A 230,686-nucleotide genomic window follows, 5' to 3' on the forward strand; every position below is an offset into this window, starting at 1 on the left:
GATTCGGCGAACTTCAATCCCCCGGCATGGGGCTCAGAGTTCAAGGCCAGGATCTTGCCGAACCCGGCCGGGAGATGGGGGTAGCCAAATTCGCCAGGACCGTATCGCCCCCCTTGGCACAAGGGACACAAGAACGCACCTTCGGTGCCACCGGCGCGGCATCAGCCGGGCCAGCACAGGGAATCGCGGGAAATTCGTTCGGCCATCTGAGCCAGCAGCAACGCAACGATGCCGGCGACGCCTATCGGCAAGCGTGGCAGCGGGAGGCGCCCGGCGGCTTGCAACGCGCGAACAGCCAGGCGCAGGATCTCTACAACGCCGAGCAGCAGGTTCGCGGCACAGGCATCACCGCCCAACGCGGCGCCAATGGCGTGATGGAATTTTCAGGCGACGGCAGCAATGCGCTGCCGCAGAACTACACGCAAGGTGTTCGACCTGAACCTCGCCAACGAACGCATGGCCAGGGCGAACACGATTCGCGGCGAGATGACGGCGATCCGCGATGGAGCCAACTTCAATGCCGGCGGCGCACTGTCGCGCCAGGCGTCGCAGGACGAGACCACCCGCAGCCTGCTCACCGGCCCCAGCCGCAGCGGCCGGCAAGTGGCGGCGCAGTTGATCGCCGGGCAGCAGCAGAACGCGCTGAATCAGCAGCGCATGACAACCGATGCCGACCTGGCCCGCCAGCGCCTCGGGCTCGACGCGCAACGCGTGGGCTTCGATCAACAACGCCTCGGCATGGACCTGACCGAACACAGCGGAAAAATGACGGATGCCGCATTCGTTCGCCAAGCGCGGCAGGGACTACTCGACACGGCAGACTCCACCGATCAGACCGCGATCAGCCGAGCGCGCGCCCAGGCGATCGCCGCCGGCATCCTGAAGCCGGAGAGCGACACCGAGCAGAAGGTCATCTACAACGAGGAAGCGCTTGACCCCGGTAACGCCATGGCCGGCACCCGCCGCGTACCGATGGTGCTGAACCGCGACGGCACCGCGACAGTCGTTCAGCCGCGCACCGCCCCCAGGGGCTTGCCACAAGGCGTGAGCCGCGACGCCGCCCTCCAGTCCGCGCGCCGGGCGATCGAGGCGGGCTACGACCGCGATGCGGTGATGGCCCGCCTCGGTGAGTTTGGGATGTCGTTCGGGGATCTGAAGTGATGAACGCCGACGACCTCTTTTCCGATCTGGCCCCCGGCCGGGCTGAACGCACCGCGCCGCCACCGAGCGGCGGCCAGGATGCGGCGGATGGGTTGTTCTCCGATCTGGCACCGGCCCGGCAGGCCTCGAGCGGCACCAGCGGGACGAGCAGCAGCAGCGCCGATTCGCTGTTCGCCGACCTCGCCCCGCCCGAGCCGAAGCGCAACGCCTTCGCCTACGCGAACGACTTCATGATCGACACCGCCAACGCGGCCGCCGGGCTGGCGAAAGCCGGCGTCGATCTGGTCGCGCCTGGTTCCGCTCCGTCCAAGGCCATCGAGGGATTCATCGAGTCCGGGCATCAGTCGCAATCCGACTGGAAGCAGCAGCAGCGCGCCGACCTGTCCCGCAAGCTCGCAGAAGCCGACGGCGAGCTGGACAAGGCCGGCATCTACCTCAAGCACGCCATCACCGAAGACCCGATCGGCACCGCCGCGGAAGTGGCCGGCAACCTCGGCCCGTTCGGCGCCGTCGGCAAGGCGCTGCAGGGAGCAAATGCCGCCGTACGCACCGGCACGGCGATGGGCCTGGCCGGCGGCCTGTCGGCAGGTGAAGTGCGCGGCAACATCCACGAGAAGATCGACGGCACGCCCGATACCGAGCTGCAGGCATCGAGCCCCGAATATGCCCGCCTGCGGCAGACAATGAGCGAGGCCGACGCGAAGGCGCAGATCGGCAGCAGCTTCAGCCGAAACACGCCCGAGATTCTGGCCGCGGGTGCGATCGGCGCCGTCGGCGGCAAGTACGGTCTGGAAGGCATGGCGGCACGCGTGGCGCCGGCCCGTGGCCGCCTCGCGAATGCCGCCATCGGCGTGGCGGACGAAGCCACCCAGGGCGCGGTCGAGCAGTTGGCCTCGAACGTCGGTATCCGTCGCGCACTGCCCGATCAGCGCCTGCTGGAAGACGTGGCGCTGAATGCCGCGGCCGAAGGCATCCTCGGTCTGGGGGGTGCGGCCGTGGGGCCGACCCGGCACACACGCACTGCCCAGCCCGATGGGGGCATCTTCGACGTCGAGGCGGCACGCGCGCCCACCGGCGGACAGGCAGCACAGCAGGATATGCAGGCGAACACTGCGCCGGCTGTTGCCCCGGATGGCGCGGGCCAGGCCATCATCGATGGTGTCCATACGATGGACACTCCGCAGGCGCCCACTCCCGACACCCCCGCCCCGCTTCCGTCCGAGCTGATGGGCCTCGATCCGAACACTGGCCCGATGTCAGCCGCGGCAGCCCTGGCCGTGGATAGCGGCGCAGCGCTCCCGACCGAAGCACCGGTGGCAACGGGTCCGATGTCTCAGGCCACCACCATCGAGACCGACAGCGAAGGCGGCGATACCGACGTCCAGCCCTTGCCCAACTTCGGCGAGTTCGCGGCCTTCACGCAACAGCAGTCCCCCATTCCGCTGGAGAACGCCCAGCGCCTGGCCGGATGGATGAGCGAGGACGGCAGCGCGGTGATGGTGGTGCCGAACGCCGACGGCACGGGCTTCGGGATCGCACCGGCCGAATCCCTGACCTCTGAGCAGCGCGCCGCCGTCGCACGTTTCCAGCCGCAAGCCCCGGACACCGGATCGAACTGGACGGCTACCGCGCCGCAGCCGGCGGTGGAAACGACCGACACGCAGGCGCAAAGCACCCTGCCCGACGTATCCGGGCGCACCGCCGACCAACTGCAGTACCTGGCAAGCAACGGGCAAGCCGGCTGGAAGGAAGCCGCACAGGCCGAACTGACGCGCCGCGCAACAGCATCCGGCAGCGGTGACACCCTGACCGCGGCCGCCTCAAGCACGCAGCAGACGCCGGCAGAACTGAGCACCACAGCCGCCGGCGAGTTGTGGGCCACGATGGCCCCGGCCGAACGCCAGGCGGTGGCAAACCTCGCCGGCCTGAACCCGGTGCAGCGCGGCAACGTGCCGGCCCGACCCTGGCGGCAGTTGAGCGGCGAGCTGCAGAACCGGCTGACGCAGGCGATGCAGGCCAATCCGCAGCCAGCGGCAGCGAATCAGACGGTCCACACCTCGCCGGCCGCGCGCTGGAATGCGATGCCTGCGGAACAGCGCCAGCAGATCGCCGCCCGCGCCGGCTGGGCAACGAAGGCCGGCGCCCCGAACGTGATCGCGAAGCGCCACGCGGGAAAGACCTGGCAAGAGCTGGACGATTTCATCCGCGGCAAGCTGTCCGCGGCCCTGCCTGCTGAAAGCCCGGCAACTGCACCGGCGGCTGCACAGGCGCCCGCACCTCGCTTCCAGGTCCTGCGCCCGGACGGCTCGCTCTTCGGCCAGTACTCCCATCGCCCGGATGCCGAAGGCGCCCTCTGGCGCGCTGGCACGAATGCCCGACTCATCGACACCACTACCGCGCCGGAAGCGGCCAGCCCGCGACAGGAGGCCTCGAATGCCACGCCCGACCCTTACCCCCACATCGACACCCGCCCCGACACCACCGACGCCCAGCGCAGCACCGGACGATCTGCACTCGCAGACCTTCAGCGACGGATCATCGGTGCAAGTGCTGCCCGGCGCCGTGGTCCTGACGGAAGCCAGCCCACCGTACTCGGCTCCGCGCTCTACGAAGGATTCACCGCCGGACGCGCCAACCAGCTGACCGGCCTGCGCATCGACGGCCCGGCCGATCTGGCCAGCCTGGCACAGGTGTATCGCGATCCCCGCTTCGAGACCTTCCGCACCTTCTTCGTGAAGGACGGCCGCATCGTTGGCGAGACCGGGGTAACGTCGCGCATGCCCGCCGCCGTGGCACTGCCGCCGCTCGATGTGTTCGATGACAGCCTGCGCGAGAACATGGCGCGCTTCGACGCCGATGGCTTCTACATCCTGCACAACCACCCGAGCGGCCACGCCACCCCATCCGGAGCCGACCTTCGCATTACCGAGTCCATCGCCCGCGCCCATCCCGGCGCCTTCCGCGGCCACGTCGTCATCGACCACAACGAGTACGCAGTCATCCACCGCATGGATGAGATGGAGGTCGTGAAGGCGCCGGAGCTGGCAGGCATCGACTTCAAGAGCCGCCCCGAGCTCGAGCACGAACTGCTCGGCGTGAAGCTGTCGCGCCCGAAGGACGTGGCGATGATGGGGAAGATCCTGCAGGTCCCGAACGGCCACGCCACCATCATCACCACCGATCGGCGTCTGCGTGTGCAATTGCTGGTCGACCTGCCGGCGGCGCTGCTGAAGGATCGCAGCAAGGTCGGGATCGCACGCCTGAAAGCGGTGGTCCGCCGTGCCGCGCGAGAAACCGGCAGCGGCGGAAGCCGCTTCCTGGTGCTGCCCGAGAACGGCCACGCAGCGCATTTCGACTTCCTGATGCGCGAGGGCATCTTCAAGGACGTGGTGCAGGCCGACGGGCTGGCGCTGTCGGAATCCGGCGTCGAGGCCGCGCGCGACTTCATGGACAGCGGCCTGCGCTCCATCGCCATGCGCGAGGAGGCATCGCCCTACACCACCGGCGACGCGCTACCCCCGCAACGGCTCACCGTGGGCGAATGGATCGCCCATGCCCTGCGCTCGAACCGCGGCTGGGCGATGGGGGCGCTGACCCGCGACCAGATCACCGACATCTGGGGCGATGCGATGCCGGGCGTGAAGCGCTTCGATGATGTCGTGCGGCAGATGGACACCGTGCGCCAGCGCACCGCCGAACGCGCGGACAACCTGATCGAGCAGTGGCGGCAGTTGCCATCGGAAGTCTCCGATCGCATGTCCGACCTGATGCACCGCGCCACGCTGGCGCAGTTCGATCCGGATGCCCAGCGGCAGGGTGGCGAGTTCAATGCCGAGCAGGCCGAGATGATGCGGCTGTGGGACAGCCTGCCCAACACCGCGAAGGACATCTATCGCGAGGTACGCGACACCTACCGCGACACGCTGAGCTCGATCCGCGACGGCCTGGCGAACCGTGCCGAGATGGCCGGCACGAACGGCGCCCGGGTGGCGGCGCAGATTCGCCTCGAGTTCGACAACTACCTGAAGGACGGGCCGTACTTCCCGCTGGCCCGCTTCGGCGACCTGGTGCTGATCGCCGACAAGGGCAAGGAGCGCATGGTCGAGACATTCGAATCCAGCGCCAGGCGCGAGATGCGCATGCGCCAACTGCGCGCCACCGGCTGGACGGTGAAGGCCACCCACAAGGCGCAGTACTCCGCCACGCGCGACGGTGCGGCCGGACAGTTCGTCGGCGACGTGCTGGAGCGAATCAACGCCCTGGACCTGCCCGCGGCCGAGAAAGCCAACCTCATGGACAACCTGAATCAGTTGGCCATCGGCACGCTGCCGGATGCGAGCTACCGCCGCCACTTCCGCCACCGCAAGGGCGTGCCGGGCTTCAGTTCGGATGCGATGCGCGCCTTCGCCGCCAGCATGCAGCACGCCGGCCACCACATCGCCAAGATCCAGCACGCGCACGAGCTCTCGCTGCTGATCGACGAGATGCAGAAGGACATCCGCGACGCGGGCGGCGACACAACCGAGCAGCAGCAGGTGGTCAATGAACTGACGCGCCGGCTCGATCTGCTGCTGAACCCGAACACGCATCCGGTCGCTGCCGCGGCCGGCCAGGTGGGCTTCGTGATGTCGCTGGGCGGCTCGATCGCCAGCGGCCTGGTGAACCTGACGCAGACGCCGTTCGTTACCCTGCCCTGGCTGGGTGCCCGCTACGGCTTCGGCAAGGCCAGCGCGGCGATGACGAAGGCGAGCAAGGACTACTTCGGCGGCAAGTGGGAGAAGTGGTCGGGTTTCGTCATGCAAGGCAACCCGAATCTCTCGGCCGACGAGCAGAAGGCGATCCGCGAGCTGGAGAACATGGGGCTCATCAACCTGACCCAGGCGCAGGACCTGGCCGGCACGGCCAACACCGACAGCACGGTGAGCAAGCGCGCCTTCGCGATCAACCGGGCGATGAAGATCGTCGGCTGGACCTTCCATGTTCCCGAAGTCTTCAACCGCCAGGTATCGGCCCTGGCGACCTACCGGCTGGCCCGCGACAAGGGGCAGGCCCATGCCGATGCAGTCGAGGCGGCGCGCAATGCCCTGATCCGCACGCACTTCGATTACTCGGCATCGAACCGCGCCCGCTTCATGCAGGGCAACTTCACCCGCGTCATCACGATGTTCAAGCAGTACAGCCAGCAGATGACCTACCTGCTGTGGCGCAACGCCTACCAGGCGCTCAAGGGCGAGAGTCCGCAGGTGAAGCGCGAGGCGCGGCGCATGCTGCTCGGGGTGGCGGCGATGCACTTCACCGCCGCCGGCACGCTGGGGCTGCCGCTGGGCGTCTTCGGTATCACTCCGCTGCTGTCCCTGCTGGCGCTGGGCATGGGCGACGAGGACGATCCGTGGGAGTGGGAAACCGAGTACCGGAAGATGCTGGCCGACGTGTTTGACGTGAAGGCGGGCGAGGCCATCGCCCACGGTCCGATGCGCATGCTGCTCAACGTCGATATGGCCTCTCGCGTGGGACTGGGCGATCTGTGGCTGCGGGCGCCGAACAAGGAAGCCGAGGGCCGCGACCTGGTCGAGGCCTGGATGCTGACGCTGCTCGGGCCGGTGGCGGGCTACGCCGGGCAGATGGGCACGGCGATGCAGGCCTTCGAGGAAGGCAAGTTCGCCCGCGGCGTGGAATCGATGATGCCGAAGTTCATCAGCGCCCCGCTCAAGGCCTACCGCTTCAGCGATGAAGGCGTGCGCTCGTGGCGTGGCGACGATCTGGGCATCGATCTGACGCCGGCGGAGATCGTGGGTACGGCCATGGGCTTCCAGCCGTCACGGATGGCCGAGATGTACGAGGGCCGCGCCGCGGTGAAGGGACGGGAGGCCAGGCTGCAGGCCCGGCGCTCGGAGCTCCTGAACATGTGGGTGGCCGCCACGATGGCGGGCGACCGGGAGGCGCAGCAAGAGGCCATCACCCTGGCCCAGCGCTTCAGCCGCCAGAACCCGGCCTTCGCCTTCAACGCCCTGTCCTTCCAGCAGGCCTACCGCGCCAAGCTGCGCAACGCCACGCAGATCAGGGACGGCATCTTCCTGTCGCCCAAGCGCGAGGGGCTGCGCGAGGAAGGGGCGTTCGCGAACCTCGAATAACCACAGATGAATGCATGACGGGGCAGCCGCGCAGGAGTGCAGCCAGACCCTTTCCGAGAATGGACAGGGAGTATTGAAGCATGACGAAAGTCACCACCGAAGCAGTGCTGGCGGCCATCACCGACTACCGCGGCGAAATCGACACCGATGGCCGCACAGTGTTCTCCACGTCCGACATCGCCCGCGTCATGGGTTGCGACGAGTACCGAGTGCGGATTGCATTCTCTTGGCTCCGGCGCCAACGGATCATCGAGGCCATCGGAGGCTCGGCCGTGATCCGTCGCACCGCCCGTACCGGAGAGCGCTACACGGCAAACCTGTACCGGCTGAGGCCGCAGACACAGGCCGAGGCCTTCGATGCCCTTTTTCAGACGTTCGGGCTGGGGGTGAAGGTTTGCAAACCTGAGAAAACCTGAGAAAACTTGAGATCGCGGCCATCACCGAGCGCATGGATGTTGAAAAAAGTTGAAATCCAGCAGCCCCTAACGCGCGCGTGAAGATAGCCGCCGGGTATCCGCTGATCGGGTGCTGCGACGGAGTGGATAAGGCTGGCAACTACTCACGAAAACTCACGTTGCCGCCACCGTCACAAAGTAGCAGGCGAGACCAGTCACGCTCACACGGAGTGTTCAGCCTCACATGCCAGTCGGATCAACGCGCGACTGCGACTACCTGCGCGCCGCCTCTGTCAAAGCTTTCGCCGCCCACTGGTTCAGGCTGGTGCCAGCGGCCTGAGCAGCAATCAGCGCGGCGCTATGCACCTCGGGCGGCACACGCAACATCAGCCGGCCAGAGGTCGGCTTCTCAGGCTTCTGGCCGAGCTTTTCGCATGCCGCCAGGTAATCGTTGACCGACTCGTGAAAGGCTGTTTCCAGTTCGGCAACCGATTCCCCGTGAAAGGTCACGATGTCCCTCAAGCCGGCCAGGCGACCGAAGAAGATCTTGTCGCTGTCGTCGTACTCGATCCGGGCGGTGTAGCCCTTGTAGGTCATTGCGTTGTTCATGGTCACCGCTCACTTATACCGCATGCGCGCGCCACAAAATCATCCAGCAAGCGCGCGCAGCACATGCTCAGGATCGTTGTGGATGGCACGCAGCAGCGCCTTTGCTGGGCCAGTCGGCTCCCGGCGCCCCTGCTCCCAGTTGCGCAAGGTTCCCACCTGTACATCGATCACCTTGGCGAACCGCGCTTGCGAGAGCCCGGTAGCCTTACGGATTTCCTTCACCTGCAGCGCATCGACGGCGAACTCACGGGACGGCTGGCGCTCTCCCCGCCGGATTTCGTCCATCTGCTGAACGCTTTCCATCAGGTCTTCGAAAAAACTGCCCATTGCGCTTACCTCCACGTCTCAACGATGTATCGCAACGCCTTGCGTTCGTCACTGCTCAGGTCGTCCTTCTGATTCTTCGGATAGATCAACAGAAGCGCAATCTGCGCTGCTGACACAAAGTGGTAGTAGATGACCCGAGAACCGCCGCGCTTGCCGCGCCCGCTGCTGGCAATCCGCACTTTGCGGATTCCGCCAGTTCCTTCGATCACATCGCCCATATCCGGCCGATCAGCCAGCGTGCGCTGAAATTCTGCATAGCTGTCGTCATCCAGCAGTTCCCGCAGGCGCTTGGTGAAGACCGGGGTTTCGATGAAGATCATGCAAATAACTGTACGCCATTGGCGCACACTGTGCAAGGCGATCCATTGCAGTGAGAGCACTTGACAGCCCCACCACTGTCCGCCTACTCTGCACACGTCCCGCAAACAACGGGGCACCGGTTTGGCGACCGGGAAACATCCAGGCGGATAACCGCCCCGCGCGGTTTTTTTACGTCCGTAGCATGGTGCTGCCCTATGGGCGGGCCGTGTTGGGAGACCGAAAGGTCTGCCGGTTCCTGGATCCGGTTCGCCAACCCGACACGGTTCCGCCCACCCGTTTGGCGACGGGAAGCGGAAAACATGACCGCAATCCAGGAGCACCACCATGGCACACCCCACCACCGGCACGCCCGCGCCCTCTTCTGCCGTCGAACCTGACGGCCCTCTCGACCTTCGCGTCATATACCAGCACAGCTCCGCGTGCGGCTTCGATCATGACCTTCTGCTGCGGGCTCCCAGCGCGCAGTCCCTTGCGGCGCACCTGCGCGGCATTCGCGCTATCGTCGCGGTGCTCAACACAGAAAGCGGCGGCGATGTTGATCTTGGCGACTGGATGCGCTCGGGCCTTGTAGAGGCCATTGGCGCGCTGGCATCCAAAATGGACGACATCCTCTACCGGAGCAACGAACGCGCACAAGAACAGCAGGCCGATGCAAACGAGCGGCTGATCGCGGCCGCGCCGGATATGCACCAAGCCGCAAGTGCAGCAGAAGCCTTGCTGACCAGGCAGAAGTGGAAACCTTCCGAACATACGCCGGAAGGCGCCGTGCTCATGTCGCTTCGCGCCGCCCTGGCGAAGGTGGAAGGGAGGGCAGCATGAGCACCACATCCCATACCTTCTCCGTTGATGAAATCAACGAAATGACCAGCAAGATCAGCAGCGCCATCGCCATCCTCGATCTGATCTTCATCGTGGGCCGCGACCTGGACTCCCTCTGCGATAACACGCTGAACACGGCAATCGGCGACGCGATGGGGATGATTGCCGATGTGCGCAACCGGCTCAACGACATGCCCACAGATACTGGAGGTGCGGCATGAGCGCGATCAGCCGCTTCACCCTGTACCGCGCGCTGCGCCGCTTCGCCGGCCCGGCGCGAGCCTATCGTCTGACCTTCGGGAGGAAGTGACCATGAGTACAGTACAGCAAGCCATGCGCACGATGTTCAATCAATCCAAGCAGCACTTGAGTATGGACGAACTAAAAACCCTTGAAAGCCTGGCCGAAGAGGCAGCAGATGAGGCACGCCGCCTTTCCGGAATCTGCGAAGGACTGGGGTGCTTGATCTCGGCAGATGGGGATAGAACCTCTCGCAGGGCGGGGAACTTCCGGAGCGCGGACGATGTGCCAGAACTGCTTTTCTCACTGGCGCATTCGTTCGACACCATCGCCGCAATGGTCGAAGTTGGCGAAGAAGCAGCTTTTCTCTTGAATGAGCGGAAGGCGGGAGGCCAAGCATGAGCACGGACAACATCGATGTGGATGCCATCAACCTCAAGCTGTCAGCGGCCGCCGCGCTCATCGACATGATCTACACGCTTGAATCCACCGGCGACATCGACAACCTGAGCCAGCATTCCCTGTCCGCATGTCTCAGCGAGGCCATGGATCTGGTCAACGATTCGCGCGATCTGCTCATCGGAACAACCAAAGGAGCATCCAGCGCTGGATAATGCACGAGCGCCGGAGCAGCACACCGAACCCGCCCGCGTGGCGGGTTTTTGCTGTCCGCTCGCGGGAATGGCATATTGCTACCCGGCCATATATTGGAAGGAGTGGAAGCGATGAAAGCCATCATTGAAGTTGCCGCCCGCAACAGCATTTTCGACGCGGCGCTGGCCGATCTGGCTGGCGGGGGAAGCGCGGATTACCACCTGTCGTTCGAGTCGGCCAAGGCGCTGTTTGCCGAGATCACCCCCGCGCGGCTCGATCTGCTCGGCGTGCTCCGTCGAACGGGGCCGTGCTCTGTGTATGCGCTTGCCAAGGCGGCCGGCCGCAACTACTCGAACGTCCATGCCGACATCGCCAAGCTCGCCGAACTCAATTTGGTCGAGCGCACCGACGACGATGCGGTCTGTGTGCCGTACGAAGAGGTCGAGATCCACATGGCCTTGGCGAAAGCTGCCTGACCTCCTGCCGCTCCCCGATCACCGGCCCAGCCATCGCGCGATGACGGTATTTTTGACGGTATCGTTCAATCGATCCAGCTCGACACCCGTGCGGCGCATGGCATCTGCCAGATTCTTCGATTCCTGGTGACGGACCAACTCAAAGCACCAAGCAGCACCCGGAAGCAACAGAAACCCGCGCAGCCACTTGCCCCGCGGGTTTTTTGTTGCACCTGCCATTCAGAGATGTCGTCTGGCGCCGTTCAGGGGGTGTTCCCCAGTAACTGGTGCAGATACTCTACGGGAATCGCATAGCTGATGCCCGATGGATCAGACAGCGCACTTTCCTTGGTTGATTTGACGAACACCATATTGATGACGCCGATCACCTCACCTGTTTTCGGATCGAACACAGGACTACCGCTATTGCCGGGATAAGCCGTGGCATCGAGCTGATAGACGCGGAACACATCGTTGGCCAGCCGACGGATGAGAGCCGGATTGAGGTCGCGCGAATTACCCTGGGGAATACCGATCGGTGTGATCGCGGAGACAATGCCGCGATGCGTGACCGGTGTCATACCCAGCACGGCACCAATCGGGAAGCCGGTAAACGCGATTTCATGTCCCTCCTGCACCCGCTCGCGCGCAGACAGCTTGAGGGCTGGCAAGGCTTCACCGCCTTCGAGCCTGAGCAAGACAAGATCGCGGCTACGTTCGCTGGCAACACGGCTGACCTGCCGAACCGTCCCCTGCTGATCCTTGCCAGGAACGACGATCACAAGCATCTCCATGTTCTCGCTTGCGATCGCGTCAGGAAGCACATGGGCATTGGTGGCAATCGTGCGCCCATCGCCAACGACGAAGCCTGTACCGCGAAACAGGAAAGCGGGGCTGCGTGTACGCTGGTAGGTACCGACCGCAACGATTGAAGGTTTTATCCTGGGCAGGACATCGACCAGATCCGCTTGGGCAAACCCTGGAAATGCCGTCAGCACTGCAAGAGCACAGACTGCTTGCAGCACCCGCCGACGCCCCCTGTCGTGTTCCACACACTGCAGCGCAACGTTCATGTTCCGCTCTCTTCCTGCGCGGCCACACGCAAAGTCCGCAGCATCCGACTGGGAGAAACGACGCTACTGTCATAAGGGTGATGCGCCTGACCGACGTGGCGAAGAATGCGCTCGACATAAGCCTGCGTCTCTCGATAAGGCGGTACGCCACGATGACGGTCAACCGCTCCCTCTCCGGCATTGTAGGCTGCCGCCGCAAGGGCAATGTCACCTTCGAAGTAGGCCAGCAGCCAGCGCAGATAGGCCAGACCGCCACGGATGTTCTGCTCGGGGTCATAGGGTTTGGTGACGTTGAAGCGCTCTGCCGTCTCAGGAATCAACTGCATGACGCCCATCGCATTCTTGGGCGACAAAGCCTGCGGATTCAGCGCCGACTCGGTCAGACCGATGGCCAGTGCCAGTGCAGGCTGGATACCATACTTCGGCGACAGATCGGACAGCAGGCGAGCAACCTCACGGCGCTCCGGGGACAGGCGTGCGATGAGTCCATCGATCGGCCAGTGCTCACGCACCGTATCCGCCGGCCTGCGCAAGCATTCGGGCTTCGTGCGAGTGTCCTCGCCCGTGTAGCGCAACATCTTCCTGGCATGCTCATGGCCCTTGCCGGCAGCCTGGGCGAACAAGGCACCGGCATAGGCATCGTTGCGTTCGACACCACGGCCATTGGCATACATCCAGCCCAGGGAATACATCGCCTCGACGTCACCCAGGCGAGCCGCCTCGCAATAGAGCCTGGCTGCGTAGGGCTGGTCACGCGGAACCCCTTCGCCGTGTTCGTAGCTAAGGGCCTCCTGCGTCAGATAACGCGCCTTCTCGGCAAGACGCTTGTCAACGGCAAATACCGTCGGTGCAGGCAGTGCGATCAGGAGCCCGAGCATCCATTTCATGCCATTCCTGACAATCCCGGAACGGCCAAAACTGGAACGGATCACTGCGGACTGCTTCGTCATCACTGCCTCACCAATACGATGGCCCTTACAGGCGCCAGACAACTGCCCCCGCAGCCTCGAGCGCCGCCGGATCGTAGGCCGATTTTACGTCGCTGAACACGCCACCCGGCGAGAGTTTTTGCAACAGATCGGTAACGGGCATGTCCAGGTACTGCTGGTGCGCGACGGCCGCAACGATGGCTTGCGCCTGAGGCAGGGCATCCCAGGCACACAGGCTCACACCATACTCATGCTCGGCTTCAGCGGATTCGGCCACCGGGTCATGGACGTGGACCTTGCAGCCGTAGCTCTGCAATTCACGAATGACGTCGATGACCTTGCTGTTGCGCAGATCAGGGCAGTTCTCCTTGAAGGTGAGCCCGAGCACGACCACATCGGCACCCTTGATACTGGAGCCCGAGGCGATCATGTTCTTGACGGTCTGCTCGGCGACATACTTGCCCATACCGTCATTGATCCGCCGACCGGCAAGGATGACCTGCGGGTGATAGCCGAGCATTTCGGCCTTGTGCGTCAGATAGTAGGGGTCGACGCCGATGCAATGACCGCCGACGAGGCCCGGCCGGAACGGCAGGAAATTCCATTTGGTGCCAGCGGCCTTGAGCACTTCCAGCGTATCGATGCCGATCTTGTGGAAAATGACTGCCAGTTCGTTCATCAGCGCGATGTTGAGGTCGCGCTGAGTGTTTTCGATGACCTTGGCCGCTTCGGCAACCTTGATCGAGCTTGCCGGGCAGACACCGGCAGTGATCACAGAACCGTATACCTGCGCCACGGTTTCCAGCGTCTTGGGCGTATCACCGGACACGACCTTGACGATCTTGGTCACAGTGCGCTCCTTGTCACCCGGATTGATACGCTCGGGCGAATAGCCGACGAAGAAGTCCTTCTTCCATTCCAGACCGGACTCACGCTCGAGAATGGGAATGCAGACCTCTTCGGTGGCGCCTGGATAAACCGTGGACTCATAAACCACGATCGCCCCACGCTTCATGTTGCGGCCAACGGTTTCAGACGACTTCACCAGCGGAGTCAGATCCGGCTGATGTGCATCATCGACCGGTGTGGGCACGGCGACGATGATGAAATCCGCCTCCTTCAGCACAGAGGGGTCAGTGTGGCAAGTCAGATGCGTGGCTGCGCGCAGATCCTCGGTGGCAACTTCGCCGGTCGGATCGATGAAATCGCGGTAAGCGGCAACCTTTTGTGGAGACAGGTCGAAACCAAGGGTCTTTTGTTTCTTGCCAAATTCGACAGCAAGCGGCAGACCAACATAGCCCAGACCAACGACAGCAATGGTGTTCATGAACAGCTTCCTTGTTGCAATGTATTCAAATCAATTGGTAAAGATCATCACAGCGAATTCCGGAACTCGGCTGCTTCCGAGTGCAGGGGCGTGTTCTCTTCCAGTTTGGGCATCAGAGTGTCGAGTTCCTTGCGGGCCTCGTCCTTGCGTCCCAGCTTTGCATACGAACGTGCCAGACTCAAACGCAACTCCAAGTAGTCCGGTGCCAGCGATACCGCACGCTGCACGTTGGCCAGGCCCTTGTCCGTCTGACCTTGTTCGATCTGGATCACACCCAGGGTATCGAGAATGGACGCATTGTCCGGTGCCAGGCTTTGCGCCCGCTCCGCGTACTCGAGCGCCTTCGGGTTCTTGAGCTGACTGGCGACCCAGGCCAGGTTATTGAGCACCAGCGGGTTGTCAGGCGCGATCCCCCTCATCGTCTCGAAGGTATCGAGCGCCTCCGCATAACGTTTTTCGGCAAGCGCGCGCTCGGCGAGATAGCCGCGCACCACCAGATCCTGGGAATGCTCACGCAACCAGCTGACAGCAAGCTTGTCAGCCTCGCCCTTGCGATCCCCTCTCGTCAGCACCTCATGCAGGCGAACCACGATTTCCCCGCTGTTGCTGCGTTCAATGGCCTGACGATAAGCGGAAGCCGCCTCTGCCCAACGCTTGGCGCCCGACTCGATCTCCGCTTCCAGCACGTAGCCCGCCGGACTGGCGGGGTGCTGCTTCTGCACATCCTTGGCAATCTTCAGCGCATCCCCACGCGACCCGCGCTCCAGCGACAACCCTGCGAAGCGCTGCTGAGCATCGATCGAATCCGGTTGCACCGCAAGTGCCTTGCGTAACGCCTGCTCGGCAGCATCATTGTTCTTTGCCCGCCGATGCACATCAGCCAGTTGGATCAGGGGAGCCGCAGATTGCGGACGCAGCGCAGCCAGCCGATTCAGGGACGCAATGCCCTGCTGAGTTTCATTGGCCGACAGCTGGGCACGAGCAAGCGCGTCGACCACGCGGGGGTCGTTCGGATTGGCAGCACTGAGCTTTTGCGCAGCGGCGAGCGCCTTCGGGAATTCCCGATTGCGCAAGTGATGCTGGATGAGTGCCAGGCCTGGGACCAGGGTTCCCGGTGCAGCCGCTTCCGCGCGCTCAAGCGTGGCAAGCACATCGGCAGGCGTGGCACCGGTCGAGGCCTGCAGTTCCGCCAGGGCAAGACGGGCTTCGACGTTCTTGTCGTTGCGGTCGGCGATCGCACGAATGCGCGCCAGCGCATCCTCTGTTTTTTTCTCGGCAATATCCAGACGCGCCAGATTCAATGCGGCCGCAAGGAAATCGGCATTGATCGACAAGGCCTTCTCGAATGCTGCTCGCGCGGCAGGAATGTCCTGCCTGGCCAGCATCACCCCGCCACGCAGGTTGTATACGAGTGGGTTCTGCGGTTGTTTGCGTTCCAGCTCAGCCTGCGCCTTGAGCGCCTTCTCGGTGTCGCCGCTCCGCAAGTGGGTGGCGACCAAGGCCAGATCCGCCTGGATGGCGGAGCCGTCCATCGTCGATGCGCTCTCGAAATCGGCCAGCGCACCCTCTGCATCACCACTGGCAAGACGCGCAGCGCCAAGGCGCAGACGCGCCTGTGGATCTTCGGGCGCAGCCTTGGCTGCGCGCTCCAGGAAGTCCTCCGCTCTGGCCAGATTGCCATTGGCGAGAAACACCTGCCCGGCCAGCCCCAGGATGCGAGCATCGGTCGGCTGCGTTTCGAGCAATGGCTGCAGCAGTTCGAGCGCACGCGACGCTTCACCCGAGGACAGATGGGAAGTGATCAGCAAAGTACGGGCCAATTGCTGGTCAGGCGCCCGGCTGAGTACCGCATTCAGGTGATTGCGAGCCTGCGCCTGATCGTTGAGCTGCAATAGCACCGAGCCCGCGAGCAACTGGGCAGGCATGAAATTGGGCGCCTGGTTCAGGACCTGAACCAGCAGATCGCGCGCTTCGGTCAGACGGCCTTCGCGCGCATCGATGAATGCCTGGAGATAGCGGGTCGAAGGGTGGTTGGGCGCAACCTTCTTCATCGCCTCAAAGTGCTTCACGCCCTCTTCGTATCGACCGCTGCGGAACAGCAGAGATACCAACGTATAGCGGTAGCCCACTTGATTGGGGCTCAGCCGTACAGCCTCTTCCAGAGCCTTGAGCGCTTCTTCCTGCTTGCCTTGTGCCTGCAGGATGTCGGACAGGGTGGCCAATGCATCGCCATTCTCAGAGTTGTGCGCGACCACGGCTCTGATGGCCTGCTCTGCTCCAGCGGGGTCATTGCTGAAGAGACGGGCGCGCGCCAGACCGATTCCGGCCTCGAGATCGGTCGCACGCAGCGCAAGCGCCTGCTGATAGACCCGAATCGCCTCCTGGACGTTTGCCTTGCCGAAATGGGCATCACCCACGGCGGCCAGCAAACGCGCCTGCGCAGTATCGTCATCCAGTTTCACATCGGCGAAATCAGTCAGCACTCGATCGAACTCTCCTGCACCGATCCTTGCCCTGGCCAGCAAAGGTGCCACTTCGGCCCTGGCATAGCCAAGGTCGAGAGCGTGCTGCAGCTCCTTGATCGCTCCCGCCGAATCGCCTTGCTGCAGGTTGATGCGCCCGAGGAGGAACCGGGCCTCGGCAAGGCTTCCATTCTCCTGCAGGGCATTCTTCAACTGAATGACTGCTGCATTGGTGTCGTTGTTGGACAGATAGCCTTTCGCCGACGCAAGCATCTGCTCCGGACTGTCACCGCAGGCACTCAACAAGGCGGCAGAAACCAAAGCCATGGCCAGGCTTCGGGAACGCCCTCCCCATGACGAAATCCGCCGGCCCTTTGCAGTGTTGTTCACGATCCGTTCTCCTTCTTCAAACCGAAGCGGTTCATCAAGTCATAGAGTGAAGGACGGCTGATTCCGAGAACCTCGGCCGCCCGGGCAATATTGTTGTTGGTTCGCGCAAGCACCCGCAGCACTGCTCGACGCTCGGCCTCATCCCTGACCTGGCGCAAATTGAGGCGCTCGAGATCCTCTTCGACCGCCTCGAAACCGAGGTCATCTGCCGTGATGCGGTTGCCATCAGCCATGATGACTGCACGCTTGAGGCAGTTCTCCAGCTCCCGGACATTGCCAGGCCACGGATGGACCTCGATCGCGTCGATTGCGTCATCGGTCAAGGTCATCGAGCCACGCCCGTTCTCGCGCGCATAGCGCTGGACAAAGGCATGAGAGAGCAATACGGCATCGCCTTCGCGCGCCCTCAGCGGGGGAATGTCGACGACAATCTCCGCCAGGCGATAGTAGAGGTCCTCGCGGAATGCTCCCGTCTTGATCTGCTCCTTCAGATCCCGATGCGTGGCACACACGATGCGCACATCGACCGGAATCTCGTCACGCCCCCCCACCCGCTCGATGACTCGCTCCTGCAGAAAGCGCAGCAGCTTGGCCTGCAATGGCATCGGCAAGTCGCCGATTTCATCGAGGAACAAGGTACCCTTGTTGGCCGTCTCGATCTTGCCGAGCGTCTGCTTCACCGCACCGGTGAACGCACCTTTCTCGTAACCGAACAGTTCGCTTTCCAGCAAGGCTTCAGGAATCGCGGCGCAATTGATCGCCACAAAACGTTCCGCCGAGCGCGAAGACAGCGCGTGCAGCCCGCGCGCAAGCACTTCCTTGCCGGTTCCGCTCTCACCCAGCAAGGCCACAGTGACCGATGCTGAAGCGAGCTTTTCGATCGTGCGACAGATCTTGAGCATCCCCGGGTCGCGCGTCAGCAGACCGGACAGAGGACTGGCACCCATTGCCGACAGACGTGCGTTCTCGAGTTGCAGATCATGCATGCGAAAAGCCCGCTCGATCGTGAGCGCCAGCAACTCCGGCTCGAAAGGCTTGGCAAAGAAATCATATGCACCCAGCCCGACTGCCTTGACCGCATTCTCGCGGTCATGCTGACCAGTCAGCACGATCACCTTCGTGTCGGGCGCCAGCGCCAGTATTTCGCGCAGCAACTGAAACCCCTCGGTGACGTCGTCGGGTGCCGGCGGCAACCCCAGATCCATGGTCACCACTGCTGGTTCGTGGCGGCGCAACTGCGCTATCGCACTTTCCCTGTCGTCGGCAACGACAGTTTCGCAGGCATCGAAGGCCCAACGCATCTGCTTCTGCAGCGCAGGATCGTCCTCGACGATCAGTAGCGTCCGCTGCTTTTCAGGCATGAATTTCACTGACTCCGTCTTGTATGTCCTGCCGCCTGTCCGACAGGCATGGCAGCAGGATGGTTGCTCGCGTCCCCCGTCCGATCTCACTTTCGAACCGGAGGTCGCCACCAATCTCATTCAGATACTGACGGGTTTCGAACACACCTATGCCCATGCCGCTGGCCTTGGTCGTCTGGAACGGACGGGACAGGCGGTCACGAAGGAAATCGGCTGACATGCCGCACCCCGTATCTGCAATCACCAAGCTCACCTTGCCATCATCGGCAAGACTGAGCTGAGCGGTCACCTTACCATCCTCATTCGTGGCATCCAGTGCATTTTGCACGACATGGCCAATGATTCTTTCCAGTCGCTCGGGATGAGCCAGAACCATCGCGTGTCCAGGCAGCGGGTCAAGCAACTGGATCACGGGCGACTGACAGCGCTTCGACTCGCAGACGCTGCGGATGACCTGCACGATATCTACGCCACGAGGCGAATCGATCGAGCGCTTCTCCTGCAGCTGCGTCATCAGCCCTCTCATCCGTGACTCCACATGCGAAACGGTCTCGAGCATATCCTGCTGAAACTCGGGCTTGTGTCCATGGCGTTCCGCGTTCTTGAGCATAAGCGACAGCTGCGCCACGAGGTTCTTCAGATCATGGACGATGAAGGCCGACATCCGATTGAAGGAGTCGAACTTGCGCGCCTCGAGAAGTGCTTCAGCCGCAATCATCCTTTCGAGATAACCAGCGGCCTGCCGCTGCGCTGTCTTCAACAGGTCGAGTACCTCCCAATCCACATCGAATGCCGCACGAGGCATGGACAGCACGGCAAAACCGAGCATTGAGTCCGTGGTCTTGAGGGGGATGACAAGCCATGCATCCGGCAAGCTGGAGAGCCAATCCGGCAGCACCAGGCCATCATAGTGGCGAGAGCGACTCCGGTACTCCCCGAGATCGATGATCCACTCGCGCTCGTCGAGAAATCGACACAGTTCCGATTCCATCGATTCGACAACATCGATCTGCGGATGATTCAGGCGAGCGTGAGGCACGAACGTGCCGTAGCCATCCCGCAGCCACAGTACTCCACCAGGACTCTCGACCAGATCCGACAATGCCTTGATGACCGACTGCCCAAGGCCGAGCCCCTTGTCCACCGAAGCCAGTGCCTGGGTAAAACGCAGCCATTCGGCACGATAGTCGTAGCGATACGGGAAAAGATGCTTGCTGAGCAGGACCTTCAGGCGCGCCCGTTGCGATCCGGAAAAAAGCAGCGCCCCCAGCAGCACAAGCCCGGCAAAAAGCAGGGCCATCTGCAATGCCCGTCCCCAGCTTTCACCAAAGTAGCGCACGTAATACGCCACCGCGGCGATTACCAGCAGATAGACCCCGGCAACGGCAAGCGCAGCAGAATGAAAGACGACTTCCCGCGACACTGCCATGCGTAGTGTCCAGGTAGGGCTGCGCGCGCCGGAAAGAGCGATCAGTGGTATCAGCAGAGCATGCGCCACACCCCGAACCGCGATGACGTTGACGTTGACCCGATTGAACAAGGCAGCATCGGCAAACAGATACAGCTCAAAGATGTACCCAGCACCCAATCCGATGCACAGGGGCTTGATGCCCCATTTGGACGCATCGGGAAGCGCGCGATAGAGGTGCTCGATGAACATCAGCCCCACCACCGCATGCGCGAGCCAGGCAACCAGAATAGGCCGAATCGGCAGCACGAAGCCAGGCAGAAACACTTCGAAAGCCAGCGAGGCCAACTGGCCCGCAACGACGCCCGCAGCCAGGTATGCAGGCCATCTCACGCGCGAACCCCACAGGGGACGCATCAGGACGATGAGAAAGGCAAACCATGCCGCACCACGCAGACAGTCGAGCAGGACGCCCAAGACCGGCCAAGGCGCGCCGGTAAAATAAACGGAACTCGCTTCGGTGGCGGCCCAAAGGCAGGACAGCACGACCGCAACGAGAAGGACTCCTCCCGGAAGCCCCCCTCGCCACGCAAAAAAGACATAAAGCCCGAAGAAACAGAAGGCTAGCGCCGCACTGCCGTAACCCCAGAAGGCGAGTTCCAGCACGTCAGATCTCTCGTTTCAGACCAGCGGTCGCCAGCACACTTTCGCCTTCAACCAACATACCTCCGTTGCATCTCAATGGGCGCCCTCGCCAGTCAGCACGACGCGAACCGTTTCGAAAAGCACGAGGATGTCGAGAACGAGCGTATGGTTCTTGACGTAGTAAAGGTCGTACTGCAGCTTCTCCATTGCATCATCAACAGAGGCACCGTACTGGTAGCGCACCTGTGCCCAGCCCGTCACCCCGGGCTTGACGCAATGCCGGACGTTGTAGAAAGGAATTTCTCTCGCCAGTTGGTCAACGAAGTAGGGACGCTCGGGCCGTGGCCCGACCATGCTCATGTCACCGACAAGCACATTGAACAACTGAGGCAGCTCATCGATTCTCAGCTTGCGGATCACACGCCCGACCCGAGTCACCCGGTCATCATTGGACGTCGCCCAACGCGGCTTGCCGTCCTTCTCAGCATCGCGACGCATGCTGCGAAACTTGATCACACGGACAACCCTGCCACCCAGCCCGACCCGCTCCTGGCGATAAAAGACTGGAGCGCCATCCTCGATCACGATGAGCAGCATCGTCACGAGCATGATCGGCATTGCCAGAATCAGCAGCACCAATGCTGCACAAATATCGAACACCCGCTTCACGAAGGTACGGACCAGACCCTGGCGGAAACCATCGCCATAGATCAACCAACTCGCCCTGAGTGAATCGAGCTTCACCTGCCCCTGGACCCTCTCGAAAAAGGACGACAGATCGACAATACGGACACCTTCGAGCTTGCAGTCCAGCAACTCACGAAGCGGCAAGACACCTCCCCGCCGCTCACGCACGGCAACGATGACCTCGTTGACCTTCAGCGTCCGGACAACGTCGAGCAACCCTTGCGTCGGCAGCACCTGCCTCGCATCCACTTCAAGCTTCTCGTCCCCGCCGCCCCTCAGGAAACCGACCACCTCGACGCTACGTTGCAGCGGGCGAGTCAAATCACGATAGACCTGAGCGGCATCAGCCCCAGTGCCGATAATCAGCACACGTGGGGAAAACAGGCTGGAGGCCTGCCTTTGGTTGATCAGCCCTCGCATCAACAGCAAGGAAGACAGCAGCAGCACGACGGTCCACTGCAGAGAATGGGGCGCCATCTCGGCCCAGGGCAGCAGTCCGAAAACACCATAGGCGACCGGAATGCTGACCAGCAACGACAGAGCCACACGAGCAAACGCCTGTCGCTTGCAACGCTGCAGAACAGGACGATAAAGCCCCATGGCCGTATTCAGAGCAACCATCAGCAAGGCGAAGATCAGAGCCGATGGTGCGAAGACGGCCCAGTCAGGAACCCCCGGAGGCGCCAGAACGATGACAGTGCCCAACACGACAAGGAACAGCAACAGGGCATCGAAGAGCACCTGTTGCAGTGTGTGAGACGGAAGATAGTGACTGAAGACCTTCAGCATCATTTACCCCAGACTGAACCCATTCACTTTGGAGCCAATCCCCACACCCGACATGGATGTGAGCAGCTTCCCGACAGACTATCCGACCGCCGCCGTGCAGGGCGTTAAACCCATCACACCCGTGCTGCCAAGGACAACATCAAGAGTCATGAGCATACGTAACTGCGTATGTTATCACGAGATTTTACCCTTCAGTCCCGAACTGACCTCAAGGAAATTCAGGGCTGCCTACAACACATGTGCATGCGATGCTCGCCAGCCTTTGTTTCAATATCGTTATTTTTTTAATTTTGTTGTGGTTTTTTATTTTCTTTGTATAGCTGTGTGAGTAGACGCAAAAACGCCCGAACGTTGTACATGTTCGGGCGTTTTTTTGTGTGAGTTAGTCTGACGATGACCTACTTTCACGAGGGCGGACCTCACTATCATCGGCGCGTTTGTGTTTCACGGTCCTGTTCGGGATGGGAAGGGGTGGTACCACAAAGCTATGGTCGTCAGACTGTGACTTGTTCCCTGCGTGGGTTGCAGGGCAAAGGAGGAAGAAGTGTGTGTTGTGTGATTGGTGCGCGCGCTGCGCACGTTACGAGTTCTAGTGTGCATTCAAGGTTATAGGATCAAGCCACACGGGCAATTAGTATCGGTTAGCTCAACGTGTTGCCACGCTTCCACACCCGACCTATCAACGTTGTGGTCTTCAACGACCCTTCAGGGGGCTCGAGGCCCCGGGGAAGTCTCATCTTGAGGCGAGTTTCCCGCTTAGATGCTTTCAGCGGTTATCTCTTCCGCACATAGCTACCCGGCGATGCGACTGGCGTCACAACCGGTACACCAGGGGTGCGTCCACTCCGGTCCTCTCGTACTAGGAGCAGGCCCTCTCAAACTTCCAGCGCCCACGGCAGATAGGGACCAAACTGTCTCACGACGTTTTAAACCCAGCTCACGTACCACTTTAAATGGCGAACAGCCATACCCTTGGGACCGACTACAGCCCCAGGATGTGATGAGCCGACATCGAGGTGCCAAACTCCGCCGTCGATGTGAACTCTTGGGCGGAATCAGCCTGTTATCCCCAGAGTACCTTTTATCCGTTGAGCGATGGCCCTTCCATACAGAACCACCGGATCACTATGACCTGCTTTCGCACCTGCTCGACTTGTGGGTCTCGCAGTCAAGCCACCTTTTGCCATTGCACTATCAGTACGATGTCCGACCGTACCTAGGTGACCTTCGTACTCCTCCGTTACCTTTTGGGAGGAGACCGCCCCAGTCAAACTGCCCACCATGCACGGTCCCCGACCTGGATTCACAGGCCTGGGTTAGAACCTCGACGACACCAGGGTGGTATTTCAAGGATGGCTCCACCGGAACTGGCGTCCCGGTTTCATAGCCTCCCACCTATCCTACACAAGTCCCGTCAAAGTCCAATGCAAAGCTACAGTAAAGGTTCATGGGGTCTTTCCGTCTAGCCGCGGGGAGATTGCATCTTCACAAACATTTCAACTTCGCTGAGTCTCAGGAGGAGACAGTGTGGCCATCGTTACGCCATTCGTGCAGGTCGGAACTTACCCGACAAGGAATTTCGCTACCTTAGGACCGTTATAGTTACGGCCGCCGTTTACCGGGGCTTCGATCAAGAGCTTGCACCCCATCACTTAACCTTCCGGCACCGGGCAGGCGTCACACCGTATACGTTCACTTTCGTGTTTGCACAGTGCTGTGTTTTTAATAAACAGTCGCAGCCACCGATTCTCTGCGGCCCCTTCGCCCTTCGGATGTTCTCCTACAAGCTAACGGGGCATACCTTCTCCCGAAGTTACGGTATCAATTTGCCGAGTTCCTTCTCCTGAGTTCTCTCAAGCGCCTGGGTATTCTCTACCAGCCCACCTGTGTCGGTTTGCGGTACGGTCAGTTCTAGACTGAAGCTTAGAGGCTTTTCCTGGAAGCTGGGTATCAGTTGCTTCAGACCCGAAGGTCCTCGTTATCACGCCTCAGCTCAGCCCGGCGGATTTGCCTACCGGGCACGCCTACACGCTTGAACCACCTATTCCAACAGATGGCCAACCTAACCTTCTCCGTCCCCCCATCGCATCTAAAACCGGTACAGGAATATTGACCTGTTTCCCATCGACTACGCATTTCTGCCTCGCCTTAGGGGCCGACTCACCCTGCGCCGATGAACGTTGCGCAGGAAACCTTGGGCTTACGGCGAGGGTGCTTTTCACACCCTTTATCGCTACTCATGTCAGCATTCGCACTTCCGATACCTCCAGCATCCCTTACGAGACACCTTCGCAGGCCTACGGAACGCTCCCCTACCACGTGTCAAAGACACATCCGCAGCTTCGGTTCATGGCTTGAGCCCCGTTACATCTTCCGCGCAGGACGACTCGACTAGTGAGCTATTACGCTTTCTTTAAAGGGTGGCTGCTTCTAAGCCAACCTCCTAGCTGTCTGTGCCTTCCCACCTCGTTTGCCACTTAGCCATGCATTTGGGACCTTAGCTGGCGGTCTGGGTTGTTTCCCTCTTGACACCGGACGTTAGCACCCGATGTCTGTCTGCCGTATATCACTTTGCGGTATTCGGAGTTTGCTATCGCGGGGTAGATCGCAGTGACCCCCCCAACGATTACAGTGCTCTACCCCCGCAAGTGTCCGTACGACGCACTACCTAAATAGTTTTCGGGGAGAACCAGCTATTTCCGGATTTGTTTAGCCTTTCACCCCTATCCACAGCTCATCCCCTAACTTTTCAACGTTAGTGGGTTCGGACCTCCAGTACCTGTTACGGCACCTTCATCCTGGCCATGGATAGATCATCCGGTTTCGGGTCTACGCCCAGCAACTACGACGCCCTTATCAGACTCGCTTTCGCTACGCCTCCCCTATTCGGTTAAGCTCGCTACTGAACGTAAGTCGCTGACCCATTATACAAAAGGTACGCAGTCACCCCTTTCGAGGCTCCCACTGTTTGTATGCATGCGGTTTCAGGATCTATTTCACTCCCCTCCCGGGGTTCTTTTCGCCTTTCCCTCACGGTACTGGTTCACTATCGGTCGATCACGAGTATTTAGCCTTGGAGGATGGTCCCCCCATCTTCAGACAGGATTACACGTGTCCCGCCCTACTTGTCGCACGCTCAGACCCGCCACCGGCTTTTCGCATACGGGACTATCACCCTGTATCGTCGGACTTTCCAGACCGTTTTGCTAAGCTGATGGTTTAGTCGTGCAGGCTACTCCGCGTTCGCTCGCCACTACTTGCGGAATCTCGGTTGATTTCTGTTCCTGCGGCTACTTAGATGTTTCAGTTCGCCGCGTTCGCCTCCTCTGGCCTATGTATTGAGCCAGGGATGACCCTTGCGGGCCGGGTTTCCCCATTCGGACATCGTGGGATCAAAGCTCTATTGCCAGCTCCCCCACGCTTTTCGCAGGCTTACACGTCCTTCATCGCCTGTGATCGCCAAGGCATCCACCACATGCACTTAGTCGCTTGATCCTATAACCTTGGTGCCTCAATGAAGCACCCCTGTCACAGGTCGAACTCGTTTGTGCGGCCCAAACTGTGCTGACAACGCAGTCTGAGCCAATGCAATCACACAACTGCAGTACGCACCGGCTCGATGCGTACTACACTTCTTCCACTTTGTTAAAGAGCAAACCTCAAACCGGCTTCTCGCCGATCAAGAAGTCAGAGATGGTGTCTATCCAAACACCATCTCTGACTTCCCGAAACACACATGACCTGGTGGAGCTGGTCGGGATCGAACCGACGACCTACGGCTTGCAAAGCCGCCGCTCTCCCAGCTGAGCTACAGCCCCCTTGTCTCAAGCAAACTTGATTCGGAGCAACCTAAAACTCTGGTGGGTCTGGTTGGGTTCGAACCAACGACCCCCGCCTTATCAAGACGGTGCTCTAACCAGCTGAGCTACAGACCCTCTCATGCACTTCGAGGCTCTTCGCCTGAACAACCGATAAGTTGTGGATACTTGGCAACCATGACCTCTTTTCTCTTGAAAGGAGGTGATCCAGCCGCACCTTCCGATACGGCTACCTTGTTACGACTTCACCCCAGTCATGAATCTCACCGTGGTAAGCGCCCCCCCGAAGGTTAAGCTACCTACTTCTGGTGAAACCCACTCCCATGGTGTGACGGGCGGTGTGTACAAGACCCGGGAACGTATTCACCGCAGCATGCTGATCTGCGATTACTAGCGATTCCGACTTCACGTAGTCGAGTTGCAGACTACGATCCGGACTACGATCGGCTTTAAGGGATTGGCTCCACCTCGCGGCTTGGCAACCCTCTGTACCGACCATTGTATGACGTGTGAAGCCCTACCCATAAGGGCCATGAGGACTTGACGTCATCCCCACCTTCCTCCGGTTTGTCACCGGCAGTCTCACTAGAGTGCCCAACCAAATGATGGCAACTAGTGACAAGGGTTGCGCTCGTTGCGGGACTTAACCCAACATCTCACGACACGAGCTGACGACAGCCATGCAGCACCTGTGTTCTGGCTCCCGAAGGCACTCTCGCCTCTCAGCAAGATTCCAGACATGTCAAGGGTAGGTAAGGTTTTTCGCGTTGCATCGAATTAATCCACATCATCCACCGCTTGTGCGGGTCCCCGTCAATTCCTTTGAGTTTTAACCTTGCGGCCGTACTCCCCAGGCGGTCAACTTCACGCGTTAGCTGCGTCACTCAGTGCATTGCTGCTCCGAACGACTAGTCAACATCGTTTAGGGCGTGGACTACCAGGGTATCTAATCCTGTTTGCTCCCCACGCTTTCGTGCATGAGCGTCAGTACAGGCCCAGGGGGCTGCCTTCGCCATCGGTGTTCCTCCACATCTCTACGCATTTCACTGCTACACGTGGAATTCCACCCCCCTCTGCCGTACTCTAGCCTGCCAGTCACAAGCGCAGTTCCCAGGTTAAGCCCGGGGATTTCACGCCTGTCTTGGCAAACCGCCTGCGCACGCTTTACGCCCAGTAATTCCGATTAACGCTCGCACCCTACGTATTACCGCGGCTGCTGGCACGTAGTTAGCCGGTGCTTCTTAGTCCGGTACCGTCATCCACACCCTCTATTAAAAGATGCGATTTCTTCCCGGCCGAAAGAGCTTTACAACCCGAAGGCCTTCTTCACTCACGCGGCATGGCTGGATCAGGGTTGCCCCCATTGTCCAAAATTCCCCACTGCTGCCTCCCGTAGGAGTCTGGGCCGTGTCTCAGTCCCAGTGTGGCGGATCATCCTCTCAGACCCGCTACAGATCGTCGCCTAGGTGGGCCTTTACCCCACCTACTAGCTAATCTGACATCGGCCGCTCCAATCGCGCGAGGCCCGAAGGTCCCCCGCTTTCTCCCTCAGGACGTATGCGGTATTAGCACATCTTTCGATGTGTTATCCCCCACGACTGGGTACGTTCCGATGCATTACTCACCCGTTCGCCACTCGCCGCCAGGCCGAAGCCCGCGCTGCCGTTCGACTTGCATGTGTAAAGCATGCCGCCAGCGTTCAATCTGAGCCAGGATCAAACTCTTAAGTTCAATCCTACAAAGTACTCAAAATACTGACTTGCAGTATGAGCACCTAATCATTGTGAAACCGTGGCCGAAGCCACCGAGACCACAACCACCAAGCACCCACACTTATCGGTTGTTCAAGTTTTTAAAGATCCGTGCCGGTCAGCACAGAAGCGAGATTATGATCAACATCCGACAACCTGTGAACCACCCGGGAAACTTTCTTCAACACAACAAAAAAAGAAAACCCGAAAAAAACCGCTTCCAAAACCAACCGCAACCCCCGCAACACCCGCCAAAATCACCCGGGCACCGCGAGAAAGATCGGCATTATAGACACCAACACAAAACCGTCAAGAACTACACGCAACAGAAATATCTATTCAACCATCAGAGGCTCGCAACCCACCAGGCAGCAGACGCAGAATGGGGCGGACCGCACAGGTTGAACGAAGCCAAATCCATCGTCTCGGACCGATTGCGGCAATGAATGGCTCCCAGTTGAGCCTGGGCCAATTGGAGGACACACTGCCCCCCTCTTTCCTGCCCCCCCTCAGACGAACAGCCCGGACGCACCAAGCCCCCAGCAGCGGGTGTACCATCCCTGCTCGTCATTTGATCCGCAACGAACATGCGACAGTACCTAGACCTCATGCGCCACGTGCTCGAGCACGGCGACCGCAAAACCGATCGCACCGGCACTGGCACCCTGTCCGTCTTCGGCTGGCAGATGCGCTTTCCGCTGAAGGAAGGCTTTCCGCTGCTGACGACCAAAAAGCTGCACACACGCTCGATCATCCATGAGCTGCTGTGGTTCCTGCAGGGCGACACCAACATCCGCTACCTGAAGGACAACGGCGTCTCGATCTGGGACGAGTGGGCCGACGAAAACGGCGACCTGGGCCCGGTGTACGGCAAGCAATGGCGGCGCTGGGAAAACAAGGACGGCACGAGCGTCGACCAGATCACCAAGCTGATCGACGGCATCAAGCGCAACCCGGATTCGCGCCGGCACATCGTCTCCGCCTGGAACCCGGGCGAAGTGGATACCATGGCGCTGCCGCCCTGCCATGCGCTGTTCCAGCTCTACGTCGCCAACGGCCGCCTTTCCTGCCAGCTTTATCAGCGCAGCGCGGACATCTTCCTCGGCGTCCCCTTCAACATCGCTTCCTACGCCCTGCTCACCCACATGCTTGCACAGGTATGCGAACTGGAAGCCGGCGACTTCATCTGGACCGGCGGCGACTGCCATCTCTACCTGAACCATCTCGATCAGGCACGCGAGCAACTCTCACGCACGCCGCGCGCGCTGCCGGCCCTGAAGATGAACCCCGAAGTGAAGGACATCTCCGCCTTTCGCTTCGAGGATTTCGGCATCGACGGCTACGATCCGCATCCCCACATCAAGGCACCAGTGGCTGTATGAGCACGACTCCTGAAATCACCCTGATCGCAGCGGTCGCACGCAACGGCGTGATCGGCCGCGACAACGGGCTGCCCTGGCGGCTCAAGGCCGACATGCAGCATTTCCGCGCGATGACCATGGGGCATCCAGTCGTGATGGGGCGCAAAACCTGGGAATCACTGGGCCGGCCCTTGTCCGGCCGCCGCAACATCGTCGTCACCCGCGACACGCAGTTCCGTGCGGAAGGCGCCGAGGTTTTCCACTCGCCGGATGATGCACTCGCCGCCGCTTCGGACGCCGAGCGTATCTTCGTGATCGGTGGCGCCCAGCTTTATGCCACCCTGCTGCCCCGCGCCGACCGTCTCGAACTGACCGAAGTCTGGGCCGACGTCGAGGGTGACGCCCATTTCCCGCTCTTCGATCGTTCCGATTTCATCGAGGAGCGGCGCGATGCGCGCACCGCCGATGCGGACAACGACTTCGACTTCGACTTCGTCAGCTACCGCCACCGCTGAGCACAGGCAGCGCATGACGCAACAAGGGCCGCTGATCGCGGCCCTCGTCGTTTTTCATGCCTGTACCGCCACCGGCGTCGATCAGTCCTTCACGCAATCGACGTGATAGCGGCCGTCCTCGCCTTTCACCAGACCATGGATGTCGGTCTCGAAACCGGGGAAGCGGGCATTGAAATCGCGCGCGAACTTAAGGTAACGCACGATCGTGGCATTGAAGCGCTCGCCGGGGATCAGCAGCGGGATGCCCGGCGGATACGGCGTGACCAGCATCGCGGTGACGCGGCCTTCGAGCTCGTCCAGCGACACCCGCTCGATCTCGCGGTGCGCCATCTTGGCGAAGGCATCGGCCGGCTTCATCGCCGGCACCATGTCCGACAGATACATCTCGGTGGTCAGGCGGGCGATGTCGTGCGCCTTGTAGAAACTGTGGATCTGGTCGCACAGATCCTTCAGCCCGACCCGCTCGTAGCGCGGGTGCTTGGCGATGAACTCCGGCATCACGCGCCACAGCGGCTGGTTGCGGTCGTAGTCGTCCTTGAACTGCTGCAGCTCGGTCACCATCGTGTTCCAGCGGCCCTTGGTGATGCCGATGGTGAACATGATGAAGAAGGAGTAAAGCCCGGTCTTCTCGACGATGATGCCGTGCTCGGCCAGGTACTTGGTGACGATCGCCGCCGGGATGCCGGTATGTTCGGCGAAGTCGCCGTCCATGTTCAGGCCCGGGGTGATGATCGTCGCCTTGATCGGGTCGAGGATGTTGAAGCCTTCGGCCAGGTCGCCGAAGCCGTGCCAGCGCTCGCCGGCCTTCAGCGTCCAGTCCTCGCGGCCGCCGATGCCTTCCTCGGCGAGGAATTCCGGCCCCCACACCTTGAACCACCAGTCGTCGTCGCCGAACTCGGCGTCGACCTTGCGCATCGCACGGCGGAACTCGACCGCCTCGCTCAGCGATTCGTTCACCAGCGCGGGACCGCCCGGCGCTTCCATCATCGCCGCCGCCACGTCGCAGGACGCGATGATCGCGTACTGCGGCGAGGTTGAGGTGTGCATCAGGTAAGCCTCGTTGAAGATGTCGCGGTCGAGCTTGCGCGTCTGCGAGTCCTGCACCAGGATCTGCGACGCTTGGCTCAGGCCGGCCAGCAGCTTGTGGGTCGATTGGGTCGAGAACACCATCGACTCGCGGCAGCGCGGGCGATCGGCACCGATGGCGTGGTAGTCGCCATAAAAATCATGGAAAGCCGCGTGCGGCAGCCAGGCCTCGTCGAAGTGCAGCGTGTCGATCTGGCCGTCGAGCTTCTCCTTGATCGTCTCGACGTTGTACACCACGCCGTCGTAGGTCAACTGCGTGATCGTCAGGATGCGCGGCTTCTTGCTCTTCGCGTTGCGCGCGAAAGGATTGGCCTCGATCTTCTTCTGGATGTTCTCCATCGAGAACTCTTCCAGCGGGATTGGCCCGATGATGCCGTAATGGTTGCGCGTCGGCGTCAGGAACACCGGCACCGCACCGGTCATGATGATCGAGTGGAGAATCGACTTGTGGCAGTTGCGGTCCACGACGACGATGTCGCCGGGCGCCACGGTGGTGTGCCACACCATCTTGTTCGAGGTCGAAGTGCCGTTGGTGACGAAGTACAAGTGGTCGCAGTTGAAAATGCGCGCGGCATTGCGCTCCGACGCTGCCACCGGGCCGGTGTGGTCGAGTAGCTGGCCCAGTTCATCCACCGCATTGCAGACATCCGCGCGCAGCATGTTCTCGCCGAAGAACTGGTGGAACATCTGCCCCACCGGGCTCTTCAGGAAGGCGACCCCGCCCGAGTGCCCGGGGCAGTGCCAGGAATACGAGCTGTCCGCCGCATAGTGGGTCAGCGCACGGAAGAAGGGCGGCGGCAGCGATTCGAGGTAGTTCTTCGCCTCGCGCACCACGTAGCGGGCGATGAACTCCGGCGTGTCCTCGAACATGTGGATGAAGCCGTGCATCTCGCGCAGCACGTCATTGGGGATGTGGCGCGTGGTGCGCGTCTCGCCGTGCAGGAAGATCGGGATCTCGGCATTGCGGAAGCGGATCTGCTCGACGAAGGCGCGCAGGTCGGCGATCGCCTTGGCCGAAGCCTCGGGCGAGGAAAACTCTTCGTCGTCGATCGACAGGATGAAGGTCGAGCCGCGGCTCTGCTGCTGGGCGAAGGACGTCAGGTCGCCATAGCTGGTGATGCCGAGCACTTCCATGCCCTCTTCTTCGATTGCCTTCGCCAGCGCTCGAATCCCCAGGCCCGAAGAGTTTTCCGAGCGGAAATCCTCGTCGATGATGATGATGGGGAAATGGAATCTCATCCTGGTCGTCTCCAGCGGGGTCCTTGCGGGACGGAAAAAAAAGGAAGTGTAAGCCGCGGTTCTTTGCACGGGCGTGAACGATGCGGCGAAGCGTGAAATGAGTCGGAAAAAGTACAAGGGGCCGTCTCAGGCGGCCCCATCACGACGGTTACGAAGTCTGCTGGCTCAGATCTTCGGCAAAGTGACGCCGGTCTGACCGAGATACTTGCCGCCGCGGTCCCTGTACGAGGTCTCGCACACCTCGTCCGACTCGAAGAACAGCATCTGCGCCACGCCCTCGTTGGCGTAGATCTTCGCCGGCAGCGGCGTGGTATTGGAGAACTCCAGCGTCACGTGGCCTTCCCACTCGGGCTCCAGCGGCGTGACGTTAACGATGATGCCGCAACGCGCGTAAGTGCTCTTGCCCAGGCAGACCGTCAGCACGCTGCGCGGGATGCGGAAATACTCGACAGTGCGCGCCAGGGCGAAGGAGTTCGGCGGGATGATGCACACGTCGCCGGTGAAATCGACGAAGTTGCGCGCATCGAAGTCCTTCGGATCGACGATGGTCGAGTTGATGTTGGTGAAGATCTTGAATTCGTTCGCCACCCGCACGTCGTAGCCGTAGCTCGAGGTGCCGTAGGAAACGATGCGGCCGCTGTCGTTGGTCCGCACCAGTTCCGGCGCGAACGGCTCGATCATGCCGGCCTCTTGGGCCATGCGGCGGATCCACTTGTCGGATTTGATGGACATGGGCGCGGGTTCCAGCGAATGCGTTGCGACCGTCTGCGGTCGGGAAAGCGGCGTAGTGTAGGACAAGCACCCCGTCGGCGAAAGCCTCGATGCTGCAGATTTCCGGGTACAGCAGCACTGCTGTACCCGGACCGGCCCGTTCAACTGTTCTTGATGACGATGTTCGGGAACTTGTGCGTCATGTCCTTGGATTTCTCGGCGATCCGCACCGCCACCTTGCGCGCGATCTGCTTGTAGATCGACGAGATGCGGCCGTCGGGATCGGCAACCACGGTGGGCCTGCCGCCGTCGGCTTCGGCGCGGATCTGGATGTCCAGCGGCAGCGCCCCCAGGAAGGGAATGTTGTAGTCGGAGCACATCTTCTCACCGCCGCCCTGACCGAAGATGTGTTCCTCGTGGCCGCACTTGGAGCAGATATGGATGCTCATGTTCTCGACCAGACCGAGGATCGGCACACCCACCTTCTCGAACATCTTCAGGCCCTTGCGCGCATCCAGCAGGGCGATGTCCTGCGGCGTGGTGACGATGACCGCGCCCGTCACCGGCACGCTCTGCGACAGCGTCAATTGAATGTCGCCGGTGCCTGGCGGCATGTCGATCAGCAGGTAGTCGAGATCCTGCCAGGCCGTGTCCTTCAGCATCTGGTTCAGCGCCTGCGTCGCCATCGGGCCGCGCCACACCATCGGCGTATCCTGCTCGATCAGGAAGCCGATCGACATCGCCTGGATGCCGTAGGCTTCGAGCGGAATCATGGTCTTGCCATCCTCGGACACCGGCCGCTCGCCGCCGATACCCAGCATCTGCGGCTGCGACGGACCGTAGATGTCCGCATCCAGCAGGCCGACGCGCGCACCTTCGGCCGCCAATGCCAGCGCCAGGTTCACCGAGGTCGTGCTCTTGCCCACGCCCCCCTTGCCGGACGCCACGGCAATGATGTTGCGCACCCCCGGCAGCAGCTTCACGCCATGTTGCACGGCATGGGCCACCACCTTGCTGCTGACCTCGACGTCGATGCGGCCGATGCCCGGCACCACCGCCAGTGCTTCCGCCAGCATGGCGCGGATGGGTTCATGCTGGCTCTTCGCCGGGTAGCCGAGCTCGACGTCGAAGGCGACGTTGCCGCCTTCCACCACCAGGTTGCGGATGCAGCGGGCGGAGACGAAATCCTTGCCGGTATTCGGGTCGATGACCGATTTGAGCACGTCGGTTACGGTTTGCTGGTCGAGACTCATTGCCTGTTTCCTCGATGATCGGAATGCCCGCGGCCGGGCGAAAACGGAGGAATGATACCGGAGCCTCCGCCAACGCTCACCCGCGCTACCATTGGGGTTTCCTGCCGACGCCGATCGGTCGCGACCTGCAGGATTTCTGTGTGCCCGAATTTCACACGCTCTCCGCCCCCGGCGAAGCTCCTGTCTCCTCCACGTTTTTTGCCAGCAATGAACATCTCCGTCTCTCTTCGCTCCACGCTTCTCGCCCTCGGCACCGCATTGCTCGTCCAGGCCTGCGCCACCACCAGCACGGCCGACGCCCCTGCTGCTGCAGCCGACGATCCGATCCACCTGCATGCCCTCGTCCGCCAGACAACGCCAGCGCCGGACTGGCCCGCACTCCGGCAGGCGATGGATGAGGCCACGCGCGACACACCCGGCGTCACCATCGGCGCGGCCGATGCACAAGGCTTCAAGATCGAGATCCCGGTATCCAACGGCTTCACCTCGGGCAGCGCCGCGATCCGCCCACCGCTCGCCGCCGCGCTCGACGCAATCACGCCGCTGCTTGCCGCCGCACCGGGTGTCGCAGCCAGGATCATCGGCCACACCGACAGCCAGGGCAGCGAAATGGTCAATCTGCGGCTGTCGATCGATCGCGCCGAAGCCGTCGCCGCCCATCTCGCCGGACACGGCATCGCCTTCGAGCGCCTGAGCGCCGACGGCCGCGGCGAAGCCGACCCGCTCGCCAGCAACGCCACCGAGGAAGGGCGCGCCCGCAACCGGCGGGTGGAGATCCAATTGCACAAAATGCGCTGAACGCGCATGGACCCACGACACCCTGCCCAGGCAGCCGGCAGACAGCGCCTCCATCAGTCACACGGCGGGGCAGCGACACCGGCGCTTTGCTAAACTCACATCCTTTGACCCACGCTCCACAGACCATGCCCCGCAAGATCCTCGTCACCAACGCCCTGCCCTATGCCAACGGCGACATCCACCTCGGCCACCTGGTGGGCTACATCCAGGCCGACATCTGGGTGCGCTACCAGCGCATGCGGGGCCATTCGGTGCATTACGTCTGTGCGGACGACACCCACGGCACGCCGGTCATGCTGCGCGCCGAAAAGGAAGGGCTGACGCCCGAGCAACTGATCGATCGCGTGCATGGCGAACACCTGCGCGACTTCACCGCCTTCGGCGTCGCCTTCGACAACTACCACTCCACCCACAGCGCCGAGAACCGCGACTACGCCGCGGACATCTACGGCAAGCTGCAGGCCGGCGGCCTGATCGATACCCGCGAGATCGAGCAGTACTACGACCCGGTCAAGGAAATGTTCCTGCCCGACCGCTTCATCAAGGGCGAATGCCCCAAATGCAGCGCGGCGGACCAGTACGGCGACAACTGCGAAGCCTGTGGCGCCGCCTACGCCCCGACCGAACTCAAGAACCCCTACTCGGCCGTGTCCGGCGCCAAGCCGCTGCTGCGCACCTCGACGCATTACTTCTTCCGCCTGTCGGACGATCGTGCGGTCGCCTTCCTGCGCGCATGGACGCGCGGCACCAATGCCCAGGGCGCACGCCGCCTGCAGGCCGAGGCCGCCAACAAGATGAAGGAATGGCTCGGCGAAGAGGGCGAGAACAAGCTGTCCGACTGGGACATCTCGCGCGACGCCCCCTACTTCGGCTTCGAGATCCCCGGCGCCCCCGGCAAGTACTTCTACGTCTGGCTGGACGCGCCGATCGGCTACCTCGCCAGCTTCCGCAACCTCGCGAACAAGCGCGGCGACATCGTCGTCGAGGACTACACCGACGGCGCGCATGCCGCCGCGGCCGGCACCGAAATGGTGCACTTCATCGGCAAGGACATCCTCTACTTCCATGCCCTGTTCTGGCCGGCAATGCTCAAGTTCGCCGGCTACGCCACGCCCAGCCAGCTGTGCGTCAACGGCTTCCTGACCGTCGATGGCGCCAAAATGAGCAAGAGCCGCGGCACCTTCATCACCGCGCACTCCTACATCGCGCAGAAGCTCAACCCCGAGTGGCTGCGCTACTACTTCGCCGGCAAGTCGAACGGCACCATGGAAGACGTCGACCTCAACCTCGACGACATGATCGCCAAGGTCAATTCCGACCTCGTCGGCAAGTTCGTCAACATCGCCAGCCGCTGCGCCGGTTTCATCGGCAAGCGCTTCGACGGCAAACTGGGCGAGGCCAACATCCGGGCCTGCGCCGACTTCGCTGCCGCCTGGGCCGACGGCAGCATCGCCGCCGCCTACGACGAGCGCGACTACGGCCGCGCGCTGCGCGAGATCATGCGTCTGGCCGATCTCGCCAACCAGTACGTCAACGACCACAAGCCCTGGGAACTGGCCAAGCAGGAAGGCCAGGAAACCCGCCTGCACACCGTGTGCAGCACCGCGCTGAGCATGTTCCGCGACCTCGCCCGCTTCCTGAAGCCTGTGCTGCCGGCGCTGGCCGCCGAGGTCGAGTCCTTCCTGTCGATTCCAGCGCTGGACTGGCAGGGCGACTGGACCGCACTGCCCGCCGGCCACGCCATCCAGCCCTACAGCCACCTGATGACCCGCGTCGAGCGCAAGCAGATCGACGCCCTGCTCGAAGCCAACCGCGAATCGCTCGCGCCGACTGCGGCCGCACCAGCCAAGGACGCCTCCTCGCAGCAGCGCCATGCCGAAAAGCAGCAGCACGCCGCCCAAGCCGCCGAGGCAGCGCAAACGAGTGCATCGCCACACATCTCGATCGACGACTTCACCAAGGTCGACCTGCGCATCGCCCGCATCGTCGATGCCCAGCACGTCGAAGGCGCCGACAAGCTGATCCGCCTGCAGCTCGACATCGGCGAAACCGACGAAGCCGGCAACCCGAAGCCGCGCCAGGTCTTCGCCGGCATCAAGTCGGCCTACGACCCGGCCGCGCTGGTCGGCCGCCACACCGTCATGGTCGCCAACCTGGCGCCGCGCAAGATGAAGTTCGGCCTCAGCGAAGGCATGGTACTGGCAGCTTCCGACACCGAAGGCAAGACCGCCGGGCTCTACATTCTGTCGCCCGACGCCGGTGCCGCGCCAGGCATGCGGGTCAAGTAAAGCCATGCCGCTGACGCCCTCGAAACGCTGGATCATCCTGCATCGCGCAGGACGAGGGCGACCGTCTCCGTAATGCTGCCCTGAGGGGCAGCCATACCTGCCTCGTTCAGACTCGCAGCGGAGACGACATGAAAATCCAGTTCCGACCCAAGCTCCTCGACACCCTGCCCGGCTACGGCCGCGCGGGTTTCGCCCAGGACCTTTCCGCCGGCATCACCGTCGGCGTGCTCGCCCTGCCGCTGGCGATGGCCTTCGCCATCGCCTCGGGCATGACCCCGACCGCCGGCATCTGGACCGCGATCGTCGCCGGTCTGCTGATCTCGCTGCTCGGCGGCTCGCGGGTGCAGATCGGCGGCCCCACCGGCGCCTTCATCCCGATCATCTACGCCATCGTCGTCGACCACGGCGTGCAGAACCTGCTGATCGCGACGATGATGTCCGGCATCCTGCTGTTCGCACTGGGCGCCCTGCGGCTGGGCAGCATGATCCGCTTCATCCCGCTGTCGGTGGTCATCGGCTTCACCAACGGTATCGCGGTCGTCATTTTCATCTCGCAGATCAAGGATTTCCTCGGCCTGCGGATCGACAACCTGCCAGGCGAATTCTTCGCCAAGATGGCCGCGCTGTGGGCTGCGCTGCCGACCATCGACCTGGCCACCGTCAGCGTTGCCGTGGCCTCGCTGATCGTGCTGATCGCCTGGAATCGCCTGGCAAAGAAATTGCCCTGGATGTCGCGCCTGCCGGGACCGCTGGCGGTTCTGATCCTCATGACGGCGATCAACGCCCTGTTCGCACTGCCGGTGGACACCATCGGCAGCCGCTTCGGCGGCATCCCGCAGGAACTGCCCGCCTTTGGCCTGCCGGAACTGAGCTTGGGCACGCTCGGCAAGCTGGTGACCCCCGCGCTCACCATCGCCCTGCTCGGTGCCATCGAGTCGCTGCTGTCGGCCCGCGTCGCCGACAGCCAGATCGACGACCGCCACGACCCCAACCAGGAATTGATGGCGCAAGGCATCGCCAACGTCGCCGCGCCGCTGTTCGGCGGCTTCGCCGCCACCGGCGCGATCGCCCGCACCGCCACCAACATCCGCACCGGCGGCCGCACGCCGGTCGCCGGCATCCTCCATGCGCTGGTGCTGCTGGCCATCGTGCTCGCACTGGCGCCGCTCGCCGGCGCCATTCCGCTCGCCACGCTGTCGGCCATCGTCGTCATCGTCTCGATCAACATGGGCGAATGGCACGCCTTCGCGCCCAGAGTCCTGGCACGCTACACGCTGCAGTACCGCACGATCCTGCTGTCCACCTTCTTCCTCACCGTGGTGTTCGACCTGACGCTGGCGGTGGAGCTGGGCATGGTGCTGGCCAGCCTGTTCTTCATCTACCGCATGTCCGACCTGACCCGCATCGAACGCGTGCGGCTGGAGGACTACTACGGCGCCGAAGCCATGCAGCGCGAGGACGGCAGCCCGCGCATCCTCGCCTACAAGATGTTCGGCAGCCTGTTCTTCGGCGCCGCCAACAAACTCGAGAACCTGCTGCTGATGCAGCACGGCCACCCGGATGTGGTGATCCTGGATCTCGACAAGGTCGTCAGCCTGGACACCACCGGGCTGGACATCCTGCAGACTTTGCACCGCAACCTGCAGAAGCGCGGCGCCCACCTGATCCTGTGCGGACTGAACTCGCAACCCGGTTCGCTGGTGTTCCGTTCCGGCTTCATGGAGGATCTGGGCGACGAGAACATCACCGCCAACATCACCGAGGCCCTGCTGCGCGCCCAGTGGCTCAGCGGCACCCGACCGGAGGTCGCTTATGCCTGAACGGGAAGATCGACAGACGGCTGCCCGCCTGCTGCGCATCCACGGCAAGGTCCAGGGTGTCTGGTACCGCGCCAGCGCGCAGACTGAAGCCACCCGCCTCGGCCTGTGCGGCTGGGTACGCAACCGGCTCGACGGCAGCGTCGAGGCGCTGGTGATCGGCCCGCTGCCGGCGGTCGAAACCTTTGTCGCCTGGGCGCATCAAGGGCCGCCGCAGGCCAGGGTCACGCGCATCGACATCAGCATTGCCAAGGACGAAATCACGGACGGCTTCGAGCAGCGGCCGACGGCCTGAAGCCGGGCTTCACGTTTTCTGCACATTTCCCTGACGTTCCGACAACGCCGGCCGCCCCATAGTGGCGGCCGATGAACGCCCTCCCCTCCAGCACCTCGACCACGGCCCTTCGTCGCCCTGCCCGTTTCGCTCTCGCGGGCGGGATGGCGACACTCGTCCATTGGCTGTGCATGACTGCGCTGATCGCCGCCGGCATCGACGCCCATGCCGCCACTGCAGCGGGTGCGGTCACGGGAGCGGCCGTCGAACTATCCGCTGCAGCGCCGCCATGCCTTCGCCAGCCGTGCGGCCCACGATCGTGCCCTGCCGCGCTACCTGGCGAGCTGCATACTCGCCTGGCTGGCCAACCTGCTTCTCTTCGCCGTATTGCATGGCCCCGCCGGCTGGCCGCCCGCCCTCGCCCAGGCGGCAACGAGCAGTGCAGTCGCCGCGCTCAACTACCTGCTCTACGCGAGGATGGTCTTCGATGACACCGCAGATGCTCAAACGCCTGCCTGAGCGGCACGCCCCGCCCACCCTCAGCATCGTCGTGCCGTTCTACAACGAGCGCGAAGTGCTGCCCGCCTGTGTGGCAAGGCTCGAACAGGTGCTCGACACGCTGGAGTTGAACGCCGAACTGGTGTTCGTCGACGACGGCAGTGACGATGGTTCCGCCTCGCTGCTGGCTGCCATGCAGCCACGCGGCGCCGACCTTCGCCTGATCCGCCTGACACGCAATTTCGGCAAGGAAGCGGCGATGAGCGCCGGCATCGCCCATGCGCGCGGCGAAGCCGTGATCGTGCTCGATGCCGACCTGCAGGACCCGCCGGAACTGATTCCCGACATGCTTGCGCAATGGCGTGCCGGTGCCGACGTGGTGCAGATGCAGCGCCGCAGCCGCGACGGCGAAAGCTGGCTAAAGCGCAGCAGCGCCCACGCCTTCTACCGTCTGCTGGCGCGGCTCAGCCCGGCGCCGATTCCGCTCGACACCGGCGACTTCCGCCTGATGAGCCGCCGCGCGGTGGATGCGCTGCTGCGCCTGCCCGAGCGCAACCGCTACATGAAAGGCCTCTACGCCTGGATCGGCCTGCCCACCGCGGTGCTGCAATACGACCGCGCCGCCCGCCACGCCGGCCGCAGCAAATGGCGCTACACCGCGCTGGCGGGCCTGGCGATGGAAGGCATCACCTCCTTCTCCACCGCACCGCTGCGGCTTGCCACCCTGACCGGCGCGCTGACCGCGCTGGCAGGCGGCCTATACGGTTTCTGGATCGTCACCAAGGCCCTGCTGTTCGGCGATCCGGCGGCCGGATTCCCGTCGCTGGTGGCGCTGCTCGCCCTGCTCGGCGGCATGCAGCTGCTCGGCATCGGCATCGTCGGCGAATACGTCGGCAAGACCTATCTGGAAGCCAAGCAGCGGCCGCTCTACCTGATCCAGGACGAGCAACTGATCCTCGCCAGCGCCCAGGCCGGAGAATGGAAGGCGCGCCGCCATGCCTGATTCCCCCCGTCGGCCGACGACCGGATTCGGCCTGTTCTGGCTGCTGTGCGCCATACTCGCGCTGCGCCTGCTGACCATGGCGGTGCTGCCGATGAGCGACACCACCGAGCCGCGCTATGCCGAAACCGCCCGCCTGATGGCCGAGCGCAGCGACTGGATCACGCCCTGGTTCACCCCCGAGCAGCCCTTCTGGGGCAAGCCGCCGCTTTCATTCTGGGCCCAGGCAGCGTCCCTGAAGCTGTTCGGTGTGCATGACTTCGCCGCCCGCCTGCCGAGCTGGCTGGCCATGATCGGCATCCTCTGGCTCACGCTGCGGCTGGCCCGGCAGCAGGGCGGCGAACGCCTGGCCTGGTGGTCCGGCCTAGTACTGGCCAGCATGGCCCTGCCCTTCGTCAGCGCCGGCGCAGTGCTCACCGACCCTTTCCTGGCTTTCGGCACCACGCTCAGCCTGGTCTCGCTGGCCCTCGCCAGCCGCGGCCGCCCTATCCCCTGGGGCTGGCTGTTCTTCGCCGGCCTGGCGATCGGACTGCTCGCCAAGGGGCCGTTGGCGCTGGTGCTGATCGGCCTGCCCGGCATTGTCTGGCTGCTGTGCAGCGGCCGCTGGCGCCGCGCACTGGGGGCCCTGCCGTGGAAGGGAGGCAGCCTGCTGGTCGCCGCGCTGGTGCTGCCCTGGTACGTGGCTGCCGAGCTGAAAACGCCCGGTTTCCTGGACTACTTCCTCGTCGGCGAGCACTTCCGCCGCTTCGTCGATCCGGGTTGGGCCGGCGACCTGTACGGCGACGCCCATCGCCAGACTTATGGCACGATCTGGCTGTTCCTGCTGTGGGCGAGTTTCCCCTGGGGCATTGCCGGCCTAGCGCTGCTCGTTCATCGCCTGTGCAGCCGCGCAGGCCGCACCACGCTGCGCAAGGCATTGGCCGATGGGGACGTGCAACTGCTGCTGGCCGCCGGACTTGCGCCTGCGGTGTTCTTCAGCTTTGCCGGCAACATCCTGTGGACCTACCTGCTGCCAGGCCTGCCCTTCCTCGCGGTCCTGATCGCGCGCGGCCTGCTGCCGCTGCTGGATACGACACCCATCCGGCGCACGGCGCTTGCACTGGTGCTGGCAATCCCGCTGATGCTCAGCGTGGCAGGTGCATATCTCGCCCTGTCTCCGCACAAGCTGAGATCAGCCGCGCCACTGATCGCCACACTCGAAACGCTGCCCGGCGGCAGCGTCGAGCGCCTGTATTACCTGGAGGACATGCCGTTTTCCGCGCGCTATTATTCGCGCGACGCCGCCCGCTGCATCGAGCGCGCCGATCTGTTGCCGATGTTGGCGCAAGCGACGGAACCCTTGTTCATCGCCATCCGCCGGCGCGATCTGGACTGGCTGGAACAGGCCGCAGGTCCGCTGACGATACGCTTCCGCGGCGCACAGCACATCCTGCTGCAACACACCCCGCCTGCACCGCACCGACGGTCAGGCCATTTTTCAGAGACTGCCGATGCGTCTGCTGGTCATCGAGGACAACGCCGACATCCTGGCCAACCTGGTCGACTACCTCGGCATGAAAGGCTATGTCGTGGATTGCGCCGCCGACGGCCTCACCGGCCTGCACCTGGCGGCCACCCAGCACTACGACCTGATCGTGCTCGACGTGATGCTGCCCGGCGTGGACGGCTTCAGCCTGTGTGAGCGCCTGCGCAACGGCGAACGCAAGAACGTGCCGGTGATCATGCTGACCGCACGCGATGCGCTGGCCGACCGCCTGCAGGGCTTCCACAGCGGCGCGGACGACTATCTGACCAAGCCTTTCGCCCTGCCGGAACTGGCCGCACGCATCGAGGCCGTGCTCAAGCGCAGCCATGGCGGCATGCGCCGCGACCTGTGCGTCGGCGATCTGCACTACGACCTCGACACGCTGGAAGTCAGCCGCGACGGGCAAAGCCTGCACCCCGGCCCGATCGGGCTGAAGCTGCTCGCGGTGCTGATGCGCAAGAGCCCGGCCGTCGTACCGCGCGAAGTGCTGGAAGAAGCCCTGTGGGGCGACAACCCGCCCGACAGCGATGCGCTTCGCAGCCATATCCACGCATTGCGGCAGCAGATCGACAAGCCTTTCGACCGCCCCCTGCTGCATACCGTGCACGGCATCGGCTACCGGCTGGCCGAAGCTTGAGGCTTTCACATCCTTTTCACTTTCCGCGCACCTTTTCTTGATCCCCGCCTAACTACCTTGTGCAGACTCTGCCCCGACTGGAGTCCGCCATGCCCCGCAACACCGCCCCGGCCGATATCGAACTGCCGTTCAGCGCCAAATACGACGCCGGACATTCCGAGGCGTATCACGACAAACATCGCAGCGGCCTGCGCCGCCGCCTATCCAACCAGCGCGACCTTCAACTGGCGCGCAGTGCCCTCGCTCTCGCCGGCGAACCGCAATGGGTGCTGGATCTGCCCTGCGGCGCGGGGCGCTTCTGGGAAGTGCTGGGCGAGAAGCCGGACCGCCAGATCATCGCTGCCGACAACTCCGCCGCAATGCTTGAAGTAGCACGGCAGCATTGCCCATCCACCCTGGCCGGGCGAGTCCGTTTGATGCATACTTCAGCCTTCTCCATCGACCTGCCCGACCGTTCGGTCGACAATGTCTTCTGCATGCGTCTGCTGCACCACATCGGCGACTCCGAGCACCGGCTCGCCATTCTGCGTGAGTTTCATCGCGTCGTCCGCGACACGGTGATCCTGTCGCTGTGGGTGGACGGCAACTACCTGAGCTGGCGCCGCCGGCGCCAGGAAGCCCAACGGCAGCGCCAAGGCAAGGACGGCTACCAGAACCGCCTTGTGCTGCCGCGCGCCACAGCGGAAGCTGAGTTCAAGGCTGCCGGCTTCGGCATCATCAAGCATCTCGACTTCCTGCCCCTGCATTCGATGTGGCGTGTCTATGTCCTTCGCCGCGCCTGAACAGTCCGCAGCAACGGCAAGCGCCGACCAGAACGGCTTCGATCACTGGTGGACGCTGCCGGGCGACTGGGTGGAGGAACCCAACGAACGACGGAACGGCTGGAGCGGCGTGATCCGCGTCATGACGGAACACGGCCTGGTTTACGTCAAGCGCCAGCGTAACCATCTGTACCGCAGCCTGCGCCATCCGCTGGGATGGCCCACGGCCAGCCGGGAATGGTACTTCCTGCTGAAACTGCGGACGCTGGGCATCGCCGCGCCCGCGCCGGTCTTCCACGCGGTCCGGCATACGCCAGACGGCATCGAAGCCGTGCTGGTTACCGCGGCGCTGGAGAACTACCAGCCGCTGAACGAACTGGAGGCGTTGCCGGCAGACCAGCGTGCCATCGTCGCCGAAACGCTCGGCGAGATGCTCGGCCGCCTGCACCGCGAGCGCCTGCAGCACAGCTGCCTGTACGACAAGCACGTCATGGTCCGCCTGCACCGCGACGCGCCCCCCGAGGTCGCGCTGCTCGATCTGGAGAAAATGCGCCGCCGCCTGACGCCGACACTCGCCGCCCGCCACGACCTCGCACAACTGCGCCGCCGCCAGCGCCTGTTCGGCGACGACGACTGGGCGCGGCTGCTCGCCTGCCACGGCCGCAGCTTCACAAAACGCTGAGTCTTGCCGCGCGAATGAAGACCTCGCTCTCGCGCCGGCTGTTCCGCACCTTCCTCGCCATCGGTTTCATCAACGTCGCCGTCACGCTGGTCATCATCGAGAGCGTCTACGACGACATGGAAGACAGCATCCTGCGCCACGAACTGGCGCTGGAGCGGGCTTTCCTCGAGCAGCACGTCAGCGGCACAAAGGTGGAGTCCCGCGATACGGCGCTGCTGACCACGCTGTACGTACCCGATGGGGTGCCCCCGGCCGAACTGCCCGAAGTTTTCCGCGACCGCCCGGTGCCGTTCTCCGCCGAAGTGGAAATGGCGGACAGAACCTGGCTCATCTCCATCGAGCGCGTGGCGAAGCCTCCGGGCGTGATCTACCTCGCCCAGGACATCACGCTGATGGAAGGCCGCGAAGCAGCACAGCGGTTTGGCTGGGGACTGTTCGCGTTGCTGGTGCTCGGTCTGGTCGTGCTGCTGACGCGCATCGGCACCCGCCGCATCCTCGGCCCGCTGGACGATCTCACCCGCCACATCGCGCGCCTGCAGCCAGGTTCGCCGGTCGCCCGCATCGACAGCCGCTACGAGGACATGGAGCTGGCCAACATCGCCGCCACCCTCAACCAGTTGCTCGATGCGCTGGACGCCTACGTGCAGCGCGAGAAGTCGCTGGTCAGCCTGGCCAGCCACGAACTGCGCACGCCGGTGGCGGTGATCTCCGGCGCGCTGGACGTGCTGGCACAGCGCAACTCGCTCGGCGACGCCGACCGCCGCACGGTGGCGCGCATCCGGCGCGCCGCCGATGCGATGCGCGCCGACGTCGAAACCCTGCTCAAGCTCGCCCGCCGCTCCGGCGACAGCGACCAGCCGGAGGATCTCGACCTCGCCGACAGCGTGCGCGCGATCGTGGCCGAGCTGGAGGACGGCACGCCGCAACAGGCCGGGCGCATCAGCTGCAAACTGCCCGAGCCGTCACCCGTCATCCATGCCGACCCGACCCTGGTACGCATGCTGCTGCGCAACCTGGTGCAGAACGCAGTGCGTCATACCGCCGGCAAGGTGCAGATCGAACTCGGCGCCCACAGCCTCAGCATCAGCGATGCCGGTACGGGGTTGCCCGAGCATATCCGCACCCGCCTGAACGCTCCCCCGGATCGTCTGGTGCCGGAAGACGGCCTGGGCCTGTTCATCGTCCGCCTGATCTGCGAGCGCCTGGGCTGGCTGCTGCGAGTGCGCCGCAGCGATGCCGGCGGCACGGTGCTGGATCTGCTGTTCCTGCCGGACGCGGCGCGCGGCGCTCAGGAATGAAGGCTTTTACCCGCGGCCGCGGCGGCCTCAGTTCGGATAGACGATCTCCACCGCCTCCGGCGCCAGCCAGTCGCGCAGGCTCTCAAGCAGCGCGTCGTCCAGCCGCACCCGCCAGCCGTCACCCAGCGGCAGGTCGGCCTCGGCGGCGGCATTGCGGTAGTTGACCCGCACAGGGCAGCCGCCTTCGCGGAAGGGTTCGAGCAGGGTCTGCAGCTTGCCCGCCGCAGCGAGCGCGCCGCCGCTGGCCGCGACCTCGCCGTTGATGCGTACCTGCAGGGCGCGGGCAAAGCGGCTGCGCGCCTCGCCCAGGGTCAGCAGGCGCTCGGCGACGATGCGCAGGCCGCCGGAAAAGTCGTCGTTGCTGACCTTGCCTTCGACCACCAGCACTTCGTCGGTGACGATCTTGCCGCGGTTGGCGTCGAGCACTTCGGAATAGACCGCGACCTCGCGCGGCTGGCTGCCGTCGTCGAGCTGGACGAAAGCCATCTTGCCGCGGTTGCCCATCTTGGTACGGGTTTCCATCACCACGCCGGCCATCATCGTGATGTCGCGCGAAGGCTCCAGCTGCGCCAGCGTGCGGCGCACGAAGCGGCGCACCTCGGGCTTGAAGGCGTTGAACGGATGGCCGGAGAGGAAGAAGCCGATGGCGAGCTTTTCTTCCTTCAGCCGCTCGCGCTCGGTCCACGGCCGAACCTTGGCGAACTCCGGCGCCGCGCCGGCGGCCTCCGGCATCATGTCGAACAGACCGCCCTGCATCGCGTTGGCCGCAGCCTGCTCGGCGGCTTCCATCGCCAACGCCACGGTCGCCATCAGCTGCGAGCGATCCAGGCCGGCGTGGCCTTCCAGCGTGTCCATCGCGCCCGAGCGGATCAGCGCCTCGATGACGCGGCGGTTCACCATCCGGCGGTCGACCCGTTCGCAGAAATCGAACAGGTCGCGGAAGCCGCCCGCCTTCTCGCGCGCGGCGATGATCGCCCGCACCGCCGGCTCCCCCACGCCCTTGACCGCGCCCAGGCCGTAGCGGATGGTCTTGCGATCCACCGGCACGAAGCGGTAGTCCGAGGCATTGACGTCCGGCGGCAGCACGACGATGCCGTTGGCGACAGTGTCCTCGAAGAAGATCTTGACCGTGTCGGTGTTGTCCAGGTCGGACGACATCGTCGCCGCCATGAAGGCGGCGCAGTGGTGCGCCTTCAGCCAGGCGGTGTGGTAGGTCACCACCGCATAGGCCGCGGTGTGCGACTTGTTGAAGCCGTACTCGGCGAACTTGGTCATCAGGTCGAAGAGCTGCTCGGCCAGCGCCGGGTCGTAGCCCTTCTGCTTCGCGCCTTCGGCGATGGTGGCGCGGTGCTTGGCCATCTCCTCCGGCTTCTTCTTGCCCATCGCGCGGCGCAGCATGTCGGCGCCGCCCAGGGTGTAGCCGCCGATGATCTGGCTGATCTGCATCACCTGTTCCTGGTACACGATGACGCCGTAGGTCGGCTCCAGGCAGGCTTTCAGATCGGGGTGGAAGTAGTCGATCTCCTGCTGGCCCTTCTTGCGCAGAATGAAGTCGTCCACCATGCCCGAGCCGAGCGGGCCGGGGCGGTACAGCGCCAGCACCGCGATGATGTCCTCGAAGCGGTCGGGCGCAAGCTTCTTCAGCAGCTTCTTCATGCCCTCCGATTCGACCTGGAAGATCGCCGTGGTGTTGGCGTCCTTCAGGATCTGGTAGGCGGCGGGATCCTCGAAGCCCAGGCTCATCAGGTCGGGCCGGCTGCCCTCCAGGCGCTCGACGTATTCCAGCGCCAGCTCGATGATGGTGAGGTTGCGCAGGCCGAGGAAGTCGAACTTCACCAGGCCGACCGCCTCGACGTCGTCCTTGTCGAACTGCGACACCGGCGAGGCATCGTCGCCGTCGGCGATGTACAGCGGGCAGAAATCGGTCAGCTTGCCGGGCGCGATAAGCACGCCGCCGGCGTGCATGCCGACGTTGCGCGACAGGCCTTCCAGCGGCTGCGCCAGTCCCCACAGGGTCTGGATCGCCTCGCCGTCGTTGCCGTCCTTCATCATCTCGCCGATCTGCGGCTCCATCTCGTAGGCCTTGTTCAGCGAGACGGGCTTGGCGCCCTCGATCGGGATCAGCTTGGACAGGCGGTCGCACAGGCCGTAGGGCAGGTCGAGCACGCGGCCGACGTCGCGCACCACCGCCTTCGAGGCCATGGTGCCGAAAGTCGCGATCTGGCTGACCGCGTCCTTGCCATAGCGCTCGCGCACGTATTCGATGACGCGGTAGCGGTTGTCCTGGCAGAAGTCGATGTCGAAGTCGGGCATCGACACCCGCTCGGGGTTCAGGAAGCGCTCGAACAGCAGCGCATAGGCGAGCGGATCGAGGTCGGTGATCTCCAGCGAGTAGGCCACCAGCGAACCCGCGCCCGAGCCGCGCCCCGGCCCCACCGGCACGCCGTTGCGTTTGCCCCAGCGGATGAAGTCGGCCACGATCAGGAAGTAGCCGGGGAAGCCCATCTGGATGATGGTGTCGGTCTCGAACTTGAGCCGCTCCTCGTAGCGCGGGCGCTGCTGCTCGCGCTCCTCCGGGTGCGGGTAGAGCTGGACCAGGCGGCGCTCCAGGCCGGCCTTGGCCTCCTGGATCAGGAAGTCGTCCAGCGTCATGCCTTCGGGCGTCGGGAACAGCGGCAGGAAGTTCTTGCCCAGCTGCACCGTCAGCGAGCAGCGGCGGGCGATCTCGACGGCGTTTTCCAGCGCCTCGGGAATGTCGGCGAACAGCTCGCACATCTCCGCCTGGCTCTTCAGGTACTGCTCTTCGGTGAAGTCGCGCGGCCGGCGCTTGTCGGCCAGCACGTAGCCCTGCGAGATGCACACCCGCGCTTCGTGGGCCTGGAAGTCCTCGCGCTTGAGGAATTCCACCGGGTGCGTCGCCACCACCGGCAGGCCGAGTTCGCCGGCGATCTCGAGCGCATGGCGGATGTAGCCCTCGGTACCCGGATGGCCGGCGCGCTGGATCTCGATGTAGAAGGCGTCCGGGAACAGCCGCGCCCAGTCCGCCGCCAGCTGCGCCGCCTGCGCGGGGTTGCCGGCGGCAAGCGCCGCGCCGACGTCGCCCTGCATCGCGCCCGACAAGCACAGCAGATCGCTCGCCGCGCCGTTCCCGAACCATTCGCGCCGCATCTCGGCGCGGCCGCGGTACTTGTTGTCGAGATAGGCGCGCGTCAGCAGCTCGCACAGCTGGCCATAGCCCGTCCGGTTCTTGCAGATCAGCAGCACGCGGTGGGGCTTGTCGCGCTCGATCTCGTTCTGGATCCAGGCATCGACGCCGACGACGGGCTTGATACCCTTGCCGCGCGCGGTCTTGTAGAACTTGACCATGCCGAACAGGTTGGCGAGGTCGGAGATGCCGAGCGCCGGCATGCCGTCGGCTGCCGCGGCGGCGATCGCCTGGTCGAGCTGGACGATGCCGTCGGTGATCGAATATTCCGAGTGCAGGCGGAGATGGACGAAACGCGCCTGAGGCGGCGAAGCGGATGGCAGGTTCTGTAAGGCAGTCATGGGCGCGATTTTACCCGAGGCCACCGGCCCTCACCGCCCTCTCGTCGCCCGCCGTCCTGTTACGGCATCAGGACGGTGGAGCCGGTAGTCAGGCGGGCTTCGAGGTCGAGATGGGCCTTTGCCGCATCCTTCAGTGCGTAGCGCTGGTTGACCGCGACATGCAGCTTCCCGGCAGCAACGAGCTCGAACAAGGCAGCGCTGCGAGACTCCAGCTCCTCTCGCGTGCCGATGTAGTCGAACAGGGCCGGGCGGGTGACGTACACCGACCCCGAACGGGCCAGCAGCCCGCAGTCGAAAGGCGAAACCGGCCCGGTGGCATTGCCGAAGCTCACCATCATGCCGCGCCGTTGCAGGCAGGAGATCGAATCAAGGAAGGTGTCGCGGCCCACCGAATCGTAGACCGCCGCCACGCCCGTACCGCCGGTCAGCTCGCGCACGCGCTCGGCGAAGCGCTCGCGCGAATAGACGATCACGTGGTCGCAGCCAAGCGCCCTCGCCTTCGCCGCCTTGTCGTCGTTGCCGACCGTACCGATCACGGTTGCGCCCAGCAGCTTCGCCCACTGCACCAGGATGGAGCCGACGCCGCCGGCCGCAGCATGGACCAGGATGGTTTCACCCGCCTTGACCTGGTAGGTGCTGTGCAGCAGATAGTGCGCGGTGAGGCCTTGCAGCATCATCGCCGCGCCCTGCTCGAAGGAAATCGCCTCGGGCAGCCACACGAGATGGCGCGCCTCGATGTTGCGTGCCTCGGCATAGGCGCCGAGCGGCCCGCTGGTATAGGCAACGCGGTCACCGGCCTTCAACTCGGCCACGCCCTCTCCGACGGCCTCGACCACACCAGCCGCCTCCAGGCCGAGCCCGGACGGCAGCGACAGCGGATACAGTCCGCTGCGGTGATAGGTGTCGATGAAGTTCAGCCCCACCGCATGGTGGCGGATCTGGACTTCTCCCGGACCCGGTGCCGGCAGCGGCACCTCTTCCCATTCCAGCACTTCCGGGCCGCCGGTGCGGTGAAAGCGAATCGCGTGCGTCATGTCCATCTCCTGAGTGAGCGTACGCGGCGGCCATGCCTCAGCGCACGAGTGAGATACCGATGCGCCACTGACCGCCATCGTCCCTGTTGTAGTCGAGCAGGGTCTCGCCATAGCCGCCCACGTACTGCAGGTGCAGGAAAGCTCCCACGCCCGAAAACACGCTGCGGCGCAGCGGCCAGGACAGATCGAACTGGCGGCGCATCTTGCCCGCCGTGCCCCTGCGCAGCAGCGAAGTGAGCATCAGGCCGTCGTCCCGCCCGTAGCGTAACCCCAGTTCGGCATAGCCACGGTAACGAGCGATGTCAGGATTGTCCTCGCGATCGAGATAGGTCCACACCTTGGGTTCGAGGCCGAAATAGGTCACCCCGTCGTCCAGGTAATAGCGTCCCTCGGCCTTCAGGAACAGGGTGTCGATGCTGCGCGAATCCTCGTCGTCCTTGCCGTTCGACTCATGCTCGTAGCCGCCCGACAAGGCGACGAAGCCTCCATGCGAGGGATCGGAGATCAGCCAGCGATAGAACAGCGAGGGCCGGAAGCTGGTATCGCGGAAAGGCTTCGAGTTCCACCTGCAGATCCCACAGCGAGGTCTGCGTGAAACCGAAATAGAGGCCGCGCGCCACCGGGAAGTGCTCGGCCACGACACCGCGATCGTCGAACAGGCGATAGCGGAAGCTGAACTGGAAGCGCGCCGAGACCGGGCTCTTGCCGCCGACGAGAAAGTACATCGGCTCGTGGGCGGCCAGCGCCGACGGCTGAACCGGCTCGCCCTGCGTTGCTGCCGCCGAGATGACCGTTCCGCTGCGCGAGACGTTGCTCGACTGGGCCGTTTCCACCGGGCTGCGGAAAGCGGCTCCCGCATCCATCACGATGCGGGCCGATGCCGCATCACGCAAGGACAACGTGGCGAAACCGGTGACCTCGCTGGGCCATTGGCCGAGGTAAAGCCGCTGCTGCGTGCGTTCGTCTGCCGCGGCCGCGGCGACCAGCTCGAGCGCGATGCGCGGGCCGCCGTCGGGCAGCTCGATCTGCGCGGACAAGCGTTCCGGCAGCTCTGCACCTTCAGCGGGGCCGATGACGATCACATCGAAGCTGCGGCCTGGCACAACGCGCGGCTCCGGCGCGGCCAGCAGCCATCCGTTCGCCATCGCCGGCATGCCCGCCAAGCCCAGCACACATGCGAACATCCCGCGGACAAGCGGGAAACGGAGGGCTTTCGGAGCAAAGCTGGTCAGCATGGACAATACGGAAGGGGCTCGCCTTGGATGATTGAACGGAAGGACCGCCGGGCGCCACCTCGGCTGGTGGCGCCCGGCGGAGGATCAGGCCGGCTGTTCGGCGCGCGAGGCCTGCGCATCCACTACGGCCAGGGCCGTCATGTTGACCAGGCGCCGCACGGTCGCCGAAGGCGTCACGATATGCACCGGCTTGGCCGCACCGAGCAGGATCGGCCCCACCGACACGCCGTCGCCGTTGGCGATCTTCATCAGGTTGAAGGAGATGTTGGCGGCGTCGAGGTTGGGCATCACCAGCAGGTTGGCTTCACCCTTGAGGCGCGAATCCGGATGCAGATTGTCGCGGATGTCCTCGGACAGCGCAGCGTCGCCGTGCATTTCGCCATCGACGTTCAGATCAGGAGCGGTTTCGCGCAGGATCTCGCAGGCACGGCGCATCTTGCGGGCCGACACCGAATTGGAACTGCCGAAGCTGGAATGCGACAGCAGCGCAACACCAGGCTCGATGCCGAAGCGGCGCAGTTCATTGGCCGCCATCAGGGCGATTTCGGCCACTTCTTCCGCGCTCGGATTCTCGTTGACGTAGGTGTCGGTGACCGCAAGCATCCGCTTGGTCAGCATCAGCAGGTTCATCGCGGCGAACTGCTTGGCTCCCGGCGCCAGGCCGATGACATCCTCGACCTGCTTCAGGTGGTAGTCGTACGAGCCGAAGGTACCGCACACCAGCGCATCGGCATCGCCACGGCGCAGCAGCATGGCGCCGATCAGCGTGGTGTCGCGGCGGATCTTGGTCCTGGCCAGTTCGGGCGTGACGCCGTCACGGCTCATCAACTGGTAATACTCGGTCCACAGCTCGCGGTAGCGCGGGTCGGACTCAGGATTGACGATCTCGAAGTCGCGCTCGGGCACGAGATTGAGGCCGATCTTCTTGATCCGCATCTCGATCACATCGGGGCGCCCGATCAGGATCGGCCGCGCCAGACCTTCATCGAGCACCACGCGCACCGCGTGCAGCACGCGCTCTTCCTCGCCCTCGGCGTAGATCACGCGCTTCTGCTCGGCCGGCACCCGCTTGGCAGCCGAAAACACCGGCTTCATGACCATGCCGGACTGATAGACGAAGGCATTCAGACCCGACATGTAGGCATCGAAATCCTCGATCGGCTTGGTTGCCACGCCCGAATCCATCGCCGCCTTCGCCACCGCCGGCGCGATCTTGACGATCAGGCGCGGATCGAAGGGCTTGGGAATGATGTACTCGGGGCCGAAGCTGAGTTCCTGGCCGCCGTAGGCGCTGGCGACGACGTCACTGGCTTCGGCTTCGGCCAGCTCGGCGATCGCCTTGACGCAGGCGAGCTTCATCTCCTCGTTGATCGTGGTCGCGCCGACGTCGAGCGCGCCGCGGAAGATGAAGGGGAAGCACAGCACGTTGTTGACCTGGTTCGGGAAGTCCGAACGGCCGGTGGCGACGATGCAGTCGGGGCGCACGGCCTTGGCGTCGGCCGGCAGGATCTCGGGGTTCGGGTTGGCGAGCGCGAAGATCAGCGGCTTGTCGGCCATCTTCGCCACCATTTCGGGCTTCAGCACGCCGGCGGTCGACAGGCCGAGGAAGACGTCGGCGCCCTCGATGACCTCGCCCAGCGTACGGGCATCGGTCTGCTGCGCGTAGCGGGCCTTGGTCGGCTCCATGTTGGCTTCGCGGCCTTCGTAGATCACGCCCTTGGAGTCGCAGACGTAGATGTTCTCGCGCGTGAGACCGACGCTGACCATCAGGTCGAGGCAGGCGATGGCGGCCGCGCCGGCGCCGGAGCACACCAGCTTGACGTCGGCGATGTTCTTGCCGACCACCTTCAGGCCGTTGATCAGGCCGGAAGCCGAGATGATCGCCGTGCCATGCTGGTCGTCGTGGAAGACCGGGATCTTCATGCGCTCGCGCAGCTTCTTCTCGATGTAGAAGCACTCGGGCGCCTTGATGTCCTCGAGGTTGATGCCGCCCAGCGTCGGCTCGAGCGAGGCGATGATGTCGATCAGCTTGTCAGGGTCGTTCTCGGCCAGTTCGATATCGAACACGTCGATGTTGGCGAACTTCTTGAACAGGCAGCCCTTGCCTTCCATGACCGGCTTGGAGGCCAGCGGACCGATGTTGCCCAGACCCAGCACTGCGGTGCCGTTGGTGACCACGGCGACGAGGTTGCCGCGGCTGGTCAGTTCGAAGGCTTCGGCGGGGTCGGCGACGATCGCATCGCAGGCCGCGGCCACACCGGGCGAATAGGCCAGCGCGAGATCGCGCTGGTTGGTCAGGCCCTTGGTCGGAACGACCGAAATCTTGCCTCGCGTCGGCGAACGGTGATAGTCGAGCGCAGCGGCGATGAAATCCTGATCCATGTTTGGTCCCCTCGTGGAATGAATGTCTTGTGAGTCATGGCGGGCGCTACCGCCCGCCATATCGCGCTGCCCGGGAAAAGCACACGCAGTTCCGCCATCCGGGCTGGCTCGTTCTTGTTTTTGGCGCGCCGCACCCGCTCCACTGCTCTTGGCAGCCGCAGGATGCCCGGAAATTGACGTCGCGGAAGTTTAGCGCAGCGAACAGGCCTTTGGCACGGCCGCTTGCTGATATCCACTATCCGTAAAAACCCCTGCCCATGCCGCTTTTTGGCAGAATGCGGGCTCCGATCGAGGGAGTGAAGAATGCGACGCGTGGTATTCAATCAGAAAGGCGGCGTGGGCAAATCGACCATCACCTGCAACCTGGCGGCGATCAGCGCACAGCAGGGCAAGCGCACGCTGGTCGTCGATCTGGACCCGCAGGGCAACTCCACCCAGTACCTGCTCGGGGCAGTTGCCGAAGATCTGGACGCCACGCTGGCCGACTTCTTCGACCAGACGCTGAACTTCAAGCTCAATCCGCGCGCCACCACCGACTTCGTCGTCGCCACGCCTTTCGAGCACCTGCACGTGATGCCCTCGCACCCGCAGCTCGAGGAGCTTCAGGGCAAGCTCGAGTCGCGCTACAAGATCTACAAGCTGCGCGATGCGCTCGAAGAACTGGCCGACGATTTCGACTGCGTCTTCATCGACACCCCGCCGGCGCTGAACTTCTTCACCCGTTCTGCGCTGATCGCCGCCGATGCCTGCCTGATCCCCTTCGACTGCGACGAGTTCTCGCGCAAGGCGCTGTATTCGCTGCTCGAGAACGTGCAGGAGATCAAGTCCGACCACAACCGCGAGCTGCAGGTCGAAGGCATCGTCGTCAACCAGTTCCAGCCGCGCGCCAGCCTGCCGCAGAAAGTGGTGCAGGAACTGATCGACGAAGGCCTGCCGGTGCTGCAGCCCTATCTGTCGGCCTCGGTCAGGATCAAGGAATCGCACGAACAGGCGAAGCCGATGATCCATCTCGACCCCAAGCACAAGCTGGCGCAGGAGTTCGTCGCCCTGCACGACACCCTTGCCCGCAAGTACGGCGCCTGAAAAGAATACGGCAAGACGGCGGCCCTGCCGCGACGCCCATCCTGGCGGCAGCGGGCAACTCCAGCGCCCGCGCCAATACTTCACGCATCGGGGTCGGGAATCTGCGGCCGCAGCCGCTCGGCCATCCAGTCGATGAACAGCCGTACCCTGGACGGCAGCAGCCGCGAATGCGGATACACCAGCTGCACCGGCATGTCGGGCAGTTCGAACTCGCGCAGCAGGCGGACCAGCCGCCCATCAGCCAGTTCGGCCGCAACCTGGTAATGCAGCAGCCGGGCGACGCCAAGCCCTTGCACACAGGCGAGGCTGGCGGCCTGGACCTGGTTGGTGCCCAGACGGGCCGGCACCGGCACGTTCAATGCAGCCCCCCTGTCGCTGAAATGCCACTCCCCGCCATGTTGCGCGAACACGATGCAGGCGCATTCGCGCAGCGCGGACGGATGTTCGATTCCGCCCTGGTGACGCAGGAAATCCGGACTGGCGCAGACGACGTGCCGCGTCCTGCCCAGCGGCACCGCCACCATCGACGAATCGGGAAGCTGTCCGATGCGCAAGGCGAGATCCAGCCCCTCCTCCAGCAGATCGACCATGCGGTCGAGCAGGATCAGCTCTACCCGCATCGCCGGATGCTGCGCGAGGAAGGCATTGACCAGCGGCACGACATGGCGCCGGCCGAACTCGACTGGCGCCGTCAGCCGCAGCAGCCCGGCAGGGCTGTGCCGCCGGACATCGAAGCTGTGCTCGATCTCGTCGAACTCGGCCAGGATGCGCCGGCTCCAGGCAAGGAACTCCGTCCCCTCGTCGGTCAGCGCCAGTCGCCGGGTGTTGCGGTTCAGCAGGCGCACGCCGAGGTGTTTTTCCAGCGCTGCCAGGCTGCGCACCACCGCCGCGGCAGACTGGCCCGAGGCACCCGCCGCCGCGCTCAGGCTGCCGGCATCGACGATGCGCACGAAGGTTGCCATCGCTTTCAGTCTGTCCATCGTTCGCCTTCCCGCTTGCCGTTCATTTGTGCGCCGGGCGCAATGGTGTTGTCAGCCCGGCGCCATTGATGGCGCGCGCCAGGGCGCCGACACTGGCCTTGCCCCGACATCGCCGCCGACTCCCGACATGAATGCCGCTGCATCCTCTCCAGCCACCTTTTCACCCGGCTCGCCCCCGCCCGCCAGCGCCGCGCGCAACCCGGCCCGCCTGCTGGCCTACGACCATGTCGGCATCCGCGTCAGCGACCGCCGCCGGGCGCTCGACTTCTATGAGGCACTGGGCTTCACCGAAAGCGCGCGCTTTCCCGAGCACGAGGCCAACGAAATGCTGAGCCCGGACGGCGTGCGCATCAACCTGATCTTCAATGCCGCGCGCCGGCCGCACGCGCGCAACGTGCTGCTGGACGAAGCCCTCAAGCTGCCGGGCATCACCCATCCGGCATTCGTCGTCGATGACCTGGCTGCACTGCAGGCCTGGCTGGGGCAACGCGGCATCGCCATCACCGAAGGGCCGCATCATATCGGCCCCCGCCGCATCGCGCTGTTCATCCGCGACCCGGATGGCAACGTGCTCGAGTTCAATCAACTGACCCACGACAAAGGAGACAAAGCATGAAACTCTACGACCTGGAACTGTCCGGCAACTGCTACAAGGTCAGGCTGTTCGCGGCGCTGGCAAACATCGATCTTGAGATCGTACCGGTCGATTTCCTCGGCGGCGAACACAAGCGTCCGCCGCTGACCGAACTCAACCCCTGGGGCGAACTGCCCATCCTGGTCGATGGCGAGCGGGTGCTGCGCGACTCGCAGGCCATCCTGGTCCACCTCGCCGGCAGCTACGGCGGCGCGGCCTGGTGGCCGGCCGAAGCCCATCTGCAGGCCGAGATCGTGCAATGGCTGTCCACCGCGGCGAACGAGATCCAGCATGGCCCCGCGTCGGCCCGCCTGGTAGACAAGTTCGGCTACGCCATCGACAAGTCCGGCACCCTGGCCAAGGCTGCCCGCATCCTGCCGCTGCTCGACGCCCACCTGGCGAAACGGGACTGGCTGGCGCTGTCGCGCCCGACCATCGCCGACTGCGCGGTGTTCCCATATGTCGCGCTGGCGCCGGAAGGCGGCATCGAACTGTCGCCCTACCCCAACATCCTGCGCTGGATCGAGCGCATCAAGCGCTTGCCGGGCTATCTCGCGATGCCCGGCACCTGAACGCCGGTCAGGCCGGATCCAGCTTCGCCACCGCCAGCAGCAGCCACTTCATGCCGGCCGCGCCGAAGTTGATCTGCACCTTGGCGTCGCTGCCGCTGCCCTCGGCAGCGACGATCACGCCCTGGCCGAAACGGGCGTGGTTGACCGTCTGGCCAATGCGCAGGCCGTTGGGCAAGGCGGCGGAAGCCGGACGCGCCATCTGGGCGGAAGCGGCGGACGGCTTGAAGTAGCCGCCGCCGGCACCGCCCGCCGCCGAACGCGGGCTGGGCGGCGTCAGCCATTTCGTCAGCTCGGCGGGGATCTCCTCGAGGAAACGCGAGCGCAGGTTGTAGCGCGTCTGGCCGTGCAGCATGCGGCTCTGGGCGAAGGACAGGTACAGCCGCTCGCGCGCCCGCGTCACCGCGACATACATCAAGCGGCGCTCTTCCTCCAGGCCGTCGGTCTCGAGGATGCTGTTCTCGTGCGGGAACAGCCCCTCTTCCAGCCCGGACAGGAAGACGACGTTGAATTCCAGCCCCTTGGCCGAATGCACCGTCATCAGCTGCACCGCGTCGGCGCCCTGGTCGGCCTGGTGGTCGCCCGCCTCAAGCGAGGCATGGGCGAGGAAGTCGGCCAGCAAGGCATGATGCTGCACCTCCCCGGCCTCTTCCACCGGCTGGAACTCGGCGAGGAAGTTGGCCGCGGCGCTCACCAGTTCGTCCAGGTTCTCCAGCCGCTCCTGGCCTTCCTTGTCGGCCTTGTAGTGCGCACGCAGGCCGCTGATGTCCAGCACGTGGTCGACCAGTTCCGGCAGCGGCAGGCTGGTCGTGTCGCGCCGCATGTCCTCGACCAGGCGCACGAACTGGCCGAGCACCGTCCCCGGCTTGCCGGAGAGATGGGGCACGGCGGCATACAGGCTGGAGTTCCAGGTGCGCGCGGCGTCGCCCAGCACTTCCAGCGTGCGCGCGCCGATGCCGCGGGTGGGGAAATTGACCACGCGGGCGAACGAAGTGTCGTCGTCCGGGTTGGCGATCAGGCGCAGGTAGGCGAGCGCGTGCTTGATCTCCTGGCGCTCGAAGAAGCGCAGGCCGCCATAAACGCGGTAGGGGATGCCGGTGGAGAAGAGCTGATGCTCCAGCACCCGCGACTGGGCGTTCGAGCGGTACAGCAGCGCGATCTCGCTGCGTCGCGCACCGTCGCGCACCAGCGACTGGATTTCCTCGACGATCCAGCGCGCCTCGTCACCGTCCGAATAGGACTCGAACACCCGGATCGGCTCGCCCGCGCCCTGGTCGGTCCACAGGTTCTTGCCGAGGCGGTTGCTGTTGTGGCGGATGATGGCGTTGGCGGCATCGAGGATATTGCTGTGCGAGCGATAGTTCTGCTCCAGCCGGATCACGTTCTGGACGCGGAACTCGCGCTCGAAGTCGCGCATGTTGCCCACTTCGGCGCCGCGGAAGCGGTAGATGCTCTGGTCGTCGTCGCCGACGCAGAACATCGCCGCGCCGCCTTCGCGCCCTTCGTCGGCGAACTGCTTCAGCCAGCGGTACTGCAGGCGGTTGGTGTCCTGGAATTCATCGACCAGGATGTGGCGGAAACGGCGCTGGTAATGGCGGCGCAGCGGCTCGTTGCGTTCGAGCAGCTCGTAGCTGCGCAGCAGCAACTCCGCGAAATCCACAACAGACTCGCGCTGGCACTGTGCTTCATACTCTTGGTAAAGCTGGACGCGCAGCCGGGTGTAGTCGTCCCAGGCCTCGACCGCATGCGGGCGGAGCCCGGCTTCCTTCTGGCCGTTGATGAAGTGCTGCAGCTCGCGCGGCGGGAATTTCTCGTCGTCGACGTTCAGCGTCTTCAGCAGGCGTTTGATCGCGGCAAGCTGGTCGCCCGAATCCAGGATCTGGAACAGCTGCGGCAGCCCGGCATCGCGGTGATGGGCACGCAGCAGGCGATTGGCCAGGCCATGGAAGGTGCCGATCCACATGCCGCGGGTGTTTACCGGCAGCATCGCGGTCAGGCGGGCGAGCATTTCCTTGGCCGCCTTGTTGGTGAATGTAACCGCCAGGATGCCGGCCGGATCGACCTGGCCCGACTGGATCAGCCAGGCGATGCGAGTCGTCAGCACCCGCGTCTTGCCCGAGCCGGCGCCTGCCAGGATGAGGGCATGCTGCGGCGGCAGGCTGACGGCCTGCAGTTGTTCGGTGTTGAGATTGGCGAGCAGGTTGGACATCGGCGCTCCTTGCAAGGCCGTGCATTGTAATGCGGACCCGCGGTGCGATCGATTCACCCGCGGATGGCTCCGTGGCCTCGGAGCGGACAAAAGCAACAGGGCCAATCGATGTTGCGTCGCAACAACACACCACTTGCCAAGCATGGCGCCGATCGCTATTTTTGAATTGTGCGAAGCAGCAAATTTGTTGGTGACAGCGGAACCATTTCACGATCGATCCGCCTAATCAGCCATAAAATCAACAACAGAGAGTCGCCGTAGCCAAGTGCTGCGGTACAACATAGCTCGCGCACGGTCCACAAGACCGTCAAGAGCTCGACGCCGTGACCCGGCGTACAGGAGAAATATTATGAAAACACCCAAACTGCTTCCCTGGTATGCCCGCAAGGCGGGTGTCTCGACCGAGCGCGCCGAGGCCCTGTGGCACAAGGCCGTGCGCGAAGCCACCGCCGAGACCGGCTGGGTCGGCAATTCGGAATACTGGGGCGCCTGTATGGACAGCTTCCTGGCCCTGCTTGAAAAGGAGCACAACACCTTGTGCGCGCCTCAGGTACTGCCCTTCGTTCGCAGCCACAACCGCATGTGGCGCCTGCCCTTGCTGGCAATGGAAGACATGTGCCTGGCTTTCCACGCCAGCTGGCAGCGCCATTCGAGCGTCCCGCGCCGGGCCGCCTGACGATTCCGGCCTGACTCGCCCCCCCCTCCAGCGCATCGAACTCCGTGCCCGGCCCCAGGCCGTGCACTCCCGTCTCCCTCCCTCTCCTTCAATGGAGATTCGGCATCCCGCTTCGGCGGGGTGCCATTTTTTTTGCCTGAACACTGCCGGCGCAGCCAGCCGCATCCGTCGCTACACCCTGCTTCGCGGCCCGCCCCGGCTTCGCGGTATACTTGCGCGTTTCCAACGCTTCCAAGCCCGCACGCACACCCATGCAGGACAAATACCAGCCCGCCGCCGTCGAGGCGGCCGCCCAGCAGCACTGGGACTCCACCGACGCCTTCCGTGCGATCGAAGACGCGAGCAAACCCAAGTACTACTGCCTGTCGATGTTCCCCTATCCGTCGGGCAAGCTGCACATGGGGCACGTGCGCAACTACACCATTGGCGACGTGCTCGCGCGCTTCCACCGCATGAAGGGCTACAACGTGCTGCAGCCGATGGGCTGGGACGCCTTCGGCCTGCCGGCCGAGAACGCCGCGATCAAGAACAAGGTGCCGCCGGCGAAGTGGACCTACGACAACATCGCCTACATGAAGCAGCAGTTGCAGTCGCTCGGCTTCGCCATCGACTGGAGCCGCGAGCTCGCCACCTGCCAGCCGGACTACTACAAGTGGAACCAGTGGCTGTTCCTGCGCATGCTGGAAAAAGGCATTGCCTACAAGAAGACCCAGGTGGTCAACTGGGACCCGGTTGACCAGACCGTGCTCGCCAACGAGCAGGTCATCGACGGCCGCGGCTGGCGCACCGGCGCGCTGGTCGAGAAGCGTGAGATTCCCGGCTACTACCTGGCCATCACCCAGTACGCCGAAGAGCTGCTGGGCGACCTCGACGAACTCGAGGGCTGGCCGGAGCGGGTCAGGACCATGCAGGCGAACTGGATCGGCAAGAGCACCGGCGTGCGCTTCGCCTTCGGCCACGAGGTCCGCGACGAGGCCGGCGAACTGATCGGCGACGGCAAGCTGTGGGTGTTCACCACCCGCGCCGACACCATCATGGGCGTCACCTTCTGCGCGGTCGCCGCCGAGCACCCACTGGCGACGCAGGCTGCGCGCGACAACCCGGAACTGGCCGCCTTCATCGAGAAGTGCAAGCACGGCTCGGTGATGGAAGCCGACATGGCGACGATGGAGAAGGAAGGCCTGCCCACCGGCCTGAACGTCGTCCATCCGCTGACCGGCGAGCGCGTGCCGCTGTGGGTCGGCAACTACGTGCTGATGAGCTATGGCGACGGCGCGGTGATGGGCGTGCCGGCGCACGACGAGCGCGACTTCGGCTTCGCGCTGAAGTACGCATTGCCGATCAAGCAGGTCATCGCCATCGGCGACAACGCCTTCTCGGCCGCGGCCTGGGCCGACTGGTACGGCTCCAAGGACGGCATCTGCGTCAATAGCGGCCGCTACGACGGCATGGGCTACGCCGACGCGATCGAAGCGATCGCCGCCGACCTCGCCGCCGCCGGCGGCGAGAAGAAGGTCCAGTGGCGCCTGCGCGACTGGGGCGTGTCGCGCCAGCGCTACTGGGGCTGCCCGATCCCGATCATCCACTGCGAATGCTGCGGCGACGTGCCGGTGCCGGACGATCAGTTGCCGGTGGTGCTGCCGGAAGACTGCATCCCCGACGGTTCGGGCAACCCGCTGCTCAAGCGCAGCGACTTCATCGACGTCGCCTGCCCGAAGTGCGGCGCGCCGGCGAAGCGCGAAACCGACACGATGGACACCTTCGTCGATTCGAGCTGGTACTACGCCCGCTACTGCTCGGCCGGCAACGACAAGGCGATGGTCGACGAGCGTGCCGGCTACTGGATGCCGGTGGACCAGTACATCGGCGGCATCGAGCACGCCATCCTGCACCTGCTGTATTCGCGCTTCTGGACCAAGGTGATGCGCGACATGGGCCTGGCCACGGTCAAGGAGCCCTTCGCCCGCCTGCTGACCCAGGGCATGGTGCTGAACAACGCCTGGCTGCACAAGCCGGAAGGCGGCGGCAAGAACTACTACTGGGAAAGCGAGGTCGAGGTCGCCCGCGACGCCAAGGGCCAGATCATCGGCGGCCGGCTGAAGGCCGACGGCACCGTGCTCGAGCACGAGCTGACGACGATGTCGAAGTCGAAGAACAACGGCGTCGATCCGCAGGCCCTGATCGAGCAGTACGGCGCCGACACCGCGCGCTTCTTCATGATGTTCGCCAGCCCGCCGGAACAGACGCTCGAATGGAACGACGCCGGCGTCGAAGGCGCGCACCGCTTCCTGAAGCGGGTGTGGTCCTTTGCCCACGCCTACGCCACCGAACTGCGCCCGGCGCTGCCGGCCAGCCCCACGCTGGGCATGGCCAGGCTGCCGGCCGAGCTCGCCGAGCTGCGCCGCGAACTGCACCTGGTGCTGAAGCAGGTCAGCTACGACCTCGGCAAGCAGCAGTTCAACACCGTCGCCTCCGGCGCGATGAAGATGCTCAACGCGCTGGAGAAGGCGCCGCGCAGCGGTGCCGATGCCGCCGAAGTGGCCGGCGAAGGCCTGTCGATGCTGCTGCGCGTGCTGTCGCCGATCTGCCCGCACATCGCCCACGCGCTATGGCGCGACTGCGGCTTCGGCGACGACATCATGGTCGCACAGTGGCCCGAGCCCGCCGAATCGGCGCTGGTGCAGGACGAGGTCGAGCTGATGCTGCAGGTCAACGGCAAGCTGCGCGGCAGCGTACGCGTCGCCGCCGATGCGCCGAAGGACGCCATCGAAGCCGCCGCGCTGGCCTCCGAAGCGGCGCAGAAGTTCATGGAAGGCCGACCGCCGAAGAAAGTGGTCGTGGTACCCGGCCGCCTGGTCAACATCGTCGCCTGAGGACAAGGCCATGCCCCGCCGTACGCCCCACTCATCGATATCCGCTCAGCCAGCCACCACCTCCACCGCTCACTCGCGTGGACGCCGGCGCCTGCTGCTCGGCGGCACCGGCCTGGCCTGCCTGCTGCTGTCGGGCTGCGGCTTCAAGCTGCGCGGCCCGCAGGCACTGGATTTCGCTACCGTACACATCAACGCCAGCGAGCTTTCCGAACTGGGCGCCAGCCTGCGCCGGCTGATTGCCACCACCGGCAGCACCCGGGTCGTCGAAGACCCTGCGCAGGCCGACGCCCTCCTGCAGGTTCTCGCCAACAACCGTGGCCGGGAGATTCTCAGCCTGACTGGCGCAGGCAAGGTACGCGAATACCAGCTCACGCAGACGCTGCGCTTCCAGTTGCTCGACAGGCGTGGCGCAGCGCTGATTCCGCCGACCTCGATCTCGGCGTCACGCGAATTCACCTTCGACGACTCCCAGGTGCTGGGCAAGGAACAGGAAGAAAGCCTGCTCTACAACGACATGCAGCAGGATCTGCTGCAACAGCTGATGCGCCGGCTCGCCAGCGCGCGGCACGCACACTGAAACCCGGCCGGCAGCGCACGCGGTGAATCTGCGCCCCGAACAGCTCTCGGCCCAGTTCGACAAGCCGCTCGCCCCGCTGTGGCTGCTGCACGGCGACGAACCGCTGCTGGTGCTCGAAGCCGCCGACTCGATCCGCGCGGCGGCGAAGCGGCAAGGCTTCGAAGAGCGCGAAACCCTGGTCGTCGGCCAGGGCTTCAAATGGGACGCGCTGGCACTCGCCGCCGGCAACCTGTCGCTGTTCGGCGGCGCCAAGCTGATCGACCTGCGCATTCCCACCGGAAAACCCGGCCGCGATGGCGGCGAGGCGCTGCAGCGCTATGTCGCCCATCTGCCTGCGCAGACCCTGACGCTGATCACCCTCCCCGAGCTCGACTGGCAGGCACGCAAGACCGGCTGGTTCAAGGCAGTGTCGGAGGCCGGCATCTGCGTCGAGCTCAATGCGCCGGAGCGCGAGCGCCTGCCCGACTGGATCGGCCGCCGGCTGGCCGTGCAGAAACAGACCGCCAGCGCCGATGCGCTCGCCTTCATCGCCGAGCACGTCGAAGGCAACCTGCTCGCCGCCCACCAGGAAATCCTCAAGCTCGGCCTGCTCCACCCCGAAGGCCAATTGACGCTCGAGCAGGTTCGGGAGGCAGTGCTCAACGTCGCCCGTTACGACATCGACATGCTGCGACAGGCCGTGACCGAAGGCGACCCGGCGCGCTGCGCGCGCCTGCTGGAAGGCCTCGAGGGCGAAGGTGCTGCACCGCCACTGGTGCTGTGGACGCTGGCCAACGAAACCCGCACGCTGGCTAACCTGTGTGCCGGGCGCGACGCCGGCCAGCCGCTGCCGGCGCTGTTCAAGGCCGAACGCATCTTCGAGCCGCGCCGCCAGCAGGCGCTCGGCCGCGCGCTGGGGCGCCTGAACCAGAGCGCGCTGCGCGCCGCGCTGATGCACGCCGCCCGCATCGACCGCATGATCAAGGGCCTGGTCGCCGGCGACATCTGGGACGAGTTCCTGCAGCTGGCACTGCGGCTGGCACGCCGCACATAGCCCGCGGGCGACGTTCGGTGTTTTAATTGGGTTTTGGGCTGCCGCGCCCTCATCTCAGCAGACACCGCGATGGACATCCAGAATTACATGCAGACCCTCGGCCGCCAGGCCCGCGCCGCTTCGCGCGTGCTGGCCGCCGCCTCCACCGCCACCAAGAATGCCGCGCTGCTGGCGATGGCCGCCGAGATCCGCGCCCGTAGCGAGGCACTGCTCGCCGCCAATGCGCAGGATCTCGCCGAAGCGCGCGCCGCCGGCCTCGAGCCCGCGCTGATCGACCGCCTGACGCTGACCGACAAGGGCGTCGAAGCCATGGCGGAAGGCCTCGAACAGGTTGCCGCGCTACCCGATCCGGTCGGCGAGATGACCGACATCAAGCGCCGCCCGTCCGGCATCCAGCTCGGCAAGATGCGCGTGCCGCTGGGCGTGATCGGCATCATCTACGAAGCCCGCCCCAACGTCACCGCCGATGCCGCCGCGCTGTGCCTTAAATCCGGCAATGCCGCGATCCTGCGCGGCGGCAAGGAAGCAATCAACGCCAACCGCGCGATCGCCGCCTGCGTGCGCAGCGGCCTGCTCACTGCCGGCCTGCCCGAACATGCGGTGCAGGTGGTCGAGACCACCGACCGCGAAGCGGTGGGCGCGCTGATCACCATGCCCGAATTCGTCAACGTCATCGTGCCGCGCGGCGGCAAGGGCCTGATCGAACGCATTTCCAGGGACGCGCGCGTGCCGGTGATCAAGCACCTCGACGGCAACTGCCACGTCTATATCGACGACGAAGCCGATCCGGCCAAGGTCGTGCCCATCGTCGAAAACTCGAAGACCCAGCGCTACGGCACCTGCAACACCGCCGAATCGCTGCTGGTCGCGCGCGGCGTCGCCGACATCTACCTCGCCGAAATCGGCCGCATGCTGGCCGGCAAGGGCGTCGAGATGCGCTGCTGCGCCGATTCGCTGGCATTGCTGCGCGAAGCCGGCATCGACGCCGGCAAGCTCGCCGCTGCCGCCGAAACCGACTGGCACGAGGAATACCTCGCCCCGATCATCGCCATCAAGCTGGTGGACGGCCTCGACGAGGCAATCGCCCACATCAACAGCTACAGTTCGGGCCATACCGAGGCGATCGTCACCGAAAACTACAGCCACGCGATGCGCTTCCTGCGCGAGGTGGATTCGTCCTCGGTGATGGTCAATGCCTCCACCCGCTTCGCCGACGGCTTCGAATACGGCCTGGGTGCGGAAATCGGCATTTCCACCGACAAGATCCACGCCCGCGGTCCGGTCGGGCTGGAAGGCCTGACCAGCCAGAAGTGGATCGTGTTCGGCAACGGCGAGATACGCCAATAAAAACACTACCGAGTCGCGCCTGATTTCCAGGCACCCTGACGGAGCCCCCTCCCATGAAGGCATTTTTCCGTACCCTGCTGGCCGCCACCCTGCTGTCGGCCAGCCTCGCCCAGGCGGTGGAAGTGGGCGGCATCAATTTTGCGCCCCAGACCCAGGTCGCAGGCGATCCACTGGCCCTGAACGGAGCCGGCCTGCGTACCCGGCTGACCTTCAAGGTGTATGCGATGGGGCTCTACCTTCGCAGCCCAAGCAGCAGCAGTGCCGAAATCCTGCAGGACAATGGCGAGAAACGCATCCGCATCGTCATGATCCGCGACCTCGACGGCAAGCAGTTCGCCGACGCGATGCTCGACGGACTGAAGCGCAACCATGACGACGAAACGCTCGCGGCGCTGAAACCTTCGATCGATGCACTGCTCGCCGCGGTGCAGGGCAGCGGCGAAGCCAAGGCCGGCACCGAAGTGATCCTCGACCGGCTCGCCAACGGTGCGACGCGGCTGCAGATCAACGGCCAGCCGCAAGGCAGCGACATAAGCGATCCGGCCTTCTACCCAGCCCTGCTGCGCATCTGGCTGGGAGAACGGCCGGCCGATTCCGGCCTGAAGGCGAGCCTGTTGAAGGCTGCTCAATAAACAGCAGGCGCGCAATGCGAACTCCGGATTCTTCGGCAGGCATCGATTTCGACGCGGTGATTGCACTGCCCTTCGGGCCGTTCGGCATCCGCGCAAGCGATGGCACGGTCAGCGAACTGGTCTTCCTGCCGCCGGACACCCCGCTGCGCTCCCCTGCGAACGACACGGCCCGCATCGCCGCCGACGCCCTGCACCACTGGATCGAACAGCCGGAACAGCCCTTTCCGCTGCCGCTGCGCGAATGCGGCACGCCTTTCCAGCGCCGGGTATGGGCCGAGATCAGCGCCATTCCGACGGGCTGGACACGGACCTACGGCGAACTGTCGGCCCGGCTCGGCAGCGCGGCTCGCGCGGTCGGCCAGGCTTGCGGCGCCAACCCCTATCCGCTCGTCGTACCCTGCCATCGCGTCACCTCGGCCAGCGGCCTCGGCGGTTTCGCCAATGCCACCGGCGGCTGGCTGCTCGACGTCAAGCGCTGGCTGCTGAAGCACGAAGGCGCGGCATGACGGCGGCTGCCGAAGCCAGCCTGGACGCCGAGATCCGCAGCGAACTCGACCGCTTCACCGACAGCCTGTGGCTGGAGCACGGCCTCGCGCGCAACACTCTCGACAGCTACCGCAGCGATCTCGCCCTGTTCGCAGCCTGGCTGGCAGAACGCGGCGTGTCGCTGCCCCACGCACAGGCAAGCGACCTCGCCGCCTATCTGGCCGAATTCAGCCAACGCGCCCGCCCCGCCAGCCAGCGCCGCCTGCTGTCCGCCTGGCGACGCTATTACCGCCATCTGCTCGCGAACCGCGAGATCGCCGAAGACCCCACGCTGATGCTGGACCCGCCGCTGCCCGGCCAGCGCTTTCCGAAGACACTCAGCGAGGCCCAGGTCGAAGCCCTGCTCGCCGCACCCGATCTCGGTACGCCGCAAGGGCTGCGCGACCGCTGCATGCTCGAGGTGCTGTACGCCGCCGGGTTGCGCGTGTCCGAACTGATCGGACTGAAGCTGTTTGCCGTCAGCCTGGACCAGGGCGCGCTGCGGGTGATGGGCAAGGGCAGCAAGGAGAGGCTCGTGCCGCTCGGTCAAATTGCCGCCGACTGGCTCGTGCGCTACCTGCACGAAGCCCGCCCCGCGCTGCTCGCCGGCCGAAGTTGCGACGAGGTCTTCGTCACCCGCTTCGGCAGCGGCATGACGCGCCAGATGTTCTGGCGCATCATCAAGCAGAACGCATTGCTGGCCGGCATTCCCCAGGAGCGCATTTCCCCCCATACGCTGCGTCATGCATTTGCAACCCATTTGCTCAATCACGGGGCCGATCTGCGCGTCGTCCAATTGCTGCTCGGCCATGCCGACATCTCGACCACCCAGGTCTATACCCATGTGGCGCGTGAAAGGCTCAAGCAACTTCATGCCAAACATCACCCTCGGGGCTGACGACAGTTCATTGCACCGCGATGTCCTTTCTCCCCGCCCAGTCTCTCAAGCTTTCCCCGAATTCCGACCATGAGCCGACACGATATCCGCCCTCCGGAAACTCCGGCGACCCGCTTCCTGAAACAGCACGGCCTGGCCTATTCGAACCATCTCTACGAATACGAGGAGCATGGCGGCACCGCCGTTTCATCGCGCGAATTGAACGTCGACGAACATGCGGTGATCAAGACCCTGATTATGGAAGATGAAAGTGCCCGCCCATTGATCGTGCTGATGCACGGTGACCGCAAGGTTTCGACGAAGGAACTCGCCCGCCAGGCCGGGCGAAAGCACATCGAACCCTGCAAGCCCGAAGTCGCCAATCGGCATACAGGCTACCTCGTGGGTGGCACCTCTCCTTTCGGCACCCGCAAGACAATGCCGGTCTACATGGAAAGGACCATTCTCGATCTGCCGCTGATCTATATCAACGGAGGTCGCCGAGGCTATCTCGTCGGCGTTCATCCCCACGACATTCTTCGAATCCTGCGAGCAGAACTGGTCGAAGTGGCGAATTGATTGGCTGGAATCGTGCAGACACAACGATCAAGTCATTCAAAATAAAAAAAATCGTCGTATCGTGACGAAATTACTGGCAGAATTCGAATCATGGCCAACCGGCACCGCTGACTCGATTGCTTGCCGGTCCAATTGCCTGTCGGCCACACTCGGCATGAATTCAACCAATTCAAAACTCGAACAACCAACGAGGACACACCATGGACCTTTCGAGCTATTCGCTTCCCGAACTGCGCCGCCTGCAGGCAAAGGTCGAGACTGAAATCCGTCGCCGCAGCGATTCCACGCGCCGCACCTTGCTGAAGCAGGTGCAGAAACTGGTCGCTGAACAAGGCCTCACCCTCGACGATCTCATCGACACTCCTGCCCCCGCCGCAGCACCGGCCAAGGCGCCTGCTTCCAAGGCCAAACGTGGCACCGCCAAGAAGTCCAAGGCTCCGTCCGTCATCAAGTACCGCAACCCGGCCAACCCTGAGCAAGGCTGGAGTGGTCATGGCCGTCGCCCCCAGTGGGTGCTCGACTGGCTGGCACAGGACAAACCGCTGGAAGAACTGGCGGCCTGAACTGGTCGAACAAGCAAATGAAAAGCCGGGCCTTAGTGCCCGGCTTTTCATTTACTGTGACCCCGTCACGGCCGAAAATGCCGTGCCTGCAAACCGGCAAGAACTCAGGATGCGCCCATCGGCAGGCGACATACCGTATGTGTCAAATCTGCAAGGGCGGCGGTTCCGTGCCATCCCTGCCGCGCTGGATGAAGACTCCGACGCGGCGCACGTCCTTCATCACGCCGATTTTCGCCACTCGCAGTTTCACCCAGGGGGCACCGAACTCATCGAACAGCAGCTTGACGACGAATTCACCCAGGCTTTCGATCAAATTGAAATGACGCTGTCCCAATTCCTCACGAATGCGCTGGGTGACAACTGCATAATCGATGGTATCTGCAATATCGTCCCGCTCAGCCGCGGCATCCGGAACGCCAAAGGTGAGATTGAGCTCGACGGTCTGCTGTCCGGTTTTCTCCCTTGCATAGACGCCGACCCAGGCCTTGACCCGCAACTCCTCGATGAAGATGAAATCCATGCTGGTTCCCGTTTAGAATCGCTGCGATTCTATCCTGTGCGCACGCGCCGGCCACGGCCGAAGATGCGCTTTCGCCACTCTGCCCTGAACACATGATGCATTCGCCTCTTCCGATCCGGAGAGGCGCGGAGCGAAGATGCCCCTCATTGCCCTGCTTATCGGAGCCTATCTGCTCGGCTCGATTCCTTTCGCCATCGTCACCAGCAGGCTGTTCGGCCTGGAGGATCCACGCCGCTACGGCTCGGGCAACCCAGGTGCGACCAATGTGCTGCGCAGCGGCAACAAGGGCGCCGCTGCGCTGACTCTGATCGGCGACTGCCTGAAGGGCTGGCTGGCCGTATGGGCTGCCACCCGGCTGGGATTCGGACCATTGGAAGCAGCGCTTGCCGGCCTGGCTGCCTTCCTCGGCCATGTATTCACGATCTTCCTGCGCTTCAATGGCGGCAAGGGCGTGGCGACCGCGCTTGGCGTGCTCGCCGGCGTGGATGGGCGCATCGCCGTCCTGTGCGCGCTGGTCTGGCTGGCGGTGGCCTTCACCACCCGCTATTCGTCTGCGGCCGCACTGTCGGCTGCCGTTGCCGCGCCCATTGCCGGCCTGATCTTCCTCGGGCCGCAAGCAAGCGTGCTGGTGCTGGCGGCGATGGCCGCGCTGCTGATCTGGCGTCACGCCGCCAACATCCAGCGCCTGCGGGACGGCACCGAAGGCAGGATCGGCGGCAACAAGAAGCCCAAAGCAGACTGAGCCGGTCAGGCCTCCGATACTCGCGGCGGCTTCAACTCGGCCAGCGGCCAGCGCGGCCGGATACGCACCGACGGCTCGCCGGACACGGCTTCTCCAGCAGCCAGCCGCATCGCGCCGGCAAAAGCGATCATCGCGCCATTGTCGGTACAGAGCGCCGGCTCCGGGTAATGCACCCGTCCGCCCCGCCGCTGCAGGGCAGCATCCAGCGTCTGGCGCAAATGCAGGTTGGCACCGACGCCTCCTGCCACGACCAGCGTCTTCAGGCCGGTCTTCTTCAGCGCTGCCAGCGCCTTCGCACACAATACCTCGACCACCGCCTGCTGGAACTCCGCAGCCAGATCGGCCATGTTCGACGGCTCCCAGTCCGGCCTGGAGACCACATTGAGCACCGCTGTCTTCAGGCCGCTGAAGCTGAAATCGAGATCGCCCGAATGCAGCATCGGCCGCGGCAGGCGGAAGCGTCCGGCCACACCCTGTCCGGCAAGCCGGGCGAGTTGCGGTCCACCGGGATAACCCAGGCCGAGCAGTTTCGCGGTCTTGTCGAAAGCCTCTCCGGCAGCGTCATCGACCGATTCGCCCAGCAGCGCGTAGTCGCCCACGCCACGCACCCGCATCAACTGGGTATGGCCGCCGGACACCAGCAGCGCGACGAAAGGGAACTGCGGCGGATCGGCCGACAGCAGCGGCGACAGCAGATGACCCTCGAGATGATGGACCGGCAGCGCCGGAATGCCACGCGCCAGCGCGAAGGACTCTGCCACGCTGGCACCGACCAGCAGCGCGCCCGCCAGGCCGGGGCCCGAAGTGTAGGCCACCGCATCGACGCCGCCACTCTTTTCCAGTCCGGCCTGCACCAGCACCTGCTTCATCAGCACGGGCAGGCGGCGGATGTGGTCGCGCGAGGCCAGTTCGGGCACCACGCCGCCATAGGCCGCATGGAGGTCGATCTGCGAATGAAGGCAGTGCGCCAGCAGTCCGGCCTCGGTGTCGTACACCGCGACGCCGGTTTCATCGCACGAGCTTTCGATTCCCAGCACTTTCATGGCTTGCATCCGTTTGATTCGGTACGCCATTTTAACCTTCGTCAAGCATTTTCCGTGCACCGGACACTTGCCTTCCCGACAGGGCTGGTTTATATTCGCCGTCTTTCTGCCCACAAGACACCCAAGGAAGTCCGCAATGCCCGGTATCCGCGTCAAGGAAAACGAGCCGTTTGAAGTTGCGATCCGCCGCTTCAAGCGCACCATCGAAAAGACCGGTGTGCTGACCGAACTGCGCTCGCGCGAGTTCTACGAGAAGCCCACCGCCGAGCGCAAGCGCAAGCTGGCCGCCGCCGTGAAGCGCAATCACAAGCGCCTGCGCAGCCAGACCCTGCCGCCGAAGCTGTACTGATTGCCGCAGCAGCCGGGACCCGGCTGCTTCAGCGCACCGACTGTTTCGGCAGTCGGCCATACGCCGGAAGGAGATCGGACGATACGATCTTCTGCCGGCGTTATGCTTTTCCGCTCGCGCCACTTCCAACCGCGAAACCCGCCCACGGCCGCGTACGATGATCCCCCAGTCCTTCGTCCAGGAACTGCTGTCGCGCGTCGATATCGTCAACGTCATCGAACGCTACATCCCGCTGAAGAAGAGCGGTGCGAACTATTTCGCCTGCTGCCCTTTCCACGGCGAGAAATCCGCCTCGTTCTCGGTCAGTCCGTCCAAGCAGTTCTATCACTGCTTCGGCTGCGGCGTGCATGGCAGCGCCGTCGGCTTCCTGATGGAGTACAGCGGCCTGAGCTTCGTCGATGCCGTCAAGGAGCTCGCCGGCCAGGTCGGTCTGCAAGTCCCGGACGACGGGCGCAGCGCCGGCCCCAAGGACGACGGCAGCGAACGCCTGTACGAGGCAATGAATCTGGCTGCGCGCTTCTACCGCGACCAGCTCAAGCCCACCCGCCGCGCCGTCAACTACCTGAAGCGCCGCGGCCTGTCGGGCGAGATCGCAGCGCGCTTCGGTCTCGGCTACGCCCCCGACGACTGGCAGGCACTGCAGAAAGTCTTCCCCGACTACCAGGCGAAGATTCTGGCTGAAGCCGGCCTGGTCATCGACAACGACCAGGGCCGGCGCTACGACCGCTTCCGCGACCGCATCGTCTTTCCGATCCATGACCGCCGCGGCCGAATCATCGCCTTCGGCGGCCGCATCCTGGACAAGGGCGAACCGAAGTACCTGAACTCGCCGGAAACGCCGCTGTTCGAGAAAGGCCGTGAACTCTACGGCCTCTACCTGGCACAGAAGCCGATCCGTGACGCAGGCTTCGCCGTCGTCGTCGAAGGCTACATGGACGTCGTCACGCTGGCGCAGTTCGGTATCGCCAACGCCGTCGCCACGCTCGGTACCGCCACCACGCCGCAGCACGTCCATACCCTGCTGCGCCAGACCGACCGCATCGTGTTCTGCTTCGACGGCGACGCTGCAGGCCGTCGCGCCGCCTGGCGCGCACTGGAGAACGCGCTCGAATCCCTGCGCGACGATGCGACGCTGGCCTTCCTGTTCCTGCCGGCCGAACACGACCCCGACTCCTTCGTCCGCGCCGAAGGCACCGACGCCTTCCGCAAGGCGGCGACCGGCGCCAAGCCGCTGGCGCGCTTCCTGATCGAGGAGTTGCGCAGCCGCCACGACATGGATGCGGCCGAAGGCCGCGCCGCCTTCGTGCATGAGGCCGCACCGCTCGTCACCCGCATCGCCGCCCCGCTGCTGCGCCTGCAGGTAATCAAGATGGTCGCCGAGGAAAGCGGCCTGACCCAGGAGGAAGTGGAGCACGCCTTCGGCGTCATCGCCGCCAACCCGAGGCACGGCCGCCAACGCGCACCACAGCCGGCGCCCCCTCCGGAAGACGCTCCCCGCCCCGCCTTCCAGGGCAAGCGGCGCAGCGGCGGCCTCGCCGGCATGCGCCCCGCCGGCCGCCGCAAACCGCCCTCGACCGCCGCCACCCTGCTGCGGCTGATCATGCAGCATCCGGCCTGGGCGGCACGCATGCCGGTCAACCTGGTGCCGTCGGACAGCGCGGAAGGCCTCGCCCTGATCGCCATCATCGACATGATGAGCCTCGGCGAGCCCATCCCGCCGGGCGGGCTCGGCGCCCTGATCGAACGCTTCCGCGACACTCCGCACAGCGAAACGCTGTCGCGCGTCGCCGCGGAACTCGTCAACGCCGAATTCGACGAAAGCATCGTCGAGACCCTGTTCGAGGACAGCCTGAGAAAGCTGCATGCCGACAGCCTCTCCGCCGAAATCGGCACCCTGCTCCGGCATGACCGCGAACACGGACTCGATGCCAACGGCCGGCACCGTCTGGCCGAACTGCTGGTGGAGAAGCGCAAGCTCGCCGACTTATCGAAAGTCTCGGATTTATAGTATAATTTTTGGTTTACCGTTTTCTTACTCCCTCACCTGAGGAGTGCTATGGCACGCGAAACAGCCAAGGATTCGCCGCGCAAGACCAGCCCCAAGGGGCGGACATCCAAAGCGAAGGACAAGGCCGCACAGGTCGTCGAAAGCCCCGTCGCCGCGCCGCTGGACGCCGAAGTCCGGCGTACGCGGCTGAAGACGCTGATCACGCTCGGCAAGGAGCGCGGCTACCTCACCTACGCCGAAATCAGCGATCACCTGCCCGACGACGTCGCCGACGCCGAGCAGATCGAAGGCATCATCGCCACCTTCGACAACATGGGCATCCAGGTCTACGACGAGGCGCCGGCCGCCGAAGACCTGCTGATGTCGGACAGCGTCGCGAGCAACGTCAACGAGGATGTCGCCGAAGAGGAAGCCGAGCAGGCGCTGTCGTCGGTCAACTCCGAGTTCGGCCGCACCACCGACCCCGTTCGCATGTACATGCGTGAAATGGGCACGGTCGAGCTGCTGACCCGCGAAGGCGAGATCGAAATTGCCAAGCGCATCGAAGACGGCCTGAAGCACATGGTGCAGGCCATCTCGGCCTGCCCGACGACGATTGCCGAAATGCTCGAGATCGTCGATCGCATCAGTGCCGACGAAGCCAAGATCGACGAACTGGTCGATGGCCTGATCGACCCGAACGCGAGCAGTGAAGAAGCTGCGGACGAGGACGACGGCGATACCGACACGGACGAGAACGAGGACAACACCGAGGACTCGGACGACGAAGACGACGAGTCCGACGAAGACAGCGCCGAGCGGGCCAATGCTGCATCGCTGCTGCAGCTCAAGAACGACGCGCTGGCGCGCTTCGCGGTCATCCGCGAGCTCTACGCCAAAAAGATGGAAACCCTGCAGAAGAGCGGTTCGCAGGACACCGTCTATCTGATGCTCCAGCAGCAGATCTCGGACGAACTGCTCAACATCCGCTTCACCGCCAAGGCCATCGAGCGCCTGTGCGATTCGGTACGCCACATGGTCGAGCAGGTGCGCGGCCACGAGCGCCAGATCCTGCGCCTGTGCGTAAACCGTTCCGGCATGCCGCGCCAGCACTTCATCAAGAACTTCCCGGGCCACGAGACCGACCTCGAGTGGCTGAAGAACGAGATCGCTGCCGGCAAGAACTACGCCGAGAACCTGCTGCGCGCCCACCCCGCGGTACTCGAGGAGCAGCAGAAGCTCATCGACCTGCAGGACAGGCTCGGCATTCCGCTGAAGGAGCTCAAGGACATCAACCGCCAGATGTCCACCGGCGAAGCCAAGATGCGCCGCGCCAAGCGCGAGATGACCGAAGCCAACCTGCGCCTGGTGATCTCGATCGCCAAGAAGTACACCAACCGCGGCCTGCAGTTCCTCGACCTGATCCAGGAAGGCAACATCGGCCTGATGAAGGCGGTGGACAAGTTCGAGTACCGCCGCGGCTACAAATTCTCGACCTATGCGACATGGTGGATCCGCCAGGCCATCACGCGTTCGATCGCCGACCAGGCGCGCACGATCCGCATCCCGGTTCACATGATCGAGACGATCAACAAGATGAACCGCATCAGCCGCCAGATCCTGCAGGAAACCGGTGCCGAGCCGGACCCCGCGACCCTGGCCGAGAAGATGGAGATGCCCGAGGAGAAGATCCGCAAGATCATGAAGATCTCCAAGGAGCCGATCTCCATGGAAACGCCGATCGGTGACGACGACGATTCGCATCTGGGCGACTTCATCGAGGACACTGCTACCCTGGCCCCGGCCGAGGCTGCGATGTACTCCGGCCTGCGCGACGCCACCGGCGAAGTGCTCGACTCGCTGACGCCGCGCGAGGCCAAGGTGCTGCGCATGCGCTTCGGCATCGAGATGAACACCGACCACACGCTGGAAGAAGTGGGCAAGCAGTTCGACGTCACCCGCGAACGCATCCGCCAGATCGAAGCCAAGGCGCTGCGCAAGCTGCGCCACCCGAGCCGTTCGGAAAAGCTGCGCAGCTTCCTCGACAGCGACCAGTAAGACGTTTTCCGGGCCTCTAGCTCATGCCTGGTTAGAGCAGCGGACTCATAATCCGTTGGTGCTGGGTTCGACTCCCAGGGGGCCCACCAGAAGCCGAAAACCGCCGATCCGAAAGGGCCGGCGGTTTTTGTTTGGATGCCAGAAATCGCTTGCGCAGGGAAACGGCAGCGGCAAAGAAAGCTGTAAACGTGACGATGGGGACCGAAGTCCCCACCGGCTGTCTTGGGTAATAAGGCTTCAGCGGCCCCAGCTGTGCCGGTTAGGCGGCAACAGCGAAACGCTCATCGTTGGCGTTTGTGGTTTTGCGCGGATTACGTCCGTCGCCTCTCGGGTTGCCTGCGCACCTTTGCCCGCCCTGTCGAAACCGGTACACCCCCACCCAAACACACGCTGTCTGCGGCAAGCGCAATGCGCTTGGGTGGAGGTGAGGGGAATCGAACCCCTGTCCAGAACGCCTCCGGGTTGCCGGAATTACAACCATGGACGCTATGGTACGCAGACAGGCGTATGCGTCAAGCCCCACGGCCATGCTTGGCGGCCGGAGTTGTAAGCGCACCTGTCACAACGTCCTCCCGGCCCCACAGACAAGGCTGGCCGCGTCACGGACTTCCATCCGGCAGGGCTGCAGGCACACTTAGGGGAAGCCCGGGGCTGGGACGAATCGGCGACTCGGGTGATAATGTCGGACTGCCGATTTGACGGATTGTATGCAATGAAGTGTGTTGACGATTTTCGCCTGAAGCTGGGCTCCCAGGAACTGGTGCCGATCATGGTGGGCGGCATGGGCGTCGATATCTCGACCTCCGACCTCGCCCTCGAGGTGGCGCGCCTGGGCGGCGTCGGCCACATTTCCGACGCGATGCTGCCGACGGTTTCCGATCGCCGCTACAACACCAAGTACGTCAAGAACAAGCTTCAGCAGTACAAGTTCAACGTCGCCAACTCCGACAAATCCGTCGTCCAGTTCGATCTCGGCCTGATTGCCGAAGCCACCGCGAAGCATGTCAGCCACACGATGGAACGCAAGCGCGGAACAGGCCAGGTTTTCATCAACTGCATGGAAAAGCTGACCATGAACGCGCCGAAGGACACGCTTCGGGCGAGGCTTCGCGCCGCGATGGACAACGGCATCGACGGCATCACGCTGGCGGCCGGCCTGCACCTGGGCTCGTTCGCGCTGATCGAGGACCATCCGCGCTTCCACGACGTCAAGCTCGGCATCATCGTCAGCTCGCTGCGCGCGCTGCAGCTGTTCCTGAAGAAAAGCGCCCGTACCGGCCGGCTGCCCGACTATGTCGTCGTCGAAGGCCCGCTCGCCGGCGGCCATCTGGGCTTCGGCCTCGACTGGGCAGAGTACGACCTTGCCACCATCGTCGTCGAGATCCGCGACTGGCTGAAGGAGCAGCAGCTCGACATTCCGCTGATCCCCGCCGGTGGCATCTTCACCGGCACCGATGCGGCGACCTTTCTCGAAATGGGTGCGGCGGCGGTACAGGTCGCAACGCGCTTCACCGTGACCAGGGAATGCGGCCTGCCTGAAGACGTGCAGCAGCATTATTTCAAGGCCAGCGAGGACGAGATCGAGGTCAACCAGATCTCGCCCACCGGCTATCCGATGCGGATGCTCAAGAGCAGCCCGGCGATCGGCAACGGCATTCGCCCCAACTGCGAAGCCTACGGCTACCTGCTCGACTCCACCGGCAACTGCCAGTACATCGAAGCCTACAACCGCGAAGTCGCCGCCCATCCGGAAGCGAAGAAGATCCGCGTGTTCGACAAGACCTGTCTGTGCACCCACATGCGCAACTTCGACTGCTGGACCTGCGGCCACTACACCTACCGGCTCAAGGACACCACGGTACGCGAGGAAAATGGCGATTACCGCATCCTGTCGGCCGAGCACGTGTTCCACGACTACCAGTTCAGCACCGACAACAAGATCGCCCTGCCGGAGTAAAAGCCGGCAACCGGATCAGGCTGCCATACCCGCAAGCGGCGCTAGCCGAGGCGCGCCTAGCCGCGAAAACAGCGCCTGGGGCAACACGATAAGGCCCCGTCGCAGCTGAAGCCGTCACGTGCAGGCGACAGGGTCACGTCTCAGAACGTCTTGCTCTGGATCAGTTCGACCTTGTAGCCATCCGGGTCTTCGACGAAGGCAATGATCGTGGTGCCGTGCTTCATCGGCCCGGCTTCGCGCACCACCTTGCCGCCACGGGCACGAATCTCCTCACAGGCTTTCTTCGCGTCCGGCACTTCGAGCGCGATGTGGCCGTAGGCCGTGCCCGGTTCGTACGTGTCCACGCCCCAGTTGTAGGTCAGTTCGAGCACGGCGCCGTCCTTTTCCTCCTGGTAGCCGACGAAAGCCAGCGTGAACTTGCCGTCGGGATAGTCGTGCCGGCGCAGCAGGCGCATGCCGAGCACTTCGGTATAAAAAGCGATCGAGCGTTCCAGGTCGCCGATGCGCAGCATGGTGTGCAGGATTCTCATGTTCAGTCCTTCCTCTGTTTGAGATAAGCGGCCGTTCAGTCTTCGGCCTCGAAGTTGCTGCCCTGCGCCGCGCCGGCGGCGCCGATCAGCGGCAAGCTGGCTCCGGCCTGCCGCAGGCGGGCACGCGCAGCGCGCCAGTCCGGGCAGACCGATTCGACCACCGCCCAGAAGCGCGGCGAGTGGTTCATCTCCCGCAGGTGGGCGACTTCGTGCGCCACCACGTAGTCAATGAGTTCGGGCGGCAGATGCACCAGCCGCCAGTGCAGCCGGATGCCGCTCAGGCTGCTGCAACTGCCCCAGCGTGTGCGTGCCTTCGACAACCTCACGGGCGGCACCGGCAGGGTCAGGCGCAGGCAGTATTCCTCAACCCGGCCGCGGAACCAGGCCAGCGCCCTGCTTTGCAATGCTCGCAGCAATGCACGTTCGGCGTGAGCCCGGGCCGGAAGGTGCAGTTCTTCAACACCATCGGCAGCCGGACGCCATTGCGCACGGTTCACGCTGCCGATGCGCAGCCGCATCGGGCGGCCGAAGAAGGGCAGTTCGCAGCCGTCCATCGGTACCACCACCGGCACGCGTGGAAGCTCGGCAGCACGGCCGATGCGATCGAGCAGCCAGTCTCCATGGTTGCGGATGAAGGCGTCGATCTGGGCAAGCGACGTGCGCAGCGGCACCGACACTCGCGCACCGCGATGATCGACCTGCAAGGCCAGCGTACGCCGGGCCGGCGAACGCCTCAGCGTCAGTTGAACGCTTTGCCCGCCGAGCTCGATCCGCAGCGCTTCTTCGCTCGCCGCGGCGCTGCGTGCGCGTTTCAAACCTTGTCCTGCCACTCCAACCCGCGCACGTCCAGATCGGCCTTGATCACGGCCATCGCTGCCGCCACCCGCTCGGCAGCGCCCTTCATGCCGAGCTCGAGCGAGCGGCGCTCACCCTCTTCCGCCAGGGTGGGAAGACTGAAGAGCGTGGCGTCGGGAAAGTCGGTGGTCATCTTCCGCATCAGGCCGATCAACTGGCCTTCGTAGGCATCCCAGACGGTGATCGCCTGTTCGACATAATCCTCGGCATGGTGCAGATGGGCGTATCGAGTATCGAGCACCCATTCGACCATCTGCCAGGCCATCTTCGGGAAACCCGGCGTGAAGTAGTGATTGCGGATGGAGAAGCCCGGAATCCGGTTGTAGGGGTTCGGCACGATCTCGCTGCCGTTCGGATAAACACCCATCTGCAGGCGCTCGGGCGTGGTTTCGTCGCCGAAGCGGGCACGAATCTCCGCCTCCGCCTCGGGGTGCAGCACCATCTCCAGGCCCAACGCGGCGCCGGCGGCCTCGCGCGTGAGATCGTCCGGCGTGGCGCCGATGCCGCCGAAGCTGAACACGACATCGCCGGTGGCGAAGGTCTGGCGCAAAGTATCTGTTAGCCGCTCGAAATCGTCGCCGCAGTAGCGCGCCCACGACAGCTTGAGGCCACGGGCGCCGAGCAGTTCGATCAGCTTGGCCAGATGCTTGTCGCTGCGGCGGCCAGACAGGATTTCGTCACCGATGATCAGGGCACCGAAGTTCATGGCGAAATCTGCTCCTGGCTGGACCGTTCGGCATCGAGCAGCGTCACGCCGCGCGCCAGGCGATCCTGGCGCAAGCGATCGAGCAGGTAATGGACGAAGGCGAGACCGGCGTAGGCCGGAGCAATGAGGTTCAACACCGGCACATAGGCCAGCAAGGCGCTGCCCCCACCCAGCAGCAGCATCTGCGGCCGCCAGTCGCGGCGCAGGCGGTTCAGCTCTTCACCGTCGGCATGCAGCATCAGCGCGTCGTAGCCGAAGGCGCGCTGGTTCAGCCAGCCGGTCAGAAAGACCGAAGCCAGCAGTCCCACGCCGGGAATCAGCCAGAACGGCAGCGACACGAGCAGGGCGATCACGAACAACAGGCCGGCGACGATCGAATTCCAGGCACTGCCCAGGTTCGAACCACCCTTGCGCTGCTCGATGTCGGCATAGTCGCGGCGAGCGACACGCTCCAGCATCATCGGCAGTGCAATGGCCGCGACGATCAGCGCTGCCGTGACATAGACCAGCGGCACGAAGGCCAAGGCCACCGCGATCTTGACCAGCACCAGGGTCACGGCGGCGGTCGCCTCGGAGGCCGAAATCCAGCTGCCGACGAAGCTCCAGCCCCCGACCCAGGCAAAGATCCAGTCCGTCACCGGCACCCATGCAAGCACCGCGACCACCGTCCAGATCAGCATCGACACCACCCCCGGCCACAGCAGATGCCAGAAGATGTCGCGCTGGAACAGGCTGCGCGTGGCGCGGCCAAAAGCGATCAGGATCTCCTTCATGGTCTCCTCCCGTATTCTTGTCAGCGTGGCATGCCCGGCAAGCCACCCGGCATCATGCCTTTCATGGCGCGCATCATCTTGTGCATGCCACCCTTCGAGAACTGCTTCATCACTTTCTGCGTCTGCTCGAACTGGTTCAGCAGGCGATTCACCTCCTGCACCGTGACGCCCGCACCAGCGGCAATGCGGCGCTTGCGGCTGGCCTTGAGGATCTCGGGCTTGGCACGCTCGAGCGGCGTCATCGAATTGATGATGCCTTCGATGCGGCCAATGGCCTTTTCTTCAACGCCGCCCTGCAGTTGCCCGGCAGCCTGGGCAAACTGCGCCGGCAGCTTGTCCATCATCGAGGCCAGCCCGCCCATCTTGCGCATCTGGCCAATCTGCTCCTTGAAATCGTTGAGATCGAAGCCCTTGCCGCTCTTGAGCTTCTGCGCGAAGACGCGCGCCTTCTCCTCGTCGACGCCACGGCGGGCCTCCTCGACCAGGCCAAGGATGTCACCCATGCCGAGGATGCGGCTGGCCATGCGGTCGGGATGGAAGGGTTCGAGTCCGGAAAGCTTCTCGCCGACACCGGCGAACTTCAGCGGCTTGCCAGTGACGTGGCGAACCGACAGCGCCGCGCCGCCGCGCGAGTCGCCATCCAGCTTGGTCAGTACCACGCCGGTCAGCGGCAGCGCCTCGTTGAAGGCGCGCGCGGTGTTGACTGCGTCCTGGCCGAGCATGGCATCGACCACGAACAGGGTTTCGATCGGCGCCACCGCGGCGTGCAGGGCCTTGATCTCGGCCATCATCGCCTCGTCGATGGCGAGGCGGCCGGCGGTATCGACCAGCAGCACGTCGGCGTGGTGCTTGCGCGCGTAGTCCACCGCCGCGAGGGCGATATCGACCGGCTTCTGCCCCACCGAGGACGGGAAGAACTCGACGCCCGCCTGGGCCGCCACGGTCTTCAACTGCTCGATCGCCGCCGGACGGTACACGTCCGTGGACACCACCAGCACCTTCTTCTTCTGCTGTTCGTGCAGCAGCTTGGCGAGCTTGCCGGTAGTGGTGGTCTTGCCCGCGCCCTGCAGGCCGGCCATCAGCACCACGGCGGGCGGCTGGGTGGCGAGGTTGAGCCCTTCATGCGCCGTCCCCATCAGGCTGCGCAGTTCGTCATGCACCACCCCGACCAGCGCCTGACCCGGTGTCAGCGAACCGATGACCTCCTGGCCCACCGCCTTTTCCTTGACCCTGGCGATGAAGTCCTTGACCACCGGCAGGGCGACGTCGGCCTCGAGCAGCGCCATGCGCACCTCGCGCATCGCCTCCTGGATGTTGTCCTCCGTCAGGCGGGCCTGGCCACGCAGGGTCTTGACGACTTTTGACAGCCGCTGGGTGAGATTGTCGAGCATGTGCGAGAAGCCTTCGTCAGGGTGTGACTTGGAGTAAACTTATGTTCTGCTATGCGCTCAATTCTACTTCATCTGATTCCCGCCTCGCTTTATGCCGGCGTCGGCATCGCGTACTGGCGCAGCTACACTGCCACCCGCGTGCCTGCAGCCAAGGGGCAGTCGTGCATGTCGATGCGCGAGCGCCTTTTCCTGCTGCTGACCCTGATCGCGCACGGTGCAGCCCTACATACCGCGATCTTCCCGGACGGGCAGATGCGCTTCGGCTTCGGCGTGGCGATGTCGCTGATGGTGTGGCTGGCGGTCTGCTTCTACTGGGTCGAAACGCTCTATACCCGGCTGGATGGCCTGCATACGGTAATCATGCCGGCCGGCGTGGTGGCGAGCATCGTGCCGCTGCTCTTTCCGGGCGAACACATCCTCACCAACGCCGCCTCGCCCGCGTTCCGTGCGCATTTCGTCATCGCCATGCTGGCCTACAGCCTGTTCACGCTGGCCGCCCTGCATGCCATGCTGATGTCGATCGCCGGCCGGCAACTGCACAACGCCCGCTTCAGCCGGCTGCTGGCAGGGCTGCCGCCGCTGCTGACGATGGAAGCGCTGCTGTTCCGGCTGATCTCGATTGCCTTCGTGCTGCTCACGCTCACGCTCGTCAGTGGCGTGATGTTCTCGGAGTCCCTGTTCGGCAAGGCCTTCCGGGTCGATCACAAGACCGTCTTCGCCGTCATTTCCTGGCTGCTGTTCGGCGGACTGCTGCTTGGTCGCCACCTGTGGGGCTGGCGCGGCCGGATCGCGCTGAGATGGACCCTGGCCGGCTTCGTCGCGCTGATGCTTGCCTACGTCGGCAGCCGCTTCGTCATCGAAGTGGTGCTGCAGCGGGCGGGCTGACGCCTTCCCCGTGACGGCGAGCACGGGGGTCGGCTTTCACGCAGCATCGAAGCCTTTACAAGGCTCGAGCCGGGATGCAACATCGATCGCAAACAATCCAGGGCAAGGCATGGCGGCAAATCCTCAACCGGCCCTGAGCGGCTTCGCTCGGGCTCTCGTTCAGCACGGACGCATTTCCGAAGCCGACGCGACCGCCTGTACCCAGCGGGGTGCTGAAGGCGCCAATGCCTTCATGCTCGAAGTCGCTCAGCGCGGCCTGATGTCCGCCGCGGCAATGGCCCGCTTCGCCGCCGACACCTTCGGCTATCCGCTGATCGACATCGCCGCCTTCGACAAATCGATGTTCTCGGCCGACGCGGTCGATCGCAAGCTGATGCAGAAGCATCAGGTCGTGGCCCTGGCCAAGCGGCAGAACCGCATCACGCTCGCTCTCGCCGACCCGTCCAGCATGCGGGCACTGGACGAGATCCGTTTCCAGACCGGCATGCAGCTCGATCTGGTGGTCGCCGAAGCCGACAAGCTCAAGCGCGTGGTGGACGGGCTGTCGGAATCCGCTTCCGAGACGCTGCGGGAGCTGACCGGCGACGATTTCGACATGGAGCTCCTGAACCAGGAGGCTCCTGGCGACACAAAGGCCGAGGAAGAAGCCAGCAACGACGTCGATGACGCGCCGGTCGTCCGATTCATCCAGAAAGTGTTGATCGACGCGATCAACGAAGGCGCATCCGACGTCCATTTCGAACCTTACGAGAAGTACTACCGCATCCGCGTGCGCACCGACGGCACCCTGCGTGAGATCGCCCAGCCGCCGCTGGTGCTGAAGGAAAAGATCGCCGCCCGCATCAAGGTCATCTCGCGCCTGGACATCTCCGAGAAGCGCATCCCGCAGGACGGCCGCATGAAGCTGGTGCTGTCCAAGAACAAGGCCATCGACTTCCGCGTATCGACGCTGCCGACCCTGCACGGCGAGAAGATCGTTATGCGTATCCTCGACCCGAACTCGGCGATGCTCGGCATCGACGCCCTCGGCTACGAGCCGGACCAGCGCCAGGCCCTGCTCAGCGCCATCGAACGCCCCTACGGCATGATCCTCGTCACCGGCCCGACGGGTTCCGGCAAGACCGTATCGCTGTACACCTGCCTCAACCTGCTGAACAAGGCGGGCGTCAACATCTCGACCGCGGAAGACCCGGCGGAAATCAACCTGCCCGGCATCAACCAGGTCAACGTCAACGAAAAGGCGGGGCTGACTTTCGCCGCCTCCCTTCGCGCCTTCCTGCGGCAGGATCCGGACGTGATCATGGTCGGCGAAATCCGCGACCTCGAAACTGCCGAGATCTCGGTCAAGGCAGCACAGACCGGCCACCTGGTATTATCGACACTGCATACCAACGACGCGCCAACCACGCTCGAACGCCTCAAGAACATGGGCGTGGCGCCGTTCAACATTGCCTCCTCAGTGATCCTGATCACGGCACAGCGCCTGGCGCGACGGTTATGCTCCTGCAAGAAACCGGCCGACATACCGCTCGAAGCAATGCTGGAAGCCGGCTTCACGGTGGAAGACCTCGACGGCAGCTGGCATCCCTATGCGCCGGGCGGCTGCGAGCGCTGCAAGGGCAGCGGCTACAAGGGACGGGTGGGCATCTATCAGGTCATGCCCATCAGCGAGGAAATTGCCCATATCATCATGACGGGCGGGAATTCGATGGATATCGCCGCACAGGCCGAGCGTGAAGGGGTGCGCGACCTGCGCAAGTCCGGCCTGCTCAAGGTCAGGCAGGGTGTCACCTCCCTCGAAGAAGTGCTGGCCACGACCAACGAATAAGGCAAAGGAAGTTCGATCACATGGCAACCGCAAGCCGGGCAGCGCGTCAGACGGAGCCGAAAGAGCATCTGTACAACTGGGAAGGCAAGGACAAGACCGGCAAGATCGTCCGCGGCGAGATCCGCAGCAACGGCGAAGCGCTCGTTCGTGCCATGCTGCGCCGGCAAGGCATCCTGGTCACCAAGGTCAAGCAGCAGAGGATGTCGCGGGGCGGCAAGATTTCCGACAAGGACATCGCCTTGTTCACCCGCCAGCTGGCAACGATGATGAAATCGGGCGTGCCGCTGCTGCAGGCCTTCGACATCGGCATCAAGGGCTCGGGCAACCCGGCGCTGGCGCGCCTGCTCAATGACGTCCGCACCGATGTCGAAACCGGTTCCAGCCTGTCGCAGGCCTTCGCCAGGCACCCGGTGCATTTCGACAGGCTGTTCTGCAACCTCGTCAGCGCGGGGGAACAGGCCGGCATCCTCGACACCCTGCTCGACCGCATCGCCACCTACAAGGAAAAGATCCTCGCCATCAAGGGCAAGATCAAGTCCGCGCTGTTCTACCCGATCGCCGTCATGGTGGTGGCCGCGCTGGTCATCTCGGTGATGATGCTGTTCGTCATTCCCGAGTTCAAGAGCGTCTTCGAGGGCTTCGGCGCCGACCTCCCCGCACCGACGATGATCGTGATCGCCATGTCCGACTTCTTCGTCGAGTTCTGGTACATCGTCCTCGGCATACCGATCCTCGCCATCATCGTCATCGGCTGGCTCTACAAGCGCTCGCCGGCGATGCAGATCGCGGTCGACCGCATGGTGCTCAAGCTGCCGGTCGTCGGTGCGATCATCCGCAAGGCCACCGTGGCGCGCTGGACCCGGACCCTGTCGACCATGTTCGCCGCAGGGGTGCCACTGGTGGAAGCGCTCGACTCGGTGGGCGGCGCATCCGGCAACCACGTCTATCTGACGGCAACGCGCGAGATCCAGAGCGAAGTCAGCACCGGCACGAGCCTCACCGTGGCAATGCAGAGCTCGGACGTCTTCCCGACCATGGTGGTGCAGATGGTGTCGATCGGCGAGGAATCCGGCCAGCTCGATGCCATGCTCGGCAAGGTCGCCGATTTCTTCGAGCAGGAGGTCGATGAAGCCGTGGCAGGGCTTTCCCAGTTGCTCGAACCGATCATCATGGTCTTCCTCGGCACCGTGATCGGCGGTCTGGTGGTTGCGATGTACCTGCCGATCTTCAAGCTCGGCTCCATCGTCTGAGCCCCCCATGTCCGAGGCGCTGCTCGACCCTGTCGTCTTCACCGTCCTGGGAGCCCTGCTCGGGCTGTTCGTCGGCAGCTTCCTCAATGTGGTGATCCATCGCCTGCCCGTGATGATGGAGCGCGAATGGCATGCCCAGGCGGCGGAGCTGCGCGGCGAACCTGCCCCGGCGGCCGAGCGTTTCAACCTTGCCACGCCCCGCTCGCGCTGTCCGCATTGCGGCCACCTGATCGGCGCCTTCGAGAACATTCCGATCGTCAGCTACCTGGCCTTGCGCGGCCGCTGCCGCCACTGCGGTGCCGGCATCAGCAAGCGCTATCCGATCGTCGAGGCCTTCACAGCCGTATTGTCGGGCTATGCGGCATGGCACTACGGCTTCGGCCTCTCCGCACTCGGCGCCCTGCTCTTCATCTGGGCGATGGTGGCTCTCGCCTTCATCGACCTCGACACCCAGTTGCTGCCGGACGAACTGACACTGCCGCTGCTGTGGCTCGGTCTGTCGTTCAATCTCGGGGCTACTTACACCGATCTGCCGAGCGCGGTCATCGGCGCGATGGCGGGTTATCTCGCGTTGTGGTCGGTCTATTGGGCGTTCAAGCTGCTGACCGGCAAGGAAGGCATGGGCTACGGCGACTTCAAGCTGCTGGCGGCAATCGGCGCCTGGCTGGGCTGGCAGGTCCTGCCGCTGACGATCCTGTTCTCGTCGCTGGTCGGTGCGGTGATCGGCATCGCATTGATCGTCCTCGCCCGCCGCGGCCGTGACATCCCGATTCCCTTCGGCCCCTACCTCGCCGCCGCGGGCGTTATCGCCCTGTTCTGGGGAGAATCACTGACGGCCCGCTATCTCGGCGTGCTCTAGTTCGACACAGCCGGCAGCGCGGGAGCATCCCGCCCCGTCCTTGAAACCCCTTCGGCCCGCCCCCATCTGCCGCCATGCTCCGCCACGGCGGACTCCGACTTTTTCCTTATGCTGCATTGCGTTAGACTTGCGCACTTGTTTTCGGGAGCCTGTCATGCCCATCTACGAATATCGTTGCCCGGATTGCGGTTTTCAGAAGGAACACCTCCAAAAAATGAGCGATGAACCGCTCTCCACCTGCCCGTCCTGCGGCGCCACCGGCTATGCCAAGCTGCTGTCGGCCGCCGGCTTCCAGTTGAAGGGCAGCGGCTGGTACGCAACCGACTTCAAGGGCGGCGGCGCCAGCAGCGCATCGAGCAGTCCCAGCAGCAGTGCACCGGCTGCCCACAGTTGCTCCGGTGGCGGCTGCGGCTGCCATTGAGCTTCGGGCCGCATTCCATCGGCCCACACCGGGCGCGCCCCACCAAGAGACTCCGTGAAGAAATACTTCATCACCGGCCTGCTGATCTGGATTCCATTGGTGATCACCTTCATGGTGCTCGCCTGGATCATCGGCACGCTCGACCAGATCCTGCTGTGGCTGCCCCATGGCGCCCAGCCCCGGGCATGGCTGGGCTTCGACATCCCGGGCGTCGGCATGCTGATGAGCCTGCTGGTCGTGTTCCTCACCGGGCTGGTCGCCGCCAACGTGCTCGGCCAGAAGCTCGTCCAGATCTGGGAAGCGCTGCTTGCCCGCATTCCGGTGGTGAAGTCGATCTATTACGGCGTCAAGCAGGTCTCGGACACCCTGTTCTCCAGCAGCGGCCAGGCCTTCCGCAAGGCGCTGCTGGTCCAGTACCCGCGCAAGGGTTCGTGGACCATCGCCTTTCTCACCGGCCAGCCTGGCGGCGATGCGGCCAGACACCTGCAGGGTGAATACGTCAGCATCTACGTGCCGACGACGCCGAACCCGACCTCGGGCTTCTTCCTGATGATGCCGAAGGAAGACGTGATCGAACTCGACATGAGCGTCGACGAAGCGCTCAAGTACATCATCTCGATGGGCGTCGTCGCCCCACCCGTGCGCCAGCCCGAGCGGGCCGCACTGCTCACCGAATAAGCCCCCCACTTTCAGACCTCTGCGCGCCACCGAGCGCCGCAATCAAGACCAGCCGGAACCCATCCATGCGAACTCACTACTGTGGCAAAGTCACCGCCGCCGACCTCGACCAGACCGTCACCATCTGCGGCTGGGTACACCGCCGCCGCGACCACGGCGGTGTCATCTTCATCGATCTGCGCGACCGTGAAGGCCTGGTGCAGGTGGTGTGCGATCCCGACCGCGCCGAGATGTTCAAGACTGCCGAATCGGTGCGCAGCGAGTTCGTGCTGAAGATGAGCGGCAAGGTGCGCCGCCGCCCGGCCGGCACCGAGAACGCCAACCTGACCTCGGGCGAGATCGAGATCCTCTGTCACGACATCGAAGTGCTCAACAGCGCCGCCACGCCGCCCTTCCAGGTTGACGACGAGAACCTGTCCGAGACCGTGCGCCTGACCAACCGAGTCATCGACCTGCGCCGTCCGCAGATGCAGAAGAACCTGATGCTGCGCTACAAGACGACGATGGCCTTCCGCCGCTTCCTCGACGCCGCCGGCTTCATCGACGTCGAGACGCCGATGCTGACCAAGAGCACCCCCGAAGGCGCGCGCGACTATCTGGTGCCCTCGCGCGTGCATCCGGGCCAGTTCTTCGCCCTGCCGCAGTCGCCGCAGCTGTTCAAGCAGTTGCTGATGGTCGCCGGCTACGACCGCTACTACCAGATCGTCAAGTGCTTCCGCGACGAGGATCTGCGCGCCGACCGCCAGCCCGAATTCACCCAGGTCGACCTCGAGACCTCCTTCCTGGACGAAACCGAGATCACCGCGCTGGTCGAGGAAATGATCCGCTTCGTGTTCAAGGAAGCGCTCGAGGTCGAGTTGCCCGCGCCCTTCCCGCGCATGAGCTACGCCGAAGCGATGCGCCGCTACGGCTCGGACAAGCCCGACCTGCGCGTCACGCTCGAACTCACCGACGTCACCGACGCCGTGCAGGACGTGGCCTTCAAGGTCTTCAGCGGCCCCGCCAGCTCCGGCGGCCGTGTCGCGGCGATGCGCGTGCCCGGCGGCGCCAGCCTGACGCGCGGCGAGATCGACGAATACACAAAGTTCGTCGGCATCTACGGCGCCAGGGGCCTGGCCTACATCAAGGTCAACGACGCTTCGCAGGCCAACGAACAAGGCCTGCAGTCGCCGATCGTCAAGAACCTGCACGAAACCGCGCTGCGCACCATTCTCGAACGCACCGGCGCGCAATCGGGCGACCTGATCTTCTTCGGCGCCGACAAGACCAAGGTGGTCAACGACGCCTTGGGCGCGCTGCGCACCAAGCTCGGCCACGAGAAGGGCTACGTCACCGGCCAGGCCTGGTGCCCGCTGTGGGTGGTCGACTTCCCGATGTTCGAGTACGACGAGGACGACAAGCGCTGGACCGCCTGCCACCACCCCTTCACCAGCCCGAAGGACGAGCACCTCGAACTGCTGACCACCAATCCGGGCGAATGCCTGGCCAAGGCCTACGACCTGGCGCTGAACGGCTGGGAGATCGGCGGCGGCTCGGTCCGTATCCACCGCGCCGACGTGCAGGCCAAGGTGTTCGAGGCGCTGAACATCGGCGCCGAGGAGCAGCAGACCAAGTTCGGCTTCCTGCTCGACGCACTGAAGTACGGCGCACCGCCGCACGGCGGCCTGGCCTTCGGCCTCGACCGCATCGTCACGATGATGACCGGCGCCGAATCCATCCGCGACGTCATCGCTTTCCCCAAGACCCAGCGCGCCCAGTGCCTGCTGACCGACGCCCCGGGTGAAGTTGACGAGAAGCAGCTGCGCGAACTGCACATCCGCCTGCGGCAGAAGGTCGAAACCCAGGTCGAGGTCAGCAAGGACTGAGCGGCAAGCGCCGACGCACCAGCGGCTTCGCCGCAATCCGGCAACACGGGCTTCACGGTCTTCCACCCACCGCGGTGAAGGAACGTGAAGCCCGCGCCGTTTCAGATTTCCCCCAGGATGACGTAATCTTCACCTGAGGCACGCACCGCGTGCATTTGGCGCCATTACAGATGCTTCTTCCGAACGAGCTCGAAGTTCTCGTCGTCGAAAGCCAATCCACCATGCGCACGCAACTGCGCACGATGCTGGCATCCATCGGGATCGAAACCGCCCAGTACGCCGTGTCCGCGGCCGCGGCGATCAAGCAGCTGCGCGATCATCGCTACGACCTGATCCTGTGCGAATACAACCTCGGCGACGGCCAGGACGGCCAGCACCTGCTGGAAGACCTGCACGCCCACGGCATCATCCCGCCCGACACGGTGTTCGTCATGATCACCGCCGAGCGCAACTACGAGCGCGTCACCAGTGCCTGCGAGCTGACGCCGAACGACTACATCCTCAAGCCGCTCAATGCCGAAACGCTGCGCGTGCGGCTGTTGCGCGCCTTCCAGAAACGCGACATCTTCCTGCCGGCCTGGCAGCTGCTGCGCCTCGGCGACCCCATCGGCGCAATCGAGTACTGCCGTATCGCCCGCGACGAGAACCCTCAGCACCTGATCGACCTGATGCGGCTGCAGGCCCAGCTGCACGTCAGCGTCGGCCAGCTCGACGAGGCCGAAGCGCTCCACCGCGAGATACTCGGCTCACGCAGCATTCCGTGGGCCGAACTGGGACTTGCGCGAATCCTCGTGCTGAAGAAGCGCCATGTCGAAGCGGAAAGCATCCTCGTCGACCTGCTCGTCCGCCATGACCGCTTCATCGCAGCCTACGAGCTGCTCGCCCGCCTCCAGGAGGAAACCGGACGTCCGAACGAAGCCTGTGCCACGCTCTCCACCGCCGCGGAAAAATCCCCCTACCGCATGGCACGCCTGCGCCGCCTAGGCACCTTGTCGCTCGCCATCGGCAACCCCGCCGGTGCGGAAGCCGCGCTCGCGGAAGTCGTCAGCAAGGGAAAATACTCGGCATTCCGCGACCCCGAAGACCATGTCCGCCTCGTCCAGGCCCAGCTTGCGCTGAACAAGATTTCCGACGTTCAGGAGACAATTTCGGATCTCGACCGCAGCATGGGACGGCAGCCAAAAGGCGAAGTCTGCAAGGCAGTATGCAATGCGCTTGTGCATGCCCACAGGCAGGATCGCGGCAGTGCGCAGCAGGCACTCAAGACCGCAGTTCAGGCCAGCGGCACGATTCGCGAGCTGTCGGTGGAACTGCGCCAGGACTTGATCAAGGCCTGTTTCGACCAGGACATGCAGGAACAGGCCAGCGAGCTTGCTGCCGACCTGCTGCGCAGTTCGGCCGACGAGCGCACCGTCGAAACCACCCGCGCAGTGCTCGACACCCGTGGGCTGGGCCAGCTGTCCCAAGCGATCGAAGCGCGCGTGCAGGCCGAAGTCAAGACGCTCGTCACCACCGGTGCCGAAAAAGCCCGTGCGGGCGATTTCGACGGTGCCGTGACCGAGATGATGAGCGCCGCACGCAAGCTGCCGGGCAACCCGCATGTACTGTTCAACGCTGCGCTGGCGCTTCTGCGCCATATCGAACATCGCGGCTGGAACGAAGCCTTCGCCACCCAGGCGCATGGCTTCATCCAGCGCGCCCAGCGCCTGTCGCCGGCCAACCCCCGCCTCACCGCGATCACCAGCTTCATGCACGACCTCATCAAGCGCTACGGCATCCGGCCCGAAAAGCTCATGACGCGCGTCATCCGCTCATTCTGACGCCCTCGCACGATGCAAAAGCTCCTGCTCCGCCTGGGCATCCTCGCCCTGCTCGCACTCACGGGCTGTACGCCCGCCTCGCCGGACAAGGGCGCACAACCCGGCATTCCACCCGAAGCCTGGGCAACCATCGCCCTGATCCAGCAGGGCGGGCCTTTCCCATACCGCAAGGACGGCACGGTGTTCCAGAACCGCGAAAAGCTGCTGCCGCAGAAACCCGGCGGCTGGTACCGCGAATATACCGTGCCCACGCCTGGCGCCCGCGACCGCGGTGCGCGCCGGATCGTCACCGGTGGCAATCCGCCGGAAATCTTCTACTACACTCCGGACCACTACCGGAGCTTCCGCCAGGTGGAACCGCGCCGATGACGCCGAGCCACCCCGACACCACATCCACCCCAGCCCCGTACGCCATGGACCCGCTCATCCTGCGGATCGATCTCGCCGGCTACGCCGGCAAAGCCGAACTGCTCGACCGCTTCGCAGCGGCGCTGCACTTTCCCGCCTGGTTCGGATACAACTGGGACGCGCTCGCCGATCTGCTCTGCGACCTGTCGTGGCTGCCGGCCTCGCCCCGCCATCTCGTCCTGTCCGGGCAGGCCGAGTTGCAGGCGGCCGACCCGGAAAGCCATTCCATCCTGTTCGAAATCCTCGACGACAGCATCGCCTACTGGTCCGGCACAGCCACTCCTCTCAGCGTCACCATCGAGGGCGGGGCACAGGCAGCGCCTCCTGGCGCCTGACCGAAGTCTGGCCGGCCGCAGCCTGCGGCCTCAACCGGCCGTGCCTAGCCGGCCGTGGCCTGCGCCTTGGCGGCAATGAGTTCGGCCAGACAGGCCGGGCAGTAGCACGCCCCCGTATCGGGCACGGTTTCCGCCGCCGGCACCACGAAAGCCGGCGGAAACGCGGCACACCAGCATACCTCCGCGCCAGCCCGCATCCCGCAGGTGAAAGCAGTCCCACAGCGCGGACAGATGTTGTCCTTCGCGCGCTCATTTGCGGCCTGATCCATGGAATTCGAACCTCTCTTCATCAGTCGTGCCCGAATGATAGACCGGTACCCGGCAATCGCTCTGCCACCTCTTGAATCACCTACGCCTGCTCCCATATTCGTATCGAGGCCGGGAACTACCGGCTGACTGAAACAGAAGGAGAGCAAACGATGAGCAACAACCTCACCCGTCGTGTCGATCCACTGGAAGACTTCTTCAGAGGTTTCTTCGTCCGTCCGGTCGACTTTGGTGGCGGCACACTCGCCAGTACCGGTGGAGAAGCACCCCAGATGCGTGTCGACGTCAGGGAAACCAACGCCGGTTATGAAGTCCATGCCGAACTGCCCGGCATGAAGAAGGAGGATATCCACGTTCACATCGATGGCCCGGTGGTGTCGATCAGTGCCGAGCGCAAGCAGGAGAAGGAAGCCAAGGAAGGCGAAAAGATCCTGCGTACCGAACGCTACTTCGGCAAGATTTCGCGCAGCTTCCAGTTCGGCCAGGAAATCGATGAGGAGAAGGCGTCCGCCAGGTTCAACGACGGCGTCCTCGAACTGTCGCTGCCGAAGAAGGCCGAGGCCCAGGCCAAGCGGCTGAGCATCGACTGAAACCGGATACGAACCCACACTTGCAGACCCGTCACTCCCTCACGGCGCGGGAGTGACGGGTCTGCTGCCATTCCTGCAACAGCCCGCGCCAAACCACGGGCGGCACAGTAAACTGGGTGTTTTCGTTCCCACTGCAATCGAGGACGCCCCATGACCGATACTCGCACCGCCGACACCGTGAGCCCCGCCCGCAAGGCCGAAATCCTTGCCGAAGCCCTGCCCTACATCAAGCGCTTCTTCGACAAGACCATCGTCATCAAATACGGCGGCAACGCGATGACCGACCCGAAGCTGAAGGACTGCTTCGCCCGCGACGTCGTGCTGCTAAAGCTCGTCGGCCTCAATCCTGTCGTGGTGCACGGCGGCGGCCCGCAGATCGAGAACCTGCTGGCCCGCGTCGGCAAGAAGGGCGAATTCATCCAGGGCATGCGGGTCACCGATGCCGAGACCATGGAAGTGGTCGAGATGGTGCTGGGCGGCCAGGTGAACAAGGAGATCGTGAACCTGATCAACCAGGCCGGCGGCAAGGCCGTGGGCCTGACCGGCAAGGACGCCAGTTTCATCCGCGCCAAGAAACTGCTGATGCAGAAGCTCGATGCGCCGGCCGGCGACCTGGTCGACGTCGGCCAGGTCGGCGAGATCACCAGCATCGACCCGAGCCTGATTTCCTTCCTCGACAAGGGCGACTTCATCCCGGTGATCGCGCCGATCGGCGTCGGCGAGGAAGGCGAAACCTACAACATCAACGCCGACGTGGTCGCCGGCAAGCTGGCCGAGATACTGAAAGCCGAGAAGCTCGTGCTGCTGACCAATACCCCGGGCGTACTCGACAAGGCCGGCAATCTGCTGACCGGCCTGACCCCGCGCGAGATCGACGAACTGGTCGCCGACGGCACCCTGTCCGGCGGCATGCTGCCGAAGATCGGCTCGGCACTGGATGCGGCGCGCAACGGCGTGAAGTCGGTGCACATCATCGACGGCCGCGTCGAACACTGCCTGCTGCTCGAAATCCTCACCGACCACGGCGTCGGCACGATGATCAAGAGCAAGTAAACGAAAAACCCGCTCCCACGGCAGGCGCGGGAGCGGGTTTCGATCGTCCGGAGCAGGCGATCAGACGCGATAGTAGTCGCGGTACCAGGCGACGAAGCGGCCCACGCCGTCCTTGACGCTGGTGGCCGGCGCAAAGCCCGTCCATTCGTTCAGCGCGTCGGTGTTGGCATAGGTGGCCGGCACGTCGCCATCCTGCAGCGGCATGAAGTTCTTCTGCGCGGTCATGCCCAGCGCGCCCTCGATCGCTTCGACGAAGCCCATCAGTTCCACCGGATCGTTGTTGCCGATGTTGAACACCCGGAACGGCGCCTTGCCGCGGCCCGGATCGGGATTGTCGGAGTCGAAAGCGGGATCCGGCTCGGCAGTGTGATCCATCGTGCGGATCACACCCTCGACGATGTCATCGACGAAGGTGAAGTCGCGCTTCATCTTGCCATAGTTGAAGACGTCGATCGGGCGGCCTTCGAGGATGGCCTTGGTGAACAGGAACAGCGCCATGTCCGGCCGGCCCCACGGGCCATAGACGGTGAAGAAGCGCAGGCCGGTGGTCGGCAGGCCGTACAGGTGGCTGTAAGTGTGGGCCATCAGCTCGTTGGCCTTCTTGGTCGCAGCATAGATGCTGACCGGATGGTCGACGCTGTCGGCCTCGGAGAACGGCATCCTGGTGTTGCCACCATAGACGCTGGAGCTCGACGCATAGACCAGATGCTGCACCTTGGAGTGGCGGCAGCCTTCGAGGATGTTCATGAAGCCGACGACATTGCTGTCGATGTAGGCATGGGGATTCTGCAGCGAATAACGCACCCCGGCCTGGGCGGCGAGATGGATCACGCGGTCGAATTTTTCCTCGGCGAACAGTCGCTCCATGCCTTCGCGGTCGGCCACGTCCATCTTGACGAAGCGGAACTTCGCATGCGGCGTCAGGCGGGCGAGGCGCGCCTCCTTCAGCGTCGGATCGTAGTAGTCGTTGAGATTGTCGAGACCGACGACTTCGTCGCCACGCTCGAGCAGGCGCAGGGAGGCATGCATGCCGATGAAGCCGGCAGCACCAGTGACAAGAATTTTCATGGGAATCGCAGATAGGTCAGGAAATCCGAAGAGCCTTGATTATCGCATGACGTCATGACATGCCGCGCCCTTGAAACACCGATGTCGCCATCCTTGCTTATACTTGTGTGACCGATTCATCACCCGACTCGATGTTGACCCGCCTTCCCTACACGCTGTTGTGGATTCTTGCCCTGCCTTTCGTGCTGCTGCGCCTCCTCTGGCGCGGACGGCGCCAGCCGGGCTATCTCGGACACCTCGGCGAGCGCTTCGGCCGCTACGCAGTGCGGGCACCGACCCAGGTTATCTGGGTGCACGCAGTGTCGGTCGGCGAAACCCGCGCGGCCGAGCCGCTGGTCAAGGCGCTGCTGCAGCGCTGGCCCGAACACAGCATCCTGCTCACCCACATGACGCCGACCGGGCGCGAAACCTCCCAGAGCCTGTTCAACGGCAATGCGCGCGTGTTGCGCTGCTACCTGCCCTACGACCTCGGCTGCTTCGCCCATGCCTTCCTGCGCCACTTCCGCCCCCAGTTCGGCGTGATCATGGAAACCGAGCTGTGGCCCAACCTGCTGGCCGCCTGCCGGCAGCGCAGGATCCCGGTGATGCTCGCCAACGCCCGGCTGTCGGAACGCTCGGCGAAGCGCTACGCCCGCCTGCCGGCGCTGAGCGCGCTGACGATGGGCGCACTGAATGCGATCGGCGCCCAGACCGCGGCCGATGCGTCACGCCTGTCGGCGCTCGGCGCCCGCCGCGTGCTGGTCACCGGCAACATCAAGTTCGACATCACCCCGCCCGACGACATCGACACCCGCAGCAGCGCCTTTCGCAGCCGCGTCGGCCAACGGCCGGTGCTGCTCGCCGCCAGCACCCGCGATGGCGAAGAGGAACTGCTGATCGAAGCCTTCGCCCGCCTCGCCCCGCCCGGCGTGCTGCTCGCGCTCGTGCCCCGGCACCCGCAGCGTTTCGACGAAGTGGCACGGCTGGTGGCCCGCCACGGGCTGAAACTGCAACGGCGTTCGGACGACATGCCGGTCGATGGCGACACCCGCGTCTGGCTGGGCGACTCGATGGGCGAGATGTTCGCCTATTACGCTGCAGCCGACGTCGCACTGATCGGCGGCAGCTGGCTGCCCTTCGGCGGCCAGAACCTGATCGAGGCCTGCGCCGTGGGCACGCCGGTCATCGTCGGCCCGCACACCTTCAATTTTGCTGCTGCTGCCGAACAGGCGATCGATGCGGGCGCGGCGCAGCGCGCTGCAGACGCCGCCGACGGCATCCGCCTGGGGCTCGCACTGCTGGAAAATGAAGCTGAACGCCATGCCATGGCTGCCGCCGGCAAGGCTTTCGCCGCAGCCGACCGCGGCGCCACTGCGCGCACCCTGGAAATGCTCGAAGGCTTGAAAGCCTGACGCCGGCGCTCAGGGTTCCAGCAGCGCGTTGATGGCGCGGACGTCATCCTCGCCCAGGGTGCCCGCCGCCGCCTTCAGCCGCAGCTGCGCCAGCAAGGTATCGTAACGCGCCCGCGACAGCCTCTGCAGCGTGTCGGCAAGCTGAGTCTGGGCATTGAGCACGTCGATGTTGATGCGTACGCCGACTTCATAACCGAGCTTGTTGGCTTCGAGCGCCGACGCCGACGAAATTCTTGCCGCCTCGAGCGCCCTGACCTCGGCCATGCCGCTGGTAAGACCGAGCCAGGACTGTCGGGCCGCCAGCGCCGCGGTGCGACGGGCATCCTCCAGATCGGCATCGGCTTTCATGCGCAGCGCCGCTGCCTCGCGCGTCACCGACGACACGTACCCACCTGCATACAAGGGCAGATTCAGCTGCACGCCGATGGTCGTGCTTTCATTGCGATCGGTCGCCATCTGCGGCTTGTGGATCACGCCATGCGAGGCGACCAGGTCCACCGTGGGCAAATGCCCGGCCCGGGCCCGCTCGACTTCGCGCGCGGCGATCTCGCGTACCAGTTGCTGCGCCTGCACTCCCAGGTTGCCGGCCTCGGCAGCATTCACCCAGTCGCCGATGCTGTCCGGCTGCGGGCGCTGCAGCGCAACACCTTCGCGCAGCCCGGCAAGCGTGCCGGGCTGCCGGCCGATGACCTGTGCCAGCACCTGGCGCGCCACTTCGAGCTGGTTCTGCGCCGCGATTTCCTGCGCCGAAGCGAGATCGAAGCGCGACTGCGCCTCGTGTACATCGGTGATCGTCACCGTGCCGACCTCGAAGCTGGTCCTCGCCAGTTCCAGCTGCTCTCCCGCCGCGGCACGCAGCTGGCTGACCGCCTCCACGGCGTCCTGCGCATTGAGCACGTTGAAATAGGCTTCGGCGACGCGCAGCACCAGATCCTGCCGCTGCGCATCGAACTGGGCACCGGCGAGCGCGGTCTGCAACTCGCCCTGCTTGAACTGCACCCAGTTCTGCCAGCGGAACAAGGGCTGGCTGAGTTGTACCCCGTAGCCGCGCCTGTCGTAGTCACCCGACGTCCTGCCGGCGCGCGTCTCGATCTCGTTGTCGTTCCAGCTGGCATCGGCATTGAGGCCGATCTGCGGCAGCAGGCCGGCACGCCCCTGCTCCACCTTCTCCTGCCCGGCTTCGAACTGTGCGCGGGCGGCAGAGAATTTGGCATCGTTCGCCAGCGCCTCCTGGTACACCTGCATCAGATCGGCCGCCAGGGTGCTCCCTGAAAACAGCGCGGCCAGACAGATTGCCAGGATGCGATTCACTCGGGCCTCCGCCGCTCAGTACTGCGGCATGCCGGGGTCCACCTGGGCCGCCCAACCGGCAACGCCGCCTGCCAGGTTGATGACTCTGGTGAAACCGTGGTGCGCGAGGAACATGCACACTTGGGCGCTGCGCCCGCCATGGTGGCAGATCACGACCATCTCGCGCTCACGGTCGAGTTCGGCGAGGCGCGCAGGCACGCTGCCCATCGGCATCGGCACAGAACCGTCGATGCGGCACAGTTCGAATTCCCAGGGTTCACGCACGTCGAGCAGCAGCGGCGCTTCCTGCGACGCATCGTTCAGGCGTTCGGCCAGGTCGCGCGGACCGATCTGTTGCATCGGCAGCGACTCAGAAGCTGAAGCTGTCGCGGCGCGGTGCGTTCTGCAGCATCGGCACGACGGTTTCGAAGATATCTTCGGTGCGGAAGCGGCCTTCGCCCTCGCAGGTGACCAGGCGGGCCTTCATTACCGGCGCTTCGCCAACGAAGGCGAACAGCCTGCCGCCGACCTTGAGCTGCTCCAGCAGCGCCGGCGGCACGTCCTGCACGCCGCCCGAGACGACGATCACGTCGTAAGGAGCGCGATCGGGCCAGCCGTCGATGCCGTTGCCCTGGGCGACGATGACGTTCTCCACACCATTGCGGTCCAGGTTGGCGGAGGCGAGCTTGACCAGCTCGGGCTCGATCTCCATCGTCCGCACCCACTCGCAACTCGCCGCCAGCAGGGCGGCGAAGAAGCCGGAACCCGTACCGATCTCGAGCACCGAATCGGATTTGTTCAATTGCAGCGCCTGCAGCACCTTGCCTTCGATGACCGGCTTCAGCATCACCTGGCCACAGCCGATCGGGATCTCGACGTCAGCGAATGCCAGCGCGCGCGCCTCCGCCGGTACGAACTCCTCGCGCTTGACCGTCATCAGGAGATCGAGCACGTTTTGATCCAGCACCTCCCAGGGGCGGATCTGCTGCTCGACCATGTTGAAGCGTGCTTTTTCGAAATTCATCAAGTGCTCCCGGCGAAAATAGGCGGACTCTTGGCGGACGCTGTTTCGATACGCCGTCCAATGTGGCAAAACCGCGTCATTCTAACGCAGTTGATGCCTTTCTACGGGCATGGATCGCCGGCGAAACTCAGGAACCGGAACCGCGGACGCCAGGCGCGGGAACTCAGCGCGATTCGAGTATCAGGCGCCCGTTGGTCGGCTGGATTGGCCGCGCATTGCGCAAGTACAGGCGGCTGAAGAGGGCAAGCTGGTCAGCGCTCATCGTCACCGGCGCCTTCATCACCACCCACACCACATCCTCTGTGCAGGGCGGCGTCGGCAACGAGCCCAGGTAAAGGAAATGCGACGGATCGGACGGCATGAACGCAGCCAGGTCGATCGCCGCATCGGGCACAACATATTCGCGGCCACGATCCAGCGGCAGATTGTTCCACAGCGTCTGCAACAGCGTATTGGGTTCATTGCCCGCCATCAGCTGCACGGCAAGCATCGCGATGCCGCCATCGGCGCTGCGATGCTCGAGGTACATCGCCATATCGTAGGCCATGCCGCCGATGCGTTCCTGCGACGGACGGTGAAGGGTGAAGCGCACGAGTTCATAGCGGACGCCTCGCACCTCCATGCCCATGCCACCACCGACATCGACCTGCAGCGTGTTGCCGGTATCGCGGATGCGAAAGCCGGTGGAATGGTAATGAAACCTGATCGGCGCCAGATCGACGGCCAGGCCTTCGCGCAGATCGATCGGCGACTGGCGCTGCCCTTCGCTGCAGATACGCCAATCCGGCCTCAGCCGACCCCAGGCATCGGGGCCAGTCTCGCCTTCGTAGCTCCAGCCAGGCTTGTCTCGCCGAACCTGCAGCAAAGTCTCCAGTGCATCGGGCGCAAGCTCCCCGTCCTTCTTCGCCGCAAGCGCCTGCGGTGCCTTCCCCTGCGGCAACGCAGGCCTGGCCGCCTCGCTCCTGGACTCTTTGCGCGCAACGCTCTGCCTGGCGGCCGCAGGAGCGGGGTGTCCGGCCTGGCGCTGGGCTGCAGGTTTCGGCGCCTGGGGCTTCTGCTGCTCGACGGCTTGCGGATCAGGCTTGGCCGGCCTGATACCGGGCAAGGCTGGAATGATGGATGTCTGGGGTGGCGGAGCATCCTCCGAAGGGATCGCCTGCACCGAGATGTCGCGTGCTTCGATTGGACCCGGGCGGGCAGTTTCTGCAGCGGGATGCGGCCGCGCGCCAGCATTGACCGCTGCTGCCTTGGGGTCGGCCTTCGCGGCCAGCTTCTGGATCTCGCTCGCCACCTTCTGGATGTCGGCCGCGGATGGCGGACCGCAAACCTCGCGCCACATCCGCTCGTCCACCGAACTCGGCGTCACCTGCAGAGGCTTCGCATCCACCACCGGCTCCTCGCGCACGATGTTGTCGTCGATGTCCAGATAGACGCGCTTGACGGTGGCGAAGGTCCGGTTCTGGCAGTCGTATCGGTTCAGCGCCTTGATCGTGGCATAGCCGGAGGAAGCGGCTTCCGCCTTGCCCAGCACCACCCTGCCCCACGATATCTTGGTACCGCGGTCGGACGAGAAGATGCTGGCACGATCGATTTCGACGCGCCGGCTGCGATCGCTCAGCACCAGTTGCCAGTCGGCGGCAAGCGCGTCCTGCAAAGGCGTTGCGACCAGCATGGCGAGGAGCAGCAGACGGAGCGGTTTCATCGAAGCACACAGGTTGATGTCGATACGATCCTAAACGACTCGGCCACCGAAATCTTGAGGCCCTTGCCACAGATGAGTGCATGCAGTATCGTCTGCCGCTCTCGTTGGGGGTGCCCATGGCGCATGGGCTGAGATACACCCTTGGAACCTGATCCGGCTCGCACCGGCGTAGGGAAACGGACTCATGAACTCATCTGCATCATCCACGGCTGCGGCAAGCAGCACATCCCGCATTCCGAACGTCGTCTCGATCGCCGGCATCGATCCATCCGGCGGCGCCGGCGTCTTCGCCGACATCAAGACCTTCTCCGCACTCGGCGCCTTCGGCTGCGGTGTGGTCGCGGCCCTGACCGCACAGAATACCCAGGCCGTGACCGGCGTGCATGTGCCGCCGACCGAGTTCCTGCGCCTGCAGATCGATACCCTGTTCGGCGACGTGCAGTTGCACGCAACCAAGATCGGCATGCTCGGCAGTGCGGAAGTTACCGCCACCGTCGCCGACCGCCTTGCCCACTGGCAGGCGGCCAATGTCGTGCTCGATCCGGTCATGGTCGCCAAGAGCGGTGACCACCTGCTGGCCGGAAACGCGATCGCGATGATGCGTGAAGCCCTGTTCCCGCAAGCGTTCATGATCACCCCCAACCTACCCGAAGCCGGCGTGCTGCTCGAGCAGCGCGCGCCGGAGACGGTCAGGGAAATGTACCGTGCCGCCGAGCGCCTGCGCGAACTGCTGCCGCTGTCGTCCGAACGCTGGGTGCTGTTGAAGGGCGGCCATCTGCCGGGCAACGAACTGACCGATCTGCTGTTCGATGGCGATCGCATGGTCGAACTGCCCGCCCCGCGCATCGACACCCGCAACACCCACGGCACCGGCTGCACACTGAGCTCGGCCATCGCTGCGCTGCTGCCGCAGACCGCGGGCGGCTTCCGTCCGGTCGAAGCTGCGGTGCGCCATGCCCGCCAGTGGCTGCTGAACGCAATCGCGCAGGCAGGCCAATTGGCAGTGGGCAGCGGCCACGGGCCGGTCCATCACTTCCACGCGCTGTGGCGCGTACAGAAGGGCTCGGACTGAGCGCCTCCTGCCGGGCCGTCCCGCACCGAGACGGCCCGGCACACCTTCCCGCTCTCCCCGCCGCCGCATGGCCGCAGCCAGCACTGGCGGCACGGCATTTTTCCAATCCCCTCGCGCCATCCACGATTCCAACACCTCAAACGGAGACACCCATCATGAACGCCCCGGAAAAATTCCTCGCCTCGTCCGCCCACGTCGACGAAGCCGCCATCGCGCCGCTGCCCAACTCGCGCAAGATCCACGTCGAAGGCTCGCGCCCGGACATCCGCGTGCCGATGCGCGAAATCACGCAAAGCGACACCCCGGCCTCCTTCGGCGCCGAGCCCAACCCGCCGATCTTCGTCTACGACTGTTCCGGCCCCTACACCGACCCGGCGGCGAAGATCGACATCCGCTCCGGCCTGCCCGCGCTGCGCCAGGGCTGGATCGAGGAGCGCGGCGACACCGAGGTGCTGCCCGACCTGTCCTCCGAGTTCGGCCGCCAGCGCGCCGCCGACACCGCCCTCGACGAACTGCGCTTCCCCGGCCTGCACCGCAAGCCGCGCCGCGCCAGGGCCGGGCAGAACGTCACGCAGATGCACTACGCCCGCCGCGGCATCATCACCCCCGAGATGGAATACATCGCCATCCGCGAGAACCTGAACCGCGCCCGCTACATTGAGACCCTGCGCGCCACCGGCCCCAAGGGCCAGCGCATGGCCGACATGCTGCTGCGCCAGCACCCGGGCCAGAGCTTCGGCGCCAGCCTGGCCGCCGAGATCACCCCCGAATTCGTCCGCGACGAAGTCGCCCGCGGCCGCGCCATCATCCCGGCCAACATCAACCACCCGGAGACCGAGCCGATGATCATCGGCCGCAACTTCCTGGTGAAGATCAACGCCAATATCGGCAACTCGGCGCTCGGCTCCTCGATCAACGAGGAAGTCGAACAAGATGACCTGGGCGATCCGCTGGGGCGGCGACACCGTGATGGATCTGTCAACCGGCAAGAACATCCACGAGACCCGCGAATGGATCATCCGCAACAGCCCGGTGCCAATCGGCACCGTGCCGATCTACCAGGCACTGGAGAAGGTCAACGGCAAGGCCGAGGAACTGAGCTGGGAAATCTTCCGCGACACCCTGATCGAGCAGGCCGAGCAAGGCGTGGATTACTTCACCATCCACGCCGGCGTGCGCCTGCGCTACGTGCCGCTGACCGCCAACCGCATGACCGGCATCGTCAGCCGCGGCGGCTCGATCATGGCCAAGTGGTGCCTGGCCCACCACAAGGAAAGTTTCCTGTACGAACGCTTCGAGGACATCTGCGAGATCATGAAGGCCTACGACGTCGCCTTCAGCCTCGGCGACGGCCTGCGCCCCGGCTCGATCTACGACGCCAACGACGAAGCCCAGCTCGGCGAGCTCAAGACCCTGGGCGAACTCACCCAGATCGCCTGGCAGCACGACGTGCAGGTGATGATCGAAGGCCCGGGCCACGTGCCGCTGCACCTGATCCGCGAGAACATGGACTTGCAGCTCGAACAGTGCCACGAAGCACCCTTCTACACCCTGGGGCCGCTGACCACCGACATCGCCCCCGGCTACGACCACATCACCAGCGGCATCGGCGCGGCCACCATCGGCTGGTACGGCACCGCGATGCTGTGCTACGTCACGCCCAAGGAGCACCTGGGCCTGCCCAACAAGCAGGACGTCAAGGAAGGCATCATCACCTACAAGCTGGCGGCGCACGCGGCCGACCTGGCCAAGGGCCATCCGGGCGCGCAGATCCGCGACAACGCGCTGTCCAAGGCGCGCTTCGAATTCCGCTGGGAAGACCAGTTCAACCTCGGCCTCGACCCGGACAAGGCGCGTGAATTCCACGACGAGACCCTGCCCAAGGATTCGGCCAAGGTCGCGCACTTCTGCTCGATGTGCGGCCCGCACTTCTGCTCGATGAAGATCACCCAGGACGTGCGCGACTTCGCCGCCGCCCAGGGCATCGCCGAGGCCGAGGCGCTGAGCAAGGGCATGGAAGTGAAGGCCGTCGAGTTCGTCAAATCCGGCGCCGAAGTCTATCGGAACGTCTGAGCACGGTTCCGGCGACACAACGACAACGCCCGCCCGGGAAGCTCTCCCGGGCGGGCGTTGTCGATTTCTTTCGGGCCAGGCAGGAAGCCGGCCCGGGAAAAACCGGACAGCCTTACTGTGCCGCTTCGCCGACGAATATCTCGACGCGGCGGTTCATCGCACGGCCGGACGCGGTCGAGTTGTCGGCGACCGGCTGGCGCGAGCCGCGGCCGTCGATGGCGATGCGCTGCGCCGACACGCCGCGCGCCGTCAGGTAGTCGCGCACTGCGGCGGCACGGTTGATCGACAAGGGATTGTTGACCGCATCGCTGCCGGTGCTGTCGGTGTGGCCGATGATGGTGACGGTGGTGACCGGGTGCTGGTTCAGACCGCCCGCCAGCCGGTCGAGCACCGGGCGCATGTTCGGCTTGATGTCGTAGCGGCCGGTGTCGAAGGAGACATCGCTCGGGATATCGACCTTGAGCTGGTTGTCGGCGGTCTGGCTGACGCCGATGCCGGTACCCTGGGTCGCCTGTTCCATCTCGGCCTTCTGCTTCTGCATGTGCTGCGACCACAGATAGCCGCCCGCCGCACCCACCGCAGCGCCCACCGCAGCACCCGTCGTGGTGCTCTTGCCCTTGTTGCCGCCGGCCGTCGCACGCCCGATCGCAGCGCCGGCCACGGCACCGATGCCGGCGCCGATACCCGTGTCGCGCTGGGTTTCACTCATGTTGGCGCAGCCGACCAGGCCGCTGGCGGCAAAGGTGAGCGCGGTCAGGGAAACGATGATCTTCTTCATGATGTCCAGCCTCCAGATTTGTAACAGGCCAGGCGATTATCCACGCCCAGCGCGGGACCTTCGCCAGCCTGGTGTGCAACAAAGGGTGACCGGCGCCATGCCGGACACCCGCGAAAACGAAAACGGAATGGATTCGTCATGTTGCCAGAAGCGGCCCGCAGCCATGCGGCAGGGCTGCGGTCGGCATCGTCGCCAACGTGCCCTATGTCACGATCGAGGAACTGCATGGATCAGCCACACACCCGGGCCACCGGCAGCAGCCAGCAGACGGCTCCTGCGCTCCCGGCCGGTCACCCGATCAGGCCGCCGTCGGCACCGGGGCGGAAGCCTTCCGAAGCCTGCTGGCCGCGGCCGAGCGCACGCATGTCGGCGCCGCTGGGATGCTGGAACACCCGCAGGCCGAACTCCGACAGGATGGCCAGCAGATGGTCGAAGATGTCCGACTGTGTGCCTTCGTATTCGGCCCACACGACGGAGTTGGAGAAACAGTAGATTTCCAGCGGCAAGCCGTCGGAAGTCGGCGCCATCTGGCGCACCATCAGCATCATGCTCTGATGCACGCCGGGGTGATGGCGCAGGTAGCGGTCGACATAGGCACGGAAGGTGCCGATGTTGGTGACGCGGCGGCGATTGACGACGTCGCGCTCGCCGCCCGGCAGGCTGGTATTCCAGGCCTCCAGTTCGGCCTCCTTGGCCGGCAGGTAGCCGTCGAGCAGTGCGAAGCGGTCGAGGCGCCGGCGTTCCTCATCGGTCAGGAAGCGGATGCTGTGCTGGTCGATGTAGAGGCTGCGCTTGATCCGCCGCCCGCCCGATTCGCGCATGCCGCGCCAGTTGCGGAACGAATCCGAGATCAGGCGCTTGGTCGGGATGGTCGTGATGGTCTTGTCGAAGTTCTGCACCTTCACCGTGTGCAGCGCGATGTCGATGACGTCGCCATCCGCGTTCAGCTGCGACATCTCGATCCAGTCGCCGATCCGGACCATGTCGTTGGACGCCAGCTGGATGCTGGCGACGAGCGACAGCAAGGTATCCTGGAAGATCAGCATCAGCACCGCCGCCATCGCGCCCAGGCCGGACAGCAGGATCAGCGGCGAGCGATCGACCAGGCTCGCCACCATCAGGATCGCGGCGATCAAGTAGATGACGATCTTCGTCACCTCGACATAGCCCTTGATCGGCCGGACCCGGGCGCTCGGGCGGCGCTGATAGCGCGCGCCGAGAATGCTCAGCAGGCCGCCCAGCGCCAGCGCCACCGTCAGCACGATGAAGGCACTGCACACGTTCTGGACCACCGTCACCATCGCTTCCGGCAGGTGGGGCACCATGCCGACGCCGATCATCAGCACCAGCGCGGGAACGACGTTCGACAGCCGCGACACCACCCGCATCGGGCTCGTGCTGCCCGACGCCCCCTCTTTCGCGAGCACGCTCGCGCCCAGCAACTTGCGCAGACCGCGCAGCAGCACGTGCTTGGTCAGCCAGTTCGCCAGCCAGGCGAGGGCCAGCAGCAGGGCCAGGGCGCTCAGCGTGTAAGCCGGCGGGTACTGTTCAAGCCAGTGGACGAATTGCTCCGTCTGCCCGGTCATCCATTTCCTCCGTCATCGATTGCCTGTCCGTGGGCAACGGGCCGGATCATACCGCCCGCACTTTCCGGGCTGGGACTGCCCTCAAGCTTTTTTGTTGCAAAGCAACAAGCGAAGAACCGTTTTCGGGCACTGGATCCGGCATGCAAGAACCTGCACCTCAGGTGCAAAGTCCTGCACGAAATCCATCGACAGGCCTTATCTAACCCTTTTGTTTTCAATGGCATGCAAAAACCATTCACATGGCACCGTTATTGCTGTCATGTCAGTGAGTGCATAGCTCGTTCAAGGAGATGGAGAAAATGAAATCGAAAACAATCACGGTGGATCAGATCGCGGCGCATCTGCATGACGGCATCAGCATCATGTTCGGCGGCTTCATGGGCGACGGTACCCCGCATACGATCGTGCAGGCCATCCTGGATTCCGGCGTCAAGGACCTGACCATCATCGGCAACGACACCGCCATTCCCGGCTACGGCGTCGGCCCGCTGGTATCGAACAACCGCGTGCGCAAGGTCATCGCCACGCACATCGGCCTGAACCCCGAGACCGGCCGCAAGATGATGGCGGGCGAGATGGAAGTGGAACTGGTGCCGCAGGGCACGCTGGCCGAGCGCATCCGCTGCGGCGGCGCCGGCCTGGGCGGATTCCTGACGCCGACCGGCGTGGGCACCGTGGTCGAGGAAGGCAAGCAGAAGCTGAACATCGACGGTATCGACTATCTGCTCGAAAAGGCGCTGCGCGCCGATCTGGCCATCGTCAAGGCACACCGCGCAGACCGCTCCGGCAACCTGGTCTATCTCCGCTCCGCACGCAACTTCAACCCCCTCGTCGCAACGGCCGCGGACATCGTCATCGCCGAAACCGATCATCTGGTCGAGGTCGGCGACATCGATCCCGACCACGTCATGACGCCGGGCGTCCTGATCGACTACGTCGTGCATAACTGAATAGAGGGAGATACGGAAATGAAAGCAAAAGAATTGATCGCACGCCGCGTCGCGCTCGAACTCAATGACGGCGACGTGGTGAACCTCGGCATCGGCCTGCCGACGCTGGTCGCCAACTACCTGCCGGACGGCGTCACCATCACCCTGCAATCCGAAAATGGCTTCGTCGGCCTGGGGCCGGTGAGGGAGGGCGAGAACGACCACGTCGTCAACGCCGGCGGGCAGCCATGCGGCATCGTGCCGGGCGCGGCAATGTTCGACAGCGCGTTTTCCTTCATGCTGATCCGCGGCGGCCACGTCGATGCCTGCGTGCTCGGCGGCCTGGAAGTCGACCAGCACGCCAACCTGGCGAACTGGATGGTCCCGGGCAAGATGGTGCCGGGCATGGGCGGCGCGATGGACCTGGTGACAGGCGCACGCCGCGTCATCATCGCCATGGAACACTGCGCGAAGGACGGCTCGCCGAAGATCCTGAAGGCTTGCACCCTGCCGCTGACGGCCAAGGGCAAGGTCAGCACCATCGTCACCGAGCTGGCGCTGTTCGAGTTCAAGGACGGCGTGCTGACCCTGTGCGAACACGCGCCCGGCGTCAGCCTTGAGCAGATCCAGGCCAGCACGGCGGCCGAGTTCGCCGTTGCGCCGGACTTCGCCGAAATGAAGATCAGCCAGAAGGGGTTGCAATCATGATCGGCCACATCTCGCGCTTCATGAGCAACTTCGTCAGCAGGTACCTGCCCGATCCGCTGATCTTCGCCCTGCTCCTGACGCTGATCACCTTCTTCAGCGCGCTGGGCCTCACCGACAGCACGCCGGCCGGACTGGTCAAGATGTGGGGCGACGGCTTCTGGAACCTGCTCGCCTTCGGCATGCAGATGGCGCTGATCGTCGTCACCGGCCATGCGCTGGCGAGTTCAGGGCCAGTGAAGAGCCTGCTCGGCACCACCGCCTCGATCGCCAAGACCCCGGTGCAGGGCGTGATGCTGGTGACCTTCATCGGCTCCATCGCCTGCATCATCAACTGGGGGTTCGGCCTAGTGGTCGGCGCCATGTTCGCCCGCGAAGTCGCGCGGCGCGTGCCGGGCTCCGACTATCCGCTGCTGATCGCCTGCGCCTACATCGCCTTCATGACCTGGGGCGGCGGCTTCTCCGGCTCCATGCCCTTGCTGGCGGCGACCCCGGGCAACCCGGTGGCGCACTACATGGTGACCGAGGCCAATCCGCAGGGGATCATCCCCATCACGCAGACGATCTTCACCGGCTACAACATCTTCATCACCCTCGGGCTGGTGCTGTTGCTGCCCTTCGTCACGCGCATGATGTATCCCAGGAACGGCCAGATCGTCACCGTCGATCCGGCGCTGCTGGCACCCGAGCCCGACTTCCAGAAGAAGCTCGGCGCGGATGCGAGCGTGGCGGAAAAGATGGAAGAGAGCCGTCTGCTGTCATGGATCATCGGCCTGCTGGGCATCAGCTATCTGGTGATCTACTTCTACAACAAGGGCTTCAACATCACCATCAACACGGTGAACCTGATCTTCCTGATCGCCGGCATCCTGCTGCACAAGACGCCGATGGCCTACATGCGCGCGATCTCGCACGCGGCCAGGAGCACGGCGGGCATCCTGATCCAGTTCCCGTTCTACGCCGGCATCCAGTTGATGATGGAGCACTCGGGCCTGGGCGGGCTGATCACCGACTTCTTCATCGACATCGCCAACAAGGACACCTTCCCGGTCCTCACCTTCTTCAGTTCCGCGCTGATCAACTTCGCCGTGCCCTCCGGCGGCGGCCACTGGGTGGTGCAAGGCCCCTTCGTCATTCCCGCCGCGCAGGCGCTGGGCGCCGACCTCGGCAAGGCGACGATGGCGATCGCCTATGGCGAACAGTGGATGAACATGGCCCAGCCCTTCTGGGCGCTGCCGGCACTGGCCATCGCCGGCCTGGGCGTGCGCGACATCATGGGCTACTGCATGACCGCGCTGATCTTCACCGCGCCGATCTTCTTGATCGGGCTGTGGTTCTTCTGAACATGGGAGGACTGGCAACGCCGTGCATCTGCAGCGGCCGGGGTACGACAGTGATGGTCGAACGCGCCTGATCCGGCACGCGTGACCCGGGCAGGGGCCTGCCGCGACACATGCGGCAGAGCCCCTGTTTTCTTGTGGTTCAGGATTCCCCCGGGCCCTGCAGATCGTGTTCCTGCAGCTTGTAGAGCAGCGTGCGCTTGCTCACGCCGAGTGCCCTGGCGGTCAGTTCGCGGTGGCCCTTGTGCTGGCGCAGCGTGTTTTCGATCAGCTCGCGCTCGAAGTTCTTCACGCACTCCTTCAGGCTGCCTTCTCCCGTCCGCGGCGCGGCGCCGCCTTCATGGGCATCGGACTGGCCGATCTGCGCGGGCAGATCCTCCACGCCGATGAAGGCACCGGCGGCGAGGATGACTGCGCGCTCCACCGCATTGGACAGCTCACGGATGTTCCCCGGCCAGGGGTAGGCATTCATCGCGGCGATGGCCTCGGGCGAGAAGTCGATGATCTTCTTGTCGCTCTCGGCGCAGAAACGCTGCATGAAGTGGCGTGCCAGCAGCAGGATGTCCGCCGGACGTTCGCGCAGCGGCGGCGGGCTGAGGGTCATGACGTTGAGGCGGTAGAACAGGTCCCGCCTGAAAGTCCCCTCCTCGACCATTTCTTCCAGCTTGCGGTTGGTCGCCGCGATCAGGCGGAAATCGGTCTTCACCGGACGCAGCCCGCCGATCGGCTCGAACTCCTTCTCCTGCAGCACGCGCAGGAACTTCACCTGCAGCGCGGGAGACATCTCGCCGACCTCGTCGAGCAGCAGCGTGCCGTGGTTGGCGCGCCAGAACAGTCCCGGCTGGCTGCTCTGGGCACCGGTGAACGCGCCTTTCTCGTGGCCGAACAGCGTGCTCTCCAGCAGGCTTTCCGGCAATGCGCCGCAATTGACCTTGATGAAGGGGCCGGTGGCGCGCTTGCTGTGATAGTGGATGGCCTTGGCCACCAGCTCCTTGCCGGTACCGCTTTCACCGACGATGAGCACGGTGGCGTTGGTCTGCGACACTTTGGCGATGTTGCGGCAGACCTCCATCATGCTGGGGCTGTCGGTCAGGATGCGCTCGTGGCCCTCGCCGCTGTCGGGCAGGTCGATGCAACGCAGCGAAGGCGTCAACTCGCGCAGCGTGCTCAATTCCAGCGCCTTGCGGATCAGGCGTTTCAGGTCGCCGACGTCGAAGGGTTTGACGATGTAGTCGAACGCACCCTGTTTGAGCGCCTCCACCGCCGTTTCCACGCCGGCATAGGCGGTCATCAGGATCATCGGCACTTCGGGGCGGATTTCCTTGAGCTGCCTGAGCGCTTCCAGCCCGTCGACGCGCGGCATGCGGACATCCAGCAGCACCAGGTCGGCAGGCTCGGCGCGGAAGGCGTCGATGGCCTCCTGGCCATCGGCCACGCAGACCGGCTGGTAGCCCTCCTTTTCGAGCACGACGGACATCAAGCGGCGCACACTGTCCTGATCGTCGGCAATCAGTATCCGGTGAGAAGGCATTTCGGGTTCCATTCTAGGCGACGGGCAGGCTGATCGTGGCGACCGCTCCGCCCTCGGGATGGTTTTCCAGAGTGATGCGGCCACCGTGCGAGGCGACGATCTTCTGCGCGACCGCCAGCCCCAGGCCGGTGCCGTTCGGCTTGGTGGTGAAGAAGGGCGTGAAGATCTTGCTGCCCAGGCTGTCGTCGATCCCGCTGCCGGTATCCCTGATTTGTACCGTCTGGTAACGTCCGCTGTCCGACAAGCCGGTGGAGATGATGACCTGCCCCCTGTCCTCGATGGCCTGGATCGCGTTGAGCAGCAGGTTCAGCAGCACCTGCTTGACCAGACCCCGGTCAAGATAAAGCTCTGGCAAGCCCTCGTCGAAGCAGGTCTGGAAATCGACGTGGGCAGCGTTCTTTGATGATTTCACCAGTACCAGCGTTTCGCCGACGAGCTCGTCGAGGCGCGACAGGGAGAAGAAATTCTTCGGCTGCCGGGAAAAATCCAGCAGTTGCTGGATCACGCCGTTGATCGAGTCGACCTCCTTCAGGATGATCGAGATGAACTCTTCCTTTTCACCCTGGCTCACGTCCTCGTTCAGGCACTGCACGAAGCCCCGGATCGCCGTCAGCGGGTTGCGGATCTCGTGCGCGACGCCGGCCATCAATTCACCGATCGCCGCCAGGCGCTGGGTCTGCTCGGCGATGTGCTGCATCTCCTTCTGTTCCGAAATGTCCTTGAACACCACCACCGCACCGATGATTTCCCCATTCTTGTTCCTGAGGTTGCTGGCGCTCGAACTGACCTTGAACAGCTTGCCGCCGATCGGCAGATCCAGTTCGACGCCGACATGGTCGCTGCCGCTGCTCAAGGTGTCGAGCAAGGGGCTGTAGAAATCCATGTGGTCGAAGAGGCTGCGATAGGGCCGCCCGACCGCCTCTTCCAGGCTCAGTCCGGTCATCTTCTGCGCAGCCGGATTCATCATCGTGACCTCGCCGTTCATGTTCACGGTGATCACGCTGTCGATGATGCTGTCGAGGATCATCTCGGTCATCGACTTCGCCTCGCTCAAGGCCCAGGCGAGCTGGTTCACGCCGTCGACGATCTCGTTCATTTCCCCCTTGAGCGGAGGAATGTTTCGCTGCAGGTCACTGCTCAGGCCCTGCACGCCATGCTTGATGATGGTGATGTCGTTCTGCAGGCGGTTGGAAATCAGCAAGGTCAGGAGAACGCTGCTGGCGATGCACAGCAGGCTGACGAGGATGATGTCCTTGTCCATCATCATGGTCTGCCGGTCGATGTCGGACACCAGTTCATTGGCCCAGACGTAGCCCAGCACCTCGCCCTCGCGCACCACCGGGATCATCGCGTTCATGATGTCGCCGCGCACCTGGGCGCCCTGCCACACGGTGCGCTCCCCGCTCGCCATCACCTGGCGGCCGGGATGGTCCGCCGCGATCGGCGTCCCCACCGTCCTGCCATGCTCGCTTGCGGGCGCATACACGACGATCGCGTCCAGCGCCCTGTTGTAATAGCCGGCCCCCACGCCCGGCATCCGGCTCACCAGCGCTTCGGCGCGCGCCGACAGCAGGGCATTCAGCCGGCCAACCGCCTCGCTGCGCGGCAGCGCCGGATCCGGCGGCAGGTCGAAGGCCGCGCCAAGTTCCTGCTCGAGCACGCCAGCGACGAACAGCAGCTTGTTTTCCTTTTCCTGCATCAGCAGTTTGATGCCCTGCTGTTCGACGATGAACGCAATGCACAGCGTCGAGATGCAGACCGTCGCGATGGTCAGCAGCAGCATCTTGGCGTGGAAAGTTTCCGGCAGAATCTTCCGCAGCAGCTTCTTCATCGTCCATCCATTCACGGAAACCCCGCTCGGCGCCTGTCCCGCCCCAAGGGCGCTGAACAGGCCGCGTAGGCTATACCTGCGGGGCCTCGGCTACAATGCCCGCCATTCCGCAACTTGCTGCTGATCCGCCGCACCCCTGATCCAGAGTATCCGATGACCCAGCACACATCCACCGACAAGGCCCCTGCACCCGCCAGCAACTTCATCCGCAACATCATCGATGAGGACATCCGCAGCGGCAAATGGGGCGGCCGTGTCGAAACGCGCTTCCCGCCCGAACCGAACGGCTACCTGCACTACGGCCACGCCAAATCGATCTGCCTGAACTTCGGCCTCGCCGAAGCCTATGGCGGCGCCTGCCACATGCGCTTCGACGACACCAACCCGGAAAAGGAAGAACAGGAATACGTCGACGCCATCCTGGAAGCGGTGCGCTGGCTCGGCTTCGACTGGGGCGAGCACCTGTATTTCGCCTCGGACTACTTCGACACCATGCACGCCTGCGCCGTCAGCCTGATCGAAGCCGGCAAGGCCTACGTCGATTCGCAATCGGCCGAGGAGATGCGGACCAACCGCGGCACCCTGACCGAACCGGGCAAGAACAGCCCCTGGCGCGACCGCAGCGTGGCCGAGAACCTCGACCTGTTCGCGCGCATGCGCGCCGGAGAATTCGCCGAAGGCAGCCACGTGCTGCGCGCGAAAATCGACATGGCCAGCCCCAACATCAACCTGCGCGACCCGGCGATCTACCGCATCCGCCACGCCAGCCACCACCGCAGCGGCGACAAGTGGCGCATCTACCCGATGTACACCTTCGCCCATCCGATCGAGGACGCGATCGAGAACATCACCCATTCGGTGTGCACGCTCGAATTCGAGGACCAGCGTCCCTTCTACGACTGGCTGCTCGACACGCTGGCCACCGAAGGCCGCTTTCCGCGCCCGCTGCCGCAGCAGATCGAGTTCTCCCGCCTCAACCTGACCTACGTCGTGCTGTCGAAGCGCAAGCTGATCCAGCTCGTCAACGAAGGCCATGTCAACGGCTGGGACGACCCGCGCCTGCCGACCCTGATCGCCGCCCGCCGCCGCGGCTTCACGGCGGACGGCTTCCGCCGCTTCGCCGAGCGCATCGGCGTCTCCAAGGCCGACGCCTGGATCGACATGAGCGTGCTCGAAGAGTGCATGCGCGACGACCTCAACGAAGCTGCCGAACGCCGCGTCGCCGTGCTCGACCCGCTGCGGCTGGTCATCACCAACTACCCGGAAGGCCAGTCCGAGCTGTGCGAAGCGCCCAACCACCCGCTCAAGCCCGAACTCGGCAAGCGCGAGATGCCTTTCGGCCGCGAACTGTGGATCGAGCGCGAGGACTTCATGGAAGAACCCATCAAGGGCTTCCGCCGCCTCTATCCCGGCAACATGGCGCGGTTGCGCTACGGCTTCGTCGTCAAATGCACCGGCTGCGAGAAGGACGCCGATGGCAAGGTCACCGCGGTGCTGGCCGAGTACATGCCCGACTCCAAGTCCGGCACGCCCGGCGCCGACAACTACAAGGTCAAGGGCAACCTGCACTGGGTCTCGGTCGCCCACGGCTACCAGGCCGAAGTGCGCCTGTACGACCGCCTGTTCGCCCACCCCCACCCCGGCCAGCGCCGCGAAGGCGACGCCCCGGAGACCGAGCGCGACTTCCTCGACGACATCAACCCGGACAGCAAGCGCACCATCACCGCCTGGCTGGAACCGGCACTGAAGGACGCCCAGCCGGAAGAGCGCTTCCAGTTCGAGCGCCACGGCTACTTCGTCGCCGACCGCGTTGACTCGAAACCTGGCTCGCCAGTGTTCAACCGCACGGTCACGCTGAAGGATTCGTGGGCGAAGGGCGGGAAATGAATCACTGACCCATCGCCATGAAACTGCGCCGCCTGCTCCCCTATCTCCTCGTCCTGGCTCTGCTGGCAGCGGCCGGCTGGTGGCTGACGCGGCCCAAGCCGGTGGCGGTAGTGGTGCATGAAGTGGGGCGCGGGCTGGTCGAGGCGACGCTGTCGAACACCCGCGCCGGCGAGATCGAGGCCTGCCAGCGCAGCAAGATGGCGACCATCGTCGGCGGCCGCATCGACTATCTGGGCGTCAAGGAAGGCGACCGCGTCGAGGCGGGTCAGGTGCTGATGCGGCTGTGGCATGGCGACCTCGAAGCGCGGCTGACGGTAGCCAGGGCGCAGCTTGCGACCGCGCGCCAGCGCGTGCAGGAAGCCTGTACCGTCGCCGACAACGCCGAACGCGAGGCGGCACGCCAGGCGCAGCTGGTCAAGCGCGGCTTCGTCTCGGCCAGCGCCGAAGAGAAGGCCCGCACCGAAGCCCGCGCCCGGCGCGCCGCCTGCGACACTGCACGCGCCGACACCCTCACCGCCCAGGCCCAGGTCGATGCCACCGAGACCGACCGCCAGCGCCTGGTGCTGGTCGCACCTTTCGCCGGCACCGTGGCGCTGATCACCGGCGAGCTCGGCGAGATTTCCATTCCGTCCCCGCCCGGCGTGCCGACGCCGCCGGCGATCGACCTGATCGACGACACCTGTCTGTACGTCAAGGCACCGATGGACGAGATCGACGCGCCGAAGATCCGTCTCGGCCAGCCGGTGCGGATCACGCTCGAAGCGATGCCGGCCACCGTGTTCGAAGGCCGCGTCAAGCGCGTCGCGCCCTACATCACCGCGGTCGAGAAACAGGCGCGCACGGTGGAAGTGGACATCGACTTCGTCCGCCCCGAGGAAGCACGCGGCATGCTGGTGGGTTACAGCGCCGACGTCGAGATCGTGCTCGACAGCCGCGCCGACGCGCTGCGCATTCCCACTGCGACACTGCTCGAGGGCCAGCGCGTGCTGGTGGAAGCAAACGGCCAGCTCGCCGAGCGCGACGTGCGCACCGGGCTGTCGAACTGGGAGCACACCGAAATCCTCGATGGCCTGAATGCCGGCGAGCGCATCGTCACCTCGCTGGAGCGCGCCGGCGTCACGGCGGGCGCGAGGGTCAGCATCGAAACCGTCGCGCGCTAGTCGCCGGGAGCACGGCGTGGCGCAGATCGAACTGGAAGGCATCGAGCGCATCTTCCGGCTCGGCGACAGCGAGGTGCATGCGCTGAACGACGTGTCGTTGCGCATCGAGGCTGGAGAATACGTCGCGGTCATGGGGCCGTCAGGCTCGGGCAAATCCACCTTGCTGAACCTGCTCGGCCTGCTCGACCGCCCGAACAGCGGCCACTACCGTCTCGAAGGCCGCGACGTCACCACCTTGTCGGCCGATGAGCAGGCCGCGGTACGCAGCGCGCGCATCGGCTTCGTGTTCCAGAGCTTCCATCTGGTGCCGCGCCTGAGCGCCGCCGAGAACATCGCCCTGCCGCTGATGCTGGCGGGCATCCCCGCAACCGAGCGGGGCGCACGCGTGCAGCAGGCCTTGAAGGATTTCGGCCTCGAATCGCGCGCCCGCCACCGCCCGGACGAACTGTCCGGCGGTCAGCGCCAGCGCGTGGCGATCGCCCGTGCCACGATCATGCGCCCGGCCATGCTGCTGGCCGACGAACCCACCGGCAACCTCGACCGCGCCACCGGCCAGGAAGTCACGGCCCTGCTCGAAGCGCTGAATGCCGCCGGCACGACGCTGATCGTCGTCACGCACGACCCGGCGATGGGTGCACGCGCCCGCCGCCGCCTGCTGATGGAGGACGGCGCCATCCGCCAGGACTTGCGCAGCACGCCGGCAACGGCGGCAGGCGCGCGATGAGCCCAGCCGATACGCTGCGCTTCGCCACGCGTGCGGCACTCGGCTATCCGCAGCGCACCGCGCTGATGATGCTGGCGATGTCGATCGGCGTCGCCGCGGTGGTGATGCTGACTGCGCTCGGCGACGGCGCGCGGCGCTTCGTGGTGGAAGAATTCGCCGCGCTCGGCGCCAACCTGCTGATCGTGCTGCCCGGCCGCAGCGAAACCGGTGGGGTCAACCCGGGCAGCTTCGTCAGCAGCACGCCGCGCGACCTCACCACCGACGATGCCGCGTCACTGCTGCGGCTGCCGCAGGTGAAGCGCGTCGCGCCGCTGGCGATGGGCAGCGCCGAAATCTCCTTCGGCGGCCGGCTGCGCGAAGTCATGGTGCTCGGCACCAGCGCCGACTATCTCGACATCCGCGGCTTCGGCCTCGCCCGCGGGCAGTTCCTGCCGCGCGAGGACTTCCGCCGCGCTTCGGCGGTCGCCGTCATCGGCGAGACGATCCGCGCCGAGCTGTTCGGCAACCAGAACGCCATCGGCCGCATGATCCGCCTCGGCGACCGCCGCCTGCGCGTGGTCGGCGTCATGGGGCCGGCCGGCCGCGGCCTGGGCATGAACTCGGACGAACTGGTGCTGGTACCGGTCGCCACCGCGCAAGCGATGTTCGACACCAACTCGCTGTTCCGTATCATGATCGAAACGCGCGACCGCGATGCCCTGGCCTCCGCCCAGCGCGAGATCGAGAAGCTGCTGTTGAGCCGCCGCCAGGGCGAGCTCGATTTCACCGTCATCACCCAGGACGCGGTGCTGGGCACTTTCGACCGCATCCTCGGCGCACTGACCCTGGGCGTGGCCGGCATCGCCGCGATCAGCCTGGCGGTGGCAGGCATCCTGGTCATGAACGTGATGCTGGTCGCCGTGACCCAGCGCACCGGCGAGATCGGCTTGCTGAAAGCGCTGGGCGCCAGCGACCGCGCGATCCGCCTGGCCTTTCTGGCCGAAGCCGCGCTGCTGTCGCTGGCGGGCGCGCTGACCGGCTTCGTGCTCGGCCATGCCGGCGCCTGGGCAATCCGGCTCGCCTTCCCCACCCTGCCCGCCTGGCCGCCGGACTGGGCGGTGAGTGCCGCCCTCGGCACCGCGCTGACCACCGGCCTGCTGTTCGGCGTCATGCCGGCGCGCCGCGCCGCGGCGCTGGACCCGGTCCAGGCGCTGACGAAGCGATGAGCAGGCAGACGATGCCATGAGCTGGCGCGACCTCCTGCATCTGGCCTTGGGCTCCATCACCGCGCACCGCCTGCGCAGCATGCTGACGCTGGGCGGCATCGCGGTCGGCATCGCCGCGGTGATCCTGCTCACTTCGCTCGGCGAAGGCCTGCACCGCTTCGTGCTGCGGGAGTTCGGCCAGTTCGGCACCAACGTCATCGAGATCGCTCCAGGACGCGAAGGCGCGCGCGGCGGCCCACCGGGCCTGCCCTCGTCCGCGCGCGAACTGACGCTCGACGATGCCGCGGCACTCGCCCGCCTGCCGCACGTCACCCGCGTCTCGGGCAACCTCAGCGGCAACGCCGAAGTACGCGCGAATGGCCGCGTACGGCGCACCACGGTGATGGCGGTCGGCGCGAGCATGCAGGACATCTACGCCATGCGAGTACGCATCGGCCGCTTCCTGCCGCCGGACGACGGCGACAACGCGCGCGCCTTCGTCGTGCTTGGCGCCAAGCTGAAACGCGAGCTGTTCGACGCCGGCAATGCGCTCGGTGCGCGGGTGCAGATTGGCGACGAGCGCTACCGCATCATCGGCATCATGGAGGAAAAGGGCCAGTTCCTCGGCTTCGACCTCGACGACACCGCCTTCATCCCCACCGCGCGCGGCATGGCGCTGTTCAAGCGCGACGGCCTGATGGAGATCGGCCTCAGCTACGACGAGAACGTGCCGGCCGCGCGCGTGGTCGATCAGGTGAAGCGCAGCCTGATGGCACGCCATGGCCGCGAGGACTTCACCGTGCGCACCCAGGAAGACATGCTCGCCACGCTGTCGAACATCCTCGACATCCTCACCGCCGCGGTCGGCGCCCTGGGCGGCATCTCGCTGCTGGTGGGGGGCGTCGGCATCGTCACCATCATGACCATCGCCGTCACCGAGCGCACCAGTGAAATAGGTCTGCTGGTGGCGCTCGGCGCGCGCCGCCGCACGATCCTCGGTCTGTTCCTGGGTGAGGCAGTGGCGCTTTCCGCTGCCGGGGGCCTGATCGGCCTGGCCGCAGGCATGGGCCTCGCCCAATTGATCGGCCTGCTGCTTCCCGACCTGCCGGTCAGCACGCCCTGGGCCTTCGTCCTTGCGGCCGAAAGCATGGCGGTACTGATCGGCCTGCTGGCAGGCATTCTGCCCGCCAGCCGTGCCGCCCGCCTGAATCCCGTGGAGGCCTTGCGTGCCGAATGAACTCAAGGGTGCGTGCCATGCCCTGCTCTTCACCGCACTGCTGCTGGCAGGTTCCGCCAGCGCTGCACCAGCACCCTGGCATGCCTGGCGCAGCAAGCTGGACGGCCGGACGTTCTGCGCCCAAAGCTCACCGGGCCCCGGCTGGACACACGAGCGCGGCCCTTTCATCGACCCCCATTGCCGCAAGCCCGACCGGCCGGCAGACCCGCCACACCGGGTGATTATCCCGCCTGCATCTCCCTCGGTTGATCCAGGTCAAGCTTTGCCCAGATTGCCCGGCAAACCTGCCCCGACCCGCTAGACTGGAATCAAGGGCGCGCCGTGACGTATTTCACGCAACATTCAGGATGCTTCCGGAGCCGCAGCAAGCTTGACCAGCATAAAAAAGGAGACAGTCATGAGCATCCTCGATTCCCCGCTCGGTCGCTGTGAAACCATCCGTGAAATGGTCCTTCTCGACGAAACGCAACAGGAATGCGCATGCGAGCACGGCTGCCCGCCGGGCTGCGACTGCCCGCTGGCCGGCTGTTTCGCAGAAGTGAGCGGCCTGAGCACAGAACACGCAGCCGAACTCAAACACGCAAGTAATCGAGTGAGGCAGGCAAAGGCCCGGGCGCGCAAACTCCTCGCGGCCTGAGTAGACTGGTGCCGATTCATCTGCGGCCATCATCCCGATGGCCGCATTTCAGTTCAGCCCAGTCAGAACGCCAGCATCAAAAGGATTCGTCCTCGCGCAGATAGCGCCATTGCCCGAGCGGCAGATCGCCGAGCTTCACCTTGCCGATGCGCACGCGCTTGAGGCCCACGACCTGCAAGCCGACCAGTTCGCACATGCGGCGGATCTGGCGCTTTCGCCCTTCCCGCAACTGGAAGCGCAGCTGATCGTCGTTGATCCACTCGACTTTCGCCGGGCGCAGTCTGACACCATCCAGTTCCAGACCGTGATTCAGCAGGTCCAGGCCGTCTGCATCAAGCCGGCCTTCGACACGCACCAGATATTCCTTGTCCACCTTGGAATCGTCACCGATCAACTGTCGGGCGATGCGGCCGTCCTGCGTCAGCACCAGCAGACCGGTCGAATCGATGTCCAGCCGGCCGGCCGGAGCAAGGTTCTTGAGCTGGCTGGGATGAAAACGTTGTGCGGTGTCGCGGTCGAACTGGTTCGCCGCGCCTATCAGGCTCACCGCCGGCTCGTAGCCCGGCTCGGGCTGCCCTGACACATAGCCGACCGGTTTGTGCAGCAGGATCGTGACACGCTGGCGCTGGGCCCGGCTGGCCTCCGGCGCGAGATCGATGCGTACGCCGGGCTCGACGCGGATTCCCAGTTCGGAGACCCGCTTGCCGTCGACGAAGACCCAGCCGCGTTCGATGAACTCATCGGCCTCGCGACGCGAACAGATTCCGCGCTCGGCCATTATCTTGGACAGGCGCACGCCCTGGGGCGAAGGCCCGCTTTCGCGTTGCTGGGCAGCCCGCGCTGCCGAAGCGCGTTCCCGGCCTTCCGGCCCGGTGTCGGTGCGCAGCTTCCTTTCGGCCGAAACCGGACGGGAGGATGGGCCGCCAGCGGCCTTGCCGCGTCCCCCGGCCCGCCCCGCTCCGTCACCCGGCGCCTTGGGCCAGGCAGGCTTACCGGCAGCCGGCGGTTTCTCAGGCTTGCGCTCGTCGCCATCGGCGGCTTCGGCCGTGCGCGGGCGCAGCTTGAGCGTACCGCTGATCTGCGAAGGCGCAGGCTTGGGAGGGGTTCGGCGAATGGTGTTCAAGACGGCTCCCGATTGAAGGGCGAGGAGGAGAAGGCGGCATTATCGCCCACAATCGGAACGGCACACGTTCCATGGAATCGGCGCTTCATTTCATTAGGCGAAATCAGGGCGGACGAGTAAGATTCGGACTCCTGCCAATCCATCGAATGCTCATATAGAGCACCGCCGTGTCCACCAAGAAGATCGACTCCGCTCCCGCCGCCACCGAAGGCAAGAATTCCATCCAGGTCATCGAGCGCATGATGAAGCTGCTGGACGTCCTGGCCCAGCATGCCGACCCCGTTCCACTCAAGCAGCTCGCCCTGGAAACCGGCCTCCATCCTTCGACGGCCCATCGCATTCTTGGCGCGATGACCCACAGCGGATTCGTCAACCGCACGGATGCCGGCATCTACCGCCTGGGCATCCGCCTGCTGGAACTGGGCAGCCTGGTGAAGTCGCGCATTTCGCTGCGCGACACCGCCATGCCGATGATGCTGAAGCTGCATGCGACGACGGGGGAAAGCGTGAACCTCGGCATCCGCGCAGGTGACGAGATCGTCTACGTGGATCGGACCTCGAGCGGTCGTTCTTCAGTGCGTGTGGTACACATCGTCGGTGCCCGCGCACCCCTGCACACGACGGCAACCGGCAAGCTGTTCCTGGTCGAGGACGGCCCCGAATGCATCCGGGAATATGCTCGACGCACCGGACTGCCGCCCTCGACACCGGCCTCCATCACCACCTTGCCGGCACTCGAGAAGGAACTCGATCGTGTCCGCCGCCATGGCGTGGGTTTCGATCTGGATGAAGTCGAAGCCGGCGTGCGCTGCATTGCTGCCGGCATCCGCAACGACAGCGGCGAACTGATTGCGGGTCTGTCGCTCTCCACCCCATCGGAACGCTTCAACCCCGACTGGGCGCCGCTGGTGCGTGAAACCGCAGACGAAATCTCGCATGCCCTGGGCTACGGCGCCGCACGCGCTGCCCGGGAATATCGCTGAGGCCGAAGATCAGCCTTCGCGGCGGACCGGCGCCACAGCCACGCGCGGTGCGCCATCCACCTGCTCCAGCCACTTGCGCACACGCTTGGCATCCGCCGTGCGGGTGTAGAGGCCGTTGGAGTCCATCAGCACCATCACCACCGGCTGGTCATGCAGCCAGGTCTGCATGACCAGGCAGCGGCCCGCTTCGGAGATGTAGCCGGTCTTGGACACGCTGATCGACCACTCGGGGCTCTTGACCAGGCCATTGGTGTTACCGAAGCGGGTCATCTGGCCACGAACATCGACGTAACGCTCGGACGAGGTCGAAAACTCCCGGATCAGCGGATAGGACGCCGACGCCGACACCATCTTGGCCAGATCCCGGGGGCTGGAGACGTTGGCCGGATTCAGCCCCGTGCTGTCGTGGAAGCGGGTATTCCAGAGTCCGAGCAGGCGCGCCTTGACGTTCATCGCCTCTACGAAGGCCTTCTCGCCGCCCGGATAGTGGCGTGCGAGTGCCGAAGCAGCACGATTTTCGGAGGACATCAGCGCAAGGTGCAGCATTTCCTCGCGTGTCAGCGTGGTGCCGATGGCCAGCCGCGAACCCGTTCCCTTGAGCAGGTCGATGTCGGCGCTGGAAATCGTCATCGGCTCGGACAGGCTTTGGCCGGCATCGAGTACGACCATCGCGGTCATCAGCTTGGTGATCGAGGCAATTGGCAGCACCATGGCAGCATTGCGCTCGAGCAGCACTTCACCATTGTTCGGATTGACGACGTAAAAGGCACTGGAGCCCAGGAGCGGCAAGCCGTTGGCGTCCAGCGCCAGTGCAACCTCGTCCGCGGCGGTCGCTGCCGCGGCAGCGGCCGCCGCGGTTGCAGGCACCATGCGCATCGAAACCCGCTGGGTATTCCTGGCCGGGGCAGCCTTGCTCCTGGCATTGCGTGCCGTCTTGCCGGCAGACGGCTTCACCGCAGCCTTCTTCTTCGGCGCAACGGTCTTCGCGGCGGGTTTCGTCGCCACGGGCTTCTTGGCAACGGGTTTCTTCGGCACGACCTTGGCACTGGTTCGCGCGGGCTTGCTGGCAGCAGCCTCGGCAAGATTCGAAACCGGTTGCAACATGAACAGGCCGATCACAGCGGCGGCAAGCAGGGAACGTGGTTTCATGGCAGGACGTGCAGCAGGAGATTACATTCCTTGAATCTGCAGTAAAAATAATCAGATAACAAGGCTATTTGAAGCAAATTCGCAGACAGGTGCGAATTGTCACACGAACAAAGTCGCATGGCATCGCCTGATACAAAAAATGCCGCTATGCTGAGCCGTTGCACGAAACCGTGGCTTCAGTTTCACACAGCCGGCGCATTCCACTCCATGCAACCCGATGCTCCACCGGCGGAGCTACAGGCGAAGGAAGTCGCTCACTTCACCACGCCGCGCCATCGCATCCTCGTACCCCAGTTCGATCAGGGCGCTGGTGAATGCTGGCTCGAACAGCAGGTAGGACAGCAGCGCCGAGCCCTCGCTGCGCATTGCTCCCAGGCTGCGCAGCACGGTTCGCAGCACGCGTGGCAGGGCCTGGCGGTGCCGGCCGGCGATGGCGTCGAGCCGCCGCGAAGGCAGCATCACCAGCGTCTCGATATGCTTCAGGCCTGCCGAGGCGCGCCGTTCTTCGGCGGTCATCACGGCCAGGCTTCTGTTGATCCGGTCGAGCCGCTCCAGATCGACCGCAAGCGTATCGAGAAAGATGCTCGACATCGCGTGCCCGGCGATCTGGGCCGGTGAGGGATAGCCCTTTGTTCGCTGGCGCACCTCCTCGGCGAGACGCCCCGCGCCAATCACCATGATGCGATCTGCTCCGAGGTGAATGGCCGGGCTGACCGGCGCCAGCTGGCGCATCGAGCCGTCACCGAAGAATTCGCGATGGATATGTACTGCCGGGAAAACGAAGGGCAGCGCACTGCTGGCCATGAGGTGGTCAAGGCCGATACGGGTCCGCACGCCCACGCGATGGGTACGCCGCCATGACTGGATGTCGGGTGCTGCTTCGAAGAAGGCCAGACTCTCACCCGACGAGTAACCGGAAGCCGTGATGCTCAGCGCACGCAGATGTCCACGCTCGATGGCACGGCCGATCTCGGCAAAATCCAGCACCCGGGTCAGCAAGTCTCCCAAGGGCGAGTTGTCGAGCAAGGAACGGGGAGTCTGGCGCACAGCCCATCCGGTCGTCAGTGCCAACCCCCAGCGCCCGATGCTGCCGAGCACGGCAGGCGCGTCAGCGCGATAGATCTGGTCAACATGCAGGTTGCGCCAGAGATATTCGAGCTGCGAGACCGCATGATTGAAGCTTCGCGAGGAGACGGCCAGCGCGACAGCGTTGATCGCCCCCGCCGAGGTACCGCACAGGATGGGAAAGGGATTCCCCGAGCGGCGGCCACGCAATTCACGGACGGCAGCCAGCACGCCGACCTGATAAGCGGCGCGCGCGCCGCCGCCCGTCAGAACCAGGGCAGTCTGAGGCCTCCCTGCCGTCATCGTTCATCGTGTCCACGCATTGCCATGCGCGGAGGATGAACGATGGACACGGACGGCAGCAAGCGCATCAGTCCCTCTGGCCTGCCTCGACGACCGTCAACGCGGTCATGTTGATGATGCGCCGGACAGTGGCCGAAGGCGTCAGGATATGGACCGGCTTGGATGCACCCAGCAGGATCGGCCCCACGGTCATGCCCTCACCCGCCGCGTTCTTGAGCAGGTTGAAGGCGATGTTGGCCGCATCCAGCGTCGGGAAGATCAGCAGGTTGGCATCCTCGCGCATCTTGGCATTGGGGAAGATCTGCAGGCGGTGCCTGGCGTCCAGCGCCGAATCGCCATGCATTTCGCCCTCGACGGCAAGATCGGAATGCTGCTGGTGCAGCATGCGCAACGCACTGCGCATCTTCTCCGCCGTCGGCGAATCGGCCGAGCCGAAGGACGAATGGGACAGCAGCGCCACCCGGGGCTCGATGCCGAAGCGCTTCATCTCCTCCGCCGCCAGCAGCGTCATCTCGACGATCTGCTCCGAGGTCGGGTCGTAATTGACATAGGTGTCGGCCAGGAACAGGGTCCGCCCCGGCAGGCTGAGCAGGTTGACCGTATAGAGGTGATCGACACCTTCGCGACGGCCCAGCACGGACTCGACGAACTCGCGGTGCAGGCGGTGCATGCCGTAGGTGCCGCAGATCAGCCCGTCGCCATAGCCGAACTTGAGCAGCAGCGTGCCGATCAGCGTCGTGCGGCGGCGGACTTCCTTCTTGGCGTACTCCACCGACACCCCGTGACGCTCCATCAGCTCGTGGTAGTGCTGCCACAACTGGTTGAAGCGGGGATCCGAGTCGGGGTTGACCAGTTCATAGTCGCGGTCGGCCAGCATGCGCAGGCCGAAACGCTCGATGTTGCCCTTCACGACCTCGGGACGGCCGATCAGGATCGGGCGCGCCAGGCCTTCGTCGACCACCTGTTGCACCGCGCGCAGCACTTTCTCGGACTCGCCTTCGGCGAAGATGATGCGCTTCGGATTCGCACGCGCGGCGGCGAACACCGGCTTCATGATCAGGCCGGACTGCCAGACGAAGTTGTTGAGCTGGGCACGGTAGGCATCCCAGTCGGTGATCGGGCGCGTCGCCACGCCCGAGGTCACCGCAGCCTCGGCCACCGCAGGCGCGATCTTGACGATCAGGCGCGGGTCGAAGGGACGCGGGATGATGTATTCAGGGCCGAAGCCGCCAACCTTCTCGCCGTAGGCAGCCGCGACGATGTCGCTCTGCTCGACGCGCGCCAGTTCGGCAATTGCCTTCACCGCGGCAAGCTGCATCTCGTCGGAGATCGTGGTGGCGCCGACGTCGAGCGCACCGCGGAAGATGAAGGGGAAGCACAGCACGTTGTTGACCTGGTTCGGATAGTCCGAACGGCCGGTGGCGATCAGGGCATCGTCGCGCACTGCCTTGACCTGTTCCGGGAGAATCTCGGGCGTCGGGTTGGCGAGCGCGAGGATCATCGGCCGCGGCGCCATCTTCACCACCATCTCCGGCTTCAGCACGCCGCCAGCCGACAGGCCGAGAAAGACATCGGCGCCGTCGATGATCTCGCCCAGCGTGCGGGCGTCGGTCTTCTTGGCATAGCGGGCCTTGATCGGATCCATCAGCGTTGTACGGCCTTCATAGACCACACCCTCGATGTCGGAGACCCAGATGTTCTCGACCGGCACGCCGAGCTTTTCGAGCAGGCCCAGGCAGGCCAGCGCCGCTGCGCCCGCGCCGGAGGTCACCACCTTGACCTGGTTCAGCGCCTTGCCCTGCAGGTGCAGGCCGTTGAGGACGGCAGCACCGACCACGATCGCGGTACCGTGCTGGTCGTCGTGGAAGACCGGAATCTTCATGCGCTCGCGCAGCTTCTTCTCGATGTAGAAGCACTCCGGCGCCTTGATGTCTTCCAGGTTGATGCCGCCGAAGGTCGGCTCGAGCGCGGCGATCATGTCGATCAGCTTGTCGGCGTCGGGCTCGTCGATCTCGAGGTCGAAGACATCGATACCGGCGAATTTCTTGAACAGCACGCCCTTGCCTTCCATGACCGGCTTGGAGGCCAGCGGACCGATGTTGCCCAGGCCCAGTACCGCCGTGCCGTTGGTGACGACACCGATCAGGTTCGAGCGCGCGGTGAGTTCGGCTGCCTGGCCCGGATCCTCGACGATCGCGTCGCAGGCCGCCGCCACCCCAGGCGAATAGGCCAGCGACAGGTCCCGCTGGTTGGACAGCACCTTGGTCGGCGTCACCGAGATCTTGCCCGGACGCGGATAGCGGTGGTAGTCGAGGGCGGCAGTGCGAATCAGCTCATCCATGGTCTCTTTCCTGTCTCTTCATCGGTGTGAGGGGTGCGGCACGCGCCACCGGCCGCTCCGACGACAGAGCAGGCCGGACAGGCCCTTGCGCGACCGCGTGCAGAATACCGCGAACAGCATGCTCTCGCATTACGAAAAGCTGATCTGCAATATGAAAGCATGTCGAATACGCATGTTGCGGCGCTCGGCGTAATCATAGAGCCCCTGCCACATTCCATCCATTGCACAGCGCGCGACGTGGCATAATTATGGGCTTTCGCTGGTCGCAATCTTCCGCCTTCGGGCAGATTGCGGCCGGACACCGGGTGCTGCAGTCAGGCACTCACGCAGCCCGCCGGCCAGGCAGCAGACCGCCTCGACGATGGCCGACCGACGGGAATGGTTTCGCATCACAGCACGGGAGAGCTGTACACATGTCTCAGAACCACGCCCAGGCGGCCATTGCCGCTGCCCCCGAATACGTTCGCCACGAAGGCCTCAAGAAGTGGGTCGGCGAAATCGCCGCGCTCACCGAACCCGATCAGGTGGTCTGGTGCGACGGCTCGCAGGAAGAATACGACCGCCTGTGCGCCGAAATGGTCGAATCCGGCATGCTGATCAAGCTCAACCCGGAAAAGCGCAAGAACTCCTACCTCGCCTGGTCCGACCCCTCCGACGTCGCCCGCGTCGAAGACCGCACCTTCATCTGCTCCAAGGACAAGGTCGACGCCGGCCCCACCAACAACTGGGAAGACCCCGCAGTCATGCGCGGCACCCTGAACGATCTGTTCAAGGGCTCGATGCACGGCCGCACGATGTATGTGATCCCGTTCTCGATGGGCCCGCTCGGCAGCCCGATCGCCCACATCGGCGTCGAAATCTCCGACAGCCCCTATGTCGTCACCAACATGCGCACGATGACCCGCATGGGCAAGGGCGCCATCGAAGTGCTCGGCGCCGACGGCGAATTCGTGCCCTGCGTGCATTCCGTCGGCGCGCCGCTGGCACAGGGCGAGCAGGACAGCCGCTGGCCGTGCAACCCCACCACCAAGTACATCGTGCATTTCCCCGAAACGCGCGAAATCTGGTCCTACGGCTCGGGCTACGGCGGCAACGCGCTGCTGGGCAAGAAGTGCTTCGCGTTGCGCATCGCCTCGACCATGGCGCGTGACGAAGGCTGGCTGGCCGAACACATGCTGATCCTCGGCGTCGAATCGCCCGAAGGCGAGAAGAGCTACGTCGCCGCCGCCTTCCCGTCGGCCTGCGGCAAGACCAACTTCGCCATGCTGATCCCGCCGAAGAGCTTCGACGGCTGGAAGATCACCACCGTGGGCGACGACATCGCCTGGATCAAGCCGCGCAAGGAAGCCGACGGCAGCACCCGCTTCTACGCCATCAACCCCGAGTCGGGCTTCTTCGGCGTCGCTCCCGGCACCTCCGAGAAGACCAACTTCAACGCCATGGCGACGCTGAAGGAAAACATCATCTTCACCAACGTCGCCCTGACCGACGACGGCGACGTGTGGTGGGAAGGCATGAGCAAGGAAGCACCCGCCCACCTGCTCGACTGGCAGGGCAAGGACTGGACGCCCGAGATCGCCAAGGAAACCGGCCGCAAGGCGGCACACCCCAACGCCCGCTTCACCGCCCCGGCCGGCCAGTGCCCGTCGATCGACGCAGCCTGGGAAGAACCCGCCGGCGTGCCGATCTCGGCCTTCATCTTCGGCGGCCGCCGCGCCACCACGGTGCCGCTGGTGTATCAGGCCTTCAACTGGAACTTCGGCGTCTACATGGCCTCGACGCTGGGCTCGGAAACCACCGCCGCCGCCTTCGGCGCGCAAGGCGTGGTGCGCCGCGACCCGTTCGCGATGCTGCCCTTCTGCGGCTACCACATGGGCGACTACTTCAACCACTGGCTGCGCATGGGCCACGTCGTCGAGGACACGCCGAAGATCTTCTGCGTGAACTGGTTCCGCATGAACGAGAAGGGCGAGTTCATGTGGCCCGGCTTCGGCGACAACATGCGCGTGCTGAAGTGGATCATCGACCGCTGCAAGGGCCGCATCTCCGCCAAGGAAACCGCGCTGGGCTGGATGCCGCGCTTCGAGGACCTCGACTGGACCGGCACCGAGATCAGCCGTGGGGAGTTCGAAGCCCTGACCGAGGTCGATGCCGAAGCCTGGCGTGCCGAACTGGACTCCCACAAGGAGTGGTTCGACAAGCTGCAGGACCGTCTGCCGCGTCAACTGGTGCTGAAGCGCGAGCTGTTCGAGCTGGCGCTGAACGCCGACTGAGCGTCGCCCGGCTCCACGACGAAAAAGCGCCGCTGGTCGGCGCTTTTTCGCTTTCTGGAAGGACTCTCCCCTCTCCTCCATCAGGACGATCACGCCATGCACCACGCCACCCGCCTCGACGACATCCAGCCTTTCCACGTCATGGAGCTGTTGCGCCGCGCGCGCGAACTGGAGGCGCAAGGCCGCGACATCATCCACATGGAAGTCGGCGAACCGGATTTCCCGACGCCGCAGCCGATCGTCGACGCCGCGATGCGTTTCATCGCCAGCGGCGGAGTACGTTACACCGCCGGCCTGGGCCTGCCCGCGCTGCGCGAGGCCATCGCCCGCTTCTACCTGGATCGTTTCAGTGCCGACGTCGCACCCGAGCGCATCATCGTCACCACCGGCGCCTCGGGTGCGCTGATGCTGGCGCTGGCAGCGACAACCGAACCAGGAGACGAATGGCTGCTGCCCGATCCAGGCTACCCGTCCAACCGCCATCTGGTGCGCAGTTTCGAAGGCCGGGCACGGGGATTGCCAGTGGATGCCGCCAGCCGCTACCAGCCGACCCCGGCGCAGGTCGAAGCGGCATGGAGCAGCAACTGCCGCGGCCTGATGGTGGCAACGCCTTCGAACCCCACCGGCACCCTGCTGGATATCGACGAAATCGCCGCGCTGCACGCCGCCACGCACGCGCGCAGTGGCGTGCTGATCGTCGACGAGATCTACCAGGGCCTCAGCTACGGCGTGGAGGCCGCGACCGCCCTCGCCGATCCGGTACTGAATGCGGCCGACGACATGTTCGTGGTCAACAGTTTTTCGAAGTACTTCGGCATGACGGGTTGGCGGCTGGGCTGGCTGGTGGCGCCGGCGGATGTCGTGCGCGACATCGAGAAACTCGCGCAGCATTTCTTCATCGCGCCATCGACACCGGCGCAGCATGCGGCGCTGGCGGCCTTCCGTCCGGAGGCGCTCGAGATTCTGGAAACACGCCGGCACGAATTCGGCGAACGGCGCGACACCTTGCTTCCAGCGCTACGCAGTCTCGGCTTCACGGTAGCCACGGAGCCGCAAGGGGCGTTCTACATTTACGCCGATGTGTCGAAGCTGGCGGACGACTCCGAAGCGCTTGCCCGCCGCCTGATCGAGGAGGCTGGCATCGCTGCCACGCCAGGCCTGGATTTCGGCCATCACCTGCCGCGCCGCCACCTGCGCATTGCATACACGACGCGGCGCGAACGCCTGCTGGAAGCCGCCGAGCGCATCGCCCGGCTCAAGCTGTAGACCGCCTTCAGCCGGCGGACGGAGGCGTTTCGTTCCGGACCACGGTCTCCCGGCCCGAAGCTGCCACCAGGCGCTTCTTGATTGCCATGACCTTGCGCGTATAGCGCGCATTCGGATCCTTCAGCGAGCCATTGTAGTACTGCAGGGCACGCTGCAAAGTGCCGTAGCGCTGCAACCCCTCCTGCAGCACCAGGGTGCCTACGCGCACGTTCAGGCCTGGGTCGAACAGTGCGTACTTGCCGCGTCCCTGCCCGATCTTGTCCTGGTGATAACGCGGGATGACCTGCATCAGGCCCTGCGCCCCCATGTTGCTGACCGCGCGCGGATTGAAGCTGGACTCTACCGCCATGATGGCAACGATCAGCAAGGGGTCGAAACCATGCTGCTCGGCCGACTCTTCGGCCGCCGCCAGCGCCGGCTCGATCACCTCGCCAGGCACCCGATAGGTATCGGTGATCCAGTCGCGCACACGAAGCATTTCAGGCGACAACCCGTCGTCTCCGGGCTCAAGCGCAAAGGCAGGCATGCGGAGCGACGCAAGCGCCGACGACGGCTTTTGATCGACGCGTACAGACAAGCCCTGGACAGGCTTGTGCGGCACGACCAGCATCGGCTGAGCGCGGTGCGCATCGGCCAGCGCCATCGCCGCTTCGCCCACCGTCGGCCCCGCCTTGCCCTGCACGCGCAGGTCGGCATAACCGATCGCCGGACGGCTACCGCCGTCCTGGCCCAGGTAGGCCATGCCCGCAAGGCCAAAGAAAAGAACGGCACCGTGCGCAATACAGAACGCGGCCCCGCTCGCCTGACGCGCGAGCGCGTTGATTCGAGTTGCGTGTTTCATGGTGTCCTCCATGCTGTGGCCTGAGCTGCTGCGCAGGATTGCCGTGGTGGGCATCCAGAGCCCGCGCCTGATTCGCGCAAGCCATCCCGGAGTGGCGGATCAGCCACTCCTGAGTGCAGTCACACTCGGTCGCCAGTAGGTGTTCAAGCCCGCCGCCGCAACCAGACAGCGGACCCCGCGGTGCGTGCGTCCATGAAACTGCGTCTCCCCTGGAGGAAGGCGCCGCACCGAGATCGGTTCGAAAATAAAATTGCTGCAAAGCAACAGGTGACAGATTTTATTGTCGCCAAAACATTTTGTCAAAACTTGACACCTGCATCGCGCGCCCATGCTTGACACATCAGCGGAACTGATGCGCCCAAGAACAGCTACGCCTAGCCCTTCGCTGCGTGAATGCACCGCTCCAGAAGCGCCCAGTCGAAGCACGGTCCTGGATCGGTCTTTCGCCCTGGAGCGATGTCGGCATGCCCCACGATCCCCTCGATCGGGTAGCGCTGCTTCAGCTCGACAATCAGTTCGGCCAGACGCCAATACTGCACATCTTCGAATGGCAGCGAATCGCAGCCCTCCAGTTCGATCCCGATCGAGAAATCGTTGCAGCGTTCACGGCCGTTCCAGCTCGAAATCCCTGCATGCCAAGCCCGCAGATCCGGCTCGACGAAACGAATCACCTTGCCGTTGCGGCGAATGAAATAATGAGCCGATACCCGAAGATGATGGATAGACGCATAGTAGGGATGCTCGTCCGGGTCGAGCGTGTTGGTGAACAACTGCGCCACTCCCGGTCCTCCGAACTGGTCCGGCGGCAGACTGATCGCGTGCACGACGATGAGACGCACCGCCTCCCCTTCAGGGCGCGCATCAAAGTTTGGTGAGGGCAGGTAAAGGTTCACGATGCTCACGGCAATCCTGGTCGACAATGGCGAAGCGACGTTAACAGCAAATTCCCGAACGCGCCAAGGTGGTCAATGCGTTGTGCCTGACATGCCGAGGCGCTAACCTAATGTGTTGCGCAATTTCCCAGTCTGCCCGAACGATCTGACATGAACCACACTCACCTGTTGCACCAGCTCATCCTCGCCTCAGCCCAACGCGACGCCGAAGCTCCTGCGCTCAGCTTCGGCGCCGAACACCGCAGCTATGGGCAGCTCGCGGCCGACATCCAGGCCTTCGCCTCGGGCCTGCGCCAGTTGGGCCTTGAGCGTAGCGAACGCGTCGGCATTTATCTGGACAAGCGCATCGAGACCGTTGTCGGCATGTTCGGCGCCGCCGCCGCGGGTGGGGTGTTCGTACCGGTGAATCCCGTTCTGAAAGCCGAGCAGATCGGCTACATCCTGCAGGACTGCAATGTCCGCGTGCTGCTGACCACGCCCGAACGTTTCACGGCCCTGGTCGGCGCGCTCGGTACCTGCCACGACCTGCGCCACGTCGTGCTGACCGGCACCCCCACGGAGCTGCCTTCCCTCCCTGGCGCCTCGGTACACCGCCTGAGTGATCTCCTTGCCGCCCCCGCGACGCCCGGCCATCGCATCATCGACGCCGACATGGCCGCCATCCTTTACACCTCGGGCAGCACCGGCCGGCCCAAGGGCGTCGTTCTGTCCCATCGGAATATGGTTGCGGGTGCCAAGAGCGTCGCCCAGTACCTCGAAAACCGCGCCAGCGATACCTTGCTGGCTGCCCTGCCGCTATCCTTCGACGCCGGTTTCTCGCAGTTGAGCACCGCCTTCCACAGCGGGGCACGCGTGGTGCTGCTCAACTACCTGCTGCCGCGCGACGTGTTGAAGGCAGCGGAAAAGGAAAAAGTCACCGGCCTCACCGCCGTTCCGCCGCTGTGGATACAGCTTTCGCAGCTGCAATGGCCGGACACCATCACCGAGCACCTGCGCTACATCGCCAACACCGGCGGACGCATGCCGCTGGAGACGCTGACCAGGCTGCGCGGCATGCTGCCGAAGACCAAACCTTTCCTGATGTACGGCCTCACCGAAGCCTTCCGCGCCACCTACCTGCCCCCCGAGGAAGCCGACCGCCGGCCCGACTCCATCGGCAAGGCCATCCCGAATGCCGATGTGGTCGTATTGCGCGAGGATGGCAGCGAATGCGCACCCAACGAGCCGGGCGAACTCGTCCAGCGCGGCGCGCTGGTGGCAATGGGCTACTGGAACGACCCGGAGAAGACCGCCGAGCGCTTCAAACCGCTGCCGAGCCATGCGCCAGGCCGCCAGAGTGGCCTGGTATTGCCGGAGCTGGCGGTGTTTTCGGGCGACACCGTGCGCCGGGACGAGGAAGGCTTCCTGTACTTCATCGGTCGCCGCGACGAGATGATCAAGACCTCCGGCTACCGCGTCAGCCCCACCGAAGTCGAGGAAATCCTCTACGCCACCAAACTGGTTGGCGAATGCGCTGCGTTCGGCGTCGAACACGACACGCTTGGCCAGAGCATCACCGTCATCGCCACCGCTCCGCAAGGCGGCACCCTCGACACCGCAGCGTTGCTCGCGGAATGCCGTCAGCACATGCCAGCCTACATGGTTCCGCACCGCATCGAGGTCCGTGATGGGCCACTGCCACGCAACCCCAACGGCAAGATCGACCGCAAGACCTTGTCCAGCGAAGTCTGAAACACGCGTTGGCCACCTTCAGCGACCGTCACCGTCCCTGTTCCGCAGCAACCGGACGGCCCGGCATTTTCGCCAAAGCCGCGGCCCTTCTGCTGCTCATGGCCTCCGCTCTGTCGCCCGATCTGGCAGCGGAAGTCATCCGCGTCGGCCCCAATGAGGCCCTCACGCAGATTTCCGCTGCGGCGAAGATTGCACATGATGGCGATGTCGTCGCAATCATGCCTGGCGAGTACCGGGGCGATGTCGCGGTGTGGCAGCAAAAACGCCTGACCATCCGGGGCATTGGCGAGCGGCCGGTCCTGGTTGCCGACGGCCAGACCGCCGAGGGCAAAGCGATCTGGGTCATTCGCAATGGCGACATTCAGATCGAGAATATCGAGTTCCGGGGAGCACGGACCAGCGATGGCAATGGTGCAGGCATCCGTTTCGAGCGCGGACGCCTCGAGGTGCGCAACAGTGCTTTCATCGACAATCAGATGGGCCTGCTCACGGCGAACTTTGAAGATGCCGAACTCGTCATCCGCGACAGCCTTTTCGCTCAAGCCCCGCGGCAAACACAGCCGCTCCCCCATTTGCTCTATGTCGGCCGTATCGCCCGTTTCGAACTCAGCGGTAGCCGCTTTCATCAGGGCTATTATGGCCACTTGGTCAAGACGCGCGCGCGCCATAACGACATCCGCTACAACCTGCTGTACGACGGCCCCTTCGGCGAAGCCTCCTACGAACTCGATCTGCCCAATGGCGGCGTAGCCCATGTCATCGGCAACATCATTGGACAAAGTGCCAACACCCAGAATCCGGTCGTGATCGCCTACGGTGCCGAAGGCCGGGCCTGGCCTGAAAATGCACTCTATCTGTCACACAACACCATGCTCAGCGAGCGCTTGACCGGCACCTGGTTTCTGCGCACCTTCACCGAACGGCTACCCCCCGGCACCGAGATTCTCGGTGTAAACAACATCACAACAGGCATCGGCACGTTCACTCTCTCCGCAGCAGGCAGCTTCAAAGGCAACGTGCCGCTTCCCCCTGGCGGACTGCGTGACTCCGATACACTCGACTTCCGTCCACGTGCCACCAGCATGCTGCGCTGGCTCACGGAACCCGCTGGCAGCCTGCGCGGGATATCACTCACCCCCGAAGCCGAATTCGCCCTACCGCTGGGCACGCGGCCACTTGTCGCCCCACAGCGCTGGCTACCTGGCGCACTGCAGGCGTCGGACTGAACACCCCACGCACGCATCCAGAATCAACTGATGCCATGCAAACATGACAAGGATCACTGACAATTCATGCCCCATGCGGCATCATCCGTAGGTTTTGATCTTTCTCGGCCCCAGCGGCCAACGGAGTACGGCGTGCTAGAGCAGTTTTGTGGCATTCTTCACGCGTCGGAAGCAATCACCGACGCAAGCAGCAGCTTCCCCGATCGACTGGCGCTGCTCCAGCTTCCGCGAGGCACGATCGGCTACAGGACCAACGTGGCAGTGTTTCAGGATGGCGGCCAGATTTGCCTCGCACTCGGCAATCCGCGCTTCAAGGATCCCGTCCTGCAGCAGACCAAGGAACAGCGCGGTGCCGCCGCAGCCTGGGCGCAGGCCTTCCGCAGCCACGGTGACGATGCCCTGCAGCAGGCAAGCGGCCGCTTCAGCGTCATCCTCGTCGGGCTCGACGGCCGCGAGGCGCTGCTCGCCAATGACCGCTTCGGCACCTGGCCAGTGTGCTACATGGAACAGGACGGGCGGCTGCACTTCTCCGATCGTGCCAACGCCGTTCCCGGCATCCACCGGCAGGTGTCGTCACAGGCGGTGTTCGACTATCTCTTCTTCCACATGATTCCGGCCCCCATGACCATCTTCGAGGGCGTGTATCGCTTGCCGCAAGGGCATCTGCTCAAATGGCAGAACGGCAAGGTGGAATGCAGGCGCTGGTGGCAGCCACGCTTCGACGAGGACGCCCGGCCGGATCTCGCAGAATCCAAGGCGCGTTTCCTGCAGATCATCGAAGATGACGTGCGCCGCGAAGCCGAAGGCGCCAACGTCGGCTGCTTCCTGTCTGGCGGCACCGACAGCTCGACCGTCACCGGCATGCTGTGCAAGGTGCTCGGCCAACCCGCCCGCAGCTACTCGATCGGCTTCGATGCCAGCGGCTACGACGAGATGGAATACGCGCGCATCGCCGCCAAGCGCTTCGGCGCCGACCACCGCGAATACTACGTCACCCCTGACGACCTGCTCGACGGCATTCCCAAGGTCGCCACGCACTACGACCAGCCCTTCGGCAACTCGTCGGCCGTGCCGGCCTGGATCTGCGCCACCCGCGCGCGCGAGGACGGCATCGACAAGATGCTCGCCGGCGACGGCGGCGACGAACTCTTCGGCGGCAACACCCGTTACGCCAAACAGCGCGTGTTCGGCTGGTACGAAGGCATCCCCGGTCTCGTGCGCCGCGGCCTGCTCGAGCCCACGCTGGCACTGCCGGGCATGGACCGCATCCCGGTGGTGAAGAAAGGCGTCAGTTACGTCGAACAGGCACGCGTGCCGATGCCCGACCGCATCCACATGTACAACATGCTGGTGCGCCTGGGCATGGACACCGTGTTCGAGCCCGACTTCCTCGCCCGCATCGACCTCGAACAGCCGAAACGCGAACAGCGCGAAGTCTGGCAGGCGACCAACGCCCGCTCGCACATCAACCGCCTGCTCAACTACGACTGGAAATACACCCTCGCCGACAACGACCTGCCCAAGGTCATCGGCACCACGCAGCTGGCGGGCGTCGATGTGGCCTTCCCGCTGCTCAGCAACGAGCTCACCGACTTCTCCACCGGCCTGCCGCCGGAGTGGAAGCTCAAGCGCCTGACCCTGCGCTGGTTCTTCAAGGAAGCGCTACGCGGCTTCCTGCCCGACGAGATCATCGCCAAGAAGAAGCACGGCTTCGGCCTGCCCTTCGGCGTGTGGGCCTGCCAGCATGCAGGGCTGAAGGCGCTCGCCACCGACGCACTGAACAGTTTCCGCAAGCGCGGCATCGTGCGTCCGGCCTTCATCGACGAACTCCTTTCCACCCACCTCCCGGCCTACCCCGGCTACTACGGCGAAATGGTCTGGATTCTGATGATGATGGAATTCTGGATGCGCGAGCACCTGCACGACTGAGCAATCACTTTCTGAATACGAAACGAATCCTGATATGACTGAAGTCCGCCAAGCCCCCGTCCATACCCCGATGTCACAGTTTCACAGCGAAGACGGTGAACTCATCATCAACGGCCAGCGCATCAGCCGCATTGCCGCTCGCGTCGGCCGCACGCCGTTCTATGCCTACGACCGCAGTCTGCTCGATACCCGCGTGGCCCAGTTGCGCGCCGCGCTGCCCAAGGCAGTCAAGCTGCACTATGCGATGAAGGCCAACCCCATGCCCGCTCTGGTGGCGCACATGACCCGTCTGGTCGATGGCATCGACGTCGCCTCGGCCGGCGAACTGCTCGTCGCGCTGGACGCAGGTGCCGACCCGCGCGAAATCAGCTTCGCCGGACCGGGCAAGACCGAGGCCGAGCTGAATCAGGCTGTCGCCGCGGGCATCCTCATCAACGTCGAATCCTTCCGCGAAGTCCCGCTGCTGGCCGCCGCGCAACAAGCGCTGGGCTTGCCAGCACGTGTCGCGGTGCGCGTCAACCCGGACTTCGAACTCAAGTCCTCGGGCATGAAGATGGGCGGCGGCCCTAAGCAGTTCGGTGTCGACGCCGAACAGGTGCCGGAACTGCTCACGGAAATCGGCCGCGCCGGCCTGGCCTTCGAAGGCTTCCACCTATTTGCCGGCTCCCAGAACCTCAAGCAAGAGGCCATCGTCGAAGCCCAGCAGAAAAGCTACGCCCTGGCATGCCGGCTGGCGGAACACTCCCCCTCGCCTGTCCGTTTCCTCAACCTGGGTGGCGGCTTCGGCATTCCTTACTTTCCTGGCGAACAGCCGCTGGATCTCGCCCCCATCGGCACCAACCTCGCCGACATCGTCGAACAGGCACACCGAACGCTGCCCGAGGCCGAGATCGTCATCGAACTGGGCCGCTACCTGGTCGGCGAGGCCGGTCTGTACGTCGCCAAAATCATCGACAAGAAGGTCTCGCGCGGCCACACCTACCTCGTCACCGACGGTGGCCTGCACCACCACCTGTCGGCCTCGGGCAACTTCGGCCAAGTCATCCGCAAGAACTATCCTGCAGCCATCGCCAATCGGATGGGCGCCACTGTGGAGGAGCGCGTCTCCGTAGTCGGTCCGTTATGCACGCCGCTCGATCTGCTGGCAGATCACATGAGCCTACCCAACGCTGAACCGGATGATTTGGTGGTCATATACCAGTCAGGCGCCTATGGCGCCTCTGCTAGCCCACAACGCTTCCTGGGACACCCGGGAGTAATTGAAGTACTGATCTAGGTCCCCGCCGTAACCCAATTAAGATACAGTGACTGTCCCTTATTCGACCGGCTTGGTGGCATCCGTTTTGTTGGCTTCGCTCTCCTCTATTGCAGCTCCGACTGGCTGTCTAGTAGGCTCCCGCCATTTGCCAGCTCGAACCAGCTGATTCTTTAACCCTGGCAACGGAAACCCCAGCCCGTATGCCAAATGGGCATTTTCCAATGCCTCGCTGAACCTGCCGAGCTTCAAATAGGCCAAGCCGAGATTGTAGTGCAGGTTCGCATCCGGGGGCCCTACCTCACCCTTGCGGGCCGCCTCTAGCTGAGCTACGGCCTCCCCCGCTTTGCCTATTTGCAGCTGATATATACCGAAAAGCATCTTCACCATTGAATCATCTGGCCGAAAACGCAAGCCCCGGTCAAACCAGCACTCGACCGTATAACGCGCCCCAGCAGCTGGATTGCTCTTTGACCGGATAGACCAGTCAGCCATCGTTTTCAGGGCGCCATGGTGATTCGGAAACACTCTCAGTGTATAAGCCAAATCCCCTCCAACAGATGTCGTATTGCCTGACAGCATTCGCTGGATCTCTGCCGTGTAGTGCACGCTTTCAACGGCTCGTCTCTGCTTCGCTGTAGCGGTTCGATAATCGAACGGGCCGAAGTGATTGCTGAACGGATCACCGCAAAAGTTGGGATCTGCCGCGACGGCTCCCGACAGGCTTTTCAGAAAAAGTACTGTCAGCAACAAATACCGTCGGCCCAATCTCTGGACATGGCAAGATCGATGCGAGCCGTTCAAAATACTGATCGACAAAATAATACCTCCCTTCAGAGAATCAGCGCGCGCCCACATCGAGCGACAGGGATCTGACAAAGTCCACAGTGATTCTTTCAAGCTCCTGCTGGAGCCCCGGCATTGTGAACGTATGATCAGCCTCGTCCACTCGCATGACACGCACACGCCCTTTGACAGCCAGATCCTTGAATCTCGGATGCGGTATCAGCACTTCGTCACACTCACGAGCCACATAATCTCGGCCACTCAGAACAACCAGGCTGCTGCTGCAGCTACGCTCAACTCCATACAGCATCCTTTCCATTAGAGTAGAGCCGGCGCCATTCCTTTCCGATTGTGGATCCTGAACCTTCGTCTTACCTATTGCCTTTCTTGCTGTCCGCGCAACACCCGTTAGAGCGCTCGCGACACCAATTTTCCCTTTAAACAATTTTTTCCAGAATGCAGGATCGCGCAGACGATCGGCGTAATAGTGCTTGAGGTAGGCTTTAGCCTGTGATTCGGCAGTCCGCACCCAAGGGTTCAACAAAAGCAAGCCCTTTATCCGATCATCCTCAGGAGCGTAAACACATGCCGCACTTGCCCCTCCACAGAGACCCAGCAACACAACGTGCTGAACATCAGGCAGGGCAGCAAAAAACTCGCTCACAGCCGCAGCAAGATCCGGGCCAATGTCTTCAAAATCCCGTGTTTCACCGGTGGCATCCCCCATGCTTCTATTATCGAAGCGAAGGCATGGAAAACCGTTTTCCGCAAGATTACGCGCGAGCAGAACGAACTGCCGATGGCTGCCGATTCGATACTGAGGGCCACCAACAATAATGACCACCCCCACATTCTGCGCTTGTTCAGGTACTGCCAGCACCCCCACCAAAGATTCGCCCTGGCACTCGAACACCAACCCCTGCTCCGTGTAGTTCATACCTGTAGCTGCTCCAGAAACCGCCTACTCACATGCACAAGCTCAGGCACTGTTCGAATATATGGAGTTCCCCAGAATGCTGGCCCGACTACCTTTTCGCACAAAACTCGGCACCCATTGCTCTCCCACTTGGCAATCGCTGCCTCGATCGCGGGCGAAAACGCCCCATTGGCGCCTCCTCCAATCTCGACCACACCCAACTTCCGGGGGCCACACCCATCGACGGAGAAATTGGCCCCGGCCATTCCCTTTGCAAATTTCGTAGAAATGCAGTACCCCGCGATATCTACACTTTGCCCCTGGTCAAGCCTCTTTCGTATTTCCGCCACGGCACTGCGCGCATCCGCTTCAGACAACATGCTGTTTGCTGCCTTGAGTCTCAAGAACTGCGTCAATTGCAGTTTTCCACTTAAAACCGGCTGCCACAACAGCACTGCATTGCATGGCCGACGATTCCGTGCCAACCAGTCAGAAGCAATAAGCGCGCCGCCTCTCAAACACCAGAGATTCAATTCGAGCTCAGGATAAGCAGCCGCACACCATTCAATGACATTATCAAGATCCTCGATCCACATCTCCCAAGAGACATCCTCCAGCCCCCCGGAACTGTCCCCACACCCGGTCAAATCAAACAGCACAACCATCCACCCGGCTTCGACAAGAGCTTCAGTCGTCAACGTAAGCATCCGTCGTGACTTGTTCATTTCCTCCGCAAAAGGAGGCACATGTACAACAATCCCTTTTGCCTCTCCCCGCGGGAGACTCAAAAGGGTGAAGAGCTGACGATCAGCCGAGGGGATATATGTAGCAGTACGCTGCAGCACGGTCATCCAAGTTTTCTGCTGACGAAGTCGACCAAGCTACCGACGGTCATGAAGACCGAGCCGTCGATATCATCATCATCCACAACAATGTCGAAGCGCTCTTCGATCACGTTGATCAGTCCAATTACGGCCATCGAGTCCAGCTCCGGCACGGCGCCGAGCAGCGCGGTATCCAGATCAAAACCATTGCTACGCCCACGCAGGCTGAGCACCTCGTCAAGAATAGCAAGAACTTCTTTTCTAATATCCAAAACATTCTCCTTCTGCAGTATAGAATCCATAATCAAAAAACTAAGACCTTAGCTCAAGCGTCATGCACTTCACTCCACCGCCTGATTTCTGGAACTCACCAATAGGCGTCGGCCAGACCTTTCTTCCTTGCGCTCGGTATGTTTCGATCAATCCGTACGCCATATCGCTGATGACGACGTTCTCGCCATCGCTCAATGAATTAAGCCCATACGCCAGAGCATCCTCATCTGTCGCCTCGATCACATTTGGCACGAAACTCCTAATCCGCCTCAGGCTTTGCGCCGAAAAGGCAGCCGGATAAATTGCAACAGTACGCTCGTCAATCACAGCGAATGCCGTGTCCAAATGATAAAAACGCGCATCAACAAGCTGGAGGCCAACGATTTCAACATCCAGAATCGACTCCAACTCCCGGTGCGCAGCCTGATCGCTGCGCCAGGGGTAAGCAGCAAACAGCACATCCCTCCAAAGCAGCGCATCTCCCTCGCCTTCAAAATCGTGCGCCATCCGCACGGGATTTTGGTAGCCATTCAAGCAGAACCAACGCTCAAAATGTTCCGTTTCACCCTGACGTTCCGGCTGACGAAACTGAGGCAATATGGTCTTACCATCGACCACCAACCCGCCATTCGCGGTAAAAACCATATCAGGCAACCCCGGAACAGCATCGATCAGCGAAACGCTCCAGCCAAGCTCTTCAACATACAAATCATAGAGGCGATACCACTGATCACGCGCCAACTCGATATCGACGGGGTTATCCACGTGCATCCACGGATTGATTTCGTACTCAACACCGTAAAACGTAGGCGGACACATCAGGAGCGCCTTGCCCATCACCCTCTCCGCGGCATGACGATATAAGTATACCGAGGATAGGCGAAAGTGAAGCCCATTCGCACAAGATTCCGAAAAGCAGCGTCAGGCTGCTCGGGCGTCCCCAGTGCAGTTTCGAGAGTGAACCACTCGCAGCCCGCTTCAGCAGCATCACGCAATCGCGCAGCAATGAAAGCGCCATGAACCCCACGCCCCCGAAACGCAGGCAAGGTAGTGCTCCAACCCGCCCAGGCAACGCCATCACAGACATACGAGAGGCAGGAAGCAACCGGATCATCGCCATCATATGCGAGCCATTGACGATATTCTGGTTTCTCGAGCACGCGATCCAGCAATGCCTGTACTTCAGGCGCCACCCGAAACATATCTGCCGCAATTCGGGCGCCACGCCTTGCATCGTCCGGTCCGATGCGCTCGATCCGCAGAGTCGTTTCGACAACCGGGATGTCTGAACAAGGCCGTATCAGCATGGCCGTTCCCAACCCCCGGCGAAAACGTCTCTTTTTCAACCAGTCACTCAAAGCATCTGGACGTGCCGCCGGGCTCAATTCGATGGCCCACGGCAGTCCTTCGGCCTCATAGAACCGGGCAGCCTCGTCCAGCATTTCCTCCGTGGCATCCTCAAAAAGCCCGAGCCCGATCACTCGGTTGAACAGGACGGAAGATCTCACCACCGACGAACGCAACGCTACCGCAGATCCAATCCTCGTGGAGGTAAAGCACTGCTTGCCCACTGACGGCACGCCGCCAATCAGGCATTCATACGCATGCGCTTCGCTGAAATCTGCAAGACGAGCTTTCTCGATATCACTCAAACTCTCGGGACACGTCATCGGCCATAGCCTCTCATATGGAAATCAGCCAAGACTTGCTATCAACGCCTTGCGATCGATTTTCCCGTTCGCATTCAGCGGAAAATTCGCCATCAGGTGCAATTCGCGCGGCACCATCACGTTCGGCAGAGTTTGCTTTAGCTGCTCGCGTACCACCTCCACATCGACATCTTCCCGCGCGATGAAGCCAACAATCCCTCCCGCACCGCTCGACGTCACCGGCCATCCCACCGCCACAGCCTCGTCCGTGCCAGCCGCATCGCGCAGAGCCTTCTCAATCTCACCGAGTTCAATTCGAACCCCTGAAATCTTGATCTGGTGGTCCATGCGCCCCAAAAACACAATCGGCGCATCCGGCGCATCCTGCCTCACCAGATCACCTGTGCGGTAATAGATGCCATCCCGTCCTGGCAAACGCACAAACGCCAATGCGGTACGTTCAGGGCTGCGCCAATAACCCGGCGTAACCTGCTCTCCGCTGATCAACAGTTCCCCTTCCGACCCATAGGGCAGAGGCTTGAACTCTTCATCGACGATCAACAGTGTCACTTTCGGGCCAGCAAAGCCGATGGGCACTACACCATGCCGGCACTCGACCATCGAGTTCTCGCCCGACCAACGATAGTAAGCTGCGTCAACCGTGCATTCCGTAGGACCATATACATTTTCAATGACTGCATTAGGCGCTGCCGCTGCAAGCTTGTTCGCCAGCTCCGCCGCAAGCGCCTCGCCACCAAAGCGGCACAGCTTCAGCCCCGGAAATCGCCCAGGCCGCCAGCCATTTGTACGACTGAGTGAATGCCCTGTCGAAGGCACGATGTCGATGACGGTCAACTCCCGATCAACGATGTACTTATTGGGATTGACCCATTCGACATGAGACGGGCTGCACAAGCAAGCGCCAAAAGCCCATGACACATACAAGTCAAACATCGAAGAATCGAAAGTGATGTCATAGAATTGCGAAAATCTGTCATTCTGCGTCAATCCACAATCTGCATAACGCTCGAGCGACATTGCAACAAAGCGTAGGGCGTTGCTGTGCAACACCCCAACCCCTTTCGGAACGCCTGTACTTCCCGACGTAAAGAACAAATAGGCGAAGGAATCAGGCGTCACAGAAACCGGCTGCCACCCAGCAGGCACCGTCAATTCGGATGCCGACACGAAGCAATGCTCAGGCCACCGCTCACGAAGCGCCGCCACATCACTAACCTGCGGAAGGATCAGCGTCATCCGGGTTGTGCAGCCATGCAATAAACTATCGAGCAGTTCCTCACCCTTGGAGTCGAGTATCAGAGCCTCAAGCTCAGCCAGCTGAATCATCGCTTTGGTTCGCTCGACCGGAAAGCCAGGATTGAGCGGAACCAGTGTATGACCAGCCATCAGCGTACCAAGCAATCCTGCATAAGCAGGCAATGACCGGCTTGCCAACACGCCCGCCAACTTCGGCGCCATAGGACGAACATGCTGCTGCAAGGCTACCGCTATCGCTGACGCCTCCTTTTTGAGTTCGGCATAGCTCAACTGCCGTCCTTCCACCTCCAGCGCAGGCCTATCAGGAAAACGTTCAGCAGAACTCAAAAAACCCGCGTGCAGTCCATAAATCGTCTCGCCCACCGGTGTGACCAGCTCAGCCATGAATGCAACTCCAGAAAAATCCGACTAATATTGGGTCTTCCCCAATTTTCCCTTGACATAGGCTAGCAGCGTCCCAACTGTCTCGAACGTAGCCCCATCAACTTCGTCTTCGCCAACAAAGAAACCAAACCTTTCTTCGATCAGGTTGATCAAGCCGATCACAGCCATGGAATCAAGCTCTGGCTGCCCCCCCATCAACGGCGTCGAATGATCAAAACTAGCCCCCCTACCCTCCAACCCCAGAGCCTCATCAATGATGCCAAGCAGTTGATTCTGAATATCCAAGGACATGACACCTCAAAAAGTCGTTCTCGAACAAGCCAATCCTGAACGCACAAATCCACACACCATTCTTGACTATTATAAACCGGTTGCTGAACACTTCGTTGCCAACAAGTTGGCAAGGCCATGCTTCAAGGACTTGCAAGCGACGACAGGGCTCCTGCTTCTAGCAACGCTTCCACCCATGCAGCTGCCGCCTGCTCCAACCCAGCTGCATTGAAGTGGCAACCATCATGACGCCCTCCCGCCGGGATCGTGTCAGCATCAGCACCAACAAAAACCCCCTGATGCACATCCGCGAGGCGAGCAATCGCCATCCGCACAGGCTGATATGGTGCCGATCGGCATTGCGTCGAGCGTGCCAAAAAAACGGGACTGGAAACGCCGCCTGCGCGCCAGCGCGCAATCAGAGCCGCCAAACGCTCCTCATAGTCTTCGGTCTCTGCTCCCCGTCGCGCATCAGCCTCCCCTTGCTGCCAAAGCACGGCATCAGGCTTCAGTCCATAGCTTTGCAACTGCGCCAAAAGCTCATCCAACCGCCCCGCTAATCCAGCATTACTCACCCAATCGACCACTGAAGTCGCATCGACTCCGAGCAAAATAAATAAGCTGCGCTCACCCGTACGCGCAAACCATGTATCGGCCAGCCGCGGCCACACGCTCCCCCCGGCACCTGTACCGCCGGGGAGAGGATCAGCCAGTGCATAGCAGTGCCCATTCGACCACACCTGGCCATGCAGCGACACGCCGCGCGGCTCACCATGATTGGCCGCATTCGACTGTCCGAGCACCAGAAATACACGCACACCGGAAAAACTGCCGCACTCCCGCAGCAGATCAGCCCTGCCAGGCTGAATCCGCTCCAGTTTTATTTCGACATGATCATGACTGGCAGCCCCCCAGTTGAGCCAGGTCAGTACAAGCCATGCGCTCCATCCGGCCAATGCAAGTACCAAAACAATAAGTACGCCCCGCCTCGTCATCCCCGCACCCTGTCGGCCACCAGCCGCTTCTTGCGGCTTTTGTAAAGCCTCCTGATCCATGCCATGGCCGGGCGCTCGACAAGAAAGGCCAACCCCGAAGCCAGCATCAGAACCAAAACCAAAGTCAGCGGCATGTATTGAGCGTAAGAAAGCCCGGAATTCATTGCTTGGCGCATCACCGCCCAGCCAATATTTTCATGCAGAAGATACAATGTGTAAGAAATCGTCCCCAGCCACAGCAGCACCGGATTTCCTGCCCCCCACAGCCTGCCACTCCCGGCCAGAATCACCAGCACAAAGCAGCCAACCCCGATCAACACGAGTAAACCGCCTCCGCTCAGGCCAATCAAACCCAACGCGCCGGCTGCCGTAACCAGCGGCTTCCATCGAGGCGCCTCACCCTGTCCAGTCAAAAAATATGCGCAAATCCCAAGGGAGAACCATGGAATGAAATCCAGAACCAGCACCCGCTGAATCGCATACGGCAGATCCAGGCCAAATACATTGGAGCCTACAAAGCAAATCATTTTCAAGGCGAACAGCATCCATAGCCAGAAAAAGCATTGCGACATACGCCCGCACACAAAAAGCATCAATGCAAGCACATAAAAATGCAACTCCACCAGCAGGGTCCAATACACGCCATCTACCGACGGCACACGGAACCAGGTATGGAACATCAGGAAGTTGAGCAGTGCCTGCTTGAAAGTCACTTCCTTGCCAGGCAAACCTAGCCATGCCACCACAGAGAAAGTCAGCGCCACGGCAACCCAGTAGGCAGGGTAGAGACGGCTGAAACGCGATACAACAAAATCACGCCAATCTCGCGATCGCGAGAGAGTCATGAATATCACAAACCCGCTGATGATGAAAAACAAATTTACGCCATAATGCCCCCACCAGATATCGAAAGGCAGCGCCAACGTAGGTGCATACAACTCACGATATTTAGTCGTAAAATGAAACAAAACCACTATCACCGCAGCCACACCCCGCAGTGAATCGATTTGCACGATCCGCCCCCGCCCTGCGCCTGGCACAGCCTGCTCCAAGCCACTGTCCTGCGATATCATCCGCCTTCTCCACTCAATCATTGACACGCCGATTCCTATCCACGTCAGGCCCCACATCCACCCGCGATAGCAAGAGCCGGCTTCGTCCATTAGGCAGCTGACCCAACCCTTATCCGACAACACCAAGCGCACCTGCTGCCACGACAGACCATATAAGCCAACCACCATGACCGCAGCCAAACCCAACATCATTCACGGCGCATTTCTTGCCATCGCCATGCGCTGGACAGATCGGCTCATCGGCCTGCTCAGCACCATCATCCTCGCTCGCCTCCTGGTCCCGGCTGACTTCGGCATCATCGCGACAGCCTCCATCGCCATCGCGTTGGCGGACGTGCTGCTGGAAATGGGCGTCTGGGTAGTGCTGATGCAGACAAAAAACCCCACGCCTGCACACTACAACACTGCATGGACCATTCGCCTCATCCAGACCTCGATCATGACTGGCGTAGTGCTGCTCACTGCTCCATATGCCAGCGCATATTTCAACAACCCCGAACTAACACCGGTCATCCGAGTGCTCGCCTTCACTTTCCTGCTTGAAGGGCTAGAAAACATCTGGATCATCACACTTCAAAAGGACCAACAGTACACTCGCGACTTCCGTTTCATGTTCCTGAAGCGCTTCACCGGATTCGTGGTCACTATCGCTTGCGCAGTCGTGTACGAATCCTACTGGGCACTCGTCGCCGGCAACCTGAGCGGCCGCCTCACAGGTGTCATTCTAAGCTATGCGATGCACCCCAGCAGGCCACGCTTGAGCCTCGAAAAATTCCGCGAAATATTCATGCTATCGCAATGGGTTTGGGTACGCAGCATCGCCCAGTATTTTCAGTTGAGACTGCACGAAATCGTCGTGGCCAGCCGGGAATCCTCCAGTGTCATGGGCATCTATACGCTTGCTGGACAGATCGCAGCCATGCCCACCAGCGAATTGCTGGCTCCCCTCAACCGCGTACTGTTCCCCGCCTTCGTCAAGGTCAAGAATGATCTCGACGAGCTCAAGCGCGTGTTTCTCCTCGCCCAGAGCGTTCAAGCTCTGGTCGCCATTCCCGCTGGCGTGGGAATGGCGCTGGTAGCACATGAGATCGTCACCCTGATGCTCGGTGAAAAATGGCAACCCGCAGTTCCACTCGTCGAGACATTGGCCTTGACCGGCTGCTTTACCGCCATCACCAGCAGCGGCATCTATGTGCTGTCCGCCCTCGGCAAATTCCGCATCACGGCCATGTACTCCTGGATCGAGGTTGCAATCTTCGCCACCCTGGCCTACCTTGCCTTTCCCGATGCCGGAGCAGCCATGGTCGCACAATTACGTGTCGTGCTGGCACTGCTCGGGCTCATCAGCTTCACGTTATTTCTCTGCAGGGAGCTTCCAGGCCTGAAGGTGCGCGAAATGGCCACCTCGGTGGTGCGCCCTGCACTCGGCGCCAGCGCCATGTACTGGGCAATAACGGCATTGTCCCCTTATCTGAATGTCGCCCCGGTGCTGCAGTTGATCCTCAAAATCTTCATCGGCGCTCTCGTTTACGCAGTCACCGTTTTCGGCACCTGGGCTCTGCTCGGTCGCAAGGCGGGGGCGGAATCCTATGTTCTCGGCAAGCTGGTCCGTCCCCTGCTGAAAAAACTTTGACTCTTCTCCTCGAACTCACATTGCACCGTAATGCTCGAGAACTCTCCGACGGCTCCATATCATCATGAAATTTTTTGGCGAGTACGCTCCACGTTCAGCGAAATCCCTGCGGGTCGATGAGCGCTCGAGCGCCCCCAGGCGCGCATTTTCGCTCTCCCCCATATCCAGGAAACACGCACCACCTGCCGCTGGCACGTCATGCAGGTAGGCAAGGCGGGGGCTTATGGCCCCCACCGCGGGATCGTAGTACCAGCTTGTCCCGATCAGGCCATTCGAATCCGGCCAGCAACGCAGCAGTTCAGCCACCAGCCGAAAACAACGCTCCCTACCTTCGGCGTTGAATTCGTCCAGCATCGGCAGATGGACATGATTCTCCAGATACGGCCGAAACGCGCGCGTATCGAAACAAAGCGTCTTCAGCAGTTGGCAACGCCCGCGCATCCCCTTCTGGGCAATCAGGACGCGCCTCGGTATGCCGGAATGACGGTATACGAGATGTGATGCGCAGGGAATCAAGATTTGGCGCGCGATCCCCAGATCCTTCATGAAAACATCGCTACTCAGGCTCGCCCGGGCTCGTATTTCCTCGTCCTCGATGGATGACGTGATCCGCCGCAAGTTCTTTTCGAACTCGGGCCTGAACAGAGCGCTCAGCCCGGACATCTCAAAGCGCGGCTCGAAACTCTCTATCAATCTCAAAACCAGGAGATTGAGATAAGCAGCAAGAGTCCTTTCCGATGACTGCTTGCGAATGTTCAGTGCGATCTCGAATATCCTGCCGGGCACGTATCCATAGCCAACGAAAGGATCGACCGTATCGAAAATCGAAATCAGCGCGTCCAATGGAAAATCTCGCTCAAGCTGCAAAAGCTCGGGATGAGCGTCCAACAGCTTGGCTTCAGCTTGCGCCTGCCAGACAAGAAGCAATTCAATTTCTCCTATAAAAAAACAGGCCCGCACTCACGATCCGGGCAGGCACAAAACAACCTGCCGTCCCACTCATACACCCGCGAATATCGCCCCATGTGGCTTATCCACATGTGCAGCCCCCTGGTAACTGGGCTCAACGTTGTACTCCACGACCATCGGCCCACTGACGCTCGCTGTAAGGTCCATGCCGAGGAATCGTGCTCCGGGCAAGACGCGCAAGGCATCGCAGGCAAGCTGTTTGCATTCCGGCCAATGTGGAAACTGGACCCCAACCAGTTCCTCGCCCGAATCCGGATGGGTTCTGTACTGGTTACGGGCCAACGTCAGATCATCGCCTCATGGATCACGCCTGAACCCAGCTCGATCGCGTAGGCCAGCACTTTCGCAGGAATGCCCCAGCGACATGGATGCCGGAGCTGTCGACGACGACCCAGATTCGCAAGGTATTGACCGATGTGGGATTGAGCTTGGCGAGCACCGGATGCTGTTCGATAATTTCTTCGATCACTTACCCTTCAGGTGCCAAGCCCAGATGCTGAGCAAGCGCGTCCATACCGACCTCCTCGCCGGACAAAACCTCGTGCCATACCTTCCGGCCAGCCTCCATAATAGTTAGCCTGACCGAACTGCGGATGAAACAGCCCCGGCAAACGGGCCGTGGTCAGCATCGTTGCCTCAGCTGCTGCCGATTGCGTGCAATCCCAGGCCGATGGAAATTCAACTCCCCGTGCCGCTGTAACGATAAGCCCATACATCGATGCCATCGATGACGACCAGGACATCATGCAAGGGGTCGAGATAGGCAAGCCGCTTCCTTCCCGCTGGCATCGAGCTCCCGTTCGGCTCAAGCTTTCGCCACTCATGCGTATCGGGCCGATAGGACCAGATTGCATTTTGGCGAAAGTCGACGAGCAGACCGTGGCCACTCCTGGGGTGATGGACAAAAGTGGTCCAAGCATCATGACCGTCCGGCACGGCCTGGCCGTCCTTGTCTTCTTCGCGCACCTTGGACCATGTCCGTGTCCTGACGTCGAAATGGTAAGTCGCACGCCCCCTTTGGACGACGAGAATATCGCGCCGCGGATCGTAATAGCCAACCTGCTCGGGCGCAGGGGATTCGGCTGCAAAGCTGCCACCCCCCTGCCCTTTTGCGCCGAGATCGTACCAGCGCAGATTCTGTATGTCGAAGCGCCAGGTGCCACGCATTTGCCAATTGTTTGCATGCCAGACGACATCTCCGAGTGAGTCGATATACTCGAGCATGCCCGCGAAGGCGGCACGCGGGGCAGCCCCCGTGGTGCGCAATAATTCCCAGTGCGCGGTTTCGGGATCGAAGCTCCACAAGGGCAAGCCCTTGTAGCGTGAATCGGGCTCTCCTCCCCTCTGCACGACCAACTTGTCGAGATTGGACCCCCAGAGATTCATCCACAGCAAACGGCGCGTCCGCGGGTGATAAGCCAGCCCCCACCATGTATGACCCACGACTGCCGGGCCGCCACGCCGAGTGGCAAGGACACCATTACGGTACTCGACGTCGCTGGGGTCGTCACCTAGGCCGGCGTAGCTGCGTGGATTGTCGGGGGGATAGCGCAAAACCCAACTCAGCGCGCCGAGATCGAACTCCCATACATCGTTCAGCCGATGAGGCTGCCCATGATTAGCACCCGCAAACAGTGCGCGCCCGCGATCTTCAGCCCACACCATCTTGATGGAATAGTCACGGCCTCTCGGGCCTGTCCGATGCAGATCGAAACGCCGCGCGACATCGTTGAAATCTCCAATCAGACGGGCTCTACCAAGTAGAGCCGCCTCGCCCGGCCCAAGCGCCGCAAGCACGGCAACAACCGCGGCATCGGCTTGCAATACCGGCGTCACCTGGACGGATGGAGAAGCCGCCTGCACGGAGATCGGCAGGAAACACCCGACGGAGGCCAGCACCCCGATACGGAACAAAAGCAGCTTCGACCTGCTCATCATGTCTTTCCCGCGCCACCACTCATCGGGCCGATGTAGCTGCGCGCGACCACGACGTTGTCGATGTAGAGGCTCATGTCACGGGGCGAAGGCGCCGTCCCCCCATGATAGACATTCATCCACACACTTTCGATGCGCAGATCAGGAATGGTACGGAAGGACAATCCAGTCTTTTCGGCAACCAGGTGACCGTCGATCCAGGCTCTGAAGATACCGTCGTGCTTGCCTGGGGTATTGAGCTTGACATGCTGCTCGATCGCGTACCAACGATTGTTCTGGAGCAGGCCGCCCGGACCGTCACCCCACCCCCAATAAGCTCCCGAATCCCCATTCATGTCGGCATGATAGACATAGGAGCCGACTGGCGTGACCCGCTCCGTTCCTGACTGGATGCTGCGGGCAAAGGCACCGCGTATCGACCAGCCGTTGGTGCCATCCGATTTGCGCATGCCCCATCCTCCCTTGCCATAGGTGCCGGCCAGACCTGGCAATTTACCGCCGTCACGATCGGGGTTCCAGTCGGCGCCAAGCCGGAGGTAGTAGCGAAAATAGACCTCTTCCGGCTCGAAAGCATGATGGCTGGCGAACAAATAGCGCAGATTGAGGGCAGTATTCGCCCCCTGCTTGAGGGTCGTTTTCAGTGCCTTGCCCTGCAACGGCTCAAATCCATTGCCTTCCCCGGCCCCCACCACGGCCATCTCGCTACGCGTCAAGCTTTTCCAGTCCGTCAGCCAGCTCCCCCGCTCGAAGTCCGCAGCAAACAGAACCTCCGGTACGCGATCGATGCCACGATCGCCGGGATGACGAGCCGCAAGCCCGTCATTGCGGGCCGCAGATGCCTCGGCCCACGGCGGTTGAGTGCTAAAGACTCCGACGGTGAGAGCCTTGCCATACAGTTTCTCTGGATAGAGCAGCAGGCGTGCCGCACGCAAACGGTCTGCAGGACCCACAGGCAGATCGAACACGACAAGGGCATTCTGGTCGGGGCTGATCCACAGGCGCTGACTCTGGCCGAGCCCCTTGACGGTCGAACAATCAAGCGTGACGTCGGCACTCGGTCTCAAGCGCTGAACTGGCTGCCCCTCCCATTGCAGTTCCAAAAGCGGCCCATCGCCGTCCGCGGCCTCGCGGCTCGGAAGCTGCAAACTACCCTGTCCGGCCAGTGCACGCAGCATGATGCCTGTATTCGGACGGCTCCCGTCGAGCCATTTGCGCGCAAGTTCGGTGACGTCGAAATCCAAACCCTCGGACAGCGCCCTTTGGCCGGTATTGGCGACGGCGTAGGGCTCTTCTCCATGCAGCTCCCCGCTGCGATCGAGCCAGTCACCCAAAGGCCGTTGCCAAGCGAGCTTGCCGCCTACCGAATAGTGCCTGCAGCCGACCCCCGTCGGGGCATCACTGAGTCGATGCACGGGATTACCCACATCCTGAGCGGTGGCAGCCCCAGGCAGGGCGGCAAGGCAGCATATTGCAACAGCCAGCGATCGAGCACGCATGCCTCTTCCCCGTTCATGCAGAGCGCAAGCCAATGCGATTGCGCAGCCCGATCAGCAAAGACCAGAAGCCACTCAGCCGAGCCTCCAGTTCGATGTCGCTCATCGACTGACAATCGAGAATCCGCTTGAGCGCAAATGGATTCTCACCTTGCCGGTTCAGGCCAAAATCAGTCGTGGTCGCGCTACGCACGCCCATTTCCTCAAGAACAGGATAGATCACCGGCGCATGCACGCCACTCGGGTAGCAGAAGTGCGAAAGGCTGGCCGGCGCCGCATCGAGCAGACCGGCAAGTTTATTACGATTGAGTTCAATCTCACCGCGCACCCGTTCCTGATCGAATCCATGCATTCGATGGGTATGGGTATGGAGTTGCAGGTCGATGCCTGCAGCCCTGGCTGCGCGTAGCTCATCCCCGCTCATCAGATGGAACCAGCGTCCGCTATCGATGGCGTCGAGATCTGCCCCGATCCTTTCAGCAATCCGCCGTACCGCCTCCCAGCGCGCATCGAGCGTGGGCAGAGCATCCACACGGACTGCGAGTTCAGCCGCGTAGGCTTCATACCCTACCGGCTCCGGCTTCCCGTATCCGACGGGAAGCAATTCATCGACGGGCGGCAGCGCCTGAGCGCGTGCGGCCATGAAGTTGAGCAGAACGTTGAGTACCGGGCGCTGCGCCAACGAATAGTATGTCGTGACATAAACCGTCGCCGGCATGCGGCGCTCCACCAACTGCGGCAGCATGTGACGGCTGATGCCATACCAGGCGTCATCGATGGTGATCACGACTGCCGCATCAGGCAGGGTGCCGTCCGCCAGCCGGTCAACGGCCTCATTCAAGCCGAGCAGCGGATACCCTTCACGGGCGAGAAGGTCGAGGCGCCGTGCAAAGGTATCGGCCCCCATGAACAGGCAGTCGCCGAAATGGGGAGCATCGCCGATCCAGATGCCGTGATAGCACAGGATGCGCAGTTGTCAACGCGTAAGCCGGCGGCTGAGGGCAAATAGCCCGAACAGGCGGGCAAGCTTGAGAATCGTCTGCTTCATATGTTTGCTGGCCCCGTTTTAAACCTGTGTGGCCGCTTGCCTCATGTTGAGGATCAAACGCCGTACGAAAGCCCCGCGCGACTCATCCCACGGCGTGAATCGGGCCAGCTGATAGGGATCCTCTCCCCTGCGGGAAACGCCCCAACCGGTGGTAAAGGCTGCCGCATAACCGGCACGCTCGGCCATGCGGGCGTGCTCGGCGCGATAATCCTTGCCAGGGCCGCCATTCGGATAGGCAAACAGGGTGATTGCCTCCCCGAGGATGGCTTCAAGCCTGGCCTTGTTGTCACGGATCTCGCGCTCGGCCTCATCCGGCGGCAAGGAAGCCAGGATAGGATGCGCGCAGGTATGGCCCCCGATCACCATGCCACCTGCGCGCAAAGCCCGCACCTGGGCCGTGCTCATCATCAGATCGCGCGGCAGACTCACGCCAGCAAGCTCGACCAGCCGATCCACCTTCTCGACGCGTTGCGCAGGAGGGAGATACTTCAGCGTCCCGATCACCTTTTCGATGGCATTGCGGCGGGACGCAACATCACCGAGCTGGACATCTTCCAGGCCGATCCTGGCAAGCTCGAGCGTGCCGCTGGGCGCACCGCGCAGCGCCAGGGTAATCTTGTCGTTCCACATTACGCCACCATCGAGAAAATCGGTGGCGATGAAGAATGCGGCGCGCATGCCATGGCGCTGCAGAATCGGCATGGCGACTTCGGCATTGTCGGCATAACCGTCATCGAACGTAATGGTCAGCGCGCGCGGGGGCAGAGCGCCTCGGGCCAGCAGGACTATCGCCTCGTCGGGAGGCAATACGTTGAACACATCTCCCAGCCAGCCGAGCATGTCATCGAAACGGCGCGCATGCAGCGCCCGTGGCGCATAGGGGTCCATTGCGGGCCGGACCCGATGGAAGATCAGAGTGCTCAATCGCGCGCGCTGTCCGCTGCCCGAAAGCAACCCTGCAAAGAGTTTCTCCAGTTTCATGCCGTTCTTATCCACCACAGAAAGCGCATCCGCAACGGAGTATTCGCTGCCGGACGTGCGGCCAGTTCAGTGCTGTACTCATCAACCATGGCATGCTCGCCCCGCCAGCGAGTCGCAACCACCAGGGCGACCAGAATGTTGTACGGCAGATCGAAATAAGCCAGGCTCAGAAACGCGCCTCCAATCGCATAGCCGACGAGCGACACCTGAACCATGCTGCCGAGATGGTAAAGCCAGCCAAGCTCCGGGTCGTCGCGGGTGCCGCGGCGCAAGGCCGCGGCGCGGCGCCAGGCCAGCAGCCACACGAGCAGGAACAACCCGAGCCCCACGTAACCATGCTCGCCCAGCACCTGGAAATAAATGCTGTGCGCGGTCAGCGGATTGCTCGGGTCCGGTGCATACAAGCCAAATACGAAGGGGTTCTGAACGTCGAAGCCGCCACCGAAGAAACGGTCGTTGGCGACGTTGACCATCGTTATCCAGGCATTGATGCGCCCCATCGCCGAGCCATCATTCTCGTAGGTCTGTATGGTGCCCATGCGCTCGTACCAGCTCTCGGGCATCATCGCCAGGATGACCAAGCCGACCAGGGACAGCATGAAGGCATTGATCATCTTGTTCGGCGCCCGCCACCACAACACCACGGCCATCCCCGAAATCGCGAGCATGGCGCCTCTAGATTGAGTGCCGATCGCCGATACGGCCGACAGCATCATCAACACGAGGAGCCCCCGCTTCACCCATTTGTGCGGCGACGTCACCCGGAGGAAATGCATCAGCGGGATCGTCAGGATCAAGGCGAGCCCCAGTTCGTTGTTACCTTCGACGAAGCCTCCCGGCGGCCCCCACACACGTCCTCCGCCACCTGTCGAAATCGTGTAGAGCCCCCCCTTCAGACCATAGAACCCCAGCGACAGCACATTGATCCAGATGAACAACCTGATGTGCATGTGCTTGTAAAGCACGGCGGCGGCGATAAAGATCATGATCTGGATTTTCAGGACCTTGATGAGCTGGGACAGCGACTCTCCAGGGAAAAAGGCAAAAACGGTCGTCAGCCCCATCCACACCACGAAGATGGCTAGCACGACCATTGGGGCACTCCAATCGAATTTGACCCTGTCCCTGGTCGTGAAGAGGCCGATGAAGGTCACCAGGGCAACGACCAGCGCTATCGGCGCGCTATGCATGAAGCCATATGCCAGCCTGTGCGGATTCATGATGCCAATCCAGGTCCACAGCAGCACGCCGATGAACGCATAGCGGAATACATAGGGGACCGTTGTGCCCAGGATTCCCAATATCAGCAGATCGCGCATCAGTCTGTCTTCAGGTCAACGGAGCGACGTGGCTGACCACGTAGCGGAACTTGCCCGATTTCTCCGGCAAGATCTCATTCACTCGGCTCACACGCACCTCGACGGCCTGTCCGAGCCGGGTCTTGAAATCGTTCATGATGCGCAACTCCGACGCCGGATCGAACTGTGCGTTGGTAACGAGCAGAACCTCGGTCAAATCGCGCGAATGCTGCACGATCTTGAATCGCTCCACACCCGGCAGATCCCGCACCGTATAGATCAGCGCCAACCCATGCATGATGGTGCCATCCTGCGCAACGACGAAATCGGTGGCACGCCCCTGCACTTCGGCCAGCACCGGCAAGCCCCGGCCGCACGCGCAGGATGCATCGCTGAGCACGCCGACATCCCCAGTCCGATAGCGGACGAAGGGAAAGTCCGCAGTGGACATGTGCGTCACGACGATCTCGCCAGCCTCTCCTCTGGCCGCAGGCGAACCATCCGGCCGTACGGTTTCGACGATGATGTCCTCGGCGCTGATGTGCAGGCTGCCGGAGGGGCATTCGTGGGCAATGAAACCGGCATCGCGAGCTCCATAGCCGTTGGCAACCGGGCAGCCGTAGGTTTCGGCAATGGTGCGGCGCTGTTCGTCATAGAGCTTTTCGGAGGTGACGAAGGCGACCTTGATGCCGAGCTTGTCCATCGCAATGCCCTTCTTGCGGGCATGCTGGGCGATCAGGGACAGGCTGGAAGGATAACCGAACAGCATCGCCGGGCGCGCGCGGCGAATGGTGTCGACGAAGCGGTCGAGGTTGGCCGGCGACATCTCGAAAGCCGGTAGCAGATGGCTGCGCATCAGCGTGTCACGCAATTGACGGATGCGGTCCTGGGCGCCGAGTTCGACCGGGCTGCCCCATACCACCAGTTCCGGATCGCCAATGTCGACGCCCCACCAGCGCGTGGCACGCCATTTGGCAGCCACGTCATGGCTCTTGCGCGATTTGCCGATGTAGAAGATCAGCGGCTCGCCCGAGGAACCTCCTGTGTTGTAACGGCTCAGGGGACCATGGCCTTCGGCCTCGAGCTGCTCGACGTTGGCACGGATGACGGATTTGGTGAGAAAAGGCAAAGCCTGCAGCGCTGCAAGCGTATCGACCCGGCTGGGGTCGAAACCTTCCCGTGCGAACAAACCCCGGTAATACGGCACCGTCCGTCCGATCTGGCCGAGAAAGGCGCGCAGCTGCTCGATGCGATGCCGCTCGAGCCTATCGGCAGGCCACCACTGGCTATCCTCCAGTTGCCGGCGCAGCGCAACCGAGCCGTGATGCTTGAGCCGCTCATGCAGCGGAAAAAGAAGATTGGCGCAAAGCGCGGTATAGAGCCCCATCATGCATCCTGTCGTCCGGCGACGCGCCGGTAAAGATCGAGCCATTGATCCCTGACCGTGGGCCAGGCATAGCGCGCAGCCGCCTCGATGCCGGCGGCGCGCATGGAGGCCGCTCTGGCCGGTTCGGCTAACACGCGCAGCGCCTCGGCCGCCATGCGCTCAACGTCACCGATTGGGGTAAGGGCTGCGGAAACCCCATCCTCGACCATGTCGGGAATACCGCCAGCATCAGTACTGACCACAGGCACTCCGCTGGCAAAGGCTTCGAGAATGGAAATCGGCATGTTGTCCACAGTGCTCGGATTGAGCATGCAGTCGGCCGACGCATAGAGCGCCGGAATATCGGCATTGTCGATGCGGCCGGCAAAGCGCACGGCGCTTTCGATTCCGAGCTCCCGAGTCAGCGCCTGCAGACGACCGAGCTCGGGACCGGTTCCAGCGACGGTCAAGCGGGCGCCGGGCAGGATGTTCCGAATGCGCGCAAAGGCGCGGATCGCAGTCGGGATATCGTAGATCGGTTCGAGGTTACGGGTCACGATCAGATGCGGAGCATCGCCGAAATCACGCACAGCTGCCGGACTGAAGCGCGACAGGTCGATGATGTTCGGCACGATCACCGCCCCCAGGCCATGACCTGCAAAGACGCGCTGCAGATAGCCGGACGGTGTGACCCGCTCGCTTGCCATGCGAAGCGTCGCCAACACGTGACGTGGCGCAGCAGCAAAAAAAGTATCGGCATTGCCGCCACGATAATTGACGATCACGCTCACGCCACGGGCACGCCCGATCCACACAGCCGGAGCGGCGAACAGGTGCCAGGCCCAGCCAGAGTTGGCAAGGATATGCATGACCTGCACCCGCCCCGCAGCCGACCACAACGCGGTCAGATAGGGAAACAGACGGAACCATGCACGCAACACCGGGATACGCCCTGCCCATTCCGGCCTGTAAGGGGCATTGTTGCGTACGAGCTCGGCCTGGATGCCTTCCTGACGCAGTAGGCGGACAAGCTGCTCACATTGATTGGCCATGCCGCCGGAGGGCGGCGGCAATGGTCCGACGATGCAGAGGGCCGGCACCGCCCTGCGTTGGACAATGGATGAGGTGGGAGCGGGCATCGGCGCATTCATTGGATATCGGAGGCAGAGCGCGCGCGCCTGCGAATCAGCCAGACGACGAAGAACAGGCAGCACAGCGCGCCGAGAACAGAGACGGCCCAGAGTCGACCACGCAGCATCTGCATCTCATCCCGCTGCACCGCATTCTGCTCGGTAGCCAGGATTCGAATGCCTGGGTGGACGCCCGACATCACGCCGCCCAACTGCTCCAAGGCGCGATGCACGCCCCCCAGCAGTTGCACCAACGATGCCTGATCGTATTCAAACACGTTGTTGCCCCACCACATGTACCACTCAGGCAGGCCCCGACGATAATAGTCGAGAGCCCTCGCCTCCTCGCGGAATCCGGGGCTGGCCAAAGGATCCACCGGTACCAGACGCAGATCGTCCGCGCCCGCTTCCAGCGCGGCGCGGAAAGCCATCGCGGACAGCGGCTCGCCACTGGCATCGGTGGGATAGAAGTTGTTGAACACGTCGATCATGACCCAGCGGGCGCGCTGGCTGTCCCATATCTCGTTGAAGATGTGGCCATGGCCGCCGAACCCATCAAAGGAAAATGCCCACGGCCGTGAGAACAGCCCGGCGGCAGTGGCGAAACCGGTGAAACTGTCGGCATAGTCACCGCAATAGCCTTCGCCCTGCTGAGTGATGCGAGTGTACGTGTCACTGAGATTCGCCTGGATCGCACCGCTCCGCCTCCGACCATCCGGCAGCAGATGGCGGCCGATGGCGAGTGCAGTGGCCCAGTCATCGCCATCAATCTTCAGATGGTCGCGGGCAACGATATCGCTGTAGAGCGGCAGCGGCTTTGCCGTTTCGACGGCGAAACCGACCGGCACATTTGCAGGTGTCCAGTCGTACACCGCAGGTTCGGATTGCAGCAGCAAGGCGTTGCGCATCCGCACCAGTTCGGTGGAATCGCGCAGATGCGGCGCCAAGCTGGCCGCCACCGCCACTGTCAACACGGCAGACAGCCAGAACAGGCGTAGCCAGATCCGTGATCCAGCCGCGCTGTTCTGCCCCTCCACGGCAACTTTCACCAGCAGAGACCTTCGACTTCGGCGCGCAGCGCCTTGCCATTGGGCATATTCACCAAATCCAGCACCTTCTGCTCAGACCGTGCGTGCGTCTCCAACGCATCGAAGATCGCAGCATTGGAAACACCAACGATCAGCATCTCGGCATCGGCGATGATGGCATCGAGATCGGACTGGAGCAGGTCGCCGATATGCGGCAGCTGGGTTTCGATGAAGCGGCGGTTGGCGCCGAGCAGACGCGACAGCTGCACGTCCGGATCGTAGATGGCAAGCTGCACGCCCTTGCCGATGAGTTGCTCGGCCAGCGTCACAAGAGGGCTTTCGCGCAGGTCGTCGGTCCCGGTCTTGAACGACAGGCCGAGCATGCCGACCTTGCGGCAACCGGATTCGAGCACCTTGGCAACGGCACGATCGATGTGCTGGCGGTTGGATTGCAGGATGCCGCTCAGCATCGGCAGTTCGACGTCGTGCATCTTCGCCAGGTAGGTGGTGGCGCGCAGATCCTTGGGCAGGCACGAGCCGCCAAAGGCGAAGCCGGGCTTCAGGTAGGCGGGCGAGATGTTGAGCTGGGTGTCCTGGCAGACCAGCTCCATGACCTCGAACGGGTTCACACCCAGCGCGCCGCACAGGCGCGCGGTTTCGTTGGCGAAGGTGATCTTGAGGGCGTGGAAGTTGTTGCAGGCGTACTTCATGGTTTCAGCCGCACGCACCGAAGTGCGCAGGAACTTGCACGGCAGATGGCCGAAGAGTTCGCGCAGGCGCTCCACCGGCTGATCGTGGTTGGCGCCGACGACGGTGAAGGGCGGCTTGTCATAGTCGCGGATGGACGAACCTTCACGCAGGAACTCGGGCTGGAAGCAGGTGAAGAAGCCTTCGCCGTCGCGCTTGCCGGATTCGGCCTCGATGATGGGGACCAGCGTGGACTCGACGGTGCCCGGGACGAGCGTGGAACGGAACACCAGCACATGCGGCGTGGCCTTCTTCGCGATGGCCTTGCCGAGATCGGCGGCCAGGCGCAGCACCGCACCCTGGTCCTGGCTGCCATTGGGCGCCGAGGGCGTGCCCACGCAGATCAGCGAGATGTCGCTGTCGAGCAGCGCCTGGCCGGCGTCGGTGGTGACGCTGACGCGGCCGCTGGCAGCGACGCTGGCCATCAGATCGACCATGCCCTCTTCGACCACCGGCGTGGTCCCCGACTTGATGAGATCGAGCTTGCTCTGATCGATGTTGACGCCGATGACCTGATGGCCGTCGCGCGCGAGGCAGGCGAGCGAAACCGCTCCAACATAGCCGAGGCCGAAAATACTGATCTTCATTGTGTTACTCCGTGCTTGCTTTGAAATTCGTCGAGGCAGCGATCCAGGATGGTATCGAGCCTTTCCATGGACCGCGGCCAGGCGTGATGGGACAACATCCGTTCGCGCCCTGCTCTGGCGAGGCGGTCGCGCTCCGCCGGCTGTTCGATGATACGGGCAATGGCTTCAGCATATTCCTGCGCACTGTCGGCGACGAGGAAATGTTCCTCAGCCGCTGCATCGACGCCGCCCGCCGCAATGCGGCTGGAAACGACCGGCACGCCCATCGCCATGGCTTCGAGGATCTTGTTCTGCGTGCCGCGCGCAATGTTAAGAGGTGCGACCATCGCTGCCGAGCGCAGAATGTAAGGACGTACGTCAGGCACCGACCCAGTCACGGTAATGCCCGGGCGCTCACCGAGCTTCTGTACCGCAGGGATGGGGTCGGCACCGACGATGAGCAGCTTCATCTCCGGGCGCCTGCTCTTCAGCAAGGGCCAGACCTCGTCGCAGAAGCGGAACATCGCTTCCTGGTTGGGGTAATAGTCCATGCGGCCGATGAAGCTGATCGTGTTCGGATCGTAGCCCTCGCCATCGGGCTTGAAAAAGTCCGCGTCCACGCCGTTGGGGAACCAGTCGGACGACACGCCGGTGCCGTAGGACTCAAGCGTCTCCCATTCGGCACGGGTGGTGGCGGTGCACAGGTCGAAGCGGCGAGCGAGGCGCTTCTCCTCGCGCACGAGCTTGGTGCCCTCCAGCCAATAGCCGATATTGAGCGGGAAGGATTTGTAGTTGACGTACTCCAGCCACTTCTGCGAATCCATGTCGCCGAAGTCGAGGATCTTGGGAATCCCGTGAACCTTCTCCACGTACTGCGCCACCGAAGAGCAATGCACGAAGATGAGATCGAAGCGTTCGCTGGCGAGCAAGGCATCGACCTTGCGTGCAAGTTCGGGCGAGTAGAAATAGCCCATCGAAGACGGCACCGGCGTCGGCAGCCGCGCAACCATGCGCGCGGTCTGAACCGGGTTGGACACCACCGCCATCTCGAAGCGCGCACAATGCGGCTGGATGCCCCTGCCCTCCTCCGCCTCGGCCTCGCTGCGGGCAAGCGAGCACACGGTCACCTCATGGCGCTGCGACAAGTGGCGAATCATGTTGAAGGGACGGATCTTGCCACCGCGCTTGGGGGGGAAAGGAAAGCGGTGGCAAACGTAAAGAATCTTCATGCGATGAGGCTCTTCAACTCTGTGGTGACGTCGTCGGGAGAATGGCCATCGAGGTAGAGCCGGCTCCAGATCTCGAGGTTCATCAGGGAAAGCAGTGCATCGGTGCCGTCGATGCGGGCCGCTTCGTGATCGGCAACCAGGCGAGCAACGACGTCCGGATCGAACAGGCCGCGGTCATTCACGACGTCGCGTGCAAGCAGGCGCCGCAGCACCGGGGCGAGATCGCGCTTGAGCCACGCACCCATCGGCGTACCGAAGCCGCGCTTCTTGCGGTCGAGGATGTCGGGCGGAAGGATGTCGGCCAGCGCGTCCTTCATCAGATGCTTGAGGCGGCCGTTCTTCACCTTCAGGGATTCGGGAATCGCCGCCGCCAGCTCGACCAGTTCGCGGTCGAGCAGCGGCACGCGGCATTCCAGCGAGACCGCCATGCTCATCTTGTCGGTGAGCAGCAGCAAATCGTCGGGAAGCTGGGTCTCGGCATCCACCGCGAACATGCGGTTCAGCGCGTCGTCCTGTCCCGCGGCGGCAAAGGCCACTGCCAGCGCATCGCTGCTGCCCACGGCGCCGCGGGTCAGGGCAGCGACGGATTCGCGGTCCAGCACCTGCAGATAGGCCCGGTAACGGTCGTCGGCCGACAGTTCCGCCGACGCCAGGAAGCCGCGCGCCAGCCGCACGGTGTTGAGCAGCTTCGAATGGCGGTCGCTCGGCAGCAGTCCTGCGGTGCGCGACAGCAGCAGGCGCGACCAGCGCGGCAGGCGCTGCAGCTTGCGCACGTAGTGATCGCCCAGATAGCGGCGGTAGCCGCCGAAGAGCTCATCGCCACCGACGCCGGACAGGATCACCTTGACGTCGCGGCGGGCGAACTCAGACACCAGGTAAGTGGTGATGAAAGCCGAATCCGCCACCGGCTCGTCCATGTGCCACAGCAGCTTCGGCAGCAGGCCGACGACGTCTGGACGTACGACGATCTCGTGGTGGTCGGTGCCCAGCAGCGTGGCAACCTGGCGCGCATAGGGCAATTCGTTGTACAGGCGCTCCGCCTCCCCGCCCTCGAAACCGATGGCGTAGGTACGGATCGGCTGCTCGGAGTGCTTGGCCATGTAGGCGACCACCGCACTGGAGTCCACGCCGCCAGACAGGAAAGCGCCGATCGGCACGTCCGACACCATCTGCCGATGTACCGCGGCTTCCATGCCATGGCGGATGCGCTCGACCCATTCAGCTTCGGACAGAGTACGGTCGATGCGTGACGGCAGGCGCCAGTAGCGCCACTCCCTGACTTCGCCGTTCTCCACCGCCAGCAAGGTGGCCGGCGGCAGCTTGCGGACGCCCTTGAACATCGAGTGCGGCGCCGGCACGTAGCCCAGATGCAGGTAGTCGCCGAGCACCTCACGATCGAGCTCCGTCCGCATGCCAGGCAGTTTCAGCAAGGCTTTGGCCTCGGTGGCAAAGCCCAGCATGGAACCCGACTGATGGACGTACAGCGGCTTGACGCCGAGGTGGTCGCGGCCGATCAGCAGACGCTTGCGGCGATCATCCCACAAGGCGAAATTGAACATGCCGTCCAGGCGGTGGACGAAATCGTCGCCCATCTCGTCATAGAGGTGGAGCAGCACCTCGCTGTCGGAGCCGGTCTTGAAGCGATAGCCGCGATCCTGCAGTTCGGCGCGCAGTTCGCGGAAGTTGTAGATCTCGCCGTTGCACACCAGCCACAGGCTGTCGTCGGCGTTGGAGATTGGCTGATGGCCACCTGCGAGGTCGATGATCGACAGCCGCCGCATCGCGATGCCGCAACGGCCATTCGGGTCGATGTGCTGACCTTCGTCGTCGGGGCCCCGATGAACCGTGACGTCGCCCATCGCGCTGAGCTGGGCAGGGTCGACGCGAGTGCCATCGAAACGGTACAAACCATGGATTCCGCACATGATCAACGCACCTCGGCAAGGACGGATTCACGGCCACGGCTGGCAAGCGCACGCCGATAGACCTCGCGGTAGCGGCCGACACTGTTGGCCCAGGTCCGCTCGCGCTCGACGAAATCACGCGCCTGGCGGCGGATCGCCGGCCAGCGCTCGCGATGTTCGAGCACATCGGCGATGGCATCGGCCAGCGCATCGACGCTGCCAGCCTTGAACAGAAAACCAGTTTCACCATGCCGAATGAGTTCACGGTGGCCACCAACGTCCGAAGCCACGAACATCCGCCCCTGGGCCATGGCTTCGAGCGGTTTCAGCGGCGTGACGAGCTCGGTGAGACGGATCGGCAGGCGCGGATAGGCGAGCACGTCGATGAGCTCGTAATACTTCTGCACCCGGCTGTGCGGTACACGGCCAGTGAAAATCACGCGGTCTGCAATCCCTTCTGCCGCAGCCTGGCTGCGCAGGCTGTCTTCCTGCACACCGCCGCCGACCATCAGCAGGCGGATGTCGGGGTAGCGCTTCGCCAGCCTGGCCGCGGCCGACACCAGCAAATTGAGCCCCTCGTAGCCGTAGAACGAGCCGGCAAAGCCGAGCACGGTGCAGCCGTCGAGGCCAAGCTCGCTGCGCAGGGCCGGGTCGGCTTCGGCGCCGAACTGGAAGGAATCAGCATCGACCGCGTTGGGGATGACGGTGATCCGGTCGGCCGGGATGCCGCGCGAGCGGATGTCGCCGCGCAGCCCTTCGCAGATCGTGGTGATCTGGTCCGCACGACGCAGGGCGAAACTCTCGAGCCCACGCGAGATGCGATAGCGCAGGCTGCCCTCGGTGGTCGTGCCGTGATCGACCGCGGCATCCTCCCACGAGGCGCGCATCTCATAGACCACGGGAATGCGGCGCCTGCGCCCAGCCCACTCAGCCGGCAGGGCGTTCAACACCGGAGAGTGCGCGTGGATCAGATCGGGCTTGAACTCAGCGACGAGTTGATCGATGCGGCCCGCAGTGAGGCGCATCTGTGCAATCAGACCCGTTCCTTCCGGCGCCGGCGTGCGGTGGAAGCGCAAGCCATCGGCTTCTTCCACTTCCGTCGTGGAAAACCCCTGCTTGGGCGTCGTCAGGTGGATCGTCTCCCAGCCGAGCGCATGCTGCTCGCGCAGGATGGCGGCGGTGCGGAAGGTGTAGCCGCTGTGCAGCGGCAGCGAGTGATCGAGTATGTGAAGGATGCGCATGACCATTCAAACCGCTTCGGCAAGCACCGGGGAATTCAACGACACGGCCTCGTTTCTGCGCATGAAGGCCTCGAACATCAGCAGCGTCCACAGCGGCGAGCTGTAATCACGCGCGCCAGACTGGTGCGCATCGACCAGATGCTGCAGGTAGTCGCGGTTGAACATGCCGGTCGCTGCCAGGGTGTCACCCAGCACGGCATCGCGCACGCGCTGCTTCAGCGGGCCGCGGAACCAGCGCGCGAGCGGTACCGAGAATCCCATCTTGGGCCGGTAGAGCACATCGTTGGGCAACAGCGGCTCCATCGCCTTCTTGAACAGGTACTTGCCTTCGTTGCCCTGAATCTTCAGCGAGGATGGCAGCGTGGCGAGCCACTCGACCAGTTCGTGGTCCATCAACGGCTCGCGAACCTCCAGCGAATGCGCCATGCTGGCACGGTCGACCTTGGTGTTGATGTCGCCGACCAGATAAGTCTTGATATCCAGATACTGGATCAGCGCCAGTGCATCGTCGGTGTCGGCCTTGGCCGCATGGCGGCGGAACACTTCGAGCGCATCGTAGCCGCCGAGCTTGCGGTGGAAATCGGCGCTGAACAGCTTGCTGCGCATGTCGCCACGCAGAATCGACACACTGTGGAAATAGGCTTCGACCGAATCACGCGCCATGGCCTGGAAAGTGGTCTTGGCGCGGAACACGCGCGGCGCCCAGTCGGCCTTGGGATAGACGCGCCCGAGCAGGCCGAACAGCGGCTTGCGCACACCTTGCGGCAGCGCCGAGCGCATGCGCTCTTCCATCAGGTGCATGCGATAGCGGCGGTAGCCGCCGAAACTTTCGTCGCCCCCGTCGCCCGACAGCGCCACCGTGACCTTCTTGCGCGCCAGCTGGCAGACGCGGTAGGTGGGAATGGCGGAGCTGTCCGCGTAGGGCTCGTCGTACAGCATCGCCAGCGTGTCGATGAGGTCGAAATCGTCCGACTTGACGGTTTCGACGAAGTGATTGGTACGGTAGCGGTCGGCGACTTTCTGCGCGAACTCGGATTCGTTGAACTTCGGGTCGTCGAAGGCGATGGAGCAGGTATTGACCGGCTCGTCCGACAGCCCCGCCATGGTGGCGACGACGGCGCTGGAGTCCACCCCGCCGGACAAGAAGGCGCCCAGCGGCACTTCGGAAATCATGCGCAGGCGCACGGATTCGCGCAGGCGTTCGGTGAGTTCGGCGGTGGCATCGCCAAACGACAGGGGATTGTCGAGCGTGAAGCGTACGTCCCAGTACTGCTTCGGTTCTGGCACCGGCTGGCCGCGGCGGATGAGCAGCGATTCGCCCGGTCCGAGCTTCCGAGCGCCGAGAAAGATGGTGCGCGGTTCGGCGACGTAACCGAGGGCGAAATACTCTTCCACCGCCAGCGGATCGATGCGGCGGTCAAGCCCCGGATGCTGCATCAGCACTTTCAGCTCGGAACCAAAGGCCAGCGTGCCGTCATCCAGCAGCGCATAGAACATCGGCTTGACCGCCAGACGGTCACGTGCCATGAAGAAGGTGTCGCGCTTGCGGTCGTGGATCGCAAAGGCGAACATGCCGCGCAGGCGTTGCACACAATCCTCGCCCCAGGCCTGCCAGGCATGGATGATGACTTCGGTATCGCTGCGCGTACGGAATACATAGCCCAGCGCCTGCAGCTCGGGAACGAGTTCCTGGAAATTGTATATCTCGCCATTGAAGACGATGGCGACCGAGCCGTCTTCGTTGAACAGCGGCTGCTGGCCTGTGGCGATATCGATGATGGACAGGCGGCGGTGCGCCAGCGCGACACCGGGTTCGAAGTGATAGCCACCTTCGTCCGGGCCTCGATGGTGCTGAATGTCATTCATGCGCCGCATCAACTCGCGGTCGAAATCGCGCTTGCCGCGCGTGTCAAAAAGGCCGGCAATGCCGCACATGCTCAGTCGTCCTTCATCAGTGGGAACGCTGCCGCAGCATGCGTTCGTATAGTTCGGTATAGCGCGCCACCATGCCGTCGAGGCTGAAGCCCTGCTCCACCCGATGCCGGCCGGCTAGTCCATGCGAATTCCGCAGCGCAGCATTCGAAGCGTAGCACATCAGCGCCTCGGCCATCGTGATGGGGTTCTCTGCCGGCACCAAAAGGCCTGTATGCCCTTCTTCGACCAGCTCTCCGTTGCCCCCTACATCGGTCGCCACGACTGGCAGACCGCTGGCCATCGCCTCGAGGATGGTGTTGGAGATGCCTTCCGCCTTGGAAGGCAGCGCAAAAATGTCCAGGCTGCGCATTACCTCGGGCACGTCCTTGCGCTCGCCCGCCATCCATACCACGTCGGTCAGGCCCTGCTGCCTGATCTCGTCCTCGAGCACAGGCCTGAGCGGGCCTTCTCCGGCGATGACGAGCCGCAGGCGCACAGCAGCCTCGCCCCCATTGCGGCGTGCGATGCCGAAGGCGTGGACGAGGTTGAGCTGATCCTTGACCGCCTGCAAACGGCCAACCGTGCCGATGACGAGCAACTCCTGGCCATCGAAGGGATTCCCCCGGAGCGGCGCCCGCATGCCATCGGCTGCAGGACGGAAACGGACCGTATCCACGCCGTTACAGATGCGTTCCACCCGCTCCGCAGCCACGCCGACACGATCGACCAGGTATCGCTCGATCTGCGCCGACAAGGCGACATAGCGCACGACGAATGGGCTATAGGCGCGACGCATGAGCTGATACTTGCGCAGGGTGCCGCCAGGATCGTTTACATCCCAACCGTGTTCGCCATGCACCCGCACCGGCACGCCGGCCGCCCAGGCCGGCACCGCCGCTTCGAGCGCGGCGAGGTTGCGCGTATGCACGACTGCCGGCCGGTGCTGGCGAAACAAGCGGAACAGGCGCGGATACAGCTTGATGCCATGGCCGGGCGGTTTGTGCAGCGAAATGAACTGGACGTCATCGCGCTGCACACGCTTGCAGAAACCGTCCGCACAATGGCTGAGAGCAACCACGGTGTGGCGGAAGCGCTCTGGTGGCATGCGATTGACGATGTTCACCACGCCATTTTCGAGACCGCCGACATCGAAGCTGTACAGCACATGCATCACCAGCGGGCGGCTGTCGCCATTACCTGGAACGATGGCCTGCTTCGTCATGGGATGCTCTCCGCCACCCCGTCCAGAGCCTGCTCAATGGCGGACAGATGTGCTTCGAAAAAAGCTTCCAGCCGCTGGCGTGCGTGATCGGCGTCACCTCCAGCAGGCGTGGTCAGCACAATCGCCGCCGAGGCATCCTCACGGCCCAGCAGGTGCTCCATAGCCAGGCGAAGCTTGACCTCACTGTCGCGGTAAAGATTCAAGCCATCCAAACGATAGAAATGCCACACCAGCAAATTGCCCTGAGGCGACGAAACCAGCGATTCCACCAACCTGGAACCGTTTGCAGCAGTATGCGTTTTACGACGAAGGATATCGATTCCCAGCTTTCGCTCCGACACTACGCCATTTCCCCACCTGAGCATCTCGCTATCGTCCCGCTGCGCGTAGTACCAGGCGATGGACAAGCCGACCGGAGGCGAATCCGCAGCCTGCCGATAGGCACCGAAAGCTGCTGCCCTCGCGCCGGCATAAAGCGGGCGATAGGCAATCGCGGCTTCATCTTCGATCTGCCAGCCCACCGCCGGCGCCGGCGCCGACAGCGCCACCGGGAAAGCAGGCACCGGCGTATCGAGCACGCGCAGCAGCATGGGGAACAGGCTCACCACGATTGCGAGCGTCAACACAGCCCTCCAGGCCCTGAACGGTGCCAGTGCCTGCATGGCCTGAGCGGCGGGCGCGGAATAGGCCGACTCCTCTCGCCAGCACCCGCCGATCCAGAACATCAGGAAGATGACGATACCGAAGAACACCCAGCCATACAGCAGGTGATCCACGCCAGCCGCCAGCGTGTTGTCCGACAGATAGCCGATCATCACGATCATGTAGGCGCGGAGCCAGTTGGCCACGATCGGCACGATGGCTGCGACGAGCATGAACAGCAGGCGCCGGCGCAAGCTGCGGTAACTGAGATAGGCGTACAGGGCGCCCACCATCAGCGAGGCGATCAGATAGCGACTGCCGCTGCATGCCTCGACGACCGACCAGCGCCCATTCGGCACGACGAAATGCAGACCTTCCTGGTATACGGGCACTCCCGTCAGGCGCAGCGCCCAAACAGTGAATTCCGCCGTGTAGTGCATCAGCGTCGGCAGCATGAAGTCGCCGATGGGCACGCCGAAGAACAGGAACAGCAAAGGGAACAACAGAATCCGGCCCAGTTTCCAGCCCAGACTGCCGAGGAATACACAGAACAACATCGCCACCAGCGCGAAATGCTGCGCAGCCGCCACGCTCGCCAGCGCCCCGAGCAGCCACAGCAGCCCGGCCAGGGCCGCTGGCAACGCCATCCAGGCACTTGGCTGCGGCCACAGGCCCGTCATGCGGCCGCGCGCGCGCCAGACCAGCCACGCGAATATCGGCAAGGCAACCAGACCGTGCGCATAAGTATCCGAACGCCACCAGATGGCGGCCATGTCCTGTGCGGTCTGCCAGTACCATCCCAGAACCCAGAACAGGCCAAGGACGAGCACCAATGCCACACTCGGCAGCCCCGCTCCGGAGCGGGGGGTGATGTCAGGATTCACACAGCCCCCTCGCCCAGCTTCCCAACAACAGTTGTACGATCACCAGCATGTGACAATCCACCACTTCAAGGTTCGTTCGCGCGCGCATTGCCGCTCTCGCCGGGCAGCCGCGAAGCATGGCTCCCTCCGGCATTCGATGGCAAGAACACTTCTCGATCCGCCCTGGGCTCAGCCCAGGTTGCGCACGATGTGCGGGCCGATGGCATTCGCCACGCCCAGCGGCAGACGCTTCCACAAGGCGATGAAGGCACGGTATTTGGGATTCATCGGGTTGTTCTGCGGCACCCCATCGCGCTTGTACAGGCGGTACTCGTAGGACAGCGGCTGCGGCTCGAAGCCCCAGTTCTTCTTGAAGCTGTACGGGCCGGTACCGATCTTGCTGCGACCGTAGTCGAACACCTTGCAACCACGCTCGCAGGCGCGGCGCATCAGTTCCCAGTACTTGAAGTCATTGGCCGCGAGATCGCGCGCAGCGACATCGTCGCCGGCGTAGTACGGCAGCACCTCGTCGCGGAAGTAGAAACTCAGCACGCTGGAAAGCGGCCGGCCGTCGGCATCGGTAACGGTGAGCACCTCGCAATCGTCGCCGAACGTGTCCTTCAGGCGCCGGAAGAACTTCTTCGACAGTGCCGGCGTGCCGTGGCGCAGCACGTTGTCGGAATACAGCGCGAAGAAACGCTCGACGTCCGCATCGATATGGCTGACGAGTCCGTTCTTGATGCCCTTGCGCACCATGGCGCGCTGCTTGCGCGGAATGGCGAGCATGTTGGCTTCGACCTCGGGCAGGATCTCCTTGCGGAAGGTGACGTAAAGATCCTGGCGCGGCCAGTCTTCATGGCGGATCCGGCCGAGGTTACGGTATTCGAGATGCTGTACGCCGAGCTTCCGGGCAAGCGCATCAGCCTCCTGCTCGAGCAGGGCGACGGCATCATCTCCCGCATCCTCGGCAGCGGCGATGCCTCCATACACACAGAACGGCAAGGAAGTCAGCGCATGGCCGAAGAGCCGGCTCTTGACCTCGGCCAGCGGCAGAACGGCGACGATCCGGCCGTCACGCTCGGCAAACAGGAAGAAGGTTCGATGACGGAACACCGTGCGTACGATGTCCTGCCACGCCGACAGGTGGAAAAAAGTCGCCTGCGGACATTCGCGCACGAAAGCATCCCAGCGCGCGATGTGCTCGGGTGAAAGCGTTTTGATCTTGATCGACATTCAGAAAACCGGTTCTGGTGCGCAGCAATCAGGCCGCATCACGGAAAACTTCGTCCGCACGCCCCCAGGCAAAGTCGGACAGCAGACGGTCGAGGCGCGCAGCAGTGCGCTCCAGATTCACATAATGGCGGAAGCGCGTCTTGGCGCTGGCTTCCTGCACGCGCGGCTGCTCTGGATCGATTTCCCACGGGTGGAAATAGAAGATCGCCGGGCGCCTGTCATCGGCATTGACGCGTGCGATCTGCCAGCGCGACAGCGAATACGGCAGCAAGCGGAAGAAGCCTCCACCGCCCGCCGGCCAGTTCCGGCCGAAGGCACGAACCGTGGTGACCGGCACTTCGACCAGGCCATTCGCGAGCCGCCACGGAAAACGTGGCGCGTCGGGAATGCCATAATGATCGTGCTTGACCGGATAGACACTGGAGCTGTAAGCGTAACCCGCCTCGGCGATGCAGTCGTGCGCCCACAGATTGGCCGTGCCGATCGAAAAGCTGGGCGCGCGGTAGCCGGTGACGAGCTGGCCGGTGATGTCTTCCAGCACGGCCTTGGCCAGGCGGATGTCGGCGGAGAAAGCCTCGGGAGTCATCGCGCTGGCGCGCTCGTGGCTGTAGCCATGGCTGGCCACTTCGTGGCCATTGTCGGCGATGCGCCGGACCAGTTGCGGAAAGCGTTCGGCAATCCAGCCGAGCGTGAAGAAGGTACCGCGCGCGCCATGGCCATCGAGCATCTCGAGGATGCGATCGACGTTGCGCTCGACGCGGCAGGGCACGGCGTCCCAGCCTTCGCGCGGGAAATGCGGCGCCAACGCGGAGACCTGGAAATAGTCCTCGACGTCGCAGGTAAAAGCGTTGGTGATGCGATCGCTCATGTCAGACCTTGGTTGCGTTCGATTCAGCAGTTGTCAGCCAGCCGTGCAGGTGGGCAGCAATCCGCTCCGCAGTATGTCCATCCCAGAACTCGGGAATGCGGCCAGCCTTGCCGCCGGTGCCCAGCACCTCACGTGCAGCAGCAATGATGGCATCCGGGTCGATTCCGACAAGTGTATTAGTACCTTGTTCGACCGTGATCGGACGTTCGGTATTCTCGCGGATCGTGACGCAGGGCACGCCGAGCGCAGTGGTCTCCTCCTGGATGCCCCCCGAGTCGGTCAGCACCAGACGGGCGCCGGACATCAGGCCGAGCATCTCAAGGTAGCCTTGCGGCGGCAGCACCAGGAAGTTGCCCTCCTCCACCCGGTCGAGCATGCCGAAGCGTTCAAGATTGTTGCGGGTGCGCGGATGCAAGGCAAATATCAGCGGCAGCGATTCACTGACCTTTTTCAGTGCATCGATGATCGGGCCAAGGGTATCGGCATTGTCCACATTGGATGGTCGATGCAGCGTCACCACGCCGTAACCGCCAGCGATACGAGCGGCATCGAGGCCAGCGGCGGCCAGCAGGTCGGCCGCCGGTACCGCCTTCGGCAGACTGGCACGCAGGCTGTCGATCATGACGTTGCCGACGAAAACGGCACGTTCGGCAGGAATGCCTTCGCGCTCGAGATTGCCATGGGCGCTGCGCTCGGTTGTGTACAGAATGTCCGAGAGCTGATCGGTCAGGATGCGATTGATTTCCTCCGGCATCCGGCGATCGTTGCTGCGCAGGCCGGACTCGACGTGCACCACCGGAATATGGCGCTTGCTGGCCACCAGCGCGCAGGCGAGCGTCGAATTGACGTCGCCCACCACGAGCACGGCTCTCGCGCCGCGCTCGTCGATGACGGGCTCGAAGCGCTTCATGACCTCGGCTGTCTGTACCGCATGCGAACCCGAGCCGACGGCCAGATTGACATCCGGTTCGGGCAGATCGAGGTCGGCGAAGAGGCGATCCTTCATCGCCGGATCGTAGTGCTGCCCGGTATGCAGCAGCAGCGTCGGAATCGGCGGCTGATGGGCGGCAAAGGCACGAATGATCGGCGCCACCTTCATGTAGTTGGGACGTGCGCCAACGACGCAGATGACGGGGGCGCTGGACGATACCGAAACGGTCATGAACTTTTCTCTTCAGCGGGCACATCGCGACGCACCGCCTGCAGTAATTGATTGAGTACGTTCAAAGTGGAGGAAACCGAATGTTCCAGGCTGGTCAGACGCGCCTCGAGGCGCAGGATATCGACGTTTGCAGCCATCTCCGCGACCTGATTCACGAGCTCGGGCGGGACCTGCAATCTCTCGATCGCCAGTTGGTCGATCGCCAGCCCCGGCGAGGGCTGCACACGCGTCTCGGCGTTGGACGAACGAGAGGCAGCGAACTCTTCCTTGAGTTCGTCGATGGTCTCGCGAACGTCGGCCTCGCTGACCGTGTGGCGGTCCGTCAGGTAGGCACCGAGCAGCAAGCGGTCGCACAAAGTGTTGATCTTGCGCGGAATACCGCCGGTATAGCCGTAGATGGCGGTGTAGGCGCCGGACTCGAAAATCGGGTCGCCACTCCAGCCGACATGACGGAGGCGGTGCTCGATATAACCCGTGGTCTCTTGCGAATCGAGCGGCCCGAGATGATAGGAAGCAATCACACGCTGGCGCAGCTGCTGCATCCGGCCACTTTGCATGATCTCGCGAAACTCGGGCTGGCCGACCAGAAAACTCTGCAGCAGGGCATGGTCTTCGAGCTGGAAATTCGACAGCATGCGCAGTTCTTCGACCGCAGCCGGCGTCAGATTCTGGGCTTCGTCGACGATCAGCAGCGCACGCTTGCCGGCCGCGGCAACCGACACCAGAAAAGTCTCGAGCGCGAGCAGCAGTCCAGCCTTGTCCAGATTCCCGGCCGGCACGCCAAAGGCCGCTGCGACCATGCGCAGCATGTCGCTGGCGTCGATCTGCGTACTGACGAGGTTGGCCGCGACGACCTGCGCCGGATCAAGCTGTTCGAGCAGGCTGCGTACGATGGTGGTCTTGCCCGCGCCGATCTCGCCAGTAATGACGATGAAGCCCTCGCTCTGGTGCAGGCCGTATTCCAGGTAGGCCATCGCACGCTTGTGTCCGCGGCTGCCGTAGAAAAAGGTCGGATCCGGATTGAGCTGGAAGGGCTTGCCTTTGAACTTGAAGAATGATTCGTACATCTGGGGTGTGCTCAAAATTGCATGCCGAGCGTGGCACTGATGGCATTCTCGGAATAGTCGTCAGTGCCCGTGGACTTGGTATGACGATAGTTGAGACCAGCCGTCGTGTCCGGACTGAGACGACGCGTAACGCCAATGTTCAGGAGCAGGCGATCGACATCTTGATTGTTGATCCCCCGGCCCTCGGTGTTGGAGCGAGTGATTGAGCCATTCAGGTTCGACGTTCCCGTCAGCCGATGCAGCAGCGTAACGGATGCCGCTCGCGTATCGGTATACTCGAACTCGGAGAAATCTCCGGCCAGAAAACCGGAAAAGGCATCCAAGCGCTCACGCTCGGCACGCCGGATGGAGAATGACAGAGTATTACGTGCCCCGACAAAGGATACGCCCCCACCGATCGTTCGCTGCAGGAAATAGGCATTGGTGCGGATGCCGACACCCCCTGCACGCTCATACTCCGCACGCGCCTGCCGCATGCGCTCGGCCTCGGGCAAACTCGGATCGGTGCGCATGTAGAAAAGCTGGAACACCGGATCCAGTATCTCGCCACCTGCTAGCTCATCAAGGGTTGACGAAATATCGCGGCTTGCCGAAAAATTCCATGTAGACCGGGCCATGCGATGCCGAAACCGGACGTCATAGCCGATACCGAAAATCCGGTCTTCACCCGACACCGAAAGACGGGTTCGCTCAGTTGGATACCAATCGAAGCCCGCACCCCAGATGGAGCCTTCTTCTCCATCGCTCAATTCGTAGTCGTTGGATTCGTAACCACCGATCAGCCGCATTCGAAACTGCGGGTCGATATTGACGAACAACGTGGCGCGGCCGATTTCCTGCACAACATTACGATTTGAGCCCTTCTCAAAGCTCGTATCGATGCGCATGAGATTGACGCCCCAGCCGAAAAGACGCAAGGCACTTGGATCGGATACGGACACGATCCAACGCTCCTGCCGAGTATCCGCCAAGGTTCCGCTACCGCCCGCCAGCCAGCGGGACTCGTAGCCCAGGCGCCCGAAACCCGCATCGCCAAATCTGAACTGGTAGCGTGGCGCAACCGACCACATGCGCGTTTCGTCGGCCTTGTATGCACTGAGCGAATCGCCGCTGCCCCGCCGGCTGAATGCCGATGTATTGGTGCGGCTGATCGAGCCTCTTAGCGCAATGAACACCGTATCCTCGACAGCCTCGAACTCGCCGCTTCCATCGAGAGCAAGGTAAGTCTCGTTATCTTCGGTTTTCCGGGCATGAACCAGATTGCGCAGGCTGGCATTCAAATAACCGCGAAAACGCCCTGACTCACGCGACAGGCCGATACCCGGGGATATTTCGGCAATCCAGTCCTTCTGTGGATTGTCGTCCGAGGTATCGACGTTGTCGGTCCATGTCAGCCGGGTGTCGAGCCGAGGAGTGATGGTCACCGTCTGCGCTACCGCCGGCATCGCCATGAACATGGCAAGCACGAGTATCGACAACGCAGGCGTCATCCTCGTACACATCTCAGGCCGCCTGCTCGCGCGGTGCATCGCCATAGCCGTAACCATAGCCATAACCATAGATCGAGTCGGCCCCCTGCCCGCGAGACTTGTTCAGCACCATCAACTTGATGGGGCAGCTCTCGATGGTGGCAAGCGCCTGCTTGACTGTGGCATGCGTGGTCCGTTCGGCTTCGACCACCATGACGATCTGTCCCATATGCGTGGCCAGCACCCGCGATTCGGTGGTCACCAGCAGAGGCGGTGAATCGAACACGATGATCCGGTCCGGATAACGGCTCGCCATCTGCTCGAGCAGGCGCGTCATGGCATCGGATGCCAGCAATTCGGTGGCACGCTGATGCGGCATGCCCGCGGGCAGGATCGAGAGCTTCTCGATGTTGGTGCGCATCAGAACTTCACTGAGGTCGGTGACATCCCCGGCCAGCACATCCATCAGGCCTTTCTCTGGAGGCAGCCCGAGCTGCCTGAGCACCGAAGGACGCGAAACGTCCGCATCGACGAGCAAAACCGTGTAGTCGAGCTCCATCGCCATGCTGATCGCAAGGTTGACCGCATTGAAGGTCTTGCCTTCACCAGGCAGCGCACTGGTCACCATGATCAGATTGCCATCGTCGATCTTGGCTGCACCGGTCGCCGTGGCATTGCGGAGCAGGGGCCGTTTGATGACCCGATACTCTTCGGCAATGGTGCCGCGAGGATGATCGGGCGTCACCAGACCGAGGGAGTGCAGGCGCGCCAGATCGATCTGCGCGACCCGCGACACGACACGGCTGAATGACTGACCCGTAGCTGCCTTCGGCACCTCGGACGAGCGCACGGCAGCATGCTCGGCCGCGGGCTTGTCGGCAGCCGGAACATGGACGACAGGAGATTGGGCAGGCAGCTCGGCAGGCAGCTCACCCGAGGCTTGCTTCAGTTTATCAAGGCGTTGCGCCGCTTTTTCGATAAGACTCATCGTGTCGTTTCCATTCAGCCCTGGATCAATTTCAGTACTACGACAGCGATGGCGAAACTCGCAGCATATGCAACGATCCCTCCGCCGAACGCTGCCAGACCACGCCGCCGTTTGTTTCTGCGCGCATCGGTCTGCAACATCGATACCGTCCCCAGGACAGGAAGCCCGGTGACTTCACGCAGGTTGCGACCATCGGCAAACGCCGGGCGCAACTGGCTGATCAGGAAAGTCAATGCAAAACCTGCCGCCAGACCGACCAGCGCAGCCAATGGCATCAGCAGGATACGGTTCGGCGCCGACGGAGCGCTAGGAAGCGTAGGCGGATCGATCACACGAAAATCGGCCACGCCCCCCTGGGCATCCATTTCGACGGAGATGGTCGCCGACTCGCGGCGTGCAACGAGACTGTCGTAGTTGGCCTTATGCACGTTGTAGTCACGATTGAGCTGCGCCATCTCGGCCTCGATCTCGGGGACCCGCTTGGCGAACTCACGCAGCTGATCCAGCCTTGCCTGGTACTCTCCCACTCGCGCACGCATCGAGGCGATACGTGATTCGGATTCGGCAAGCGCCAGCTTCATCTGCTGGAAAACCGGGTTGGAGTTCAGCGCACCAAACTGGGAAGCGCCTCCCAAAGCGCGCATTTCCTCGATCTGCTTGCTCTTCTGAGCCTCGAGCTCCTCGATGACACGGCGTACACCAATCACGTCGGGATGCTTCTCGGTGTACCGCCGGAGCAGATCGTCCAGATTGCGCTGGAGCGCATCGATACGGCCATCGATCTCGGGAATGGAGACCGCCGAGTTGGGTGGCGTCTGCGGCAGCAGCACTGGCTCTTCGCCCACCAATTGACGCTGCATCGCATCGCGACCGTTTTCTGCCTCACGCAACTCGAGTTGAGCCTGCTGAAGCATGGCCGTGATCTGGCCGATCTGCGTAACGTAGTCCTGCGCCCCATCACCCAGCACTGCCATGTTGCGCAGGCGGAATTCCTTGACGCGATTTTCGGCCTCGACCAGCTTCTGTTCGTAATTGCGGATCTGTTCCTCGATGAAACGCCGTGCAGAATCCGAATCCTGACGCTTGCCCCCCAGACCAGACTCGACAAACAGCGAAACCAGGGATTGGACCACACGCTGCGCACGATCCGGCCGGGTATCCGAATAGGCGAGCATGAAAAGGTTTGTACTGGCGGCCGAACGAATCTGCAGATCCTTCATGAGCCTGCCGATCAGCGCTTCACGCTGTTCGGGCGTACGCACATCGAGATCCAGGTCCGCCATCGTGATCAGCTTCTCGACATTGGGCCGGCTGATCAGCGTGCGGCTCAACATCGCGATCTGCTGATCGACGTTAGGCTGAACGGCAAGGCCGGACATCAGCGGCCTGAGCACCGACTGGGTGTCAACGTGGATACGCGCCTCGGACTCGTACCTGTCAGGCATCAGATAAACGATGGCGCCGGCGGTGAGCCCCACCACCCATGCGAATGCCAGGCCCCACCAGCGAAAGCGCCACATGCCACGCAGGTAACCGACGATTTGTGTTACGAGTTCTTCCATCAGACTTCTTCATCGACACGAAGCCCGCCACCTGGCGCAAACGCGTCAAGCGGACTCCGGAGGTTGGCGGACTGGCGAATCAGAACCAGCTTTGCGGAATGATCAGGACGTCGCCGGGGCGCATCTCGACATTTGCAGAGACGTCGCCACGCTTGACCAGATCACGGATACGGACGCTGTACTGCTTGTTGCCTTCGGCAGTACGCAGAATGGTCGCGCTGTTGCCGTCGGCGAACTCGGTCATGCCGCCGACGGCGATCATGACATCGAGAAGTGTCATCTTCTGGTTATAGGGCAGGATCATGGGCTTGGCTGCTTCACCGACCACCCGAATCTGCTCGCTGTAGGGACCGACGAAACCAGTGACGATCACGGTCACCACCGGATCGCGAATGAACTTGGCAAGCTCCTGCTCGATATCCCGCGCCAGCGTCGAAGCATCCTTGCCCATCGCAGGCAGATCCTCGACCAATGGCGTGGTGATTTTGCCGTCGGGCCGCACGGGAACCGTCATCGACAGTTCGGGATTGCGCCATACGACGATATCGATGTTGTCACCCGGCCCGATCATGTAGTTGTACTCGGAGTCCGCAGCAGCAGCGGGCGCAGGCGGATACGAGCTTGCGCAGGCCGAAAGCAGTGCTCCTGCAGCCAGCATGAACACAGCGCGCCACACCCAGGCGAGCATACTCGATGACTTCTGGATCATGTTCTAGTTCCTCCCAGGATTCGTAGCCCGCTATGATACGACGACATGCTTCACCAGAATGCTACAAAGCTGTGTAATATGTTCCGAGGAACAAATGCACACAATCCCTTACACTGCTGCATGCGTCTGCTGGCTAGAGTGCCGGGGCTTCTGAAGAAACAAGTCGACATCGAAACATGCGCCAACCTAGGACAAGGGCGTAACCAAACGAACGAACGCGAAGGATCGCACTACCCATGGACGCTTCCTCTCAGCGCCGCCCCGTTGATCTGGCGACCCGCTCACAACGCGCACTCGCCCTTTTTTCCGGCACCGACCTGAATCCAGTACCCACCTGGAAGTCACAACATCCGACGGACTCACATCGTCTGAACCCCGACTTCAGACTGATCCGGGACGGTTATGAAATCCGCATCGCCAACGGTGCAGACGCACTCAAACGCAACACTGCCCGGCTCATCGAGCGGATGTACTCCTCGCGCGGCCTTTTCCCCTATGGACAGGGCGAGAGTCTGGACGAGCGCGACATCACGGTCGCGGCCTGCAAGGGCGATCACGCGGTCGCCACTTTGACTTTGTGCCTGGACGTGGGCAAAGGTCTCCTAGCAGATACACTTTATCGCGCCGAGATCGACGCGGCCCGCAAAAACGGCGGCAAAGTGTGCGAAATCACACGCTTGGCGATGGATCCCGAGCACAGTTCGTATGAAGCACTGGCCGGCATGATGCAGCTCCTGTACCTCGTTGCCCGCCTGACCTACCGCGTCACCGACACTTTCATCGAAGTTCATCCCCGCCATGCCGGTTTTTACCGGCGCATGCTGGGTTACCAGATGGTCGGCCCGGAGAAGATCTGCCCCCGGGTGGGCGCCCCCGCAGTGCTGATGCATCTCTGCCAGCGGCGGCTGGACCATCTGGTCGATCTGCACGCCGGCCGCAGCGACGGCGAGTCGCGCACCATTTACCGGATGTTCCAGAAGCGCGCCGAACTCGAAGAGCTGCAGCGCTCACTGGTGGCATCCGGCCCGATTCAGAACCAGCGCCGAACTTCCATATAAACACGGTCGCGTTCGTCGAACCGGCCGAACATGCCTTCCTGGGGTCCATGGAAGATGTCCATGCCCGCAGTGGCACGCCATTCGGGTGCGAACTTCCAGCTCACCTTGGGACGCAGCATGTAATCGCTGCGATTGAGGCTGGCCGCGGCCAGAAGCTCGAGTTCGACGGCGCTGCCGATTTCGCGCACGACCTGGAAAGTCACGCCGCGCTCCTCGCGGTCCAGCCCCATGCGTTCGTCGTGCCGGTCGAGCCAGCGGGCGAAGTACTGCAGGTTGAATCGCCACACATCCTGGTACGGGACATCCACGCCGAAGGCATAGTCGAGCATGTCGGTCTTTTCCAGGCCGATCCGCCCGCCTTCCAGGAAAGTGTTCAGACTGCGGCCGCTGGTATGAACGGCTTCGCCCTTGAGGACGAAACTACCCAGATCCTTGCTGAAAGTGCCACCGATCTGGCGTATCCGCTCATGCGTCAGCTCCAGTCCCATCGTTGCGGGGTTCAGTCCCAGCGTGGGCGTGATGTCGCTGCTGCGATAGTAGAAGGCGCTCATGTCCCAGCCGCCGATCAGCCGCGAAACGCGCAGCCCCCAATTGCTGTTCGAAAGACTGTCCGAGGGCTCCCGCTCTTTCACCCGGGCACCGGCTGGCAGACGTGGGTACATGTAGAAATCCGAACCCGGCTTGCCGATGTCGTCGTAGCTCGGGCTCGGAATCCAGATCATCTCGAAATGTGTTTCCCCGCCGAAATACTCAGCCCTCGCGGCCCACTGGCCTATGCGCATGGCCTCCAGTTCGGGCAGCAGGAAATCGCGCATGTCGCGTGCGGACACCACGTCGGCAAAGAAGAAACCGACCATTTCACCCCAGATGATGTGCTGCCGGCCGAAGCGGAACTCCCAGTCGCCCGCACCGAAATCAACCCAGGCTTCGCGCACGATGGCATCCCGGCGCTGGTCCCTGCGAACGGCGGACGGATAGTAGTCGTCCTCGAGGTCGAAAGCGCCGTCGGCATCCGCCCGCGCGGACAGCTTCCAGCGCGATCGCTCCCCCAGCCCGCCGCTGGCAACCAGTTCGAGACGCGCTCGCAGCCGCGACCAGCGCTCGTCATCGGCATAAGTGTAGGCCGCGCCCAGCTCGCCATAGCCGGACAGCCGGATGCCCGAACCGCTTTCGCCAGGGGCCCCGATATCCAGCAGGGCATCGAGTTCGGCATCCTCCACGGCCTGTTCAGCCGCGAATCCGGAAAGCGCGCAAGAAGCGCAGGCAAGCGCCAGCGCAGTACGTCGAATCAAAGACATGAAGACTCCTAGACCTCAGGCTCGACTTCGCCCTTGGGGCGATGATCCTGAACGAACACCCACTGATCGTCCGCACGCATGCCCAGCGCGGTGATTTCACCGTCTGCGATGCGCACGAGGCGATCCGCCATGTTCATGACCTTGCGGTCGTGAGTGGAAAAGACGAAGGTGGTGCCCGATTCGCGATTGATCCGCCGCATCAGTTTCAGAATGCTCGTTCCCGTCTTGCTGTCGAGGTTGGCGGTCGGCTCGTCGGCCAGCACGATCTTGGAATGCGTCGCCAGCGCACGCGCGATCGCCACACGCTGGCGCTGTCCGCCTGACAGCTGGTTGGGGCGGTGCGAAGCATACTTGGTCAGGCCGACGACTTCGAGATAATGCTTCACCCGCTCCTGCCGCTCGGTCTTCGACAGCTCCTTGAGCTGCAGCAGGGGATACTCGACGTTTTCCGCCGCCGACAGCACCGGCAGCAGGTTGAAAGTCTGGAAGATGAAGCCGATGGTCCGCGCGCGCACGTCGGCGAGCTGATCCGGAGTCCGCCCGGATACATCGTGGCCATCGATGATGACGCGTCCCGAAGTCGGCGTATCGATGCAACCGATGATGTTCAGCAGTGTAGACTTGCCGCTGCCGGACGGACCGGCGATGGCCAGAAAAACCCCGGGCTCGATCGCGAGCGACACATTGGTCAGCGCCTTCACGTCCTGGTCGCCCAGACGATAGTGCTTGCTGACATTTTCGACCCGAACAATAGCCATCTGGATGGTCACGAATTGATGAAAAACGCCAAGAGGATAGCATCCATGAGCCAAGCGATGAATCATGAACGCCGAATGCGCCGCAGCATGCTCGGCTTGCTGGCTGGCGCCGTGCTGCTCCCAGCCTGGATGCAGGTGCATGCCCAGGAAGCGGGTGCGCAAGCAGCAGCCACCCCTGCAGCGACACCCGAAGCGCTCGAGATGGTCAAGCGTGCGGACGAAATCCGCTTTCCGCGCGAAAGCTTCCAGACCGAAATCACCATCCGCAACCTGAGTGACGGCCAGCAGACCGATCAGCGCAAGTTCCGCATTCTGTCGCGCGGCAACGAAAACACCATCGTGCTGACAACCGAGCCCGCCTCCGAGCGCGGTCAGGCACTGCTGATGCGGGGCCGCGATCTGTGGATCTTCATGCCAAGCGTCTCCCAGCCCGTGCGCCTGTCGCTCGCTCAGCGCCTCACCGGCCAGGTGGCCAACGGCGACCTGGCGCGCGCCAATTTCGCCGGCGACTACTCGCCCAGCATCATCGGCGAGGAAACACTGGATGGGCAGGCGGCGATCGTGCTCGACCTCGTCGCGGTGGACCGCAGCGTCACCTACTCGAGGGTCAAGTACTGGATCGCCGAACAGGACAAGCGCCCGCTGAAGGCCGAGTTCTATGCCCTGTCCGGACGCCTGCTCAAGACCGCCCGCTACGAGGACTTCAAGGAACTGGCCGGTCGCCTGCGCCCTACCCGCCTGGTCATGGAAGACGCCCTCAAGCGCGGCGAAGTCTCGGTCCTCACCTATGAGACGATGAACGTTCGCGACCTGCCCGAGCGCATGTTCACACGCGAATACCTGCGCCGCCTCGAGCAATGAAGCCAAGGGCTGTGGCCGGCTTTCACGCCGGTGCCAGCCCCTACTCCATACCCCACTTCTGCAGCCGATAGCGCAACTGGCGCAGCGTCATGCCGAGCATGCGCGCCGCCGCGCTGCGGTTCCAGCGTGTCTGCTCCAGTGCCTTCAGCACGCGCAGACGCTCGACCTCGCCGTCCGCCTCGGGATCGTAGCCGCCGGCAGCAGATATGCCGGGCTCCGATGGCGCCGCGGGGCCCGGCGGCGTTGGCGACCCGAATTCGACCGGCAGCAGATCGATATCCTCGGCGCCGATCTCGTCCCCTTCGCACAGGGCGCAGGCGCGTTCGAGCAGGTTCTCCAGCTCACGCACGTTCCCCGGGAAGAAATGGCGCTGCAGCGCTGCCAGCGCGGCAGGCGACAGGCGGCGCGGCGCTGTGCCTTCGCGCTCAGCGACACGGGCAAGAATGTGTTCGGCCAGTGCCGGAATGTCCTCGCTGCGCTCGCGCAGCGGCGGAACACGCAGTGTGATCACGTTGATGCGGAAGAACAGATCCTGGCGGAAGCGCCCCTCGGCCACCAGCCGCGCCAGATCCTGGTGAGAAGCCGACAGAATGCGCACGTCCACCGCCTCCTCGGCATGCGCACCCACCGGACGCACGGCCCGCTCCTGCAACGCGCGCAGCAGCTTGACCTGCATCGACAGCGGCAACTCGCCGATCTCGTCGAGGAACAGGGTGCCACCACGCGCAGCCTGGAACAAACCCTCCTTGTCGCTGGCGGCACCGGTGAAGCTGCCCTTGCGGTGGCCGAAGAATTCGCTCTCCATCAGCTCGGGCGAAATCGCCCCGCAGTTGACCGGCACGAACGGGCCGCCGGCGCGCGCGCCGAGCGAATGGATCAGGCGGGCGATGACCTCCTTGCCGGTACCCGACTCCCCATGGATGAACACCGGCGCCTGATTGCGCGCCAGCTTCTCGGCCTGGCTGCGCAACTGCTGGAAAGCCGGCGAAGCGCCGATCAGCCTGCGCCCGTCCGGTGCATCGGCACCTGCGGCCGGCTCGAGCTTGAGCGCATGGCTGACGAGTTCGCGCAGCACCTTGAGCTCGATCGGCTTGGTGACGAAATCGAAGGCGCCGAGCTTGAGCGCGCGGATCGCGGTGTCGATGCTGCCGAATGCCGTGATCACCGCCACCGGCAGGCCGGGAAGATGCTGCTGGATGTACTCGACCAGCTCGAAGCCTTCGCCATCGGGCAGGCGCATGTCGGTCAGGCACAAACGGTAGCGCCGTTGCTCGAGACATGCACGCGCCTCGGCGACCGAACCGGCCGTGTCGCAGCCCAGTCCCATGCGCAGCAGCGACAGCTCCAGCAGTTCCCGGATGTCATCCTCGTCATCGACGACGAGGACATCGACGGATTGGGGGTGGAGACGGCGTTCCTGGAAGCTCATGGTTTCTGGCGCCCTTCAAGGACGAAATCCGCACCGGGGCCGGCCGCCGCAAGCTCGAGCGTGGCATCGTTGGCCTCGGCCAGCTCGCGCGCGATGTACAGCCCCAGCCCCGTGCCCTTGGCGTGGGTCGTGAAGAAAGGTTCGAACAGGTGCAGGCAGGTATCCTCGTCAAGGCCTGGGCCATCGTCGCATACATGCAGCGCGACGCGCTCGCCCGCCAGTGCCACCGCATGCAGGCGAATGGCCGCAGGCCTGCCCGAACAGTAGCGCCGCGCATTCGCCAGCAAATTGTCGAGTATCTGGTGCAGATGCGCCCGGTCGATGGCGAAGCTGAGCGAGGGGTCGATCTCGATCGCATACAGATCACGCTCGGCGGATTCACTGAACGTCCTCGCCTCGATCACTTCGGCGGCGAACTGTGCCAGTGGCAAGGCTTCGGGCAGCCCCTGTTCGCGCCGGCCCAGCGCCAGCACGTCGCGGATCATGCGCTCGATTCGATGCGCATTGTCGTTGATGATGCGCACCAGCCTTCCCTGCATCTCACCGCGCTTCTCGTCACGCAGCAATTCGGCCGCCTGGGTCACGGCCGACAGGGGGTTGCGGATCTCGTGCGCCATGCTGGCCGTCAGACGCCCCAGGGCCGCCAGCTTGATCTGCTGCAGCTCACGCTGAATGTCCTCGAAGTCGGTCAGGTAGATCAGGAGATCACTGCCCTCCCCGCCACGCTGCTCGCCATACACCACACGGCACCGCATCAGCCGTCCCCCGGGACCGATGCGCAGCAGGCCGCCGTCCGGCTGGCGCCCGCACAGCAACTCGTCGAACACTGGATCGACATCCATCAATCGCAGCCCTTCGAGCAAACCCGGGCCGCTCGTTTCGATGCCGAGCAGGACTGCCGCCTGGGGGTTCGACTGCAGCACGCGGCCCTTTGCATCGGCTACGATCACGCCATCCTGCATGTCATGGATGATGCGTTCGTTGACCGCCTGCTGCTTCGCCAGCGCCTCTCCACGCTCGGCCGCGAGCGAGGCATTGGCCTGCGCACGCGACGCGAGCAGGCGGGCGATCAAGGCAATGCCGAAAAAGCCGGTGCAGAAGATGCCGACCTTGAGGAAATCGACCGGCTGATCCCCGACTGCCAGGCGCCATGCATTCTCGATCAGCACCGCGATGGTCGCCAGCGCGGCGAAGAACAGCACCATGCGTCCTTCCGCCACCAGGCCGACGCCGGCCAGCATCACCATCATCAGCACGGGGATGCCGCTGCCGTAGCCGCCGCTCGCCCACATCATCAGCGACAGCGCCGCGACATCGATCACGGCCTGCAGCGCGATCGTGCGCGCTTCACCCAGGTAGCCGGGCACTTCGCGGAAACCGAGCACCAGGGCGCTCGCCACATAGCCATATGCGACGACGCGGAACAGCGCCGGCATCTCGCTCCCCAGCCCCAGATCCTCGCCCGCCACCACGAACAGCCCCGCCAGCACCAGCCGGAAGAGGTTGAGAAAATGAAGCGAGGCGAGGCGCGAACGCTCGATGGCGATCGACGCAATCGCGCTCATTTCACTGCCGCGGACCGGCAAGCCGATGCGCATCGGAACAATAGAAGCGGCCGTGCGCACGCACGCCCTCGGATTCGGGCACGTTGATGCCGCAATGGGCGCATTCCAGAACGCGCTCGGCGGCAATATCGGCTCGGCCATCCTTGCCCTTGGCCGGCTTCTTCCCGATCCGCGCCATCGCCCGCCGAATCCACCAGATGCCGGCGATGACGAGAATGAGGATCAGCAGATTGCGCACGGTAGGCAGGGCGAAGAGGTATCGCCGGACAGGATGAAGACGCGCCGGATTCTAGCACGCCGCCCCTCGCCACCTTGCTGCGGCGGCAAGGCTCGTCGCCGTGCCGGCCGTTGCAGCCTGCCGCCGCTGTGCTGCCATCTCCATGCGCTCTTTGCGACAATGGCGGCTCCATCCGCTTTCCCGCCCGCCATGCCGCACTTTCCCGCTCCGATCAACTCGCGCCTGCCCACGGTCGGCACCACGATCTTCACCGTCATGTCGCGCCTGGCGCAGGAATGCCGGGCGATCAACCTGTCGCAGGGCTTCCCGGACTTCAACGCCGAGGACGTCCTGTTCGAACGCGTCGCGCACTGGATGCGCGCCGGCCACAACCAGTATCCGCCGATGGCCGGCTGCCTGCCGCTGCGCGAAGCGGTTGCAGCCAAGATCGAGACGCTGTACGGCACGCGCTACGACGTCGAGGCCGAGATCACCATCACCGCCGGCGCCACCCAGGCATTGTTCACCGCAGTCGCGGCCTGCGTCCATCCCGGCGACGAAGTGATCGTGTTCGAGCCGGTCTACGACTCCTACGTGCCATCGATCGAGCTGGCCGGCGGCAAGGCCGTGCGGCTGCGGCTGGCGGCACCCGACTACCGTCCGGACTGGACGGCGGTGGCGGCGGCGATCACGCCGCGCACCCGCATGATCATGATCAACACCCCGCACAACCCGACCGCGACCGTCTGGCAGCGCAGCGACCTCGACCGCCTTGCCGAGCTGGTACGCGGCACCGGCATCGTCATCGTCGCCGACGAAGTCTACGAGCACATCGTTTTCGACGGCGTCGCCCACGCCAGCTGCGCCGCCCACCCCGAGCTCGCCGAGCGCAGCTTCGTGGTCTCGAGCTTCGGCAAGACCTACCACATCACCGGCTGGAAGGTCGGCTACGTGGTCGCGCCGTGCGAACTGATGGCGGAATTCCGCAAGGTGCACCAGTTCAACGTCTTCACCGTGAATACGCCGGTGCAGCTCGCGCTCGCCGACTACATGGCCGACGCCTCGCGCCACGCCGGCCTGGCGGCCTTCTACCAGGCCAAGCGCGACCTCTTCCGCAGCGCGCTGGCCACTTCGCGATTCGAGCTGCTGCCCTCGCGCGGAACCTATTTCCAGCTCGCCCGCTACGGTGCGATTTCCGACATGGGCGACACCGCCTTCTGCGAATACCTGACCCGCGAAATCGGCGTCGCCGCGATCCCGGTGTCCGCCTTCTTCGCCGACGGCCACGACGACAAGGTGGTGCGCTTCTGCTTCGCCAAGAACGAAGCGACGCTGGACGCCGCCTGCGAAAAGCTCAACGCGGTCTGACACCGGGACTCCTGAATGTTCGAACAGCCCATCCCCACGCTGCGCCGCAACGGCGACACGGTTCTCATCCTCGACCAGACGGCGCTGCCCTTCCGCAGCGAAACCCGGCGCCTCGCCACGCTGGCCGACGCCGCCCGCGCCATCCGCGACATGCAGGTGCGCGGCGCGCCGCTGATCGGCGCCACCGCCGCCCATGGCGTCGCCCTCGCGCTGTTGCACGACAGCAGCGGCCCGGCGCTCGAGCATGCCCTGCAGGCGCTGGCCGCCACCCGGCCGACCGCAGTCAACCTGCACTGGGCGCTGGCGCGCATGGCGAAGCTACTGCGGCCGCTGCCCGCCGGCGACCGCCTGGCCGCTGCCTGGGCCGAAGCCGAAGCGATCCGCACCGGCGACGCCGCGACCTGCGACGCCATCGGCCGCCACGGCCTGACGCTGATCGAAGCCATCGCGACCCGCCGCCCCGGCCCGGTACGGTTGATGACCCACTGCAACGCCGGCTGGCTCGCGACCTGCGGCGCCGGCACCGCGCTGGCGCCGGTCTATGCCGCGCAGGCCGCAGGCATTGCCGTAGAAGTTTTCGTCAGCGAAACCCGGCCGCGCAACCAGGGCCTGCTGACTGCCTGGGAACTGGCTGCCGCCGGCGTGCCGCACACCCTGATCGCCGACAACGCCGCCGGCCTGCTGCTGATGCGCGGCGAAATCGACCTGGTGATCACCGGCGCCGACCGCATCGCCGCCAACGGCGACACCGCCAACAAAGTCGGCACCTGGCTGAAGGCGCTCGCCGCACAGGCAAGCGGCGTACCCTTCTACATCGCGGCACCGCATTCGACGCTGGACTTCGGCTGCGCGGACGGGCCGTCCATTCCGATCGAAGACCGTGGCGCGGCAGAGCTCTGCATGCTGCGCGGCATCGACGCCAGCGGCGGCCTCGCCGAACTGCACCAGACAGCGCCCGGCACCCGCGTTGCGAACCCCGCATTCGACATCACGCCGGCATCGCTGATCACTGCGATCGTCACCGAGCGCGGCATCACCGCCCCCGGTCAACTCGCCGGCCTCTACCCCGAGGCCGCACGATGAGCGCCGAAGCTGCCGCACAGCCGACCCCGCCGGACGCCGACGCCGGTCCGGAGCTACGCGCCGCCCTGCTCGACACCATGCACGCGATGGGCGCCGCACGCTTGAACGTCGGCACCGCGGGCAATGCCAGCGTGCGCCTGCCGTCGCCGGCCTGCATGCTGATCACGCCGAGCGGGTTGCCGGCAGAACGCTGCCGGCCGGAAGACATGGCCATCGTCGACACCGACGGCAACTGGCGAGGCCTGTTCGCGCCTTCGTCCGAATGGCAGCTGCACCGCGACATCTACGCCGCCTTTCCCGACGCCGGCGCGATCCTCCACGCCCATGCGCCCTTCGCCACCGCGCTCGCCTGCCAGCGCCTCGACATCCCGCCTTTCCACTACATGATCGCGCGCTTCGGCGGCAGCACCGTGCGCTGCGCGCGCTACGCCACTTTCGGCACCCAGGCGCTGTCGGATGCCGCCGTCGCCGCCCTGCACCAGCGCAGCGCCTGCCTGCTGGCGAACCACGGCATGCTGGCGTTCGGCCGCGACCTGCAGCACGCGCTGGCGCTGGCGATCGAGTTCGAGACCCTGTGCGAACAATACTGGCGCACGCTGCAGCTCGGCCCGCCCGTGCTGCTGTCCACCGAGGAAATGACGGAAGTCATCGAGCGCTTCCGCTGGTACGGCAAGCCGCGCGGCTGAGCCTACCGTCCCCGGCACGGCTGCTGCGAGAAGCTGGCCTATCGATCCGAGCTTTCCAGCACCCGCAGCAGGCTGGCGGTGTCGTCCTTCCCCCAGCCTGCCCGCATCAGCGCATTGAGCTGCTGCCAGACCTGAGCGGCCACCGGCAGCGGCGCGCCGAGCCGGGCCGCCTCGTCCATCAGCAGCGCGAAGTCCTTGTGGTGCAGCCGCGCCTCGACGCCTGCGGCGAAATCGCGTTCGACCATCTTGGCCCCCATCACTTCCAGCACGCGCGACGCCGCCGACCCGCCCATCAGCGCGCTGCGCACCGCAGCCACGTCCACGCCGTGTGCATTGGCCAGGCTGACGGCCTCGGCGCAGGCCTGGATGGTCGACACCATGATCATCTGGTTGCAGGCCTTGGCCACCTGGCCGGCTCCCGGCGGCCCGATGTGCACGATGCGCTTGCCCATCGCTTCGAGCAGCGGGCGCACGCGCGCCAGCACCGCCTCGTCGGCGCCGGCCATGATCGCCAGCGTCGCATCGCGCGCGCCCTGGCCGCCGCCGGACACCGGCGCATCGACGAAACCGATGCCTCGCGCGGCGTAGCGCTCGGCCAGCGAGCGCGCCATCGCCGGCGCAATGGTGCTCATGTCGACATGCACGGCGCCTGGCGCGAAACCGGCAGCGAGGCCCTGCTCGCCGAAAGCCAGCGCATCCACGTCTGCGCTGGCGGTGACGATGGTGACCACCACGTCGCTGCGCGCCGCCAGTTCGGCAGGCGTGGCGCACACCGGCACGCCTTCGGCTGCCAGCGCCGCTGCCGATCCGGGCCGCCGCGCCCACACCGCAAGCTCGTGCCCCGCGGCACGCAGGTGGCGTGCCATCGGCTCGCCCATCACACCCAATCCGATGAAACCGACTTTCATGCTTCTCTCCTCACTCGCCCGTGCCGCCACTCATGCGTTCGAGCAGCTTCAGCATCGCCACCGAGTCATCCTCGCCCAGACCGCTGCCGGCCATCGCATTGAACATCTGCGCCGTCGCCGCCGACGACGGCAGCGCCAGGCCGAGGCGGTGCGCCTCTTCCATGACGATGCGCATGTCCTTCTGGTGCATCCAGGCCTTGAAACCCGGCTTGAAGTTGCGCTCGAGCATGCGCTGGCCGTGGTTTTCGAGGATGCGCGACCAGGCAAAACCGCCGAGCAGCGCCTCGCGCACCCTGGCGCCATCGACGCCGCTCTTGCTGGCGAAATTCAGCGCCTCGGCCACCGCCGCCACGCCGACGCCGGTCAGGATCTGGTTGCAGGCCTTGGCCACCTGGCCCGCGCCGCTGCCGCCGATGCGGGTGACTGACTTGCCCATGGCCTGGAACAGAGGCAGCGCGCGCTCGAACGCCGCCGTATCGCCGCCAGCCATGATCGTCAGCGTGGCGGCGATGGCGCCCACTTCGCCGCCGGACACCGGCGCGTCGATCATGCTGACGCCGCGCTCGGCCAGACGGGAGGCGATCGACTGCGCCGCCGCCGGCGCGATCGTGCTCATGTCGATGTGGATGTGGCCGGCCGCAGCGCCTTCGGCCACTCCAGCGCTGCCGAGCGTGATCTGCTCGACGTCCGGCGCATCGGCGACGATGCTGATGGTGATCGCCGCACGGCGGGCCACCTCGGCCGCGCTGGGGGCATCGCCGGCGCCGGCATCGAGCAGCGGTTGCATCGATTCGCGCCGGCGGCTCCACACATGCACGGTGTGGCCGGCCTTGATCAGGTTCAGTGCCATGGGTCGGCCCATGAGGCCGAGTCCGATGAATCCGACTTCCATTCTGTACTCGCTCCGTATCCGGTATTGGTGCGCGGCGGACTGGTGAGGCGGTACAAACATGCCCATAATCGCCGCCATGAACTACGGCCCAATCATCAAGGAAATCGGACGGGGCGCCAAGGGCGCGCGTTCACTCGACACTGCCACGGCGGCAAGCCTGTTCGGCGACATCCTCGACGGCAAGGTGCCGGACATCGAGCTCGGCGCCATCCTGATCGCCTTCCGCATCAAGAGCGAATCGCTCGAGGAGCTGATCGGCTTCAAGCAGGCGATGGATGCGCGGACAGTGCAGCTGGCGGTGCCCGACGGCCCGCGCTGCGTGGTGCTGCCCACTTACAACGGCGCCCGCCGCCAGTCCAACCTGATGCCGCTGGTAGCGATGCTGCTGGCGCGCGAAGGCGTGCCGGTGCTGATCCAGGGCCGGCACGATTTCGACACCCGGGTGAGCCCTTTCGAGTTGCTTGCCGCCCTCGGCCTGCAGCCCGCGGCCAGCGCCGAGGAGGCTTCGCGGCGATTGGCAGCCGATCGCCTGGCCTGTCTCCACGTTGACAGTCTATTGCCCGGGCTCGACCCGCTGCTGGCGCTGCGCACGCGCATGGGCGTGCGTGCCAGCGGCCACATCGTCGCCAAGCTGCTCGATCCCTGCCGTGGCCGCAGCGTGCGGGTGGTCGCGGTCACCCACCCTGAATACCTCGAGCGCATGGACGCCTTCCTGCGCGCCGATGCCGGCCGCGCGATGCTGCTGCGCGGCACCGAAGGCGAGATTTACGCCAACCCGCGGCGCTGCCCGGAGATGAAGATCTACCAGGACGGCAGCGCGACGATCGGCGTGCGCGGCGAGGAAGGCGGCGCCCCGCCGCTCGGCACGCTGCCGGACGCCCCATCAGTGGCGGACAACGCGGCGCAGATCCGCGCCATGCTGGCCGGCGAAATGCCGATTCCCGCGCCGATCACCGCCCAGGTAGCAGCGCTGAAGGCCCTCGCCGGCTGAGGCCGGACGGCCCACACCGGCCTTCCCCTCCCACCACGGCGGGAAGGCACATTGCCCGCCCGGATGCCGCCGGCTTCAGCCGCCAGTCAGCGTGCCGGCGCGGTAGTCGGCCAGTGCCTGGTAGATTTCCTGCTCGGTATTCATGACGAAAGGCCCGTACTGCGCGATCGGCTCGTTCAGCGGCCTGCCGGCAATCAGCAGCGCGCGCGTTTCCACGCCGGCGGCCTCCACGACCACGCCGTCGCACGCCGCTTCGTTGGCAAGGATGGCCATGCGCCCGGCAGGCACCGCCGCGCCGGCGACATCCAATTCACCACGATAGACGTACAGGAAGGCATTGTGCCCGGCCGGCAACGGCTGGCTGAAGCGGGCGCCGGCCGGCAGGTGCAGATCGAGATACAGCGGCGCGGTCGCCTCTCGCGTCACCGCGCCGGCCGTGCCATGGCTTTCACCGGCGATCACCGTCGCCTGCACGCCGCCATCGGTGGTGAAGCGCGGCAGTTCGCCGCTGGTGAAGTCCCGATACCAGGGCGCGCTCAGCTTGTCCCGTGCCGGCAGATTCAGCCACAGCTGGAAACCTTCCATCAGGCCTTCCTGCTGCTGCGGGATCTCGGAATGGATCACGCCACGGCCGGCCGTCATCCACTGCACACCGCCGTTTTCCAGCAGGCCTTCATGGCCGGCACTGTCACGATGCAGCATGCGGCCGGCAATCATGTAGGTGATGGTCTCGAAGCCTCGATGCGGATGATCGGGAAAACCGGCGATGTAGTCGTCGGCCTTGTCGCTGCCGAAGGCATCCAGCATCAGGAAGGGGTCGAGCCGGCGCTGTAGGGGCTGCGCCAGCACGCGGGTGAGCTTGACTCCGGCACCGTCGGACGTGGCCTGGCCGACGACCAGGCGCTCGACGTCGCGCGGACGGAAAACGGTTTCGCTCGGACGGATGCTCATGTCGGTACTCCTGCAAGGAACTGTGGCCAGCGAGCTGCGACCGGCCAGGTGCGGCCGGCGACGCGCAGCCTGCCGTCGGCTTTTCAGCCCAGAACGGCTTCGATGTCGGCCTCGGCTTCGGCAAACCCCTGCCTTGCCGCTTCCTCGCCCATGTTCAGGCCTTCGGCATAGACGAAGCGGACGTCGGTGAGGCCGACGAAACCGAGCACGGTCTGCAGGTACGGCGTCTGCGTGTCGGCCGGCGTACCACGGTAGCGGCCGCCGCGGGCGCAGGCGACGAAGACCTTCCTGCCCTTCAGCAGGCCTTCGGGGCCGTTCTCGGTGTAGCGGAAGGTGACGCCGGCGCGGGCGATGGCGTCGATCCAGTTCTTGAGCTGGGACGAAATGGCGAAGTTGTACATCGGCACGCCGAGCACGATGACGTCGGCAGCCTGCACTTCCGCAATCAGCGCATCGCTTTCGGCGACGCGGGCAGCCTGTTCCGGCGTGCGCTGCCCGGCCGGCGTGAACAATGCGCCGAGCGCGGCTTCATCCACCACGGGTGCGGGCTTGTGCGCCAGATCGCGCAGCACGACGCGGGCCTCGGGCTTGGCAGCGATCAGGCGGGCGACGACGCTGTTGGCGACACGAGTGGAGTTGGCGCCTTCGCTGCGGGCGCTGCCGTTGATCTGCAGGATGTTCATGTGTGTTCTCCGTGGGGTCGGGGTGCGGCTGGTTTCTGTCCGGGATCTGTCGAAGGCAAGGCCGGAATCATTGGCACTGGGGCGCCGGCCTTGTTCGAAGACGACGATCAGAGTCTAATCATGTCGCCTGCCTTCATTAATCCAGCCAAACGCACAACATTGTCCCTCACATGGAACAGTACAGTCCCAACGATCTGCTGATCTTTGCCCGCGTGGCCGAAACCGGCAGCTTCACCGCGGCGGCCGAGCGCCTCGGTCTGCCCAAGTCCACGGTTTCGCGCCGCGTCTCGCAACTGGAAGAGCAGCTCGGCGAACGCCTGATGCTGCGCACCACGCGGCGGCTGACGCTGACCGAGTTCGGTACCGCGCTGCTGGAACATGCACGCCAGGTGGCCGATGAGATCGAGGCCGTGAAGGCCTTGGCCGAGAGCCGCCAGGCCAGGCCCAGTGGCCGCCTGCGGGTATCGATGCCGAGCGATTTCGCCAGCCTGCTGCTGGTCGACATGCTGTCGGCCTTCACCACGATGCACCCGGCGGTATCGCTGGAACTGGATCTGTCGCCACGCCGCGTGGACCTGCTGGGCGAGAACTTCGACGTTGCCATCCGCATGGGCGAACTGCCCGACGACAACCTGCTCGCCGCACGCCGCCTGGCGGTCTTTCCCAGCGGGCTGTATGCCTCGCCCGGCTATCTCGCCGAGCACGGCGAACCCGGGCATCCCGAAGCGCTGAACGCACACCGCGCGCTGCGCCTGCTGACACGCAGCGGCGAAGCACTCGGCTGGACGCTGATGCGGAATGACGAGCGCTGGCAGGGCACGCCCCCCGGCTGCATCACGGCCAACTCGCCCGAGTTGCTGATGCGCTTCGCCCGCGCCGGCGCAGGCATCGCCGCGGTGCCCGATTATTTCGCCGCTCCCTATGTGCGCCAGGGAGAACTGCGCCGCGTCATGGCGGACTGGTGCCTGCCTGCCAACACGGCCTGGGCGGTGTTCCCCGGCCGCCGGCTGATGCCCGCCAAGACACGGGCCTTCCTCGACATGCTGCAGGCGGCGCTGGGAACCTGAAGCGGTAGGCCACGCTCCGAGGGAACATCCCCTACAATGGGCGCCCTCCCAGCAAGACCAGATCACGATGTCCCTGTTCCAGACCCTGCTGCGCCTGCCGGCGCGCGCGCTGTATTTCGCCCTGTTCGCCACCGCCATCGGCCTGCTCGGCTTCGGCCTCTACCTGCAGCATGTGAAAGGCCTCGAACCTTGCCCGATGTGCGTGATGCAGCGCTATGCTTTCCTGGCCGTGGCCCTGATCGCCCTGGTTGGCGGCATCCACGGGCCGACCCGTGCAGGCAGCCGGATCTATGCCGCACTCATCGGCCTGGGGGCGCTGCTCGGCGGCGGCATCGCCGCACGCCAGAGCTGGATGCAGCTCTATCCTCCTGCGATTCCCGAATGCGGGCCAGGACTGGAATTCATGCTGGAGAGCTTTCCGCTCGGCGAAGCGCTGCCGATGATCTTCCGCGGCGCGGGCGACTGCACTGCAGTGGATTGGACTTTCCTGGGCATGTCGATCGCCAACTGGTCGCTGGTGAGCTTCTCGGCAACGGTGGCGTTCGCGCTGTGGATGCTGCTGCGCCGGACAGACAGGCCCTGAGCGGTATCGATGGGTCTCGCTGCGCCCGGCCAGCCGCTCTTGCAGAAAACCGGGCTGCTACGCGTCAATCGACCACGTGCATCATGCGGCCGCCGATCTCGTAGCGGCCGTCACCCAGCGCATTGCAGCGCGTGACTTCAAGCTTGCCGACCAGCGGAGGGCGATCGGCCAGGGGCGAACCCTGAGGTCCGAGCACCGCGACGTCGAGGACTTCGTTCTGCTCCGGCACGTAGGCAGCATGCAGGGTCATCCCGCCGACGCCTATTTCGATGCACACCGCCTCGATGCGCTGACCGCCGCGCAGGGCGATGAAAGCCGGGCAGCCGAGCGGCAGGCGCCGGTCGAGGCGCCGGTTCTGATGGGGCGGAATGTCCTTCATGCTGATTGTCCAAGGCTGACGATGCGGATCACCCGATTCTAGCCCTGCATCCCCGGCGGACAGTGCCCGTACGCATGCCGGACGTGCATCAAATCACATCCTGGCGATCATCCCCGCCTCACGCCGTCATGCCGCGCAGCTGCGGGCATATTCAGCCATCGCCGCGATCACGCCTTCGGCTTCGCCCGCAGCGACGGCGAGCGTGATCTCGCACTCCGGGTGCGCTGTGCGTGCGGTATCGAGCAGCGCCGGAAGATCGCGCTTCAGGTGTCCGTTCTGGGCCAGGAAGACCGGCACGATGGCAATGCGCCGCATCCCGGCTCCCGCCAGCGCGTCAATGGTCTCGGCCAGGGTCGGCTGCATGAACTCGAGAAAAGCCAGTTCCACGCGCGGGGCGCCAGGCTGGGCCAGCAGGTGCTCGCGAATCCGCCTCATCGGCCCGGCCCATTCGGGATCGCGCGCACCATGGCCGAACAGGATGATCGCCGTCTCGCTCATGCTCCAGCTCCGGCCGCGGCTTCGATCCGCCCCATGGTTGCCGCTGCGCGGGCCTGACCGGCGCGCATCAGGTGCAGCAACGCGCGCGAAGCGCAGAACAGCCCGACACTCGCGGTCATGGCCATGCTCGAGCCGTAGCCTGCGCAGGCCAGGCCTTGCAGCCCGCGGCTCCGCCCACCGCCTGCCTCACAGGCAAGCCCGGACGGATAGCTCAGCGGCTCGGTGGAAAACACCGCCTCGATGCCGAACTTTTTCTTTGGGTCGCGTGGAAAGCCGTGCTCCTTGCGCAGGCGCGACCGCACCTTGGACAGCAGCGGGTCCTGCAGGGTACGGGCCAGATCATCGATGCGGATCTGCGCCGGATCGAGTTTGCCACCCGCGCCGCCCGCCATCACCAACGGCATCTGGCGCGACCGGCATACCGCAGCGATCGCCACCTTCGCCCGCACGTTGTCGATGGCGTCGATGACCGCGTCGAAGCCCTGCAGCAGGGCTGCGGCATTTTCCGCCGTGAGGAAATCCTCGATCGTGTTGACCCGGCACTGCGGACTGAAAGCGGCGATGCGATCGGCCATCGCCTGCACTTTTGCCTGCCCCAGCGTGGCGTCGAGTGCATGGGCCTGGCGGTTGATGTTGGACTCGGCGACATGGTCGAGGTCGATCAGCGTCAGCCTGCCCACGCCGCTGCGCGCCAGCGCCTCGACGGCCCATGAGCCGACGCCGCCGACCCCGACCACGCAGGCATGGGAAGCCGCCAGCGCATCCGCGGCCCCCGTGCCGTAAAGGCGGTCGATACCCCCGAAGCGGCGGGCACGGTCCACATCCATCAGCAGCCCGTCGAACTGCGCATCGATTCCTGCACCACCGACCCGGTCCACGTCCATCGCCTTTCCGTCAGGCCGGCTGAGGTTCGGCCACGCGCAGGCTGTCGAGCCAGATACCCAGCCCCTGCGCATTGAGTTCGAGATCCATGCGCAGCAGTTCCAGCGTCTGCTCCTCGTCCAGCGCCCAGCCCTGGCGGCCTGCTTCCTCGCGGATGACCTGCTCCAGGCCGGCGAGAATCTCGACGTGGCGCGCGACCTCGTCGCCCCGCGCCGCCCGTGCCACCGCAACCATGGCATCGATCAGGCGGTGCAGATCGGCGCCGAGCCGGGCCACATCGGTCACGCGGCCATAGTGGGTCAGGTACATCGCCTGCGGCTGCATGGAAAGCATGCGGTCGATCGACTCGTGCATCGCCTCCGGATCGAACTGCGTCGGCGTGGTGGTCGGCAGCACGAAGACCCGGCCATCGACGTCGAGCTCGCGGTACGACAGGCCGAAGGTGTCACCGGTGAAGAAGGCGCGCGCGCTGTCGTCCCAGATGCAGATGTGGTGGCGGGCGTGCCCCGGCGTGTCGAACACGCGGAACAGGCGCTTGCCCATGTGCAGCTCCAGCCCGTCGGTCGCCGGCACGATGCGTTCGGGTGGAATCGGCACCAGCCGGCCATAAAGCTGGTAGGCACGTTCCGCACCGTAAACGGCGGCGGTGCCTTCCCACAGCTTGCCGGGGTCGATCATGTGGCGCAGGCCGCGCGGATGCACCAGCAGGCGCGCATTGGGCAGTGCGCACATCAGGCTGCCCGCCCCGCCGGCATGGTCCAGATGGATGTGGGTCAGCATCACCCACTCCACGTTGCCGGGCTCGATGCCAAGCATCGCCAGCGCGCTCAGCACGCGGGACACGGAATCGTTGCAGCCGGTATCGACGATCGCGGCACGCCCCTCGTCGACCACGATATGAATCGCCGCCAGCTGCGGCCGGCCATAGCCGGACTCCAGGGCATGGATGCCATCCGGATAGCTGATGAGATCGTTCATGGAAATCCCCTCCTCTTGTCGCTTCTTCGGGTCGAACGCCCGATCCTATGTTAGCGGTGATCCACACCCTCAGCCCGGGCGCATATCACGCTGCAAGAAGCCCCTGCCCCGCCTTCAGAACGGGATGTCGTCGTCGAAATCGCCGAAACCGGACGAAGATGCCGCCGGAGCCTGCGACTGCGGACGCGGCGCGGCCGGCGCCGGGCGCGATGCCGGCGCCGGTGCGTCAAAGCCGCTGTCCGGCGCGCGCATCGGCGCATCGCCGCCTTCACGCCGGCCGAGCATCTTCATTTCGTCGCCGCGGATTTCGGTGGTATAGCGGTCCTGGCCGTTCTGGTCCTGCCACTTGCGCGTCTGCAGGCGGCCTTCGACGTAGATCTGGCTGCCCTTGCGCAGGTACTGGGCAGCGACTTCGGCAACGCGGCCGAAGAACACCACGCGATGCCACTCGGTGGCCTCGCGGCGTTCGCCGCTGGTCCGGTCCTTCCAGACCTCGGTGGTCGCCACCGTCAGGTTGCAGATCGCGTCGCCGCTGGGCGCGTAGCGCGTCTCGGGATCGCGGCCGAGGTTGCCGATGAGAATCACTTTGTTCAGGGATGCCATCCCGTGCTCCTTTCAAATGAATGCCGTGCGGTGATTCCTGCCCGGAGTCAGCTCTTGCCGGGCGCCGGCACCGCACGTACCGGAGGTGGGGTCATGCTCGATGCCAGCAGCAGCCAGAGCAGCGCCAGCGCGCCACAGACCAGACTGACCGCGCCGGCGCCGAAACGTTGCCCGAGCCAGCCGCCGAGCAGCCCGCCCAGGAACAGGCCGATCGACTGCAGGGTGTTGTAGACGCCCAGCGCCGTCCCCTTGGAATGTGCGGGCGCGATGCGAGAAATCCAGGACGGCTGCGTGGCCTCAAGCACGTTGAAGGCAACGAAGAACATCGTCAGCAGCACCGCCAGCGGCAGCAGGCCGTCACCGAACAGCCACAGGCCGAACTGCACCAGCGCCAGCAGGCAGATCGCGGCATTGAACACCGGCTTCATCAGGTTGCGCCGTTCGGCGATGATCACCGCAGGCACCATGACGACGAAGGACAGCAGCACCGCCGGCAGGTAGACCTTCCAGTGCTCCGGCACCAGCAGCCCCGCGGCGACCAGCCCGGCCGGCACCATGACCCACATCGTGGTCTGGATCAGGTGCAGCGTGAAAACGCCGAAATTCAGCCGCATCAACTGGCCGTCGCGCAGCACGTCGAGGAAGCGGCCGCCATTGGCGCGCGGCACCGGCGGCGCGGCCGGCACCACCCGCAGCACGACGACGATCGCCGCACAGGCCAGCACCGCGGTCAGCCAGAAGATGCCGCTCATGCCGATCGCCGCATACAGCAGCGGCGCCGCCACCATCGACAGGGCGAACACCAGGCCGATCGACGAACCGATCATGGCCATGACCTTGGTCCGGTGCTGCTCGCGCGTCAGGTCCGCCGCCAGCGCGGTGACCGCCGCCGAGATCGCCCCTGCGCCCTGCAGCACACGGCCGGCGATGATCGTGTGGATGTCGGTCGCGAGTGCCGCGACCACGCTGCCGGCGACGAACAGCAGCAGGCCGAAGACGATCACCGGCTTGCGGCCGAAGCGGTCGGAGGCCGCGCCATAGGCGATCTGCAGACAGGCCTGGGTCAGGCCGTAGGCGCCGATCGCCAGGCCGACCAAAGTCAGGTCGTCGCCGCCGGGAATGCCTTCGGCGTAGACCGCGAACACCGGCAGGATCAGGAACAGGCCCAGCATGCGCAGCGCAAAGATCGCCGCCAGGCTCATGCCAGCCCGGCGTTCGGCGGAAGTCATCGTATCGTGCGGCGGAGCGGACATGCGGGAAGACCGGCTTCGATAAAGCGCTCAATTCTAGCATCGCACCACCCCGGCATCGCGCTCCGCCGCGCTTCCCTGCCATTCCGGATTGGCTCGCGCCAGCGTTCTCTCTTATAGTTTCGGGTTCCCTACCGCCAGCCGTGCTGCCATGGACGAAATCCGCATCCGCGGTGCCAGGACCCACAACCTGAAGAACATCAACATCGATCTGCCGCGCAACCGGCTGACGGTGATCACCGGGCTGTCGGGTTCGGGCAAGTCCTCGCTGGCTTTCGACACCCTGTATGCCGAAGGCCAGCGCCGCTACGTCGAGTCGCTGTCGGCCTACGCCCGCCAGTTCCTGCAGCTGATGGAAAAGCCCGACGTGGACCTGATCGAAGGCCTGTCGCCGGCGATCTCGATCGAACAGAAGGCTACCAGCCACAACCCGCGCTCGACGGTCGGCACTGTCACCGAGATCCACGACTACCTGCGCCTGCTGTACGCCCGCGCCGGCACACCCCACTGCCCCGACCATCCCGAGCACGCGCTGGAGGCCCAGAGCGTGGCGCAGATGGTGGACCATGTGCTGGCCCTGCCCGCCGAGACGCGGCTGATGATCCTGGCTCCCGTGGTCGCCGGCAGGAAGGGCGAGCAGGCCGACCTGTTCGCCGACCTGCGCGCCCAGGGTTTCGTCCGTGTCCGGGTGGACGGCGAAGTGATGGAGCTGGACGCGATGCCGCCGCTGGAAAAGGGCCGGCGGCACAATGTCGAAGTGGTCATCGACCGCCTGAAGGTGCGCGAGGACCTGCGCGGCCGGCTGGCGGAGTCCTTCGAGACCGCGCTGACCCATGCCGACGGCCGCGCGATCGCGGTCGAGATGGACGGCGGCCGGGAGCACCTGTTCTCCGCCCGCTTCGCCTGCCCGGTGTGCAGCTTCGCGCTGGCCGAACTCGAGCCCCGGCTGTTTTCCTTCAACAACCCGGCAGGCGCCTGCCCGAAATGCGACGGCCTGGGCCAGGTCGATTTCTTCGATCCGGCGCGCGTCGTCGCCCACCCGGAACTGTCGCTGGCCGCCGGCGCCATCCGCGGCTGGGACAGGCGCAACCAGTTCTACTTCCAGATGCTGACGAGCCTCGCCGGCCACTACGGCTTCGACGTCGAGGCCGCTTACGAAACGCTGCCGGCCAAGGTGCGCGAGATCGTGCTGCACGGTTCGGGCAAGGAAAAGATCGCTTTCCGCTACATGGCGGACAACGGCCGCACGGTGCTGAAGGAGCATCCTTTCGAAGGCATCATCCCCAACCTCGAACGGCGCTTCAGGGAAACCGACTCGATCGCCGTGCGCGAGGAACTGACCAAGTACCGCGCCACCCAGCCCTGCCCGAGCTGCAAGGGCAGCCGCCTGCGCAGTGAAGCCCGCCACGTGCTGATCGGCGAGCGGGCGCTGCACGAGATCGGCCACCTGCCGCTGGGCGACTGCCGCGACTTCTTCGCCGGCCTCAGGCTCGAGGGCGCACGCGGCCAGGTCGCCGACAAGATCGTCAAGGAGATCGCCGACCGCTTGAGTTTCCTGATCAACGTCGGCCTCGACTACCTGTCGCTGGACCGCTCGGCCGACACCTTGTCGGGTGGTGAGGCGCAGCGCATCCGTCTGGCCAGCCAGATCGGTTCGGGCCTGACCGGCGTGCTCTACGTGCTCGACGAACCTTCGATCGGCCTGCACCAGCGCGACAACGACCGCCTGCTGGCCACGCTCGGCCAGTTGCGCGACCTCGGCAACACCGTGATCGTCGTCGAACACGACGAGGACGCGATCCGCCACGCCGACTATCTGGTCGACATGGGCCCCGGCGCAGGCGAACACGGCGGCCGCATCGTCGCCCACGGCACGCCGGCCGAAGTCATCGCCGACCCGGCGTCGGTAACCGGCGACTACCTGTCGGGCCGGCGCTCGATCGCCGTTCCCGGCCGCCGCACGCCCCCCGACGAAGCACGCATGCTGCGCATCGTCGGCGCCCGCGGCAACAACCTGAAGAATGTGGACGTCGCCCTGCCCATCGGGCTGCTGAGCTGCGTCACCGGCCTCTCAGGTTCAGGCAAATCCACCCTGATCAACGACACGCTCGCCGCCGCGGCCAGCCGCCACCTGTACAAGTCGGCCACCGAACCCGCGCCGCATGAGGCGATCGAGGGCCTGGACGCCTTCGACAAGGTCATCAACGTCGACCAGTCGCCGATCGGGCGCACGCCGCGCTCGAACCCCGCGACCTACACCGGCATGCTGACGCCGATCCGCGAACTCTTCGCCGGCGTCCCCGAAGCGCGCGCACGCGGCTACGGCCCGGGCCGCTTCTCCTTCAATGTCCGCGGCGGTCGCTGCGAGGCTTGCCAGGGGGATGGCCTGGTCAAGGTCGAGATGCACTTCCTGCCCGACATGTACGTGCCCTGCGACGTCTGCCACGGCAAGCGCTACAACCGCGAGACGCTGGAAATCCGCTACAAGGGGCGCAGCATCCAGGAAGTGCTGGAAATGACGGTCGAGCAAGCACTGGCCTTCTTCGCGCCGGTGCCGGCCGTCGCCCGCAAGCTCGAGACGCTGATGGACGTCGGCCTGGGCTACATCCGCCTGGGGCAAAGCGCGACGACGCTGTCAGGCGGCGAGGCCCAGCGCGTCAAGCTGGCGCTCGAACTGTCGAAGCGGGACACGGGGAGAACCTTGTACATCCTCGACGAACCCACGACCGGCCTGCACTTCCAGGACATCGAACTACTGCTGAAGGTGCTGCACCGCCTGCGCGACCAGGGCAACACGATCGTGATCATCGAGCACAATCTCGACGTCATCAAGACGGCCGACTGGATCGTCGACATGGGCCCCGAAGGCGGCGCCGGCGGCGGCACGGTGGTGGCCTGCGGCAGCCCGGAAAGCGTGGCGGCGAACCCTGCCAGCCACACCGGACGCTACCTGCAGAAGGTACTCGCCGCAACGGCGCGCTGAAACGATCCGTGGGAAGCCGCTTCACCCGGGAGCACCGAGCCGCGAATGCAGGCCGCAGCCCTGCCCCGCCGGGGAGGGGCGCCGTCGCCCCCTTTTGCCGCTGAAGGCGATACTGAAAATGCGCTACCGCCCCTCAGCTCCGATAGCCCTGCGGATTGCCGCTCTGCCAGCGCCAGGCGTCCTCGCACATCGCCGCGAGATCCCGCTCGGCGCGCCAGCCCAGCACTTGCGCTGCCCGGCTCGGATCCGCCCAGCAGGCAGCGACGTCGCCGGGCCGCCGGTCGACGATGTCGAACGGTACCTTGCGCCCCGAGGCCTGCTCGAAAGCACGCACCATCTCGAGCACGCTGTAGCCGCGCCCTGTGCCGAGATTCAGCGTCGTCACACCGGGCAACCCCTCGATGCGCTCCAGCGCCCTCAGATGGCCAAGCGCCAGATCGACGACATGGATGTAGTCGCGCACACCGGTGCCGTCCGGTGTCGGGTAGTCGTCACCGAAGACCCTGAGGCGCTCAAGCCGACCGACCGCCACCTGACTGACGTAAGGCATCAGGTTGTTGGGCAATCCATCCGGATCCTCGCCGATGCGGCCGCTCGCATGTGCGCCCACGGGATTGAAGTAACGCAGCAGTACGATGTTCCAGCGAGGATCGGACACGGCGAGATCACGCAGGATCTGCTCGCCCATCAGCTTGGTCCAGCCGTATGGGTTGGTCGCCGTGGTCGGAAAGCTTTCGTCGATCGGCACGCTGGCCGGATCGCCGTAGACGGTTGCCGACGAACTGAAGACGATCCGCCGGCACGCTGCAGCATCCATCGCCTGCAGCAGGCGCATCAGCCCCAGCAGATTGTTGTCGTAATAGGCCAGCGGCTGCTCGACCGATTCGCCGACCGCCTTCTTTGCCGCAAAATGAACGACAGCCTCGATCGAATGGTCGCGGAACACCGTTTCCAGCAGCCCGGCGTCGCGCACATCGCCCCGGACGAAAGCTTTCAGCCGCCTGCCGCCAAGCTCCTCGATCCGCCGCACTGCCTCTGGCGAGGCATTCGACAGATCATCCAGCACGACCACCTCGCGCCCCTCGGCCAGTAACTCGACGCAGGTATGCGAACCGATGTAGCCGGCCCCGCCCGTCACCAGGATCACACCCATCACACGACTCCTCTCCAGCCCGGAACTGGATAAAAAAACCTGGACGAAAAAAAACCGGGACGAGCCCGGTTTTCATTCGAAGCAGAATGCCGATCAGGCTTCCACTTCGCCTTCGACAGCTTCGCCTTCCGGCCGGTCGAGCAGCTCGACGAACGCCATCGGCGCATTGTCGCCGTCACGAAAGCCGCACTTCAGGATGCGCAGGTAGCCACCGTTGCGGGTCGCATAGCGCGGGCCCAGCTCGTCGAACAGCTTGACGACCATCTCGCGGTCGCGCAGGCGGTTGAACGCCAGACGGCGATTGGACAGGTTGGGTTTCTTGCCCAGAGTGATCATCGGCTCGACCACGCGGCGAAGTTCCTTCGCCTTCGGCAGGGTCGTCTTGATCACTTCGTGGCGCAGCAGCGAGTTGGCCATGTTGCGGAACATCGCCTGGCGGTGGCTGCTGGTACGATTCAACTTGCGAAGACCATTGCGGTGACGCATTTCAATTCCTCACTTGCCCGGCGTCTCAACCGAGCTTTTCAAGCCCGGCCGGCGGCCAGTTTTCCAGTTTCATGCCAAGGGTCAGGCCGCGGGAGGCCAACACTTCCTTGATTTCGTTCAGCGACTTGCGGCCCAGGTTCGGGGTCTTCAGCAGTTCGGTTTCGGTCCGCTGGATCAGGTCGCCGATGTAGTAGATGTTCTCTGCCTTCAGGCAATTGGCCGAACGCACGGTCAACTCGAGATCATCGACCGGGCGCAGCAGCACCGGATCGATGGTCATCTGCTTCTCGATCGGCGCCGACACCGGCGTGCCTTCGAGCTCGGCGAACACCGACAGCTGATCCATCAGCACGCGCGCGGCGTAACGGATGGCCTGCTCGGGATCGACCGCGCCATTGGTCTCGATATCGACCACCAGACGATCCAGGTCGGTGCGCTGCTCGACGCGGGCGCTCTCGACCAGGTAGCTGACGCGGCGCACCGGCCCGAACGAAGCGTCCAGCACGATACGGCCGATCGTCTTGCTCTCGGCATTGACCGGACGAACGTTGCCCGGCACGTAACCCCGGCCTTCCTCGACCTTGATCTGCATGTCGATCTTGCCGCCAGGCGCGATGTGGGCAATGACGTGATCGGGGTTGATGATCTCGACGTCGTGACCGACCTCGATATCACCTGCCCGCACGACACCTTCACCCGACTTCGTCAGGCGAAGCATGGCTTCGCTGCGGTTGTGCAGCTTGAACACGACGCCCTTCAGATTGAGCAGAAGGTCGACCATGTCCTCGCGCACGCCGTCGAGCGTGGAGTACTCATGGAGCACACCTTCGATCGACACTTCGGTCGCTGCATGACCAGGCAGCGACGACAGGAGGATGCGCCGCAGCGCATTCCCCAGCGTATGGCCGAAACCACGCTCGAACGGCTCCATCGTCACGCGCGCCTGGACCGGCGAGCTGCTCTGGACGTCGATGATGCGCGGTTTCAGCAGTGCATTGCTTTGCATCAGCATTCCCTCGGAACTAGAAGAGGATCAGCCTCCCGATCAACGGGAGTACAGTTCCACCACCAGGCCTTCATTGATCGTGGGCGGCAGTTCGGCACGCACCGGATAAGCCTTGAAGATGCCCTTGCCAGCCTTGGCATCCACTTCCAGCCATTCCGGGAAACCACGCGACGCGGCGGCTTCCAGCGCAGCCTTGACACGGAGGTGGGCGCGAGCACGCTCGCTCACTTCAACCACGTCACCCGGACGCACGACATACGACGGGATATTGACGCGCTTGCCATTCACCAGCACGCCATTGTGGCGAACGACCTGGCGAGCTTCGGCACGCGAACCACCGAAGCCCATGCGATAGGCGACGGAATCCAGACGGCCTTCGAGCAACTGCAGCAGGTTCTCACCGGTCTGGCCGCGACGGCGATCCGCCTCGGCATACACCTTGCGGAACTGGCGCTCGAGCACGCCGTACAGGCGGCGGATCTTCTGCTTTTCACGCAGTTGCACACCATATCCCGACAGGCGCTGGCCAGAGCGCTGACCGTGCTGGCCAGGAGCGTAGGCGCGGCGCTCGATGGCGCACTTGTCGGTAAAACACTTTTCAGCCTTCAGAAACAGCTTTTCGCCTTCGCGACGGCACTGACGGCACTTGGGATCGAGATTACGAGCCACTTATCAACTCCTTGTCAGATGCGGCGCTTTTTCGGCGGACGGCAGCCGTTGTGCGGGATGGGGGTGATGTCCGTGATGCTGGAAATCTTGATCCCCAGAGCGTTCAGCGCACGCACCGACGACTCGCGACCCGGACCGGGGCCCTTGATGCGGACTTCCAGGTTCTTGATGCCGCACTCCTGCGCCACCTTGCCGGCAGCCTCGGCAGCCACCTGGGCTGCGAACGGCGTGCTCTTGCGCGAGCCCTTGAAGCCGGCGCCGCCGGAGGTCGCCCACGACAGCGCATTGCCCTGACGGTCGGTGATGGTGATGATCGTATTGTTGAAGCTCGCGTGAATGTGGGCGATACCTTCGGCCACATTCTTCTTGATCTTCTTACGAACCTTCGTTCCAGTCTTAGCCATTATCGGTTCCTATTACTTCTTGCCGGCGATCGCCTTGCGGGGACCTTTGCGGGTACGCGCATTCGTACGGGTGCGCTGACCCCGCAGCGGCAGGCCGCGACGATGGCGGACGCCGCGATAGCAGCCCAGGTCCATCAGTCGCTTGATGTTCATCGTCACTTCGCGGCGCAGATCGCCTTCGACGACGAATTTGCCTACTTCGTCACGCAGCTTTTCCATGTCCGACTCGGTCAGATCCTTGATCTTGGTCGAGCGCACGATGCCTGCGGCGTCGCAAATTTTCTGAGCACGCGTACGGCCGATCCCAAAGATTGCGGTCAACGCGATCTCGGCGTGCTTGTGATTGGGAATGTTTACCCCAGCAATACGGGCCATCCGTCTACCCCAAAACGCTAAACATTAAATTTTAATAGCTAGAGTTGACTTAATCAACCCTGGCGCTGCTTATGCCGCGGATCGGTGCAGATGACGCGCACGACACCCTTGCGGCGGATGATCTTGCAGTTGCGGCAAAGCCGCTTGACTGACGCCTGAACTCGCATGTTCTTGCTCCTGTTTCTCTATTCTCACTTGGTCCGGAAGACGATCCGGCCCTTGGTCAGGTCATAAGGGGTGAGCTGCACCGTCACCTTGTCGCCAGGAAGGATGCGGATATAGTGCATCCGCATTTTTCCGGAGATGTGGCCGAGAACCATGTGACCATTCTCGAGCCTGACACGAAACGTTGCATTGGGCAGGTTTTCCGTGACCTCGCCCTGCATCTCGATGACATCTTCCTTCGCCATGTTACCTGGTCGGGAAACCCGCCCCTTTGAAGTTCGCCTTCTTCAGCAGACTCTCGTACTGGTGCGACATCACCGCCGCCTGAACCTGCGCCATGAAATCCATCGTGACGACCACGATGATCAGCAGCGAAGTGCCACCAAAGTAGAACGGAACATTCCACTTCAGGATCAGGAACTCGGGCAGCAGGCAGACCAGGGTGATATACACCGCGCCAGCCAGTGTCAGCCGCATGAGAATCTTGTCGATATAACGCGCGGTCTGGTCGCCCGGCCGGATGCCCGGAACGAATGCACCGCTCTTCTTCAGGTTGTCTGCCGTCTCCCGCGCATTGAATACCAGCGCGGTATAGAAGAAGCAGAAGAACACGATCGCCAGCGCATACAGCATCACGTAGATCGGCTGGCCGGGAGACAGCGTGGAGGCGATGTCACGCAGCCAGTACATCCCTTCCGACGAACCGAACCACTGCCCCAGCGTTGCCGGGAACAGGATGATGCTCGAGGCGAAGATCGGCGGAATGACCCCCGCCATGTTCAGCTTCAACGGCAGATGGGAGCTTTGCCCGCCGTAGATCTTGTTGCCGACCTGACGCTTGGCATAGTTCACCAGGATCTTGCGCTGCCCGCGCTCGACGAACACCACGAAACCCGTCACCAGCGCCACCAGCACGCAGATGAACAGCGCCGTGAAGGGGTGCATCGAACCCGTGCGCACCAGCTCGAACAGACCGCCGATCGCACTCGGGAGACCCGCAACGATACCGGCGAAGATGATGATCGAGATGCCGTTGCCGATGCCTCGTTCGGTGATCTGCTCACCCAGCCACATCAGGAACATCGTCCCGGTGACGAGCGTGGCGACAGTGACGAAACGGAACATCAGACCAGGATCGAGCACCAACCCCGGCTGGCCTTCGAGCGCGATCGCCATGCCCAGCGACTGGGCGAAAGCGAGAACGAGTGTGCCGTAGCGGGTGTACTGCGTGATCTTCCTGCGTCCGGCTTCGCCTTCCTTCTTCAGCGCCTCGAGACTCGGCACCGCCACGGTCATCAACTGCATGATGATCGAGGCCGAAATGTAGGGCATGATGCCCAGGGCGAAGATGGTGAAGCGCGACAGCGCCCCGCCAGAGAACAGGTTGAAGACCCCGAGGATGCCGCCGGCCTGAGACTGGAACAGCTCGGCCAGTTGATCCGGATCGATACCGGGGACCGGAATGTGGGCGCCCAAGCGATAGACGATCAGCGCGCCCAGCAGGAACAGCAGGCGACGCTTGAGGTCGCCGAACCGTCCCGGATTCCCCAGCGTGGCGGAAGGATTGGCCACAGCTCGTCCCTTTTTATTACTCAGCCGACACCGAGCCGCCGGCAGCTTCGATCGCTGCCTTGGCACCCTTGGTCGCACCGACGCCGCGCAGCACGACCTTGCGGTCGATCGCGCCGGACAGCACCACCTTGGCCGACAGCGCGTCGCCCGGCACCACGCCAGCCTGCTTCAGCGTCAACAGATCGATTTCCTCGACCGGCACGGCCGCCAGTTCGGACAGGCGCACTTCGACGTTGCGGGCGCGCGTCAGCGACACGAAGCCGCGCTTCGGCAGACGACGCTGCAGGGGCATCTGACCGCCCTCGAAACCCGTCTTGTGGAAACCGCCTGCACGCGACTTCTGGCCCTTGTGGCCGCGGCCGCAGGTCTTGCCCAGGCCGCTGCCGATGCCACGACCGACGCGCTTGGCGGCCGACTTGGAGCCGGCACCCGGCTTGATGTTATTCAGGCGCATATCAACCCTCACGCTTGAGCAGGTAGGACACCTTGTTGATCATGCCGCGCACTTCGGGCGTATCCGCCAGCTCGACCGTGTGGTTGAGACGGCGCAGGCCCAGACCGCGCACGGTGGCGCGGTGCGACTGCTTGGTGCCGATCACGCTCTTGACGAGCGTCACCTTGATTTTCTTGTCCGACATCGCTTACCCCAGGATCTCTTCGACGGACTTGCCGCGCTTCGCAGCAATTTCCGCCGGGGTGTTGATCGCCATCAGGCCGTTGATGGTGGCACGCACGACGTTGTAAGGATTGGCCGAGCCAATGCACTTGCAGATCACGTCGGTGACACCCATCACTTCGAACACGGCGCGCATCGGGCCGCCGGCGATGATGCCAGTACCGGCCGGCGCGGGTTGCATCAGCACCGAGGCGGCGCCATGCTTGCCGATCACGGTGTGCTGCAGGGTGCCATTCTTCAGCGAGACCTTGCGCATCTTGCGACGCGCTTCGTCCATCGCCTTCTGCACCGCCACCGGCACTTCACGCGACTTGCCCTTGCCCATGCCGATCGCACCATCGCCATCACCGACCACGGTCAGCGCGGCAAAACCGAGAATCCGGCCGCCCTTGACGACCTTGGTCACGCGATTGATCGCGACCATCTTCTCCCGCAGGCCGTCATCGCGCTCGTCGGAGGCTTGCGCACGTTTGGTTTGCTGCTTAGCCATTCGATTCCTCGCTTAGAACTTGAGGCCGCCTTCGCGGGCAGCCTCGGCCAGCGCCTTGACGCGGCCGTGATACAGGAAGCCCGAGCGGTCGAACGCGACCTGCTCGATGCCGGCAGCCTTCGCACGCTCGGCGATCAGCTTGCCGACGAGTTCCGCGGCAGCCTTGTTGCCGCCGTTCGGCGCCTGGGCGCGGACGTCGGCCTCGACCGTCGACGCTGCGGCGAGCACCTTGGAACCGCAGCCCGAGATGATCTGGGCGTAGATGTGGCAGTTGGACCGGAACACCGCGAGGCGAACCGCCTTGAGCTCCGCGAGTTTGGCGCGAGTTTTGCGCGCACGGCGAAGACGAGTTTCTTTCTTGTTCATGACGAACCGCCTTACTTCTTCTTGGTTTCCTTGAGAACCACCACTTCATCCGCATAGCGGACGCCCTTGCCCTTGTAGGGTTCGGGAGCGCGGTAAGCTCTCACCTCGGCCGCAACCTGGCCAACCTTCTGCTTGTCGCTGCCCTTGATCAGGATCTCGGTCTGCGAAGGCGTTTCGACCTTCACGCCTTCCGGCATCTGGTGCACCACCGGATGCGAGAAACCGAGCGACAGATTCAGCTTGTCGCCTTGGGCCTGGGCACGATAACCGACGCCGACCAGGGTCAGCTTGCGCTCGAAACCCTTGGTCACGCCGGTAACCATGTTGTTCACCAGCGCACGCACGGTACCCGACATCGCGCGCGAGTTCTCGGCACCTTCACGCGCCTTGCACACCAGCGAATCACCTTCGCGTTCGACGCTGACCTGGCCGGTCAGAGGTTGGCGCAGCGTGCCCAGGGGGCCTTTGACGGCGATTTCGGCATCGGAGATCACAACCTCGACACCACTCGGAATCACCACCGGATTCTTAGCTACACGAGACATTGCATCTCCCCTTAAGCGACCAGGCAGATGACTTCGCCGCCGACGCGGTTGGCCCGCGCGCTACGGTCGGTCATCACGCCACGCGGCGTGGACACGATCGCGACACCGAGACCGTTCATCACGCGCGGCAGCTCGTCGCTACCCTTGTAGATACGGAGACCGGGGCGGCTGACGCGCTCGATGCGCTCGATCACCGGACGGCCTGCGTAGTACTTCAGCGTCACGTCCAGGATCGGCTTGCCGGTTTCGTCATTGACGGCGAAGCCGTCGATATAACCTTCGTCCTGCAGCACTTTCGCGATCGCGACCTTCAGCTTCGACGACGGCATCGACACCGATGCCTTCTGAGCCTGCTGGCCATTGCGGATACGCGTCAGCATGTCGGCGATGGGATCGGACATACTCATCTTCGAATTCTCCTTACCAGCTCGCCTTGGTCATGCCAGGCACTTCGCCGCGGAAAGCGATCTCGCGCAGCTTGTTGCGGCACAGACCGAACTTGCGGAACACACCGCGCGGACGACCGGTCAGCGCGCAACGATTGCGCTGACGCGTCGGGTTGGCGTTGCGCGGCAACTGCTGCAGCGCAAGGCGGGCCGCCATGCGTTCTTCTTCGGACAGCTTGGTGTCCTGGACCTGCGCAACCAGCGCAGCACGCTTGGCGGCAAACTTGGCCACCAGCTTGGCACGCTTGGCTTCGCGATTGATCAGAGCGAGTTTCGCCATATCACCCTCAATTCTTGAACGGGAACTTGAACGCACCCAGAAGCGCACGCGCCTCTTCGTCCGTCTTCGCCGTCGTCGTGATGCTGATGTTCATCCCGCGCAGAGCATCGATCTTGTCGTACTCGATTTCCGGGAAAATGATCTGTTCCTTGACGCCGAGGTTGTAGTTGCCACGGCCATCGAAGCCCTTGGCACCAATACCGCGGAAGTCACGAACGCGCGGCAGCGCGATCGTCACCAGGCGATCGAGGAATTCGAACATGCGAGGGCCGCGCAGCGTAACCATGCAGCCGATCGGGTAGCCATCGCGGATCTTGAAGCCGGCGATCGACTTGCGCGCCTTGGTGGCAACCGGCTTCTGACCGGCGATCTTGGTCATGTCGCCGATGGCGTGTTCCAGAATCTTCTTGTCGCCGACAGCTTCACCGACACCCATGTTCAGGGTGATCTTGGTGATGCGCGGCACTTCCATCACGGACTTGTAGCCGAACTGCTTCTGCAGCGCCGGCGCGACTTCGTCCTTGTAAACCTGTTGCAAGCGAGCCATCGTCACTCCTTAGGCGTTCACCAGCTCGCCGTTCGACTTGAAGAAGCGGACCTTCTGGCCGTCTTCAAGCGTCTTGATCCCGACGCGATCACCCTTCTGGGTGGCGGGATTGAACAGCGCGACGTTCGAAACATGGATGGGCATTTCCTTCTCGACGATGCCACCCACTTCACCCTTCAGCGGATTCGGGCGCACGTGCTTCTTGACCCGATTCACACCTTCGACCACGACGCGCTCGTCATCGACGCGGCGCAGCACGGTGCCACGACGGCCGCGATCCTTGCCCGTCAGCACCACCACTTCGTCACCCTTGCGGATCTTGTTCATCTAGCGACTCCTCAGAGCACTTCAGGCGCCAGCGAGACGATCTTCATGAACCGCTCGGAGCGCAGCTCGCGCGTCACCGGCCCGAAGATACGGGTGCCGATCGGCTCGAGTTTGTTGTTCAGGAGGACGGCCGCGTTGTTGTCGAACTTGACCAGCGAGCCGTCAGGACGACGAACACCCTTGGCAGTGCGAACCACCACGGCGTTATAGACGTCACCCTTCTTCACACGGCCACGCGGTGCGGCATCCTTGACGGTCACTTTGATGATGTCGCCAACGCCGGCGTAGCGGCGCTTCGAACCACCCAGAACCTTGATGCACATCACCGAGCGTGCGCCGGTGTTGTCGGCCACGTCCAGTCTGGACTGCATTTGAATCATGAAAATATCTCCAACTTATCCCGCATTCGCGGACAGTCTTGGAACCCGTCAGGGTAGGATGCCCCGAGCGAGCCCCGGAGCAAAGAGGCAAAAGTATAACAGCTTGGCGCCAAAGCGCCAAGCTGTTTTTTCGTTTGCTACTTACTCACCACTCAGATGACACGTGCCTTCTCGAGCACCTTGGCGACACGCCAGGTCTTGGTGCGCGAGATCGGGCGGCATTCCTCGATTTCGACCAGATCACCGGCAGCGGCCGCGCCGTCCTCGACGTGCGCGTGGTACTTGGCCGAACGCGTGATGATCTTGCCGTACAGCGGATGCTTAACCCGGCTTTCGACCAGGACCGTGACGGTCTTCTGCATCTTGTCGCTCACCACACGCCCAACCAGCGCGCGACGAACCTTTTGAACCTGTTCGCTCATTGCTGACCCGCCTTTTCGCGCAGGATGGTACGGACGCGCGCGATGTCGCGACGAACCTTCCCGATCTGACTCGTGTTACCCAACTGCTGCGTCGCGTGCTGCATGCGCAGCGAGAACTGCGCCTTCAGCAGCTCGACCAGCTCCGTGTTCAACTCATCAGCGCTCTTGGCGCGGAGTTCAGTCGCCTTCATGCTCAAGCTCCCACCATGCGAGTCACAAAGACCGTCTCGATCGGAAGCTTGGCGGCTGCGAGCCGGAATGCTTCACGGGCGAGCGCTTCGTCCACGCCGTCCATCTCATACAGCACCTTGCCGGGCTGGATTTCTGCAACCCAGTACTCCGGGTTGCCCTTGCCGTTACCCATACGCACTTCGGCGGGCTTACGCGAAATCGGCTTGTCCGGGAAGATGCGGATCCAGATGCGACCACCCCGCTTGATGTGGCGGGTCATCGCACGACGCGCAGATTCGATCTGGCGCGCAGTCAGGCGACCGCGACCGACCGCCTTCAGGCCGAACTCGCCGAAGGACACCTTCGCACCACGGGTAGCGATACCGGTGTTGCGGCCCTTCTGCTCCTTGCGATATTTCCTTCTAGTCGGCTGCAGCATCATTCACCCCTGCTTTCTTCTTGCCGGCCTTCGCCACGACGGGCGGGACGGCGACCCGGACGGCCTTCGCCATCACGCGGAGCGCCACGGCGGCCACGGCGGTTGTCGGCTTCAGGCTCGGCCGCGACCGGCTGTTCGTTGCGGCCCAGCATCTCGCCCTTGAACACCCAGACCTTGATACCGATGATGCCGTAGGTCGTCTTGGCTTCCGAAACACCATAGTCGATGTTGGCACGCAGGGTGTGCAGCGGCACACGGCCTTCGCGATACCACTCGGTACGGGCGATTTCGGCACCGTTCAGACGGCCCGCGCTCATGATCTTGATACCTTGCGCACCGAGGCGCATGGCGTTCTGCATCGCGCGCTTCATCGCACGGCGGAACATGATGCGCTTTTCGAGCTGCTGCGCAATCGAATCGGCGATCAGCTTGGCATCGATTTCAGGCTTGCGCACTTCCTCGATGTTGACGTGGACCGGCACGCCGACGATCTTCTGCAGATCACGCTTCAGCGCTTCGATGTCCTCGCCCTTCTTGCCGATCACGACACCCGGGCGCGCGCTGTACAGCGTCACACGGGCGTTCTTGGCCGGACGTTCGATGACAACGCGGCCGACCGAGGCATGCGCCAGGCGCTTCTTCAGGTACTCGCGCACCTTCAGGTCTTCGTGCAGCATACCGGCGTAGTCACGGCTGGAAGCAAACCAGCGCGAACCCCAGTCACGCGTGACGGCGAGACGGAAGCCAGTGGGATTGATTTTCTGACCCATGTTTACTCCTTACTCGCCGACGGTCACGTAAACGTGGCAGGTGGGCTTGAGGATGCGGTTGCCGCGACCCTTCGCACGCGCGGTGAAGCGCTTCAGCGTCATGCCTTCTTCCACGTGAATGGTCTTGACCTTCAGCGCATCGATATCGGCGCCATCGTTGTGCTCGGCGTTGGCAATGGCGGACTCGACCACCTTGCGGATGATCTTGGCGCCACGCTTCGGCGAGAATGCCAGGATGTTCAGCGCCTGCTCGACGGACTTGCCGCGAACCAGGTCGGCGACCAGGCGACCCTTCTGGGCCGACAGCCGAACGCCACGGAGAATTGCTTTGGTTTCCATGTCGTCCCTCTTAGCGCTTGGCCTTCTTGCTGGCGGCGTGACCCTTGAAGGTACGCGTCAGCGCGAACTCACCCAGCTTGTGGCCGACCATGTTTTCGGTCACGAACACCGGGATATGCTGCTTGCCGTTATGTACGGCAATCGTCAGACCGATGAAATCGGGCAGAACCGTGGAACGGCGCGACCAGGTCTTGATCGGGCGCTTGTCGTTGCTCGTCCGTGCCGCGTCGACCTTCTTCAGGAGGTGCGCGTCGATGAACGGGCCTTTTTTGATAGAACGTGCCATCTTTTACCCCTTAACGCTTGTGACGACGCTGCACGATCATGTTGTCGGTGCGCTTGTTGCTGCGGGTGCGATAACCCTTGGCAGGCGTACCCCACGGGCTGACCGGTTCGCGAGCCTCGCCGGTGCGGCCTTCACCACCACCGTGCGGGTGATCGACCGGGTTCATCGCCACGCCGCGGACGGTCGGGCGGATGCCGCGCCAGCGGTTGGCACCGGCCTTGCCGATCTTGCGCAGACCGTGTTCGCCGTTACCCACCTCACCGATCGTCGCACGGCACTCGACGTGCACGCGGCGGATTTCACCGGAACGCAGACGCAGCTGGGCATAGCTGCCCTCGCGCGCCAGCAGCTGCACCGAAGTACCGGCTGCGCGCGCAATCTGGGCGCCCTTGCCCGGCATCATTTCGATGCAGTGGATCGTCGAACCGACCGGAATGTTGCGGATCGGCAACGCATTGCCCGGCTTGATCGGCGCTTCGACACCGCTCAGCAGTTGCTGACCCACTTCGACGCCACGCGGCGCGATGATGTAGCGGCGCTCGCCATCGGCGTAGCACAGCAGCGCGATGTTCGCCGAACGGTTCGGGTCGTACTCGATACGTTCGACCTTGGCCGGGATGCCGTCCTTGTTGCGACGGAAATCGACGATGCGATAGTGCTGCTTGTGGCCACCGCCCTGGTGGCGGATGGTGATGCGGCCGTTGTTGTTGCGACCGGCGTTCTTGCTCTGCTTCTCGACGAGGCCGGCGAACGGACGACCCTTGTGCAGATCAGGATTGACCACCTTGACCTGGGCACGGCGACCCGCCGAAGTCGGCTTGAGTTTTATGATTGCCATGATCTATTACTCCCCGGCCGCGAAGTTGATTTCCTGGCCAGGCTTCAGGCAGACGAAAGCCTTCTTCCAGTCCTTGCGGCGACCCATGGTCTTGCCGAAGCGCTTGGCCTTGCCCTTGACGTTCAGCACCTGAACGGACTTGACCTCGACCTTGAACAGCGACTCGACAGCCGCCTTCACTTCGGGCTTGGTGGCGTCGGCTGCAACCTTGAACACCACTTGCTCATTCTTGTCGGCGACGAAAGTCGCCTTTTCGGAGATCTGCGGGGCGAGCAGCACCTGCAGCAGACGTTCCTGACTGATCGCGCTCATTGCCACGCTTCCTCCATCTTCGCCAGCGCACCCTTGGTGACCAGCACCTTCGGGAAACGCACCAGCGACACCGGATCCGCTTCGCTGACCGACAGCACCAGCACCTGGTGCAGGTTGCGCGAAGACAGGAACAGGTTCTCGTCGATTTCGTCGGTGATGACCAGGACGGAGTCCAGGCCCATGCCCTTCAGCTTCTGCGACAGCAGACGGGTCTTCGGCGCCTCGACGCTGAAGCTATCGACCACCGCCAGACGATCTTCACGCGCCAGCTGCGACAGGATCGCCGCCACACCCGCGCGATACATCTTGCGGTTGACCTTCTGGCTGAAGTTTTCGTCCGGCGTGTTCGGGAAGACCTTGCCGCCTCCGCGCCACAGCGGGCTCGAAGCCATACCGGCGCGGGCATTGCCCGTACCTTTCTGACGGAAGGGCTTGCGGGTCGACTTGGCGATCTCGGAGCGGCCCTTCTGCTTACGATTGCCCGAACGCGCATTGGCCAGATAGGCCGTTACGACCTGGTGCACCAGCGCTTCGTTGTAATCACGGCCAAACAGCACGTCCGACGCTTCCAGCGTCGACGCGGCCTGACCCTGATCATTCAAGAGTTTCAGTTCCATTCCGCGCTCCTCAAGCCTTGACCGCCGGGCAGACGACGACGTCGCCACCCTTCGAACCGGGCACAGCACCCTTCACCAGCAGCAGCTGGCGCTCGGCGTCGACACGAACGATCTCCAGACCCTGGGTCGTGCGCTGGACGTTGCCGTACTGACCGGCCATGCGCTTGCCCGGGAACACGCGCCCCGGATCCTGCGCCATACCGATCGAACCGGGCGAGCGGTGCGAAATGGAGTTACCGTGGGAAGCACGGTTGGACGAGAAGTTGTGACGCTTGATCGGGCCCTGGAAGCCCTTGCCGATCGTCACGCCGGTCACGTCGACCTTCTGCCCGACCTGAAACAGGTCGGCGCTGATCACGTCGCCGGCATTGAAGCCTGCGAGCTGGTCTTCCGCAACGCGGAATTCCTTCATGCCGCGGCAGGGCTCGACGCCCGCCTTGGCGAGGTGGCCTGCCACCGGCTTGGTGATCCGGCTGGCGCGACGCTTGCCATAAGCGACCTGAACCGCGGCATAGCCGTCGGTTTCAGAGGTCTTGATCTGGGACACACGATTGTCCGACACGTCAAGCACCGTCACCGGGATGGACCTGCCATCCTCGGCGAAGATGCGAGTCATGCCGACCTTGCGTCCAACAAGGCCTAGACTCATATTTTTCTCCTGAATCCCGGTTGCGATTGACCGGGGGTCACAATTAATGCGCCAAAAGGCACAAAGGCCGGATTATACCGGCCTGTTCCAAACTTTCGCAAGCAGGGATTGCTTACTGCAGCTTGATCTCGACGTCCACACCTGCCGGAAGGTCCAGCTTCATCAGCGCATCGACCGTCTTGTCGGTCGGGTCGATGATGTCCATCAGGCGCTGGTGCGTACGGATTTCCATCTGGTCGCGCGAAGCCTTGTTGACGTGCGGCGAACGCAGCAGGTCGAAACGCTCGATGCGGGTCGGCAGCGGCACGGGACCACGGACGACGGCGCCGGTACGCTTGGCGGTATCGACGATCTCGAGCGCCGACTGGTCGATCAGGCGATAGTCGAAGGCCTTCAGACGGATGCGGATTTTCTGGTTCTGCATGGTATTTCCTAAAGAGCGAAAAGAGCATGGGGCGAAACCATGTGGCTCCGCCCCTGACGGGTATTACTCGATGACCTTGGCGACCACACCGGCGCCGACGGTACGGCCGCCTTCGCGGATCGCGAAGCGCAGACCTTCTTCCATCGCGATCGGCGCGATCAGCTTCACCGTGATCGACACGTTGTCGCCCGGCATCACCATCTCGGTGCCTTCCGGCAGCTCGATCGAACCGGTCACGTCCGTCGTACGGAAGTAGAACTGCGGACGATAGTTGTTGAAGAACGGCGTGTGACGACCGCCCTCTTCCTTCGACAGCACATACACTTCACCGGTGAAGTGGGTGTGCGGGGTGATCGAACCCGGCTTGGCCAGCACCTGGCCGCGCTCGACGTCTTCACGCTTGGTGCCGCGCAGCAGCACGCCCACGTTGTCGCCCGCCTGGCCCTGGTCCAGCAGCTTGCGGAACATTTCAACGCCGGTGCAGGTGGTCTTGACCGTCGGCTTGATGCCGACGATTTCGATTTCCTCGCCAACCTTGACGATGCCGCGCTCGACACGGCCGGTCACCACGGTGCCGCGACCCGAGATCGAGAACACGTCTTCGATCGGCAGCAGGAAGGGCTTGTCGATCGCGCGTTCCGGCGTCGGGATGTAGCTATCCAGCGCGTCGGCCAGGCGGAAGATCGCCGGTTCGCCGATGTCCGACTGGTCGCCTTCGAGCGCCTTCAGCGCCGAACCCTTGATGATCGGGATGTCGTCGCCCGGGAAGTCGTACTTCGACAGCAGCTCGCGCACTTCCATCTCGACCAGCTCGAGCAGCTCTTCGTCGTCGACCATGTCGCACTTGTTCAGGAACACGACGATGTAGGGCACGCCCACCTGGCGGGCCAGCAGGATGTGCTCGCGGGTCTGCGGCATCGGGCCGTCGGCGGCCGAGCACACCAGGATCGCGCCGTCCATCTGGGCAGCGCCGGTAATCATGTTCTTGACGTAGTCGGCGTGGCCCGGGCAGTCGACGTGGGCGTAGTGGCGCGAACCGGTTTCGTATTCAACGTGCGCGGTATTGATCGTGATGCCGCGTGCCTTTTCTTCCGGCGCGCTGTCGATCGATGCATAGTCCTTCGCTTCGCCGCCGAACTTCTTCGTCAGCACCGTCGTGATCGCGGCCGTCAGCGTCGTCTTGCCGTGGTCAACGTGACCAATCGTGCCAACGTTGACGTGCGGCTTGGTACGTTCGAACTTACCCTTTGCCATGTCTGTGAGTCCTCTGGTTTGTCGTTACTGTGAATCTGAAAATTACTTGCGGCTGCTGATGACGGCTTCGGCAACACTCTTCGGAGCTTCGGCGTAGTGCTTGAACTCCATCGAGTAGGTCGCGCGACCCTGGGTCAGCGAGCGCAGCTGGGTAGCGTAGCCGAACATTTCGGCCAGCGGCACCTCGGCCTTGATTTCCTTCATGCCGCCCGGGATGTCGTCCATGCCCTGGACGATGCCACGGCGGCCCGACAGGTCGCCCATGACGTTGCCCATGTAGTCTTCCGGCGTTTCGACCACGACCGCCATCATCGGCTCGAGCAGCACCGGGCTGGCGCGGCGCATGGCTTCCTTGAAGGCCATCGAACCGGCCATCTTGAACGCGTTTTCGTTCGAGTCCACATCGTGGTAGGAGCCGAAGTGCAGCGTGACCTTGACATCGACCACCGGGAAGCCGGCGAGGATACCGTTATTGAGGGTTTCCTGGATGCCCTTGTCGACCGCCGGGATGTACTCGCGCGGCACCACACCGCCCTTGACCGCATCGACGAACTCGTAGCCCTTGCCCTGCTCGGCCGGCTCGAGGTTGATGACGACGTGGCCGTACTGGCCACGGCCGCCGGACTGCTTGACGAACTTGCCTTCGACGTCGTTGGCGGCCTTGCGGATGGTTTCGCGATAGGCGACCTGCGGCGCGCCGACGTTGGCTTCGACGTTGAACTCGCGCTTCATGCGGTCGACGATGATCTCGAGGTGCAGCTCACCCATGCCCGAGATGATGGTCTGACCCGACTCTTCGTCGGTACGCACGCGGAAGGACGGATCCTCGGCAGCCAGGCGGCCCAGCGCCAGACCCATCTTCTCCTGGTCACCCTTGGTCTTCGGCTCGACGGCGACGTGGATCACCGGGTCCGGGAAGACCATGCGCTCGAGGATCACCGGCGCGCTCGGATCGCACAGCGTCTCACCGGTGGTGACGTCCTTCAGACCCACCACGGCGGCGATGTCGCCCGCCAGAACTTCCTTGATTTCCTCGCGGTCGTTGGCGTGCATCTGCAGCAGGCGGCCGATGCGCTCCTTCTTGTTCTTGACCGAGTTCAGCACGGTCGAGCCCGATTCCAGCACACCCGAATAGACGCGGATGAAGGTCAGCTGGCCGACGAAGGGGTCGGTCATCAGCTTGAAGGCCAGCGCCGAGAACTTCTCATTGTCCTTGGCATAGCGCACGACTTCCTTCTCGTCGTCATCGACACCTGCGACCGGCGGAATATCGACCGGCGACGGCAGGTACTGGATCACGGCGTCGAGCATGCGCTGCACGCCCTTGTTCTTGAACGCGGTGCCGCACAGCATCGGCTGGATCTCGCAGGCCAGGGTACGGGCGCGCAGACCGGCGATGACCTCTTCCTCGGAAAGCTCGCCGTCCTCGAGGTACTTGTTCATCAGTTCTTCGGAAGCCTCGGCGGCCGCCTCGACCATGTTGGCGCGCCATTCTTCGGCCACGCCGACGATGTCGGCCGGGATGTCGCCGTACTCGAACTTCATGCCCTGGGAGGCCTCGTCCCAGATGATCGCCTTCATCTTCAGCAGGTCGACGACACCCTTGAAGGTATCTTCCGCACCGATCGGCACGACGACCGGCACCGGGTTCGCCTTCAGGCGGGTCTTCATCTGGTCGACGACCTTGAAGAAGTTGGCGCCCGAGCGGTCCATCTTGTTCACGAAGGCCAGACGCGGCACCTTGTACTTGGTTGCCTGGCGCCACACGGTTTCCGACTGGGGCTGAACACCACCCACAGCGCAGTAGACCATGCAGGCACCATCCAGCACGCGCATCGAGCGCTCGACTTCGATGGTGAAGTCGACGTGTCCCGGGGTGTCGATGATGTTGAAGCGGTGCTCGGGATAGGACTGGTCCATACCCTTCCAGAAGCAGGTCACGGCCGCTGAGGTGATCGTGATGCCGCGCTCCTGTTCCTGTGCCATCCAGTCGGTGGTCGCAGCGCCGTCATGCACCTCGCCGAGCTTGTGGCTCACGCCGGTGTAGAAGAGGATACGCTCGGTCGTAGTCGTCTTGCCGGCGTCGATGTGAGCGGAGATACCGATATTGCGGTAGCGCTCGATGGGAGTCTTGCGAGCCACGTTTTACCTGCCTTCTGTTATGCGCGCACTGGTCGCGATCAACGAATTTCTTGCGTTAGAAAACAATCGAGCCCTGTACAGGGCCCGAGATACCGCTACTGAAAGAAATCAGAAGCGGAAGTGCGAGAATGCCTTGTTGGCTTCGGCCATGCGGTGGACTTCTTCGCGCTTCTTCATGGCGGCGCCACGACCTTCGGCAGCCTCGAGCAGTTCGCCGGCGAGGCGCTGGGCCATCGACTTCTCGGCACGCTTGCGCGCGGCTTCGCGCAGCCAGCGCATCGACAGCGCCATGCGGCGCGACGGACGGACTTCGACCGGAACCTGATAGTTGGCACCACCGACGCGGCGGCTCTTGACTTCGACCACCGGCTTGACATTGCCGACCGCAGCCGAGAACACTTCCAGCGGGTCCTTGTTGGCCTTGGCCGAGATGTGATTGAACGCACCATAGACGATACGTTCGGCAACGGACTTCTTGCCCGACTGCATGATCACGTTGATGAACTTCGAAACATCCTGATTACCGAACTTCGGATCCGGCAGGACATCGCGCTTGGGTACTTCACGACGACGCGGCATGACAACCTCTCGCTAAATTTCTTGAGCCAACAATCAGGCTTTCTTCGGACGCTTCGCGCCGTACTTGGAGCGCGACTGCTTGCGATCCTTGACGCCCTGCAGATCGAGGGAGCCGCGGACGATGTGGTAACGCACACCGGGCAAGTCCTTCACACGGCCGCCACGGATCAGCACGACGGAGTGTTCCTGCAGGTTGTGGCCTTCACCGCCGATGTACGAGATGACCTCGAAACCGTTGGTCAGGCGAACCTTGGCGACCTTACGCAGCGCCGAGTTCGGCTTCTTCGGGGTCGTGGTATAGACGCGGGTGCAGACACCACGCTTCTGCGGGCAAGCTTCCAGGGCAGGAACCTTGCTCTTCGAAGCTTCCATCTGGCGCGGCTTGCGGACAAGCTGATTGATTGTTGGCATAGCTTAAGAATTTCCCAAAAAACCGAGGCAGCCCACCACGGGCCGCCTCGGGCGGATTATTCCGGCTGCGACCGACTACGATTGGTCGGTCCACAAAAAGAGGCCGGATTCTATTCCGAGACGGAAGAAAAAGTCAACCGGCCTCGATGTCCTGACTCGGTTCGACGGCAATTTCTGTCGCCCACGCATGTTCCGGTCCCAGATCCACCCCCTGTTCCTGCGCCTTGCGGCTGCGGTGGTAGGCCAGGCCGGTGCCGGCCGGAATCAGGCGGCCGACGATGACGTTTTCCTTCAGGCCGCGCAGTTCGTCGCGCTTGCCCATGATCGCGGCTTCGGTGAGCACGCGGGTTGTTTCCTGGAAGGACGCCGCCGAGATGAAGGAGTCGGTCGACAGCGAAGCCTTGGTGATGCCGAGCAGCACGTTTTCGTACTGCGCCGGCAGCTTGCCTTCGGCTTCCATGCGGTCGTTCTCGTCCAGCACCTCGGAGCGTTCGACCTGCTCCTCGCGGATGAACTTGGTATCACCGGCATCGGTGATCACGACGCGGCGCAGCATCTGGCGGACGATCACCTCGATGTGCTTGTCGTTGATCTTCACGCCCTGCAGACGATAGACGTCCTGGACCTCGTCGATGATGTAGCGGGCCAGCTCGCTGATGCCCTGCAGGCGCAGGATGTCGTGCGGATCGGCCGGACCATCGACGATCAGTTCGCCCTTGTTCACCACCTGGCCGTCGTGCACCATCAGGTGCTTGTCCTTCGGGATCAGGAATTCGTGCGCGGTGCCGTCCGGCTCGGTGATCACCAGGCGCTGCTTGCCCTTGGTTTCCTTGCCGAACGAAACCGTGCCGGTGTATTCGGCGAGCATGCCGGCATCCTTCGGCGCACGCGCCTCGAACAGCTCGGCAACACGCGGCAGACCACCGGTGATGTCGCGGGTCTTGGCCGATTCCTGCGGAATCCGCGCCAGCACTTCGCCGACGCCGATCTGCTGGCCGTCCTTGACCGTGATCAGCGAACCGACCTGGAAGGTGATCGCCACCGCGTGGTCGGTACCGGCGATCTTCACTTCCTCGCCGTTCTCGTCCAGCAGCTTGACCTGAGGCCGCACGCCCTTGGCGCTGCCCGTCGCCGAGCGGCGCTTTGAATCGATCACGACCAGGGTCGACAGACCGGTGATCTCGTCGATCTGCTTGGCGACGGTGACGCCTTCCTCGACGTTCTCGAACTTCACCGTACCGCTGTACTCGGTGACGATCGGACGGGTGTGCGGATCCCAGCTCGCCAGCTGGGTGCCGGCCTTGACCGCTGCGCCGTCATCGACCAGCAGCAGCGCGCCGTAGGGCAGCTTGTGGCGCTCGCGCTCGCGGCCCATGTCGTCGGCCACCACCACTTCGGCCGAACGCGCGATGACGACCTTCTCGCCCTTGGCGTTGGAGACGTAGCGCATGTTGCCGGCAAAGCGGATGGTACCGCCCGACTTGGCTTCGACGCCGCTGGCAGCCGCCGCCCGCGACGCCGCGCCACCGACGTGGAAGGTACGCATCGTCAGCTGGGTGCCGGGCTCGCCGATCGACTGTGCGGCGATGACGCCGACCGCTTCGCCGGCATTGACCATCGAACCGCGGCCGAGATCGCGGCCGTAGCACTTGGCGCACAGGCCGTAGCGGGTTTCGCAGGTCAGCGGGGTACGTACCTTGACCTTGTCCACGCCCAGGCCTTCGATGGTATCGACTGCGCCCTCGTCGAGCAGGCTGCCCGCCTCGATCACGGTTTCCTGGGTGTCCGGATTGACCACGTCCTCGGCCGTGACGCGGCCCAGGATGCGCTCGCGCAGCGGCTCGACGACTTCACCGCCTTCGATCAGCGCCTTCATGGCGAAACCGTCGCGGGTGCCGCAGTCGTCCTCGATCACCACCAGATCCTGGGTGACGTCGACCAGACGGCGGGTCAGGTAGCCGGAGTTCGCGGTCTTCAGCGCGGTATCGGCCAGACCCTTACGGGCGCCGTGGGTCGAGATGAAGTACTGCAGAACGTTCAGGCCTTCGCGGAAGTTCGTCGTGATCGGCGTCTCGATGATCGAGCCGTCCGGCTTCGCCATCAGGCCGCGCATGCCGGCCAGCTGGCGGATCTGGGCGGCGGAACCGCGTGCGCCCGAGTCGGCCATCATGTAGATCGAGTTGAACGATTCCTGGCGGACGGTCTTGCCTTCGCGGTTGACCACTTCCTCGGAACCGAGCTGCTCCATCATCGCCTTGGCGACCTGGTCGCCGCAGCGGCCCCAGATATCGACGACCTTGTTGTAACGCTCGCCGTCGGTCACCAGACCGGAGGTGTACTGCTGGGCGATTTCCTTGACCTCGGCTTCGGCGGCACGGATCAGCTCGTGCTTGGCCGTCGGCACCAGCATGTCCTTGACCGCGATCGACAGGCCGGCACGGGTCGCCAGACCATAGCCGAACTGCATCAGGCGGTCGGCGAAGATCACCGTCGCGCGCAGGCCGCAGCGGCGGAAGGAGGCGTTGATCAGCTTGGAGATTTCCTTCTTCTTCAGCGGCTTGTCGATGACGCTGAAGGGCAGCCCGGCAGGCAGGATCTCCGACAGGATGGCGCGGCCGGCGGTGGTGTCGTAGCGCTTGATCTTCTCGATGCGTTCGCCGTTGGGACCGAGGTCGGCTTCCTTCAGGCGCACGGTGATGCGCGCGTGCAGCGCGATCTGGCCGGATTCGTAGGCGCGCTTGACCTCGCCGACGTCGGTGAACAGCATGCCTTCGCCCGGCACGTTCACACCCTCGCGGGTGGCGTAGTACAGGCCCAGCACGATGTCCTGCGAGGGCACGATGATCGGCTCGCCGTTGGCGGGCGACAGCACGTTGTTGGAGGCCAGCATCAGGGTGCGGGCTTCCATCTGCGCCTCGAGCGACAGCGGCACGTGGACGGCCATCTGGTCACCGTCGAAGTCGGCGTTGAAGGCGACGCAGACCAGCGGATGGAGCTGGATCGCCTTGCCTTCGATCAGCACCGGCTCGAAAGCCTGGATGCCGAGGCGGTGCAGCGTCGGTGCTCGGTTCAGCAGCACCGGATGCTCGCGGATCACCTCTTCGAGGATGTCCCACACCACCGGCTCCTGCGACTCCACCATCTTCTTGGCCTGCTTGATGGTCGTCGCCAGCCCCATCAGCTCGAGCTTGTTGAAGATGAAGGGCTTGAACAGTTCCAGCGCCATCAGCTTCGGCAGGCCGCACTGGTGCAGCTTGAGCTGCGGACCCACGGTGATCACCGAACGGCCCGAATAGTCGACGCGCTTGCCCAGCAGGTTCTGGCGGAAGCGGCCGCCCTTGCCCTTGATCATGTCGGCCAGCGACTTCAGCGGGCGCTTGTTGGCACCGGTCATGGCCTTGCCGCGGCGGCCGTTGTCGAGCAGCGAGTCGAACGGCTTCCTGCAGCATGCGCTTCTCGTTGCGCACGATGATGTCCGGCGCCTTGAGTTCCAGCAGGCGCTTCAGGCGGTTGTTGCGGTTGATGACGCGGCGGTAGAGGTCGTTCAGATCGGAAGTGGCGAAGCGGCCGCCGTCCAGCGGCACCAGCGGGCGCAGGTCGGGCGGCAGCACCGGCAGCACTTCCAGCACCATCCATTCCGGCTTGATGCCGGACTGCTGGAAAGCCTCGAGCACCTTCAGGCGCTTGGAGAACTTCTTGATCTTGGCTTCGGAGTTGGTGGTTTCCAGATCGCCGCGCAGCTTCTCGACTTCCAGGCTGACGTCGAGCGTGCGCAGCAGCTCGCGGATGCCTTCGGCGCCCATCACGGCGTCGAAGTCGTCACCGTACTCCTCGACCTTGGCGAGGTAGTCGTCTTCGGTCAGCAGCTGGCCGCGGTTCAGCGGAGTCATGCCCGGCTCAACGACGACGAAGGCTTCGAAGTACAGCACGCGCTCGATGTCGCGCAGGGTCATGTCGAGCACCATGCCGAGACGGCTCGGCAGGCTCTTCAGGAACCAGATGTGGGCGACCGGCGAGGCCAGCTCGATGTGGCCCATGCGCTCGCGGCGCACCTTGGACAGCGTCACCTCGACGCCGCACTTTTCGCAGATCACGCCGCGGTGCTTCAGGCGCTTGTACTTGCCGCAAAGGCACTCGTAGTCCTTCACCGGGCCGAAGATCTTGGCGCAGAACAGGCCGTCGCGCTCCGGCTTGAAGGTACGGTAGTTGATGGTCTCCGGCTTCTTCACTTCGCCGTAGGACCAGGTGCGGATCTTGTCGGGCGAGGCGAGCCCGATGGTGATCGCGTCGAACTCTTCCTCGTTCGGCAGGGTTTGCTTGAACAGGTCAGCGAGCAGGCTTTTCATCTATCACTCCATCCGGGCCGCCGCATCGTGTGCGGCGGCCCCGGGATTCAATCGCAGGCGGGTTGTTGGTGCGAAATCTCGGTTCTCATTCGCGGTCGAGATCGATGTCGATCGCGAGCGAGCGGATTTCCTTCACCAGCACGTTGAAGGACTCCGGCATGCCGGAATCGATCTTGTGCTCGCCCTTGACGATGTTTTCGTACACCTTGGTCCGGCCGGTCACGTCATCGGACTTGACCGTCAGCATTTCCTGCAGCGTGTAGGCCGCGCCGTAGGCTTCCAGCGCCCACACTTCCATTTCACCGAAGCGCTGGCCGCCGAACTGCGCCTTGCCGCCCAGCGGCTGCTGGGTGACGAGCGAGTACGGGCCGGTCGAACGGGCGTGCATCTTGTCGTCGACCAGGTGGTGCAGCTTCAGCACGTGCTTGTAGCCCACCGTGACCTTCCGCTCGAAGGCTTCGCCGGTACGGCCGTCGAACAGCGTGACCTGGCCGCCGACCGGCAGGCCGGCAAGCTCCAGCATCTGCTCGATCTCGGACTCCTTGGCGCCGTCGAACACCGGCGTGGCGAAAGGCACGCCTTTCTTCAGGTTGCCGGCGAGATCCAGCACTTCGTCGTTACTCAGGCCAGCGATGTCTTCCGACTTGCCGCTGCGGTTGTAGATCTGGTCCAGGAAGCCGCGCAGCTCGTCGGCCGAGGCCTGGGCCTTCATCATCCTGTCGATCTGCTGGCCCAGGCCCTTGGCCGCCCAGCCGAGGTGGGTCTCGAGGATCTGGCCGATGTTCATCCGCGAGGGCACACCCAGCGGGTTCAGCACGATGTCGAGCGGTGTGCCGTCTTCCATGTAGGGCATGTCCTCGACCGGCACGATCTTCGACACCACGCCCTTGTTGCCGTGGCGACCGGCCATCTTGTCGCCCGGCTGCAGGCGGCGCTTGACCGCCAGGTAGACCTTGACCATCTTCTGCACACCCGGCGGCAGTTCGTCGCCCTGGGTGAGCTTCTTCTTCTTGATCTCGAAAGCCTGATCGAAGTCCTTGCGGGTGTTCTCCAGACCTTCGCGCACGGCTTCGAGCTGGGTCGCCAGGGTCTCGTCGGCCAGGCGGATGTCGAACCAGTGGTAGAACTCGAGCGAATCGAGGTATTCCTCGCTCAGCTCGGCGCCCTTGGCCAGCTTCTTCGGCCCACCGTTGACCTTCTGGCCCAGGATCATGCGCTTGATACGGGCGAAGGCGTCGCGCTCGACGATGCGCATCTGGTCGGCCAGATCGGTCTTGAAGCTGCGCAGCTGGTCGTCGATGATCGACTGTGCGCGCTTGTCGCGCTCGATGCCTTCGCGGGTGAACACCTGCACGTCGATGACGGTGCCGACCATACCCGAGGGCACGCGCAGCGAAGTGTCCTTCACGTCGGAAGCCTTCTCGCCGAAGATCGCGCGCAGCAGCTTTTCTTCCGGCGTCAGCTGGGTCTCGCCCTTCGGCGTGACCTTGCCGACCAGCACGTCGCCGGCCTCGACTTCGGCGCCGATGTAGACGATGCCCGATTCGTCCAGGCGCGACAGCTGCGCCTCGCCCAGCGAGGCGATGTCGCGGGTGATTTCCTCGGGTCCGAGCTTGGTGTCGCGGGCGACGACGGTCAGTTCCTCGACGTGGATCGAGGTGAAGCGGTCGTCGGCGACCACGCGCTCGGAGATCAGGATCGAGTCTTCGAAGTTGTAGCCGTTCCACGGCATGAAGCCGACCAGCATGTTCTGGCCCAGCGCGAGCTCGCCGAGGTCGGTCGAGGCGCCGTCGGCGACGACGTCGCCCTTGGCGATGCGGTCGCCCACCTTCACCACCGGACGCTGGTTGATGTTGGTGTTCTGGTTCGAACGGGTGTACTTGATCATGTTGTAGATGTCGACGCCGACCTCACCCGCCAGAGCCTCGTCGTCGTTCACCCGCACCACGATACGGTTGGCATCGACGTAGTCGACGATGCCGCCACGCATGGCCTGCACCGCAGTGCCCGAGTCCACCGCCACGCGGCGCTCGATGCCGGTGCCGACCAGCGGCTTCTCCGGCCGCAGGCAGGGCACGGCCTGGCGCTGCATGTTGGCGCCCATCAGCGCGCGGTTCGCGTCGTCGTGTTCCAGGAAGGGAATCAGCGACGCGGCGACCGACACGATCTGGCCCGGCGCGACGTCCATGTACTGGACCATGTCCGCGGTCGCCAGCAGGAACTCGCCCTTGTGGCGGCAGGACACCAGGTCGCCAACCAGCTCACCGGCCTCGTCGATCTCGGCATTCGCCTGGGCGATCACGTACTGGCCTTCCTCGATCGCCGACAGGAAGTCGATCTGGTCGGTGACCTTGCCATCCACCACCTTGCGGTACGGCGTCTCGAGGAAGCCGTGGCGGTTGGTGCGGGCATACACGGCCAGCGAGTTGATCAGGCCGATGTTCGGGCCTTCAGGCGTTTCGATCGGGCACACGCGGCCGTAGTGGGTCGGGTGCACGTCGCGCACCTCGAAGCCGGCGCGTTCGCGCGTCAGGCCGCCCGGGCCGAGGGCCGAGACGCGGCGCTTGTGCGTGATCTCGGACAGCGGATTGGTCTGGTCCATGAACTGCGACAGCTGGCTGGAACCGAAGAACTCCTTGATCGCGGCCGAGATCGGCTTGGCGTTGATCAGGTCGTGCGGCATCAGGTTGTCGGACTCGGCCTGCGACAGGCGCTCCTTGACCGCGCGCTCGACACGCACCAGGCCGGCACGGAACTGGTTCTCGGCCAGTTCGCCGACCGAACGCACGCGGCGGTTGCCGAGGTGATCGATGTCGTCGATCTCGCCGCGGCCGTTGCGCAGCTCCACCAGCACGCCGATCACGGCGAGGATGTCGTCATTGACCAGCACGCCCGGGCCGTCCTCGCCCTGGGCGCCGACGCGCTCGTAGAAGCGCTTGAGCCAGCCCGGCGCCTTGTCGTCGATCTTCTCCGGATAGGCGCGGCGGTTGAACTTCATGCGGCCGACCGAGGACAGGTCGTAGCGCTCCTCGGCATAGAACAGGCCGTTGAACAGGCCTTCCACCGCATCCTCGGTGGGCGGTTCGCCCGGACGCATCATGCGGTAGATCGCGACCTTGGCGCCCCACTGGTCGCTGGTCTCGTCGATGCGCAGGGTCTGCGAGATGTAGCCGCCGCGGTCGAGGTCGTTGATGTACAGCGTGCGCAGGTCGGTGACGCCTGCCAGGCGCAGCTTGTCCAGCAGGTCTTCGGTCAGTTCGTCGTTAGCGCGCGCCAGCACTTCGCCGGTCTCGGGATCGGCAATGTCGTTAGCGATGACGCGGCCAAGGACGAACTCGTCCGGCACGCCGATGGTCTTGACGCCGGCCTGGTCGATCTCGCGGATGTGCTTAGAGGTGATGCGCTTGTCACGGGCGACGATGATCCTGCCGTCCGGCGTGACGATGTCGAAACGCGCCACTTCACCGCGCAGGCGGTCGGGCACCAGTTCGAACTGGGCGCCTTCGCTCTGCAGGTGGAAGTTGTCGAAGTCGTGGAAGGTCGCCAGGATCTCTTCCGGGCTCATGCCGATGGCGCGCAGCAGGATCGTCACCGGCATCTTGCGGCGGCGGTCGACGCGGAAGTAGAGGTAGTCCTTGGGATCGAACTCGAAGTCGAGCCAGGAGCCGCGGTAGGGAATGATGCGGGCCGAGAACAGCAGCTTGCCCGAGGAGTGGGTCTTGCCGCGGTCATGCTCGAAGAACACGCCGGGCGAACGGTGCAGCTGCGAGACGATGACGCGCTCGGTACCGTTGATGACGAAGGAGCCGGTGGTGGTCATGAGCGGAATCTCGCCCATGTACACTTCCTGCTCCTTCACTTCCTTGATCGTTTCCTTCGGCGCTTCGCGGTCCATGATGACCAGGCGCACGCGCGCGCGCAGCGGCGAAGCGAAGGTGAGGCCGCGCTGCTGGCACTCCTTCACGTCGAAGGCAGGCTCGCCCAGCATGTACTGGACGAACTCGAGCCGCGCGTTGCCGCTGTGGCTCGAGATCGGGAAGATCGAGGTGAAGGCCGCCTGCAGGCCCTGATTGCGCCTTGCTTCCGGCAGGGTTTCGGCCTGCAGGAATTCGGCGAAGGACTCGATCTGGGTGGCGAGCAGGAAAGGCGCATCGAGCACGGCCGCGCGCTTGGCGAAGCTCTTGCGGATACGTTTCTTTTCGGTGTAGGAATACGCCATGGATGCTCCGGCTAGAGGGCTGACATCTAAAAACAGAACACAGCGTCCGCTTCAATCCTGGCCGCCACGCGGCCCGCAAACGCTCTGCTCTGGCTTCGTCCCTGACCCGCTGCCCGCGAGCTTCGGCACAAAGCACGAAAGGGCTGGCACTCCGAAGAATGCCAGCCCCGCTGGAAAGCCGAATGTTACTTGATCTCGACCTTGGCGCCAGCGTCTTCCAGTTGCTTCTTCAGCGCTTCGGCATCGGCCTTCGACACGCCTTCCTTCACGGTCTTCGGCGCGCCGTCGACGACGTCCTTCGCTTCCTTCAGGCCCAGGCCGGTGGCGGCACGGACGACCTTGATGACCTCGACCTTCTTATCGCCGGCGGCGGTCAGCACGACGTCGAATTCGGTCTTCTCTTCGGCGG

Annotated in this window: 210 protein-coding genes, 3 tRNA genes, 3 rRNA genes, 1 other RNA gene, 4 pseudogenes and 1 riboswitch (1 of these 222 cut by a window edge); of the genes and pseudogenes, 82 read left to right on the forward strand and 139 right to left on the reverse strand. The window is 63.8% G+C overall.

All coding sequences use genetic code 11. From position 1 onward, the window contains the following. Positions 1–161: 161 nt before the first annotated feature. On the reverse strand, positions 162–356 hold the full coding sequence (locus QM748_RS11030) for a hypothetical protein (protein ID WP_415247018.1): 195 nt from the start codon (positions 354–356) through the stop codon (positions 162–164). A 70-nt stretch (positions 357–426) separates the two neighbouring features. Between QM748_RS11030 and QM748_RS11035 the strand changes: the two genes are divergently transcribed. The 3 genes from QM748_RS11035 (at position 427) to QM748_RS11045 (ending at position 7,708) form a co-directional block, all read left to right on the forward strand. Further along, positions 427–1,161 carry a hypothetical protein gene (locus QM748_RS11035; protein ID WP_415247019.1) on the forward strand — a complete coding sequence of 245 codons (735 nt, stop codon included), beginning with the start codon at positions 427–429 and terminating at the stop codon, positions 1,159–1,161. Continuing rightward, positions 1,161–7,292, forward strand: coding sequence for a PLxRFG domain-containing protein (locus QM748_RS11040; RefSeq protein ID WP_415247020.1), 6,132 nt, complete (start codon positions 1,161–1,163; stop codon positions 7,290–7,292). The genes QM748_RS11035 and QM748_RS11040 overlap by 1 nt, the downstream gene beginning before the upstream one ends. 80 nt (positions 7,293–7,372) lie before the next feature. Beyond that, complete coding sequence (locus tag QM748_RS11045; RefSeq protein ID WP_415247021.1) at positions 7,373–7,708, forward strand: hypothetical protein; 336 nt, start codon at positions 7,373–7,375, stop codon at positions 7,706–7,708. 252 nt (positions 7,709–7,960) lie between these two features. Here QM748_RS11045 and QM748_RS11050 read toward each other — a convergent pair whose 3' ends face one another. The 3 genes from QM748_RS11050 to QM748_RS11060 are packed head-to-tail and all read right to left on the reverse strand — an operon-like array spanning position 7,961 to position 8,943. Then, complete coding sequence (locus QM748_RS11050; RefSeq protein WP_415247022.1) at positions 7,961–8,296, reverse strand: type II toxin-antitoxin system HicB family antitoxin; 336 nt, start codon at positions 8,294–8,296, stop codon at positions 7,961–7,963. A 39-nt stretch (positions 8,297–8,335) separates the two neighbouring features. Further along, a complete protein-coding gene (gene nadS / locus QM748_RS11055; protein WP_415247023.1) occupies positions 8,336–8,623 on the reverse strand; it encodes a NadS family protein in 288 nt (95 codons plus the stop codon). 5 nt (positions 8,624–8,628) lie between these two features. Then, entirely contained in the window at positions 8,629–8,943 is a 315-nt protein-coding gene (locus QM748_RS11060; RefSeq protein ID WP_415247024.1) for a type II toxin-antitoxin system RelE/ParE family toxin, read from the reverse strand. Between the two features lie 325 nt (positions 8,944–9,268). Between QM748_RS11060 and QM748_RS11065 the strand changes: the two genes are divergently transcribed. The 5 genes from QM748_RS11065 to QM748_RS11085 all read left to right on the forward strand — a co-directional run bounded on the left by QM748_RS11065 (position 9,269) and on the right by QM748_RS11085 (position 11,073). Further along, a complete protein-coding gene (locus QM748_RS11065) occupies positions 9,269–9,763 on the forward strand; it encodes a hypothetical protein (protein WP_415247025.1) in 495 nt (164 codons plus the stop codon). Then, positions 9,760–9,984, forward strand: coding sequence for a hypothetical protein (locus tag QM748_RS11070; protein ID WP_415247026.1), 225 nt, complete (start codon positions 9,760–9,762; stop codon positions 9,982–9,984). The genes QM748_RS11065 and QM748_RS11070 overlap by 4 nt, the downstream gene beginning before the upstream one ends. Positions 9,985–10,075: 91 nt before the next feature. Beyond that, positions 10,076–10,405 carry a hypothetical protein gene (locus QM748_RS11075; protein WP_415247027.1) on the forward strand — a complete coding sequence of 110 codons (330 nt, stop codon included), beginning with the start codon at positions 10,076–10,078 and terminating at the stop codon, positions 10,403–10,405. Continuing rightward, positions 10,402–10,617 (forward strand): hypothetical protein, encoded by a 216-nt coding sequence (locus QM748_RS11080; RefSeq protein WP_415247028.1) that lies wholly within the window; start codon positions 10,402–10,404, stop codon positions 10,615–10,617. The genes QM748_RS11075 and QM748_RS11080 overlap by 4 nt, the downstream gene beginning before the upstream one ends. Before the next feature lie 111 nt (positions 10,618–10,728). Further along, complete coding sequence (locus QM748_RS11085; RefSeq protein ID WP_415247029.1) at positions 10,729–11,073, forward strand: MarR family transcriptional regulator; 345 nt, start codon at positions 10,729–10,731, stop codon at positions 11,071–11,073. Positions 11,074–11,091: 18 nt separating this feature from the next. Here the strand turns inward: QM748_RS11085 and QM748_RS11090 are convergent, their stop codons facing one another. The 13 genes from QM748_RS11090 to QM748_RS11150 all read right to left on the reverse strand — a co-directional run bounded on the left by QM748_RS11090 (position 11,092) and on the right by QM748_RS11150 (position 27,672). Further along, complete coding sequence (locus QM748_RS11090) at positions 11,092–11,292, reverse strand: hypothetical protein (protein ID WP_415247030.1); 201 nt, start codon at positions 11,290–11,292, stop codon at positions 11,092–11,094. A 23-nt stretch (positions 11,293–11,315) separates the two neighbouring features. Further along, entirely contained in the window at positions 11,316–12,125 is an 810-nt protein-coding gene (locus tag QM748_RS11095; protein ID WP_415247031.1) for a S1 family peptidase, read from the reverse strand. Continuing rightward, on the reverse strand, positions 12,122–13,003 hold the full coding sequence (locus tag QM748_RS11100; protein ID WP_415248055.1) for a lytic transglycosylase domain-containing protein: 882 nt from the start codon (positions 13,001–13,003) through the stop codon (positions 12,122–12,124). Before QM748_RS11100 ends, QM748_RS11095 begins: the two co-directional genes overlap by 4 nt. Before the next feature lie 97 nt (positions 13,004–13,100). Continuing rightward, positions 13,101–14,381: a nucleotide sugar dehydrogenase gene (locus tag QM748_RS11105; RefSeq protein ID WP_415247032.1), complete on the reverse strand. Its 1,281-nt coding sequence runs from the start codon at positions 14,379–14,381 to the stop codon at positions 13,101–13,103. Positions 14,382–14,428: 47 nt separating this feature from the next. After that, on the reverse strand, positions 14,429–17,233 hold the full coding sequence (gene prsT, locus QM748_RS11110; protein ID WP_415247033.1) for an XrtA/PEP-CTERM system TPR-repeat protein PrsT: 2,805 nt from the start codon (positions 17,231–17,233) through the stop codon (positions 14,429–14,431). Then, on the reverse strand, positions 17,230–18,594 hold the full coding sequence (gene prsR / locus QM748_RS11115; RefSeq protein WP_415247034.1) for a PEP-CTERM-box response regulator transcription factor: 1,365 nt from the start codon (positions 18,592–18,594) through the stop codon (positions 17,230–17,232). The genes prsT and prsR overlap by 4 nt, the downstream gene beginning before the upstream one ends. After that, a complete protein-coding gene (gene prsK, locus QM748_RS11120) occupies positions 18,587–20,668 on the reverse strand; it encodes an XrtA/PEP-CTERM system histidine kinase PrsK (RefSeq protein ID WP_415247035.1) in 2,082 nt (693 codons plus the stop codon). The genes prsR and prsK overlap by 8 nt, the downstream gene beginning before the upstream one ends. A 72-nt stretch (positions 20,669–20,740) precedes the next feature. Further along, positions 20,741–22,123, reverse strand: coding sequence for a TIGR03013 family XrtA/PEP-CTERM system glycosyltransferase (locus tag QM748_RS11125; protein ID WP_415248056.1), 1,383 nt, complete (start codon positions 22,121–22,123; stop codon positions 20,741–20,743). A 385-nt stretch (positions 22,124–22,508) separates the two neighbouring features. Continuing rightward, positions 22,509–22,622 (reverse strand): 5S ribosomal RNA (gene rrf / locus QM748_RS11130). A gap of 111 nt (positions 22,623–22,733) precedes the next feature. Beyond that, positions 22,734–25,618, reverse strand: a 23S ribosomal RNA gene (locus tag QM748_RS11135). 247 nt (positions 25,619–25,865) lie between these two features. Further along, positions 25,866–25,941 (reverse strand) — tRNA-Ala (locus tag QM748_RS11140). Between the two features lie 40 nt (positions 25,942–25,981). Further along, positions 25,982–26,058, reverse strand: a tRNA-Ile gene (locus tag QM748_RS11145). Positions 26,059–26,136: 78 nt separating this feature from the next. Next, positions 26,137–27,672 (reverse strand): 16S ribosomal RNA (locus QM748_RS11150). The 16S, 23S and 5S rRNA genes sit together here with 2 tRNA genes alongside, the layout of an rRNA operon. 607 nt (positions 27,673–28,279) lie before the next feature. On the opposite strand from QM748_RS11150, the gene QM748_RS11155 reads away from it, so the two are divergent. Both QM748_RS11155 and QM748_RS11160 read left to right on the forward strand, forming a co-directional pair. Continuing rightward, complete coding sequence (locus tag QM748_RS11155) at positions 28,280–29,074, forward strand: thymidylate synthase (protein WP_415247036.1); 795 nt, start codon at positions 28,280–28,282, stop codon at positions 29,072–29,074. After that, entirely contained in the window at positions 29,071–29,568 is a 498-nt protein-coding gene (locus QM748_RS11160) for a dihydrofolate reductase (protein WP_415247037.1), read from the forward strand. Before QM748_RS11155 ends, QM748_RS11160 begins: the two co-directional genes overlap by 4 nt. Before the next feature lie 81 nt (positions 29,569–29,649). Here QM748_RS11160 and QM748_RS11165 read toward each other — a convergent pair whose 3' ends face one another. From QM748_RS11165 to apbC, 3 genes are all read right to left on the reverse strand, one after another. Further along, positions 29,650–31,893: an Orn/Lys/Arg decarboxylase N-terminal domain-containing protein gene (locus QM748_RS11165; protein ID WP_415247038.1), complete on the reverse strand. Its 2,244-nt coding sequence runs from the start codon at positions 31,891–31,893 to the stop codon at positions 29,650–29,652. Positions 31,894–32,058: 165 nt separating this feature from the next. After that, positions 32,059–32,625, reverse strand: coding sequence for a dCTP deaminase (gene dcd, locus QM748_RS11170; RefSeq protein WP_415247039.1), 567 nt, complete (start codon positions 32,623–32,625; stop codon positions 32,059–32,061). Positions 32,626–32,765: 140 nt separating this feature from the next. After that, positions 32,766–34,178: an iron-sulfur cluster carrier protein ApbC gene (apbC, locus tag QM748_RS11175; protein WP_415248057.1), complete on the reverse strand. Its 1,413-nt coding sequence runs from the start codon at positions 34,176–34,178 to the stop codon at positions 32,766–32,768. Here apbC and QM748_RS11180 point away from each other — a divergent pair. From QM748_RS11180 to QM748_RS11230, 11 genes and pseudogenes are all read left to right on the forward strand, one after another. Continuing rightward, complete coding sequence (locus QM748_RS11180) at positions 34,065–34,655, forward strand: OmpA family protein (RefSeq protein WP_415247040.1); 591 nt, start codon at positions 34,065–34,067, stop codon at positions 34,653–34,655. The two genes, apbC and QM748_RS11180, sit on opposite strands and share 114 nt — an antisense overlap. Positions 34,656–34,780: 125 nt before the next feature. Further along, the gene (gene metG / locus QM748_RS11185) at positions 34,781–36,943 is read left to right on the forward strand and encodes a methionine--tRNA ligase (RefSeq protein ID WP_415247041.1); all 2,163 of its coding nucleotides are present in this window, start codon (positions 34,781–34,783) and stop codon (positions 36,941–36,943) included. 128 nt (positions 36,944–37,071) lie between these two features. After that, positions 37,072–38,763, forward strand: a complete 1,692-nt coding sequence (locus QM748_RS11190; RefSeq protein WP_415247042.1) for a SulP family inorganic anion transporter — start codon at positions 37,072–37,074, stop codon at positions 38,761–38,763. Continuing rightward, entirely contained in the window at positions 38,756–39,055 is a 300-nt protein-coding gene (locus QM748_RS11195) for an acylphosphatase (protein WP_415247043.1), read from the forward strand. Before QM748_RS11190 ends, QM748_RS11195 begins: the two co-directional genes overlap by 8 nt. 204 nt (positions 39,056–39,259) lie before the next feature. Next, positions 39,260–39,553: a GtrA family protein gene (locus QM748_RS11200; RefSeq protein ID WP_415247044.1), complete on the forward strand. Its 294-nt coding sequence runs from the start codon at positions 39,260–39,262 to the stop codon at positions 39,551–39,553. Next, the gene (locus tag QM748_RS11205) at positions 39,522–40,535 is read left to right on the forward strand and encodes a glycosyltransferase family 2 protein (RefSeq protein WP_415247045.1); all 1,014 of its coding nucleotides are present in this window, start codon (positions 39,522–39,524) and stop codon (positions 40,533–40,535) included. Before QM748_RS11200 ends, QM748_RS11205 begins: the two co-directional genes overlap by 32 nt. A gap of 91 nt (positions 40,536–40,626) precedes the next feature. Beyond that, positions 40,627–41,241 (forward strand): annotated as a pseudogene (locus QM748_RS11210) (ArnT family glycosyltransferase); the annotation flags it as partial. Between the two features lie 781 nt (positions 41,242–42,022). Then, entirely contained in the window at positions 42,023–42,694 is a 672-nt protein-coding gene (locus QM748_RS11215) for a response regulator transcription factor (RefSeq protein WP_415247046.1), read from the forward strand. Positions 42,695–42,783: 89 nt separating this feature from the next. Further along, complete coding sequence (locus QM748_RS11220) at positions 42,784–43,476, forward strand: class I SAM-dependent methyltransferase (protein ID WP_415247047.1); 693 nt, start codon at positions 42,784–42,786, stop codon at positions 43,474–43,476. Further along, complete coding sequence (locus QM748_RS11225) at positions 43,457–44,137, forward strand: lipopolysaccharide kinase InaA family protein (protein WP_415247048.1); 681 nt, start codon at positions 43,457–43,459, stop codon at positions 44,135–44,137. Before QM748_RS11220 ends, QM748_RS11225 begins: the two co-directional genes overlap by 20 nt. Positions 44,138–44,151: 14 nt before the next feature. Next, positions 44,152–45,435 (forward strand): ATP-binding protein, encoded by a 1,284-nt coding sequence (locus QM748_RS11230; protein WP_415247049.1) that lies wholly within the window; start codon positions 44,152–44,154, stop codon positions 45,433–45,435. A gap of 27 nt (positions 45,436–45,462) precedes the next feature. Here the strand turns inward: QM748_RS11230 and dnaE are convergent, their stop codons facing one another. The 5 genes from dnaE to QM748_RS11255 all read right to left on the reverse strand — a co-directional run bounded on the left by dnaE (position 45,463) and on the right by QM748_RS11255 (position 53,632). Beyond that, complete coding sequence (dnaE, locus tag QM748_RS11235) at positions 45,463–48,981, reverse strand: DNA polymerase III subunit alpha (RefSeq protein WP_415247050.1); 3,519 nt, start codon at positions 48,979–48,981, stop codon at positions 45,463–45,465. A 59-nt stretch (positions 48,982–49,040) separates the two neighbouring features. Then, the gene (locus QM748_RS11240; RefSeq protein ID WP_415247051.1) at positions 49,041–50,015 is read right to left on the reverse strand and encodes a quinone oxidoreductase family protein; all 975 of its coding nucleotides are present in this window, start codon (positions 50,013–50,015) and stop codon (positions 49,041–49,043) included. A 37-nt stretch (positions 50,016–50,052) separates the two neighbouring features. Continuing rightward, positions 50,053–50,538 (reverse strand): phospholipase A, encoded by a 486-nt coding sequence (locus QM748_RS11245; RefSeq protein WP_415248058.1) that lies wholly within the window; start codon positions 50,536–50,538, stop codon positions 50,053–50,055. After that, positions 50,465–51,250, reverse strand: coding sequence for a hypothetical protein (locus tag QM748_RS11250; protein WP_415248090.1), 786 nt, complete (start codon positions 51,248–51,250; stop codon positions 50,465–50,467). The genes QM748_RS11245 and QM748_RS11250 overlap by 74 nt, the downstream gene beginning before the upstream one ends. An 84-nt stretch (positions 51,251–51,334) precedes the next feature. After that, positions 51,335–53,632 carry an NADP-dependent malic enzyme gene (locus QM748_RS11255; protein ID WP_415247052.1) on the reverse strand — a complete coding sequence of 766 codons (2,298 nt, stop codon included), beginning with the start codon at positions 53,630–53,632 and terminating at the stop codon, positions 51,335–51,337. A 303-nt stretch (positions 53,633–53,935) separates the two neighbouring features. Here QM748_RS11255 and QM748_RS11260 point away from each other — a divergent pair, with 303 nt between their 5' ends. Further along, positions 53,936–54,715, forward strand: coding sequence for a ParA family protein (locus QM748_RS11260; RefSeq protein ID WP_415247053.1), 780 nt, complete (start codon positions 53,936–53,938; stop codon positions 54,713–54,715). Positions 54,716–54,795: 80 nt separating this feature from the next. Here the strand turns inward: QM748_RS11260 and QM748_RS11265 are convergent, their stop codons facing one another. Further along, positions 54,796–55,695, reverse strand: a complete 900-nt coding sequence (locus QM748_RS11265) for a LysR substrate-binding domain-containing protein (protein WP_415247054.1) — start codon at positions 55,693–55,695, stop codon at positions 54,796–54,798. Between the two features lie 127 nt (positions 55,696–55,822). Here QM748_RS11265 and QM748_RS11270 point away from each other — a divergent pair, with 127 nt between their 5' ends. After that, on the forward strand, positions 55,823–56,311 hold the full coding sequence (locus tag QM748_RS11270; RefSeq protein ID WP_415247055.1) for a VOC family protein: 489 nt from the start codon (positions 55,823–55,825) through the stop codon (positions 56,309–56,311). Continuing rightward, positions 56,308–56,901 (forward strand): glutathione S-transferase family protein, encoded by a 594-nt coding sequence (locus tag QM748_RS11275; protein WP_415247056.1) that lies wholly within the window; start codon positions 56,308–56,310, stop codon positions 56,899–56,901. The genes QM748_RS11270 and QM748_RS11275 overlap by 4 nt, the downstream gene beginning before the upstream one ends. A gap of 7 nt (positions 56,902–56,908) precedes the next feature. Here QM748_RS11275 and QM748_RS11280 read toward each other — a convergent pair whose 3' ends face one another. Then, positions 56,909–59,107 carry a UvrD-helicase domain-containing protein gene (locus tag QM748_RS11280; RefSeq protein ID WP_415247057.1) on the reverse strand — a complete coding sequence of 733 codons (2,199 nt, stop codon included), beginning with the start codon at positions 59,105–59,107 and terminating at the stop codon, positions 56,909–56,911. 349 nt (positions 59,108–59,456) lie between these two features. Here QM748_RS11280 and QM748_RS11285 point away from each other — a divergent pair, with 349 nt between their 5' ends. From QM748_RS11285 to QM748_RS11330, 10 genes are all read left to right on the forward strand, one after another. Further along, complete coding sequence (locus QM748_RS11285) at positions 59,457–59,783, forward strand: hypothetical protein (RefSeq protein WP_415247058.1); 327 nt, start codon at positions 59,457–59,459, stop codon at positions 59,781–59,783. Between the two features lie 251 nt (positions 59,784–60,034). After that, positions 60,035–62,656, forward strand: coding sequence for a leucine--tRNA ligase (leuS, locus tag QM748_RS11290; protein WP_415247059.1), 2,622 nt, complete (start codon positions 60,035–60,037; stop codon positions 62,654–62,656). A 10-nt stretch (positions 62,657–62,666) separates the two neighbouring features. Then, positions 62,667–63,233: an LPS assembly lipoprotein LptE gene (lptE, locus tag QM748_RS11295; RefSeq protein ID WP_415247060.1), complete on the forward strand. Its 567-nt coding sequence runs from the start codon at positions 62,667–62,669 to the stop codon at positions 63,231–63,233. Between the two features lie 22 nt (positions 63,234–63,255). Beyond that, on the forward strand, positions 63,256–64,266 hold the full coding sequence (holA, locus tag QM748_RS11300; protein ID WP_415247061.1) for a DNA polymerase III subunit delta: 1,011 nt from the start codon (positions 63,256–63,258) through the stop codon (positions 64,264–64,266). Positions 64,267–64,335: 69 nt separating this feature from the next. Further along, complete coding sequence (locus tag QM748_RS11305) at positions 64,336–65,613, forward strand: glutamate-5-semialdehyde dehydrogenase (protein WP_415247062.1); 1,278 nt, start codon at positions 64,336–64,338, stop codon at positions 65,611–65,613. A gap of 53 nt (positions 65,614–65,666) precedes the next feature. Further along, positions 65,667–66,245: a chalcone isomerase family protein gene (locus QM748_RS11310; protein ID WP_415247063.1), complete on the forward strand. Its 579-nt coding sequence runs from the start codon at positions 65,667–65,669 to the stop codon at positions 66,243–66,245. A gap of 14 nt (positions 66,246–66,259) precedes the next feature. Then, positions 66,260–66,751 carry a methylated-DNA--[protein]-cysteine S-methyltransferase gene (locus tag QM748_RS11315; protein WP_415247064.1) on the forward strand — a complete coding sequence of 164 codons (492 nt, stop codon included), beginning with the start codon at positions 66,260–66,262 and terminating at the stop codon, positions 66,749–66,751. After that, entirely contained in the window at positions 66,748–67,668 is a 921-nt protein-coding gene (gene xerD, locus QM748_RS11320) for a site-specific tyrosine recombinase XerD (RefSeq protein WP_415247065.1), read from the forward strand. The genes QM748_RS11315 and xerD overlap by 4 nt, the downstream gene beginning before the upstream one ends. Before the next feature lie 69 nt (positions 67,669–67,737). Next, the gene (gene ybaK, locus QM748_RS11325; RefSeq protein ID WP_415247066.1) at positions 67,738–68,226 is read left to right on the forward strand and encodes a Cys-tRNA(Pro) deacylase; all 489 of its coding nucleotides are present in this window, start codon (positions 67,738–67,740) and stop codon (positions 68,224–68,226) included. 200 nt (positions 68,227–68,426) lie between these two features. Next, on the forward strand, positions 68,427–68,789 hold the full coding sequence (locus QM748_RS11330; RefSeq protein WP_415247067.1) for an H-NS family nucleoid-associated regulatory protein: 363 nt from the start codon (positions 68,427–68,429) through the stop codon (positions 68,787–68,789). Positions 68,790–68,931: 142 nt separating this feature from the next. Here QM748_RS11330 and QM748_RS11335 read toward each other — a convergent pair whose 3' ends face one another. Continuing rightward, positions 68,932–69,309: a dihydroneopterin aldolase gene (locus QM748_RS11335; protein WP_415247068.1), complete on the reverse strand. Its 378-nt coding sequence runs from the start codon at positions 69,307–69,309 to the stop codon at positions 68,932–68,934. 136 nt (positions 69,310–69,445) lie between these two features. Between QM748_RS11335 and plsY the strand changes: the two genes are divergently transcribed. Further along, entirely contained in the window at positions 69,446–70,051 is a 606-nt protein-coding gene (plsY, locus tag QM748_RS11340; RefSeq protein WP_415247069.1) for a glycerol-3-phosphate 1-O-acyltransferase PlsY, read from the forward strand. A gap of 5 nt (positions 70,052–70,056) precedes the next feature. On the opposite strand, the gene tsaD is transcribed toward plsY, so the two are convergent. Beyond that, on the reverse strand, positions 70,057–71,094 hold the full coding sequence (gene tsaD, locus QM748_RS11345; RefSeq protein ID WP_415247070.1) for a tRNA (adenosine(37)-N6)-threonylcarbamoyltransferase complex transferase subunit TsaD: 1,038 nt from the start codon (positions 71,092–71,094) through the stop codon (positions 70,057–70,059). A 136-nt stretch (positions 71,095–71,230) separates the two neighbouring features. Between tsaD and rpsU the strand changes: the two genes are divergently transcribed. From rpsU to QM748_RS11365, 4 genes are all read left to right on the forward strand, one after another. Next, positions 71,231–71,443 (forward strand): 30S ribosomal protein S21, encoded by a 213-nt coding sequence (gene rpsU, locus QM748_RS11350; protein WP_002924646.1) that lies wholly within the window; start codon positions 71,231–71,233, stop codon positions 71,441–71,443. A gap of 157 nt (positions 71,444–71,600) precedes the next feature. Continuing rightward, a complete protein-coding gene (gene dnaG, locus QM748_RS11355; RefSeq protein WP_415247071.1) occupies positions 71,601–73,451 on the forward strand; it encodes a DNA primase in 1,851 nt (616 codons plus the stop codon). A gap of 48 nt (positions 73,452–73,499) precedes the next feature. After that, positions 73,500–75,488: an RNA polymerase sigma factor RpoD gene (rpoD, locus tag QM748_RS11360; RefSeq protein WP_415247072.1), complete on the forward strand. Its 1,989-nt coding sequence runs from the start codon at positions 73,500–73,502 to the stop codon at positions 75,486–75,488. A 10-nt stretch (positions 75,489–75,498) separates the two neighbouring features. Further along, positions 75,499–75,577, forward strand: a tRNA-Ile gene (locus QM748_RS11365). 100 nt (positions 75,578–75,677) lie between these two features. On the opposite strand, the gene ssrA is transcribed toward QM748_RS11365, so the two are convergent. Further along, positions 75,678–76,018: a transfer-messenger RNA gene (gene ssrA, locus QM748_RS11370) on the reverse strand. A 182-nt stretch (positions 76,019–76,200) separates the two neighbouring features. Between ssrA and QM748_RS11375 the strand changes: the two genes are divergently transcribed. Continuing rightward, entirely contained in the window at positions 76,201–77,445 is a 1,245-nt protein-coding gene (locus QM748_RS11375; RefSeq protein ID WP_415247073.1) for a nitronate monooxygenase, read from the forward strand. Between the two features lie 140 nt (positions 77,446–77,585). Here QM748_RS11375 and gloA read toward each other — a convergent pair whose 3' ends face one another. The 5 genes from gloA to ffh are packed head-to-tail and all read right to left on the reverse strand — an operon-like array spanning position 77,586 to position 81,700. Next, positions 77,586–77,975 (reverse strand): lactoylglutathione lyase, encoded by a 390-nt coding sequence (gloA, locus tag QM748_RS11380; protein WP_415247074.1) that lies wholly within the window; start codon positions 77,973–77,975, stop codon positions 77,586–77,588. Between the two features lie 35 nt (positions 77,976–78,010). Continuing rightward, positions 78,011–78,790, reverse strand: coding sequence for a M48 family metallopeptidase (locus QM748_RS11385; RefSeq protein ID WP_415247075.1), 780 nt, complete (start codon positions 78,788–78,790; stop codon positions 78,011–78,013). Then, positions 78,787–79,536, reverse strand: coding sequence for a competence/damage-inducible protein A (locus QM748_RS11390; RefSeq protein WP_415247076.1), 750 nt, complete (start codon positions 79,534–79,536; stop codon positions 78,787–78,789). The genes QM748_RS11385 and QM748_RS11390 overlap by 4 nt, the downstream gene beginning before the upstream one ends. Beyond that, positions 79,533–80,309, reverse strand: coding sequence for an EI24 domain-containing protein (locus QM748_RS11395; protein ID WP_415247077.1), 777 nt, complete (start codon positions 80,307–80,309; stop codon positions 79,533–79,535). The genes QM748_RS11390 and QM748_RS11395 overlap by 4 nt, the downstream gene beginning before the upstream one ends. A 20-nt stretch (positions 80,310–80,329) precedes the next feature. Next, positions 80,330–81,700 (reverse strand): signal recognition particle protein, encoded by a 1,371-nt coding sequence (gene ffh / locus QM748_RS11400; RefSeq protein WP_415247078.1) that lies wholly within the window; start codon positions 81,698–81,700, stop codon positions 80,330–80,332. A gap of 51 nt (positions 81,701–81,751) precedes the next feature. Between ffh and QM748_RS11405 the strand changes: the two genes are divergently transcribed. The 10 genes from QM748_RS11405 to QM748_RS11450 all read left to right on the forward strand — a co-directional run bounded on the left by QM748_RS11405 (position 81,752) and on the right by QM748_RS11450 (position 92,049). Beyond that, positions 81,752–82,585, forward strand: a complete 834-nt coding sequence (locus QM748_RS11405; RefSeq protein ID WP_415247079.1) for an inner membrane protein YpjD — start codon at positions 81,752–81,754, stop codon at positions 82,583–82,585. 109 nt (positions 82,586–82,694) lie between these two features. Then, positions 82,695–84,413 (forward strand): type IV-A pilus assembly ATPase PilB, encoded by a 1,719-nt coding sequence (gene pilB / locus QM748_RS11410; protein WP_415247080.1) that lies wholly within the window; start codon positions 82,695–82,697, stop codon positions 84,411–84,413. Positions 84,414–84,433: 20 nt separating this feature from the next. Then, positions 84,434–85,663 (forward strand): type II secretion system F family protein, encoded by a 1,230-nt coding sequence (locus QM748_RS11415; protein ID WP_415247081.1) that lies wholly within the window; start codon positions 84,434–84,436, stop codon positions 85,661–85,663. 7 nt (positions 85,664–85,670) lie between these two features. Then, positions 85,671–86,522 carry a prepilin peptidase gene (locus tag QM748_RS11420; protein WP_415247082.1) on the forward strand — a complete coding sequence of 284 codons (852 nt, stop codon included), beginning with the start codon at positions 85,671–85,673 and terminating at the stop codon, positions 86,520–86,522. 154 nt (positions 86,523–86,676) lie between these two features. Continuing rightward, positions 86,677–86,943 (forward strand): FmdB family zinc ribbon protein, encoded by a 267-nt coding sequence (locus QM748_RS11425; protein WP_415247083.1) that lies wholly within the window; start codon positions 86,677–86,679, stop codon positions 86,941–86,943. A gap of 54 nt (positions 86,944–86,997) precedes the next feature. Beyond that, on the forward strand, positions 86,998–87,621 hold the full coding sequence (locus QM748_RS11430) for a DUF502 domain-containing protein (protein ID WP_415247084.1): 624 nt from the start codon (positions 86,998–87,000) through the stop codon (positions 87,619–87,621). 65 nt (positions 87,622–87,686) lie between these two features. Continuing rightward, positions 87,687–89,486, forward strand: a complete 1,800-nt coding sequence (aspS, locus tag QM748_RS11435; protein WP_415247085.1) for an aspartate--tRNA ligase — start codon at positions 87,687–87,689, stop codon at positions 89,484–89,486. 170 nt (positions 89,487–89,656) lie between these two features. Beyond that, positions 89,657–91,306, forward strand: coding sequence for a response regulator (locus QM748_RS11440; protein ID WP_415247086.1), 1,650 nt, complete (start codon positions 89,657–89,659; stop codon positions 91,304–91,306). Positions 91,307–91,318: 12 nt separating this feature from the next. After that, the gene (locus QM748_RS11445; protein ID WP_415247087.1) at positions 91,319–91,675 is read left to right on the forward strand and encodes a ribonuclease domain-containing protein; all 357 of its coding nucleotides are present in this window, start codon (positions 91,319–91,321) and stop codon (positions 91,673–91,675) included. After that, positions 91,672–92,049, forward strand: a complete 378-nt coding sequence (locus QM748_RS11450; protein ID WP_415247088.1) for a barstar family protein — start codon at positions 91,672–91,674, stop codon at positions 92,047–92,049. Before QM748_RS11445 ends, QM748_RS11450 begins: the two co-directional genes overlap by 4 nt. A 44-nt stretch (positions 92,050–92,093) precedes the next feature. On the opposite strand, the gene QM748_RS11455 is transcribed toward QM748_RS11450, so the two are convergent. Next, positions 92,094–92,414, reverse strand: coding sequence for a cysteine-rich CWC family protein (locus QM748_RS11455; RefSeq protein WP_415247089.1), 321 nt, complete (start codon positions 92,412–92,414; stop codon positions 92,094–92,096). A gap of 54 nt (positions 92,415–92,468) precedes the next feature. On the opposite strand from QM748_RS11455, the gene QM748_RS11460 reads away from it, so the two are divergent. Continuing rightward, positions 92,469–92,906: an Hsp20/alpha crystallin family protein gene (locus tag QM748_RS11460; protein ID WP_415247090.1), complete on the forward strand. Its 438-nt coding sequence runs from the start codon at positions 92,469–92,471 to the stop codon at positions 92,904–92,906. A 150-nt stretch (positions 92,907–93,056) separates the two neighbouring features. Continuing rightward, positions 93,057–93,959 carry an acetylglutamate kinase gene (gene argB, locus QM748_RS11465; protein ID WP_415247091.1) on the forward strand — a complete coding sequence of 301 codons (903 nt, stop codon included), beginning with the start codon at positions 93,057–93,059 and terminating at the stop codon, positions 93,957–93,959. A 60-nt stretch (positions 93,960–94,019) separates the two neighbouring features. Here argB and QM748_RS11470 read toward each other — a convergent pair whose 3' ends face one another. Beyond that, the gene (locus tag QM748_RS11470) at positions 94,020–95,027 is read right to left on the reverse strand and encodes an NAD-dependent epimerase (RefSeq protein WP_415247092.1); all 1,008 of its coding nucleotides are present in this window, start codon (positions 95,025–95,027) and stop codon (positions 94,020–94,022) included. Positions 95,028–95,158: 131 nt separating this feature from the next. Here QM748_RS11470 and waaA point away from each other — a divergent pair, with 131 nt between their 5' ends. Further along, positions 95,159–96,418 carry a lipid IV(A) 3-deoxy-D-manno-octulosonic acid transferase gene (waaA, locus tag QM748_RS11475; RefSeq protein WP_415247093.1) on the forward strand — a complete coding sequence of 420 codons (1,260 nt, stop codon included), beginning with the start codon at positions 95,159–95,161 and terminating at the stop codon, positions 96,416–96,418. 9 nt (positions 96,419–96,427) lie between these two features. On the opposite strand, the gene QM748_RS11480 is transcribed toward waaA, so the two are convergent. The 4 genes from QM748_RS11480 to QM748_RS11495 all read right to left on the reverse strand — a co-directional run bounded on the left by QM748_RS11480 (position 96,428) and on the right by QM748_RS11495 (position 100,434). Further along, positions 96,428–97,729: a TolC family outer membrane protein gene (locus QM748_RS11480; RefSeq protein ID WP_415247094.1), complete on the reverse strand. Its 1,302-nt coding sequence runs from the start codon at positions 97,727–97,729 to the stop codon at positions 96,428–96,430. A 15-nt stretch (positions 97,730–97,744) separates the two neighbouring features. Then, positions 97,745–98,068 carry a rhodanese-like domain-containing protein gene (locus QM748_RS11485; protein ID WP_415247095.1) on the reverse strand — a complete coding sequence of 108 codons (324 nt, stop codon included), beginning with the start codon at positions 98,066–98,068 and terminating at the stop codon, positions 97,745–97,747. A 10-nt stretch (positions 98,069–98,078) separates the two neighbouring features. Beyond that, positions 98,079–98,732, reverse strand: coding sequence for a protein-L-isoaspartate O-methyltransferase family protein (locus QM748_RS11490; RefSeq protein WP_415247096.1), 654 nt, complete (start codon positions 98,730–98,732; stop codon positions 98,079–98,081). A 163-nt stretch (positions 98,733–98,895) separates the two neighbouring features. After that, entirely contained in the window at positions 98,896–100,434 is a 1,539-nt protein-coding gene (locus QM748_RS11495) for a surface-adhesin E family protein (protein ID WP_415247097.1), read from the reverse strand. Between the two features lie 96 nt (positions 100,435–100,530). Continuing rightward, positions 100,531–100,626: riboswitch (TPP riboswitch) on the forward strand. On the opposite strand from QM748_RS11495, the gene thiD reads away from it, so the two are divergent. The 3 genes and pseudogenes from thiD to thiC form a co-directional block, all read left to right on the forward strand. Then, positions 100,619–101,506 carry a bifunctional hydroxymethylpyrimidine kinase/phosphomethylpyrimidine kinase gene (gene thiD, locus QM748_RS11500; RefSeq protein WP_415247098.1) on the forward strand — a complete coding sequence of 296 codons (888 nt, stop codon included), beginning with the start codon at positions 100,619–100,621 and terminating at the stop codon, positions 101,504–101,506. Its footprint overlaps the riboswitch before it by 8 nt. A 275-nt stretch (positions 101,507–101,781) precedes the next feature. Further along, positions 101,782–101,895 (forward strand): annotated as a pseudogene (locus QM748_RS11505) (hypothetical protein); the annotation flags it as partial. A gap of 186 nt (positions 101,896–102,081) precedes the next feature. Further along, a pseudogene (thiC, locus tag QM748_RS11510) lies at positions 102,082–103,462 on the forward strand (phosphomethylpyrimidine synthase ThiC); the annotation flags it as partial. A gap of 229 nt (positions 103,463–103,691) precedes the next feature. Here the strand turns inward: thiC and QM748_RS11515 are convergent. Both QM748_RS11515 and QM748_RS11520 read right to left on the reverse strand, forming a co-directional pair. Continuing rightward, entirely contained in the window at positions 103,692–104,357 is a 666-nt protein-coding gene (locus QM748_RS11515; protein ID WP_415247099.1) for an OmpA family protein, read from the reverse strand. 290 nt (positions 104,358–104,647) lie between these two features. Continuing rightward, complete coding sequence (locus QM748_RS11520; RefSeq protein WP_415247100.1) at positions 104,648–105,943, reverse strand: mechanosensitive ion channel family protein; 1,296 nt, start codon at positions 105,941–105,943, stop codon at positions 104,648–104,650. A gap of 299 nt (positions 105,944–106,242) precedes the next feature. Here QM748_RS11520 and atoD point away from each other — a divergent pair, with 299 nt between their 5' ends. Genes atoD through QM748_RS11535 form a run of 3 tightly spaced genes read left to right on the forward strand, consistent with a single transcriptional unit; the run spans position 106,243 to position 108,920 of the window. Next, on the forward strand, positions 106,243–106,893 hold the full coding sequence (atoD, locus tag QM748_RS11525) for an acetate CoA-transferase subunit alpha (RefSeq protein ID WP_415247101.1): 651 nt from the start codon (positions 106,243–106,245) through the stop codon (positions 106,891–106,893). 18 nt (positions 106,894–106,911) lie between these two features. Further along, entirely contained in the window at positions 106,912–107,580 is a 669-nt protein-coding gene (locus QM748_RS11530; RefSeq protein ID WP_415247102.1) for a 3-oxoacid CoA-transferase subunit B, read from the forward strand. Beyond that, entirely contained in the window at positions 107,577–108,920 is a 1,344-nt protein-coding gene (locus tag QM748_RS11535) for a TIGR00366 family protein (RefSeq protein WP_415247103.1), read from the forward strand. The genes QM748_RS11530 and QM748_RS11535 overlap by 4 nt, the downstream gene beginning before the upstream one ends. Before the next feature lie 139 nt (positions 108,921–109,059). Here QM748_RS11535 and QM748_RS11540 read toward each other — a convergent pair whose 3' ends face one another. Continuing rightward, entirely contained in the window at positions 109,060–110,448 is a 1,389-nt protein-coding gene (locus QM748_RS11540; protein WP_415247104.1) for a sigma 54-interacting transcriptional regulator, read from the reverse strand. Positions 110,449–110,461: 13 nt separating this feature from the next. Further along, complete coding sequence (gene atoS / locus QM748_RS11545; protein ID WP_415247105.1) at positions 110,462–112,279, reverse strand: two-component system sensor histidine kinase AtoS; 1,818 nt, start codon at positions 112,277–112,279, stop codon at positions 110,462–110,464. 153 nt (positions 112,280–112,432) lie between these two features. Here atoS and QM748_RS11550 point away from each other — a divergent pair, with 153 nt between their 5' ends. The 6 genes from QM748_RS11550 to QM748_RS11575 all read left to right on the forward strand — a co-directional run bounded on the left by QM748_RS11550 (position 112,433) and on the right by QM748_RS11575 (position 119,108). Beyond that, positions 112,433–114,166, forward strand: a complete 1,734-nt coding sequence (locus QM748_RS11550) for a glutamine--tRNA ligase/YqeY domain fusion protein (protein WP_415247106.1) — start codon at positions 112,433–112,435, stop codon at positions 114,164–114,166. A 17-nt stretch (positions 114,167–114,183) separates the two neighbouring features. Continuing rightward, positions 114,184–115,326 carry an efflux RND transporter periplasmic adaptor subunit gene (locus QM748_RS11555; RefSeq protein ID WP_415247107.1) on the forward strand — a complete coding sequence of 381 codons (1,143 nt, stop codon included), beginning with the start codon at positions 114,184–114,186 and terminating at the stop codon, positions 115,324–115,326. A gap of 16 nt (positions 115,327–115,342) precedes the next feature. Then, complete coding sequence (locus tag QM748_RS11560; protein ID WP_415247108.1) at positions 115,343–116,050, forward strand: ABC transporter ATP-binding protein; 708 nt, start codon at positions 115,343–115,345, stop codon at positions 116,048–116,050. After that, a complete protein-coding gene (locus QM748_RS11565; RefSeq protein WP_415247109.1) occupies positions 116,047–117,255 on the forward strand; it encodes an ABC transporter permease in 1,209 nt (402 codons plus the stop codon). The genes QM748_RS11560 and QM748_RS11565 overlap by 4 nt, the downstream gene beginning before the upstream one ends. Before the next feature lie 16 nt (positions 117,256–117,271). Continuing rightward, positions 117,272–118,471, forward strand: coding sequence for an ABC transporter permease (locus tag QM748_RS11570; protein ID WP_415247110.1), 1,200 nt, complete (start codon positions 117,272–117,274; stop codon positions 118,469–118,471). Positions 118,472–118,868: 397 nt separating this feature from the next. Continuing rightward, a complete protein-coding gene (locus tag QM748_RS11575; RefSeq protein WP_415247111.1) occupies positions 118,869–119,108 on the forward strand; it encodes a hypothetical protein in 240 nt (79 codons plus the stop codon). A 76-nt stretch (positions 119,109–119,184) separates the two neighbouring features. Here the strand turns inward: QM748_RS11575 and QM748_RS11580 are convergent, their stop codons facing one another. Further along, the gene (locus QM748_RS11580; RefSeq protein WP_415247112.1) at positions 119,185–120,231 is read right to left on the reverse strand and encodes a pseudouridine synthase; all 1,047 of its coding nucleotides are present in this window, start codon (positions 120,229–120,231) and stop codon (positions 119,185–119,187) included. Between the two features lie 167 nt (positions 120,232–120,398). Here QM748_RS11580 and QM748_RS11585 point away from each other — a divergent pair, with 167 nt between their 5' ends. Continuing rightward, positions 120,399–121,214 (forward strand): IclR family transcriptional regulator, encoded by an 816-nt coding sequence (locus QM748_RS11585; protein ID WP_415247113.1) that lies wholly within the window; start codon positions 120,399–120,401, stop codon positions 121,212–121,214. A gap of 9 nt (positions 121,215–121,223) precedes the next feature. On the opposite strand, the gene QM748_RS11590 is transcribed toward QM748_RS11585, so the two are convergent. From QM748_RS11590 to QM748_RS11600, 3 genes are all read right to left on the reverse strand, one after another. Further along, positions 121,224–122,363, reverse strand: coding sequence for a serine hydrolase (locus QM748_RS11590; protein WP_415247114.1), 1,140 nt, complete (start codon positions 122,361–122,363; stop codon positions 121,224–121,226). A gap of 234 nt (positions 122,364–122,597) precedes the next feature. After that, positions 122,598–123,731, reverse strand: coding sequence for a patatin-like phospholipase family protein (locus QM748_RS11595; protein ID WP_415247115.1), 1,134 nt, complete (start codon positions 123,729–123,731; stop codon positions 122,598–122,600). Positions 123,732–123,798: 67 nt separating this feature from the next. Next, positions 123,799–126,072, reverse strand: a complete 2,274-nt coding sequence (locus QM748_RS11600; protein WP_415247116.1) for an NADP-dependent malic enzyme — start codon at positions 126,070–126,072, stop codon at positions 123,799–123,801. Between the two features lie 413 nt (positions 126,073–126,485). On the opposite strand from QM748_RS11600, the gene QM748_RS11605 reads away from it, so the two are divergent. Together QM748_RS11605 and QM748_RS11610 are read left to right on the forward strand one after the other, a co-directional pair. Then, positions 126,486–128,345 carry a phosphoenolpyruvate carboxykinase (GTP) gene (locus QM748_RS11605; RefSeq protein ID WP_415247117.1) on the forward strand — a complete coding sequence of 620 codons (1,860 nt, stop codon included), beginning with the start codon at positions 126,486–126,488 and terminating at the stop codon, positions 128,343–128,345. 96 nt (positions 128,346–128,441) lie between these two features. Continuing rightward, positions 128,442–129,611 (forward strand): pyridoxal phosphate-dependent aminotransferase, encoded by a 1,170-nt coding sequence (locus tag QM748_RS11610; RefSeq protein WP_415247118.1) that lies wholly within the window; start codon positions 128,442–128,444, stop codon positions 129,609–129,611. A gap of 7 nt (positions 129,612–129,618) precedes the next feature. Here QM748_RS11610 and QM748_RS11615 read toward each other — a convergent pair whose 3' ends face one another. Both QM748_RS11615 and ampD read right to left on the reverse strand, forming a co-directional pair. Further along, positions 129,619–130,452 (reverse strand): transglycosylase SLT domain-containing protein, encoded by an 834-nt coding sequence (locus QM748_RS11615; protein WP_415248059.1) that lies wholly within the window; start codon positions 130,450–130,452, stop codon positions 129,619–129,621. 374 nt (positions 130,453–130,826) lie between these two features. Further along, positions 130,827–131,354 (reverse strand): 1,6-anhydro-N-acetylmuramyl-L-alanine amidase AmpD, encoded by a 528-nt coding sequence (gene ampD / locus QM748_RS11620; RefSeq protein ID WP_415247119.1) that lies wholly within the window; start codon positions 131,352–131,354, stop codon positions 130,827–130,829. 141 nt (positions 131,355–131,495) lie between these two features. On the opposite strand from ampD, the gene QM748_RS11625 reads away from it, so the two are divergent. From QM748_RS11625 to QM748_RS11640, 4 genes are all read left to right on the forward strand, one after another. Next, a complete protein-coding gene (locus QM748_RS11625; protein ID WP_415247120.1) occupies positions 131,496–133,076 on the forward strand; it encodes an acyl-CoA ligase (AMP-forming), exosortase A system-associated in 1,581 nt (526 codons plus the stop codon). 8 nt (positions 133,077–133,084) lie between these two features. Continuing rightward, positions 133,085–134,302, forward strand: a complete 1,218-nt coding sequence (locus tag QM748_RS11630; protein WP_415247121.1) for a hypothetical protein — start codon at positions 133,085–133,087, stop codon at positions 134,300–134,302. A gap of 255 nt (positions 134,303–134,557) precedes the next feature. Next, positions 134,558–136,231, forward strand: coding sequence for an asparagine synthetase B family protein (locus QM748_RS11635; RefSeq protein WP_415247122.1), 1,674 nt, complete (start codon positions 134,558–134,560; stop codon positions 136,229–136,231). A 34-nt stretch (positions 136,232–136,265) separates the two neighbouring features. Further along, on the forward strand, positions 136,266–137,507 hold the full coding sequence (locus QM748_RS11640; RefSeq protein ID WP_415247123.1) for a pyridoxal-dependent decarboxylase, exosortase A system-associated: 1,242 nt from the start codon (positions 136,266–136,268) through the stop codon (positions 137,505–137,507). A gap of 39 nt (positions 137,508–137,546) precedes the next feature. Here the strand turns inward: QM748_RS11640 and QM748_RS11645 are convergent, their stop codons facing one another. The 10 genes from QM748_RS11645 to QM748_RS11690 all read right to left on the reverse strand — a co-directional run bounded on the left by QM748_RS11645 (position 137,547) and on the right by QM748_RS11690 (position 146,126). Beyond that, positions 137,547–138,386, reverse strand: coding sequence for a tetratricopeptide repeat protein (locus QM748_RS11645; protein ID WP_415247124.1), 840 nt, complete (start codon positions 138,384–138,386; stop codon positions 137,547–137,549). Next, complete coding sequence (locus QM748_RS11650; RefSeq protein WP_415247125.1) at positions 138,328–139,209, reverse strand: hydrolase 1, exosortase A system-associated; 882 nt, start codon at positions 139,207–139,209, stop codon at positions 138,328–138,330. The genes QM748_RS11645 and QM748_RS11650 overlap by 59 nt, the downstream gene beginning before the upstream one ends. Continuing rightward, positions 139,206–140,039, reverse strand: coding sequence for a hydrolase 2, exosortase A system-associated (locus QM748_RS11655; RefSeq protein WP_415247126.1), 834 nt, complete (start codon positions 140,037–140,039; stop codon positions 139,206–139,208). The genes QM748_RS11650 and QM748_RS11655 overlap by 4 nt, the downstream gene beginning before the upstream one ends. Beyond that, a complete protein-coding gene (locus QM748_RS11660) occupies positions 140,036–140,284 on the reverse strand; it encodes a phosphopantetheine-binding protein (protein WP_415247127.1) in 249 nt (82 codons plus the stop codon). Before QM748_RS11660 ends, QM748_RS11655 begins: the two co-directional genes overlap by 4 nt. A 40-nt stretch (positions 140,285–140,324) precedes the next feature. After that, positions 140,325–141,122, reverse strand: coding sequence for a dimethylargininase (gene ddaH, locus QM748_RS11665; RefSeq protein ID WP_415247128.1), 798 nt, complete (start codon positions 141,120–141,122; stop codon positions 140,325–140,327). After that, entirely contained in the window at positions 141,122–141,955 is an 834-nt protein-coding gene (locus QM748_RS11670; protein ID WP_415247129.1) for a GNAT family N-acetyltransferase, read from the reverse strand. The genes ddaH and QM748_RS11670 overlap by 1 nt, the downstream gene beginning before the upstream one ends. 24 nt (positions 141,956–141,979) lie before the next feature. Then, on the reverse strand, positions 141,980–143,596 hold the full coding sequence (locus tag QM748_RS11675; RefSeq protein ID WP_415247130.1) for an AMP-binding protein: 1,617 nt from the start codon (positions 143,594–143,596) through the stop codon (positions 141,980–141,982). Positions 143,597–143,620: 24 nt separating this feature from the next. Beyond that, entirely contained in the window at positions 143,621–143,887 is a 267-nt protein-coding gene (locus QM748_RS11680; RefSeq protein ID WP_415247131.1) for an acyl carrier protein, read from the reverse strand. A 122-nt stretch (positions 143,888–144,009) separates the two neighbouring features. After that, positions 144,010–144,921 (reverse strand): sialate O-acetylesterase, encoded by a 912-nt coding sequence (locus QM748_RS11685; protein WP_415247132.1) that lies wholly within the window; start codon positions 144,919–144,921, stop codon positions 144,010–144,012. Next, the gene (locus QM748_RS11690) at positions 144,858–146,126 is read right to left on the reverse strand and encodes an acyltransferase family protein (protein ID WP_415247133.1); all 1,269 of its coding nucleotides are present in this window, start codon (positions 146,124–146,126) and stop codon (positions 144,858–144,860) included. The genes QM748_RS11685 and QM748_RS11690 overlap by 64 nt, the downstream gene beginning before the upstream one ends. Between QM748_RS11690 and QM748_RS11695 the strand changes: the two genes are divergently transcribed. Beyond that, positions 146,101–147,567, forward strand: coding sequence for a lipopolysaccharide biosynthesis protein (locus QM748_RS11695; RefSeq protein WP_415247134.1), 1,467 nt, complete (start codon positions 146,101–146,103; stop codon positions 147,565–147,567). The genes QM748_RS11690 and QM748_RS11695 overlap by 26 nt on opposite strands. 15 nt (positions 147,568–147,582) lie before the next feature. On the opposite strand, the gene QM748_RS11700 is transcribed toward QM748_RS11695, so the two are convergent. The 26 genes from QM748_RS11700 to QM748_RS11825 all read right to left on the reverse strand — a co-directional run bounded on the left by QM748_RS11700 (position 147,583) and on the right by QM748_RS11825 (position 178,180). Next, positions 147,583–148,494 carry a hypothetical protein gene (locus tag QM748_RS11700; protein ID WP_415247135.1) on the reverse strand — a complete coding sequence of 304 codons (912 nt, stop codon included), beginning with the start codon at positions 148,492–148,494 and terminating at the stop codon, positions 147,583–147,585. A 72-nt stretch (positions 148,495–148,566) separates the two neighbouring features. After that, a complete protein-coding gene (locus QM748_RS11705) occupies positions 148,567–148,818 on the reverse strand; it encodes a sugar-transfer associated ATP-grasp domain-containing protein (protein ID WP_415247136.1) in 252 nt (83 codons plus the stop codon). A gap of 22 nt (positions 148,819–148,840) precedes the next feature. Next, the gene (locus QM748_RS11710) at positions 148,841–149,005 is read right to left on the reverse strand and encodes a sugar-transfer associated ATP-grasp domain-containing protein (RefSeq protein ID WP_415247137.1); all 165 of its coding nucleotides are present in this window, start codon (positions 149,003–149,005) and stop codon (positions 148,841–148,843) included. A gap of 209 nt (positions 149,006–149,214) precedes the next feature. After that, on the reverse strand, positions 149,215–150,471 hold the full coding sequence (locus QM748_RS11715) for a hypothetical protein (protein WP_415247138.1): 1,257 nt from the start codon (positions 150,469–150,471) through the stop codon (positions 149,215–149,217). After that, positions 150,471–151,802, reverse strand: a complete 1,332-nt coding sequence (locus QM748_RS11720) for a polysaccharide lyase (RefSeq protein WP_415247139.1) — start codon at positions 151,800–151,802, stop codon at positions 150,471–150,473. The genes QM748_RS11715 and QM748_RS11720 overlap by 1 nt, the downstream gene beginning before the upstream one ends. A gap of 178 nt (positions 151,803–151,980) precedes the next feature. Then, the gene (locus QM748_RS11725) at positions 151,981–152,871 is read right to left on the reverse strand and encodes a polysaccharide deacetylase family protein (protein WP_415247140.1); all 891 of its coding nucleotides are present in this window, start codon (positions 152,869–152,871) and stop codon (positions 151,981–151,983) included. 159 nt (positions 152,872–153,030) lie between these two features. Further along, positions 153,031–153,993, reverse strand: a complete 963-nt coding sequence (locus tag QM748_RS11730; RefSeq protein ID WP_415247141.1) for a polysaccharide deacetylase family protein — start codon at positions 153,991–153,993, stop codon at positions 153,031–153,033. Then, positions 153,990–155,312: a putative O-glycosylation ligase, exosortase A system-associated gene (locus QM748_RS11735; RefSeq protein ID WP_415247142.1), complete on the reverse strand. Its 1,323-nt coding sequence runs from the start codon at positions 155,310–155,312 to the stop codon at positions 153,990–153,992. Before QM748_RS11735 ends, QM748_RS11730 begins: the two co-directional genes overlap by 4 nt. A gap of 10 nt (positions 155,313–155,322) precedes the next feature. Beyond that, a complete protein-coding gene (locus tag QM748_RS11740) occupies positions 155,323–156,681 on the reverse strand; it encodes a phenylacetate--CoA ligase family protein (RefSeq protein ID WP_415247143.1) in 1,359 nt (452 codons plus the stop codon). Then, positions 156,678–157,796 (reverse strand): glycosyltransferase family 4 protein, encoded by a 1,119-nt coding sequence (locus QM748_RS11745; RefSeq protein WP_415247144.1) that lies wholly within the window; start codon positions 157,794–157,796, stop codon positions 156,678–156,680. Before QM748_RS11745 ends, QM748_RS11740 begins: the two co-directional genes overlap by 4 nt. Positions 157,797–157,804: 8 nt before the next feature. Further along, the gene (locus tag QM748_RS11750) at positions 157,805–158,836 is read right to left on the reverse strand and encodes a hypothetical protein (protein ID WP_415247145.1); all 1,032 of its coding nucleotides are present in this window, start codon (positions 158,834–158,836) and stop codon (positions 157,805–157,807) included. After that, the gene (locus QM748_RS11755; RefSeq protein WP_415247146.1) at positions 158,833–160,149 is read right to left on the reverse strand and encodes a nucleotide sugar dehydrogenase; all 1,317 of its coding nucleotides are present in this window, start codon (positions 160,147–160,149) and stop codon (positions 158,833–158,835) included. Before QM748_RS11755 ends, QM748_RS11750 begins: the two co-directional genes overlap by 4 nt. Then, entirely contained in the window at positions 160,146–161,357 is a 1,212-nt protein-coding gene (locus tag QM748_RS11760; protein WP_415247147.1) for a TIGR03087 family PEP-CTERM/XrtA system glycosyltransferase, read from the reverse strand. Before QM748_RS11760 ends, QM748_RS11755 begins: the two co-directional genes overlap by 4 nt. Continuing rightward, positions 161,354–163,282 (reverse strand): asparagine synthase (glutamine-hydrolyzing), encoded by a 1,929-nt coding sequence (gene asnB, locus QM748_RS11765; RefSeq protein ID WP_415247148.1) that lies wholly within the window; start codon positions 163,280–163,282, stop codon positions 161,354–161,356. The genes QM748_RS11760 and asnB overlap by 4 nt, the downstream gene beginning before the upstream one ends. A gap of 2 nt (positions 163,283–163,284) precedes the next feature. Beyond that, on the reverse strand, positions 163,285–164,502 hold the full coding sequence (locus tag QM748_RS11770; protein ID WP_415247149.1) for a TIGR04063 family PEP-CTERM/XrtA system glycosyltransferase: 1,218 nt from the start codon (positions 164,500–164,502) through the stop codon (positions 163,285–163,287). A gap of 6 nt (positions 164,503–164,508) precedes the next feature. Further along, entirely contained in the window at positions 164,509–166,437 is a 1,929-nt protein-coding gene (locus QM748_RS11775) for an XrtA/PEP-CTERM system amidotransferase (RefSeq protein WP_415247150.1), read from the reverse strand. 16 nt (positions 166,438–166,453) lie between these two features. Next, entirely contained in the window at positions 166,454–167,638 is a 1,185-nt protein-coding gene (locus tag QM748_RS11780; protein WP_415247151.1) for a TIGR03088 family PEP-CTERM/XrtA system glycosyltransferase, read from the reverse strand. Then, positions 167,635–169,164 (reverse strand): exosortase A, encoded by a 1,530-nt coding sequence (gene xrtA, locus QM748_RS11785; RefSeq protein ID WP_415247152.1) that lies wholly within the window; start codon positions 169,162–169,164, stop codon positions 167,635–167,637. Before xrtA ends, QM748_RS11780 begins: the two co-directional genes overlap by 4 nt. Positions 169,165–169,332: 168 nt before the next feature. After that, entirely contained in the window at positions 169,333–170,376 is a 1,044-nt protein-coding gene (locus QM748_RS11790) for a FemAB family XrtA/PEP-CTERM system-associated protein (protein WP_415247153.1), read from the reverse strand. A 28-nt stretch (positions 170,377–170,404) separates the two neighbouring features. Continuing rightward, positions 170,405–171,244: an XrtA system polysaccharide deacetylase gene (locus QM748_RS11795; RefSeq protein WP_415247154.1), complete on the reverse strand. Its 840-nt coding sequence runs from the start codon at positions 171,242–171,244 to the stop codon at positions 170,405–170,407. A gap of 1 nt (position 171,245) precedes the next feature. Next, the gene (wecB, locus tag QM748_RS11800) at positions 171,246–172,406 is read right to left on the reverse strand and encodes a non-hydrolyzing UDP-N-acetylglucosamine 2-epimerase (RefSeq protein ID WP_415247155.1); all 1,161 of its coding nucleotides are present in this window, start codon (positions 172,404–172,406) and stop codon (positions 171,246–171,248) included. Then, entirely contained in the window at positions 172,403–173,473 is a 1,071-nt protein-coding gene (locus QM748_RS11805; protein WP_415247156.1) for an XrtA/PEP-CTERM system-associated ATPase, read from the reverse strand. The genes wecB and QM748_RS11805 overlap by 4 nt, the downstream gene beginning before the upstream one ends. Before the next feature lie 11 nt (positions 173,474–173,484). Next, positions 173,485–174,951, reverse strand: a complete 1,467-nt coding sequence (locus QM748_RS11810) for a TIGR03016 family PEP-CTERM system-associated outer membrane protein (protein WP_415247157.1) — start codon at positions 174,949–174,951, stop codon at positions 173,485–173,487. A 25-nt stretch (positions 174,952–174,976) separates the two neighbouring features. Next, positions 174,977–175,930, reverse strand: a complete 954-nt coding sequence (locus QM748_RS11815) for an XrtA-associated tyrosine autokinase (protein WP_415247158.1) — start codon at positions 175,928–175,930, stop codon at positions 174,977–174,979. 14 nt (positions 175,931–175,944) lie between these two features. Continuing rightward, complete coding sequence (locus QM748_RS11820; protein WP_415247159.1) at positions 175,945–177,492, reverse strand: XrtA system polysaccharide chain length determinant; 1,548 nt, start codon at positions 177,490–177,492, stop codon at positions 175,945–175,947. Between the two features lie 79 nt (positions 177,493–177,571). Then, complete coding sequence (locus QM748_RS11825) at positions 177,572–178,180, reverse strand: XrtA/PEP-CTERM system exopolysaccharide export protein (protein ID WP_415248060.1); 609 nt, start codon at positions 178,178–178,180, stop codon at positions 177,572–177,574. Between the two features lie 257 nt (positions 178,181–178,437). On the opposite strand from QM748_RS11825, the gene QM748_RS11830 reads away from it, so the two are divergent. Then, positions 178,438–179,259, forward strand: coding sequence for an N-acyl amino acid synthase FeeM domain-containing protein (locus QM748_RS11830; RefSeq protein WP_415247160.1), 822 nt, complete (start codon positions 178,438–178,440; stop codon positions 179,257–179,259). On the opposite strand, the gene QM748_RS11835 is transcribed toward QM748_RS11830, so the two are convergent. Both QM748_RS11835 and QM748_RS11840 read right to left on the reverse strand, forming a co-directional pair. Further along, entirely contained in the window at positions 179,232–180,557 is a 1,326-nt protein-coding gene (locus tag QM748_RS11835) for a DUF1302 family protein (RefSeq protein WP_415247161.1), read from the reverse strand. The genes QM748_RS11830 and QM748_RS11835 overlap by 28 nt on opposite strands. Before the next feature lie 8 nt (positions 180,558–180,565). Next, a complete protein-coding gene (locus tag QM748_RS11840; RefSeq protein WP_415247162.1) occupies positions 180,566–181,315 on the reverse strand; it encodes an ABC transporter ATP-binding protein in 750 nt (249 codons plus the stop codon). Between the two features lie 45 nt (positions 181,316–181,360). Between QM748_RS11840 and QM748_RS11845 the strand changes: the two genes are divergently transcribed. Then, positions 181,361–182,176, forward strand: a complete 816-nt coding sequence (locus tag QM748_RS11845; RefSeq protein ID WP_415247163.1) for an outer membrane lipoprotein-sorting protein — start codon at positions 181,361–181,363, stop codon at positions 182,174–182,176. 40 nt (positions 182,177–182,216) lie between these two features. On the opposite strand, the gene QM748_RS11850 is transcribed toward QM748_RS11845, so the two are convergent. The 3 genes from QM748_RS11850 to QM748_RS11860 are packed head-to-tail and all read right to left on the reverse strand — an operon-like array spanning position 182,217 to position 185,408. Then, positions 182,217–183,605 carry a sigma-54-dependent transcriptional regulator gene (locus QM748_RS11850; RefSeq protein WP_415247164.1) on the reverse strand — a complete coding sequence of 463 codons (1,389 nt, stop codon included), beginning with the start codon at positions 183,603–183,605 and terminating at the stop codon, positions 182,217–182,219. After that, entirely contained in the window at positions 183,602–185,170 is a 1,569-nt protein-coding gene (locus tag QM748_RS11855) for a sensor histidine kinase (RefSeq protein WP_415247165.1), read from the reverse strand. The genes QM748_RS11850 and QM748_RS11855 overlap by 4 nt, the downstream gene beginning before the upstream one ends. Before the next feature lies 1 nt (position 185,171). After that, positions 185,172–185,408, reverse strand: a complete 237-nt coding sequence (locus QM748_RS11860) for a PP0621 family protein (protein WP_415247166.1) — start codon at positions 185,406–185,408, stop codon at positions 185,172–185,174. A 189-nt stretch (positions 185,409–185,597) separates the two neighbouring features. Between QM748_RS11860 and QM748_RS11865 the strand changes: the two genes are divergently transcribed. From QM748_RS11865 to QM748_RS11875, 3 genes are read left to right on the forward strand one after another with little or no spacing between them, the layout of a single operon-like run. Further along, on the forward strand, positions 185,598–186,755 hold the full coding sequence (locus QM748_RS11865; protein WP_415247167.1) for a pyridoxal phosphate-dependent aminotransferase: 1,158 nt from the start codon (positions 185,598–185,600) through the stop codon (positions 186,753–186,755). 15 nt (positions 186,756–186,770) lie between these two features. Next, positions 186,771–187,838, forward strand: a complete 1,068-nt coding sequence (gene mtnA / locus QM748_RS11870) for an S-methyl-5-thioribose-1-phosphate isomerase (protein ID WP_415247168.1) — start codon at positions 186,771–186,773, stop codon at positions 187,836–187,838. Then, positions 187,835–188,524, forward strand: a complete 690-nt coding sequence (locus tag QM748_RS11875; protein ID WP_415247169.1) for a class II aldolase/adducin family protein — start codon at positions 187,835–187,837, stop codon at positions 188,522–188,524. Before mtnA ends, QM748_RS11875 begins: the two co-directional genes overlap by 4 nt. A 38-nt stretch (positions 188,525–188,562) precedes the next feature. On the opposite strand, the gene QM748_RS11880 is transcribed toward QM748_RS11875, so the two are convergent. Further along, positions 188,563–189,432 (reverse strand): NAD(P)-dependent oxidoreductase, encoded by an 870-nt coding sequence (locus tag QM748_RS11880; protein WP_415247170.1) that lies wholly within the window; start codon positions 189,430–189,432, stop codon positions 188,563–188,565. 10 nt (positions 189,433–189,442) lie between these two features. Next, the gene (locus tag QM748_RS11885; RefSeq protein ID WP_415247171.1) at positions 189,443–190,324 is read right to left on the reverse strand and encodes an NAD(P)-dependent oxidoreductase; all 882 of its coding nucleotides are present in this window, start codon (positions 190,322–190,324) and stop codon (positions 189,443–189,445) included. Between the two features lie 76 nt (positions 190,325–190,400). Between QM748_RS11885 and ybiB the strand changes: the two genes are divergently transcribed. After that, positions 190,401–191,315 carry a DNA-binding protein YbiB gene (gene ybiB / locus QM748_RS11890; RefSeq protein ID WP_415248061.1) on the forward strand — a complete coding sequence of 305 codons (915 nt, stop codon included), beginning with the start codon at positions 190,401–190,403 and terminating at the stop codon, positions 191,313–191,315. A gap of 75 nt (positions 191,316–191,390) precedes the next feature. On the opposite strand, the gene QM748_RS11895 is transcribed toward ybiB, so the two are convergent. Together QM748_RS11895 and QM748_RS11900 are read right to left on the reverse strand one after the other, a co-directional pair. Beyond that, the gene (locus QM748_RS11895) at positions 191,391–192,266 is read right to left on the reverse strand and encodes a pirin family protein (RefSeq protein ID WP_415247172.1); all 876 of its coding nucleotides are present in this window, start codon (positions 192,264–192,266) and stop codon (positions 191,391–191,393) included. Between the two features lie 83 nt (positions 192,267–192,349). Next, on the reverse strand, positions 192,350–192,949 hold the full coding sequence (locus tag QM748_RS11900) for an FMN-dependent NADH-azoreductase (protein WP_415247173.1): 600 nt from the start codon (positions 192,947–192,949) through the stop codon (positions 192,350–192,352). Positions 192,950–193,119: 170 nt separating this feature from the next. Here QM748_RS11900 and QM748_RS11905 point away from each other — a divergent pair, with 170 nt between their 5' ends. Together QM748_RS11905 and QM748_RS11910 are read left to right on the forward strand one after the other, a co-directional pair. Continuing rightward, entirely contained in the window at positions 193,120–194,016 is an 897-nt protein-coding gene (locus QM748_RS11905) for a LysR family transcriptional regulator (RefSeq protein ID WP_415247174.1), read from the forward strand. A gap of 67 nt (positions 194,017–194,083) precedes the next feature. After that, complete coding sequence (locus QM748_RS11910; RefSeq protein ID WP_415247175.1) at positions 194,084–194,599, forward strand: disulfide bond formation protein B; 516 nt, start codon at positions 194,084–194,086, stop codon at positions 194,597–194,599. 64 nt (positions 194,600–194,663) lie between these two features. Here the strand turns inward: QM748_RS11910 and QM748_RS11915 are convergent, their stop codons facing one another. From QM748_RS11915 to QM748_RS11940, 6 genes are all read right to left on the reverse strand, one after another. Next, entirely contained in the window at positions 194,664–194,978 is a 315-nt protein-coding gene (locus QM748_RS11915) for a PilZ domain-containing protein (RefSeq protein WP_415247176.1), read from the reverse strand. A gap of 126 nt (positions 194,979–195,104) precedes the next feature. Continuing rightward, positions 195,105–195,476, reverse strand: a complete 372-nt coding sequence (locus tag QM748_RS11920; RefSeq protein ID WP_415247177.1) for a sirohydrochlorin chelatase — start codon at positions 195,474–195,476, stop codon at positions 195,105–195,107. Next, positions 195,473–196,303, reverse strand: a complete 831-nt coding sequence (locus QM748_RS11925) for a ThiF family adenylyltransferase (protein ID WP_415248062.1) — start codon at positions 196,301–196,303, stop codon at positions 195,473–195,475. The genes QM748_RS11920 and QM748_RS11925 overlap by 4 nt, the downstream gene beginning before the upstream one ends. 67 nt (positions 196,304–196,370) lie before the next feature. Next, positions 196,371–197,336 carry an MBL fold metallo-hydrolase gene (locus QM748_RS11930; protein ID WP_415247178.1) on the reverse strand — a complete coding sequence of 322 codons (966 nt, stop codon included), beginning with the start codon at positions 197,334–197,336 and terminating at the stop codon, positions 196,371–196,373. 114 nt (positions 197,337–197,450) lie between these two features. Then, the gene (ssb, locus tag QM748_RS11935; RefSeq protein ID WP_415247179.1) at positions 197,451–197,939 is read right to left on the reverse strand and encodes a single-stranded DNA-binding protein; all 489 of its coding nucleotides are present in this window, start codon (positions 197,937–197,939) and stop codon (positions 197,451–197,453) included. Positions 197,940–197,986: 47 nt separating this feature from the next. Next, entirely contained in the window at positions 197,987–199,168 is a 1,182-nt protein-coding gene (locus QM748_RS11940; protein ID WP_415247180.1) for an MFS transporter, read from the reverse strand. Positions 199,169–199,340: 172 nt separating this feature from the next. Here QM748_RS11940 and uvrA point away from each other — a divergent pair, with 172 nt between their 5' ends. Beyond that, positions 199,341–202,172, forward strand: a complete 2,832-nt coding sequence (gene uvrA, locus QM748_RS11945; RefSeq protein WP_415247181.1) for an excinuclease ABC subunit UvrA — start codon at positions 199,341–199,343, stop codon at positions 202,170–202,172. Between the two features lie 133 nt (positions 202,173–202,305). On the opposite strand, the gene galE is transcribed toward uvrA, so the two are convergent. The 37 genes and pseudogenes from galE to rplL form a co-directional block, all read right to left on the reverse strand. Then, positions 202,306–203,325 carry a UDP-glucose 4-epimerase GalE gene (gene galE / locus QM748_RS11950; protein WP_415247182.1) on the reverse strand — a complete coding sequence of 340 codons (1,020 nt, stop codon included), beginning with the start codon at positions 203,323–203,325 and terminating at the stop codon, positions 202,306–202,308. 93 nt (positions 203,326–203,418) lie between these two features. Beyond that, on the reverse strand, positions 203,419–203,811 hold the full coding sequence (gene rplQ / locus QM748_RS11955; protein WP_415247183.1) for a 50S ribosomal protein L17: 393 nt from the start codon (positions 203,809–203,811) through the stop codon (positions 203,419–203,421). Positions 203,812–203,836: 25 nt separating this feature from the next. Continuing rightward, positions 203,837–204,823: a DNA-directed RNA polymerase subunit alpha gene (locus QM748_RS11960; RefSeq protein WP_415247184.1), complete on the reverse strand. Its 987-nt coding sequence runs from the start codon at positions 204,821–204,823 to the stop codon at positions 203,837–203,839. Positions 204,824–204,856: 33 nt separating this feature from the next. Continuing rightward, a complete protein-coding gene (gene rpsD, locus QM748_RS11965) occupies positions 204,857–205,486 on the reverse strand; it encodes a 30S ribosomal protein S4 (RefSeq protein WP_415247185.1) in 630 nt (209 codons plus the stop codon). 14 nt (positions 205,487–205,500) lie between these two features. Further along, entirely contained in the window at positions 205,501–205,890 is a 390-nt protein-coding gene (gene rpsK, locus QM748_RS11970) for a 30S ribosomal protein S11 (RefSeq protein ID WP_068638411.1), read from the reverse strand. Positions 205,891–205,902: 12 nt separating this feature from the next. Then, positions 205,903–206,265, reverse strand: a complete 363-nt coding sequence (rpsM, locus tag QM748_RS11975; RefSeq protein ID WP_415247186.1) for a 30S ribosomal protein S13 — start codon at positions 206,263–206,265, stop codon at positions 205,903–205,905. 53 nt (positions 206,266–206,318) lie between these two features. Next, positions 206,319–206,432, reverse strand: coding sequence for a 50S ribosomal protein L36 (gene rpmJ, locus QM748_RS11980; RefSeq protein WP_004258276.1), 114 nt, complete (start codon positions 206,430–206,432; stop codon positions 206,319–206,321). Between the two features lie 24 nt (positions 206,433–206,456). Further along, positions 206,457–206,675, reverse strand: coding sequence for a translation initiation factor IF-1 (gene infA / locus QM748_RS11985; RefSeq protein WP_002931617.1), 219 nt, complete (start codon positions 206,673–206,675; stop codon positions 206,457–206,459). 1 nt (position 206,676) lies between these two features. Further along, positions 206,677–208,002 (reverse strand): preprotein translocase subunit SecY, encoded by a 1,326-nt coding sequence (gene secY, locus QM748_RS11990; protein WP_415247187.1) that lies wholly within the window; start codon positions 208,000–208,002, stop codon positions 206,677–206,679. A 16-nt stretch (positions 208,003–208,018) separates the two neighbouring features. Next, positions 208,019–208,456, reverse strand: coding sequence for a 50S ribosomal protein L15 (gene rplO, locus QM748_RS11995; RefSeq protein ID WP_068638408.1), 438 nt, complete (start codon positions 208,454–208,456; stop codon positions 208,019–208,021). 1 nt (position 208,457) lies between these two features. After that, positions 208,458–208,640, reverse strand: coding sequence for a 50S ribosomal protein L30 (rpmD, locus tag QM748_RS12000; RefSeq protein WP_004332362.1), 183 nt, complete (start codon positions 208,638–208,640; stop codon positions 208,458–208,460). A gap of 3 nt (positions 208,641–208,643) precedes the next feature. Further along, complete coding sequence (gene rpsE, locus QM748_RS12005) at positions 208,644–209,168, reverse strand: 30S ribosomal protein S5 (protein ID WP_415247188.1); 525 nt, start codon at positions 209,166–209,168, stop codon at positions 208,644–208,646. A 12-nt stretch (positions 209,169–209,180) separates the two neighbouring features. Beyond that, the gene (rplR, locus tag QM748_RS12010; RefSeq protein WP_415247189.1) at positions 209,181–209,534 is read right to left on the reverse strand and encodes a 50S ribosomal protein L18; all 354 of its coding nucleotides are present in this window, start codon (positions 209,532–209,534) and stop codon (positions 209,181–209,183) included. 11 nt (positions 209,535–209,545) lie between these two features. Next, positions 209,546–210,079, reverse strand: a complete 534-nt coding sequence (gene rplF / locus QM748_RS12015) for a 50S ribosomal protein L6 (protein WP_415247190.1) — start codon at positions 210,077–210,079, stop codon at positions 209,546–209,548. 11 nt (positions 210,080–210,090) lie between these two features. Continuing rightward, complete coding sequence (gene rpsH / locus QM748_RS12020) at positions 210,091–210,486, reverse strand: 30S ribosomal protein S8 (RefSeq protein WP_415247191.1); 396 nt, start codon at positions 210,484–210,486, stop codon at positions 210,091–210,093. A gap of 13 nt (positions 210,487–210,499) precedes the next feature. Beyond that, positions 210,500–210,805 (reverse strand): 30S ribosomal protein S14, encoded by a 306-nt coding sequence (gene rpsN / locus QM748_RS12025; protein WP_341643566.1) that lies wholly within the window; start codon positions 210,803–210,805, stop codon positions 210,500–210,502. Positions 210,806–210,812: 7 nt separating this feature from the next. Further along, positions 210,813–211,352: a 50S ribosomal protein L5 gene (gene rplE / locus QM748_RS12030; RefSeq protein ID WP_004258233.1), complete on the reverse strand. Its 540-nt coding sequence runs from the start codon at positions 211,350–211,352 to the stop codon at positions 210,813–210,815. A 9-nt stretch (positions 211,353–211,361) separates the two neighbouring features. Continuing rightward, positions 211,362–211,679, reverse strand: a complete 318-nt coding sequence (rplX, locus tag QM748_RS12035) for a 50S ribosomal protein L24 (RefSeq protein ID WP_263460823.1) — start codon at positions 211,677–211,679, stop codon at positions 211,362–211,364. 11 nt (positions 211,680–211,690) lie between these two features. Beyond that, the gene (gene rplN / locus QM748_RS12040) at positions 211,691–212,059 is read right to left on the reverse strand and encodes a 50S ribosomal protein L14 (protein ID WP_004332368.1); all 369 of its coding nucleotides are present in this window, start codon (positions 212,057–212,059) and stop codon (positions 211,691–211,693) included. Positions 212,060–212,211: 152 nt separating this feature from the next. Next, on the reverse strand, positions 212,212–212,481 hold the full coding sequence (gene rpsQ, locus QM748_RS12045) for a 30S ribosomal protein S17 (RefSeq protein WP_068638399.1): 270 nt from the start codon (positions 212,479–212,481) through the stop codon (positions 212,212–212,214). Then, the gene (gene rpmC, locus QM748_RS12050; protein WP_415247192.1) at positions 212,478–212,672 is read right to left on the reverse strand and encodes a 50S ribosomal protein L29; all 195 of its coding nucleotides are present in this window, start codon (positions 212,670–212,672) and stop codon (positions 212,478–212,480) included. The genes rpsQ and rpmC overlap by 4 nt, the downstream gene beginning before the upstream one ends. Positions 212,673–212,674: 2 nt before the next feature. Continuing rightward, entirely contained in the window at positions 212,675–213,091 is a 417-nt protein-coding gene (rplP, locus tag QM748_RS12055) for a 50S ribosomal protein L16 (protein WP_068638402.1), read from the reverse strand. Beyond that, entirely contained in the window at positions 213,091–213,861 is a 771-nt protein-coding gene (gene rpsC, locus QM748_RS12060; protein ID WP_415247193.1) for a 30S ribosomal protein S3, read from the reverse strand. Before rpsC ends, rplP begins: the two co-directional genes overlap by 1 nt. Before the next feature lie 9 nt (positions 213,862–213,870). Continuing rightward, positions 213,871–214,200 carry a 50S ribosomal protein L22 gene (rplV, locus tag QM748_RS12065; protein ID WP_263460822.1) on the reverse strand — a complete coding sequence of 110 codons (330 nt, stop codon included), beginning with the start codon at positions 214,198–214,200 and terminating at the stop codon, positions 213,871–213,873. Positions 214,201–214,210: 10 nt separating this feature from the next. Then, positions 214,211–214,486 (reverse strand): 30S ribosomal protein S19, encoded by a 276-nt coding sequence (rpsS, locus tag QM748_RS12070; protein ID WP_002931587.1) that lies wholly within the window; start codon positions 214,484–214,486, stop codon positions 214,211–214,213. Between the two features lie 10 nt (positions 214,487–214,496). Next, positions 214,497–215,324 (reverse strand): 50S ribosomal protein L2, encoded by an 828-nt coding sequence (gene rplB / locus QM748_RS12075; RefSeq protein WP_415247194.1) that lies wholly within the window; start codon positions 215,322–215,324, stop codon positions 214,497–214,499. A 6-nt stretch (positions 215,325–215,330) separates the two neighbouring features. After that, on the reverse strand, positions 215,331–215,627 hold the full coding sequence (rplW, locus tag QM748_RS12080; protein WP_304650851.1) for a 50S ribosomal protein L23: 297 nt from the start codon (positions 215,625–215,627) through the stop codon (positions 215,331–215,333). Between the two features lie 5 nt (positions 215,628–215,632). After that, on the reverse strand, positions 215,633–216,253 hold the full coding sequence (gene rplD / locus QM748_RS12085) for a 50S ribosomal protein L4 (RefSeq protein WP_415247195.1): 621 nt from the start codon (positions 216,251–216,253) through the stop codon (positions 215,633–215,635). Positions 216,254–216,263: 10 nt separating this feature from the next. Beyond that, complete coding sequence (gene rplC / locus QM748_RS12090) at positions 216,264–216,902, reverse strand: 50S ribosomal protein L3 (protein ID WP_263460818.1); 639 nt, start codon at positions 216,900–216,902, stop codon at positions 216,264–216,266. A gap of 112 nt (positions 216,903–217,014) precedes the next feature. Beyond that, entirely contained in the window at positions 217,015–217,326 is a 312-nt protein-coding gene (gene rpsJ / locus QM748_RS12095) for a 30S ribosomal protein S10 (RefSeq protein WP_002931577.1), read from the reverse strand. A 63-nt stretch (positions 217,327–217,389) separates the two neighbouring features. Beyond that, the gene (gene tuf, locus QM748_RS12100; RefSeq protein WP_415247196.1) at positions 217,390–218,580 is read right to left on the reverse strand and encodes an elongation factor Tu; all 1,191 of its coding nucleotides are present in this window, start codon (positions 218,578–218,580) and stop codon (positions 217,390–217,392) included. 42 nt (positions 218,581–218,622) lie between these two features. After that, positions 218,623–220,722 carry an elongation factor G gene (fusA, locus tag QM748_RS12105; RefSeq protein WP_415247197.1) on the reverse strand — a complete coding sequence of 700 codons (2,100 nt, stop codon included), beginning with the start codon at positions 220,720–220,722 and terminating at the stop codon, positions 218,623–218,625. Between the two features lie 108 nt (positions 220,723–220,830). Next, on the reverse strand, positions 220,831–221,301 hold the full coding sequence (gene rpsG / locus QM748_RS12110; protein WP_415247198.1) for a 30S ribosomal protein S7: 471 nt from the start codon (positions 221,299–221,301) through the stop codon (positions 220,831–220,833). Positions 221,302–221,334: 33 nt separating this feature from the next. Continuing rightward, positions 221,335–221,712: a 30S ribosomal protein S12 gene (gene rpsL / locus QM748_RS12115; protein WP_004258162.1), complete on the reverse strand. Its 378-nt coding sequence runs from the start codon at positions 221,710–221,712 to the stop codon at positions 221,335–221,337. Positions 221,713–221,845: 133 nt separating this feature from the next. Then, positions 221,846–226,058: pseudogene (gene rpoC, locus QM748_RS12120) on the reverse strand (DNA-directed RNA polymerase subunit beta'). Between the two features lie 85 nt (positions 226,059–226,143). Further along, positions 226,144–230,277: a DNA-directed RNA polymerase subunit beta gene (gene rpoB, locus QM748_RS12125; RefSeq protein WP_415247199.1), complete on the reverse strand. Its 4,134-nt coding sequence runs from the start codon at positions 230,275–230,277 to the stop codon at positions 226,144–226,146. A 185-nt stretch (positions 230,278–230,462) separates the two neighbouring features. Further along, on the reverse strand, positions 230,463–230,686 hold the 3' portion of the coding sequence (gene rplL / locus QM748_RS12130) for a 50S ribosomal protein L7/L12 (protein ID WP_415247200.1). Its footprint extends 151 nt past the window's final position; 224 of the gene's 375 nt are visible here — the last part of the coding sequence; its start codon lies beyond the right edge, outside the window; the stop codon is at positions 230,463–230,465.

This window comes from Thauera sp. (assembly GCF_047601425.1).
Taxonomy (GTDB): domain Bacteria; phylum Pseudomonadota; class Gammaproteobacteria; order Burkholderiales; family Rhodocyclaceae; genus Thauera.

Bases quoted from the DNA above. Each gene is read 5' to 3' on its own strand.
- QM748_RS11040 (WP_415247020.1), top strand. From the start codon at position 1,161: ATGAACGCCGACGACCTCTTTTCCGATCTGGCCCCCGGCCGGGCTGAA.
- QM748_RS11045 (WP_415247021.1), top strand. From the start codon at position 7,373: ATGACGAAAGTCACCACCGAAGCAGTGCTGGCGGCCATCACCGACTAC.
- QM748_RS11050 (WP_415247022.1), bottom strand. From the start codon at position 8,296: ATGAACAACGCAATGACCTACAAGGGCTACACCGCCCGGATCGAGTAC.
- nadS (WP_415247023.1), bottom strand. From the start codon at position 8,623: ATGGGCAGTTTTTTCGAAGACCTGATGGAAAGCGTTCAGCAGATGGAC.
- QM748_RS11060 (WP_415247024.1), bottom strand. From the start codon at position 8,943: ATGATCTTCATCGAAACCCCGGTCTTCACCAAGCGCCTGCGGGAACTG.
- QM748_RS11065 (WP_415247025.1), top strand. From the start codon at position 9,269: ATGGCACACCCCACCACCGGCACGCCCGCGCCCTCTTCTGCCGTCGAA.
- QM748_RS11070 (WP_415247026.1), top strand. From the start codon at position 9,760: ATGAGCACCACATCCCATACCTTCTCCGTTGATGAAATCAACGAAATG.
- QM748_RS11075 (WP_415247027.1), top strand. From the start codon at position 10,076: ATGAGTACAGTACAGCAAGCCATGCGCACGATGTTCAATCAATCCAAG.
- QM748_RS11080 (WP_415247028.1), top strand. From the start codon at position 10,402: ATGAGCACGGACAACATCGATGTGGATGCCATCAACCTCAAGCTGTCA.
- QM748_RS11085 (WP_415247029.1), top strand. From the start codon at position 10,729: ATGAAAGCCATCATTGAAGTTGCCGCCCGCAACAGCATTTTCGACGCG.
- QM748_RS11090 (WP_415247030.1), bottom strand. From the start codon at position 11,292: ATGGCAGGTGCAACAAAAAACCCGCGGGGCAAGTGGCTGCGCGGGTTT.
- QM748_RS11095 (WP_415247031.1), bottom strand. From the start codon at position 12,125: ATGAACGTTGCGCTGCAGTGTGTGGAACACGACAGGGGGCGTCGGCGG.
- QM748_RS11100 (WP_415248055.1), bottom strand. From the start codon at position 13,003: ATGCTCGGGCTCCTGATCGCACTGCCTGCACCGACGGTATTTGCCGTT.
- QM748_RS11105 (WP_415247032.1), bottom strand. From the start codon at position 14,381: ATGAACACCATTGCTGTCGTTGGTCTGGGCTATGTTGGTCTGCCGCTT.
- prsR (WP_415247034.1), bottom strand. From the start codon at position 18,594: ATGCCTGAAAAGCAGCGGACGCTACTGATCGTCGAGGACGATCCTGCG.
- QM748_RS11125 (WP_415248056.1), bottom strand. From the start codon at position 22,123: ATGCTGAAGGTCTTCAGTCACTATCTTCCGTCTCACACACTGCAACAG.
- QM748_RS11155 (WP_415247036.1), top strand. From the start codon at position 28,280: ATGCGACAGTACCTAGACCTCATGCGCCACGTGCTCGAGCACGGCGAC.
- QM748_RS11160 (WP_415247037.1), top strand. From the start codon at position 29,071: ATGAGCACGACTCCTGAAATCACCCTGATCGCAGCGGTCGCACGCAAC.
- QM748_RS11165 (WP_415247038.1), bottom strand. From the start codon at position 31,893: ATGAGATTCCATTTCCCCATCATCATCATCGACGAGGATTTCCGCTCG.
- dcd (WP_415247039.1), bottom strand. From the start codon at position 32,625: ATGTCCATCAAATCCGACAAGTGGATCCGCCGCATGGCCCAAGAGGCC.
- QM748_RS11180 (WP_415247040.1), top strand. From the start codon at position 34,065: ATGAACATCTCCGTCTCTCTTCGCTCCACGCTTCTCGCCCTCGGCACC.
- metG (WP_415247041.1), top strand. From the start codon at position 34,781: ATGCCCCGCAAGATCCTCGTCACCAACGCCCTGCCCTATGCCAACGGC.
- QM748_RS11190 (WP_415247042.1), top strand. From the start codon at position 37,072: ATGAAAATCCAGTTCCGACCCAAGCTCCTCGACACCCTGCCCGGCTAC.
- QM748_RS11195 (WP_415247043.1), top strand. From the start codon at position 38,756: ATGCCTGAACGGGAAGATCGACAGACGGCTGCCCGCCTGCTGCGCATC.
- QM748_RS11200 (WP_415247044.1), top strand. From the start codon at position 39,260: ATGCCGCCACTGCAGCGGGTGCGGTCACGGGAGCGGCCGTCGAACTAT.
- QM748_RS11205 (WP_415247045.1), top strand. From the start codon at position 39,522: ATGACACCGCAGATGCTCAAACGCCTGCCTGAGCGGCACGCCCCGCCC.
- QM748_RS11215 (WP_415247046.1), top strand. From the start codon at position 42,023: ATGCGTCTGCTGGTCATCGAGGACAACGCCGACATCCTGGCCAACCTG.
- QM748_RS11220 (WP_415247047.1), top strand. From the start codon at position 42,784: ATGCCCCGCAACACCGCCCCGGCCGATATCGAACTGCCGTTCAGCGCC.
- QM748_RS11225 (WP_415247048.1), top strand. From the start codon at position 43,457: ATGTCCTTCGCCGCGCCTGAACAGTCCGCAGCAACGGCAAGCGCCGAC.
- QM748_RS11230 (WP_415247049.1), top strand. From the start codon at position 44,152: ATGAAGACCTCGCTCTCGCGCCGGCTGTTCCGCACCTTCCTCGCCATC.
- dnaE (WP_415247050.1), bottom strand. From the start codon at position 48,981: ATGACTGCCTTACAGAACCTGCCATCCGCTTCGCCGCCTCAGGCGCGT.
- QM748_RS11240 (WP_415247051.1), bottom strand. From the start codon at position 50,015: ATGACGCACGCGATTCGCTTTCACCGCACCGGCGGCCCGGAAGTGCTG.
- QM748_RS11250 (WP_415248090.1), bottom strand. From the start codon at position 51,250: ATGCTGACCAGCTTTGCTCCGAAAGCCCTCCGTTTCCCGCTTGTCCGC.
- QM748_RS11255 (WP_415247052.1), bottom strand. From the start codon at position 53,632: ATGGATCAGGATTTCATCGCCGCTGCGCTCGACTATCACCGTTCGCCG.
- QM748_RS11260 (WP_415247053.1), top strand. From the start codon at position 53,936: ATGCGACGCGTGGTATTCAATCAGAAAGGCGGCGTGGGCAAATCGACC.
- QM748_RS11265 (WP_415247054.1), bottom strand. From the start codon at position 55,695: ATGGACAGACTGAAAGCGATGGCAACCTTCGTGCGCATCGTCGATGCC.
- QM748_RS11270 (WP_415247055.1), top strand. From the start codon at position 55,823: ATGAATGCCGCTGCATCCTCTCCAGCCACCTTTTCACCCGGCTCGCCC.
- QM748_RS11275 (WP_415247056.1), top strand. From the start codon at position 56,308: ATGAAACTCTACGACCTGGAACTGTCCGGCAACTGCTACAAGGTCAGG.
- QM748_RS11280 (WP_415247057.1), bottom strand. From the start codon at position 59,107: ATGTCCAACCTGCTCGCCAATCTCAACACCGAACAACTGCAGGCCGTC.
- QM748_RS11285 (WP_415247058.1), top strand. From the start codon at position 59,457: ATGAAAACACCCAAACTGCTTCCCTGGTATGCCCGCAAGGCGGGTGTC.
- leuS (WP_415247059.1), top strand. From the start codon at position 60,035: ATGCAGGACAAATACCAGCCCGCCGCCGTCGAGGCGGCCGCCCAGCAG.
- lptE (WP_415247060.1), top strand. From the start codon at position 62,667: ATGCCCCGCCGTACGCCCCACTCATCGATATCCGCTCAGCCAGCCACC.
- QM748_RS11305 (WP_415247062.1), top strand. From the start codon at position 64,336: ATGGACATCCAGAATTACATGCAGACCCTCGGCCGCCAGGCCCGCGCC.
- QM748_RS11310 (WP_415247063.1), top strand. From the start codon at position 65,667: ATGAAGGCATTTTTCCGTACCCTGCTGGCCGCCACCCTGCTGTCGGCC.
- QM748_RS11315 (WP_415247064.1), top strand. From the start codon at position 66,260: ATGCGAACTCCGGATTCTTCGGCAGGCATCGATTTCGACGCGGTGATT.
- xerD (WP_415247065.1), top strand. From the start codon at position 66,748: ATGACGGCGGCTGCCGAAGCCAGCCTGGACGCCGAGATCCGCAGCGAA.
- ybaK (WP_415247066.1), top strand. From the start codon at position 67,738: ATGAGCCGACACGATATCCGCCCTCCGGAAACTCCGGCGACCCGCTTC.
- QM748_RS11330 (WP_415247067.1), top strand. From the start codon at position 68,427: ATGGACCTTTCGAGCTATTCGCTTCCCGAACTGCGCCGCCTGCAGGCA.
- QM748_RS11335 (WP_415247068.1), bottom strand. From the start codon at position 69,309: ATGGATTTCATCTTCATCGAGGAGTTGCGGGTCAAGGCCTGGGTCGGC.
- plsY (WP_415247069.1), top strand. From the start codon at position 69,446: ATGCCCCTCATTGCCCTGCTTATCGGAGCCTATCTGCTCGGCTCGATT.
- tsaD (WP_415247070.1), bottom strand. From the start codon at position 71,094: ATGAAAGTGCTGGGAATCGAAAGCTCGTGCGATGAAACCGGCGTCGCG.
- rpsU (WP_002924646.1), top strand. From the start codon at position 71,231: ATGCCCGGTATCCGCGTCAAGGAAAACGAGCCGTTTGAAGTTGCGATC.
- dnaG (WP_415247071.1), top strand. From the start codon at position 71,601: ATGATCCCCCAGTCCTTCGTCCAGGAACTGCTGTCGCGCGTCGATATC.
- rpoD (WP_415247072.1), top strand. From the start codon at position 73,500: ATGGCACGCGAAACAGCCAAGGATTCGCCGCGCAAGACCAGCCCCAAG.
- QM748_RS11375 (WP_415247073.1), top strand. From the start codon at position 76,201: ATGAAGTGTGTTGACGATTTTCGCCTGAAGCTGGGCTCCCAGGAACTG.
- gloA (WP_415247074.1), bottom strand. From the start codon at position 77,975: ATGAGAATCCTGCACACCATGCTGCGCATCGGCGACCTGGAACGCTCG.
- QM748_RS11390 (WP_415247076.1), bottom strand. From the start codon at position 79,536: ATGAACTTCGGTGCCCTGATCATCGGTGACGAAATCCTGTCTGGCCGC.
- QM748_RS11395 (WP_415247077.1), bottom strand. From the start codon at position 80,309: ATGAAGGAGATCCTGATCGCTTTTGGCCGCGCCACGCGCAGCCTGTTC.
- ffh (WP_415247078.1), bottom strand. From the start codon at position 81,700: ATGCTCGACAATCTCACCCAGCGGCTGTCAAAAGTCGTCAAGACCCTG.
- QM748_RS11405 (WP_415247079.1), top strand. From the start codon at position 81,752: ATGCGCTCAATTCTACTTCATCTGATTCCCGCCTCGCTTTATGCCGGC.
- pilB (WP_415247080.1), top strand. From the start codon at position 82,695: ATGGCGGCAAATCCTCAACCGGCCCTGAGCGGCTTCGCTCGGGCTCTC.
- QM748_RS11415 (WP_415247081.1), top strand. From the start codon at position 84,434: ATGGCAACCGCAAGCCGGGCAGCGCGTCAGACGGAGCCGAAAGAGCAT.
- QM748_RS11420 (WP_415247082.1), top strand. From the start codon at position 85,671: ATGTCCGAGGCGCTGCTCGACCCTGTCGTCTTCACCGTCCTGGGAGCC.
- QM748_RS11425 (WP_415247083.1), top strand. From the start codon at position 86,677: ATGCCCATCTACGAATATCGTTGCCCGGATTGCGGTTTTCAGAAGGAA.
- aspS (WP_415247085.1), top strand. From the start codon at position 87,687: ATGCGAACTCACTACTGTGGCAAAGTCACCGCCGCCGACCTCGACCAG.
- QM748_RS11440 (WP_415247086.1), top strand. From the start codon at position 89,657: ATGCTTCTTCCGAACGAGCTCGAAGTTCTCGTCGTCGAAAGCCAATCC.
- QM748_RS11445 (WP_415247087.1), top strand. From the start codon at position 91,319: ATGCAAAAGCTCCTGCTCCGCCTGGGCATCCTCGCCCTGCTCGCACTC.
- QM748_RS11450 (WP_415247088.1), top strand. From the start codon at position 91,672: ATGACGCCGAGCCACCCCGACACCACATCCACCCCAGCCCCGTACGCC.
- QM748_RS11455 (WP_415247089.1), bottom strand. From the start codon at position 92,414: ATGGGAGCAGGCGTAGGTGATTCAAGAGGTGGCAGAGCGATTGCCGGG.
- QM748_RS11460 (WP_415247090.1), top strand. From the start codon at position 92,469: ATGAGCAACAACCTCACCCGTCGTGTCGATCCACTGGAAGACTTCTTC.
- argB (WP_415247091.1), top strand. From the start codon at position 93,057: ATGACCGATACTCGCACCGCCGACACCGTGAGCCCCGCCCGCAAGGCC.
- QM748_RS11470 (WP_415247092.1), bottom strand. From the start codon at position 95,027: ATGAAAATTCTTGTCACTGGTGCTGCCGGCTTCATCGGCATGCATGCC.
- waaA (WP_415247093.1), top strand. From the start codon at position 95,159: ATGTTGACCCGCCTTCCCTACACGCTGTTGTGGATTCTTGCCCTGCCT.
- QM748_RS11485 (WP_415247095.1), bottom strand. From the start codon at position 98,068: ATGCAACAGATCGGTCCGCGCGACCTGGCCGAACGCCTGAACGATGCG.
- QM748_RS11490 (WP_415247096.1), bottom strand. From the start codon at position 98,732: ATGAATTTCGAAAAAGCACGCTTCAACATGGTCGAGCAGCAGATCCGC.
- QM748_RS11495 (WP_415247097.1), bottom strand. From the start codon at position 100,434: ATGAAACCGCTCCGTCTGCTGCTCCTCGCCATGCTGGTCGCAACGCCT.
- thiD (WP_415247098.1), top strand. From the start codon at position 100,619: ATGAACTCATCTGCATCATCCACGGCTGCGGCAAGCAGCACATCCCGC.
- QM748_RS11515 (WP_415247099.1), bottom strand. From the start codon at position 104,357: ATGAAGAAGATCATCGTTTCCCTGACCGCGCTCACCTTTGCCGCCAGC.
- QM748_RS11520 (WP_415247100.1), bottom strand. From the start codon at position 105,943: ATGACCGGGCAGACGGAGCAATTCGTCCACTGGCTTGAACAGTACCCG.
- atoD (WP_415247101.1), top strand. From the start codon at position 106,243: ATGAAATCGAAAACAATCACGGTGGATCAGATCGCGGCGCATCTGCAT.
- QM748_RS11530 (WP_415247102.1), top strand. From the start codon at position 106,912: ATGAAAGCAAAAGAATTGATCGCACGCCGCGTCGCGCTCGAACTCAAT.
- QM748_RS11535 (WP_415247103.1), top strand. From the start codon at position 107,577: ATGATCGGCCACATCTCGCGCTTCATGAGCAACTTCGTCAGCAGGTAC.
- QM748_RS11540 (WP_415247104.1), bottom strand. From the start codon at position 110,448: ATGCCTTCTCACCGGATACTGATTGCCGACGATCAGGACAGTGTGCGC.
- atoS (WP_415247105.1), bottom strand. From the start codon at position 112,279: ATGAAGAAGCTGCTGCGGAAGATTCTGCCGGAAACTTTCCACGCCAAG.
- QM748_RS11550 (WP_415247106.1), top strand. From the start codon at position 112,433: ATGACCCAGCACACATCCACCGACAAGGCCCCTGCACCCGCCAGCAAC.
- QM748_RS11555 (WP_415247107.1), top strand. From the start codon at position 114,184: ATGAAACTGCGCCGCCTGCTCCCCTATCTCCTCGTCCTGGCTCTGCTG.
- QM748_RS11565 (WP_415247109.1), top strand. From the start codon at position 116,047: ATGAGCCCAGCCGATACGCTGCGCTTCGCCACGCGTGCGGCACTCGGC.
- QM748_RS11570 (WP_415247110.1), top strand. From the start codon at position 117,272: ATGAGCTGGCGCGACCTCCTGCATCTGGCCTTGGGCTCCATCACCGCG.
- QM748_RS11575 (WP_415247111.1), top strand. From the start codon at position 118,869: ATGAGCATCCTCGATTCCCCGCTCGGTCGCTGTGAAACCATCCGTGAA.
- QM748_RS11590 (WP_415247114.1), bottom strand. From the start codon at position 122,363: ATGAAACCACGTTCCCTGCTTGCCGCCGCTGTGATCGGCCTGTTCATG.
- QM748_RS11595 (WP_415247115.1), bottom strand. From the start codon at position 123,731: ATGACGGCAGGGAGGCCTCAGACTGCCCTGGTTCTGACGGGCGGCGGC.
- QM748_RS11600 (WP_415247116.1), bottom strand. From the start codon at position 126,072: ATGGATGAGCTGATTCGCACTGCCGCCCTCGACTACCACCGCTATCCG.
- QM748_RS11605 (WP_415247117.1), top strand. From the start codon at position 126,486: ATGTCTCAGAACCACGCCCAGGCGGCCATTGCCGCTGCCCCCGAATAC.
- QM748_RS11610 (WP_415247118.1), top strand. From the start codon at position 128,442: ATGCACCACGCCACCCGCCTCGACGACATCCAGCCTTTCCACGTCATG.
- QM748_RS11615 (WP_415248059.1), bottom strand. From the start codon at position 130,452: ATGAAACACGCAACTCGAATCAACGCGCTCGCGCGTCAGGCGAGCGGG.
- QM748_RS11625 (WP_415247120.1), top strand. From the start codon at position 131,496: ATGAACCACACTCACCTGTTGCACCAGCTCATCCTCGCCTCAGCCCAA.
- QM748_RS11640 (WP_415247123.1), top strand. From the start codon at position 136,266: ATGACTGAAGTCCGCCAAGCCCCCGTCCATACCCCGATGTCACAGTTT.
- QM748_RS11650 (WP_415247125.1), bottom strand. From the start codon at position 139,209: ATGAACTACACGGAGCAGGGGTTGGTGTTCGAGTGCCAGGGCGAATCT.
- QM748_RS11655 (WP_415247126.1), bottom strand. From the start codon at position 140,039: ATGACCGTGCTGCAGCGTACTGCTACATATATCCCCTCGGCTGATCGT.
- ddaH (WP_415247128.1), bottom strand. From the start codon at position 141,122: ATGGGCAAGGCGCTCCTGATGTGTCCGCCTACGTTTTACGGTGTTGAG.
- QM748_RS11670 (WP_415247129.1), bottom strand. From the start codon at position 141,955: ATGACGTGTCCCGAGAGTTTGAGTGATATCGAGAAAGCTCGTCTTGCA.
- QM748_RS11675 (WP_415247130.1), bottom strand. From the start codon at position 143,596: ATGGCTGAGCTGGTCACACCGGTGGGCGAGACGATTTATGGACTGCAC.
- QM748_RS11680 (WP_415247131.1), bottom strand. From the start codon at position 143,887: ATGTCCTTGGATATTCAGAATCAACTGCTTGGCATCATTGATGAGGCT.
- QM748_RS11685 (WP_415247132.1), bottom strand. From the start codon at position 144,921: ATGGATCAGGAGGCTTTACAAAAGCCGCAAGAAGCGGCTGGTGGCCGA.
- QM748_RS11695 (WP_415247134.1), top strand. From the start codon at position 146,101: ATGACCGCAGCCAAACCCAACATCATTCACGGCGCATTTCTTGCCATC.
- QM748_RS11690 (WP_415247133.1), bottom strand. From the start codon at position 146,126: ATGATGTTGGGTTTGGCTGCGGTCATGGTGGTTGGCTTATATGGTCTG.
- QM748_RS11715 (WP_415247138.1), bottom strand. From the start codon at position 150,471: ATGAGCAGGTCGAAGCTGCTTTTGTTCCGTATCGGGGTGCTGGCCTCC.
- QM748_RS11725 (WP_415247140.1), bottom strand. From the start codon at position 152,871: ATGGGGGCCGATACCTTTGCACGGCGCCTCGACCTTCTCGCCCGTGAA.
- QM748_RS11730 (WP_415247141.1), bottom strand. From the start codon at position 153,993: ATGAAACTGGAGAAACTCTTTGCAGGGTTGCTTTCGGGCAGCGGACAG.
- QM748_RS11735 (WP_415247142.1), bottom strand. From the start codon at position 155,312: ATGCGCGATCTGCTGATATTGGGAATCCTGGGCACAACGGTCCCCTAT.
- QM748_RS11740 (WP_415247143.1), bottom strand. From the start codon at position 156,681: ATGATGGGGCTCTATACCGCGCTTTGCGCCAATCTTCTTTTTCCGCTG.
- QM748_RS11745 (WP_415247144.1), bottom strand. From the start codon at position 157,796: ATGCCCGCTCCCACCTCATCCATTGTCCAACGCAGGGCGGTGCCGGCC.
- QM748_RS11755 (WP_415247146.1), bottom strand. From the start codon at position 160,149: ATGAAGATCAGTATTTTCGGCCTCGGCTATGTTGGAGCGGTTTCGCTC.
- QM748_RS11760 (WP_415247147.1), bottom strand. From the start codon at position 161,357: ATGAAGATTCTTTACGTTTGCCACCGCTTTCCTTTCCCCCCCAAGCGC.
- asnB (WP_415247148.1), bottom strand. From the start codon at position 163,282: ATGTGCGGAATCCATGGTTTGTACCGTTTCGATGGCACTCGCGTCGAC.
- QM748_RS11770 (WP_415247149.1), bottom strand. From the start codon at position 164,502: ATGCGCATCCTTCACATACTCGATCACTCGCTGCCGCTGCACAGCGGC.
- QM748_RS11775 (WP_415247150.1), bottom strand. From the start codon at position 166,437: ATGTGCGGCATTGCCGGCCTTTTTGACACGCGCGGCAAGCGCGATTTC.
- QM748_RS11780 (WP_415247151.1), bottom strand. From the start codon at position 167,638: ATGACGAAGCAGGCCATCGTTCCAGGTAATGGCGACAGCCGCCCGCTG.
- QM748_RS11790 (WP_415247153.1), bottom strand. From the start codon at position 170,376: ATGTCGATCAAGATCAAAACGCTTTCACCCGAGCACATCGCGCGCTGG.
- QM748_RS11795 (WP_415247154.1), bottom strand. From the start codon at position 171,244: ATGAGCGATCGCATCACCAACGCTTTTACCTGCGACGTCGAGGACTAT.
- wecB (WP_415247155.1), bottom strand. From the start codon at position 172,406: ATGACCGTTTCGGTATCGTCCAGCGCCCCCGTCATCTGCGTCGTTGGC.
- QM748_RS11805 (WP_415247156.1), bottom strand. From the start codon at position 173,473: ATGTACGAATCATTCTTCAAGTTCAAAGGCAAGCCCTTCCAGCTCAAT.
- QM748_RS11815 (WP_415247158.1), bottom strand. From the start codon at position 175,930: ATGAGTCTTATCGAAAAAGCGGCGCAACGCCTTGATAAACTGAAGCAA.
- QM748_RS11820 (WP_415247159.1), bottom strand. From the start codon at position 177,492: ATGGAAGAACTCGTAACACAAATCGTCGGTTACCTGCGTGGCATGTGG.
- QM748_RS11825 (WP_415248060.1), bottom strand. From the start codon at position 178,180: ATGCTCGCCTGGGTGTGGCGCGCTGTGTTCATGCTGGCTGCAGGAGCA.
- QM748_RS11830 (WP_415247160.1), top strand. From the start codon at position 178,438: ATGGACGCTTCCTCTCAGCGCCGCCCCGTTGATCTGGCGACCCGCTCA.
- QM748_RS11835 (WP_415247161.1), bottom strand. From the start codon at position 180,557: ATGTCTTTGATTCGACGTACTGCGCTGGCGCTTGCCTGCGCTTCTTGC.
- QM748_RS11840 (WP_415247162.1), bottom strand. From the start codon at position 181,315: ATGGCTATTGTTCGGGTCGAAAATGTCAGCAAGCACTATCGTCTGGGC.
- QM748_RS11845 (WP_415247163.1), top strand. From the start codon at position 181,361: ATGAGCCAAGCGATGAATCATGAACGCCGAATGCGCCGCAGCATGCTC.
- QM748_RS11850 (WP_415247164.1), bottom strand. From the start codon at position 183,605: ATGAGCTTCCAGGAACGCCGTCTCCACCCCCAATCCGTCGATGTCCTC.
- QM748_RS11855 (WP_415247165.1), bottom strand. From the start codon at position 185,170: ATGAGCGCGATTGCGTCGATCGCCATCGAGCGTTCGCGCCTCGCCTCG.
- QM748_RS11865 (WP_415247167.1), top strand. From the start codon at position 185,598: ATGCCGCACTTTCCCGCTCCGATCAACTCGCGCCTGCCCACGGTCGGC.
- mtnA (WP_415247168.1), top strand. From the start codon at position 186,771: ATGTTCGAACAGCCCATCCCCACGCTGCGCCGCAACGGCGACACGGTT.
- QM748_RS11875 (WP_415247169.1), top strand. From the start codon at position 187,835: ATGAGCGCCGAAGCTGCCGCACAGCCGACCCCGCCGGACGCCGACGCC.
- QM748_RS11880 (WP_415247170.1), bottom strand. From the start codon at position 189,432: ATGAAAGTCGGTTTCATCGGATTGGGTGTGATGGGCGAGCCGATGGCA.
- QM748_RS11885 (WP_415247171.1), bottom strand. From the start codon at position 190,324: ATGGAAGTCGGATTCATCGGACTCGGCCTCATGGGCCGACCCATGGCA.
- ybiB (WP_415248061.1), top strand. From the start codon at position 190,401: ATGAACTACGGCCCAATCATCAAGGAAATCGGACGGGGCGCCAAGGGC.
- QM748_RS11895 (WP_415247172.1), bottom strand. From the start codon at position 192,266: ATGAGCATCCGTCCGAGCGAAACCGTTTTCCGTCCGCGCGACGTCGAG.
- QM748_RS11900 (WP_415247173.1), bottom strand. From the start codon at position 192,949: ATGAACATCCTGCAGATCAACGGCAGCGCCCGCAGCGAAGGCGCCAAC.
- QM748_RS11905 (WP_415247174.1), top strand. From the start codon at position 193,120: ATGGAACAGTACAGTCCCAACGATCTGCTGATCTTTGCCCGCGTGGCC.
- QM748_RS11910 (WP_415247175.1), top strand. From the start codon at position 194,084: ATGTCCCTGTTCCAGACCCTGCTGCGCCTGCCGGCGCGCGCGCTGTAT.
- QM748_RS11915 (WP_415247176.1), bottom strand. From the start codon at position 194,978: ATGAAGGACATTCCGCCCCATCAGAACCGGCGCCTCGACCGGCGCCTG.
- QM748_RS11920 (WP_415247177.1), bottom strand. From the start codon at position 195,476: ATGAGCGAGACGGCGATCATCCTGTTCGGCCATGGTGCGCGCGATCCC.
- QM748_RS11925 (WP_415248062.1), bottom strand. From the start codon at position 196,303: ATGGATGTGGACCGTGCCCGCCGCTTCGGGGGTATCGACCGCCTTTAC.
- QM748_RS11930 (WP_415247178.1), bottom strand. From the start codon at position 197,336: ATGAACGATCTCATCAGCTATCCGGATGGCATCCATGCCCTGGAGTCC.
- ssb (WP_415247179.1), bottom strand. From the start codon at position 197,939: ATGGCATCCCTGAACAAAGTGATTCTCATCGGCAACCTCGGCCGCGAT.
- QM748_RS11940 (WP_415247180.1), bottom strand. From the start codon at position 199,168: ATGACTTCCGCCGAACGCCGGGCTGGCATGAGCCTGGCGGCGATCTTT.
- uvrA (WP_415247181.1), top strand. From the start codon at position 199,341: ATGGACGAAATCCGCATCCGCGGTGCCAGGACCCACAACCTGAAGAAC.
- galE (WP_415247182.1), bottom strand. From the start codon at position 203,325: ATGGGTGTGATCCTGGTGACGGGCGGGGCCGGCTACATCGGTTCGCAT.
- rplQ (WP_415247183.1), bottom strand. From the start codon at position 203,811: ATGCGTCACCGCAATGGTCTTCGCAAGTTGAATCGTACCAGCAGCCAC.
- QM748_RS11960 (WP_415247184.1), bottom strand. From the start codon at position 204,823: ATGCTGATGCAAAGCAATGCACTGCTGAAACCGCGCATCATCGACGTC.
- rpsK (WP_068638411.1), bottom strand. From the start codon at position 205,890: ATGGCTAAGACTGGAACGAAGGTTCGTAAGAAGATCAAGAAGAATGTG.
- rpsM (WP_415247186.1), bottom strand. From the start codon at position 206,265: ATGGCCCGTATTGCTGGGGTAAACATTCCCAATCACAAGCACGCCGAG.
- rpmJ (WP_004258276.1), bottom strand. From the start codon at position 206,432: ATGCGAGTTCAGGCGTCAGTCAAGCGGCTTTGCCGCAACTGCAAGATC.
- infA (WP_002931617.1), bottom strand. From the start codon at position 206,675: ATGGCGAAGGAAGATGTCATCGAGATGCAGGGCGAGGTCACGGAAAAC.
- rplO (WP_068638408.1), bottom strand. From the start codon at position 208,456: ATGCGCCTGAATAACATCAAGCCGGGTGCCGGCTCCAAGTCGGCCGCC.
- rpmD (WP_004332362.1), bottom strand. From the start codon at position 208,640: ATGTCGGACAAGAAAATCAAGGTGACGCTCGTCAAGAGCGTGATCGGC.
- rpsE (WP_415247188.1), bottom strand. From the start codon at position 209,168: ATGGCTAAGCAGCAAACCAAACGTGCGCAAGCCTCCGACGAGCGCGAT.
- rplR (WP_415247189.1), bottom strand. From the start codon at position 209,534: ATGAACAAGAAAGAAACTCGTCTTCGCCGTGCGCGCAAAACTCGCGCC.
- rplF (WP_415247190.1), bottom strand. From the start codon at position 210,079: ATGTCTCGTGTAGCTAAGAATCCGGTGGTGATTCCGAGTGGTGTCGAG.
- rpsH (WP_415247191.1), bottom strand. From the start codon at position 210,486: ATGAGTATGTCCGATCCCATCGCCGACATGCTGACGCGTATCCGCAAT.
- rpsN (WP_341643566.1), bottom strand. From the start codon at position 210,805: ATGGCGAAACTCGCTCTGATCAATCGCGAAGCCAAGCGTGCCAAGCTG.
- rplE (WP_004258233.1), bottom strand. From the start codon at position 211,352: ATGGCTCGCTTGCAACAGGTTTACAAGGACGAAGTCGCGCCGGCGCTG.
- rplX (WP_263460823.1), bottom strand. From the start codon at position 211,679: ATGAACAAGATCCGCAAGGGTGACGAAGTGGTGGTGCTGACGGGCAAG.
- rplN (WP_004332368.1), bottom strand. From the start codon at position 212,059: ATGATTCAAATGCAGTCCAGACTGGACGTGGCCGACAACACCGGCGCA.
- rpsQ (WP_068638399.1), bottom strand. From the start codon at position 212,481: ATGAGCGAACAGGTTCAAAAGGTTCGTCGCGCGCTGGTTGGGCGTGTG.
- rpmC (WP_415247192.1), bottom strand. From the start codon at position 212,672: ATGAAGGCGACTGAACTCCGCGCCAAGAGCGCTGATGAGTTGAACACG.
- rplP (WP_068638402.1), bottom strand. From the start codon at position 213,091: ATGCTGCAGCCGACTAGAAGGAAATATCGCAAGGAGCAGAAGGGCCGC.
- rpsC (WP_415247193.1), bottom strand. From the start codon at position 213,861: ATGGGTCAGAAAATCAATCCCACTGGCTTCCGTCTCGCCGTCACGCGT.
- rplV (WP_263460822.1), bottom strand. From the start codon at position 214,200: ATGGAAACCAAAGCAATTCTCCGTGGCGTTCGGCTGTCGGCCCAGAAG.
- rpsS (WP_002931587.1), bottom strand. From the start codon at position 214,486: ATGGCACGTTCTATCAAAAAAGGCCCGTTCATCGACGCGCACCTCCTG.
- rplB (WP_415247194.1), bottom strand. From the start codon at position 215,324: ATGGCAATCATAAAACTCAAGCCGACTTCGGCGGGTCGCCGTGCCCAG.
- rplD (WP_415247195.1), bottom strand. From the start codon at position 216,253: ATGGAACTGAAACTCTTGAATGATCAGGGTCAGGCCGCGTCGACGCTG.
- rplC (WP_263460818.1), bottom strand. From the start codon at position 216,902: ATGAGTCTAGGCCTTGTTGGACGCAAGGTCGGCATGACTCGCATCTTC.
- rpsJ (WP_002931577.1), bottom strand. From the start codon at position 217,326: ATGCAGAACCAGAAAATCCGCATCCGTCTGAAGGCCTTCGACTATCGC.
- tuf (WP_415247196.1), bottom strand. From the start codon at position 218,580: ATGGCAAAGGGTAAGTTCGAACGTACCAAGCCGCACGTCAACGTTGGC.
- rpsG (WP_415247198.1), bottom strand. From the start codon at position 221,301: ATGCCGCGTCGTCGTGAAGTACCCAAGCGCGATGTCCTGCCGGATCCG.
- rpsL (WP_004258162.1), bottom strand. From the start codon at position 221,712: ATGCCAACAATCAATCAGCTTGTCCGCAAGCCGCGCCAGATGGAAGCT.
- rpoB (WP_415247199.1), bottom strand. From the start codon at position 230,277: ATGGCGTATTCCTACACCGAAAAGAAACGTATCCGCAAGAGCTTCGCC.